205 protein-coding genes, 6 tRNA genes, 1 other RNA gene and 5 pseudogenes (1 of these 217 running past the window's edge) are annotated in these 229,538 nt (G+C 61.3%); 90 read left to right on the top strand and 127 right to left on the bottom strand.

Features of this window, described 5'->3' with window-relative positions; translation table 11 throughout:
* On the top strand, nt 1–397 hold the final stretch of the coding sequence (gene speE, locus R0J92_RS05010) for a polyamine aminopropyltransferase (protein ID WP_411050924.1). Its footprint begins 458 nt before the window's first position; 397 of the gene's 855 nt are visible here — the last part of the coding sequence; its start codon lies off the left edge, out of view; it ends in the stop codon at nt 395–397.
* 51 nt (nt 398–448) lie between these two features.
* Here the strand turns inward: speE and R0J92_RS05005 are convergent, their stop codons facing one another.
* Nucleotides 449–871: a PaaI family thioesterase gene (locus R0J92_RS05005; RefSeq protein WP_106164039.1), complete on the bottom strand. Its 423-nt coding sequence runs from the start codon at nt 869–871 to the stop codon at nt 449–451.
* Between the two features lie 402 nt (nt 872–1,273).
* Between R0J92_RS05005 and trmFO the strand changes: the two genes are divergently transcribed.
* The gene (trmFO, locus tag R0J92_RS05000; protein ID WP_411050923.1) at nt 1,274–2,614 is read left to right on the top strand and encodes a methylenetetrahydrofolate--tRNA-(uracil(54)-C(5))-methyltransferase (FADH(2)-oxidizing) TrmFO; all 1,341 of its coding nucleotides are present in this window, start codon (nt 1,274–1,276) and stop codon (nt 2,612–2,614) included.
* Between the two features lie 185 nt (nt 2,615–2,799).
* The gene (gene gluQRS / locus R0J92_RS04995) at nt 2,800–3,657 is read left to right on the top strand and encodes a tRNA glutamyl-Q(34) synthetase GluQRS (RefSeq protein ID WP_411050922.1); all 858 of its coding nucleotides are present in this window, start codon (nt 2,800–2,802) and stop codon (nt 3,655–3,657) included.
* Nucleotides 3,658–3,662: 5 nt separating this feature from the next.
* On the opposite strand, the gene hisI is transcribed toward gluQRS, so the two are convergent.
* A complete protein-coding gene (gene hisI, locus R0J92_RS04990) occupies nt 3,663–4,052 on the bottom strand; it encodes a phosphoribosyl-AMP cyclohydrolase (protein ID WP_411050921.1) in 390 nt (129 codons plus the stop codon).
* Between the two features lie 59 nt (nt 4,053–4,111).
* Here hisI and R0J92_RS04985 point away from each other — a divergent pair, with 59 nt between their 5' ends.
* The gene (locus tag R0J92_RS04985; protein WP_411050920.1) at nt 4,112–4,564 is read left to right on the top strand and encodes an iron-sulfur cluster assembly scaffold protein; all 453 of its coding nucleotides are present in this window, start codon (nt 4,112–4,114) and stop codon (nt 4,562–4,564) included.
* Between the two features lie 277 nt (nt 4,565–4,841).
* Here R0J92_RS04985 and R0J92_RS04980 read toward each other — a convergent pair whose 3' ends face one another.
* From R0J92_RS04980 to R0J92_RS04960, 5 genes are all read right to left on the bottom strand, one after another.
* Complete coding sequence (locus tag R0J92_RS04980) at nt 4,842–4,964, bottom strand: hypothetical protein (protein WP_279327911.1); 123 nt, start codon at nt 4,962–4,964, stop codon at nt 4,842–4,844.
* A 146-nt stretch (nt 4,965–5,110) separates the two neighbouring features.
* Entirely contained in the window at nt 5,111–7,201 is a 2,091-nt protein-coding gene (recG, locus tag R0J92_RS04975) for an ATP-dependent DNA helicase RecG (protein WP_411050919.1), read from the bottom strand.
* Nucleotides 7,202–7,214: 13 nt separating this feature from the next.
* Nucleotides 7,215–9,428, bottom strand: coding sequence for an NAD-dependent DNA ligase LigA (gene ligA, locus R0J92_RS04970; RefSeq protein WP_411051154.1), 2,214 nt, complete (start codon nt 9,426–9,428; stop codon nt 7,215–7,217).
* A gap of 176 nt (nt 9,429–9,604) precedes the next feature.
* Nucleotides 9,605–10,324, bottom strand: coding sequence for a response regulator transcription factor CtrA (ctrA, locus tag R0J92_RS04965; RefSeq protein WP_106164032.1), 720 nt, complete (start codon nt 10,322–10,324; stop codon nt 9,605–9,607).
* Between the two features lie 125 nt (nt 10,325–10,449).
* Complete coding sequence (locus R0J92_RS04960) at nt 10,450–10,728, bottom strand: DUF1153 domain-containing protein (RefSeq protein ID WP_106164127.1); 279 nt, start codon at nt 10,726–10,728, stop codon at nt 10,450–10,452.
* 157 nt (nt 10,729–10,885) lie between these two features.
* Between R0J92_RS04960 and mnmA the strand changes: the two genes are divergently transcribed.
* On the top strand, nt 10,886–12,031 hold the full coding sequence (mnmA, locus tag R0J92_RS04955) for a tRNA 2-thiouridine(34) synthase MnmA (protein ID WP_411050918.1): 1,146 nt from the start codon (nt 10,886–10,888) through the stop codon (nt 12,029–12,031).
* Between the two features lie 81 nt (nt 12,032–12,112).
* Here the strand turns inward: mnmA and lpxB are convergent, their stop codons facing one another.
* From lpxB to pyrH, 13 genes are all read right to left on the bottom strand, one after another.
* Entirely contained in the window at nt 12,113–13,276 is a 1,164-nt protein-coding gene (lpxB, locus tag R0J92_RS04950; RefSeq protein ID WP_411050917.1) for a lipid-A-disaccharide synthase, read from the bottom strand.
* A gap of 4 nt (nt 13,277–13,280) precedes the next feature.
* A complete protein-coding gene (locus R0J92_RS04945) occupies nt 13,281–14,069 on the bottom strand; it encodes an LpxI family protein (protein ID WP_411050916.1) in 789 nt (262 codons plus the stop codon).
* 14 nt (nt 14,070–14,083) lie between these two features.
* A complete protein-coding gene (lpxA, locus tag R0J92_RS04940; RefSeq protein WP_106164028.1) occupies nt 14,084–14,869 on the bottom strand; it encodes an acyl-ACP--UDP-N-acetylglucosamine O-acyltransferase in 786 nt (261 codons plus the stop codon).
* Entirely contained in the window at nt 14,869–15,351 is a 483-nt protein-coding gene (gene fabZ, locus R0J92_RS04935) for a 3-hydroxyacyl-ACP dehydratase FabZ (protein ID WP_317386086.1), read from the bottom strand. Before fabZ ends, lpxA begins: the two co-directional genes overlap by 1 nt.
* A 63-nt stretch (nt 15,352–15,414) precedes the next feature.
* On the bottom strand, nt 15,415–15,996 hold the full coding sequence (locus R0J92_RS04930; RefSeq protein ID WP_207796929.1) for an OmpH family outer membrane protein: 582 nt from the start codon (nt 15,994–15,996) through the stop codon (nt 15,415–15,417).
* A 49-nt stretch (nt 15,997–16,045) separates the two neighbouring features.
* Nucleotides 16,046–18,382, bottom strand: a complete 2,337-nt coding sequence (gene bamA, locus R0J92_RS04925) for an outer membrane protein assembly factor BamA (protein ID WP_411050915.1) — start codon at nt 18,380–18,382, stop codon at nt 16,046–16,048.
* A gap of 209 nt (nt 18,383–18,591) precedes the next feature.
* Entirely contained in the window at nt 18,592–18,720 is a 129-nt protein-coding gene (locus R0J92_RS04920) for a hypothetical protein (RefSeq protein WP_317386084.1), read from the bottom strand.
* Between the two features lie 145 nt (nt 18,721–18,865).
* Nucleotides 18,866–20,218: an RIP metalloprotease RseP gene (rseP, locus tag R0J92_RS04915; protein ID WP_411050914.1), complete on the bottom strand. Its 1,353-nt coding sequence runs from the start codon at nt 20,216–20,218 to the stop codon at nt 18,866–18,868.
* Nucleotides 20,219–20,222: 4 nt separating this feature from the next.
* Nucleotides 20,223–21,395, bottom strand: coding sequence for a 1-deoxy-D-xylulose-5-phosphate reductoisomerase (dxr, locus tag R0J92_RS04910; protein WP_411050913.1), 1,173 nt, complete (start codon nt 21,393–21,395; stop codon nt 20,223–20,225).
* A gap of 48 nt (nt 21,396–21,443) precedes the next feature.
* On the bottom strand, nt 21,444–22,241 hold the full coding sequence (locus R0J92_RS04905; protein WP_411050912.1) for a phosphatidate cytidylyltransferase: 798 nt from the start codon (nt 22,239–22,241) through the stop codon (nt 21,444–21,446).
* The gene (locus R0J92_RS04900; RefSeq protein WP_207796924.1) at nt 22,238–23,008 is read right to left on the bottom strand and encodes an isoprenyl transferase; all 771 of its coding nucleotides are present in this window, start codon (nt 23,006–23,008) and stop codon (nt 22,238–22,240) included. The genes R0J92_RS04905 and R0J92_RS04900 overlap by 4 nt, the downstream gene beginning before the upstream one ends.
* Nucleotides 23,009–23,017: 9 nt before the next feature.
* The gene (gene frr / locus R0J92_RS04895; RefSeq protein ID WP_106164021.1) at nt 23,018–23,581 is read right to left on the bottom strand and encodes a ribosome recycling factor; all 564 of its coding nucleotides are present in this window, start codon (nt 23,579–23,581) and stop codon (nt 23,018–23,020) included.
* A gap of 176 nt (nt 23,582–23,757) precedes the next feature.
* Nucleotides 23,758–24,507, bottom strand: coding sequence for a UMP kinase (gene pyrH, locus R0J92_RS04890; RefSeq protein ID WP_411050911.1), 750 nt, complete (start codon nt 24,505–24,507; stop codon nt 23,758–23,760).
* 142 nt (nt 24,508–24,649) lie between these two features.
* Here pyrH and miaA point away from each other — a divergent pair, with 142 nt between their 5' ends.
* The 6 genes from miaA to R0J92_RS04860 all read left to right on the top strand — a co-directional run bounded on the left by miaA (nt 24,650) and on the right by R0J92_RS04860 (nt 33,240).
* A complete protein-coding gene (gene miaA / locus R0J92_RS04885; RefSeq protein WP_411050910.1) occupies nt 24,650–25,513 on the top strand; it encodes a tRNA (adenosine(37)-N6)-dimethylallyltransferase MiaA in 864 nt (287 codons plus the stop codon).
* Nucleotides 25,514–25,647: 134 nt separating this feature from the next.
* Complete coding sequence (locus R0J92_RS04880; protein WP_317386079.1) at nt 25,648–26,478, top strand: AraC family transcriptional regulator; 831 nt, start codon at nt 25,648–25,650, stop codon at nt 26,476–26,478.
* 250 nt (nt 26,479–26,728) lie between these two features.
* The gene (locus R0J92_RS04875; RefSeq protein ID WP_106164017.1) at nt 26,729–28,393 is read left to right on the top strand and encodes an ABC transporter substrate-binding protein; all 1,665 of its coding nucleotides are present in this window, start codon (nt 26,729–26,731) and stop codon (nt 28,391–28,393) included.
* A 159-nt stretch (nt 28,394–28,552) separates the two neighbouring features.
* Nucleotides 28,553–29,605, top strand: coding sequence for an ABC transporter permease (locus R0J92_RS04870; protein WP_411050909.1), 1,053 nt, complete (start codon nt 28,553–28,555; stop codon nt 29,603–29,605).
* 15 nt (nt 29,606–29,620) lie between these two features.
* Complete coding sequence (locus R0J92_RS04865; protein WP_411050908.1) at nt 29,621–31,057, top strand: ABC transporter permease; 1,437 nt, start codon at nt 29,621–29,623, stop codon at nt 31,055–31,057.
* Nucleotides 31,058–31,152: 95 nt separating this feature from the next.
* Nucleotides 31,153–33,240 (top strand): dipeptide ABC transporter ATP-binding protein, encoded by a 2,088-nt coding sequence (locus tag R0J92_RS04860; protein ID WP_411050907.1) that lies wholly within the window; start codon nt 31,153–31,155, stop codon nt 33,238–33,240.
* 145 nt (nt 33,241–33,385) lie between these two features.
* On the opposite strand, the gene R0J92_RS04855 is transcribed toward R0J92_RS04860, so the two are convergent.
* The 4 genes from R0J92_RS04855 to R0J92_RS04840 form a co-directional block, all read right to left on the bottom strand.
* The gene (locus R0J92_RS04855) at nt 33,386–34,801 is read right to left on the bottom strand and encodes a tetratricopeptide repeat-containing sulfotransferase family protein (RefSeq protein WP_411050906.1); all 1,416 of its coding nucleotides are present in this window, start codon (nt 34,799–34,801) and stop codon (nt 33,386–33,388) included.
* A gap of 128 nt (nt 34,802–34,929) precedes the next feature.
* Nucleotides 34,930–36,075 carry a cytochrome-c peroxidase gene (locus tag R0J92_RS04850; RefSeq protein ID WP_411050905.1) on the bottom strand — a complete coding sequence of 382 codons (1,146 nt, stop codon included), beginning with the start codon at nt 36,073–36,075 and terminating at the stop codon, nt 34,930–34,932.
* Between the two features lie 151 nt (nt 36,076–36,226).
* On the bottom strand, nt 36,227–36,601 hold the full coding sequence (locus tag R0J92_RS04845) for a hypothetical protein (RefSeq protein WP_317386074.1): 375 nt from the start codon (nt 36,599–36,601) through the stop codon (nt 36,227–36,229).
* Between the two features lie 139 nt (nt 36,602–36,740).
* Nucleotides 36,741–37,316, bottom strand: a complete 576-nt coding sequence (locus R0J92_RS04840) for a lytic transglycosylase domain-containing protein (RefSeq protein ID WP_106164011.1) — start codon at nt 37,314–37,316, stop codon at nt 36,741–36,743.
* A 258-nt stretch (nt 37,317–37,574) separates the two neighbouring features.
* Here R0J92_RS04840 and ssb point away from each other — a divergent pair, with 258 nt between their 5' ends.
* Nucleotides 37,575–38,105 (top strand): single-stranded DNA-binding protein, encoded by a 531-nt coding sequence (gene ssb / locus R0J92_RS04835; RefSeq protein WP_106164009.1) that lies wholly within the window; start codon nt 37,575–37,577, stop codon nt 38,103–38,105.
* 137 nt (nt 38,106–38,242) lie between these two features.
* Here the strand turns inward: ssb and aroB are convergent, their stop codons facing one another.
* Together aroB and R0J92_RS04825 are read right to left on the bottom strand one after the other, a co-directional pair.
* The gene (aroB, locus tag R0J92_RS04830) at nt 38,243–39,358 is read right to left on the bottom strand and encodes a 3-dehydroquinate synthase (RefSeq protein WP_411050904.1); all 1,116 of its coding nucleotides are present in this window, start codon (nt 39,356–39,358) and stop codon (nt 38,243–38,245) included.
* The gene (locus R0J92_RS04825; protein WP_106164007.1) at nt 39,358–39,948 is read right to left on the bottom strand and encodes a shikimate kinase; all 591 of its coding nucleotides are present in this window, start codon (nt 39,946–39,948) and stop codon (nt 39,358–39,360) included. The genes aroB and R0J92_RS04825 overlap by 1 nt, the downstream gene beginning before the upstream one ends.
* An 83-nt stretch (nt 39,949–40,031) precedes the next feature.
* On the opposite strand from R0J92_RS04825, the gene R0J92_RS04820 reads away from it, so the two are divergent.
* The 6 genes from R0J92_RS04820 to R0J92_RS04795 all read left to right on the top strand — a co-directional run bounded on the left by R0J92_RS04820 (nt 40,032) and on the right by R0J92_RS04795 (nt 47,590).
* Nucleotides 40,032–40,181 carry a hypothetical protein gene (locus R0J92_RS04820; protein ID WP_165798130.1) on the top strand — a complete coding sequence of 50 codons (150 nt, stop codon included), beginning with the start codon at nt 40,032–40,034 and terminating at the stop codon, nt 40,179–40,181.
* Nucleotides 40,171–41,700 (top strand): hypothetical protein, encoded by a 1,530-nt coding sequence (locus tag R0J92_RS04815; protein WP_411050903.1) that lies wholly within the window; start codon nt 40,171–40,173, stop codon nt 41,698–41,700. Before R0J92_RS04820 ends, R0J92_RS04815 begins: the two co-directional genes overlap by 11 nt.
* Before the next feature lie 6 nt (nt 41,701–41,706).
* Nucleotides 41,707–42,660, top strand: coding sequence for a tyrosine recombinase (locus R0J92_RS04810; RefSeq protein WP_411050902.1), 954 nt, complete (start codon nt 41,707–41,709; stop codon nt 42,658–42,660).
* Between the two features lie 124 nt (nt 42,661–42,784).
* Nucleotides 42,785–44,098, top strand: coding sequence for an HlyC/CorC family transporter (locus R0J92_RS04805; RefSeq protein WP_106164004.1), 1,314 nt, complete (start codon nt 42,785–42,787; stop codon nt 44,096–44,098).
* A gap of 237 nt (nt 44,099–44,335) precedes the next feature.
* The gene (locus tag R0J92_RS04800; RefSeq protein WP_411050901.1) at nt 44,336–46,750 is read left to right on the top strand and encodes a GcvT family protein; all 2,415 of its coding nucleotides are present in this window, start codon (nt 44,336–44,338) and stop codon (nt 46,748–46,750) included.
* 234 nt (nt 46,751–46,984) lie between these two features.
* The gene (locus R0J92_RS04795) at nt 46,985–47,590 is read left to right on the top strand and encodes an NTP transferase domain-containing protein (protein WP_411050900.1); all 606 of its coding nucleotides are present in this window, start codon (nt 46,985–46,987) and stop codon (nt 47,588–47,590) included.
* 19 nt (nt 47,591–47,609) lie between these two features.
* Here the strand turns inward: R0J92_RS04795 and R0J92_RS04790 are convergent.
* The 14 genes and pseudogenes from R0J92_RS04790 to R0J92_RS04725 all read right to left on the bottom strand — a co-directional run.
* A pseudogene (locus R0J92_RS04790) lies at nt 47,610–48,200 on the bottom strand (Hint domain-containing protein); the annotation flags it as partial.
* Between the two features lie 639 nt (nt 48,201–48,839).
* On the bottom strand, nt 48,840–49,049 hold the full coding sequence (locus tag R0J92_RS04785) for a hypothetical protein (protein ID WP_411050899.1): 210 nt from the start codon (nt 49,047–49,049) through the stop codon (nt 48,840–48,842).
* On the bottom strand, nt 49,036–49,863 hold the full coding sequence (locus R0J92_RS04780) for an inositol monophosphatase family protein (RefSeq protein ID WP_411050898.1): 828 nt from the start codon (nt 49,861–49,863) through the stop codon (nt 49,036–49,038). The genes R0J92_RS04785 and R0J92_RS04780 overlap by 14 nt, the downstream gene beginning before the upstream one ends.
* Before the next feature lie 185 nt (nt 49,864–50,048).
* Nucleotides 50,049–50,138: transfer RNA gene (locus R0J92_RS04775), tRNA-Ser, on the bottom strand.
* 251 nt (nt 50,139–50,389) lie between these two features.
* Complete coding sequence (locus R0J92_RS04770; RefSeq protein WP_411050897.1) at nt 50,390–52,933, bottom strand: DUF3772 domain-containing protein; 2,544 nt, start codon at nt 52,931–52,933, stop codon at nt 50,390–50,392.
* A 5-nt stretch (nt 52,934–52,938) separates the two neighbouring features.
* Nucleotides 52,939–53,973, bottom strand: coding sequence for a cysteine synthase A (locus R0J92_RS04765; protein WP_411050896.1), 1,035 nt, complete (start codon nt 53,971–53,973; stop codon nt 52,939–52,941).
* Nucleotides 53,974–54,066: 93 nt separating this feature from the next.
* Complete coding sequence (locus R0J92_RS04760) at nt 54,067–55,182, bottom strand: NUDIX domain-containing protein (protein WP_411050895.1); 1,116 nt, start codon at nt 55,180–55,182, stop codon at nt 54,067–54,069.
* Nucleotides 55,183–55,206: 24 nt separating this feature from the next.
* Nucleotides 55,207–55,647 (bottom strand): TrgA family protein, encoded by a 441-nt coding sequence (locus R0J92_RS04755; protein ID WP_411050894.1) that lies wholly within the window; start codon nt 55,645–55,647, stop codon nt 55,207–55,209.
* A gap of 137 nt (nt 55,648–55,784) precedes the next feature.
* The gene (locus tag R0J92_RS04750) at nt 55,785–57,209 is read right to left on the bottom strand and encodes a cryptochrome/photolyase family protein (RefSeq protein ID WP_411050893.1); all 1,425 of its coding nucleotides are present in this window, start codon (nt 57,207–57,209) and stop codon (nt 55,785–55,787) included.
* A gap of 30 nt (nt 57,210–57,239) precedes the next feature.
* Nucleotides 57,240–58,475: an aminotransferase class V-fold PLP-dependent enzyme gene (locus R0J92_RS04745; RefSeq protein WP_411050892.1), complete on the bottom strand. Its 1,236-nt coding sequence runs from the start codon at nt 58,473–58,475 to the stop codon at nt 57,240–57,242.
* Nucleotides 58,476–58,613: 138 nt separating this feature from the next.
* The gene (acuI, locus tag R0J92_RS04740) at nt 58,614–59,609 is read right to left on the bottom strand and encodes an acryloyl-CoA reductase (protein ID WP_411050891.1); all 996 of its coding nucleotides are present in this window, start codon (nt 59,607–59,609) and stop codon (nt 58,614–58,616) included.
* A gap of 14 nt (nt 59,610–59,623) precedes the next feature.
* Complete coding sequence (locus R0J92_RS04735) at nt 59,624–60,739, bottom strand: dimethylsulfoniopropionate demethylase (protein WP_106163980.1); 1,116 nt, start codon at nt 60,737–60,739, stop codon at nt 59,624–59,626.
* A gap of 69 nt (nt 60,740–60,808) precedes the next feature.
* Nucleotides 60,809–61,468, bottom strand: coding sequence for a DUF1326 domain-containing protein (locus tag R0J92_RS04730; RefSeq protein ID WP_106164120.1), 660 nt, complete (start codon nt 61,466–61,468; stop codon nt 60,809–60,811).
* A 34-nt stretch (nt 61,469–61,502) separates the two neighbouring features.
* Nucleotides 61,503–62,276, bottom strand: coding sequence for a DUF2182 domain-containing protein (locus R0J92_RS04725; RefSeq protein WP_317386054.1), 774 nt, complete (start codon nt 62,274–62,276; stop codon nt 61,503–61,505).
* Between the two features lie 124 nt (nt 62,277–62,400).
* Between R0J92_RS04725 and R0J92_RS04720 the strand changes: the two genes are divergently transcribed.
* The 5 genes from R0J92_RS04720 (at nt 62,401) to R0J92_RS04700 (ending at nt 66,255) form a co-directional block, all read left to right on the top strand.
* Entirely contained in the window at nt 62,401–63,132 is a 732-nt protein-coding gene (locus R0J92_RS04720) for a FadR/GntR family transcriptional regulator (RefSeq protein WP_106163978.1), read from the top strand.
* Between the two features lie 58 nt (nt 63,133–63,190).
* Nucleotides 63,191–63,567, top strand: a transfer-messenger RNA (tmRNA) gene (gene ssrA, locus R0J92_RS04715).
* A gap of 204 nt (nt 63,568–63,771) precedes the next feature.
* Nucleotides 63,772–64,206 (top strand): ester cyclase, encoded by a 435-nt coding sequence (locus R0J92_RS04710; protein WP_411050890.1) that lies wholly within the window; start codon nt 63,772–63,774, stop codon nt 64,204–64,206.
* Between the two features lie 160 nt (nt 64,207–64,366).
* Nucleotides 64,367–65,653, top strand: a complete 1,287-nt coding sequence (gene chrA, locus R0J92_RS04705) for a chromate efflux transporter (protein ID WP_411050889.1) — start codon at nt 64,367–64,369, stop codon at nt 65,651–65,653.
* A gap of 116 nt (nt 65,654–65,769) precedes the next feature.
* Nucleotides 65,770–66,255 carry an SspB family protein gene (locus tag R0J92_RS04700; protein ID WP_106163975.1) on the top strand — a complete coding sequence of 162 codons (486 nt, stop codon included), beginning with the start codon at nt 65,770–65,772 and terminating at the stop codon, nt 66,253–66,255.
* A 98-nt stretch (nt 66,256–66,353) separates the two neighbouring features.
* Here the strand turns inward: R0J92_RS04700 and R0J92_RS04695 are convergent, their stop codons facing one another.
* Nucleotides 66,354–66,905 (bottom strand): hypothetical protein, encoded by a 552-nt coding sequence (locus R0J92_RS04695; RefSeq protein WP_411050888.1) that lies wholly within the window; start codon nt 66,903–66,905, stop codon nt 66,354–66,356.
* A gap of 278 nt (nt 66,906–67,183) precedes the next feature.
* Between R0J92_RS04695 and fumC the strand changes: the two genes are divergently transcribed.
* Genes fumC through R0J92_RS04680 form a run of 3 tightly spaced genes read left to right on the top strand, consistent with a single transcriptional unit; the run spans nt 67,184 to nt 69,038 of the window.
* Nucleotides 67,184–68,581: a class II fumarate hydratase gene (gene fumC / locus R0J92_RS04690; RefSeq protein WP_411050887.1), complete on the top strand. Its 1,398-nt coding sequence runs from the start codon at nt 67,184–67,186 to the stop codon at nt 68,579–68,581.
* A complete protein-coding gene (locus tag R0J92_RS04685; RefSeq protein WP_411050886.1) occupies nt 68,581–68,766 on the top strand; it encodes a DUF4169 family protein in 186 nt (61 codons plus the stop codon). Before fumC ends, R0J92_RS04685 begins: the two co-directional genes overlap by 1 nt.
* 41 nt (nt 68,767–68,807) lie before the next feature.
* On the top strand, nt 68,808–69,038 hold the full coding sequence (locus tag R0J92_RS04680) for a ribbon-helix-helix domain-containing protein (protein WP_317386944.1): 231 nt from the start codon (nt 68,808–68,810) through the stop codon (nt 69,036–69,038).
* A gap of 6 nt (nt 69,039–69,044) precedes the next feature.
* On the opposite strand, the gene R0J92_RS04675 is transcribed toward R0J92_RS04680, so the two are convergent.
* From R0J92_RS04675 to R0J92_RS04665, 3 genes are all read right to left on the bottom strand, one after another.
* Nucleotides 69,045–70,403, bottom strand: coding sequence for a cytochrome P450 (locus R0J92_RS04675; protein WP_411050885.1), 1,359 nt, complete (start codon nt 70,401–70,403; stop codon nt 69,045–69,047).
* Nucleotides 70,400–71,647: a hypothetical protein gene (locus R0J92_RS04670; RefSeq protein ID WP_411050884.1), complete on the bottom strand. Its 1,248-nt coding sequence runs from the start codon at nt 71,645–71,647 to the stop codon at nt 70,400–70,402. The genes R0J92_RS04675 and R0J92_RS04670 overlap by 4 nt, the downstream gene beginning before the upstream one ends.
* 80 nt (nt 71,648–71,727) lie before the next feature.
* The gene (locus R0J92_RS04665; RefSeq protein ID WP_106163968.1) at nt 71,728–72,480 is read right to left on the bottom strand and encodes a cytochrome c biogenesis CcdA family protein; all 753 of its coding nucleotides are present in this window, start codon (nt 72,478–72,480) and stop codon (nt 71,728–71,730) included.
* A 94-nt stretch (nt 72,481–72,574) separates the two neighbouring features.
* Here R0J92_RS04665 and R0J92_RS04660 point away from each other — a divergent pair, with 94 nt between their 5' ends.
* The gene (locus R0J92_RS04660) at nt 72,575–72,811 is read left to right on the top strand and encodes a sulfurtransferase TusA family protein (RefSeq protein ID WP_317386047.1); all 237 of its coding nucleotides are present in this window, start codon (nt 72,575–72,577) and stop codon (nt 72,809–72,811) included.
* 75 nt (nt 72,812–72,886) lie between these two features.
* Here the strand turns inward: R0J92_RS04660 and R0J92_RS04655 are convergent, their stop codons facing one another.
* From R0J92_RS04655 to purC, 7 genes are all read right to left on the bottom strand, one after another.
* Nucleotides 72,887–75,724 (bottom strand): Rne/Rng family ribonuclease, encoded by a 2,838-nt coding sequence (locus tag R0J92_RS04655; RefSeq protein ID WP_411050883.1) that lies wholly within the window; start codon nt 75,722–75,724, stop codon nt 72,887–72,889.
* Nucleotides 75,725–76,316: 592 nt separating this feature from the next.
* Nucleotides 76,317–77,006 carry an HAD family hydrolase gene (locus R0J92_RS04650; protein WP_411050882.1) on the bottom strand — a complete coding sequence of 230 codons (690 nt, stop codon included), beginning with the start codon at nt 77,004–77,006 and terminating at the stop codon, nt 76,317–76,319.
* A gap of 16 nt (nt 77,007–77,022) precedes the next feature.
* On the bottom strand, nt 77,023–78,360 hold the full coding sequence (locus tag R0J92_RS04645; protein ID WP_106163964.1) for a sigma-54-dependent transcriptional regulator: 1,338 nt from the start codon (nt 78,358–78,360) through the stop codon (nt 77,023–77,025).
* A gap of 24 nt (nt 78,361–78,384) precedes the next feature.
* Nucleotides 78,385–80,187, bottom strand: coding sequence for an ATP-binding protein (locus R0J92_RS04640; protein WP_317386044.1), 1,803 nt, complete (start codon nt 80,185–80,187; stop codon nt 78,385–78,387).
* 36 nt (nt 80,188–80,223) lie between these two features.
* A complete protein-coding gene (gene purQ, locus R0J92_RS04635) occupies nt 80,224–80,892 on the bottom strand; it encodes a phosphoribosylformylglycinamidine synthase subunit PurQ (protein WP_106163962.1) in 669 nt (222 codons plus the stop codon).
* On the bottom strand, nt 80,892–81,122 hold the full coding sequence (purS, locus tag R0J92_RS04630) for a phosphoribosylformylglycinamidine synthase subunit PurS (RefSeq protein ID WP_005607046.1): 231 nt from the start codon (nt 81,120–81,122) through the stop codon (nt 80,892–80,894). The genes purQ and purS overlap by 1 nt, the downstream gene beginning before the upstream one ends.
* 106 nt (nt 81,123–81,228) lie before the next feature.
* Nucleotides 81,229–81,990, bottom strand: coding sequence for a phosphoribosylaminoimidazolesuccinocarboxamide synthase (gene purC / locus R0J92_RS04625; protein ID WP_106163960.1), 762 nt, complete (start codon nt 81,988–81,990; stop codon nt 81,229–81,231).
* A gap of 438 nt (nt 81,991–82,428) precedes the next feature.
* On the opposite strand from purC, the gene R0J92_RS04620 reads away from it, so the two are divergent.
* The 3 genes from R0J92_RS04620 (at nt 82,429) to bmt (ending at nt 85,856) form a co-directional block, all read left to right on the top strand.
* Complete coding sequence (locus R0J92_RS04620) at nt 82,429–82,746, top strand: DUF1476 domain-containing protein (RefSeq protein ID WP_317386043.1); 318 nt, start codon at nt 82,429–82,431, stop codon at nt 82,744–82,746.
* Nucleotides 82,747–82,860: 114 nt separating this feature from the next.
* Nucleotides 82,861–84,768 (top strand): phosphatidylglycerol lysyltransferase domain-containing protein, encoded by a 1,908-nt coding sequence (locus tag R0J92_RS04615; protein ID WP_411050881.1) that lies wholly within the window; start codon nt 82,861–82,863, stop codon nt 84,766–84,768.
* A 65-nt stretch (nt 84,769–84,833) separates the two neighbouring features.
* On the top strand, nt 84,834–85,856 hold the full coding sequence (gene bmt / locus R0J92_RS04610) for a betaine--homocysteine S-methyltransferase (RefSeq protein WP_317386041.1): 1,023 nt from the start codon (nt 84,834–84,836) through the stop codon (nt 85,854–85,856).
* 82 nt (nt 85,857–85,938) lie between these two features.
* On the opposite strand, the gene R0J92_RS04605 is transcribed toward bmt, so the two are convergent.
* On the bottom strand, nt 85,939–87,021 hold the full coding sequence (locus R0J92_RS04605) for a PA0069 family radical SAM protein (RefSeq protein WP_411050880.1): 1,083 nt from the start codon (nt 87,019–87,021) through the stop codon (nt 85,939–85,941).
* Between the two features lie 218 nt (nt 87,022–87,239).
* Here R0J92_RS04605 and R0J92_RS04600 point away from each other — a divergent pair, with 218 nt between their 5' ends.
* Nucleotides 87,240–87,938 (top strand): corrinoid protein, encoded by a 699-nt coding sequence (locus tag R0J92_RS04600; RefSeq protein WP_106163956.1) that lies wholly within the window; start codon nt 87,240–87,242, stop codon nt 87,936–87,938.
* A 1-nt stretch (nt 87,939) separates the two neighbouring features.
* A complete protein-coding gene (locus tag R0J92_RS04595; protein WP_411050879.1) occupies nt 87,940–88,680 on the top strand; it encodes a DUF1638 domain-containing protein in 741 nt (246 codons plus the stop codon).
* Nucleotides 88,681–88,740: 60 nt separating this feature from the next.
* On the opposite strand, the gene R0J92_RS04590 is transcribed toward R0J92_RS04595, so the two are convergent.
* Nucleotides 88,741–89,151, bottom strand: coding sequence for a SufE family protein (locus R0J92_RS04590; protein WP_411051153.1), 411 nt, complete (start codon nt 89,149–89,151; stop codon nt 88,741–88,743).
* Nucleotides 89,152–89,284: 133 nt separating this feature from the next.
* Between R0J92_RS04590 and R0J92_RS04585 the strand changes: the two genes are divergently transcribed.
* Nucleotides 89,285–89,800: a hypothetical protein gene (locus R0J92_RS04585; RefSeq protein ID WP_411050878.1), complete on the top strand. Its 516-nt coding sequence runs from the start codon at nt 89,285–89,287 to the stop codon at nt 89,798–89,800.
* A gap of 81 nt (nt 89,801–89,881) precedes the next feature.
* On the opposite strand, the gene rnd is transcribed toward R0J92_RS04585, so the two are convergent.
* The 4 genes from rnd to R0J92_RS04565 all read right to left on the bottom strand — a co-directional run bounded on the left by rnd (nt 89,882) and on the right by R0J92_RS04565 (nt 93,908).
* Nucleotides 89,882–91,039, bottom strand: a complete 1,158-nt coding sequence (gene rnd, locus R0J92_RS04580; RefSeq protein WP_411050877.1) for a ribonuclease D — start codon at nt 91,037–91,039, stop codon at nt 89,882–89,884.
* 102 nt (nt 91,040–91,141) lie between these two features.
* Nucleotides 91,142–91,747, bottom strand: coding sequence for a phosphoribosylglycinamide formyltransferase (gene purN / locus R0J92_RS04575; RefSeq protein WP_411050876.1), 606 nt, complete (start codon nt 91,745–91,747; stop codon nt 91,142–91,144).
* A complete protein-coding gene (gene purM, locus R0J92_RS04570) occupies nt 91,744–92,790 on the bottom strand; it encodes a phosphoribosylformylglycinamidine cyclo-ligase (protein ID WP_106163950.1) in 1,047 nt (348 codons plus the stop codon). Before purM ends, purN begins: the two co-directional genes overlap by 4 nt.
* Before the next feature lie 149 nt (nt 92,791–92,939).
* Complete coding sequence (locus tag R0J92_RS04565; protein ID WP_411050875.1) at nt 92,940–93,908, bottom strand: MBL fold metallo-hydrolase; 969 nt, start codon at nt 93,906–93,908, stop codon at nt 92,940–92,942.
* Between the two features lie 121 nt (nt 93,909–94,029).
* Between R0J92_RS04565 and R0J92_RS04560 the strand changes: the two genes are divergently transcribed.
* Complete coding sequence (locus R0J92_RS04560) at nt 94,030–94,959, top strand: LysR family transcriptional regulator (RefSeq protein WP_411050874.1); 930 nt, start codon at nt 94,030–94,032, stop codon at nt 94,957–94,959.
* Between the two features lie 155 nt (nt 94,960–95,114).
* Nucleotides 95,115–95,190 (top strand) — tRNA-Ile (locus R0J92_RS04555).
* 76 nt (nt 95,191–95,266) lie between these two features.
* Here R0J92_RS04555 and R0J92_RS04550 read toward each other — a convergent pair.
* The gene (locus R0J92_RS04550) at nt 95,267–96,595 is read right to left on the bottom strand and encodes an ATP-binding protein (RefSeq protein WP_411050873.1); all 1,329 of its coding nucleotides are present in this window, start codon (nt 96,593–96,595) and stop codon (nt 95,267–95,269) included.
* Between the two features lie 57 nt (nt 96,596–96,652).
* Here R0J92_RS04550 and R0J92_RS04545 point away from each other — a divergent pair, with 57 nt between their 5' ends.
* Nucleotides 96,653–97,576 (top strand): MBL fold metallo-hydrolase, encoded by a 924-nt coding sequence (locus R0J92_RS04545; RefSeq protein ID WP_411050872.1) that lies wholly within the window; start codon nt 96,653–96,655, stop codon nt 97,574–97,576.
* A 67-nt stretch (nt 97,577–97,643) separates the two neighbouring features.
* Nucleotides 97,644–97,718 (top strand) — tRNA-Asn (locus R0J92_RS04540).
* Nucleotides 97,719–98,069: 351 nt separating this feature from the next.
* Here the strand turns inward: R0J92_RS04540 and R0J92_RS04535 are convergent.
* The 3 genes from R0J92_RS04535 to R0J92_RS04525 form a co-directional block, all read right to left on the bottom strand.
* On the bottom strand, nt 98,070–99,029 hold the full coding sequence (locus R0J92_RS04535; protein ID WP_411050871.1) for an NAD(P)-dependent oxidoreductase: 960 nt from the start codon (nt 99,027–99,029) through the stop codon (nt 98,070–98,072).
* A 198-nt stretch (nt 99,030–99,227) separates the two neighbouring features.
* Nucleotides 99,228–100,373, bottom strand: a complete 1,146-nt coding sequence (locus R0J92_RS04530; protein WP_411050870.1) for a TauD/TfdA family dioxygenase — start codon at nt 100,371–100,373, stop codon at nt 99,228–99,230.
* Between the two features lie 22 nt (nt 100,374–100,395).
* Nucleotides 100,396–101,148: a class II aldolase and adducin N-terminal domain-containing protein gene (locus R0J92_RS04525; protein WP_411051152.1), complete on the bottom strand. Its 753-nt coding sequence runs from the start codon at nt 101,146–101,148 to the stop codon at nt 100,396–100,398.
* 177 nt (nt 101,149–101,325) lie between these two features.
* On the opposite strand from R0J92_RS04525, the gene R0J92_RS04520 reads away from it, so the two are divergent.
* On the top strand, nt 101,326–102,201 hold the full coding sequence (locus R0J92_RS04520; protein ID WP_411050869.1) for a LysR family transcriptional regulator: 876 nt from the start codon (nt 101,326–101,328) through the stop codon (nt 102,199–102,201).
* Between the two features lie 251 nt (nt 102,202–102,452).
* Here R0J92_RS04520 and R0J92_RS04515 read toward each other — a convergent pair.
* From R0J92_RS04515 to R0J92_RS04495, 5 genes and pseudogenes are all read right to left on the bottom strand, one after another.
* A pseudogene (locus tag R0J92_RS04515) lies at nt 102,453–102,757 on the bottom strand (IS3 family transposase); the annotation flags it as partial.
* 350 nt (nt 102,758–103,107) lie between these two features.
* Nucleotides 103,108–103,839: pseudogene (gene istB, locus R0J92_RS04510) on the bottom strand (IS21-like element helper ATPase IstB); the annotation flags it as partial.
* A pseudogene (gene istA / locus R0J92_RS04505) lies at nt 103,769–105,336 on the bottom strand (IS21 family transposase). The pseudogenes istA and istB, both read right to left, overlap by 71 nt.
* A 364-nt stretch (nt 105,337–105,700) precedes the next feature.
* Nucleotides 105,701–107,527 carry a methyl-accepting chemotaxis protein gene (locus tag R0J92_RS04500; RefSeq protein WP_317386026.1) on the bottom strand — a complete coding sequence of 609 codons (1,827 nt, stop codon included), beginning with the start codon at nt 107,525–107,527 and terminating at the stop codon, nt 105,701–105,703.
* A gap of 343 nt (nt 107,528–107,870) precedes the next feature.
* Nucleotides 107,871–108,180 (bottom strand): annotated as a pseudogene (locus R0J92_RS04495) (integrase core domain-containing protein); the annotation flags it as partial.
* 465 nt (nt 108,181–108,645) lie between these two features.
* On the opposite strand from R0J92_RS04495, the gene R0J92_RS04490 reads away from it, so the two are divergent.
* Nucleotides 108,646–108,720: transfer RNA gene (locus R0J92_RS04490), tRNA-Asn, on the top strand.
* Between the two features lie 116 nt (nt 108,721–108,836).
* Here R0J92_RS04490 and R0J92_RS04485 read toward each other — a convergent pair.
* Both R0J92_RS04485 and R0J92_RS04480 read right to left on the bottom strand, forming a co-directional pair.
* On the bottom strand, nt 108,837–111,317 hold the full coding sequence (locus R0J92_RS04485) for an ATP-binding protein (RefSeq protein WP_411050868.1): 2,481 nt from the start codon (nt 111,315–111,317) through the stop codon (nt 108,837–108,839).
* 65 nt (nt 111,318–111,382) lie between these two features.
* Nucleotides 111,383–111,856, bottom strand: coding sequence for an oxidoreductase (locus tag R0J92_RS04480; protein WP_411051151.1), 474 nt, complete (start codon nt 111,854–111,856; stop codon nt 111,383–111,385).
* 345 nt (nt 111,857–112,201) lie between these two features.
* On the opposite strand from R0J92_RS04480, the gene R0J92_RS04475 reads away from it, so the two are divergent.
* Nucleotides 112,202–112,816 carry a response regulator gene (locus R0J92_RS04475; RefSeq protein ID WP_106164591.1) on the top strand — a complete coding sequence of 205 codons (615 nt, stop codon included), beginning with the start codon at nt 112,202–112,204 and terminating at the stop codon, nt 112,814–112,816.
* A gap of 326 nt (nt 112,817–113,142) precedes the next feature.
* On the opposite strand, the gene R0J92_RS04470 is transcribed toward R0J92_RS04475, so the two are convergent.
* Nucleotides 113,143–114,435 carry a mannose-6-phosphate isomerase gene (locus R0J92_RS04470; RefSeq protein WP_411050867.1) on the bottom strand — a complete coding sequence of 431 codons (1,293 nt, stop codon included), beginning with the start codon at nt 114,433–114,435 and terminating at the stop codon, nt 113,143–113,145.
* Between the two features lie 346 nt (nt 114,436–114,781).
* Here R0J92_RS04470 and R0J92_RS04465 point away from each other — a divergent pair, with 346 nt between their 5' ends.
* Complete coding sequence (locus tag R0J92_RS04465; protein ID WP_411050866.1) at nt 114,782–115,117, top strand: TfoX/Sxy family protein; 336 nt, start codon at nt 114,782–114,784, stop codon at nt 115,115–115,117.
* A 114-nt stretch (nt 115,118–115,231) separates the two neighbouring features.
* On the opposite strand, the gene ndk is transcribed toward R0J92_RS04465, so the two are convergent.
* The 3 genes from ndk to R0J92_RS04450 all read right to left on the bottom strand — a co-directional run bounded on the left by ndk (nt 115,232) and on the right by R0J92_RS04450 (nt 118,775).
* A complete protein-coding gene (gene ndk, locus R0J92_RS04460; RefSeq protein WP_106164589.1) occupies nt 115,232–115,654 on the bottom strand; it encodes a nucleoside-diphosphate kinase in 423 nt (140 codons plus the stop codon).
* 156 nt (nt 115,655–115,810) lie between these two features.
* Nucleotides 115,811–117,031 carry a multidrug effflux MFS transporter gene (locus tag R0J92_RS04455; protein ID WP_411050865.1) on the bottom strand — a complete coding sequence of 407 codons (1,221 nt, stop codon included), beginning with the start codon at nt 117,029–117,031 and terminating at the stop codon, nt 115,811–115,813.
* Nucleotides 117,032–117,185: 154 nt separating this feature from the next.
* Nucleotides 117,186–118,775, bottom strand: coding sequence for a DUF2235 domain-containing protein (locus R0J92_RS04450; protein WP_411050864.1), 1,590 nt, complete (start codon nt 118,773–118,775; stop codon nt 117,186–117,188).
* 183 nt (nt 118,776–118,958) lie between these two features.
* On the opposite strand from R0J92_RS04450, the gene R0J92_RS04445 reads away from it, so the two are divergent.
* The 3 genes from R0J92_RS04445 to R0J92_RS04435 are packed head-to-tail and all read left to right on the top strand — an operon-like array spanning nt 118,959 to nt 122,073.
* On the top strand, nt 118,959–120,818 hold the full coding sequence (locus R0J92_RS04445) for an ABC-F family ATP-binding cassette domain-containing protein (RefSeq protein ID WP_411050863.1): 1,860 nt from the start codon (nt 118,959–118,961) through the stop codon (nt 120,816–120,818).
* Nucleotides 120,818–121,441 carry a MarC family protein gene (locus R0J92_RS04440; RefSeq protein ID WP_106164586.1) on the top strand — a complete coding sequence of 208 codons (624 nt, stop codon included), beginning with the start codon at nt 120,818–120,820 and terminating at the stop codon, nt 121,439–121,441. Before R0J92_RS04445 ends, R0J92_RS04440 begins: the two co-directional genes overlap by 1 nt.
* 50 nt (nt 121,442–121,491) lie before the next feature.
* Nucleotides 121,492–122,073, top strand: coding sequence for a TIGR02281 family clan AA aspartic protease (locus tag R0J92_RS04435; protein ID WP_411050862.1), 582 nt, complete (start codon nt 121,492–121,494; stop codon nt 122,071–122,073).
* Nucleotides 122,074–122,152: 79 nt separating this feature from the next.
* Here the strand turns inward: R0J92_RS04435 and R0J92_RS04430 are convergent, their stop codons facing one another.
* Nucleotides 122,153–122,617: a DNA polymerase III subunit chi gene (locus R0J92_RS04430; protein WP_411050861.1), complete on the bottom strand. Its 465-nt coding sequence runs from the start codon at nt 122,615–122,617 to the stop codon at nt 122,153–122,155.
* Nucleotides 122,618–122,625: 8 nt separating this feature from the next.
* Nucleotides 122,626–124,098 carry a leucyl aminopeptidase gene (locus R0J92_RS04425; RefSeq protein WP_411050860.1) on the bottom strand — a complete coding sequence of 491 codons (1,473 nt, stop codon included), beginning with the start codon at nt 124,096–124,098 and terminating at the stop codon, nt 122,626–122,628.
* 224 nt (nt 124,099–124,322) lie between these two features.
* On the opposite strand from R0J92_RS04425, the gene lptF reads away from it, so the two are divergent.
* The 6 genes from lptF to rsmA all read left to right on the top strand — a co-directional run bounded on the left by lptF (nt 124,323) and on the right by rsmA (nt 131,970).
* The gene (gene lptF, locus R0J92_RS04420) at nt 124,323–125,456 is read left to right on the top strand and encodes an LPS export ABC transporter permease LptF (protein WP_411050859.1); all 1,134 of its coding nucleotides are present in this window, start codon (nt 124,323–124,325) and stop codon (nt 125,454–125,456) included.
* On the top strand, nt 125,453–126,559 hold the full coding sequence (lptG, locus tag R0J92_RS04415; protein ID WP_106164581.1) for an LPS export ABC transporter permease LptG: 1,107 nt from the start codon (nt 125,453–125,455) through the stop codon (nt 126,557–126,559). The genes lptF and lptG overlap by 4 nt, the downstream gene beginning before the upstream one ends.
* Nucleotides 126,543–128,741, top strand: coding sequence for an LPS-assembly protein LptD (locus tag R0J92_RS04410; RefSeq protein ID WP_411050858.1), 2,199 nt, complete (start codon nt 126,543–126,545; stop codon nt 128,739–128,741). Before lptG ends, R0J92_RS04410 begins: the two co-directional genes overlap by 17 nt.
* On the top strand, nt 128,726–130,003 hold the full coding sequence (locus R0J92_RS04405) for a peptidylprolyl isomerase (RefSeq protein WP_411050857.1): 1,278 nt from the start codon (nt 128,726–128,728) through the stop codon (nt 130,001–130,003). Before R0J92_RS04410 ends, R0J92_RS04405 begins: the two co-directional genes overlap by 16 nt.
* Nucleotides 130,000–130,980, top strand: coding sequence for a 4-hydroxythreonine-4-phosphate dehydrogenase PdxA (pdxA, locus tag R0J92_RS04400; protein WP_411050856.1), 981 nt, complete (start codon nt 130,000–130,002; stop codon nt 130,978–130,980). The genes R0J92_RS04405 and pdxA overlap by 4 nt, the downstream gene beginning before the upstream one ends.
* Nucleotides 130,981–131,124: 144 nt before the next feature.
* Nucleotides 131,125–131,970, top strand: coding sequence for a 16S rRNA (adenine(1518)-N(6)/adenine(1519)-N(6))-dimethyltransferase RsmA (rsmA, locus tag R0J92_RS04395; RefSeq protein WP_411050855.1), 846 nt, complete (start codon nt 131,125–131,127; stop codon nt 131,968–131,970).
* Nucleotides 131,971–132,071: 101 nt separating this feature from the next.
* On the opposite strand, the gene R0J92_RS04390 is transcribed toward rsmA, so the two are convergent.
* The 3 genes from R0J92_RS04390 to prfA all read right to left on the bottom strand — a co-directional run bounded on the left by R0J92_RS04390 (nt 132,072) and on the right by prfA (nt 134,857).
* Nucleotides 132,072–132,740 (bottom strand): DUF4167 domain-containing protein, encoded by a 669-nt coding sequence (locus R0J92_RS04390; protein ID WP_411050854.1) that lies wholly within the window; start codon nt 132,738–132,740, stop codon nt 132,072–132,074.
* A gap of 231 nt (nt 132,741–132,971) precedes the next feature.
* Nucleotides 132,972–133,808, bottom strand: coding sequence for a peptide chain release factor N(5)-glutamine methyltransferase (gene prmC / locus R0J92_RS04385; protein ID WP_411050853.1), 837 nt, complete (start codon nt 133,806–133,808; stop codon nt 132,972–132,974).
* Nucleotides 133,805–134,857, bottom strand: a complete 1,053-nt coding sequence (gene prfA, locus R0J92_RS04380; RefSeq protein ID WP_411050852.1) for a peptide chain release factor 1 — start codon at nt 134,855–134,857, stop codon at nt 133,805–133,807. Before prfA ends, prmC begins: the two co-directional genes overlap by 4 nt.
* Before the next feature lie 72 nt (nt 134,858–134,929).
* Between prfA and R0J92_RS04375 the strand changes: the two genes are divergently transcribed.
* Entirely contained in the window at nt 134,930–135,238 is a 309-nt protein-coding gene (locus R0J92_RS04375; RefSeq protein WP_317385991.1) for a hypothetical protein, read from the top strand.
* A gap of 99 nt (nt 135,239–135,337) precedes the next feature.
* On the opposite strand, the gene speB (R0J92_RS04370) is transcribed toward R0J92_RS04375, so the two are convergent.
* The 3 genes from speB (R0J92_RS04370) to R0J92_RS04360 all read right to left on the bottom strand — a co-directional run bounded on the left by speB (R0J92_RS04370) (nt 135,338) and on the right by R0J92_RS04360 (nt 138,501).
* Nucleotides 135,338–136,285, bottom strand: coding sequence for an agmatinase (gene speB, locus R0J92_RS04370; protein ID WP_411050851.1), 948 nt, complete (start codon nt 136,283–136,285; stop codon nt 135,338–135,340).
* Nucleotides 136,282–137,247, bottom strand: a complete 966-nt coding sequence (gene speB / locus R0J92_RS04365) for an agmatinase (protein ID WP_317385989.1) — start codon at nt 137,245–137,247, stop codon at nt 136,282–136,284. Before speB (R0J92_RS04365) ends, speB (R0J92_RS04370) begins: the two co-directional genes overlap by 4 nt.
* Before the next feature lie 90 nt (nt 137,248–137,337).
* The gene (locus tag R0J92_RS04360) at nt 137,338–138,501 is read right to left on the bottom strand and encodes a M20 aminoacylase family protein (RefSeq protein WP_411050850.1); all 1,164 of its coding nucleotides are present in this window, start codon (nt 138,499–138,501) and stop codon (nt 137,338–137,340) included.
* A gap of 63 nt (nt 138,502–138,564) precedes the next feature.
* On the opposite strand from R0J92_RS04360, the gene mazG reads away from it, so the two are divergent.
* Entirely contained in the window at nt 138,565–139,392 is an 828-nt protein-coding gene (gene mazG, locus R0J92_RS04355; RefSeq protein ID WP_411050849.1) for a nucleoside triphosphate pyrophosphohydrolase, read from the top strand.
* Between the two features lie 27 nt (nt 139,393–139,419).
* Here the strand turns inward: mazG and R0J92_RS04350 are convergent, their stop codons facing one another.
* Nucleotides 139,420–140,301, bottom strand: a complete 882-nt coding sequence (locus R0J92_RS04350) for a hypothetical protein (RefSeq protein WP_411050848.1) — start codon at nt 140,299–140,301, stop codon at nt 139,420–139,422.
* Between the two features lie 130 nt (nt 140,302–140,431).
* On the opposite strand from R0J92_RS04350, the gene R0J92_RS04345 reads away from it, so the two are divergent.
* Complete coding sequence (locus R0J92_RS04345; RefSeq protein ID WP_411050847.1) at nt 140,432–141,373, top strand: nucleoside hydrolase; 942 nt, start codon at nt 140,432–140,434, stop codon at nt 141,371–141,373.
* Nucleotides 141,370–141,819 carry a GNAT family N-acetyltransferase gene (locus R0J92_RS04340; protein WP_106164566.1) on the top strand — a complete coding sequence of 150 codons (450 nt, stop codon included), beginning with the start codon at nt 141,370–141,372 and terminating at the stop codon, nt 141,817–141,819. The genes R0J92_RS04345 and R0J92_RS04340 overlap by 4 nt, the downstream gene beginning before the upstream one ends.
* A 50-nt stretch (nt 141,820–141,869) precedes the next feature.
* On the opposite strand, the gene R0J92_RS04335 is transcribed toward R0J92_RS04340, so the two are convergent.
* The 3 genes from R0J92_RS04335 to eno form a co-directional block, all read right to left on the bottom strand.
* Nucleotides 141,870–142,280, bottom strand: coding sequence for a hypothetical protein (locus R0J92_RS04335; RefSeq protein ID WP_411050846.1), 411 nt, complete (start codon nt 142,278–142,280; stop codon nt 141,870–141,872).
* A gap of 311 nt (nt 142,281–142,591) precedes the next feature.
* Entirely contained in the window at nt 142,592–143,191 is a 600-nt protein-coding gene (locus R0J92_RS04330) for a GNAT family N-acetyltransferase (protein ID WP_411050845.1), read from the bottom strand.
* Nucleotides 143,192–143,326: 135 nt separating this feature from the next.
* Nucleotides 143,327–144,604, bottom strand: a complete 1,278-nt coding sequence (gene eno / locus R0J92_RS04325) for a phosphopyruvate hydratase (RefSeq protein ID WP_317385981.1) — start codon at nt 144,602–144,604, stop codon at nt 143,327–143,329.
* A gap of 246 nt (nt 144,605–144,850) precedes the next feature.
* Here eno and R0J92_RS04320 point away from each other — a divergent pair, with 246 nt between their 5' ends.
* Entirely contained in the window at nt 144,851–146,089 is a 1,239-nt protein-coding gene (locus R0J92_RS04320; protein WP_411050844.1) for an MFS transporter, read from the top strand.
* A gap of 2 nt (nt 146,090–146,091) precedes the next feature.
* Here R0J92_RS04320 and R0J92_RS04315 read toward each other — a convergent pair whose 3' ends face one another.
* Together R0J92_RS04315 and R0J92_RS04310 are read right to left on the bottom strand one after the other, a co-directional pair.
* Entirely contained in the window at nt 146,092–146,985 is an 894-nt protein-coding gene (locus tag R0J92_RS04315) for a DMT family transporter (RefSeq protein ID WP_411050843.1), read from the bottom strand.
* 143 nt (nt 146,986–147,128) lie between these two features.
* On the bottom strand, nt 147,129–147,545 hold the full coding sequence (locus R0J92_RS04310; RefSeq protein WP_106164609.1) for a Fur family transcriptional regulator: 417 nt from the start codon (nt 147,543–147,545) through the stop codon (nt 147,129–147,131).
* 429 nt (nt 147,546–147,974) lie between these two features.
* On the opposite strand from R0J92_RS04310, the gene R0J92_RS04305 reads away from it, so the two are divergent.
* Complete coding sequence (locus R0J92_RS04305) at nt 147,975–149,309, top strand: DEAD/DEAH box helicase (protein ID WP_317385977.1); 1,335 nt, start codon at nt 147,975–147,977, stop codon at nt 149,307–149,309.
* 198 nt (nt 149,310–149,507) lie between these two features.
* Here the strand turns inward: R0J92_RS04305 and R0J92_RS04300 are convergent, their stop codons facing one another.
* On the bottom strand, nt 149,508–150,926 hold the full coding sequence (locus tag R0J92_RS04300) for a protein adenylyltransferase SelO (RefSeq protein WP_411050842.1): 1,419 nt from the start codon (nt 150,924–150,926) through the stop codon (nt 149,508–149,510).
* 67 nt (nt 150,927–150,993) lie between these two features.
* Here R0J92_RS04300 and R0J92_RS04295 point away from each other — a divergent pair, with 67 nt between their 5' ends.
* Nucleotides 150,994–151,431 carry a cupin domain-containing protein gene (locus tag R0J92_RS04295; protein WP_411050841.1) on the top strand — a complete coding sequence of 146 codons (438 nt, stop codon included), beginning with the start codon at nt 150,994–150,996 and terminating at the stop codon, nt 151,429–151,431.
* A gap of 155 nt (nt 151,432–151,586) precedes the next feature.
* Here R0J92_RS04295 and R0J92_RS04290 read toward each other — a convergent pair whose 3' ends face one another.
* Nucleotides 151,587–152,714 (bottom strand): anhydro-N-acetylmuramic acid kinase, encoded by a 1,128-nt coding sequence (locus tag R0J92_RS04290; protein WP_411050840.1) that lies wholly within the window; start codon nt 152,712–152,714, stop codon nt 151,587–151,589.
* A 142-nt stretch (nt 152,715–152,856) separates the two neighbouring features.
* Here R0J92_RS04290 and tyrS point away from each other — a divergent pair, with 142 nt between their 5' ends.
* From tyrS to R0J92_RS04270, 4 genes are all read left to right on the top strand, one after another.
* Entirely contained in the window at nt 152,857–154,110 is a 1,254-nt protein-coding gene (tyrS, locus tag R0J92_RS04285; protein ID WP_411050839.1) for a tyrosine--tRNA ligase, read from the top strand.
* A gap of 200 nt (nt 154,111–154,310) precedes the next feature.
* On the top strand, nt 154,311–154,436 hold the full coding sequence (locus R0J92_RS04280) for a hypothetical protein (RefSeq protein ID WP_411050838.1): 126 nt from the start codon (nt 154,311–154,313) through the stop codon (nt 154,434–154,436).
* A gap of 23 nt (nt 154,437–154,459) precedes the next feature.
* The gene (locus R0J92_RS04275; protein ID WP_411050837.1) at nt 154,460–155,383 is read left to right on the top strand and encodes a GNAT family N-acetyltransferase; all 924 of its coding nucleotides are present in this window, start codon (nt 154,460–154,462) and stop codon (nt 155,381–155,383) included.
* 80 nt (nt 155,384–155,463) lie between these two features.
* Nucleotides 155,464–156,219, top strand: coding sequence for an SDR family NAD(P)-dependent oxidoreductase (locus tag R0J92_RS04270; protein ID WP_106164556.1), 756 nt, complete (start codon nt 155,464–155,466; stop codon nt 156,217–156,219).
* A 176-nt stretch (nt 156,220–156,395) separates the two neighbouring features.
* Here the strand turns inward: R0J92_RS04270 and R0J92_RS04265 are convergent, their stop codons facing one another.
* The 3 genes from R0J92_RS04265 to R0J92_RS04255 all read right to left on the bottom strand — a co-directional run bounded on the left by R0J92_RS04265 (nt 156,396) and on the right by R0J92_RS04255 (nt 159,742).
* Nucleotides 156,396–158,207, bottom strand: a complete 1,812-nt coding sequence (locus tag R0J92_RS04265; protein ID WP_411050836.1) for an ABC-F family ATP-binding cassette domain-containing protein — start codon at nt 158,205–158,207, stop codon at nt 156,396–156,398.
* Between the two features lie 146 nt (nt 158,208–158,353).
* Nucleotides 158,354–159,130: a GNAT family N-acetyltransferase gene (locus tag R0J92_RS04260; RefSeq protein WP_106164606.1), complete on the bottom strand. Its 777-nt coding sequence runs from the start codon at nt 159,128–159,130 to the stop codon at nt 158,354–158,356.
* Between the two features lie 141 nt (nt 159,131–159,271).
* The gene (locus R0J92_RS04255; RefSeq protein ID WP_106164554.1) at nt 159,272–159,742 is read right to left on the bottom strand and encodes an outer membrane protein assembly factor BamE; all 471 of its coding nucleotides are present in this window, start codon (nt 159,740–159,742) and stop codon (nt 159,272–159,274) included.
* Between the two features lie 86 nt (nt 159,743–159,828).
* On the opposite strand from R0J92_RS04255, the gene R0J92_RS04250 reads away from it, so the two are divergent.
* The 8 genes from R0J92_RS04250 to R0J92_RS04215 all read left to right on the top strand — a co-directional run bounded on the left by R0J92_RS04250 (nt 159,829) and on the right by R0J92_RS04215 (nt 167,097).
* A complete protein-coding gene (locus R0J92_RS04250) occupies nt 159,829–160,377 on the top strand; it encodes a DUF177 domain-containing protein (protein ID WP_317385968.1) in 549 nt (182 codons plus the stop codon).
* A 279-nt stretch (nt 160,378–160,656) separates the two neighbouring features.
* A complete protein-coding gene (gene rpmF, locus R0J92_RS04245) occupies nt 160,657–160,863 on the top strand; it encodes a 50S ribosomal protein L32 (RefSeq protein WP_005623419.1) in 207 nt (68 codons plus the stop codon).
* Nucleotides 160,864–160,904: 41 nt separating this feature from the next.
* Nucleotides 160,905–162,032, top strand: coding sequence for a phosphate acyltransferase PlsX (gene plsX / locus R0J92_RS04240; RefSeq protein ID WP_106164552.1), 1,128 nt, complete (start codon nt 160,905–160,907; stop codon nt 162,030–162,032).
* A gap of 15 nt (nt 162,033–162,047) precedes the next feature.
* Entirely contained in the window at nt 162,048–163,019 is a 972-nt protein-coding gene (locus R0J92_RS04235; protein ID WP_411050835.1) for a beta-ketoacyl-ACP synthase III, read from the top strand.
* An 87-nt stretch (nt 163,020–163,106) separates the two neighbouring features.
* Entirely contained in the window at nt 163,107–163,409 is a 303-nt protein-coding gene (ihfA, locus tag R0J92_RS04230; RefSeq protein ID WP_106164605.1) for an integration host factor subunit alpha, read from the top strand.
* 99 nt (nt 163,410–163,508) lie between these two features.
* Entirely contained in the window at nt 163,509–165,668 is a 2,160-nt protein-coding gene (locus R0J92_RS04225; protein ID WP_411050834.1) for a MerR family transcriptional regulator, read from the top strand.
* Between the two features lie 102 nt (nt 165,669–165,770).
* Nucleotides 165,771–165,847 (top strand) — tRNA-Pro (locus tag R0J92_RS04220).
* Nucleotides 165,848–166,017: 170 nt separating this feature from the next.
* Complete coding sequence (locus R0J92_RS04215; RefSeq protein WP_411050833.1) at nt 166,018–167,097, top strand: 2'-deoxycytidine 5'-triphosphate deaminase; 1,080 nt, start codon at nt 166,018–166,020, stop codon at nt 167,095–167,097.
* 6 nt (nt 167,098–167,103) lie between these two features.
* Here the strand turns inward: R0J92_RS04215 and R0J92_RS04210 are convergent, their stop codons facing one another.
* Entirely contained in the window at nt 167,104–167,631 is a 528-nt protein-coding gene (locus tag R0J92_RS04210; RefSeq protein WP_411050832.1) for an Lrp/AsnC family transcriptional regulator, read from the bottom strand.
* A gap of 83 nt (nt 167,632–167,714) precedes the next feature.
* Between R0J92_RS04210 and R0J92_RS04205 the strand changes: the two genes are divergently transcribed.
* On the top strand, nt 167,715–168,911 hold the full coding sequence (locus R0J92_RS04205; RefSeq protein ID WP_411050831.1) for an MFS transporter: 1,197 nt from the start codon (nt 167,715–167,717) through the stop codon (nt 168,909–168,911).
* Here R0J92_RS04205 and R0J92_RS04200 read toward each other — a convergent pair.
* The 7 genes from R0J92_RS04200 to R0J92_RS04170 form a co-directional block, all read right to left on the bottom strand.
* Nucleotides 168,865–169,119: a hypothetical protein gene (locus R0J92_RS04200; RefSeq protein WP_411050830.1), complete on the bottom strand. Its 255-nt coding sequence runs from the start codon at nt 169,117–169,119 to the stop codon at nt 168,865–168,867. The genes R0J92_RS04205 and R0J92_RS04200 overlap by 47 nt on opposite strands.
* 112 nt (nt 169,120–169,231) lie before the next feature.
* A complete protein-coding gene (gene scpB / locus R0J92_RS04195) occupies nt 169,232–169,912 on the bottom strand; it encodes an SMC-Scp complex subunit ScpB (RefSeq protein ID WP_106164547.1) in 681 nt (226 codons plus the stop codon).
* Entirely contained in the window at nt 169,912–170,712 is an 801-nt protein-coding gene (locus R0J92_RS04190) for a segregation and condensation protein A (RefSeq protein WP_411050829.1), read from the bottom strand. The genes scpB and R0J92_RS04190 overlap by 1 nt, the downstream gene beginning before the upstream one ends.
* The gene (gene nagZ / locus R0J92_RS04185; protein WP_411050828.1) at nt 170,705–171,745 is read right to left on the bottom strand and encodes a beta-N-acetylhexosaminidase; all 1,041 of its coding nucleotides are present in this window, start codon (nt 171,743–171,745) and stop codon (nt 170,705–170,707) included. Before nagZ ends, R0J92_RS04190 begins: the two co-directional genes overlap by 8 nt.
* A gap of 4 nt (nt 171,746–171,749) precedes the next feature.
* Nucleotides 171,750–173,066 (bottom strand): SPOR domain-containing protein, encoded by a 1,317-nt coding sequence (locus tag R0J92_RS04180; protein WP_411050827.1) that lies wholly within the window; start codon nt 173,064–173,066, stop codon nt 171,750–171,752.
* 109 nt (nt 173,067–173,175) lie between these two features.
* Nucleotides 173,176–174,918 carry an arginine--tRNA ligase gene (gene argS, locus R0J92_RS04175; protein ID WP_411050826.1) on the bottom strand — a complete coding sequence of 581 codons (1,743 nt, stop codon included), beginning with the start codon at nt 174,916–174,918 and terminating at the stop codon, nt 173,176–173,178.
* A 284-nt stretch (nt 174,919–175,202) separates the two neighbouring features.
* A complete protein-coding gene (locus R0J92_RS04170) occupies nt 175,203–176,354 on the bottom strand; it encodes a deoxyguanosinetriphosphate triphosphohydrolase (protein ID WP_411050825.1) in 1,152 nt (383 codons plus the stop codon).
* 87 nt (nt 176,355–176,441) lie between these two features.
* On the opposite strand from R0J92_RS04170, the gene R0J92_RS04165 reads away from it, so the two are divergent.
* Entirely contained in the window at nt 176,442–176,765 is a 324-nt protein-coding gene (locus tag R0J92_RS04165; protein WP_106164541.1) for a HesB/IscA family protein, read from the top strand.
* 135 nt (nt 176,766–176,900) lie between these two features.
* Here the strand turns inward: R0J92_RS04165 and R0J92_RS04160 are convergent, their stop codons facing one another.
* The 3 genes from R0J92_RS04160 to R0J92_RS04150 form a co-directional block, all read right to left on the bottom strand.
* Nucleotides 176,901–177,803 (bottom strand): DMT family transporter, encoded by a 903-nt coding sequence (locus tag R0J92_RS04160; protein ID WP_411050824.1) that lies wholly within the window; start codon nt 177,801–177,803, stop codon nt 176,901–176,903.
* Nucleotides 177,800–178,864 (bottom strand): DUF6902 family protein, encoded by a 1,065-nt coding sequence (locus R0J92_RS04155; protein WP_411050823.1) that lies wholly within the window; start codon nt 178,862–178,864, stop codon nt 177,800–177,802. Before R0J92_RS04155 ends, R0J92_RS04160 begins: the two co-directional genes overlap by 4 nt.
* A 78-nt stretch (nt 178,865–178,942) precedes the next feature.
* Entirely contained in the window at nt 178,943–179,164 is a 222-nt protein-coding gene (locus tag R0J92_RS04150) for a hypothetical protein (RefSeq protein WP_411050822.1), read from the bottom strand.
* Between the two features lie 358 nt (nt 179,165–179,522).
* On the opposite strand from R0J92_RS04150, the gene xth reads away from it, so the two are divergent.
* Nucleotides 179,523–180,329: an exodeoxyribonuclease III gene (gene xth, locus R0J92_RS04145; protein ID WP_411050821.1), complete on the top strand. Its 807-nt coding sequence runs from the start codon at nt 179,523–179,525 to the stop codon at nt 180,327–180,329.
* 212 nt (nt 180,330–180,541) lie between these two features.
* Here the strand turns inward: xth and R0J92_RS04140 are convergent, their stop codons facing one another.
* Both R0J92_RS04140 and dksA read right to left on the bottom strand, forming a co-directional pair.
* Nucleotides 180,542–181,711, bottom strand: a complete 1,170-nt coding sequence (locus R0J92_RS04140) for an FAD-dependent monooxygenase (protein WP_411050820.1) — start codon at nt 181,709–181,711, stop codon at nt 180,542–180,544.
* Between the two features lie 97 nt (nt 181,712–181,808).
* On the bottom strand, nt 181,809–182,231 hold the full coding sequence (gene dksA, locus R0J92_RS04135; protein WP_005634254.1) for an RNA polymerase-binding protein DksA: 423 nt from the start codon (nt 182,229–182,231) through the stop codon (nt 181,809–181,811).
* A gap of 187 nt (nt 182,232–182,418) precedes the next feature.
* On the opposite strand from dksA, the gene R0J92_RS04130 reads away from it, so the two are divergent.
* The 4 genes from R0J92_RS04130 (at nt 182,419) to R0J92_RS04115 (ending at nt 186,399) form a co-directional block, all read left to right on the top strand.
* On the top strand, nt 182,419–183,258 hold the full coding sequence (locus R0J92_RS04130) for an AAA family ATPase (RefSeq protein WP_106164535.1): 840 nt from the start codon (nt 182,419–182,421) through the stop codon (nt 183,256–183,258).
* Nucleotides 183,259–183,549: 291 nt separating this feature from the next.
* Nucleotides 183,550–184,896 (top strand): DUF2927 domain-containing protein, encoded by a 1,347-nt coding sequence (locus R0J92_RS04125; RefSeq protein ID WP_411050819.1) that lies wholly within the window; start codon nt 183,550–183,552, stop codon nt 184,894–184,896.
* A gap of 87 nt (nt 184,897–184,983) precedes the next feature.
* The gene (locus tag R0J92_RS04120; protein WP_411050818.1) at nt 184,984–185,181 is read left to right on the top strand and encodes a hypothetical protein; all 198 of its coding nucleotides are present in this window, start codon (nt 184,984–184,986) and stop codon (nt 185,179–185,181) included.
* 33 nt (nt 185,182–185,214) lie between these two features.
* On the top strand, nt 185,215–186,399 hold the full coding sequence (locus tag R0J92_RS04115) for a vWA domain-containing protein (protein ID WP_106164534.1): 1,185 nt from the start codon (nt 185,215–185,217) through the stop codon (nt 186,397–186,399).
* 174 nt (nt 186,400–186,573) lie between these two features.
* Here the strand turns inward: R0J92_RS04115 and R0J92_RS04110 are convergent, their stop codons facing one another.
* Nucleotides 186,574–186,942, bottom strand: a complete 369-nt coding sequence (locus tag R0J92_RS04110) for a hypothetical protein (RefSeq protein ID WP_411050817.1) — start codon at nt 186,940–186,942, stop codon at nt 186,574–186,576.
* A gap of 232 nt (nt 186,943–187,174) precedes the next feature.
* Entirely contained in the window at nt 187,175–188,332 is a 1,158-nt protein-coding gene (locus tag R0J92_RS04105; RefSeq protein ID WP_411050816.1) for an exo-alpha-sialidase, read from the bottom strand.
* A 119-nt stretch (nt 188,333–188,451) separates the two neighbouring features.
* Here R0J92_RS04105 and R0J92_RS04100 point away from each other — a divergent pair, with 119 nt between their 5' ends.
* Both R0J92_RS04100 and R0J92_RS04095 read left to right on the top strand, forming a co-directional pair.
* Entirely contained in the window at nt 188,452–189,138 is a 687-nt protein-coding gene (locus tag R0J92_RS04100) for a M48 family metallopeptidase (RefSeq protein ID WP_411050815.1), read from the top strand.
* A gap of 87 nt (nt 189,139–189,225) precedes the next feature.
* Nucleotides 189,226–190,218 (top strand): LLM class flavin-dependent oxidoreductase, encoded by a 993-nt coding sequence (locus tag R0J92_RS04095; RefSeq protein ID WP_411050814.1) that lies wholly within the window; start codon nt 189,226–189,228, stop codon nt 190,216–190,218.
* Nucleotides 190,219–190,327: 109 nt separating this feature from the next.
* Here R0J92_RS04095 and R0J92_RS04090 read toward each other — a convergent pair whose 3' ends face one another.
* The 5 genes from R0J92_RS04090 to R0J92_RS04070 form a co-directional block, all read right to left on the bottom strand.
* Nucleotides 190,328–190,870 carry an RSP_2648 family PIN domain-containing protein gene (locus tag R0J92_RS04090; protein WP_411050813.1) on the bottom strand — a complete coding sequence of 181 codons (543 nt, stop codon included), beginning with the start codon at nt 190,868–190,870 and terminating at the stop codon, nt 190,328–190,330.
* Nucleotides 190,871–190,886: 16 nt separating this feature from the next.
* Nucleotides 190,887–192,104, bottom strand: a complete 1,218-nt coding sequence (locus tag R0J92_RS04085; RefSeq protein WP_411050812.1) for an RSP_2647 family RNA methyltransferase — start codon at nt 192,102–192,104, stop codon at nt 190,887–190,889.
* Nucleotides 192,105–192,209: 105 nt separating this feature from the next.
* Entirely contained in the window at nt 192,210–192,860 is a 651-nt protein-coding gene (locus R0J92_RS04080; protein WP_411050811.1) for a DUF6778 family protein, read from the bottom strand.
* 212 nt (nt 192,861–193,072) lie between these two features.
* Nucleotides 193,073–193,360 (bottom strand): hypothetical protein, encoded by a 288-nt coding sequence (locus tag R0J92_RS04075; RefSeq protein ID WP_106164527.1) that lies wholly within the window; start codon nt 193,358–193,360, stop codon nt 193,073–193,075.
* Nucleotides 193,341–196,163, bottom strand: coding sequence for a glutamine-synthetase adenylyltransferase (locus tag R0J92_RS04070; RefSeq protein WP_411050810.1), 2,823 nt, complete (start codon nt 196,161–196,163; stop codon nt 193,341–193,343). Before R0J92_RS04070 ends, R0J92_RS04075 begins: the two co-directional genes overlap by 20 nt.
* A gap of 588 nt (nt 196,164–196,751) precedes the next feature.
* On the opposite strand from R0J92_RS04070, the gene R0J92_RS04065 reads away from it, so the two are divergent.
* The 4 genes from R0J92_RS04065 (at nt 196,752) to R0J92_RS04050 (ending at nt 199,075) form a co-directional block, all read left to right on the top strand.
* A complete protein-coding gene (locus R0J92_RS04065) occupies nt 196,752–197,201 on the top strand; it encodes a DUF2852 domain-containing protein (RefSeq protein WP_106164525.1) in 450 nt (149 codons plus the stop codon).
* Nucleotides 197,202–197,268: 67 nt separating this feature from the next.
* Nucleotides 197,269–197,700: an RDD family protein gene (locus R0J92_RS04060; protein WP_411050809.1), complete on the top strand. Its 432-nt coding sequence runs from the start codon at nt 197,269–197,271 to the stop codon at nt 197,698–197,700.
* A 161-nt stretch (nt 197,701–197,861) separates the two neighbouring features.
* Nucleotides 197,862–198,686, top strand: coding sequence for an arginyltransferase (locus tag R0J92_RS04055; RefSeq protein WP_106164523.1), 825 nt, complete (start codon nt 197,862–197,864; stop codon nt 198,684–198,686).
* A 5-nt stretch (nt 198,687–198,691) separates the two neighbouring features.
* On the top strand, nt 198,692–199,075 hold the full coding sequence (locus R0J92_RS04050; RefSeq protein ID WP_411050808.1) for a VOC family protein: 384 nt from the start codon (nt 198,692–198,694) through the stop codon (nt 199,073–199,075).
* 162 nt (nt 199,076–199,237) lie between these two features.
* On the opposite strand, the gene R0J92_RS04045 is transcribed toward R0J92_RS04050, so the two are convergent.
* The 3 genes from R0J92_RS04045 to R0J92_RS04035 form a co-directional block, all read right to left on the bottom strand.
* On the bottom strand, nt 199,238–201,592 hold the full coding sequence (locus R0J92_RS04045) for a TRAP transporter large permease subunit (RefSeq protein ID WP_317385943.1): 2,355 nt from the start codon (nt 201,590–201,592) through the stop codon (nt 199,238–199,240).
* A gap of 16 nt (nt 201,593–201,608) precedes the next feature.
* Nucleotides 201,609–202,556 carry a TRAP transporter small permease subunit gene (locus R0J92_RS04040; protein WP_411050807.1) on the bottom strand — a complete coding sequence of 316 codons (948 nt, stop codon included), beginning with the start codon at nt 202,554–202,556 and terminating at the stop codon, nt 201,609–201,611.
* A gap of 137 nt (nt 202,557–202,693) precedes the next feature.
* Nucleotides 202,694–203,779: a TRAP transporter substrate-binding protein gene (locus tag R0J92_RS04035; protein ID WP_106164519.1), complete on the bottom strand. Its 1,086-nt coding sequence runs from the start codon at nt 203,777–203,779 to the stop codon at nt 202,694–202,696.
* Between the two features lie 313 nt (nt 203,780–204,092).
* Here R0J92_RS04035 and R0J92_RS04030 point away from each other — a divergent pair, with 313 nt between their 5' ends.
* The 4 genes from R0J92_RS04030 (at nt 204,093) to ilvN (ending at nt 209,114) form a co-directional block, all read left to right on the top strand.
* Complete coding sequence (locus tag R0J92_RS04030; protein ID WP_411051150.1) at nt 204,093–205,526, top strand: cache domain-containing protein; 1,434 nt, start codon at nt 204,093–204,095, stop codon at nt 205,524–205,526.
* Between the two features lie 46 nt (nt 205,527–205,572).
* Nucleotides 205,573–206,217, top strand: coding sequence for a response regulator transcription factor (locus R0J92_RS04025; protein WP_411050806.1), 645 nt, complete (start codon nt 205,573–205,575; stop codon nt 206,215–206,217).
* Between the two features lie 515 nt (nt 206,218–206,732).
* The gene (locus R0J92_RS04020; protein WP_106164516.1) at nt 206,733–208,484 is read left to right on the top strand and encodes an acetolactate synthase 3 large subunit; all 1,752 of its coding nucleotides are present in this window, start codon (nt 206,733–206,735) and stop codon (nt 208,482–208,484) included.
* Nucleotides 208,485–208,553: 69 nt separating this feature from the next.
* Nucleotides 208,554–209,114, top strand: coding sequence for an acetolactate synthase small subunit (gene ilvN / locus R0J92_RS04015; protein WP_106164515.1), 561 nt, complete (start codon nt 208,554–208,556; stop codon nt 209,112–209,114).
* 142 nt (nt 209,115–209,256) lie between these two features.
* Here ilvN and R0J92_RS04010 read toward each other — a convergent pair whose 3' ends face one another.
* Nucleotides 209,257–209,739 (bottom strand): hypothetical protein, encoded by a 483-nt coding sequence (locus R0J92_RS04010; RefSeq protein ID WP_106164514.1) that lies wholly within the window; start codon nt 209,737–209,739, stop codon nt 209,257–209,259.
* A gap of 193 nt (nt 209,740–209,932) precedes the next feature.
* On the opposite strand from R0J92_RS04010, the gene R0J92_RS04005 reads away from it, so the two are divergent.
* Nucleotides 209,933–210,733: a helix-turn-helix domain-containing protein gene (locus R0J92_RS04005; protein ID WP_411050805.1), complete on the top strand. Its 801-nt coding sequence runs from the start codon at nt 209,933–209,935 to the stop codon at nt 210,731–210,733.
* Here the strand turns inward: R0J92_RS04005 and R0J92_RS04000 are convergent.
* From R0J92_RS04000 to R0J92_RS03970, 7 genes are all read right to left on the bottom strand, one after another.
* The gene (locus R0J92_RS04000) at nt 210,726–211,535 is read right to left on the bottom strand and encodes a DUF2189 domain-containing protein (protein ID WP_411050804.1); all 810 of its coding nucleotides are present in this window, start codon (nt 211,533–211,535) and stop codon (nt 210,726–210,728) included. The two genes, R0J92_RS04005 and R0J92_RS04000, sit on opposite strands and share 8 nt — an antisense overlap.
* A gap of 75 nt (nt 211,536–211,610) precedes the next feature.
* On the bottom strand, nt 211,611–212,990 hold the full coding sequence (locus tag R0J92_RS03995) for an amidase (protein ID WP_411050803.1): 1,380 nt from the start codon (nt 212,988–212,990) through the stop codon (nt 211,611–211,613).
* A gap of 252 nt (nt 212,991–213,242) precedes the next feature.
* Nucleotides 213,243–214,247 carry a hypothetical protein gene (locus tag R0J92_RS03990; RefSeq protein ID WP_411050802.1) on the bottom strand — a complete coding sequence of 335 codons (1,005 nt, stop codon included), beginning with the start codon at nt 214,245–214,247 and terminating at the stop codon, nt 213,243–213,245.
* 4 nt (nt 214,248–214,251) lie between these two features.
* Nucleotides 214,252–215,376 (bottom strand): peptide chain release factor 2, encoded by a 1,125-nt coding sequence (gene prfB, locus R0J92_RS03985; protein ID WP_106164511.1) that lies wholly within the window; start codon nt 215,374–215,376, stop codon nt 214,252–214,254.
* 114 nt (nt 215,377–215,490) lie between these two features.
* Nucleotides 215,491–217,998 (bottom strand): PBP1A family penicillin-binding protein, encoded by a 2,508-nt coding sequence (locus R0J92_RS03980; protein WP_317385937.1) that lies wholly within the window; start codon nt 217,996–217,998, stop codon nt 215,491–215,493.
* 264 nt (nt 217,999–218,262) lie between these two features.
* Nucleotides 218,263–219,486, bottom strand: a complete 1,224-nt coding sequence (locus R0J92_RS03975; RefSeq protein WP_411050801.1) for an N-acetylmuramoyl-L-alanine amidase — start codon at nt 219,484–219,486, stop codon at nt 218,263–218,265.
* Entirely contained in the window at nt 219,486–220,631 is a 1,146-nt protein-coding gene (locus R0J92_RS03970; RefSeq protein ID WP_411050800.1) for a pyridoxal phosphate-dependent aminotransferase, read from the bottom strand. The genes R0J92_RS03975 and R0J92_RS03970 overlap by 1 nt, the downstream gene beginning before the upstream one ends.
* Here R0J92_RS03970 and R0J92_RS03965 point away from each other — a divergent pair.
* Together R0J92_RS03965 and R0J92_RS03960 are read left to right on the top strand one after the other, a co-directional pair.
* Complete coding sequence (locus R0J92_RS03965) at nt 220,630–222,075, top strand: M48 family metalloprotease (protein WP_411050799.1); 1,446 nt, start codon at nt 220,630–220,632, stop codon at nt 222,073–222,075. The genes R0J92_RS03970 and R0J92_RS03965 overlap by 2 nt on opposite strands.
* The gene (locus R0J92_RS03960; protein WP_106164506.1) at nt 222,072–222,836 is read left to right on the top strand and encodes a DsbA family protein; all 765 of its coding nucleotides are present in this window, start codon (nt 222,072–222,074) and stop codon (nt 222,834–222,836) included. Before R0J92_RS03965 ends, R0J92_RS03960 begins: the two co-directional genes overlap by 4 nt.
* Before the next feature lie 129 nt (nt 222,837–222,965).
* On the opposite strand, the gene ispG is transcribed toward R0J92_RS03960, so the two are convergent.
* The 3 genes from ispG to hemA all read right to left on the bottom strand — a co-directional run bounded on the left by ispG (nt 222,966) and on the right by hemA (nt 226,790).
* Nucleotides 222,966–224,099 carry a flavodoxin-dependent (E)-4-hydroxy-3-methylbut-2-enyl-diphosphate synthase gene (gene ispG / locus R0J92_RS03955; RefSeq protein ID WP_411050798.1) on the bottom strand — a complete coding sequence of 378 codons (1,134 nt, stop codon included), beginning with the start codon at nt 224,097–224,099 and terminating at the stop codon, nt 222,966–222,968.
* A gap of 121 nt (nt 224,100–224,220) precedes the next feature.
* Nucleotides 224,221–225,438: a helix-turn-helix domain-containing protein gene (locus R0J92_RS03950; RefSeq protein WP_106164504.1), complete on the bottom strand. Its 1,218-nt coding sequence runs from the start codon at nt 225,436–225,438 to the stop codon at nt 224,221–224,223.
* Nucleotides 225,439–225,566: 128 nt separating this feature from the next.
* Nucleotides 225,567–226,790, bottom strand: coding sequence for a 5-aminolevulinate synthase (gene hemA / locus R0J92_RS03945; protein ID WP_106164598.1), 1,224 nt, complete (start codon nt 226,788–226,790; stop codon nt 225,567–225,569).
* Between the two features lie 464 nt (nt 226,791–227,254).
* Between hemA and R0J92_RS03940 the strand changes: the two genes are divergently transcribed.
* Complete coding sequence (locus R0J92_RS03940; RefSeq protein WP_411050797.1) at nt 227,255–228,646, top strand: dipeptidase; 1,392 nt, start codon at nt 227,255–227,257, stop codon at nt 228,644–228,646.
* A gap of 109 nt (nt 228,647–228,755) precedes the next feature.
* On the opposite strand, the gene R0J92_RS03935 is transcribed toward R0J92_RS03940, so the two are convergent.
* Both R0J92_RS03935 and R0J92_RS03930 read right to left on the bottom strand, forming a co-directional pair.
* Nucleotides 228,756–229,160: an acyl-CoA thioesterase gene (locus R0J92_RS03935; protein ID WP_317385930.1), complete on the bottom strand. Its 405-nt coding sequence runs from the start codon at nt 229,158–229,160 to the stop codon at nt 228,756–228,758.
* Nucleotides 229,161–229,309: 149 nt separating this feature from the next.
* Nucleotides 229,310–229,386, bottom strand: a tRNA-Asp gene (locus R0J92_RS03930).
* Nucleotides 229,387–229,538 lie beyond the last annotated feature (152 nt).

The following is a 229,538-nucleotide window of genomic DNA, read 5'->3' as shown; positions in this document are numbered from 1 at the left end:
CGTCATCATCGTCGATTCCACGGATCCGATCGGCCCCGGCGAAGTGTTGTTCACCGACACCTTTTATGGCCACGCCGCCCGCGCCCTGACCGAGGACGGCATCATCGTGACCCAGAACGGCGTGCCCTTCATGCAGGGCGACGAGCTGACCAATACCATGCGGGCCTTTCAGGCGCTGTTTGCCGATGCGACCTGCTATCTTGCCACCATCCCGACCTATGTGGGCGGGCCGATGGCGCTGGGTTGGGGCAGTCACTCAACCAAGGCCCGCGCGGTTGATCTGGCCACGCTGGAGAGCCGGTTTACTGCGGCTGGCCTCACGCCGGACTATTATACGCCAGAGGTGCACAAGGCCGCCTTTGCCCTGCCCGGCTATGTGAGAAAACTCATTCCTTAGAACGACCTGAGCCATGACATTAAAGCGTCCTCGGAGAGATCCGCGGGCGCTTTATCGTTTTGGCGGTATCGAATAGGTCATGGTGGAACGCGCCACAGGTTCGGCCTTGCCTTCGGAAAACAGCAGCACATCCCCCACCGCCAGAGTACGCCCCAGCTTCAAAAGCCGCGCCTGGCCTAGCAGATCGCGACCGCCCTCCGGCTTGCGCATGAAATCGAACGAGGCATTGGTCGTCACCGCCAGCGCCTCGCCGCCCAAATGCGCCAGCACCAGCGCATAAACCGCGACATCCGCCAGCGCGAACATCGACGGACCCGACACCGTGCCCCCGGGACGCAGATGCCGCTCCTGCACATTCAGCCGCATGGTGATCTCACCCGGGCGCAGTGCATCAACGCTGAACTCGCCGTTGATCTGCGGAAACACCTCCTCCAGATAAGTCATCAGTTGCGGTGTCTCAAAAACCAGCTGCATCCGCGCGTCTCCCCTCTGTCTTCTCGTCACTGTGCACGCAGCGGGCCTCCTCACAAGCGGATTTGCTTAGAACGCCACGGCACTCAGAGCGTCGGGCTGGCCGTCAGGGCGCCGCAAAGAACGCTTTTTCCTAAAATTTTCGGAAAATTCAGCCTTTGTTTACGAACTGCGATTTATTGTTTCCGTGTTGAGGCTTCTAATGAAGGCAAGAAAGTGGCAAGAGTTGGGCAAGCCAACGCGCTTGCCGCAATTTGGGCCGCTGCTTCGGACCGTCCCTCCTACCGGATCTCTCACCCGGGTATGACGTCCACGAAGCTGCGGCCCTAATTATTTCTGCCTCCGCGCCTCGAACACCAACAGCTGATATTGCGCCCGCAGGTAAGCTGCCCTATTTGCCGTCCCATGACACAAGAGCTTCACATCGTCGGCGGCGGAATGGCCGGATCCGAGGCTGCCTGGCAGGCGGCGCACATGGGCATAAACGTGGTGATCCACGAGATGCGTCCCAAGGTCGAAACCTTTGCCCATCAGACAGGCAATCTGGGCGAGATGGTCTGTTCCAACTCCTTCCGCTCGGACGATGACGAACAGAACGCCGTCGGGCTGTTGCATTGGGAAATGCGCGCGGCCAATGGTCTGATCATGGCCACGGCAGAGGAACACCGCCTGCCCGCTGGTGGCGCGCTGGCCGTGGACCGCGATCCCTTTGCCGAAACCGTGACCGCAAAGCTCAAAGCCCTACCCAATGTGCGCGTCTCTTACGACGAAATCACCGAGCTGCCCGCCGAAGGCCACTGGATCTTTGCCACCGGCCCGCTGACCTCACCCACCCTCGGAGAGGCCATCCAGCAAGAGACCGGTGCCGAGCGTCTGGCCTTTTTTGATGCCATTGCGCCGATCATCTACGCCGAGAGCATCGACATGTCGAAGGCCTGGATGCAATCGCGCTATGACAAGGGCGAGACCGAGGAAGAGCGCACCGCCTACCTCAACTGCCCGATGGACAAGGACCAATACGAGGCCTTCATCGACGCGCTGCTGGCCGCCGACAAGACCGAGTTCCACGAAGGCGAGACCGCCGGGTATTTTGACGGCTGCCTGCCGATCGAGGTGATGGCTGAACGCGGTCGCGAGACCCTGCGCCATGGCCCGATGAAGCCCGTGGGCCTGACCAATCCGCATCAGCCGGAGATCAAGGCACATGCGGTTGTACAGCTGCGTCGCGACAATGCACTGGGGACTCTGTTCAATATCGTCGGCTTCCAGACCAAGATGAAATACGGCGCGCAAGCGGATGTTTTCCGGATGATTCCCGGCTTGGAGAATGCCAGTTTTGCGCGTCTTGGTGGCATCCACCGTAATACATTCCTGAACTCCCCGACGTTGCTCGATCACGAGATGCGCCTGAAGTCCAAACCGAATATCCGCTTTGCCGGTCAGGTGACCGGGGTCGAGGGCTATGTGGAAAGCGCCGCCATGGGGCTGCTCGCCGGGCGTCTCGCTGCGGCGGAAATCCTCGGCCAGGACGTGCCGCAGGTGCCGCAGGACAGCGCCATGGGCGCGCTGATCCACCACATCACCGGTGGCGCCGAGGCCAAGACCTTTCAGCCGATGAATGTGAACTTCGGCCTGTTTCGCCCCGTGGACGGATTGAAAGGCGGGCGTCGCGGCCGCAAGGATCGCTACAAGGCCTATACCGACCGCGCCAAAGCCGCGTGGCAGGATTGGCTCAACTCCTTTTGATAGACGACCTCATGGTCCCGGCATTGCACCGGGTTCGCTGCGCGACCACGCGCTTGCGGACCCGAGCGGCATCGGCGCAATGAACGAATGGCTTGATTGACGCACGGCGCAGTTGCTATTCAAGGAATACGGCCCGCGCCGCCGGGGCTAAACTTGAACGCCTACGTCTATGTGATTGAGAAATCGTGACATTCACAACCCGCTTCGCCCCATCCCCAACCGGGCCACTCCATCTGGGACATGCTTATTCCGCCCTCTTGGCGGCTGACTTGGCGGCGCGGCACGACGGGCGTTTCCTGCTTCGGATCGAGGATATCGACCAGTCCCGCGCGCGCATTGCTTGGGAACAGCAGATCTATGAAGATCTGTCCTGGCTCGGTCTCAGCTGGTCGCACCCCGTTATGCGGCAGTCTGACAGATTGCCACGGTATCGCGCGGCGCTGGCGCAGCTCTCCGCGCTTGGTGTCACCTATCCTTGCCGCTGCAACCGCGCCGATATCGAGGCCGCCGCCGGTGCGCCACAGGAAGGCGTGCCGCAATTCGGTCCCGACGGGCGGATCTATCCGGGCAGCTGCCGTGATCGCAGCATGTCCGACGCCAGTCCGGACGACGTGATCCGCCTCAATATGAAGGCCGCGTTGAAGCACCTGCCAAAACTTGATTTTACAGAGATATCAGAAGAGCTTGGAGGGCAAATCTCACTTAACCCAGAGCATCTGGTCACTGCCGTCGGCGACATCATTCTGGTGCGCCGCAACATGGGCAGTTCCTATCACTTGTCAGTGGTGGTGGATGATGCCGACCAAGCAATCACAGATGTTGTGCGCGGCGCCGATCTTTTTGAAAGCACCCAGATCCATGTGGTTCTGCAGGCGCTGCTGAACCTGCCTGTGCCGCGCTATCACCATCATCGCCTGATCCGCGACGACGCGGGCAAACGCCTGGCAAAACGCGACGATGCCCGCGCTATTGCCAAGTATCGCGAGGATGGCGCCAGCCCGCAGGACATTCACGCCCGTCTTGGGCTGACACCAAAACCCTAGCCTTCTCAGGTCATTGGCGTCATGATCTCAACCTCATCCCCATCCCGTACGGCGGTGTAGAAACAGCTGCGGCGGTTGGTGTGGCACGCCGGTCCGGTCTGGCGGACAAGCGCCAACAATGCATCACGATCACAGTCCACCCGCAGCTCCACCAGTTCCTGCACATTTCCGGAGCTCTCGCCCTTGATCCAGAACGACTGGCGCGACCGCGACCAATAGGTGACACGGCCGGTCTCAAGCGTTTTTGCCACGCTCTCCGCATTCATCCAGGCCATCATCAGAATCTCGCCGCTCTCGACATCCTGTGCGATGCACGGCAGCAGGCCGGCCTCATTAAATGTCAGTGTTTCGGGCGAAAATTTCACCGGATCTTGCATGTCAAAAACCTTTTGCATCTCAGGGGCGCGACCCTATGTATGGGGAACACGGCCTTAGGGAAACCCAGGAACTGCACATGTCCGGCGAAACCGACCTGATCAAGCTTTATTCGACCAAGATCCTCGCCCTGGCGGCAGAGATCCCGCATCAGGGGCGGCTGGATGATCCCGATGCCACGGTCAAACGCCGCTCTCCGCTGTGTGGCTCAACCGTGACGGTGGATGTGGCGCTCGACGATGGCAAGATTGCGCGCTTTGCCCAGGACGTCAAAGCCTGCGCACTGGGACAGGCCGCCGCATCCGTGGTTGGTCAGGCCATCATCGGCCGCAGCCGGGATGAGGTCGAAACCGCCCGCGATCAACTGAAAGCCATGCTCACCGAGACCGGCCCTACTCCTGAGGCACCCTTTGAGGGGTTGGAGGTGCTGATCCCGGCGCGGGAGTTCAAGAACCGCCATGCCTCGATCATGCTGGCGCTCGAGGCCACGCTTGAGGCGATGCAAACGGCGCAGAAGGCCAACTGCGCCTGATTTCAGCCCGCGTTTTTTGCTCCCTCAGGAGCAGAAACTGCAATTGCGCCATCCTGATCATCTGTCCGAGACAAAAAAACCGCCGCACATCCGGGCAGATGGCGGCGGCAAGTCATAGCGCCTTCATGCGGGACCCGGGACACACCAAACACCGGAGTTCACACTCTGGTGCGGACCGAACAGGCAGTCGGTCCTTGCAAGACTTGAGGCTGGTGCGCCCGGCATGAAAGCACAGGCAAAAACAGTGAAATAGCTACAAAAACAAGAAAGGCGTGGTTCAGATCAGACCAGGCAGGTGAAGCCCGACAACCAACATCACAACCAGCGACGCGGCCCCCAGAGCATCCTGCAACAGGGTAGACTGGGAATTGCGCAATGCGGATTTGAACTGTGTGACCATCTGGAAACCTCCTCGACCTCTGTCTGCGTTCACGACGCCTTTGTTGCCCCTTTGTTCCCATTTCACGCGAGTCGTGTAAAGAACTTTTTGAGAACATTTGCGAACAAAGTAGAACACACAAGAGAACAAGCCGCTGATGGCAGGAATTAACCCACGGAAATCAGGCGGATAGCTTCATCCTGCCGCAATAGCCACAGCAGGGTCCGCGCCGCACGTCCCCGGTCGCTGGTCAGATCCGGGTCCGAGGTCATCAGGGCACGGGCATCGCTCTGGGCGACCGCCATCAGATCCGCTTGCCGCTCCAGATCCGCAATGCGGAACCTCGGCAGACCAGATTGAGCAGTGCCGATGACATCCCCCGCCCCGCGCATCTGCAGATCGGTTTCGGCAATGACAAATCCGTCCTCGCTCTGGCGCAGGACCTCCAACCGTTTGCGCCCGCCCTCGGTGAGCGGCGGCTGATACATCAAAAGACATGTGGACTCGGCTGTGCCACGGCCCACACGGCCGCGCAGCTGGTGCAATTGCGCCAAGCCAAAGATCTCGGCCCGCTCGATCACCATGATGGAGGCATTGGGCACGTTGACCCCGACCTCAATCACAGTGGTTGCGACCAGAACCCGCGTGTGCCCCTCCTGAAAGGCCGCCATGGCAGCATCCTTTTCTGCCGGTGGCATCTGCCCATGCACCAGCCCCACCACATCCTCGCCCAGCACCGCGCGCAGGTGTTTGAACCGCTCATCCGCTGCGGTCAGATCCATCACCTCGGATTCCTCGACCAAGGGGCAGACCCAGTAACACTGTCGCCCCTCGGCAATGGCGCGGCGCAGGTGATCGACCACCTCGGACATGCGTTCGGTGCTCAGGATCGCGGTCTTGATCGGTTTGCGCCCCGGCGGTTTCTCGTCCAGGATGGAAACTTCCATATCGCCGTATTGGGTCAACGCCAGCGAGCGCGGGATCGGCGTTGCGGTCATCACCAGCACATCGGCGCGCTTGCCCTTCTCCGCCAGCTCCATCCGTTGCCGCACGCCAAAGCGATGTTGTTCGTCGACGACCACCAGCCTCAGATCGGCAAAACCGACATCCTGCTGGAACACCGCATGGGTTCCCACCAGGATCTGAATGTCGCCCCGTTGCAAGGCCTCGACCTTGGCGCGGCGGTCCTTGCCCTTGTCCCGTCCCGTGAGGATTTCCAGCACTACGCCTGCGTCATTGGCAAGCGGTTGCAACCCCTCAAGATGTTGACGCGCAAGGATTTCCGTCGGCGCCATCATCACGCCTTGCCCGCCGGCCTCGACCGCAACCAGAAGCGCCATGAAGGCCACCAGTGTCTTGCCCGCGCCCACATCGCCCTGCAGCAACCGGTTCATGCGCCGGGCGGAGGCCATATCCGCCGTGATTTCCTCGATGGCGCGCCCCTGTGCGCCCGTGGGCCTGTAGGGCAGCGCCGAGAGCACCTTGCTTTGCAGTTTCCCGGTGGGGACAGAGCTCCGCCCCGGCTGCTCCCGCTCCACGGAGCGGGCGATCGCCAGCGTCAATTGATGCGCAAACAGCTCATCATAGGCCAGGCGCGCCCGGGCGGGGGCAACCGGTTCAAGGTCCTCCACGCCACCCGGCGTATGCGCCGCGGCGACCGCAGCATGCCAGTTCTCCCAGCCCTGTTTCGCCTTGTAGCCACCATCCATCCATTCCGGCAGCTTCGGCATGCGCGACATGGCGCTCTGAACCGCCTTGAACATGGTCTTCTGGGTGATGCCATGGGTCAGCGGATAGACCGGTTCGAAATCCGGAATCTCCCCCGCCTCCTCCACGGGCAGCATGTGGTCCGGGTGGACCATCTGCGCCATGCCGTCGAACAGTTCCAGCTTGCCAGAGACCACGCGGCGCGACCCTTCCGGCAGTTGCGCCGTCAGATACCGGCTTCGGCCATGGAAAAACACCAGCTGAAACTCGGTATCCTGATCCGTCACGTCGATCCGATAGGCGCCCCCCTTGTTGCGCGCGGGGCGGTGACGACCAACTGTCACCTCGACCGTGGCCGTTGTTGGCAGCTCCAGCCCCCGGATGCTGTCACGCCGCCGTCGATCCACCACGCTATAGGGCAAAGTGTACAGCAGATCCAGCGGTGCGGAGATCCGCAGTTGTGCAAAGTGCTCAGCTGTTTTGGGACCGACACCTTGCAATGTCTCCAATTCCGCAAAAAGGGGGAACAGCTGTTCCGGACGACCGCTCATGTTCTGCTCACGCCTACCCGATCAGTTCCAGCCATTCGTCCTCGTCCAGCGTCTGGATGCCGAGGTCCTTGGCTTTGGCCGCCTTGGAACCCGCACCCGGTCCCGCCACGAGGATATCGGTTTTTTTGGATACCGAACCGGAGACCTTCGCCCCCAGCGCTTCGGCCCGCGCCTTGGCCTCGGCCCGGGTCATCTTTTCCAGAGAACCGGTGAATACAACGGTCTTGCCCGCCACCGGGCTGTCTTCCGCCGGGGCATCGGGTTCGATGATATCGAGATGCGCCACCAGACGATCAAAGGCCGCGCGCTCCTCCGGGTTGGCAAAGGCATCAGACAGCGACAGCCCGACCGTGGGGCCAAGCCCGTCTACGCTGATCAGATCATCCCAGGCGGCTTGCGCCTCCGGTGTGACCGCGCAGGCCGCGATGGCCGCATTGCGGGCATCTGTGATCTTGGCCCGTCGCTCTGCCGCCTGAGCCTCCTGCCGCTCCACCAGCTCCGCCTCATCCGCAGCACGATGGGCCAGAGCCGCTGGGCGCGCCAAATCAGCGGCCTCCGCCAGCGCCTGCCAGGTGCGGAAATGCAGCGCGACATCCTTGGCGGCAACCTCACCGACGTGGCGGATACCAAGGCCAAAGATCAGCCGCGCAAATTCAATCCGGCTTTTGTCATTGATCGCTGCGAACAGGGCGGTGGCTGATTTATCGCCCCAGCCTTCCCGGTTCTTCAGTTGCTGCAGGCCATTGCCATAATTCTCTTGCAACTCAAAGATGTCTGCGGGTTCTTTCACCCACTCATCTGTATGAAATTGCTCCACCTGCTTGGCGCCCAGCCCCTCGATGTCGAAGGCTGCACGAGAGACGAAGTGCTTGAGTTTTTCCACGGCTTGTGCCGGGCAGATCACACCGCCACTGCATCTACGGACCGCATCACCTTCCTCGCGCACCGCAGGACTGCCGCAGCGCGGGCATGTGGTCGAGAACACATACGGCTCCGTTCCCTCTGGCCTGCGAGTCAAATCCACATCGGCCACTTTCGGAATCACATCACCGGCACGATAGATCTGCACCCAATCGCCGATACGGATGTCCTTGCCCTCGCGGATCTGCGCGCCCTTGGAGTCCAGACCAATGATGTAGTCTTCATTGTGTAGCGTCGCATTGGAGACCACGACCCCGCCCACAGTGACCGGCTGCAACCGCGCCACGGGGCTAAGGGCACCAGTACGCCCAACCTGAATGTCGATCCCCTCCAGCCGGGTCCAGGCGAGCTCTGCCGGGAACTTGTGCGCGATGGCCCAGCGGGGCGTGGTAGAACGAAATCCGAGCCGCTCCTGCAGGGTCAGATCATCGACCTTGTAGACAACACCATCGATGCCATAGCCAAGATCGGCGCGCTGTTCCTCGATGGCGTGATAGTGTAACAGAAGCTCTGCGATGCTGTCGCAGCGGCGGGTCAGCGGGTTGGTCTGGAAGCCAAGCGCCTCGAACCGTGCGATGGCCTCACTTTGCGTTGTCGCCAGAGGCTCGGACAGTTCACCCCAGCTATAGGCAAAGAACCGCAAGGGCCGCGCGCGGGTGATCTCTGCATCCAGCTGGCGCAATGACCCGGCAGCGGCGTTGCGCGGATTGGCAAAGATCTTGCCGCCGGTTTCCGTGTGCCGGGCGTTCAAAGCCTTGAAATCCGCGTGGCTCATATAGACCTCGCCGCGCACCTCCAGCACCTCTGGCGCGCCGGAGATCTGATGCGGAATATCGGCGATGGTGCGCGCATTCTCGGTCACGTTTTCGCCCACCGCACCGTCGCCGCGCGTGGCTGCCTGCACCAGCTGCCCCTGCTCATAGCGTAGGGAGAGGGACAGGCCATCAATCTTGGGCTCCGCCGTAAACGCCAGAGGGGCCTCCGCGCTCAGCCCGAGATAGCGGCGCAGACCAGCGGCAAAATCCTCAACATCCTGATCTTCAAAGGCATTCCCCAAAGACATCATCCGCACCGAATGGGTGACCTTGCCAAAACCCGAGGCCGCCGGCGCGCCAACCGCATCAACGCGCGTGCCCTCGGCCGCTAACTCCGGAAACGCGTCGGCCAATGCCAGATAGCGGCGTTTCAGTTGATCGTACTCGGCATCCGACAACGTCGGTGCGTCCTTTTGGTGATACGCGACATCCGCAGCCTCGATCTGCGTTTGCAGCGCCTCGAATTCCACACGCGCGTCGGCCGCATCCATCGACCGGGGATCCTGATCTGTCATACTGGCAACGCCCCTCGGATATTTGTCTTGCCTTGGTGATAGTCGCCGTTCCCCGAGAGGTCCAGTGCCCGAAGTCACACGAAAAAACTCCGCCGGGATGCTCAGCCCGGCGGAGTTTTAGAAACTGTTGTGCGTTAAGTGCCTCGTCGCGCTCAGGCGCCGATCGCGATCCTCGGACCACCGGTGGACAGATCCTCTTGCGGATCGCGCAGCACATAGCCGCGCCCCCAGACGGTTTCGATATAATTTTCGCCGTCTGTCGCCGTGCTGAGCTTCTTGCGCAGTTTGCAGATGAACACGTCAATGATCTTCAGTTCTGGCTCATCCATACCGCCATAGAGATGGTTCAGGAACATCTCCTTGGTGAGGGTCGTGCCCTTGCGCAGCGACAAAAGCTCCAGCATCTGGTATTCCTTACCAGTGAGATGGACAGATTTGCCTTCCACGTCCACGGTCTTGGCATCAAGGTTAACGGAGATCTTCCCGGTCTTGATAATGGACTGGGAATGCCCTTTCGAGCGGCGGATAATCGCGTGGATCCGCGCAACCAGTTCCTCGCGATGGAACGGTTTGGTCAGATAATCATCCGCACCAAAGCCAAAACCCTTGATCTTGTTTTCCGTGTCATCCGCGCCGGAGAGGATCAGGATCGGGGTCTCAATGCGCGACAAGCGCAGCTGACGCAGAACCTCGTGACCGTTCATGTCCGGCAGGCCCAGATCCAGCAGGATCAGGTCATAGTCGTATAGCTTTGCCAGATCGATGCCCTCTTCGCCGAGGTCAGTCGTGTAAACATTTAGGTTTGCATGAGTCAGCATCAGCTCGATGCTTTTCGCTGTCGTGGGATCATCCTCGACCAGAAGAATGCGCATATTGGGTCTCCGCCTGTACTCTGTTGTCCTCAGGTTGCGTTAACCTTGCTGGGAAAAGGTTAATGTCCCGTTACCATGATGGTTAATTTCCGCAAAACCTTAAAGTTAACACGGCGGTTTGCGACTCAGGGGTCACGATACTCCTTCAGTCGGGTGGTTTTCAGGGCCTCTTCCCCGTGGTCTGCAACCGCAGCAACCCAGCTTCGGAATTCATCCTCGCTTAGATTGTAAAGACGTAGTGCTTCGGTCTGGGGAATCAATCCGTACAAAACCCCGCGTACGACCGCAGCCTTGCGCGATGCCACCCAGCGTTTCGTGGTTTGAGGCGGCAAGTCCGCCCGTGTCATGACCGTGCCGTCCGGTAACGTGACCGCACGGGGGCCATCAACTTTCTTTAAAAACATCGCTATGCCCTTACTAGGATGCGTATTCTGCTTATATGTGCAAAATGGCGGGCAGCTCTTAACGATGAGTGAAATGCGCCCCTTGAGAATACGTAGCATTTTCATATATTCTTCGATGCTTTCCCGATCCGCACCCGAACCCCTTAAGGAGCACATCATGGCACTGGACAACGAGACCCCAGTGAACTCGCTAGGTTTTGCAAAATCGCCCGCGGACACCCGCGTCGTTGTCGCCATGTCAGGCGGTGTCGACAGCTCCGTGGTGGCGGCCTACCTGTCCGAACAGGGCTATGATGTGGTCGGTGTGACGCTGCAGCTCTACGATCACGGGGCAGCGCTGGCCAAGAAAGGCGCCTGCTGCGCGGGAATCGATATTCACGACGCCCGCCGCGTGGCGGAGGAACGTGGCTTTCCGCATTACGTGCTCGATTATGAGAACATTTTTAAGGATGCAGTGATCGACGAGTTCGCCGACAGCTATCTGGCCGGCGCCACGCCGGTGCCCTGCATCCGCTGCAACGAGCGCGTGAAGTTCAAGGATCTGCTGGAAACCGCCAAGGATCTGGAGGCCGACTGCATGGCCACCGGTCACTATATCCAGCGCAAGACGGGCGCTAACGGGCCGGAGCTGCACTCCGCCGCGGATGCCAACCGGGATCAGAGCTATTTCCTGTTCTCCACCACGCCGGAGCAGCTGGATTTCCTGCGCTTTCCGCTGGGACACCTGCCCTCCAAGGACGCCACCCGCGAGATGGCGGCGCAATACGGTCTGGCGGTGGCCGACAAGCCGGACAGCCAGGACATCTGCTTTGTGCCCAATGGCGACTATGCTTCGGTGATCGAGAAACTGCGCCCCGGCGCGGCGGAGCCGGGACAGATCGTGCATGCGGATGGTCGTGTATTGGGCGAGCACAATGGCGTCATCCACTACACCATCGGCCAACGTCGCGGTCTGGGCATCGGCGGGCTGAGCGAGCCGCTTTATGTGGTAAAGCTGGATGTGGACCAGAAGCAGGTCATCGTTGGCCCCAAGGAGATGCTGGCCACGCGCCGCGTGCCCGTACGTGAGATCAACTGGCTGGGCGATGAGCCCTTCACAAGTCGCGACGAATGGCATCTGAGCGTCAAGGTCAGGTCGACCCGCCCGCCGCGCGATGCGATCCTGCGTCCGATCTCGGAGACCGAGGCGGAGGTGGAACTCTTCGCCGCCGAGGAAGGCATTTCGCCCGGTCAGGCCTGCGTTTTCTATGATCCCAACGGCAGCCGCATCTTTGGCGGTGGCTGGATCTGGCGCGGCGCCTGAAGTCCCTGTTCATGCCCGCGACCCATGTCGCGGGCGGATCAACCTCGCGGGAATTCACCTGATAGGGGCGCGTGACGCGGCTTAGCCCGGCAGCCGGTCCAGCACAGCACGGGCGGCCCGCACACCGGGCGCATCGCCGCCTTCACCGACCCTCTCCATCGTGAGGCGCATCGCGTCGAACTGCGCCTCAGGCGCCGCAAGCACGGCGTCCAGCTGGGTGGCGATATTATCGGCTGTACAATCAGGCCCGAGGCATTCCGGCACCACGCGCGTGTCACTGACCAGATTGACGAGCGTCACAGTGTCGATCAACGCCATGCGCTTCATGATCTGCCAGGTCAGCCAGTTGAACCGATAGGCGATAACCATCGGCGTGCGGGCTGCCGCCAGTTCCAGCGAAACCGTGCCCGAGGCCGCTAGCGCCAACCCTGCCGTGGCAAAGGCCGCGCGTTTGTGGGCGGCAAACTCCGCTGTGGTATATGCTGCAGGGTCCAGCACGCGGCAGCCCGCAGGCCAATCGGCAAGTTTTTCACGCACCAAGGGCGCCACATGGGCCGCCGCAGGCACCACGATCCTATGGTCCGGGTGGGAGGCGTGAAACTGCTGCAAGGCAGTGCCAAATACATCCGCCAACCGCCCCACCTCGGAGCGGCGCGACCCCGGCAGGGCCAGCAGCACCGGCGCATCGCCAAGATCATGCGCGGCGCGAAAATCCGCGATCTCCGCCTCAGTCGCCTTTGGCTCCGCCACCACCGGATGGCCGACAAAATCGCACTCCATCCCGGCGGCTTCCATATAGGGCGGCTCGAACGGCAGCAGCGCCAGCACATGGTCGATGACCTTGGCCATCTTCGCCGCGCGCCCCGGACGCCAGGCCCAGACGGAAGGCGCAACATAATGCACGATACGGATGTCGCTTGCGTCTTTCACCAGCTTTGCAACGCGCAGGGAAAAATCCGGGCTGTCGATGGTGATCATCACATCCGGCCGCAGTGCGACGACCGCATCGGCGGTCTCTTGGATGCGCCGTTTGAGGTCGAAATACTTCGGCAGCACCTCGGCAATGCCCATGACGGAGAGTTCTTCCATCGGGAACTGCGAGCGGAGCCCCTCGGCCTGCATCTGGCTGCCGCCGACGCCTTCAAATGTCACCCCCGGCGCCAGCTCCTTAAGCCTGCGCATGAGCGCCGCGCCCAACCTGTCGCCAGAGGGTTCCCCGGCGAGGATGAACACCCGCAGGCTCATGTGATCAGACCTGCCGCAGCCAGAGGAACATGCCTCGGCGGTCACAGGCGGCAATCACCTCCTCGCGGTTGAGGACGATGACGCCTTCCGCCTCCAGAACGATACCGTTGAGGCCCGCCATGGCGGCGCCCTCCACCGTCGCCGGGCCGATGGTCGGCAAATCGGCGCGGCGGTCCTGCCCGGCCTTCGGGGCCTTGTAGAACAAACCACCCTGCCCGTCCGGTCGCGTCGCGAGGCTGGCCAGCATCCAGTCGGTGCCAAACAGCGTCTCGATGGCGATGGCCTGACCGGCGCGCACCGCGCAGGCCTGCCCGATATCAGCAGCGCTAAGACCAAAGGCAATCACCGAGGCACGCTCGGCGTCGGCCTTGTCGATCTCGCCGGGCTTGACCTGAGTGGGAACGCCTTCGTCCATCAGCAGGTCCGGCGCGATCTCATGCGCACCCTTCACGGCAAAACCGCTCTCTTCGAGGATGGCGATCACCGCCCGCAGCGCGCCATCATCACCGGCAGCAATCGCCGCCTGCAGCACTGGTACCAGCGGCAGCGTTGCCGCATCTATCGCCGATGGGTCGATCTGGGGCCGCGTCACCGCGCCCGCAAGGCAGATCTCCGTGACGTTTTCCGCCTTCAACTGTTGCAGAAAACTGCCCAGCTGTTCGAGGCGAAAGGTGATCTCCGCCTCCACCGTGTCAGGTTCCGATCCCGCCATGGCGCAGACCAGAGGGCGCTCCGGCAGACGTGCAATCAGTTCCGCGGGCAATGCCCCGCGACCGGCAATCAGTGCAATCATGGTTGGTGCCTCTCTCAGCCGCCGGGGGTCAGGAAATGGCGGTCGCTCTCACCGGTGATGAAAGCGACGATTTCCTGCACATATTCGCTATCGTTCTCTTCGCCCAGACGGCGGGCGCGCTCGGAGAAGGTGCCCTCGCCCTGCGCCAGCATCTGAAACGCGGCGCGCAGCGCGGTGATATCCGCCCGGTTGACGCCCCGGCGTTTCAGTCCGACGAGGTTCAGCCCGTCCAGCTCGCCGCGCGAGGCCTGCACCAACCCGTAGGGAATGACATCATTGGTCACCATGGTCACCGCGCCGATGATGGCGCCGCGTCCGATCCGCACAAATTGGTGGATGCCGGACAGGCCCCCGATGATCACGTCGTCTTCCAGCACGCAATGACCCGCCACAGCGGCAGAATTCACCACGATCACCCGGTCGCCGACCTGCGCGTCATGGGCGATGTGACAGCCTGCCATGAACAGCCCGTCATCCCCGATCCGGGTCACACCGCCACCGCCATCGGTGCCGGCGTTCACGGTCACATGCTCGCGGAAGCGGTTCCGCTTGCCGATCACGGTGCGGCATTTCTCGCCCTTGAACTTCAGATCCTGCGGGATTTCACCCAACACCGAGAAGGAGAACACCACGGTGTCCTCGCCGATTTCGGTGTCGCCGGTGATCACCACATGGGACTTCAGAACCACGCGGTCGCCCAGTACCACCTCAGCGCCGACGATGCAGAAGGGGCCGATTTCACAGCCTTCGCCGACAGTGGCACCATCCTCGATAATGGCGCTGGGGTGGATAGTGGTCATCAGCCGTCCTTTCCGTCGCGGTCAACCATGGCTGTGAACTCGGCTTCGGCAGCCAGCTCACCCTCAACGGTCGCGCGACCCGAGAATTTGAAGATCTTGCCGCCGGGCTTGCCGCGCAGGGTTTCCACGTGCATTTCCAGCACATCACCGGGTACAACCTTGCGGCGGAATTTGCATTTGTCGATGTTCATGAAATAGATCAGCATATCGCTGCCGATCAGATCCATCCCCACGCCCAGCATCACACCGGAGGTCTGTGCCATCGCCTCTACAATGGTTACACCTGGCATAATCGGCGTTCCTGGGAAGTGGCCCTGGAAATGCGGTTCGTTCATCGTGACGTTCTTGATGCCGCGCGCTGACTGATACCCGTCGATATCGACAACCTTGTCCACCAGCAGGAACGGATAGCGATGCGGCAGGATCTGTTGGATCAGGCCGATGTCGGCGCTCTTGAGGTCGGGATTTGCGTCAGCACTCATGGGTCAACTTCCATTGGTTTTTTCAGATATTTGTCCTAGCAAGCCTGCCCGAACGGGGCAAGCTTAGGGCGGGTTGGTCCCGGTGGCCTCCGCGTCGTCCCCTTCGCCAAGGATAGCGTCGACACGCGCGATCGCCAGGTCTGTCACGTCGATGGCCTCCGCGCTGAGCAGCACACTGGATTGCTCCAGAATGGCCGCTGCGCCGGTTTCCGTCATGATTTGTTCCAGAATGGGGATAGAGGTTTCGCGGAACTCTCGTCGTGCCTCTTCGCGCGACGTCGTGATCTCCAGAAACTTGGCCTCCTGGGTCCGACGGGTCTCCTGCACCTTCTCATCAAAGGCTTTGGCCAACGCACGAAAGGCATCAGGGTCGGTGGTGGACCGGCGTTCTGTCAGGTCCAGTTCTTCGGCGCGCAGTTCGGCTTCGATCCGGCGGTTTTCGGCCATCAGCACCGCGCTTTGACCTTCCATCTCACGCGCGATGCGCTGGCCATACGCACTTTCGGAGAACAACCGATCAGAGTGGATGGTCAACAACAAACTGCTTGGAATGCCGAGGTTCTGTTCCGGAGAAAAGCCACCAAGTCCAATGCCGGGCGTCAAACTCTGCGCCGATGCCCCGACGGAAAAGGACAGCCCGGCCATAAGCCCGGCTGCCCAGAACATTCGAACTACGAGGGTCCGTCGCAAGGTGTCAGAACCGTGCCTGAATAGTCAGGTCGAAATTCCGCTCTTTGTCGAACTCTTCCTTGGACAGCGCCTTGGAGAAGTTGAACCGGAGCGGACCCAGACCAGTTGTCCACAACAGCGAGAACCCGACCACGTGACGGAACGATCCACCGCGCCCAACGACATTGCTACCGGCTGCGGCGTTCGAGTCATCCAGCCCCCAGAGGTTGCCAACGTCATAGAACAGACCACCACGGATCCCGAGCTCTTCAGGCAGACCCAAGGGGAACTCTGCATCGAAGCGTGCAACGGCGTAGAGGTTGCCCCCAAGCGCATCGTCATAGCTTCCAGACATATCCCGAGGGCCAATCCCGCCCGGCTCAAAGCCACGCAGCGTGTCCGATGACAGCAGGAAACGGTCGATGGTCCGGCTCTTGTTGTCGCCAAGCCAACCGAGATATCCGGTCTCAACGGTGGCACGCAGGGTGATTTCTTCGTTGAACACCAATTTCTGCGCGACAATCTTGCTGGTTGCACGGATATACTCGTTATCCCCGCCGAGGCCGGCATAGTCGAGGCCACTTTCGATCAAGAAGCCCGCTGTCGGGTTCAACCCGGTACGGCGGCTATCATAGGTAAACGTCGCACCGATAGAGCTGGTGGTGCGTTTGCCTTCAGCGATGTCAGCTTGCAGCACCGGACCCGCCCGATCATTGCCGTTGCTATCGAGGCCACGCGATTTCATCTCGTCGAGGTCAAGCGCATAACGTAACTGCAGCGACGTCGTATCACTGGCCTCAAAGGTAATCGAGGGACGGAAGATCACAGAGGATGTGTCGTATTCCGAGTAGCTGGATTCCGTCTCGCTCAGACCCAGATCAATGGCGAATTGCAGATCCCGGCCCAAAAGCTTCGGCTCTACGAACCGCAACTTATACTCTTCGGTATCCTGAGCTGTGGAAATATTGAATGACAGCTGCTGACCGCGACCAAGGAAGTTGTTTTCGGAAATCCCGATCGCGACCCCGATACCATCATCCACCGAGTAGGATCCGCCCAGCGTGAACGACCCGGTAGGCTGCTCTTCAACGTCGACATCCACGATGACATCATTCGGTGTGCTGCCCTGCCGCACGTCCACTTCGGACTGAGCAAAGAACCCAAGCGCACGGATACGCTCCGCACTGTTGCGGATCTCACGTTGATTGAGCGGATCGCCCTCGACGATCTTGAACTGACGACGGATCACCCGGTCAAGCGTGGTTGTATTGCCCTCAATGTCGATGCGTTCGACAAAGATCCGTGGGCCTCGCACCATCGCAAACTCCACATCCAGCGTCAGGTCGCGGTCATTGCGGGTGACGCGCGGCTCGACCCGCAGGAAGTCGATCCCTTGGCGCACGGCCAATTGCTCCAGCGTTTCGATGGCATTCTCGATCACCAGAGGCGAGTATGTTACCCCACGCTTCAGGCGCAGCTGGCTGCGATAGACATCCGGATCGGCATTGGCAAACTCGCTTGTCACGGTGATGTCGCCGAACTCGAACTTTTGCCCTTCGGTCACGTCCACAACGAGGAAGGCCGCATCGCGTTCCTTCGTCACCTCAGCGTTGACGCTGTTGACCTGGAAATCGACATAACCACGCGACCGGTAGAAATCAGTCAGCACCTGACGGTCAAACTGGATCCGGTCTTCGATCAGCGTGTCACGGTTGATCAGAGCGCGCAGGAAGGTCGCCTGCTTGGTCTCCAGAACTCGACGCAAACGCCGGTCGGAGAAGGCGCGGTTGCCCACGAAGGAGACGCGCTCCACCTCGACGGTATCGCCTTCGGAAATCTCGAACACCAGGTCGACGCGGTTGTCGTTCCGGCGGATGATGCGCGGCGTCACTCTGGAGGCCAAACGCCCCTGAGCGCGGTACAGGTCAGCGATCGCTCCGGCGTCCCGCTCTGCCTGATCGGCGCTGAACACACGACGCGGCGAGGATTCAATCACCTCGGACAGCGCATCGTCTTTCAGGCGCTTGTTGCCTTCGAAATTGATCCGGCTGATGGTCGGATATTCCACCACCTTGATGACCAGGGTGTTGCCGCGGGGGACAAGCTCCACCGCCTCGAACAGACCACTGTCAAACACGCCTCGATAGGCATCATTCAAGGCACCGGCGCTGACCGTTTCGCCGCGACCAAGGCCCGTATAGGCAACGATGGTCGAGCTTTGTATTCGCTGGTTGCCTTCGACACGAACATTCGTGAACCGATAGTCCTGAGCCTGCAGGGACATTGGCGCCAAGCCAATCCCGAAGGCAAGTACCGCGGAAAGTGCGGTGGACCCGAGAAAACCTTTATTAGAAACGGACATTTCACTCTCCCGGCGCGCATCACGGGCAGATGCCGCGTTTTTCCCCCAGATCATCAGTTTAAACCCAATTATTATAGCAGCTTGAAAAGTGCGTACCGGGTTTACACGCGGTTGTCAAAAACAAGAAAAGCAGCGGGGCGACGACCGCTGCTTTTCTCGCTCACGAAGCCCATGTAAGCCCCGGAAAATATGTCGCGTTTCCTACCGCCTCAAAAAACAGAGGCGATCCACGTTCCAACCGCCATCGCAGCGGTGATGGCCCCGATAAACAAGACCCGGTCTGCATTGAGGCGGGCCAACAGGCCAAGCCCGGCACAGGACTGCTGTAGCGTTTGCATGATTGTTCCCCATCGCTCAATCCTCCGACCCGCGGGCCGGAATCACTCACTCACGATCAAATGCTAGTTCGGGTTTGTGGCAAGATCGGGGCAGCAAAGGGGCAGATGCGCCATGCAAAGCCCCTATGCCTGATCATTTGCGCGCTCAGCAGAACAGCAGATCGTTGCTGACGGAGAACAACATCAACCCAAGGATCATCGTCAGACCGATCATCATCAGAACCTGCATGGCCCGGTCATTGGGCGGGCGGCCCGTGATGGCCTCATAGGCGAAGAACACCAGATGTCCGCCGTCCAGCACCGGCACCGGAAACAGGTTCAAGAGGCCAATCCCCGTAGACAGTGCCGCGATGAGCCAGATGAAGTTCACCGCCCCTTGGCTCGCCAAGGTGCCCGACATCTCGGCGATAGCAACCGGGCCGGAGAGGTTGCAGGTGCTGATCTGACCAGTGATCATATGCTTCAACCCGGACAGAGATTGCTCGATCATGCGCCAGACCTGAGCCGCCCCCTGCCCGACCGCCAACCAAGGCGACACGGATTCGCGGGCCGGTTCAAACGCCAGCCCACCGGCAATGCCGATGCGCCAATTGGTCTGAAAACCACCGTCTGCCGTTGGCTCGTCCGTGCGGCGCGGGCTGAGGATCAGCTCCCGCGTCTCACCTGCGTTCCAGACCGTGAGCGACAGCGGCGCGCCTTCACCCTCCTCGACCCGTTCCTTCAGTTGAGAGAACGCGAAGATTTCCCCGTCATCCACGGCGACAATAACGTCGCCTTCCCGCAGACCTGCATCAGATGCGGCACTGCGTGGGGCCACACCGGTCACGATGCTCGGCATCAGATAAGGGCCGCGCGCCACCATCTCGTTGCCATCGCGCGCCACGCGATAATCCAGTATCTTTTCAACAGGCACGCTACCCTCAAACGCGCGCCATGCCACACCGTCCGAAAAATCCGGCGTCTCGATGCCAGCCACCGCCAGGATTTCGTCTCCGGGCTCAAGCGTATAGCCCTCTGCCGGAAGATCCTTGATCGACCCCACGGCAAGCGGTTCCTGCATCTGACCTCGGCTGAGGTTCACGCCGGTAAAGATGACAATCGCCAGAATGAAGTTAAAGATCGGCCCTGCCGCCACTGTCGCAGCCCGCGCCCAGAGCGGGGCACCATGCATGGTCTTGCGCAGCAATTCCGGATCGGTCTCGGCTGCGGAAATCGCTCCCGCATCCTTACCCGAGGCGGCATCCGCATCCCCGAGGAACTTCACAAACCCGCCAAGTGGGAACGCGGCCAACTGCCAGCGGGTGCCACGTTTATCGACACGGCTGGCCAGCACCGGACCAAAGCCAAGTGAGAACACCTCCGGATAGATGCCGCACCAACGCCCGACGATGTAATGGCCATATTCGTGCACGGCCACAATGATCGAAAGCACCACGACGAAACTGCCGACCGTGTAGAGGAACCCGCCCAGTTGCGAGACCAGAGATACTGCGTCCAAAACTCTATCCTGTTCGTTGCGTCACAACCTGATCCACCGCATCACGCGACAAACCATCAACTCGGGTGACGTTTTCAAGTGTCATTGAGGCGTCAATAAGACCCGCCTCGGCCTCCAGCGACGCCAATACCTGGTCAGTTATGTCGGCCATGTCGAGAAAGCCAATGTGACCCGCGATAAAGTGATCAAGCGCGCGTTCTTTGGCGCCATTGAAGGCCGCACCGCACAGACCACCGCGCCGCATCACCTCCTGCGCCAGCCGCAGCGCCGGATACCGCGCCAGATCCGGCGCGCGAAACTCCAGCTGGCCGATGGAGGCCAGATCCAGCCTGGCCACGGGCAGTGACCGGCGCTCAGGCCAATGCAGCGCATACCCGATGGCATGCCGCATGTCTGGGGCACCAAGATGGCTCATCAAGGCGCCATCTCGGAAACCGACCAGCGCATGCACCAGTGATTGCGGATGCACCAGCACCTCGATCTGCTCAGGCGCTACGCCAAAGAACTCTCGCGTTTCAATGACTTCCAGCGCCTTGTTAAACATGGATGCACTGTCCACGGTGATCCGTTGTCCCATGTCCCAGTTGGGGTGGGACGACGCCTGCGCTAAAGTCGCGGTCCTCAAATCTGCAAGCGGCCAGTCTCGGAATGCGCCACCGGAAGCGGTGATGATGATCCGCTCGACCTCGTCGATCCGCTCGCCGACAAGCGCCTGAAACACTGCGGAATGCTCGCTGTCGACGGGAAGGATACGGGCACCATGCGCTTCTGCAGTTTTCATCAACAGCCGTCCCGCGCACACCAGTGATTCCTTGTTGGCGAGCGCCAGCGTGCTGCCTTGTTCCAGCGCCCGTAGCCCCGGTGCAAGCCCCGCCGCCCCGACGATCGCCGACATGATCCAGTCGGCAGGACGGCTGGCGGCCTCCACCAGCGCATCTGCGCCGGCCGCCGCTTCGACATCACTACCCGCAAGCGCCGCGCGCAGCTCTGGCAACCGGTGGTCGTGCGCGGTAATGGCAACCTCGGCGCGTAGCTCAATAGCATCGCGCGCAAGCTGCGCAACATTGTGCCCGCCGCTCAGTGCCACGATGTCATAGGCCTCGGGATCACGTCGGATCAGATCAATGGTGTTCTGCCCGATGGAGCCGGTTGCCCCGAAAATAGATATTTTTCGCATCAGAAACTCGTTTTTCATCCGTCCAACGCGCTGGACGCGATCAGGGGGTCACCCCCAGGTGATGGCGATCAGGAAACACAGGGCGCCCGCGCCCAGCATACCGTCAAAGCGGTCAAAGACGCCGCCATGTCCCGGAATGAGCTGACTGGAGTCCTTGACGTTCAAACGTCGCTTCAGCGCGCTTTCGGCGATATCGCCGGCCTGGCTCGCCATGGCAACAAGGGCGGAGATCCAGATGAGGTTTGCAGGCAGTCCCGCCAGAAGCGCAAACAGCAGCCCGACCACCGCAGCAGCGGCCCAGCCCCCCGCTGTACCGGACCATGTTTTCTTAGGGCTGACGGCAGGCCAGAACTTGCGCCCGCCAAAATGCTTGCCAACGAAGTATCCCGCCACATCCGTCGCAACCACAACGCAGATGAGCCAGAAGGTCCAGCTGACACCGTAAGCCTCTCGCAGCCAGATCAGGCCAAACCCGCCAAACAGCACCCACCCCGCCATTGTCAGAAAGGACCGACGCTGGCGTTCGAGTATCCAGGCGCCAAACACCAGCGGAAAGGCCAGGACAAGAGGCGTCACCACAAGCGGCAGAAAGGAGGATACGAACACCGTCAGCGCGGCAACCGCCCCGCAACCGATGGCGGAGAGCGACAGGTCAGCGTCGTACATCCGCAGCATTTCCCAGAACACTGCTCCAACAGCAACAGAGACGAAGACCGCAAAGGCCACGCCACCAAAATAGATGGATGCGCCCCCCAAGCCAAGCAACACTATGGCAGAGAGCGTACGTGCGCCGAGATCGGACCAGCGCCCCGCTTTGGGACCTGGCGAAGAGCCCTGAGCGCTCATGTCTTGACCGCGCCGAACCGACGGTCCCGGCGGCCATAGCTGCTGCACAGCCGCCCCAGTTCCTCGGCAGTGAAATCAGGCCAGAGCGTATCGATGAACTCATACTCGGCATAGGCAGACTGCCACAGCAGGAAATTCGAGATCCGCGCCTCGCCCGAGGTCCGGATCACCAAATCGGGGTCCGGCAGCACATGGGTGTCAAGGTACCGCGGCAGGGTTTCCTGATCCACGCTTTCGGGATCCAGCTTGCCGCTCGCCACATCCTGTGCCAGCCGTTTGGTGGCGCGGGCGACCTCGTCGCGTCCACCGTAGTTCAGGGCAATGGTCAGATGCGTGCCATCGTTGCCCGCGGTCTCTCGTTCCAGCGCATCCATCAGCTGGATCAGCTTGGCATCGAGTTTGACCCGGTCACCAATAAACCGCACCCTGACATTTTTGGCGGCCAGCGCTTTCATCTCCTTGGAGATATAGCGGCGAAACAGGCTCATGAGGCCCGCGACCTCCACCTGTGTGCGTTTCCAGTTCTCGGTCGAGAAGGCAAATATCGTCAGGTACTTGACGCCAAGGCCCGGGCAGCACTCGACCACCTCGCGCACCCGTCGGGCGCCTGCGTGGTGGCCGAACAACCGTGGCCGCCCGCGCATCTGCGCCCAACGGCCATTGCCGTCCATGATGATCGCCACATGCCTCGGGCCGCCACCGGAGCCCGGTGACGCTGTGTCTGTTCCGGCCTTGGCCGGGGCTCCGCGGTTCGTCCCGAGTGACATAATGGCTGATCAGACCTGCATTATTTCGGCTTGTTTGGTTTCCAACGCGTCGTCGATGACCTTGATCATCTTGTCGGTCAGTTCCTGCACCTCGGCCTCCCAGAACTTCTGGTCATCCTCGGACATGCCATCGGCTTTGGCTTTCTTGATCTGGTCCATGCCGTCGCGGCGCACGTTGCGGATCGACACACGAGCGTGTTCGGTATACTGGCCCGCCACCTTGGTCAGCTCGCGGCGACGTTCCTCGTTCAGCTCCGGAATCGGCAGCATGATGATGGTGCCATTGAGCTGCGGATTAATGCCAAGCCCGCTTTCGCGGATCGCTTTTTCCACCTTGTTGACCAGGCCCTTGTCCCAGACGTTGATGGTGACCATGCGAGGCTCCGGCACGTTCACGGTGCCAACCTGGTTGATCGGTGTCATCGAGCCATAGGCATCCACCATCACCGGTTCCAGCATGGAACCAGAGGCGCGCCCGGTCCGCAAAGATGCAAATTCGGTTTTCAGGTTGGCCAGGGCACCGTCCATGCGGCGCTTCAGATCGTCGGTGTCTAGTTCGAAGTTTTCAGACATGCTGCTCTCCCCTTGCTTGAGGCGGTCTTGAGGACGGCTATTACGCCATCATATGTGTATTGTATAGCGATCTCAGTGGGTAAATACCCGCGAAACCGGCAGTTGAACGCAATTTTGCAGGCAGAACGCGCATCGCAACACCGACCCGCGCCCTGTCCCAAAGCCCCTCACGCGGTTCAGCCGTGAACCTTGGTATAGGTGCCTTCTCCGGCCAGAACGCCGCGAAACCCGCCCGGTTCATCAAGGCTAAAGACGATCAGCGGCAGGCTGTTGTCCCGCGCCAGCGCAATGGCCGAGGCATCCATGACCTTGAGCCGTTTGGCGAGCACCTCATCATAGCTGATGCTGTCGTAGCGTTTGGCTTCCGGGTTGGTCTTGGGGTCCATGTCATAGACACCATCAACACCGTTCTTGCCCATGAAGATGGCTTCGCAGTTCATCTCGTTGGCGCGCAGCGTCGCGGCGGTGTCGGTGGTGAAGTAGGGATTGCCCGTGCCTGCGGCAAAGATGCAGACCCGCTTTTTCTCCAGGTGGCGCACGGCACGGCGGCGAATGTAGGGTTCTGCAACCTCATCCATCCGAATGGCCGAGATGACACGGGTGAAGACACCTTCATCCTCCAGCGCCGACTGCATCCCCAGCGCGTTCATCACGGTGGCCAGCATTCCCATGTAGTCTGCAGTGGTACGCTCCATCCCCTGCGCCGACCCGGACAGGCCGCGGAAGATGTTGCCGCCGCCGATGACCATGCAGATCTCGACGCCGAGATCATGCACGGATTTCACTTCCTGGGCGATTCTGCGCACGGTTGGCGGATGCAGGCCGAAACCCTGCGTCCCCATGAGGGCCTCGCCGGAAATCTTCAACATCACACGGTTATAGCCTGCGGCCGTCGAGACGTCCGGTTGATCTGAGCTCTGGGGCATGTTGCGCTCCGCAATATGTCGGGGTTAAATCTCGCGGCAAAATGAAGCAAAAGCGGCCAAGGATCAATCCGAACGGCCGGATTATTGCCGATCCGGCCTCAGGCGGCCCTGCCCCGAACCAATTCTGCAGCGGAAGACATTGATGGACTTAGATAAAATCTCCAGCGAATTGCCTGTGCTGATTGCCGGTCCCACCGCATCGGGCAAATCCGCACTGGCGCTTGAGATCGCCGAACGGGATGGCGGGGTGATCATCAATGCAGATGCCAGTCAGATCTACGACTGTTGGCGCGTGGTGACCGCACGCCCGTCGCCGGCGGACGAATCCCGGGCACCGCACATGCTATATGGCCATCTGGCCTATGATGCTCCCTACTCTGCCGGACATTGGCTCCGTGAGGTGACCCCGCTTCTAAAGGGTCCGAAGCGCCCCATTATCGTCGGGGGGACCGGTCTTTACTTTCTCGCGCTGACCGAAGGACTGGCGGAGATCCCCGCCACCCCGCCGCAGATCCGCACCGAAGGGGATCGCCTCAGCCTTGAGGACCTGAGCAAGGACCTGGACCCGAGGACCGCTGACCGCATCGACATGCAAAACCGCGCCCGTGTTCAGCGGGCTTGGGAAGTGTTGCGGGCCACGGGCCGTCCTCTCGCCGACTGGCAGGATGATACGCCGCCGCCCCTGCTGCCGCGTACCGCCTGCACCGGACTGGTGATGGAGACCGACAAGGAGTGGCTCGAAGCACGCATCCGTCGCCGTTTTGCCCAGATGCTCGATCAGGGGGCGCTGGATGAAGCGCGCGCGATGCTGGACCGCTACGATCCGGCGCTTCCCTCCTGCAAGGCGATCGGCGTGCCGGAGCTGATGGCCTATCTGTCTGGCACGCTCAGCCTGTCGGAGGCCGAGGAGCAGGCCTCGATCGCCACCCGGCAATACGCCAAACGGCAGCGCAGTTGGTTTCGGTCACGCATGTCGAAATGGGCAAAAATCAGCCCTGAATCGTAAAAACGGGTCTAAAATCCCACAAAACGGACGGCCACCGCCGGAATGCCGGTAAACCTTGCAATAAAATTGATCGAATCATCGGCGCGAGTCACTGTCGTCTGATCAACTACGCAAAAAGTACAGTCAGCTCCGCCATGCCTTTTGACCCAAACGCTTCTGGTCCACTGGACGTCAGCCCTCTGCTACGGCTTCTGTCCGGCGGCGCATGGCAGATCGAACTGGCGCATGAGCGCGACTGCCACCTGCTGGTGTGGGTCACACGCGGTCAGGGGCGTGCATTGCTGGATGGACACTGTCGCGGTTTCGGATCGCACACGGTGCTTTGTATACCCGCTCGCACCTTGTTCTCTCTTGAAATTGGTCGTCAGAGCTTTGGTCAGGTGTTGCGCATCGACGAGACCATGCCCTGCGGGTTGCCCGAAACACCAATGCAGATCCGCATAAATGACATGCAAGAGCAAGCGCGCCTTACTGCGTTTTTCGACGCAATGCTGCGCGAACAGCAGCTTGATGACGATCATGCCGCACGCGCGATTTGCAGCTACGCAGATCTTGTCGGCATCCAGTTGCAGCGGCTCTGGGCGAAAGCGCCCGAAAACAACAGGGCGCATGCTGCACGTCGTCTGTGCCGAGCATTCTGCGCCCGGCTGGCTCAGGATGCCGAAGGGGCCTTCAACATGGCCGGACATGCGGCCGAGCTTGACGTGACGCCAACGCATCTGACCCGCGTCTGCCGGCAGGAAACCGGCAAGACCGCTGCGGCGCTGTTGACGGAACGCCAATTGCACGCCGCACGTAGTTTGCTGATCCGGACCACATTGCCAATGCGCGACATTGCACAGAGTTTGGGCTTTGGGAGCGCTGCATATTTCACGCGCTTCATCACACAGCACACCGGCGAAACGCCAAGCGCCCTGCGCAAGCTTGCGCGGAAGGACCCCGGCCCTCAGGCCATGCGTCACTGAAATCTCGCCGCTTAACCCGCGCGCTGTACAGTCCTGTCGATTTCACAAAAACGACGTAGAAAATGTCGCATTTTTGCTCTTGAGTGCCGATACTGTGCATTGACCTCATGGCTCAACTGATGCCGTATAGAGGGGTTGGAGAAACATTGTGACAATTCAAACACCTCAGCACGACACAGCATTGCCGGCGCATGGGGGCCACACTCGCGCGGACGCCCGCCCAACACATGTCTAGAACAGGGAGACATCGATGACCACCACCACACTCAAGAGCTCGACCACCCATTGGGCGGCAGAGATGCACGCGCAGGAACTGAAGTCTGGCAAGCTGTCCCGGCGTGAATTCCTGACCCGTGCCACCGCTCTGGGCGTCTCGGCTGTAGCCGCTTATGGGATGATCGGCCTGACCGCCCCCGCGCGCGCTGCGGGCGACATGCAGGAAGGCGGCACCATCCGGGTGCAGATGAACGTCCGCGGCCTGAAGGATCCGCGCACCTATGACTGGTCCGAAATCGGCAACGAGAGCCGCGGCACGCTGGAATATTTGGTTGAGTACAACAACGACGGCTCTTTCACCCCGATGCTGCTGGAAAGCTGGGAAGTCAACGACAGCGCCGATGAATACACCCTGAATGTCCGCAAGGGCGTGAAGTGGAACAACGGCGATGACTTCACCGCCGAGGACGTCGCGCGCAACATCGCCGGATGGTGCGATAAGGGCATGGAAGGCAACTCCATGGCCGGTCGTTTCGGCACCCTGATCGACCCCGACACCAACCAAGCGATCGAGGGCGCGATCGAGGTGGTCGACAGCCACACCGTGAAGCTGAAGCTGCCGAACTCCGACATCTCGATCATTCCGGGCATGGCGGACTACCCGGCAGCGATCACCCATGCCAGCTTTAGCGCGGATGATGCACAGAACGCGGTCGGCACCGGCCCCTATCTGATCTCCGAACTCGAGGTCGGCGTGAAATGCACGCTCACCCGCAACGAGGACCATACCTGGTGGGGCGAAGAGGTCTTTGGTCGTCCCGCATTGGACAGCATCGAATACATCGACTTCGGCACCGACCCGTCCTCTTGGCTCTCCGCGCTGGAAGCGGAAGAAGTGGACATGCTCTACGAATCCGTTGGTGAATTCATCGACGTGATGGACTCGCTGGGTTTTGTGAAGTCCGAAGTTGTGACCATGTCCACCATCGTGATCCGTCCCAACCAGCTCGCCGAGATCGATGGCAAGAAGCCCTATGCCGATCAGCGCGTGCGCAAGGCCTTGCAGATGGCGATCGACAATGATGTCTGCCTGGAACTGGGCTATGGCAATCGCGGTGTTGTCGCCGAACATCACCATGTCGGCCCGGCGCACCCGGAATATGCCGAACTGCCCAAGCAGGAAGTCGATGTCGAAGGCGCCCGCGCCCTGATGGAAGAAGCCGGCATGATGGATTTCGAGCACGAGATCATCTCCATCGACGACGACTGGCGCAAGAACACCACCGACGCCGTGGCCGCGCAGCTGCGCGACGCGGGCTTCAAGGTGAAGCGCACCGTTCTGCCCGGCTCCACCTTCTGGAACGACTGGACCAAGTATCCGTTCAGCTCCACCAACTGGAACCACCGTCCGCTTGGCGTGCAGATCTGGGCTCTGGCCTACCGCTCCGGCGAGGCCTGGAACGAGTTCGGCTGGGCCAACGAAGAGTTCGACGCGCTTCTGGCCGATGCGTTGGCGATTGCCGATGTCGACAAGCGTCGCGAAGTCGTCGCCAAGGCTGAAAAGTTGATTCAGGACGAAGGCGTGACCATTCAGCCTTACTGGAAATCGCTGTTCCGCCACATGCGCGAAGGCGTCACCGGTGCGGACATGCACATCTCCTACGAGCATCACCACTACAAATGGGGCTGGGCGGCCTGATCTCTGATCGGCCACATCCTCTTGGCTTGCCCCCGACCTCTGTGCCGGGGGCGGCCAGCTATCAACGATAAGACCAAACAATAAGACGGCCCCCCGATCCGGAAGACCCAGTTCCGGCACGCATCAGGGCCAGCTGACCGCCAGTCTGCAGGGGATCAAATGGGACTATTCATATTACGTCGTTCAGGCGTGATGATCATTACGGCGTTGTGCCTGACGTTCATCGTGTTCTTTCTGACAAATCTCTATCCAAACCTTGAAAAGCTCGCCAAGACCGAAGGCAACTTCCGCATGTCGGACGAGGCCGTCGCAAGCTGGCTGGAGAAAAATGGCTATGCGCAACCTGTTGTCGTGAAGTACGGCCAATGGCTCGGCGTCATGCCCGGATGGACCCGCACTGCTGATGGCGAGGTCACCGGACGATGTATTGATGGCACCGCAACACCAGACGAGGCCGCCTCCGCACCACGTTATTGTGGGATCATCCAGGGTGACTGGGGGTATTCCACCCGCTTCAAGACAGGTGTCGGTGACATCATCGAAACCAGGCTCGGCAACACCGGGTACCTGATGATGTGGGTGCTGATCCTGATGGTCCCCTCGGCGCTGATCATTGGCGTTCTTGCGGGCATGCGCGAAGGCTCTGCCACTGACCGGTCGCTGTCGACGCTCTCGATCATGACCACCGCAACGCCGGAATATGTCTCCGGGGTGATTTTCATCGCGGTGTTTGCCTCCTCCACCGTGGGGCTGAAATGGTTCAAGGGCACAGCAACGGCGGCGATGGAGAATCCCACGTTCGAGAACTTCTTCCTGCCGGTGCTGACAATCGCGCTCTACGGCATGGGCTACATCGCGCGGATGACCCGGGCCTCGATGACCGAGGTGATGACAGCCCAATACATCCGCACCGCACGGCTGAAGGGCGTGAGCTTTCCCAACATCGTTCTGAAACACGCCCTGCGCAATGCGCTGATCGCCCCCTTCACCGTCATCATGCTGCAATTTCCCTGGCTGCTGAACGGCGTGGTGATTGTGGAAAGCCTGTTTAACTACAAGGGCTTTGGCTGGGCATTGGTCGAGGCCGCAAGCAACAATGACATCGAGCTGCTGCTCGCCGTCTCTGTTGTTTCCGTCGTGGTGGTTCTGCTGACGCAGCTGATTTCCGATATCGGCTATGTGTTCCTGAACCCACGTATTCGTATCTCATAAGGCAGGAGGCATTTCATGGATCCCTTGACCTGGACTGGCGCTCTTGCCTTCCTGAACCCGATCTACCAGATCACGCTCGTGCTGCTGGTCGCAGCGCTGGCAATCTGGATCATCACATCCGTCATCAGTGCCGGCACCCGGCAGGTGGCCAACGCTGATGGCTCCTTCACCCTCGCGGGCAATCCGCAAGCGATGGCGAACCTCAGCGTCAAACTTACCTTTCTGGTGGTCGCCATCCTGTCCCTTGCCTATTTGCTGCTTGGACTGATCCTGGGCACAAGCGCGGGTATCGTCGGTGCCATGTCGCGGCAGATGCTGCCCACATGGACTGCGCTGGTGGTGCTTTTCGCCCTTTCGATCACCTTCAAGCGGCGGCTTGGCCTTTATGGCAAACTCTTCGACAGCCCCATCGGGATGATTGGCTTTGGACTGGTGATGTTCTGGGTGTTCACCGGCATCTTTGGCGCCATGGACCTGATCGCCACCCATGATCCGCTGGGACAGGCCTCGGGTATGAAGAACAAGGTGCCCGGCACGCCCCTGCGCGGAGCCGAGGAAGGCGAATATGCTTGGTACCTGCTCGGCGGCGACAACTTGGCACGCGACGTGTTCTCTCGCATGGTCAAGGGCGCCTGGGAGGTGCTGAAATACGCCCCGCTCGCCACGCTTTTTGCCTTCATGGTAGGGATCACACTCGGTCTGCCGGCGGGCTATTACGGCGGTCGCCTCGACACGCTGCTGTCCTTTCTCGCCAACCTCATCCTCGCATTCCCGGTGATCCTGCTGTTCTATCTACTGGTGACACCCGAGATCGTGGCAACGGGGTTGCCGCAGTTCATGGCCGTGGTGCTCTTTGCTTTCCCGATGGTGTTCTGCGGCGTGCTGATCCACTCGCGGTTCCGCACACAGCCCGGCAAGGATTACATGTGGTTAGCCATCGTTCTGGTGCCGATCTTCCTGCTGTACATGTCGCTGATCAATGAAAATGGCAGCAAGATCGACTTCTGGCCGATCGACTTTTTTGATATTCCCGGCGGTGTGCTGGTGGTGTTTGTCTCGGTGGTCTTCGTGAACTCGCCCACCGTGTTCCGGATTGTCCGGGGGCTCGCCATGGACATCAAGACCCGCGACTATGTGGCGGCCGCGCAGACCCGCGGCGAGCGCGCCTGGTACATCATGCTGTGGGAGATCCTGCCCAACGTGCGCGGCCCGCTGATCGTCGATTTCTGCCTGCGCATCGGCTACACCACGATCCTGTTGGGCACGCTCGGCTTTTTCGGCCTCGGCCTGCCACCAGAAAGCCCCGACTGGGGGTCGACCATCAATGATGGGCGCAAGCTGTTGTCGATCTACCTGCATCCGGCCCTGCCGCCCGCCGTGGCGCTGATGAGCCTGGTGCTGGGGCTGAACCTGCTGGCCGATGGCCTGCGCGAAGAAAGCCTCAAGGACTGAGACAATCATAGCCGGGGGCGCTGCCCCCGGACCCCGAGATATATTGGGCCAAAAGAAGCACGTGAGACTTCGACCGGCCCACCAGGGAGACCAAGATGAGCAAACTTGCAGAGTATGACGGTCCGATCCTCGAGATTGACAAGCTGTCGATCTCCTTCTTCACCCGCCTGCGTGAAATTCCCGCCGTGATGGATTTCTCTGTCGCCGTGCAACCCGGAGAGGCGGTGGGTCTGGTCGGCGAATCCGGCTGCGGCAAATCCACCGTGGCGCTGGGCGTGATGCAGGATCTGGGCAAGAACGGACGCGTGGTTGGTGGGTCGATCAAGTTCAAGGGCCGTGATCTGTCGGAGATGAGTACGGAAGAGCTGCGCGACGTGCGGGGCAATGAGATCGCGATGATCTACCAGGAGCCCATGGCCTCCCTGAACCCGGCGATGAAGATCGGCAAACAGCTGATGGAAGTGCCGATGATCCACGAAGGCCTGAGCGAGAAAGACGCCCATGCCCGGGCGCTCGAGGTTGTCACAGATGTGAAATTGCCTGACCCCAAGCGGATGCTGAACTCCTATCCGCATCAACTCTCGGGTGGTCAGCAGCAACGCATCGTCATCGCCATGGCCTTGATGTCAAAACCCTCGTTGCTGATCCTCGACGAGCCCACCACAGCGCTTGACGTGACCGTGGAGGCCGCCGTGGTCGAACTGGTCAAGGATCTGGGCAAGAAATACGGCACATCGATGCTGTTCATCTCGCATAACCTCGGCCTGGTACTGGAGACTTGCGACCGGATTTGCGTGATGTATTCCGGCGAGGCGGTGGAGCGTGGCTCTATCGAGGATGTGTTCGATGACATGCGTCACCCCTACACGCAGGCGCTGTTCCGCTCGATCCCACTGCCCGGTGCCGACAAGAACGCGCGCCCCTTGGTGGCGATTCCCGGCAATTTCCCCCTGCCCCATGAACGCCCCACAGGCTGCAACTTCGGTCCACGCTGCGATTACTTCGAGGCCGGGCGCTGTGATGCAGGTGACATTCTGATGGAGCCGGTACCGGACAACGAACGCCACCACACCCGCTGTCTGAAGTTTCAGGAAATCGACTGGAACGCCCCCATCAACGTGGGTGAACAAAAGGCCAAGACCGAGCCGGGCCGGGTCGTTCTGAAGATGGACAACCTCAAGAAATACTACGAGGTGGCCGCCAACGCGCTGTTTGGCGGTGGTGCCAAGAAAGTGGTCAAGGCCAATGAGACGCTCAGCTTTGAGGCCCGCGAATCCGAGACCCTTGCCATCGTCGGCGAGTCAGGCTGTGGCAAATCCACGTTCGCCAAGGTGCTGATGGGGCTGGAGACGGCCACCGAAGGCGAGATCCTGTTGGACAATCACAACATCGAACAGATCCCGATCCAGAACCGTGATGCCAGCACCATTGCCGACGTGCAGATGGTGTTCCAGAACCCGTTTGACACGCTGAACCCGTCGATGAGCGTGGGCCGTCAGATCATTCGGGCGCTGGAGATCTTTGGCATCGGCGACAGCGATGGCGCGCGCAAACAGCGCATGCTTGAACTGCTGGATTTGGTGAAACTGCCCCGTGCCTTTGCAGATCGCATGCCGCGTCAGCTGTCTGGCGGTCAGAAACAGCGGGTGGGCATCGCCCGCGCCTTTGCCGGTGGCGCGCGCATCGTGGTGGCGGATGAGCCCGTCTCGGCGCTTGATGTGTCCGTGCAGGCGGCGGTGACCGATCTGCTGATGGAAATCCAGCGCAATGAGAAGACCACTCTCTTGTTCATTTCCCATGATCTGTCGATCGTGCGCTACCTGTCGGACCGGGTGATGGTTATGTACCTCGGCCATGTGGTCGAGCTGGGCGATACCGATCAGGTGTTCTCGCCCCCCTATCATCCCTATACCGAAGCCTTGCTGTCGGCGGTTCCGATTGCCGACACCTCGATCGAGAAAACGCATATCGTGCTGGAGGGGGACATTCCTTCGGCGATGGACCCGCCGTCAGGCTGCCCCTTCCAGACCCGTTGTCGCTGGAAGTCTCAGGTTCCGAACGGGCTGTGTGACAAGGAGGTGCCGCCGATCCGCACGCTGGCGGGCGGGCATCAGATCAAATGTCACCTCAGCGACGATATCCTCGAGAGCATGGAGCCCGTCATCAAGATCGCAGCCGAATAATGTCTCGAACGACGCGGCGACGCGGCGCAGGCAACTGACCTTCGAACCAAAAGGCCTCACCCATCTCGGGTGAGGCCTTTCGATATGGCCGATCCGCATCGGATCATGCGCGGGGATTCTTCCGCCACGCATGGTCCTGAGCCGTTCAGCGCAGGGTTGCGTCAAAGCTTTCCCAAGCTTCAACCCAACGTTCACCGCCGAGCGCATCAAGCACAGGCTGAAGGTGCTCCTCATAGGCGTGCCATTGACCTTGCGTATCCGGCGACAGTTCTTCCTGACCAAGCTTTTTGCCAATGGTATCAAGGTCACAGAGCGCGACAGGCGACAGGCACGCTTCCTGGAAATCAAGACCTGCATGTTCCAGCAGCGTGCTGATCTGCACTTTGGGGTCCTTGACCAGCGCGGCGTAGGACTGCATGCGCATCGCATCACCAAGCGTTGCCGCATAGTTGGTGGCAGACGCATAAACCGTGCGCATCACATTGGCGATCCACTCCGGACGCGAGGCCAGCGCGTTGCCGTTCAGCACGTTCGAGGCGATATTGGCCAGTGCCGTATCCATCGGATGACGCGACATGAAGATGAACTTTGCCTCCGGGAACAGGAACTGTGCCAGCGCAAACTCAAGACAGCCCAGCGGATGTGCATCCACGATCGTCTTGCCACCGGCAACCTGACCACCCAGAGCACGCTCCAGGTAATACTGGCGGAAGATGTCGATTTCTTCGGCGCTCAGCTGGTCCATCCAGTCCCAGTAGTTGCACGGGCGGTTCGTCTTCGCCAGATGCATGCGAATGGCACCATGGGTGCGCGACATCGCAGAGTTCTCGCCAACGCTGAACACGCCCGGATGCTTTGCCAGGATACGCTCGACCAGACCGGTGCCGGCCATCGGCATACCGCCAACAAAGACGAATTTCGGCAGCATCGAGCCATCCTCAGAGGGCGGGCGCGGCTCGAACATTTGCTCCTGTTCGGCGACCATTTCGTCAAAGATCGCCGGTGCAAACGGGCCTGCCACTTCCTGACGGGCCGACTGGAACAGCGTGAACGCAACGTCCGCCTCGCCAGAGGCATGCGCGATCTGGGCCAGCGCGTTATGGATCAGGGCACGGTGATTGCTGTCCAGATCGTCACGTTCGGACAGCGCCAGCATTCTCTGAGCATAAAGGCTGTCGACAGAGAAAGTCTCAATCCCATTGAGGGCCGTCAGAGCGGGCACCGAATTCGGGGTGCGTTTGAGGACCTCCTCAAAGGCCTGCGTCGCGCCCGACAGGTCTCCCTTGCTTTGGAGCATGAGGCCCAGCTTACCCCAGGCCGCCGCATCCTCGGGGTAGCTTTCGACCACATGGCGCATGACCTTGATCGCATTGTCATAGTCGCGCATCTCGAAAAAGCAGTCTGCGGTACGTTCCAGCAGGCCAAGATCCAGATCACCAGATTGTACAAAGGGCAGCATCACGCTGAGAGAGCGCGCAAATTTGCCCGTGGCCATAAGGCCGTCGACGGTTGCGAATGCCTCGGTCAAGGCATCGGGAGTGTGGCTGTTTTCTACCAGCATGTGTTGTTCGCCCTTCTGTAACGATGGGCTGAATGTGCGTCAGAGAAGTGAATCAGCGGTAAAGCACTTGGTTCGAATTTGTGGCTTTTTCTTGGAATTTAACGCGGCACTGCCACATAGGCTGCCGATCAGTCTTCGAGCAGTGGCTCATAGCGTGCATCGGTCAGCGTCTCGAGGAAGGCAACAAGCGCATCTATCCGACGGTCATCCAATGCGGGCCCATGGGTCAGCTCTTCAGTCGACAGGGTTTCGGGCACCGGCGCTGCCCCCCAGCGGGCTCCGGTTTCCGGATTGGTTTGCGCGGCCTCCGCCTTGCTGTTGTACTTGTTATAGAACGCAACAACGGTCCGCAGATCCTGAAACACCCCATTGTGCATATATGGACCGGTCACTGCGACATTGCGCAGGGTCGGTGTCTTGAACTTACCGCGCTGCGCCGGATCGTCGACCAGCGGATTGTCCAGCAATCCATTGTCCACCCACTCCGCGTCTACGCCGTTTTCCTCACGGCCCTGCAGGTTCGCCGGCACGCCGATATTGTGATACTTGAAGTCCGTAAACGGCTCGGCCGGGTCGATGGCACTGCGGCGCAGCTGGTGGCATTGATTGCAATTTGTGAATTGCTGCGAAAAGAACAACAGCCGCCCCAGCTCTTCGGTCTGGGTCAGCTCGTCCTCGCCGCGCAGATAGCGGTCATACTTGCTGTCAAAGGGCTGGAACGCTTCGCTGCTCTCAAACGCGGCGAGCGCTTTCGTCAGGGCCTCAAACCCCGCATCGGCATCGGTGGCGATATCCACGTCATAAAGGGCGCGGAAAGCGGTCACATAGTCCTCATGCTCGGCCAGCCGGGCAATGGCATCCGCTTCACGCGCCAGCCCCAGCTCGATCGGGTTCAGAATTGGCCCCCCAGCCTGCGCCGCGAGGTCCGACGCGCGCCCGTCCCAGAACTGGCCACCGACCCATTCGCCGTCAGCGTTCTGATGAAAGGCAGGCGACAGGATCGCATAGGCCGCCGTGGGGGCGTGGCGCGCACCGAGCGACAGGCCATCATCGCCCCGCGAAAACGCCCCCTCCGCGTCACGACGCGGGTCAGCAAAACCCGCATTGGGCTCGTGGCAGCTGGCACAGGACTGGGTGCGGTTCAGCGACAAGTCGGTTTCGAAGAACAAGGCCTCGCCAAGCGCTTCTGGCGTAGCATAGGGCTGCGCCGCCACCGGGGCGGTGGCAAGAAGCAGACAGGCCGCAGGACGGACGACAAAGCGCGAAACCATCATTGATATTCTCCGGGTTCTTCACCCACCGCCTAGCGCAGTCACCACGCAATTTCCAGATGCAGAAAGGACGCAGCCCTGATCTGGACCACGCCCTTTCCTCTCTCCCACAGTCCCACCCGCGGGTATTCCTCTTGCAGCAGATCGCTGATCGTCAGACCAGGAAAACCACCAGCAAGGTCAACAGGTTGATTGAGCCAAATTGCAAGATCTCTGGCCGTGTTCTGGCCCGCCATGCGCCCCAGAACGCCACCGTCAGTGTTCCGGCAAACCCAGCCAGTGCCAATGCGGCGATCACGGCGCCAATCGTCCCGGTGCCCGGCCCCCATGGCGCAGTCTCCAGGGCGATCCCCTTCAGCAACACGCCGATCAATGCGCCACAGGCCACACCCCAAAGCGTCGGCCCGATCTCGCGCCTCATCCCGCGGCCGTGGTAGTCTAGGATCTGATCCACCAGCTCAGGACGGGGCTGTGCGCCGGGTTCCCAGCCCATGCGCGCCACCTGTCCTTCAAACGTCTTCCCACTCACTTTTACGCCCCTCCGTGTTGAGAGAGAAATTCACGTCTGATTAAGGCAGATTAATGACCCGTTAACGAAGGTGGCGGGGCAAATGGTTAACGGCGGCTGGAAGTCGCCGCTGGCAGTGGCCGAACCGGCGGAAACCGGCTCAACTGCCAAGAATCTTGCGCACGTAGTTCTGAGTTTCCTTGTAGGGCGGCACCCCGCCATGCCGTTTCACCGCGTCGGGACCGGCATTATAGGCCGCAAGTGCCAGTCGCCAGGACCCGAACTTGCGATATTGCTGCGCAAGATAGCGCGCACCGCCGCGCAAATTCTCCGCCGGAATCAGCGGATCGACCCCAAGCAGCCGCGCGGTCTGCGGCATCAGCTGCGCAAGCCCCAGAGCGCCCTTGTGAGATTCGGCCCCCGGATTCCAGTTGCTCTCCTGCTGTACCAGACGCAGGAACAAATCTTCCGGAACGCCATGATCACGTGCGGCGCTGCGGGCCACTTCAAGGTATTCGCCACGGTAACTGCCGCTGTAGATTGGCAGCACATCATCCTTCAGGCTGTCGGGCTTCAACCGCTCCGAACCACGGTACTGGCTGGCGCCACGGGTATCGAGAAAGTTGGTCTGCGCCGCAAACATCTTGCGCTTGGTCTTGCTCTTGAACAGGTCAGCGGCCACCGCTTGCGTGGCGAAGACGGACAGGATCAGGGCAGCAGTCGAAATGCGTCGCATGGGATGTTTCGAGAACTCGTCAATTTTTGCTGTGAACAATATAGCCAACTTTTGGCCAAATGGAAGATATCCACATCTTACTGCCCTGTCAGGCGCAATTTGCACGCGCTCCGGGCGCTCCAGACGCGCTCCTGCCCTTTCATCGCGCGAATAGGGTCGTTACTCTTGCCGGCAGGCAACGGACGGGATTCGACTTCCCGTTCAGGCGACCCGTCGCAATCGCTCTTGAACAGATAAGAAACAAAGGACAGGACCCTCATGGCTGGATCCCTGAACAAAGTAATGCTCATCGGCAATCTTGGCCGCGATCCGGAAGTGCGCAGCTTCCAGAATGGCGGCAAGGTGTGCAACCTCCGCATCGCGACCTCGGAGACCTGGAAAGACCGCAACACCGGCGAGCGCCGCGAAAAGACCGAATGGCACTCTGTCGCCATCTTCAGCGAAGGCCTCGTGCGCGTGTGTGAGCAATATCTGCGCAAGGGCTCCAAAGTCTTCGTGGAAGGCCAGCTGCAAACCCGCAAGTGGCAGGACCAGAACGGCCAAGACCGCTATTCGACCGAGATTGTTCTACAGGGCATCGGCGGCACGCTGACCATGCTCGACGGTCGCGGTGAAGGCGGCGGCGGTGGAGGTGGCGGCAGCTTTGGCGGCGGTGGCGGCGGCCAGGGCGGCGGCGACTACGGTGGCGGCGGTGGCGGCTACGGTGGTGGCGGCAACCAGGGCGGCGGCTTTGGCGGCGGTCAGGGTGGCCCCTCGCAAAACATCGACGACGACGAAATCCCGTTCTGAGGTCTGCCCTCAGCGCGCAAAGCAAAAACACCCGGAGCGAACCGCTCCGGGTGTTTTTTTGTCATCATTCGGTTGCATGACCGGCGCGCCTCAGCCGCCTTCGCCACAAAAGAAGCTTTGGCCGTCCCCGCTGCGTTTTATGCGCGCTGACGCAATGCATCTTGCAGCACCGCGAGAACTTTGTCCTCGGGCACATCGGACGTCACAAAGGCATCGCCAATGCCGCGGGCAAGGATGAACCGCAGCTGACCATCCACGACCTTCTTGTCCTGCCCCATCAGCTCAACCAGCTCTTCGGCAGTGGGCAGATCGCCGGGGATATCCGCCAGATCGGTCTTCATACCCATCGCCTTAAGATGCGCGCGCACCCGGCTGGGGTCTTCCTGGCTGCACAGTCCCAGACGGGCGGACAGCTCAAACGCCAGCGCGCATCCGATCGCCACACCCTCGCCATGCATCAGCCGATCACTGTAGCCGGTCGCCGCCTCCAGCGCGTGGCAGAACGTGTGACCGAGGTTCAACAGCGCGCGGTCCCCCTGCTCGGTCTCGTCGCGCACCACGATATCGGCCTTCATCTGAACGGATCGCGCCACAGCCTCGACCCGCAGCGCCATATCACCTTCGGCCATGGCGGGCGCATTGGCCTCCAGCCAGTCGAAAAACTCCGCATCGCCCAGCAGGCCGTATTTCACCACCTCGCCATAACCGGCGAGGAAATCGCGCTTGGTCAGCGTGCCGAGGATCGCGGTATCGGCCAGCACCATCGCCGGCTGATGGAACGCGCCGATCAGGTTCTTGCCCTGCGGCGCGTTGATGCCGGTCTTGCCCCCCACCGAACTGTCCACCTGCGCCAGCAGGGAGGTCGGGATCTGCACAAAACGCACGCCCCGCCGCAACACCGCGGCCGCAAAGCCCGCCAGATCACCGATCACGCCACCGCCAAAGGCGATCACGATATCACCGCGCTCAACCTTCTTCTCAAGCAGCCATTCCACCGCACGGGAGAATTGCGGCCAGCCTTTGGTGGCCTCGCCCGGCGGCAAGGCCAGCGCCTCCATCTCGATGCCTTCGGCAGCCAACCCGGCGCGCAGAGCTTCAAGATGCAGTGCCGCGACGGTGTCATCGGTCAGCACGGCAACCTTTGGACGTGTCAGCAGGGGCGCCAAACGCTTGCCGACCTCGGCCACCAGATCGGGGCCGATCACCACGTCATAGGCGCGGGTGTCCAAAGGTACGTGAACGATTTTTTCCATCAGTCAAACTCCAGCACATCGGGGCGCGCCTTCAAGGCCTCCAGCACCCGGCTCACCATATTGTCGATCGAGACCTGCCCATCCGAACTCACCGTCAGATCCGCCTGTGCATAGACCGGCACGCGCGCATGATAGAGGTCGGAAAGCGTCTGATACGGGTCCGCCGAGCGCAGCAAGGGCCGCGTGTCGCGCCCCTTCACCCGCTTCCACAGCACATCCAGATCCGCCTGCAAACAGATCGAGACACCGGATTCGGACATGACCCGCCGATTTCGCTCCGCCAGAAAGGCGCCGCCGCCGGTGGACAACACGCCGCATTCTTCCTGCAAAAGCCGGGAGATGACCTGATATTCCTTCTCGCGAAAGAATGGTTCACCATCGCGGGCAAAGATTTCCGGGATCGACATATTGGCGGCAAATTCGATTTCGTGATCACTGTCGAGGAAGGGCACGTCAAGCCGTGCAGCCAGCGCCCGCCCGACCGCGGTCTTTCCGGCTCCCATCATCCCGACCAGCACGATGGTCTTCTTCAACTTTCCCGGCGCGCAACTTTCTGCCGTCGCATCGGTGATTTGGTCTTTTTCGCTCATTCTTCAGTGAATGACGTGATATTGGCAAAAAGGCCATATATAAAACTCTCAAAACAGACAAAGAAGCAGGCACCGGGACACCCATGGCACGTTTGGTAAAATACTTGGCTTTCCTCCTCATTTTGGCGGCAATCGGGCTGGTGGCATACGCCTATGTAGGCCCTTGGTTTGGTGCAGATTTTTCGGCTCCGTCAGAAGAAGTGCGCAAACCCGTGGTGCTCAATGCCGACTAAAACTGCCGCATTGGTCCTTGGCGGTCTTCTGCTGACGACATCTCCGGTTTTGGCACGCGATCCGCTGACCGCAATTGACTGGCTGAAAGCTGCTCCTCCGGTGGCCAATATTCCGCCGACGCTCTTGCAGGAACCCCCGGTCGCGCAAAGCGCGCATGGCCCCGACATCACCGTCACCCCGCTGGAGCGGTTGCTGCCGCCCATTGGGCTGGTGCCGGAATCGCGCACCGGACTTCCGGCAACCCTGTGGCAAGGCAGCCCACCGGAACAGCTGGCCACGCTGATCAGGGAGGTTCCGGTCTCCGACCTGCCCGCGATGCAATCGCTGCTGATGACACTGCTTCTGACCGAAGCGCGCCCGCCCTTTCGTGACGACGACCAGATCCTGCTTGCACGCCTCGACCGGCTGCGTGAGATCGGCGCCACGGACCCGGCTCAGGCGCTGGTGCAAGAGGCCGGGCCGACCGAGAATGCGCAAAGGTTCGACCGCTGGTTCGATGTAACGCTGTTGAACGGCGATGAGGAGCGCAGCTGCGCCGCGCTAACGGCGGATCCCTATCTGATGCAGGACTATGCAGCGCGCATCTTCTGCGCCGCCCGTCGCGGGGACTGGCCCACTGCTGCGCTGATGCTGGAAACGGCCCATGCGCTGGCCTTGCTGGGCAAGACACAGATTGCCTTGCTGGACCGCTTCCTCAATCCGGACCTCTATGAGGGCATGCCGCCGCTGCCGTCGCCTTCCGCCCCGACGCCGCTCGAATTTCGCATGTTCGAGGCGATCGGAGAGCCGATGCCAACACGGTCCCTGCCCCGCGCCTTTGCCAGCGCGGATCTGCGCGACATCGCCGGATGGAAGGCCCAACTTGAGGCCGCAGAACGCCTGACCCGCAGCCGGGCGATGAACCCGAACCAGTTGCTGGGACTGTTCACCGCGCGTCGTCCGGCCGCCTCTGGCGGCATCTGGGACCGGGTCGCCGCCGTGCAGCGGTTTGACACCGCCCTGTCCACCGGCAGCGCCGACGCGGTGCGAAAGACGCTGCCGGCCTTCTGGGCCGCCGCTCAGGCTGCAGGGCTGGAAATGGCGATGGCCGATCTCTTTGCGCCGCGATTGGCGGACATCAAACTGGACGGCAAGGCCGCCATGATCGCCTGGCGCCTGCGCCTGCTTTCTGCGGATTATGAAACAGCCGCAGCCACGCCCCCCAATGACAGCCGGCACAGCCGCTTCCTTGCCTCTCTGGCCGAAGGGCAGCCGGCGGCGGAGCTCGCCAACACGTCGCAGGAACAGGCCATCGCCACCGGCTTTGCCCCTGACAGCACGCTGCCCGCCGCACAGAAACTGCTGCTCGACCAGGGCCGTCTTGGCGAGGCCATCCTTGTGACGATGAAAAGCTTCTCGCATGGGGCCGACGGCAATCTGGAGGCTGCGACCCAGTCTCTGGCCGCGTTCCGCCATATGGGGCTTGAGGACACGGCACGTCGTGCCGCGCTCCAACTCCTGCTTCTACCGCGCGGGTAGCAACAGATGCGGGCACCGGATGATGACCTCCAATGGATTTCCACCTTCCTCGATGCTCAGGCCGCCGAGTTGGGCGCGGCGCGCAATACGCTGCTCGCCTACGGGCGCGATCTGCGCAATCTCGCGCACTGGATGGCCGGACAAGGTCTGAATTTCAGCCTAATGCAGCAAGGCGACGTGGAGTCCTACCTGATCTCCTGCGACGCCGAAGGGTTGAGCCGCGCCACCCGCGCCCGGCGCCTCTCTGCGGTCAAGCAGATCTATCGCTTTGCCTTTGAAGAAGGCTGGCGCGAGGACAATCCCGCGTTGCAGATCAAAGGCCCGGGCCGCGCCAAATCCCTGCCCAAGACCCTTGAGATCGCGGAGGTCGACCTGCTTTTGCAAGCGGCCCGTGTGACCGGGCGCACAGAGGCCGACCGGTTGCGCAACACCTGCCTGATGGAGCTGCTCTACGCCACAGGTATGCGGGTGAGTGAGCTGGTCTCGCTGCCGGTGTCAGCCGCGCGAGGTGATCCCAACATGCTGCTGATTCTGGGCAAGGGCGGCAAGGAGCGTATGGTGCCGCTGTCACCACCGGCGCGCGCGGCCCTGGCTGTCTGGCTCAGCACCCGCGATGGGATCGAGGACAAACGCGAAACCGAAGGCCACAAATCCTCTCGTTTCCTGTTCCCCTCCCGGAGTAAGGACGGGCATCTGACGCGGCATCGCTTCTACCTTCTGATCAAGGAATTGGCAGTGGCCGGTGGCGTCTCGCCCGAAAAAGTGACCCCGCACACCCTGCGCCATGCCTTTGCGACACACCTGCTGGCCAACGGTGCGGATTTGCGTGCGATTCAGGCACTTCTGGGCCATGCGGATATTGCAACAACCGAGATCTACACCCATGTTCTCGATGCCCGACTGGCAGAACTGGTGCACCAACACCATCCGCTCGCAAAGAAAGCGTCGGACACGGACTGACAGGTGCCGAGGCCCCAAACCGGCGCTTCCGGCGCAGGCAAAAGCCGGTTTCGACCCCAGACTGCTTGATCCAACGTCGCTTGCACAGCATAACCATCAAAAATGAAGGACCCTCAGGACCCCAATGGACAGCGCAACTTCCGTACTCGACAGCTCATTCTGGATCACCTCCGGCGGCATTGTGCTGCTGCTGATCTTGTCCGGTTTTTTCTCCGGTTCCGAAACTGCACTCACCGCCGCCTCACGCGGCAAGCTGCGCAGTCAGGCTGACAAGGGCGCGCGCGGGGCACAACGCGCGCTGCAGATAACCGAGGACAGCGAGCGACTGATCGGGTCTGTCCTGCTGGGCAACAACCTTGTCAACATCCTGGCGGCCTCTCTGGCGACCGCCCTGTTCACCAAGATCTTCGGTGAGAGTGGCGTCGCGTTGGCAACCATCGTGATGACAATGCTCGTTCTGGTCTTTGCCGAGGTTCTGCCAAAGACCTACGCCATCACAAACTCCGAAAAAGCCGCCGCAGCCGTGGCGCCGGTCATTGGTACCTTGGTGACGATCCTGGCACCGATCGTCGGTGCGGTGCGGCTGCTTGTGCGCGGTGTGCTGCGCGTCTTCGGGGTGCAGATCGACCCGGACAGCCACATCATGGCGGTGCGCGAAGAAATCGTCGGTGCGCTGCAGATCGGCCACTCCGAAGGTGTGGTGGAAAAGGAAGACCGCGATCGTATCCTTGGCGCGCTGGATCTCTCCGACCGCTTGGTTGAGGAAATCATGCTGCATCGCTCCAAAATCGAAATGATCGATGCAGAGGCCGACCCCGAGGCCATTCTGGAACAATGCCTGACCTCCTCACACACCCGCCTGCCGCTGTTTCGCACCAATCAGGAGAACATCATCGGCGTGGTCCATGCGAAGGATCTGCTGCGCAAGATGTATGCCAAGATCGGCGGTCCGGATGGCGACGCCTCCGCACTGCGTGACTTCAACATCACCGAAGTCAGCAAGCCGCCATATTTCGTGCCAGAGACCACCACGTTAGACGATCAGATGCGTCAGTTTCTGCGCATGCGCACTCATTTCGCGCTGGTGGTGGATGAATATGGCTCCCTGCAAGGGCTGATCACCCTTGAAGACATTCTCGAGGAGATCGTCGGTGAGATCACCGATGAATTCGACCCTGCCGAACAGAGCTTCGCCCGCAAAACGGGGGATGGCAATTTCATCGTCGAAGGCGCCACCACTATCCGGGACCTCAATCGGGCCATGGAATGGAACCTGCCCGACGAAGAGGCCAACACCGTTGCAGGCCTTGTGATCCACGAGGCGCAGATGATCCCGACAGTGGGTCAGGTGTTTTCCTTTCATGGCTTCCGTTTCGAAGTCACCGCGCGTGAAGGCAACCGCGTCACGGGTCTGAAAATTCGTCCCCTGAACAGCTGATATCTGTCTGTCATCCAAAACCCCGCGAAAGAGGGGTTTCGCTTCGGGCTTTGCCCGAAGCGACCAGCGCGGCGCGCGCCCAACCGGAGGGCCAGTCCCGTTGGGGCTGGACAAGCGGGCGGGAGATCACCCGCTTTGCATCCCACCTCCGACATCCCCTGTCGCATTTTGACTGGACTACTGGGCACAAGTGTCCAGAATGATGCCAATCGCGAACCTGACAGGGAGACAGACTTCATGAAAACCACCACCCGTGTGGCCGTCATCGGCGGCGGCGTCGTCGGCTGCTCCGTCCTCTACCACCTGACCAAGCTCGGCTGGTCCGACGTGATGCTGATTGAGCGCTCGGAGTTGACCTCCGGTTCCACCTGGCATGCAGCCGGGGGCTTTCACACCCTGAACGGCGACACCAACATGGCCGCCCTTCAGGGCTATACCATCAAGCTCTACAAGGAGCTGGAAGAGATCACCGGCATGTCCTGCGGGCTGCACCATGTCGGCGGCGTCACCCTTGCGGACAACAAGGAACGCTTCGACATGCTGAAGGCGGAGCGCGCCAAACATCGCTTCATGGGACTTGAGACAGAGATCGTAAGTCCCGAAGAAATCAAGAAAATCGCCCCTGTCACCAATATCGACAGCATCATCGGCGGGCTCTACGATCCGCTGGATGGCCACCTCGATCCCTCCGGCACCACCCACGCCTACGCCAAGGCCGCACGCATGGGCGGCGCCACCATCGAGACCCATTGCAAGGTGATCGAGACCAACCAGCGCCCCGATGGAAGCTGGGATGTGGTCACCAACAAGGGCACCATTCACGCCGAGCATATCGTCAACGCAGGCGGTCTCTGGGCCCGCGAAGTGGGCGCGATGGCGGGGATCTACTTTCCGCTGCACCCGATGGAGCACCAATACATCGTCACCGACGAGGTGCCGATGATTGCCGAGATTATCGACGGCGGCGGCGAGCATCCGCATGTGATGGACCCGGCGGGCGAAAGCTACTTGCGACAGGAAGGCCGCGGCCTCTGCATTGGTTTCTACGAACAGCCCTGCCGGCCATGGGCGGTCGATGGCACGCCCTGGGATTTTGGCCACGAACTGCTGCCAGACGACTTTGACAAGATAGAAGAAAGCATTGAATTTGCTTACAAACGTTTCCCGGCCCTGGCCGAGGCCGGTGTCAAATCAGTAATCCACGGCCCCTTCACCTTTGCCCCCGATGGCAACCCGCTGGTGGGCCCGGTGCCCGGCGTGCGCAACTACTGGTCGGCCTGTGCCGTGATGGCGGGCTTCTCTCAAGGCGGTGGCGTCGGGCTGATGCTGGCGCAATGGATGGTCGAGGGCGAATGCGAACGCGACACAGCCGCCATGGATGTCGCCCGCTATGGCAACTGGATCACCCCCGGCTACACCCGCCCCAAGGTGGTCGAGAACTATCAGAAACGCTTCTCCATCGCCTACCCGAACGAGGAGCTTCCCGCCGCGCGCCCCTTCCGCACGACGCCGATGTACGACATCTTTGATGGCTTGGGCGCGGTCTGGGGCCACTACTACGGCATGGAGATCCCGAACTACTTTGCTGCCGAAGGAGATGAGCGATACGAGATCCCCTCCTTCCGGCGCTCCAACGCCTTCGAGGCCACCGCGCGTGAGGTGAAGACCGTCCGCGAAGCCGTTGGCATCAATGAGATTCACAACTTTGGCAAATACCGTGTCAAAGGCGCCGGTGCCCGCGCCTGGCTGGATCGCATCATGGCGGGCCGGGTGCCAAAACAGGGTCGGCTCAGCCTGACGCCGATGCTCTCGCCCAAGGGGCGCCTGATTGGGGATTTCACCATTTCCTGCCTCGGCGAGGAGGACTTCCAGCTCACCGCCTCCTATGGCGCGCAGGCCTATCACATGCGCTGGTTCCTGCAGAACCTGGACGAGGGCGTGACCATCGAAAACGTCTCGGATCAGGTCAACGGCTTCCAGATCGCCGGCCCCCGCGCCAGGGACGTGCTCGCCGCCGTCACCCGCGATGCCGTAGACCTGAAGTTCCTCGATGTGCGCCGTATGACCATCGGCAAGGTGGATTGCGTCGTGCAACGGGTCAGCTACACGGGCGATCTTGGCTATGAAATCTATTGCGACCTGCCGAGCCAGCGATCCCTGTGGGACACGCTCTGGGGCGAGGGCCAAACCCACGGCATGAAACCATTCGGTATGCGCGCCATGATGTCGCTGCGGCTGGACAAGTTCTTCGGCTCCTGGTTATCGGAATTCTCTCCCGACTACACGGCGGCGGAAACCGGGCTGGACCGCTTTATATCCTTCAAGAAACCCGTTGATTTCATTGGACGATATGCTGCGGAGGCTGAGCGGGACGCAGGTGCCGCACGCAAGCTCTGCGCCTTTGAGGTTGAGGCAGAGGACGCTGATGTGGTGGCCTATGAGCCGATCTGGCTCGACGGCGCAGTGGTGGGGTTTTGCACCTCGGGTGGCTACAGCCACCATGCGCAGAAATCCATCGCGCTGGGGTTTGTCCCCGTTGAGCGCGCCACCGACGGGCTGCAGGTCGAGATCGAGATCCTCGGCAAGAAACACGTCGCCCGGCTGATTACCGAGCCGCTGTTTGACGCCGATGGCGCCCGTATGCGCGGCTGAAACCACAAAACAGGTCAACAGGACTGACCTGTCTCGCCCCCTGTTGCCGGACCACCGCACGCGCTCCCCCGGGGCGCGTGCAACTTTATGGTCACTCTCCCTGCCCCAATGTTTCGCGTGCGAAACAATAGGTCATTGAGGCTGACCAACCCCCTTGGCATCCCGCTTCATCTTTTCCAAAATACCTCCGCCGGAGGCTCCGACCGGCGCCGCTCAACACAAGGTGCGCGATACATGCCTCACGCTCTCACGATTCTCCTCCTCGCTGCCGGGGCCTCCTCCCGGATGCGGGGTGGTGACAAGCTGCTGGAAATGGTCGCCGGCCAGCCGCTCCTGTCTCATCTGCTGCAGCAGGCGCAGGCGACCTGTTTTGACGTCCGGGTGACGGTCCCCGCCCTAACCCATCCGCGCGCCGCGCTGATTGACCCGGCTCAGTGCATTCCGGTGCCTGACGCGGCCGAGGGCATGGGCGCCTCCATTCGCGCCGGAATCAGGGCGCTGCCCGCAATGATCGACGGTGTGATGATCCTGCCTGCTGACATGCCAGAGCTGACGACGGCGGACCTCCGGCAGCTTGCACGCCACTTCACCGGGCCAGACGGACCAATCCTGCGTGCGACAGGTCAGGATAACTCAGGCGCCACCCGCCCAGGTCACCCGGTGCTGTTCCCGCGTCGTTGCTTCTCCGCATTACAGGCCCTGAAGGGCGACGAAGGCGCGCGCCACGTGCTGCTAGGTGAAACCGTGACGAAGATCGCGCTGCCCGGGCAACATGCGCTCATAGATCTGGATACGCCGGACGCCTGGTCTGCCTGGCGCGCTGGCAGGGCACAGACATAACCAGAGGGCATGCCGTAACTCAGTGCAACAGCATCTTGGCTTCGCGCTTCCTCAGGGTCTTGCGGGCGGAGGGATAGGCCTCTTGACCTTCTGCATGTCGCAGGTCGGGAAAGAGCTCGAATATCTCGTTGCGCTGCGCATTGTCCAATCCGCGCAGCGACTGGTCACCGGGCTGAAAACTCTCGGTCCATGCGCCATCCGACAAGACAACTTCATGCTGCGTGAACATGAAATGAATATAGGTCACCGCGGTGGTCTCAACCGCATCAATACCGATCAGGCCCGTCAGGTGCTTTGCGGCGACCAGAACCTCGCGGTCCTCGAAATAAAGCGCGGTCTTGTCGTTGGCCACCAATACCCGGTGGTTTGGACTGACCATCATGTCGCGCTCGGGCAGACCGTTGCCAAGCGCGCCTTGTCGGATCAGGATCGGCTGCAGATAGGAGGCCCGCGCCAGCCCCTCTCGCCCCATCGCGTTGTGGCCAATCCAACGGATCTGTTGGATGCCGTTGTCGCGGGTGATAACTCGGTCGCCGACTTGCAAATTCTCAACCAATCGCTCTCCACGCGGTGTTGCAATCAACGTGCCAGGGGTAAAGCAGGGCGAGACCCGCGCCTGTCCGCGGTCCCTATCGCGCCAGTTCATCCCGGTGCATGGCGCGATCTCTGGATCTCGGGTATCTGAATCTCTGGCCATGCCGCGCTCTCCTTCGATCTCGCCGAACACTCGACGATCTATCCCTCGCGACACTGAGATCACCTCCGAGCCGCATCATGGTGGAGGTCAGGGATAACGAGGCCGCCCCCGCACACATAGTCTAAAAGACAGTTAAAATTGCGCATAGACCTCAGTCCCAAAGGCCAACCGCCCGATGGCGTCCTGCGGAGCAATCTATTGTTTCGACATTTGCGCACGCGCACCCGTGATGCTTGCCCGACAGATCACGTAAATTTGGCTCAAATTCACATCAAACTATCCAAATGCCCGTTTTGACATTGTCGATTGTTTCCACAGGCGAAACCCCGCGACGTCATGGCGGTTTTACGCTGAGATCGCAGTGCCCATTTGTCTCATCAGCGCATTGTTGGCTCGGAGCGGACAAACAAGCGGTGCATCTTGCGTTTGTTTCGCTCTGTCAGCGAACCAGAGGTCGAATCATCACGGTATTTTGCATGGCATTGCGAATCACAGGTGCTGATGGCGGGGATACAAAGCCGAAACGCGCAACAATAGTCGCCTCTTAGCGCGTCACTTGCCCGTCCACTCCTGCATCTCGGATTTGGCGATAAACGCCCCGATGCCCGCCTCGGCATCCCACGCCATCACTTCCCCGACATAGGCTTCGTCCAGCGACATCTGCGCCTGCGCATAGAATACCGCCTTGCCGATCTTGACCGCTGCGGGGGGATGTATCGGCAGTCCTGCGCGCCAAGAGGCGCTGCCATCAGCCGAGACCAAAGGCCTGTATCACCTCATTCCGCATGCGCGCGCCCGTGGAGACCGTCAGCCGTCCCTCAGAGATCGCCGGAGCGTAGTCACGCCCGTCGACCAGCTGCGCATGGCCGCCGGCCTCCAGCACCGCCAGAACACCGGCGGCGTGATCCCAGCAATTCAGACTCTCATTCTGCACAAAATCCGCGTTGCCCTGCGCCATCATTCGGTATTCATGGCAGGAGCAAAACAACGAGTTGACCCGCCGCGCGCGGATCATGCCTTGGGCCAGACGGGGTTGCTCGGCCTGCGGGAACACGTAATGCGGCAAGAACCCGGTCGCCTCGGCAAAGGGGCGCTCTGGTGCGACCTGCAATCGCTCTGGCGTGCGGCCTGGCGCTGCGAACCACGCGCCGCCGCCAAGGCTTGCCTGCACCCAGTCATCCATCACCGGATCATAAAGCAGCCCGAACACGGTCTGCCCCCGAACGACCACCGACAGGATGACACCAAAGACCGCCAGCCCATTGGCAAAATTCCAGGTGCCATCAATGGGATCGAGAATCACCGCAACTTCGGCGTCTGGCAGCCGTGCAAGCACCGACGCATCCTTGCTGACCGCCTCCTCGCCGATCACCACGGCGCCGGGCAGGATCTGAGCCACGGCGCGGGTCATATGCGCTTCGGCAGCCACATCGGCGACGGTAACCAGATCGATGGCGGAGGATTTCGCGGTGATCGCCCCGGCTGAAAGGTTACGAAAGCGAGGCATGATCTCTGCCCGCGCCGCCGCCCGCACCATGGTGATGAGGGCCTCTTCGATATCCTGATCCAGCCGCATGTGCATCCGCTCCCTGTCCGCGTTTCACCACGGTCTTAGCCGGTTGCGGACGGAACTTCACGCGAAAGTCGCCACTGGTTTCATGACGTTTTGACGACAGCGCAACAACATGGCCGCGCAGCAATTCAAAGAACGTCATCAGTCACTATGACGCCAGCGATACGAATTTCTGTCGTGGGGTAATATGGCGGAGAGACAGGGATTCGAACCCTGGAGACGGTCTCCCGCCTACACACTTTCCAGGCGTGCGCCTTCGACCACTCGGCCACCTCTCCGTGGAGGCGACTTTTGATGCATTACGGAGGGGATTGCAATAGGCTTTCTGACAAAAAGTTCAGTTTTTTTGCCCTCACCCAGTTTTCTTCTAACCATCTGTGAACATGCAGTGAATCAAGCGCTTGCCGACGCCCTTGGAGAGGACAAGAGCCGCCAATGGCGCCGCCCCTGCGCCAAATACGAAACGCCGCCACAGGAGGCTCCTGCAGCGGCGTTCTGGGTGGTTTAGACCAAAAGAGGCAGGTCTGGCTCAGCGGTCGGCATCGCCTTCTGCACCATCCTCGACCGAAACATCCGCGAGATCCGGCTTTATCGGGGTGTTCTCGCGTGGGGGCAGACTTGGCGACGCCCCGGTTGGCTCTGCGGGCGTGGCGTCTGATGGGCCTGCCTCGCCCTTCAGGGCCTCGGGGTTGCGAATCCAGATATCACGCTGTGCGAACGGAATTTCGATGCCTTCTTCTACGAAACGCTTGGCGATCTCGTAGTTCATGTCCGATTTCACCGACAACACCCAATTCACATCCCGCAGGATGGCGCGGATCTCGAAATCGAGGCTATCGGCACCAAAGCCCTGGAACACCACAGCAGGCGCCGGGTTCATCAGCACCATCGGATGCGACTTGGCGACCTCCATCAGAATTTGCTCGATTCTGCGCGGATCGGTGCCATAGGCCACGCCAACCGGCACGATCACCCGGCCCACGGTATTGCCGCGGGTGTAATTGGTGACGGTGCCAGAAATCAGGTCGGAGTTCGGCACAATCACATCGGTGCGGTCGAAGGTCTCAATCCGGGTCGAGCGCACAGAGATGTCGCGCACGTAGCCCATCAGCCCGCCAACCTCGATCCAATCCCCTTTGGAGACCGGACGCTCGATCAACAGAATAATCCCGGAGACGAAGTTCGACACGATGGTCTGCAGGCCAAAGCCGATCCCGACCGACAGCGCACCAGCGACGATCGCCAGAGACGACAGATCAAGACCAGCCGTGGACACCGCAATCAATGCCGCGAGGAAAATGCCGATATAGCCAACGCCAGAGACGATCGCATTCTGCCCGCCGGGGTCGATCTTGGTCTTGGGCAGCAACGAAGACCGCAAGCTGCCTTGCAACAGACGCGTCAGGACATAGCCACAGGCAAAGATCACCACGAAGGTCAGGAAGATCGTCGGTGAGATCTTGGTATCACCGATGTCGAAGCCTTCGAGGAAGCGCGACCAGAGCTCTGTCAGATCCGATGTGCGCGCGCCCCAGATCAGGGCAAAGAACGGCAGCGACAGGAGCGCCAGAACAAAGCCGGTCATCACCGAAAAAAGCGAGTCCTCTGCCCCCTGACTGTTGCGCGTCAGCCAGTCATAGATGTCAGATAGAAACCGCTGCAACACCATGAGCGTCGTGACCAGCGCGAGTGTCAGGATAACAGGATAGATGATGGCAATCGCTGCATTGATATAGCCAATCGCCCCCAGCACAGGCGCGATGAGTGCGAGACAAAACACCAGACGGCGCAGCAGCGACATCGCACGGCTTGCGCCCACGGCGATGGCGCCCTCGTCATCCTCCTCGCCGATTTCAGTGTCCTCATCGCGACGCTGACGAACCCGGATACGATTCATCCGCACCAGCAACAGCGAGGCCAGCAGGATCAAAGGCCAGCTCAGGACAGCATAGGTGCCGTCATCGAAATTCTCGATTGTGTCCAGGCGGCCCAGTATCAGCTGCATAACCAGCACAAGCGCAAGCGAGACCAGCAGCACCCTGACCTGTCGTTGAGCGCGAGGTTCGAATGGGATCAGCTCGTTGGTGAGCTGATAGACATAGAGCCGCTCGCCGAGCCAATGAGAGGCAAACAGAATGAGCGACCATAACGGCGCATCGTCCAACAACAACGTCCCACGCACGCCCAGAACGCCTGAAATATCTATCGCCCGCACCAAGAGCACCGTGCCCAAATAAGGCAGCAGGACCTGCAACAGCGATACAATGAAGCGCCAAACACCGGTGCCCCTCCAGCCCAACTCTCGCAGATATGCACCCGCTTTCTTGGCCCAGTGACGCCCCCGGCCCAGCAGCAACACGGAACCTGCGAGCAGCAGCAGCAAGACCGGCAGGCGCGACCGGATGGTTTCACGGGTGGTGGCCTGAGCCATCAGATCCGCCGTTTCATGCCAGAATGCGCCCAGAACCTTGGTCGCGTCCAACACCGCGGCGGGCCAGTTTTCTGGATTGAGTGGCATCGGCACCCGCTCCAGAAGCGTGCGTGTCGCGCGCTCCCGGATCAGCTTGTCAATCTCGGTAATAAGTCCCTGAGCACGGCTGTAGCCGAGATCAGCAAGCACCTGCGGCGCTGTCACTGTCGCGAGCTGACTTTGCAGTTCCTCACGCAGCTTCGCAATGTTCTCCGGCTCGCTCTTGCCCTCCTCCGGGACTGGACCCAGCGCTTCGATCTGGGCACGCAGGGTCTTGAGGCGGTCCCCATTCTGGTTGCCCGCATCCAAGAACTGCTGACGATACCCCGTCAGTTCGACCCGCAGCGCCTCCAGCGCGCCATTGGAGGCGCGCTTGGCGTCAAGAACGCGTTCTGCCCGGTCAGCAGTGCGCTGCCAGGATTCGTAATACTCACCCAGGGCGCCGGAGGCCGCATCCTGAGCAAGATCGCGGGCCTCCGTAAGGCCCGCGCTACTCTCTGCAGTTTGGGTCGCAGAAACGGTCTGCGACAGTGCCGCCAGCGGCAGCAGCAGGCAGGTCAGCGACAGCAGACCGACCTGGATGAGTTTCTTCAAGTCGGTCATTGAGATCAGCTGTCCTCGAACACGCCGGGTATGGAGGCCGGGCTATGTGTCATCCAGTCCGGAACCGGCAGGCCCTTTTCCTTCAGGAAATCAGGGTTGAACAGTTTCGACTGGTAGCGCGTGCCGTAATCGCAAAGCACGGTGACGATGGTGTGGCCCGGCCCCATGTCCTTGGCCAGGCGCACGGCCCCGGCGATGTTGATGCCCGAAGATCCGCCCAGTACCAGTCCTTCTTCGTGCAGCAGGTCGAAAACGTAAGGCAGCGCCTCTGAATCGGGGATCTGATAGTTGAAGTCAGGCTTGAGACCTTCCAGATTCTTGGTGATCCGCCCCTGCCCGATCCCTTCGGTGATGGAGGATCCTTCGGACGCCAGCTCTCCGGTGGTGTAGAAGGAATAGAGCGCGGCACCGTTTGGATCCGCAAGACCGATCTTCACCCCCTTGGGTTGCAGCGCCTCGGCGATACCGGCCAAGGTGCCACCAGAGCCAACGGCGCAGATGAAGCCATCGACCTTACCGCCCGTCTGTTCCCAGATCTCCGGCCCGGTGGTTTCCACATGGGCCTGACGGTTGGCCACATTGTCGAACTGATTGGCCCAGATCGCGCCATTCGGTTCGGTTTTGGCAAGCTCGGCCGCAAGACGCTCCGAATAGCGAACATAGTTGTTCGGATTCTTATAGGGCGCGGCAGGCACCTGGACCAGTTGCGCCCCGGCAAGACGCAGCATGTCCTTCTTTTCTTCGGACTGGGTTTCCGGGATCACGATCACCGTCTTGAAGCCCATGGAGGCCCCAACCAGCGCCAGACCGATGCCGGTGTTGCCTGCGGTGCCTTCGACGATTGTGCCTCCGGGCTTCAAATCGCCCCGGGCAATCGCATCCTTGATGATATAGAGCGCCGCGCGATCCTTGACGGATTGGCCGGGGTTCAAGAACTCCGCCTTGCCAAGAATTTCGCAGCCGGTCTCTTCGCTGACTTTGTTCAGACGGATCAGAGGGGTATGGCCGACCGCATCGGCCAGATCGCGTGCAATGCGCATGGAGGTCCCTTTCGCTCGTTCTCTTTTGATGTAGCCGGGGCCAAGCACGATCACAAGGGCGCGCAAGGCTCACCGCAGGTCTGGCACGTGGTGTCAGCCGAATTCAGCGCGAAGACGGTCCCTGTGACGCGCCAGCCAGAGCGCTGCTGTCACCAAAGGCATGTCCTGAAAGGTACGGTCGTCCACCTGCGCCATCAAATCTTGGAACGAGATGACTTTACTGCGGATGTCTTCGCCCTCGCCTGCCAAACCGCCACCGCCTTCGTTCTCGTCGAACGAGGCAAGCCCACAGAAGATATGGGTGAACTCGCCAGACGAGCCGCTGGATGGGTAGAGACTGCCCACAGGTTCCAGATGACCAACTCTCACCCCGGCTTCTTCTCTGGCCTCGCGCCGTGCCGCGTCTTGCGGTGTCTCCCCTGGATCAACCAGACCTGCGGGCGGCTCCCACCTCCAAGGCGCAGGTTCGCCAGCGATGAAGATCGCGGCGCGAAACTGCTGTACCAACAGCACAGCGTCCCGCTTGATATCATAGGGCAGCAGAACAGCAGCCTCACCGACAAGCATTGCCCCACGGTTGATAACCGGCCCCATGGACCCGTCGAACTGACGGTATTGCAGGTCCATTTCCTCCATTGCGAAGAAATTGACGTATTCCCGCTTGTGGGCATGCACAATCACATCGCGGGACAGATCATATTGCAGATCGGCGGGGCGCTGCTGTGCGGCGCACCAGGCCGAGGCACGCATGCGCATGGAATGCAACGACTGAACCATGTCCGGCGCGGGTTTGCGACCGCGATGCGCCATTATCTCCTCTGCCATCCGCGCAGCAACAGCCGTCCAGACGGACGCCCAATCGCACAGAGAGGTTGCAGCCGCCTCGACAGCGGTTTCGCTGACATAAGCTATGGCCTCACGGCGTTCGCCCGCGACCGATACGGTACACGGATATGGGGATCTGGCAAAACAGCGTTGATAATAGGTGATCGCAGCACAGTCGTCGGTGGACAGATCACAGAGCAACAATCCCTCAACCGTTGCACCCGCACGGGACACCACTGCAGGTGAATGGGCAGGATCAATGACCACGAGCGTGTGTCCATCCAACCCGGCTGAACAGGTTCGTATGGTCTTGGGGGCCGGAGAAACAACTGCCCGCAGCACTTCCGGCAACCGCAACGCACCGGCAACAAACACATCTGTCACGAAGATGACCCTTTCCGAAGCCTGCTATTTCCAGCGTTTATTGGCCGTTTCAGTCGCGAAGCCAACAACCACGCCACCAAGCACAAATGTCACCAGAACGCTTGGGACCGCCATGATGAAAAAATACTCCAGAGCGATCGTAAAAATCGCAGCCAACGCCTCGAACGGACCGTCGTAGATATGCCGATTGGCAAGACGGAACATCTCTACGGCGCCTTGCAGGACCAGCGCCAGAAGCACCAGAACCGCAGTGCCCGTCAGACCGTTGTTGATGCCGGGCACCAGACCGCGCCCGGCACGCGGGCCGATAACGCGCCAGCCGACAACAAGCGCCAAGCCCATGTTCACATGCGTGAAATAACCAAAGTCAGTATCATCGGGCATCAGCGGCATGATTTGCCCCGACAGGACAAAAGCCAGGGCGGCAAGGGCAAATGCCGCCACCAGGCGGGCTGCAGTGGGCATCGTGTATTTGTTCCTGCGAAGCTGCTTGATCGAGGCCCACGGTAGGCCCAGGGTCTTCACAAATCCAGTGGCAACACGGGTTTTCTCTGGACGGGTGGCCTCAATCCCTCATCTAGGAGACATCGTCCGGACGACCGTCATCCTGTGTCTCGGCTGTCCTTATAGGCCTCCAACGCGCGCTCACGCCCACGTTTGAGATCGATCACCGGCTCGGGGCGCTTCATGTCGGGGTCCAGCTCCCAACTGCGCGGGATCGCGTCGTAAAAATCAAGCGCCGTGCGCGGGCAATCAGACTGCCCCTCCGCAATCCAGTTGCGCACATAGCGCCTCTTGGGGTCGAACTTCTCCAACTGACCATCGGGATTAAAGATCCGAAAAAAGGGTGCCGCATCGGGGCCAGAGCCTGCAACCCATTGCCACCCCATCGCATTGGAGGCTGGATCCCAGTCAACCAGACAGTCCTCGAACCATTGCATGCCATGCTTCCAGTGGATCATCAGATGCTTGGTCAGGAAACTCGCCACGATCATCCGGGCGCGATTGTGCATCTTGCCGGTGACATAGAGCTCCCGCATCGCCGCATCGACGAAATCATATCCGGTCCGCCCCTGCTGCCAGCGCACCAAGGCCTCGCCCGGATCTTCCTGCCAGGGAAACCCGTCCCATTCCTCGCGCCAGTTGCGGGTCAGGATCTGCGGAGAGTGATACATCAGATGATAGGCAAACTCGCGCCAGACCACCTCCTTGAGGAAATGCTCCGCGCCCTGTTTGCCATTCGCCATGGCGCGCGCGCCCAAGTGCCACATGCGGTGCGGGCTGATCTCGCCCCAGGCCAGATTCTCCGAGAGTTCCGAGGTGGCCGCCCGCGCCGGGAAATCCCGGTCCGTCTTGTAGCTCGCCACGCGGTCGTCGAGGAAATCGTCCAGCTGTTCGAGCGCCGCGTCTTCGCCCACCCGGCAATAGGGCGCGACGACATCCGCTCCGCGGCGCATGGCGGCGCCCATGGAGTAGTCGGCCAGCCGGTCGGTTTTGGGCCACTCCTCGGGTTTGGCCAGGCGTGCGGGCGCGTCGATCAGATCATCAACGCTGCGGTCGCGGACCGATTTCCAGAACGGCGTGTAGACCTTGTACATGCCGCCCTCTTTGGTCGCCACGGTCCAGGGCTCGAACATCAGACGGCCGCCTGTGGATTTCACCGTGATATCAGCGGCTTTGAGCTGCTCTTTGATCTCGGAGTCGCGTTTGATCGCCTCCGGATCATAAAGCCGGGACCAGACGACCTGACCGGCGCCGCTTTCTGCGATCACATCGCGCAACACATCAAGCGCCTTGCCCCGGCGCAGGGTCAGGCGACTGCCGCGCCCTTCCAGCGCCTTGGCGAACCGCTGCAGCCCAAGGCCAAGGCGGAACTTGGGCGCTGCTCCCAACCCTTCGTCCTGCGGGTCGTGGATGTAGAGCGGGATGATCGGCGCACCCGTCTCCAATGCGGCGCTCAGGGCCGGGTTGTCGCGCAGGCGCAGGTCGCGCCGGATCCACCAGATCACCGGTCGGGTGTCAGCCATGGTCAGTCATATCCCTTGATCGTCCGAACGTTACAGGATGCGATCTAGAGCCTCGATCAGCCCTGTCACCTCCGACTCGCTGGTATAATGGGTGAAACTCAGCCGCAGCACGCCCTGCGCGGGGTCGACCCCCATCGCAGACAGGGCACGCACGGCGTAGAAATCGCTCGCACCGGCCATGATGCCATGTTCGGACAACTGCCGTGCCACCGGTTCAGCGCTGCGCCCCAGGGCCAATGTGACGGTCGGAGCGCGCTCCTGCGCAACCGAGGGGCCAAGCAGGCGCAGGTCATTGCGATCCTTCACCGCGTCGAGCAACGGCTGAAGCAACGTAATTTCACGCTCGCGCATCAGGTCATGCACGAAGGTTCCCACTGCCGCGCCCCGAAGATCGGATGCACCATGATGATCTGCCAATGCCTCGAAGTAGTCCGCCATGCCGGCGCAGGCGGCGACCTGCGCATGATCCGGACCTGCGGGCGTGAAACGTTTGTAAGGAACATCGCCGTTAAAATAGTGTCCCTGGTTGGGCAGGATCTCGGCCAGTGCCGGATTGATGACCATAATACCCTGATGCGGCCCATAGGTCTTATAGGCGGAAAACAGGTAGATATCCGGGCCAAGCTCACCCAAATTCGGCAAACCATGCGGCGCGTAGGACACGCCATCGACGCAGACAAAGGCGCCGGCGGCATGGGCCAATGCGGTGATTTCGGTCACCGGGTTGATCTCGCCCACCACGTTGGAGCAATGCGGGAAACAGACCAGCCGCACGCTTTCATCCAACAGCGGCTCTAGCGCGTTCGGGTCAAGGTGGCCGGTGGCCGGGTCGATCTGCCACTCCACGACCTCGATCCCCGCCTCCGCCAATCGACGCCAGGGGCCGGAGTTTGCTTCGTGATCCTGATTCGTAACGATGATCTTCTCGCCCGGTTGCAGGAACTGCCGAAAGGCTTGCGCCAGAACATAGGTGTTCTGGGTCGTCGAGGGGCCAAAGCTCACATCCTGTGCACGCACGCCAAGCAGCGCGCCAAGCCGATTGCGCGCCTCATCCATCTCTGCCCCTGCCGCCTCGGATGCGGCGTAGGGGGCGTAGGGCTGAACCTTGTGCTGCGTATAAAAGCGCATCAATCGGTCGATGACCTGACGACAGGTGTAGGACCCGCCTGCGTTCTCGAAAAACGCCTGCCCCTGCAGCGAGGGTTCCGCGAAGGCCGGAAACTGATTTCGGACAAAGTCGATATCCATGGCGTCTCTCGTCTCCATTCCAGAATGTTCGCGACAGAGAGTGCAAGTTCACGCCATAAGATCAAGCCTAGAAACGAAGAATTGCGACGCTTTAACCCGACGCAACGCGCGCCCCGGCCCGTGGGCCGAGGTGAGATACGTGTCCCTGTGGGCGGGTCAGCCGTTCACATCGACAACCACGCGGCCCTTGACCTGACCGGCGAGGATATCCGCGCCCAGTTTTGGCAGATCGGACAGTGTTGCGGGCTGCACCATGGCCTCCAGCTTGTCCATAGGCAGGTCGGTTGCAATGCGTTGCCAGGCGCGCTGACGGTTCTCGAACGGCTGCATCACGGAATCGATGCCCAGAAGGTTCACACCACGCAGCAGGAAGGGGATCACAGTGGCGGGCAGTGCCGCCCCCCCGGCAAGGCCCACGGCCGCGACCGAGGCGCCGTATTTCATCTGCCCGAGCACCCGCGCCAGCATGTCACCGCCGACCGCATCGACGCAGCCTGCCCAGTTCTCGCTCTCAAGCGGGCGTTTGACGGTCTCGTTGAGCTCATTGCGCGGTACGATCTGGGTGGCGCCGAGGCTCTTGAGATAGTCGCCCGTCTCCGGACGGCCCGTCACGGCGGCAACCTCATAGCCCAGATGGCCAAGGATCGCCGTGGCGACAGAGCCGACGCCACCGGCAGCCCCCGTCACCAACACCGGGCCCTGCCCCGGCTTCAGCCCGTGATCTTCCAGCGCCATCACGGCAAGCATGGCGGTGAAACCAGCAGTGCCCACGGCCATGGCCTGACGGGCATCCAGCCCATCGGGCAACGGCACCAGCCAGTCGGCCTTCACGCGCGCCTTTTGCGCATAGCCGCCCCAATGGGCCTCACCGACGCGCCAGCCGGTCAGCACCACCTTGTCGCCCGCCTTGTAGCGACCGTCCGAAGATTCCTCGACGGTTCCGGCAAAATCGATCCCCGGCACATGCGGATAGGTACGCACCAACCCGCCGCCCTTGGCGCTGAGGCAAAGGCCGTCCTTGTAGTTCACGGTGGAATAGTCGACCGCCACGGTGACCTCACCGTCGGGCAACTGATCCTCGTTCAGCTCTTCAATGGCCGCAGAGGCCTTACCGCTGTCTGCGTCTTTCGTCATCACCAGTGCTTTGAACATGTTGATCTCTCCCGTTAATTCCAGAATGTCTCGTGGACGGTCGCATCGCGCATGCCGTCCGGTGTCTCGACCTCGACGCGAGAGCCCGCGTCCCAATGGGTCATCTTCACCATGCCGATGGCGACATTGGTGGCGTGATCCGGCGACCAAGTGGCCGAGGACACTCGCCCCACCCGGCGGCCATTGGCATAGAGCGGCCAGAACCGGTCACAGGGCGGCACCGCCTCGCCGCTGATGGCGATGGGACGGATCTGCTGCACCGGGCCTTCCTTGGCGACCCGCAGAAGGGCGTCGCGGCCGATACAGCCGATCGCCGTATGGGTGTTGCAGAAGCGGCCCAGCCCGCATTCATGCGGCGTGTTGTCATCGGTCATGTCGTTGCCATAGCTCAACAGACCACTCTCGATCCGCTCGATCAGGTTGGGGCAGCCCGCCCGCACTTCCAGATCGGCGCCCGCCTCGAACAGGCGGGACCAGAGCGGCATCCCGATATCGCCGCCCTCCACGTAGATCTCGAACCCACCCTGTTTGGAATATCCCGAGCGCGCCACCACCATGTCGCGACCCTCGAACTGGTAGACACCAAAGCGAAAGAAACGGATTGCGCGCACGGTCTCGCCAAAGACCCGGGCCATCAGATCCTCGGCCTTTGGTCCCTGAATGGCGAGTGGCGAAACATCCGGTTCATCCACCAGCACATCCAGCCGCCAGCCATTGGCGATGCCCTTGACCCAATAGAGAAGATCACTGTCGGCAATGGAAATCCACCAGCGGTCCTCGGCCAGCTTGACCGCAACAGGGTCATTCAACATGCCGCCGGTCTCATCCACGATGGGTACATAGTAACACTGACCGGGCATCATGCCGCGCAGATCTCGCGGGGTGAGCATCTGCATCAGACGCCCTGCATCGGGGCCACGCAGCTCCACCTGACGTTCGCAGGATACGTCCCAGACCTGCACATGCCGTTTGAGGTGGTGATAATCCGCCTCGACACTGTCGAACACCGTCGGCAGCAGCATGTGATTATAGACCGTGTAGCCTTTCACACCTGCCGCCTCGACCCCGTCGGAAAACGGGGTGCGGCGCAGGCGGCGGGACAGGGAGATATTGGGTTGAATAACGGCCATGGCGATCCCTTTCATGGCACGAGTGTTGGGATGAGCGGCGCGCCAGTCTGGCCGCCGCCCGGTGTCACCTCAGCGTGGACCTTTCCAGTCGATCTGGCAGATCTCGGCAGAGCGGCCGTCAAAGTCCCAGACCCGGCCAAAGGCACGCACCCTGCCTTTGGTGGCGGTGGCGACGGTGATGTCGGGACCCATCCAGTATTCGGTATTGGTGACCACGATGTCCTGCTCACTGTCGGCGCCGCCCACCGGCACCACTTCGCCGTGGATCTGCTTGCCGACGATCAACCGGCGGGTCTTGCCCTCGGTCTCAAACGTCACGGGGGCGCGTTCGGCGCCCAGGAATTCGCTCACCAGCACCTTGAACAAGCCGGTGGTGCCCCGCGCCTTGCCGGAGAAAATATCGATCAACCCGTCATAGGCGTCCTCGCTGGCGCGGTCGTCGATATAGGCCGCCGCCTTCCAGTTGCCGCGCGCCATCAGGCCGGGGATCTCCAGGATCAGCCCGACGTTGAGACCCGACAGATCCGTGTCACCAAAATGCCCCTCGTCGATGCGCACCCCGGCCCAGGCCTGGCAATAGCCCTCGGTGGGGGCATGTTTGCCCAGCGACACCACGCAGGGGCAAAAGACGGTGCAATTGCAGTTCAGAATCAACTCGCCCTTGATCGCCCAGGGTGGGATCTCCTGCCCTGTCTTCTTCGGCGCGGCTGCGCCCTGTTCTGCGGTCATCACCTGATCGCTCGCCATGATGTGTCTCCTCCCTCTAAAATGTTGTCACGATGACCCAAGTGCCGGACAGCAGCAGCAACGCCCCCATTGGGCGGGTCAGCCAGCGTCCGATCTCGGGCAGTTTTTCCAGAACCATGAACAGGGTTGCCAGCCCCATGAAGGCGAGGTTCATCACCCCGCCGACAAACGCCAGCAGCATCAGCGCCCAGCAGCAGCCCAGACACACCGCGCCAAGCCGCAGCCCGTTGCGCAGGGGGCCCTCTTCCCAATGCTGCATGAAAAACACCAGCGGGCGGCGGCATTTGGACAGGCAGGCCTCCTTCAGCTGCGTGAACTGATAGGCGCCTGCGACCAGCAACAGGCCACCGGACAGGATCCCAGAGCGGCTGTCGCCAAACACACTGACCAGATCCGCCCGCAGCAGCAGCATTTGCATTCCCGCCGCCAGCAGCGAAAAGCCGACCCACACAGCAAGATAGCCAAAGACCAGATCGCCAAAACGCGTGCCCTCCGCCGTCTGGCCGAGGTCGTCATAGGTGGCAAAGGCCGGCAGCGCCGTGGGGGCCATCATCGCGGCCGACATCAGCACCCACATCAGCACCATCTTTGCCGCGCCTGCCGCATCCGGCGTCATGGTGCAGAGCTGCAGCCAGAACTCCGCGCCGTAGATCGCGCCCGCCGCACGCAGATCGCTGGGCACCGACATGGCGAAAAGCGCAGCCCAAGCCAGCAGTATGCCGCCGAACAACATCAGCCAATGCAGGCCGGTCATCTGGCGAATGCTTTGTGTCAGGCGCGCTTTCAGCATGGCGTTTTCACGGGCCTCCCCCTATCGATTCGAGTCGAATTACCTTGTGAATCAAATGTCAGACTTTTAAATGTCTGACAAATGATTTTTCCACCGACCCCATCTGACGTGAGGGCACAACGCGATGAAGATCGACCCCAACAGCACCGCGGATCTTTCTGCGCAGATCGCCGGCGCCATCCGGGATGCGATCATCTCCGGCGATCTAATCGTGGATGAACGGCTACCTTCGGAGGCGGAGCTGGCCGAACAGTTCCAGGTCTCCCGCGCCACGGTGCGCGAAGGGTTGAAACGGCTGGCGGCGCAGTCCCTGATCCGCACCCAGCGCGGCGCCACCGGTGGGGCCTTTGTCAATCGCCTCAGTTTCGAGGACGCCTACAGCCAGCAGATCACCACCTCGACGCTGCTGCTGAGTATGAACGCGGTCAGTTTTGATACCGCCTGCGAGGCCCGTTACGCGCTGGAACGCGCCTGCGCGCCCCTGTCCGCTGCGCGCCGCAGTGCCGACCAGCTGGCCACCATGCGCGCCGAGATTTTTCGCCAAGGCCAGCCGGGCCTGACCGATGAGGCCTTCTGCGCCTCCGACGTTGCCTTTCACCGGGCCCTGGTGGACGGCGCCCATAATCCGGTGCTGTCCTATCAGCTGGCCGGGTCGGTGGAGGCAATGCAGCCCTTGATGAACATGATCACCTTCACCGCACGTGACCGCGCCACCATTCTGGCACTGCACGCGCGCATCGCCGATGCCATCGAGGCTGGTGCGGGCGAAGACGCCGTCACAGGGCTTACAGCACTTGAGGAAGAAACCCGAAAACTGGCCGCCGATGTGTTTGCACGACGCGCCACAAAGCGCTGAACCTCTTTATCTTTCGCACAACACGCCCGACAAAGACCGCACAATAGCGCGTCATTTCCCCCTTTAACTCCGTCCCCACCTCGCCTATATTCATTCTGTTCCTTCGGGAACTATGGACATAAACGCGCTCGTAATAAACGGATCGGACCCGGGGGCGGTACCCGGCGGCTCCACCAACCTACCACTGGCTGCATCCTTCGTTTGGGGATAGCGATCAGGACTGTGGGGCCGAAATAGGATCGACGGACGTCTAAAGGGGTTAGCTTTGTCTCGGCTGTCTGCCACCGTTACCGGCGAAAACAGTACAATTGCAAACGACAATCGTGCTCCGGTTGCTCTGGCTGCGTAAGCAGTTCGAGTCGAACCGAACTTAAGTCCTTGTGCCTAGCAGCGTAAGGCGGGGTTCGCAGGTACCTGGCAACAGAAACCTGCACTTCATACCCTCTGACATTGAAAATACAAAATCTGACTTTAGGGCTGATATGTTCAAATCCCGACAATTTGGTCGGGAATTTTATGTCCTATGGTCGAGATTTCACGCTATACTTACGTAATATCGACAGTTCGCTCTCGACTTTTCCGGGCGCAGACCTGTAGGAGGCGCCTTCCGCAATTGTCAGTTTATGAAATGCTCCGAAAATGAAAAACAGCGCACTGCTGCACCACTGGTTCGAAGAGGTCTGGAACAAGGATAACCTCGCCGTCATCGACGAGCTTCTTGACCCAGATGTCGTGTTCAACGGATCTTTGGATTCCGTTGTTTCGCCTGGCGTGGACTACAAGGAAGTGGTGACGGCGATGAAGGCGCTGCTGGATCAGGCACATGTCACCATCACCCACAGTATGGACGAAGGTGATCTCGCGATGGTGCGGGTCAGGGTCAATGGCGTAGGCCACAGTCATGCTCAGAAACTTGACTTTACGGGGCATGTGACCGTCCGGGTGCGCGACGGCCGTTTTGTCGAATTCTACACTGATTTCGACTACTTGCGGATGTTCGAACAGCTGGGCCAGCTGCCCACGGACTCCCTGCCCGTCTGCATGACCGGCGAGCGCCTGACCTGGGTCGAATGAGGCCGCTCCGGTAATCCGGACCTCGCCCCCGTTTTGATACCTGTGTGCGAGAACATCCTTGTCGCATTGATACTTTTTGTTGTGCGTCCGCTGCCATATCGCTGGTGAGCGTGCTCCGCTCTGCTACAAGGGCGAGACTCGAAATGACCTGAGCGGTGTCATGACGCAAACTTCTCCCCCCTCGCATCTCGCGCCTTCATGGGGCGTTCTGTTTCAGTGTTTTGGTCTGATCGGCCTCCTGAGCTTCGGGGGACCAGCGGCGCAGATCGCGCTGATGCACCGGGAACTGGTCGACAGACACCGTTGGCTGAGTGAAGAGCAATTCCTCCGCGGCCTGTCCTTTTGCATGTTGCTACCAGGCCCCGAAGCCATGCAGCTTGCCACATATGCGGGCTGGCGATTGCGCGGTATCCGCGGCGGCCTGCTGGCGGGCAGCCTGTTTGTGCTGCCCGGGGCGTTCGTCATTGCAGCACTGGCCTGGCTCTACGTAACCTTCGGCACGCTGCCGACGGTTCAGGCGGCGTTTCTCGGGATCAAGGCGGCGGTGGTCGTCATCGTAATGCAGGCGCTCTGGCGGATTTCCCGCAAGGCGCTCCACTCCACAGGCGCATGGCTGCTGGCGCTGGGCGGGTTCCTTGCAATCTTTGCATTCAACTTGCCGTTTCCACTGGTTGTGCTTGGTGCCGCGCTGATCGGCTTGACGCGGGTTCCAGAAGCCGAGGACAGCGTGCCGCCCGCACGCGCCGTTCCGGCACATCACTGGCGCACCATCGTCATTTGGACCGCGCTGTGGCTGCTGCCGCTACTGGGGCTGAGCCTGATCGGCGCCGAGTTCCTGGCCACGATCGGCTGGTTCTTTGCGAAACTGGCCGTGGTGACCTTTGGCGGGGCCTATGCGGTTCTGGCCTATATGACACAGACCGTGGTCAGCACCCATGGCTGGATCAGCACCGGCCAGATGATCGACGCGCTGGGGCTGGCAGAGACCACACCCGGACCGCTGGTGCTGGTGACACAATTTGTCGCCATGCTCGCGGGCGTCCAGACAGGCGGCGCGCTTCTGGGCCTGGCCGCCGGTATTGTGGCGCTCTGGGCGACATTTGCGCCGTGTTTCCTGTGGATTTTTGCCACTGCTCCTTACGTGGAGCGTTTGACCCACCAGCCGCGCCTGCGCGGAGCGTTGCAGGCGATCACCGCAGCTGTTGCGGGGATGATGCTCAACCTCTCGGTCTGGTTCCTGCTGCATCTGCTGTTCAGTCGTCAGACAGAGCTCCAGTTTGGTCCGCTTTCGCTGGCCGTTCCAGCTGTCGACAGCATAGAGGTGCGGGCCCTGGCCCTGACGGTATTGGCGCCCTTGGTTGCCTTCGCCCTGCGGGGACGCATCTTGTGGTTGCTCGCGGTAATGGCATGTCTCGGGCTGATTGCCGATGGCTTCACGCTTGGCTAAAGACTGCCAGCTTGGCTTGCAATGCCCTCAAAATAGGTCCAAAACTGGAGAGGAACGGGTGTGATGCCGGGGCGGCGCTGCCGTGGCCATACCTGCCAATAACAAAAGGTGAGACGATGTCCCGTCAGATCGACTATGGAAACCTGATGCATCGTGCCATGCGTGGCCTGATCCGCAATGTCCTGGACGATGTTGCTGCGAATGGCTTGCCGGGGGCTCATCACTTCTTCATCACGTTCGACACATCACATCCGGACGCGGAACTGGCCGACTGGCTGTCTGACCGCTACCCGGGTGAAATGACCGTGGTTGTGCAACACTGGTTCGACAATCTCGACGTGACCGACGAAGGGTTTGCGATCACGCTGAACTTTGGTGACGCGCCGGAGCCACTGTATATTCCCTATGACGCGATCAAGACATTTGTCGATCCGTCTGTCGAATTTGGTTTGCGGTTCGAAAGCACCAGCGAGGACGACGACGAGGATTTGCCCCCGTTGGAGATCGCAGGCGAACTGCCTGATGAGCAGGAGGAAAGTGACGACACATCCGACGCCAAGAAGGATGCGGATGTGGTGTCCCTCGACAGCTTTCGCAAGTAAGCACGATAAACAGTTAAAAAAAGCGGCGCTGCGGATCTTTCTACGGCGCCGTTTTTTTATATGTGCAGCACTGCGCGTTTCACCCGCGCGGCGTTCGCTCAGTCGCGGGTGAGAAAGCTCGACACTTTGCGCGACGGCATCCCGTTCCGGTGGAGTGAGAAGTCCAGCTCCAATCCGCCGTCGGCCAGGGTCCGGTCATACTGCTGCATGAGATAATCCCCGTTTTCAGCAACATAGAGCGAGAACACCGTCAGGGTCTTGTCGATCACTCGCGCCCAGACGAAGGGCTCCCCCTTCATCGCATTCATCTGGACGGTATGACCAAAGACGTTGGTCTTCATGGCTGCGGCAAAGACTCCATTCCGCTCGGTGGGCTGGAATTCGATCTTGTAGGTCTTGGTCTTCTCTTCGCCACTCGCCCGCTGGATCGCGGTGCTCCACTGCACTTCGAAGCCCTTTCTGGTTTCACGAATGGCCACACTCATGTCCCGTTGTTCAACCGAGCCATCGAGCTGCTCGACCTGTGCGTTGCCGGAGTATTCTCCGACGAAGCGGCGCAAGGTATCGCTGGCAAACGCGGGCTGAATCGCAAGCAGAAGGGCGCTCAGCCCGACGAGGCACCATAGGGTCACACGTCTGATGTCAGGCATGGTCCGGGTTTGGCTGATCACAGTCCTGCGCATATCTGGGGTTCGAGCTCCTGTTGAGGGGGCGGTCTGGCGACTCTCTTTCAGTGTAATCTATGCATCTAACCCAAACTGGCAATGGCACTTGCGGATTTGGGGCAGTATACCATCGCCCGAGGCCCGTAGCGATCCACGCTGATCGCGCAAGACATTTGCGTCCGACGGCAAGCACGGGTAAACGGCATACATCAGTATACCACCTATTGATCCAGGTGGCCGAACCAGCGACGGAGACAGACACAATGTCGAACACCCGCACCGAAACCGACAGCTTTGGCCCGCTTGAGGTCCCTTCCGATAAATACTGGGGGGCACAAACTCAGCGTTCGATCATGAATTTCCCGATCGGGTGGGAAAAACAGCCCGTCGCCATCGTGCGCGCACTCGGCGTGATCAAGCAGGCCTGCGCCATGGCCAACAAGGCCTCCGGCAAGCTCGACGCCAAGATCGGCGATGCCGTTATTCAGGCTGCAGGTGAGGTGATCGAGGGCAAGTTCGACGACAACTTCCCGCTGGTGGTCTGGCAGACCGGTTCCGGCACCCAGTCCAACATGAACTCCAACGAGGTGATCGCCAACCGCGCGATCGAGATCCTCGGCGGCGTGATCGGCTCCAAGGATCCGGTACACCCGAACGACCACTGCAACATGGGGCAGTCCTCCAACGACACCTTCCCCACCGCGATGCATATCGCCACCGCAATGTCTCTGCGTGACGTGCTGGTACCCGGCCTGACCAAACTGGCCGAAGGGCTGGAGGCCAAGGCGGAAGAGTTCAAGGACATCATCAAGATCGGCCGCACCCATACGCAGGACGCCACGCCGCTGACACTGGGTCAGGAATTTGGCGGCTACGCGCATCAGATCCGTCAGGGTCTGGCGCGAGTCGAGGCGGCAATGCCCGGCATCTATGAGCTGGCGCAGGGCGGCACCGCCGTCGGCACCGGCCTCAACACCGTTGAGGGCTGGGGCGAGGAAGTCGCTGCAAACATGGCCGAAATAACCGGCCTGCCCTTCGTGACCGCGCCGAACAAGTTCGAGGCACTGGCCGCCCATGACGCCATGGTGTTCCTCTCCGGCGCGCTCGCGACCATCGCTGGCAGCTGCTACAAGATCGCCAACGACATCCGGTTCCTGGGCTCCGGCCCGCGCTCTGGTCTGGGCGAGTTGGTGCTGCCCGAAAACGAGCCCGGCTCCTCGATCATGCCGGGCAAGGTGAATCCGACCCAAGCCGAGGCGCTGACGCAGGTGGCCGCACACGTCATGGGCAATGACGCCGCGATCAAATTTGCAGGCTCTCAGGGTCACTTTGAACTCAACGTCTACAACCCGATGATGTCTTATAACCTGCTGCAATCCATCCAGCTTTTGGGTGACGCCGCGGACAGCTTCACCGAGCGGATGCTGAACGGCATCAAGGCCAACGAGCCGCGCATCGAAAAACTGATGACGGAGAGCCTGATGCTGGTCACCGCACTGGCGCCGACCATCGGTTACGACAACGCCACCAAGGTGGCGAAGACCGCGCATAAGAACGGCACCACGCTGAAGGAAGAGGCAATCGCGCTTGGCTTTGTGGACGAAGAGACCTTTGAGAAGGTCGTTCGCCCCGAGCAGATGATCGGCCCGAAGGCGAAGTGATGGGAAAACCGGTCAATCTGAACCGGTTTCGGAAACAAAAAGCGCGGGCCGAGAAAAAGGCCCGCGCGGATCAGAACGTTGTCAAACATGGTCGGACCAAGACCGAAAAGGCCCGCGACAAGGCCGATGAGGCGCGCGACAAAACGCTCATTGACCAGCACAAACTGGACCATGGAGACGAGTGACACGCCATGAAGCGTTGCCAACGCAGAGAAAACCCGCCCCGATGATTGGCGAGCGCCCGCAAAAACGCTCTCTGACCCTGCGCGGGCATCGGACCTCGGTGTCGCTGGAAGATGCGTTCTGGGCGGAGTTTAGACGTCTCGCCGCAGATCAGGACCGTGCGATCAATGAGCTGGCAGCCGAGATCGACGAAGAGCGTGGCACCGATTGCGGACTGGCCTCGGCGATCCGGCTTTATGTGCTGCAGGCGCTGAAGGCTGAAGCCGCGCGCTGAGCCACATCAGCGCTCCGTCAATCGCAGCCAGATCCCGTTTTTCGACCTTACTGTCAGATGCGCCACCGGCTGCGGATCGTGGCCTTCGAGCCGCTCGACCCGATAGCGACGCAGCAGGTGGGCGAGGATCAACACGCCCTCAACCATGGCAAACCCGGCCCCGGTACAAACCCGCGAACCGGCAGAGAACGGCATATAGGCGCTGCGGGCACAGGTCTTGCCAGTCTCTGTCTGCCAGCGCGCGGGGTCAAAGTCGTCCGGACGTTCCCACAACCGCTCATGGCGATGCAGATGCCAGGGGCTGAGCACCATCTGTGCGCCGCTGGGGATGTCACGATCACGAAAGCGCTCGGGGCATGTGGCTTCGCGCACCATCATCGGAACCGGCGGATAAAGCCGTAGTGTTTCGCGGAACACGTCGCGGGTGATCCGCAGGCGAGCGATGGCGGCGAACTCCTCGGTGCCATGTTCTAGGGCCTCCGCCGCGACCTTCTCCTGCCAGTCGGGATAAAGCGCCATCAGATAGAGCGCCCAGCCAAGCGCCGAGGCGCTGGTCTCATGCCCCGCAAGAAAGAAGATCGCCACCTGATCGACCATCTCCTCGGTATCGAACCCTGCGCCTGTCTTCGGATCAACTGTGGTCATGATCTTGGTGGCCAGATCCTGCGGTGCGATACCGGCGGCGATCTCCGCCATGCGGGCCTCGGTCAGGTTGGCGATAAGGCGGCGGATATGGGCCGCATTGGCGCGGGTGCCCTTGGGATAGGGGCGCGGCATCCAGCGCGGCAGCGGCACAAAGGCCGCAAGGTTCAGGATCGGCTGCGCCTGCTGATAGGCGCGAAAGCGGGCAAAGACCTCCGTCGCGACCTGATGTTCGATGGGTATCGAGAACAGGGTGCGGAAAATCACATCCGCCGCGATATGAGAGGTCTCGGCCTCGATCTCCAGCGGGGTGCCATCTGCTTTAGGCGCCAGCCGCGCCACCCCGGCTTCGGCTGCGGCCAGCATGGCGGGAAATGTCTCCTTCAGCCGCCCCCCTTCAAAGGCCGGGTCAATGATGCGGCGCTGGCGTTTCCAGGTCTCGCCATTGGTCAGAAAGACGGAATTGCCCAGAAGCGGCCGCAGCCCCTCGCCCACCCGGTTTGATTTGGGAAAATCATCCGGGCGCTCTTTGAGGATGACATCCAGAAGATCCGGCTGGTTCACCAGATAGGAGCGGAAAAACGGCGTGCGGAACTCTGCCATCCAGGCCCGATAGAGCCGCTGCGGCTGAGCCGAGAGGATATCGGCGCGAAACAGCTTCAGATAGCGCCAAAGCGAGACCTTGTCAGACCGGGCCGGGGGTTTGGGCGGGCGCAGATTCATCGCGGATCCATCGAGCGGAAGCGGTTCACCGGACGCGCCAGCCGGGAGCGGGAATGCGCCCTGTTCTGCAGCCTGTCGCCGAGGGTCTGCGGCCCGGCGGTGATGCGGAAATAGTCATAGTCCTTCGGGTGGTCAAAGGCGCAGAGATACTGGAAATGCAGCCGGAAATAACGCCGCTTCAACGCCTGCCAGCGCGCGGCGCTGAGGGTCTGGGTGAAGGCAGCGGAAAACACGATGGGCCAGCGCTGATCCTCTGGCGCAACGCCGGTGACTCCAACGGGATCACAGAGCGCAAAGGCACAGCCGTCACCCGGCGCGGTGACGTCATACCACGGGATCTGCCCCTGCACCGACATCTCTCTCAGGTCGCGACGCAGGCGGGTGGCGCGCGGCAGGAAGGACACCATCGGCACCACCTGCCCGAGGCTGAGAAAGCTGAGGTGGGGGCGCTCTGCGGGCAGCCCCTCGTGCAGCAGATCCGCCAGCACCGACACCCCGATATGGGCGCCGGAGGAATGACCGACCACCAGAACCTCATCGACATTGTTGTCCTCCAGAGTGGCGCGAATGGCGGCCCGGAACACCTGCATACGCGCCTCCAACTCCGGTGGGTTCTGCCCGCGCAGGGCGGCCGAATAGGCGTAGTCATGCATCAGGTAGTAGACGAACAGCTTGTTGTCGCGGGCTTTGAACCCGCGCAGAAGCGCCACCGCAGCCCCCGCCCCGGCCAGCATCTGCGCGATCCAGATCAGCGGCGCAGGCAGCGGCAGATGCCCCGACAACGCGCCGACAGCCCAGGCCACAATCCATCCCAAAAGCGCTGCCAGCAAAGCCTGCACCAAGAGGATCACCACCGGATAGAGCGCCGCGATCACCGGGCCCTTACGCAGCCGCATCAGCCGCCACAGCGCGCCGGAGGCGATGTAGGTCCAAACGGTGCGCATAAGCTGCAGATAGGTCGCGGCAATGGAGCTGTTCATGCTGTGCTTGACAATATCGGACCAGACCAGCACCTCCACATCGGTCTCCACCTGCGCGCCTTCGATCTCGGCCGAGACATGCCAGCCGTAAGCGCCCTTGGTGGTCTTCGGAGTGAGGGTCAGCGCGTAGCCCGACAGCTGCGCCTGCTCCGCCCCCTCACTGCGATAGAGTTCGCGGTAGCGGCGAGGGTGGAACGGGTCGTAGCCCGGAATATAGAACACCCGGCGGCTGCGCACCGTTGATGTCGTGGCGTTGCTGCTCATGCCCGATATGTGGCCCCGATCAATGTTGATCAGAGCCTAGCGCAGCTTTGCGGCAAGCGTAAGAGTGTGATTTCCGGCGATTAGCCGAGGGTCGCCAGCGCCGGGAAGGTTTCCAGCAGCCAGAAGGAGAAGCTGGTGAACAGGCCAGTGACCAGCATGATGCCGACGATCAGCAACAGTCCCCCCATGACCTTCTCGATCAGCCCCATGTGCCGCTTGATCCGGTTCATCAACGCCATGGAGCGGGTCAGGAAGATCGCCGCCAGCAGGAAAGGCACACCAAGCCCCAGCGCATAGACGCCGAGCAGGATGGTGCCCCGGCTGACAGAGGCCTCAGAGGCGGCCAGCGACAGGATCGCCCCCAACTGCGGGCCAATGCAAGGCGTCCAGCCGAAGGCAAAGGCAAGCCCAAGCACATAGGCACCAAGGACGGAACCACCCGCATCGCCGGTCTCCATCCGCGCCTCGCGGTCCAGCAGCGGAATGCGGAACACCGACAGGAAATGCAGACCAAAGACAATCACCACGAGGCCGGAAGCCTTGGCGAACAGCTCCTGATTCTGCAGCACAAAGGCGCCAAAGGCCGAGGCGGTGAAGCCCAGCAGCAGGAACACCGTCGACAGCCCCATCACAAAGAACATCGCCGCCAGGATCGCCTTGCGCCGGGCGGCGGCAGTGCCCTGGATCTCGCCAATGGTCACTCCGCTCATATAGGCCAGATAGGGCGGCACGATCGGCAGCACACACGGGCTCAGAAAGCTGATGATGCCCCCGACAAGGGCAACGAACATGGCGGGCAGAAGGCTCGCGTCGATGATCTCGATTCCAAACATATCGCCTACTTAGTCGAAGCCTCTGACGCCGTCACCTGCACGGGATGTCACATCCTTGTGGACAGGCTGTAACACGCGGCTTATTTCGGACCACATGACAGATTTTGACGCCACGCTGGACGCCATCGGCCTCCTCTGCCCCCTCCCCGTCCTCAAGGCCCGCAAGCGGCTGGAACCTCTGCCCGACGGCGGTGTGCTGCGCATTCTAGCCGATGATCCGGCAGCCATTATCGATGTGCCGCATTTCTGTGCCGAGGCCGGACACGGCTTTATCGGGATGGAAGAAGATGGCGCGCATCAGGTCTATCTGATCCGCAAGGGCGCGCGCTAATCTCAGAAATGTGAACTGAAAGCAAAAAAGGCGGCCCTGCTTGGAGCCGCCTTTTTCAATTTCGTTGTGTCAGCCTCAGCTGCCGACAGACCACCAGCCACGACGCTTGGGCTTTTGCGACTGTGCCGGTTCTGGCTGCGCCGCGACCGGCTCCGGCTTTGTCTCAGCTACGGTCGGTGCAGCAGCAACCGGTGCGTCCTCGGCTTGCGGTGCCGCCGGGGCGGGCTGCGCCTCTGACGTGACCTCGGGTGCCGTTGCCTGCTCCGCAGGTGCCTCTTGCGTCGGTACTTCCGAAGCGGTTGGCTCAGGCGCTTTTTGCGGCTCAGGCGCGGGTGTTGGCTCAGGTGCTGTCGCGGGCGCTGCCGCAACGGGTGCATCCTGTGCTTCGACCTCGGCTGCAACTTCAGGCGCGGCAGCAACGCTCGGCGTCACCTCGGTTGCGACGGCGGGTGCCTCTGCGCGATCAGCTTCAGCGGTCGCAGGGGCATCAGCAGCTACGGGTTGATCCGCCTCGGCCTCCACTTTCTTGCGCGTGCGGCTGCGTGTCCGGGTGCGGGTCCGCTTTTTCTTCGGTTCCGCATCGGCCTCGGGCTCACCATCGACAGCAGGATCAGCAGTCGTGTTGGCCTCGTCCTGCGTGTTGGCCTCTTTGGCCGGCTCAGACGTGTCACCGTTCGCAGAGCCGTTCTCACCGCTCTCATGACCGTTCTCACCATTGCCGGATTTTTTCCGACGACGACGCCGACGCTTCCGCTTGGGTTTGGCTTCACCTTCGCTCTCTTCGGACCGAGCCTCGGATTCGACCTCAGCCTCTACCGGCGCAGGCGCAACCTCGACCTCTTCCTCCGGCTCTTCAATCGCGTCGATCTGATCCATGATGGACGCATCGACTGACACGACGGGGCTGGACACCACCGGAATGGCGCGCGAGGCGGTCTTGAACTTCTCAAGCGTGAAATCAGGGCTGACCAGCGTCACGTCCCCTTCGATCCGAACCGACAGACCGTAGCGGGCCTCGATCTGGGCGATATGCTCGCGCTTCTGGTTCATCAAGTAGTTGGCGATGTCCACAGGGCATTTCACCAGCACTTCACGGGACCGACGGCGGGTGCCTTCTTCCTCGATCTGACGCAGGATCGACAGCGCCATGGAGTCGTCGGAGCGGATAAGACCGGTGCCATGGCAATGCGGGCAAGGCGCCGTCGTTGCCTCGATCATGCCGGGACGCAGACGCTGGCGCGACATTTCCATCAGACCAAAGCCCGAGATGCGACCCACTTGAATGCGGGCGCGGTCGGTCTTCAGCTTGTCTTTCATACGCTTTTCGACGGCGGCGTTGTTCTTGCGCTCGTCCATGTCGATGAAGTCGATGACGATCAGACCGGCAAGGTCGCGCAGACGCAGCTGACGTGCGACCTCTTCGGCGGCCTCAAGGTTGGTCTTGAGCGCGGTATCCTCGATCGAAGCCTCTTTTGTGGCCCGGCCGGAGTTCACGTCGATCGCCACCAGCGCCTCGGTCACACCGATCACGATGTAGCCGCCGGATTTCAGCTGCACGGTCGGGTTGAACATGCCGCCAAGGTAGGTTTCGACCTGATAGCGCGCAAACAGCGGCATCTGATCTTGGTAGTTTTTCACATTCTTGGCATGGGACGGCATGATCATTTTCATGAAGTCCTTGGCGATACGGTAGCCGCGTTCGCCTTCCACCAGAACCTCGTCGATCTCGCGGTTATAGAGATCGCGGATCGAGCGTTTGATCAGGTCGCCCTCTTCATAGATCTTGGCCGGCGCGATGGATTTCAACGTCAGCTCGCGGATCTGCTCCCACATGCGCTGCAGGTATTCATAGTCCCGCTTGATCTCCGCCTTGGTGCGCTTGGCACCGGCGGTGCGCACGATCAGGCCCGCGCCCTTGGGCACGTCCAGCTCGGCAGCGATCTCTTTCAGCTTCTTGCGGTCGACGGCGTTGGTGATCTTGCGAGAGATGCCACCGCCACGCGCGGTATTGGGCATCAGGACGCAGTAGCGACCGGCCAGCGACAAATATGTGGTGAGCGCCGCGCCTTTGTTGCCGCGCTCTTCCTTGACGACCTGCACCAGCAGAACCTGACGGACCTTGATGACTTCCTGGATCTTGTAGCGCTTGGGACGCGGCTTGCGCGGCGGGCGGATGTCTTCGTGATCATCATCATCGGCAACCGACTCGATGCTGTCATCCTTGTCAGCGGCATTCGCAGACTTGGATGTGTCTTCGGATTTGTCGTCCGCAGCGTCATCGCCTTCGACATCATCTGCATCCTCAGCGGATGCAACATCCGACGCCAGATCACCGTCGTCGGAGGCATCCGTCGCGGCTGTGTCTTGCTGAGGCTCTTCGACCGGGGTCTCTGCCACGGTTTCCATCGGCGATGTCGCCTCTGGTACATCCGTCAGATCAACCTGCTCATCAGTGAGGTCGATGGTCTCCATTCCGGAGATTTCACCGTTGGACGCCGCGGGTTCGCGGGTTTCCACCACATCTGTCGTCTTCGACCGTTCGGCGCGGGTCTTGCTGCGCGACCGGGAGCGTTTCTTCGGCTTCGGTTCGTCGTCCTCTTCGTCGCGGGCGCGCAGAGCCTCGGCGTAAGCGCGTTCCTCTTCCATCAGAGCTTCACGATCCGCAACGGGGATCTGATAATAGTCCGGGTGGATTTCCGAAAAGGCAAGGAAACCATGGCGATTGCCGCCATAGTCCACAAAAGCCGCCTGCAGCGATGGTTCGACGCGGGTTACTTTTGCGAGGTAGATATTGCCAGCAAGCTGGCGTTTGTTTTCAGATTCAAAGTCGAACTCCTCAACTTTGTTTCCATCCACCACCACGACGCGGGTTTCTTCCGCGTGGGTGGCGTCGATCAGCATTTTCTTCGCCATTAGTCCTTAGATTGCACCATGCCAGCACAGGCCGCCACCGGTCGGGATGCACGGGTCCAGAGACGATTGCCCCTGCCCTTGCATCAGGTCCGGGTGGACGCACATGTTGTGGGTGGTGTCTTGTCAGGGCGATTTTCGACTGCGTCGCGGACCATGTGGTGCACAAAGGGGATTTCCGGCATAAGAGCGGAAAACCTGCTTTTGTACTCAATAGTCTCGCGCGCGTCATCGCGGTTCTTCTCCGACAGGTGGGGCTATCCCGATCCCTGCCCGTTATTTCCTCTTCGACCTGGCCGGTTTCGGCCTCATCAAAGCAGGCACTCTTCTGCCTCGCAAAGTGCGAGACGAACTGGTCTGTCATTCTGCCCCGGCGTTGGCCGGTCGGACAGGAGGACAAAAAATTTCATGTATGAACGCCAACAGATGCAGCGTTCGTTCATTTAGCATAAGGCCTGTGGATAGGTAATGACAATGGTCATTCTGCGCCGGACCGCTGCAAACACGATTTTACGATCTAGCTGCAAATTTCCAAGGCAAGGTTAACGGATGTCGCTGAATGACGTGCAACACTCATGACATCTATTATTTTACGTCAAACTGATGGCGCAGACGCCTGGCACCGCTGCCGGAAATGCCCCTGCGCATGCGTCACCGCGTCTTGCAACGTGCTGGCAAATGCCTGACCCAATTGCGGAAAGGGACGACCGGGTGGTCGCAGATCAGGGATCTGCACCGCAAAGCACCCTGCAGTGGCAGCGGCGGTCAGCCCGTGGTCGCTGTCTTCGAAGGCGGCGCAAAGCTTAGGGTCGAAGCCGAACCGGGCCGCAGCCTCCAGATAGGGTGCGGGATCGGGCTTGGTCGCACTCACCTCATCACCGCCGAGTACAAAACTGAAATGCGCCAGCAACCCCGCGCGCTCCAAGTGATGCCGTGCCCGAGCGCCGTCGGTGGAGGTCACGACTGCCATCTGCACTCCCTGCCCGCTCAACCCAGCCAGAGTATCCGCAACGGTTGGTTTGATCGGCACACCATCCGCCAGCCTCCGCTCGCAACTGCGCTCCCAGTGAGCGGAAATCGCGTCGAGGTCGGCTTCCGGCCCGCAGAACTCCGCCATGAGATGCTGGCTACGCCGGGCCGTCAGCCCGACGAGCGTGGTGAAAAAGGCCCGCATCTCTGCCGCGTCCCGCTGCACCAGCGGTGCACAGTCAAGAAACCCCTCCATGGTCAGCCGCTCCGTATCCAGAAGCAGACCATCCATGTCAAAAAGATATGCGGCAGGCATGCGAGCCGTCCTCTTGTCAGCCCAGATAGTCGGAGCGCTGCAGGCCGTATTTGGCCATTTTCTCGTTCAGTGTCCGACGGGGCAGGCACAGCTCATCCATCACCGACGCGATGGAGCCCTTGTGACGGCGCATGGTATTGTCGATGAGCATGCGTTCGAACGCTTCGACATATTCCTTGAGCGGCTTGCCCTCTGTGGTCATCACCGGCTGCATATCCTCGTGGTCACTCATCAACAGCGACGCGATGGTGCCGGAGCCGCGACGCGATTGCAGCACCGCACGTTCCGCCACATTGATCAGCTGACGCACGTTGCCCGGCCAGGGCGCCTGCAGAAGCTGTGCAGCTTCCTGAGCGGTCACCTGTGGCGCGTCACACCCATATTCTTCGGAGAACTGTTCACTGAGACGAGTGAAAAGCGTCAGGATATCCTCGCCACGCTGGCGCAGCGGCGGCACTGTGATCCGCAGCGCGGCCAGCCGGTAAAACAGATCGGCGCGCAGCACATCTTCTGACGTCTTGCCAGCTTCTTGCAGATTGGAAATCGCAATGATGCGAGTCTCGCCTGGAATGCCCTGTTCGTTGATGAAGCTCAGTAGCTTTGCCTGCAGCGGCTCGCTCAGCGCCTCCACATCCTCAAGTACCAGCGTACCGCCACGCGCTTCTTCCACCGCGGGCAGCATGCTGTCGTCAGGTTGCATCGGGCCGAACAGCCGCTTGGCCAACGCCTCTTCCTCAAGCGCCGCACAGGACACGAGAACAAATTTCTTGCCCGCCCGACTGCCGACAGCGTGCAGCGCGTGAGCGACCAGCGTCTTGCCTGTGCCGGTCTCGCCGTCGATCAGAACGTGGCCGTCCGCCTGCCCGAGATCGAGGATATCCTCGCGCAGTCTGTCCATCACCGGGCTGGTGCCGATCAGCTTTTTCATGATCTGGCCGCCATCGGACAGCTCACGGCGCAGCGCGCGGGTGTCCAGCGTCAGGCGACGCGCACCTGTAGCGCGCTTGGCCAGTTCCGACATGCGGTCCGGGTTGAACGGTTTTTCCAGAAAGTCGAAAGCGCCGACACGCATCGCCTCAACCGCCATCGGCACATCCCCGTGGCCAGTAATCATGATCACCGGCAAGGAGCTGTCGGATCCCATCAGCTTTTTCAGGAATTGCATCCCGTCCATGCCCGGCATCTTGATGTCGGAAATCACGATCCCCGGATAATCCGGCCCGAGGGTCTTCAGTGCATCCTCCGCGCTGGCAAAAGTCTCGGTGTCATAACCGGACAATGCCAGCCATTGGCTGATCGACTGACGCATGTCCTGCTCGTCATCCACAATCGCAATTTTCATGGCCTGTGCCATAAGTTGCCCTCCACGTCGTGCCGCCTACTCAGCGGCCTCGATGCCGTCCACAAGGATCGGCAGTTGCATTTCAAACACCGCACCGCCCGCCTCTGCGTTGCGGGCCGTGAGGCGACCGCCTAGGTCGTTCACGATCCCCGAGGAGATAGCAAGCCCCAGACCAACCCCGTCACCGGGCTGCTTGGTGGTATAGAACGGCTCAAACAGACTGTCGAAATTCTGAATGCCATCGCCATTGTCCCGAACCGTGAGCGTCGCGGTCTCTCCGGCGGCGAGCAGAATCTCCACCTCCGGTTCCTCAACGGATTTGGTGGCATCCAGCGCATTGCGCAAGAGGTTCACCATAACCTGTTCCAATCTCATACGGTCTGCCATGACATAGACCGGTTCGTCCGGAAGTATACGGGTGATCTTTACATGGCGCTGACGCAGTTGCGGCTCCATCATCGACAGGCTGGAGGCCAGCGCATCGCCCATGTTTACTGGGCTGAAGGCGTCACCACCCTTGCGGGCGTAGGATTTCAACTGCCGTGTGATCGCGCCCATGCGCTCGATCAGGTCATCAATGCGGCCGAAGGAGGACAGCGCCTCTTCCGGGCGGTTGCGTTGCAGCAGCAACCGTGCCCCCGCGAGATAGGTCTTCATCGCGGCCAGAGGCTGGTTCAACTCATGGCTGACGGCGGCGGACATCTCGCCCAAGGCGGCCAGTTTCGAGCTCTGCGCGAGGCTCTGTTCGGCCACTGCGAGGGTCTCTTGCACGCGCTCCCGTTCGGCGATTTCCCGCTGTAGGCGGGTATTCAACACGCGAAGCTCCGCCGACTCGCGCTGGAACAATGCCATCCTCAGCGCCGTCTTCCGGCTCAGCGCATAGAAGGCCAGCGCCAGCAGGATCGCGAAGCCCATGATTTCGAGCGCAATCACCGCATTCACCTGCTCGCGGATCGAATCATAGGTGGTGTAGGACATCATCCGCCAGCCCTGAAACGGCACGCGGGTCTCCAGTCGCATCACCGCCTCGCCCTGCAGGTAGACATCGGTCGGCAGTGCGGTCCAATCCGCAGTGGCGCGAATGGCGCGCTGAATGGCGCCCTCAGGGGTCTGTTCCTTCAGTGCCTCGGCCTCGGAAAGCCCGCGCCAGCGCGCCTCTGTCGCGAGCACCACGGTGCCAGTGCTGTCAGCCACCATGACAGCGTCGGAAATCCCGGCCCAGGCACGTTCAAACTTCTGCAGATCCACCTCGACCATGATGACGCCGAGTGTTCCGCTGCTGTCCACCAGCCGCCGGGAGTAGGTGAACTGATACCCTCGCACCTCGCGCGGGATGACCGAAAACACAGTGGAATTGGACCGGATCGCCTCCACGAAATAGGGTGCGTTGCGGTAGGTTTCTCCCAGTCGAATACGGTCCGTCGCCGCCACCGTGCGCCCGTCGCGGTCCATCAACGTGATCGAGGCGGCGCCGATTTCGTCAACGAAGGATATCAGACGTTGGGTGGAGAGAGAGAAATCCTGGCTCTGTAGCGCAGAGATCAGCGCCTGATCCCGTGACAGCAGCTGCGGGACGATGGCGTGCCGGCGCAACTCACTCACAAGATTGCCTGAATAAAGCGCGAGACGCAGCTCAGCTCGGTTTCGGGTGGTTTCGGTAAAACTGTGGGTCAGCGTCGTGTTGGTGAACCAGACAGTTGCCCCGGCAACAGCCATAAACACCACCAGCGCGATGCGCACTCGCCACGAAATCGTCCGGGAGCGCAAAGTGCGGGACTTGCTCTGGCGCGCGCGGGGCGCGGACGGCTTGGCGCCGGAGGTCTCCTCAGGGGCTGTCATGCTGCAACAGTAGGTTTACCGCCCCTGAGGCTCAAGTCAGGCGTCCGTCAGCAGGCCGGACAATGCGCGGAACATTGCCGTGCCATCAGTGCCGCCATGACCTTCATCCGCCGCCCGCTCCGGGTGCGGCATCATGCCAAGAACGCGACGGTTTTCCGACAGGATGCCCGCGATATCGTCAATCGAACCATTGGGGTTGTCGACATAGGTAAAGGCAATGCGATCCTGATCCTTCAGCGCCTGCACAGTGGCGTCATCGGCGTAGTAATTGCCGTCGTGATGGGCAATCGGCACACCGATCACGTCCCCGGCGTTGTAACCCTGAGTGAAGGCACTGTCAGAGGTTGCGACGGCCAGATCGACGGTTTTGCAAATGTACTTCAGACCTGCGTTGCGCAGCAGCGCCCCCGGCAGCACGCCGGTTTCGGTCAGAATCTGAAAGCCGTTGCAGACACCCAGCGCATAGCCGCCCCGCTCGGCGTGGTCGACCACGGCCTTGCAGATCGGCGATTGTGCCGCAATGGCGCCGCAGCGCAGGTAGTCACCATAGGAGAAACCACCTGGCACGCCGACGATGTCGACGCCCTCGGGCAGCTGGCTGTCCTTGTGCCAGACCATGGAGACGTCAAAACCGGCCTGTTCAAAGGCCACGGCCAGATCACGATCACAGTTGGATCCGGGGAAGACGACGACTGCGGCCTTCATCACTGGATCTCGACGCTGTAGGATTCGATCACGGTGTTGGCGAGCAGCTTTTCGCACATCTCGGTCACATCCGCCTCAGTGGCGCCCTCGGCCAGCTCCAGGTCGATCACCTTGCCCTGACGCACGCCTTCGACCTTATCAAAGCCAAGCGCGCCAAGCGCGTGACGCACGGCCTCTCCTTGCGGATCGAGAACTCCGTTCTTCAGCATCACATGCACCCGTGCCTTCATCGCGTCTTTCCTCAAGTTCCTGCGGGCGGGAGCGAAAGCGCCCTGCCCTGTTGCGCTATTGAAAAACCCGCAAGACCGACTGAGCAGACCTTGCGGGCGAAATCTCTTAGTTCACCAGCTGAGGCTTGCCCGGCGCTGGTGGGTTGTTCGGCATCACGCCCAGACGGCGGGCCACCTCGGTATAGGCGTCGGTCAGGCTGCCCAGATCGCGGCGGAACACGTCCTTGTCGAGCTTCTGACCCGTCTTGATGTCCCACAGGCGGCAGCTGTCAGGGCTGATCTCGTCGGCGATCACAAGACGCTGGAAATCTCCGTCGTAAACGCGGCCGATCTCGATCTTGAAGTCTACCAGACGGATGCCCACGGCCAGCATCACGCCGGACATGAAATCATTGACCCGCAGCGCAAGGCTCAGGATGTCGTCCATGTCCTGCTGGCTGGCCCAGCCAAAGGCGGCGATATGCTCCTCGGTGACCAGCGGGTCGCCAAGGTCGTCGTCCTTGTAGCAATATTCCACGATCGGACGGGGCAATTGCGTGCCCTCGTCGATGCCCAGGCGCTTGCTCAGGCTGCCGGCGGCATAGTTGCGCACGATGATTTCCAGCGGGATGATCTCGCAGGAGCGCACCAGCTGCTCGCGCATGTTCAGCCGTTTCAGGAAATGCGTCGGCACACCGATCTGACCAAGACCCAGCATGAAGAATTCGCTGAGGATGTTGTTCAGGACACCCTTGCCCTCGATCACGTCGTGCTTTTCGGCATTGAAGGCCGTGGCGTCGTCCTTGAAGTATTGGACGATCGTACCCGGTTCGGGACCTTCATAAAGAGTCTTTGCCTTGCCTTCGTAAATCTTTTTGCGCCGCGCCATGGAGAGCCTTTCGGTATGGACCACCGGGAATCTGCCCCGATCCGTAGCGTTCTCTTAGTGCAAGGGGGCACATCCCGCAAGCGCGCCGCCAGTCGTGATCGGATTACCTGCCTAGACGTCTCCTCCCCGAGCAGGACGCGAGCGTCAAATATACGCAATTCAGCAGGGCTGGCCAAATTTGCAGCCATTCTCTCCCTTTGCGTTGACGCTTTCTTCAAGAACGCAGGCTACGCTGACTTCAACCAGATACGGATGTCTGCGGATATCCGGCCTCCCGTGGTGGGACTCGGGGCTGCGGTTCCAGTGCACAGAATGGCACGCCGCACTCCTTGCCTAGTTGTGAAAGCGGTCCTGACCGCTGATGTGGTAGACTGGCATACGGGGCCAGACACCGTTCAGCATCGGCCCCGGCATCGCTCACTGTGGGAAGGACCGAAAATGACAACCTTTGACGACCGAGAGAAGGCGTTCGAGAACAAATTTGCGCATGATGCCGAACTGAAGTTCAAGGCTGAGGCGCGCCGCAACAAGTTGCTGGGCCTCTGGGCCGCGGGTTTGTTGGGGCACCGGGATGAAGCGGCAGAAGCCTATGCCCAAACCGTCATCATCGCCGATCTGGAAGAACCTGGAGAGGAAGATGTTCTGGAAAAGCTGACCCGCGACCTTGAGGGCAAGGTTGATCGTGGCGCGATCCGGGAGAAGATGACGGCGCTCATGCTGCAGGTGGCGGAAGAAGTCTCCCCTACGGTTCCCTGACCCCGACGGACCCGCCCCAGAACACGGCACCGGGCATGTCCGTCTGACCCTGACTCGACAGATATCACGGTGGTACGCGACCGGCGATGTCTGTTCATCTGGCGGACGCTTGACATGACTTCACGCACCACGCGCAAACAGACCGTTGCAAACCTCCTGCGCGTGATTGCGCCGCTTGGCATCATGGTGGCCTGTCTGGTAACGCTGGCGGGCCACGCGGATCTACCGGGCCTGCCGGAACTGATAACGCTGGTGCGGCAGGTTCCGCTGCCCAATTGGATTGGCGCGTTCGGAGCGACTGTGCTCAGCTTCTGGGCACTTGGACGGTATGATGCTGTCGCCCACCGGCATCTGCGCACCAACTTTGACGCTCCGGTGGCACGGCGCGCCGGCATGGCCTCGATCGCGTTTTCTCAGGCTGTCGGGTTTGGCTTGCTGTCGGGGTCCTTTGCCCGCTGGCGCTTGCTTTCGCCCTTGTCCCCGTTGCAGTCAGCTCAGCTGACCGCCTTTGTCGGGATCACCTTCATGACCGCATTGTCGGTGATCTGCGGACTGTCGCTGCTGTTGATCGCGCCATCCCTGGCGCTGCGCGGGCTGGGTCTTGGCATACTGATACTTGCGACCCTTGCCTGCGCATTGTGCTTCCTGCATCCGGAGTGGCGGCTACGTGGACTAAGACTGCGCCCGCCGTCCTTGCAAGCAATCCTCGCCCTTATGCTCTGGACGCTAATGGATGTCGGCTTTGCCGGGATCGCGCTTTGGTTCTTGCTGCCCTCGGGGCATGGGATCGAACTGGCCGCGCTGCTGCCTGCCTATTTTCTGGCGCTGGGGCTGGCAATAATCTCGTCCTCCCCCGGTGGCGCCGGCCCGCTGGAGCTGGCCATGCTGGCGCTGCTGCCGGGCGCGGAGCCTGCGGCGCTGGTTGCTGGATTGCTGGCCTTCCGCTTGGTCTATTATGCCATACCTGCGGCGCTCGCGGGGGCGCTGTTGCTCTGGCCTTCGCTGATGCGGCAAGGCCTGGCGGCTGAGCCAGAAGACGAGGAAGACTTGCTTGGCTCAGACGTCCGTCCTGCCGCCAGCCAGCCCTTTGACCGCCCACAGGCGGAAACCGGGGTGATCTTGCAGAACGGCGGTCACGTCATGGCCTTTGGCCTCAATCAGGTGGCCATGCTCGACACGCCGCAGATCTCGGCCGTATTGTTTGACCCAATAAGCGGGCGCAGGCCTGAAATCCCCGATGCGCTCAACCGCCATGCCCGCGCGCGCAATGCAGCCGCCTGCCTCTATAAATGCAGCGCGCGACTGGCAATCGCCGCCCGCCAACAAGGGTGGAAGGTGCTGCGCATTGCACAGGATGCCATTCTTGACCCATCAGAGTTCTCTGACAAAGGATCTTCCTTTCGCCAACTGAGACGCAAGCTCCGCAACGCAGAAAAGGCGGGCCTGCGGGTCGAACCTGCGTGGAGCACCCTGCCCCTGCACGATATGGCCGAGGTTGATCACGCCTGGACCCGGCAACATGGCTGTGCGCGTGGAACCACCATGGGACAGTTCGAACCCGGGTATGTGGCGATCCAGATGACGTTTCTGGCGTGGCAGGAGGAACGTCTGATCGGGTTCATCACCTTTCACCGCGCGGCGGACGAGTGGTGTCTCGACCTGATGCGCCAACTGCCGGGGGCGCCGGATGGCACCTGTCATGCCCTGCTGCGCGCCGCCATTGAGACGGCGAGAGATGCCGGTGTCACGCGTTTGTCGCTTGCCGCCGTGCCCGATCACAGGTTTGCACACCGTTTCGACCGGGGCCTGCGGCAGTTCAAATCCTGCTTTGCCCCCAGCTGGCAACCCCGCTACATTGCGGCACCAACCTGGCCGCAATTGGCTCTCGCGCTGGCGGAGATGATCCGACTAGTCCATCGCCCGGCGCGACCGGAGATCGAGATGCCGCAGCCGGACATGACCATGCGCGCACCTCATGTAGAACTTGACGAAAATGCAGTTGCGGGAAAACGCTCTGCGTGACAGATGAACCCATCCTGCAGAGGGCATGTGGCCCCTCGGCACTGACCTGGTAAGTGGATACCAAGATGAGCAATAGTTTCCTCGACCTCATGGAGAGCCGCGATGTGCTGCTGGCCGACGGGGCAACCGGCACCAACCTGTTCAACATGGGCCTGCAGTCCGGCGACGCGCCAGAGCTGTGGAACACCGATGAGCCGGAAAAGATCAAAGCGCTCTACAAGGGCTCTGTTGATGCGGGCAGCGATTTGTTCCTCACCAACAGTTTTGGCGGCACAGCCGCGCGTCTGAAACTGCATGATGCCCAAGGCCGGGTGCGTGAACTGAACCGCGTGGCCGCCGAGCTGGGCCGTGAGGTCGCCGACACCGCCGAGCGCAAAATCGCCGTTGCCGGGTCTGTGGGCCCCACTGGCGAGATCATGCAGCCCGTGGGCGAGATGAGCCATGCGCTGGCGGTAGAGATGTTCCACGAACAGGCCGACGCGCTGAAAGAAGGCGGCGTCGATGTGCTCTGGCTGGAGACGATCTCCGCGCCGGAGGAATTTGCCGCCGCCGCAGAGGCCTTCAAACTGGCCGACATGCCCTGGTGTGGCACCATGAGCTTTGACACCGCCGGGCGCACCATGATGGGGGTGACCTCCGCCGATCTGGCCAAGCTGGTCGAAGGCTACGAACAGCCGCCGCTGGCCTTTGGCGCCAACTGCGGCACCGGCGCGTCGGACATCCTGCGCACCGTTCTGGGCTTTGCCGCGCAAGGCACGGAGCGTCCGATCATCTCGAAGGGGAACGCGGGCATTCCGAAATACGTCGATGGCCACATCCACTATGACGGCACGCCAGAACTGATGGGCGAATACGCCGTGCTGGCGCGGGATTCTGGCGCGAAGATCATCGGCGGCTGCTGCGGCACCATGCCGGACCATCTGCGCAAGATGCGCGAGGCGCTCGACACGCGGCCCCGCGGCGAACGTCCGACGTTGGAGCGGATCGTCGAGGTGCTGGGCCCCTTCACCTCTGCCAATGATGGCACCGAAGAGGGCGCAAACGATGGCAGCGAGCGGCGAAACCGCCGTGGTCGCCGGCGCAGCTGATCCAACCGAATTTCGAACTCCCGAAAGGGTCGGACGCAAGTCCGGCCCTTATTTCTTGCCTGCCTGACCCACCGAAGCGGATCTAGCCAAACAGGCTGAGCTGGTCGCCCGCCTGTGCCGGTTTGGCAAAGAGATCACTCCGCAGCGGCTCCGCCCTTTCAGCCAACCCCAGCCGGGCACAGGCCAGTTTGAACCGGCGCGCAATCACCTCGGCATATTCGCCCTCGCCGCGCATGCGCTGCCCCCAACGCGGATCATAGTCACGGCCGCCATGCATCTCGCGCAGGCGGGCCATTACCTTCTCCGCCCGACCGGGCTCATGTTCCTGAAGCCAGTCCTGCCACAGCCCCGACACCTCGCGCGGCAGGCGCAGCATGATCCAGCTGGCCGCATCCGCCCCGGCCTCTACCCCGGCAGCGAGCAACGCCTCCAGCTCGTGATCCGTCAGCCCCGGCACCAGGGGTGACGTCATGAGCCGCACCGGAATGCCGGCATCACTCAACCGTTTGATCGTCGCCAAACGGCGCGCGGGCACCGGCACCCGCGGCTCCATCCGGCGCGACAGATCTGCATCCAGCGTGGTGACAGAGACGCCAACCCGGACCAGCCCACGGGCGGCCATGTCGGACAGGATGTCGATATCACGCTCGATCAACGTGCCCTTGGTGACAATGGCCACCGGGTGGTTGAACTCCCGCAGCACCTCCAGACAGGCGCGCATGATGCCGTGATGCCGCTCACAAGGTTGATAGGGATCGGTGTTGGTGCCGATCGCCAGGGTCGCGACCTTGTAGCTGCGGGCAGACAGTTCCTTGCGCAGCACCTCCGGCGCGTTCGGCCGCGCCACAAGCCGAGTTTCGAAATCAAGCCCGGGTGAGAGCCCGAGATAGGCATGGCTGGGTCGCGCGAAACAATAGATGCAGCCATGTTCGCACCCCCGATAGGGATTGATCGAGCGGTCGAATGGCAGATCCGGCGAGCGGTTGTAGGAGATCAGGCTGCGGGCCATCTCGCAGCGAATCTCTGTCGCAACGGAGGTCACAGCCTCCTCCTGATGCCAGCCGTCGTCGACCTCTTCGCGCCCCAAATCGAAGCGTCCTGCCGCATTGCTGAGCGCAGCGCGCGATTTGCGACGTTTGAGATTTTGGGAACCATTGTCGTGCATAATGCTGATATGGCACACGAACCAGAACAAATAAAGAACAAACAAGGATAAGCGAACAAAATCATGCAAAACCGCCCCTAGAATCGCATCGCTTTCATCGGTTTGGTCGGTTCGAAACGCACCAGTGTCGCAATCGAAACAGTGCAGATCGTCGCATCTGTCACAAAACAATAAAGAACGGCCAAACCGGGCGCGCCCGTCAGCTAAGGAATGCAGATATGTCGGAAGAAGAAGACATCATCCTCTCGGAACTCGATGACGAGGAACTGGTCCAACAGATGTATGACGACCTCTATGACGGTCTCAAGGAAGAGATCGAAGAGTCGGTAAATATCCTTCTGTCGCGCGGCTGGGCGCCCTACAAGATCCTCACCGAAGCACTCGTGGGCGGCATGACCATCGTGGGCGCCGACTTCCGCGATGGTATCTTGTTTGTGCCTGAAGTGCTGCTGGCCGCCAACGCCATGAAGGGCGGCATGTTCATCCTGAAGCCGCTGCTGGCAGAGACCGGCGCGCCGCGCATGGGTTCCATGGTGATCGGCACGGTGAAAGGCGACATTCACGACATCGGCAAGAACCTCGTTTCCATGATGATGGAAGGCGCCGGGTTCGAGGTGGTCGACATCGGCATCAACAACCCGGTGGAAAACTACCTTGAGGCGCTTGAAGAACACCAGCCAGACATCCTCGGCATGTCCGCCCTGCTGACCACCACCATGCCCTATATGAAAGTGGTCATCGACACGATGATCGAACAGGGCAAGCGTGATGATTACATTGTGCTGGTCGGTGGCGCGCCGCTGAACGAGGAGTTCGGCAAGGCCATTGGTGCCGACGCCTATTGCCGCGATGCGGCCGTGGCCGTGGAAACCGCCAAGGAATACGTGGCGCGCAAGCACAACGCCATGACCGCCTGATATGGCTGCCGCGTCCCAGAGACGCGGCCGGGCGGCCCGGCTCACGCAGCGGGCCGCCCTTCCCTTGCCCCGTGGCAAGACCCTGGATGCGCATAGCCTGTCGGAAGACGGCCTGGCCGCACCAGAACGCAAGACTGGGCGCATCCTGCTGATCGCCTGTGGCGCGCTCGCGCGTGAGATCCTGGATATCAAGGCGCTCAACGGTCTCGATCACATGGATCTGACCTGCCTGCCGGCCAAGCTGCACCTCTACCCCGATCAGATCGTCACCCATGTGGAGGCCGCGGTGGAAACCCATCGTGCGGTCTATGACCAGATCTACGTGGTCTATGCCGATTGCGGCACCGGCGGCCTGCTGGAACAGAAATGCGCGGAGATGGGCGTGGAGATGGTCCCCGGCCCGCATTGTTACGCGTTCTTCGAAGGCAATGCGCAGTTTGCAGAGCGCTCAGAGGCAGGCGAGATCACCGCCTTCTACCTGACCGATTTCCTGGTGAAACAGTTCGACGCCTTTATCTGGCGCCCGATGGGCCTCGACAAGAACCCCGAGCTGCGCGACATGATCTTTGGCAACTACACGACGCTGGTCTATCAGTCACAGGTCACCGACCCGCAGTTTGTGGAGAAAGCCCGCGTCTGCGCCGACCGCATGGGGCTGGCGTTTCAGCATCGCCACACCGGATACGGCGATCTGCAGAGCACGCTCACCAGCTGGGCGGCACAGAGATCTACTTCTGACTAGACTACTGTGGCAGGCATCAGAGACGCCTTGCCCAAGACGCAGCAATAGCAACCAGGGTAATCAGACCTGCGCGGCGGCGGTTTCGCGAATACGCTCTATCATCGCGCGCAGCCCATTGGACCGCTGCGCGGAAAGATGATCGTTCAGGCCAAGGCGCTCCATCTCGGCGCGCGCATCAACCGCAAGAACCTCAGCCATGGTGAGACCGTTGTAGAGCTTGCGCAGCAGCGCGATCAGCCCCTTCACGATCATCGCATCGCTATCACCATCGAAGTGGAACTTTCCATCGCTGATCTGCGGGTGCAGCCAGACCTGACTGGCACAGCCGTCCACCTTGGTTGCGGGCACCTTCAGTGCATCCTCCAGCGGTGGCATCGCCTTGCCCTGCTCGATCACATGACGATAGCGGTCTTCCCAATCCTCAAAAAACTCGAAGTCATCGACGATTTCCTCAAAGGCGGCGCTGGCCATGGCAATCCTCATCTCGCTGTGCAGGGGCAACAGATCGGACCTAGGCCAGCATCGAAGGGTTTTCAACCGCTTTTCAACGCCGCTTCAATCGGGTAGTCAGATTTGCAAGTAACTCTCACTGCGGCAGGTATTCATGCGTATTACTCTCGGCGCCCTCTTGATTGGCACATTGGCCCTGTCGTCCTGCGGCGGCTGGCGTGACTCCCGCGTCAACCCGACAAACTGGTTCGGCAACTCTCGCGAGGCCCCGGTTGAGACCGACGAAAACCTCAACCCCCTGATCCCACAGGAAGAGGAAAGAGTGAGCCTGCTCGGGCGCGGCGATGATGAAGAGGTCGACAACAGCCTGCCGATCGCGGTGATCAAGGATATGCGGATCGAGCGCACCTCGGTTGGTGCAATCCTCACGGTAGAAGGTGAAGCCGCCCGCAATGGCGCCTATGACGCGCAGCTGGTCCCTAGCATCACTCAGGAACCGGGGCGGCTGGAATATACCTTCCGGGTGAACTACCCCAAGAACGCCACCTATCGTGGCACGCCAGCGACCCGCACCATTCGCGCCGCTGTCAGCCTGTCGAACCAGGATCTTGCAGGCGTGCGTGTGCTGCGGGTGATCGGTAAGGAAAACGCCCGCGAAACCCGGCGCTGACAGAGCTCAGCCCTGAACAATTCGATACAAAAAACGCGCCTCACTGGGCGCGTTTTTTTGTGATTTAAAGTGAGATGAGCGTCAGATATTGACGACTTTGACCATCTGCCCCTTGGCAGCCAAGGCAATTTCACCGTTGCAAAGGCGAAGCGCATCTGCGCCAAACACTTCATGCCGCCATCCCTGAAGCGCCGGAACGTCCCGCTCTCCCGCGGCGATCGCATCAAGGTCCGAGGAGGGGGCAATCAGCTTAGCTGCGACACCGGACGCCTCGGTCTTGGCCTTCAGCAGAACGCGCAGCAAGTCTGCCAATGCTCCGTTGATCTGCATCTTCTCGCGCGACCGATCCGGTTGCGGCATCTCGTCCTGCGGGCAGTTCACGCCCCGCGCCACGGCCTTCAGAATGCCATCGGCGATCGCTCCCTTGCGCGCCTCACGCAACAACAGACGAGAGCCGCTCAGGTCAGACCCTGAACTGGGCTTCGTCGAGGCCAGCTCGACCAGCGCATCATCCTTGTAGACCCGATTGCGCGGCACGTTGTTGCTCTGCGCATATTCTTCGCGGAAGGCTGCCAGTTCGCGCACCACAGCCAGGAACCGACCGGAGTTGGTGCGGGTCTTGACCCGGCGCCAAGCCTCTCTGGGCTGTACGTTATAGGTGGCCGGATCGGTCAGCACCTGCAGCTCTTCTGCAACCCAGTGGCTGCGCCCCGTCTTGTCCAGCTCCTTGCGCAGGTGCTCGTAGATCTGGCGCAAATGGGTAACATCCGCGAGCGCATAGGTCTTTTGCGCATCGCTGAGCGGACGGCGCGACCAATCGGTAAAGCGCGAGGTCTTGTCCAGACCCTGCTTGCAGATCTTGCGCACCAGAGTTTCATAGCCCACCTGCTCGCCAAAGCCGCAGACCATGGCCGCGACCTGAGTGTCGAACAGAGGCTTTGGGAACACCTGCGCATCGACCCAGAAAATCTCCAGATCCTGACGCGCCGCGTGAAACACCTTGACCACATTCTCATTGCGGAACAGATCGTAGAGCGGCTCCAGCGACAATTCTGCAGATAGCGGATCCACCAGAACGGCATCTGTTTCACCATCACCCGCAAAGGCGATCTGCAGCAGACAGAGTTTAGAATAATAGGTCCGTTCGCGCAGGAACTCGGTATCCACCGTCACGTAAGGATGCTTCGCGGCCTCTTCACAAAAGGCTCGCAGTTCGTCGGTGGTTGTAAGAGTTTTCATCAATAGCGTCTTTTTTAGGGTTTCTACCGCTCGGGCACCCCGTTGATACGACGACGACGCACCGGTTGCAAACACCTGTCTGCGACAAGACACCGTGCCGTGTCAGCTCAGCCGCAACATTGCGTGTTCCCCGCGCAGATAGCGCGCCAGGACTGCGGGATAGAGACGGTGTTCCTGGACCAGAACACGGGCCGCAAGATCCTCCGGCGTATCGCCTGAAAGCACCGGAACTTCCGCCTGCCCCAACAGGGGACCATCATCTAGACGCGGCGTGACCTCATGCACGGTGCAGCCGTGACGGTCATCGCCAGCCTCCAACGCACGGGCATGGGTATGAAGCCCTTTGTATTTTGGCAGCAGGGAGGGATGGATATTGAGCATCCGCCCCTCGAACTGGCTGACAAAGCCGGCGGTCAGAACACGCATGAAGCCAGCCAGGCAAACCACATCGGCGCCCGCGTTCAGGATCGGCTTGACCAGCTCCGCCTCGAATGCGGCCCGATCCTTGCCAAAGGGGCGGTGGTCAACCACAGCTGTGGCCACGCCCCGCTCTGCCGCCTTGGTCAGACCACCGGCATCCGCATTGTTCGATAGCACTAGACAAGGCCGGCCGGGGTGGTCGGGATCATTCAGCATGCTGTCGACGAGGGTCACCATGTTGGAGCCCCCGCCGGAAATCAGAATGGCGACGGTCTTTTTGTCGCTCACAGCAGCCCGCCTGTATAGCGCACGCCCTCTTCCGCGGTCACGGTGCCCAGACGGGAAACGCGCTCGCCCTCACCTGCCAGCAGCTCAGTCAGCGCTTCTGCACGGTCCGCCTTGACCACAAGGATCATGCCGATGCCGCAGTTGAAGGTCTTCAGCATCTCGGATTCTTCGATGCCGCCCGTTTCCGCAAGCCACTTGAAGACATCGGGAAGCTCCCACGCACCGAGATCGATATCGGCACCAAGCCCCTCAGGCAGGACGCGCGGCAAGTTCTCGGTCAGGCCACCGCCGGTGATATGCGCCAAGGCATTCACGCCACCAGCACGCACCGCGGCGAGCGATTGTTTGACATAAAGCCGCGTCGGGGCCAGCAGCGCCTCGCCCAGCTTGCCCTCGCCAAACGGGCTGTCCGCGTCCCAGCCAAGGCCGGAGTATTTCACGATCTGGCGCACCAGCGAGTAACCGTTGGAATGCACCCCGTCGGAGCCAAGACCAAGCAGCACATCGCCTGCCTCGACACCAACGGGCAGCGCGCTGCCGCGCTCCATCGCGCCAACGGCAAAGCCTGCCAGATCGAAATCACCCTTGGGGTACATGCCCGGCATCTCGGCGGTCTCGCCGCCGATCAACGCACAGCCTGACCGCACGCAGCCTTCTGCGATGCCTTCGATGATTCGCGCCGCAACATCTGTTTCCAGCTTGCCGGTGGCAAAATAGTCGAGGAAGAACAGCGGCTCCGCGCCCTGACACACCAGATCATTGACGCACATGGCAACAAGGTCGATGCCGACGCCGTCCACATGGCCGGTGTCGATGGCGATGCGCAGCTTGGTGCCCACCCCGTCGGTGGCGCCCACAAGGATCGGATCCTCGTATCCGGCGGCCTTGAGATCGAACAGCGCGCCAAATCCGCCCAGACCGCTCATCACTCCGGGACGGTTGGTCCGTTTTGCAGCCGGTTTGATCCGGTCCACAAGTTCGTTGCCCGCATCAATGTCCACCCCTGCATCCGCATAGGTCAACCCGTTCTTGCCGCTGGTCATCGCTTGGCTCCTTCGCAATGGTTGACGAGCATTTAGCCTATAGGACGGGTGAAGGAAACTAGGGAATGCACCCCTCCCCCTGCACAAATCTGCACAATGGGAGGGGTATTTGATCGATCACTGCAAACTACAGCGATCAGGACGTCGGATCAGAGCCCGAACTGCCACGGTGCCTGATGGAAGGCATAGGCCGCACCATCCCGCACCACCCGCCCCAAACCGGGGAAATCCAGATGCATGCCAGTCACCAGAAGCTGGTCGGCCGCAGCCCGATCAAACATCGCCTTGCGGGTCTGGGCCGCCAGCGGCTGATCGGTGTCAAAGGGAATGGTCCAGTCCGGATTGGCGAACTGCAATGCGGTGCTGTGAACCACATCGCCCCAGATCAGCAATTGTTCATCACCCGCGTCCAGCATGAAGCCGCTGTGCCCCGGCGTGTGCCCCGGCAACGGCATGGCGGTAAAGCCGGGCGCAACCTCGACCTCGCCCGTGAACGGCTTTTTCCGGTCCGCATAGGGTGCCACCGCATCGCGTGCCATCTGGAAGAACCCACGGCTGCCCTCGTCGACCGATGCCATGATCGCATCATCGTACCAAAAGTCCCATTCGGTCTCGGCGACCACCAGCTCCGCATTGGGGAAGGCAGCACTGCCGTCCGCTGCGAGCAGACCTCCGGCATGGTCAGGATGCATATGGGTCAGCAGGATCGTCGAGATATCGCCGACGCCAACTCTGGTCGCTGCCAACGCCGCCATCAGACCACCGAGATCCGGCCCCATCAGCTGTGCTGTACCTGTATCGACCAGCGTATATTTTCCGCCGCGCTCGACCAGATAGCCGTTCACCGGGATCTCCAGCCCTTGAGCGCCTTCGCGATAAAAGCTGCCTTCCAGAGTCTCTTGCGCACGCGCCGCATCATATCCGGTGAACATCGTGGCCGGCACCGGAAGATGACCGTCAAGCAACGCCGTGATCGTGGCATCCCCCAAGCGGAACTGATGCAAGACAGGCGCCGGTCCGGCTGGGGCGGCCTGCGCCATTGTGGAAAGCGTCGGCAGCGCCAGCGATGCGGTGCCAACACCAAGGGTTTTCAACAACGTTCGGCGAGAAAAAGTCATAAGTGGCTCCGATATCCTGATTTGCGCTGATTGCGCATGATTGGGAAATAGGCGTTTTTACTGGTGCCCCACAGCCAGCATCATCTAATAGGGGATATTAGCATCTCTGATAGGGAAATTCATGGATCGTTTGTCGCTTCTGGAAACGCTGATTGTGGCCCTCGACGAAGGCAGCCTGAACCGGGCCGCGCAACGCCGTGACATGACGCAATCGGCCATCAGCCAGCAGGTCAAGCAGCTGGAAAGCCTGATCGGTCATCAGCTGCTGCACCGCACCGCACAAGGGGTGCGGGCGACGCGATCCGGCGAGCTGATCTATGCTCACGCCCAAGGGTTGCTGAGCGGGTTTGACCGGATGACTGCCGAGCTTGATCAGCTGAACGACAGTTTTTCCGGTGACTTCCGGGTGAGTGTGAACAGTTTCCTCGGGCGCCATTTGATCGGTCCGATGTTGCTCGACCTGGATCGGGATCATGACGACCTGAACATCATTGTCCGCGTTGAGGACCGGCTGGTGGACGTGGTGCGAGAGAATTACGACCTTGCCATCCGCACCGGACGGCTTGGAGAGACAGATGGCGTTGGCCGTCGCATTGCCACAATGGAAACCGTCCTGCTGGCGACACCCGCCTATCTGGACAGCATGGGCAGGCCCGAGCACCCGGAAGATCTGAAGCGTCTCAAATTCATCCAGCACCATGAAGAACAGACCAAAGGGTTCTTTCCGCTGACCCGCGACGGCACCGAAGTCCTTGCGCCGGTTCGCGTCGGCTTTACCGCCGATGACCCGGATCTGATCCAGCATGCGGTTACGAACGGGGCGGGCTATTCTAGGGTGCCGCTGTTCTTTGTTCAGGACATGCTGGCCGAGGGAGTGTTTGAGCAAGTTCTGCCCGGTTGGTCGGCGCCGCAAAAGGATATTTTTGCCGTCTACCCCTCGCGCCATGGTGTCGACAGGCGTCGGGATCTGGTGATCGACGGGATCGTTGCGCGCCTAGACGACATCCACCGCAAGCGCCCTGCCCCGCACCTCCATGCCGTCACCGGATAGCCCCGCATACGACACAAGCGCGCGACCTGCCCCCTGGCCCCAAGGACGGCGCGGTCAGAGTGCCAGCGGACCTGAGTGCAGAAGCGCAAGTGCGGCAAATTTCTTGCACGGGACGGATTGCGAGGCCTGTGGAACGACTCTATAAACCAGCCTGTGGGAGATTAGCTCAGCGGTTAGAGCAGAGCGCTCATAACGCTTTGGTCCAGAGTTCGAATCTCTGATCTCCCACCACCGCGCCTTCCAGTGTCATCCGGCATTCAGGCGTTGCGCCCTGCGACACAACTGGCCCCTGTCTGACGTGGCGCGATCAAAGCGCGATCACGATGTCCGCCTGCAGTCCGCCCAGCTCTTCGCTAGTGCCCAGACGCAGCGTTCCACCATGGGCGCGCGCGATATCCGCCACGATTGCCAGACCGAGCCCCACACCTGTGCCACGATCCTGATTGCGAGAAGGATCGAGCCGGGTAAAGGGGCGAATTGCGTCACCGCGCAGCTCGGCAGGGATACCGGGACCATCGTCCTCCACCCGGATGCGCAGGGATTTCTGCAGAACAGCCACCGAGACCCGCGCCCGCGTGCCGTAGCGCACAGCGTTAGAGATCAAGTTGTCCACCGCCCGCCGCACAGCAGCCGCGCGCAGGGGGATCATACGATTTCCCACAGCCTCGACCAGATGCACGGTCTTTCCCTGCCGGGTCCAGCTTTGCACCGCTTCCTCAACCAGCGCGCAGGGATCGGTTTCTTCCATTGCACTGGTCGTCACCCCGCGTGAGAAGTCGAGGAAGGCGTCCACCATATCCTCCATCTCCTTCACGTCCTGCAGCATTGGCTCTGCCCCATCCTCATCCAGCATGGCAAGACTGAGCTTCAGCCGGGTCAGAGGGGTCCGCAGATCATGGCTGACCCCGGAGAGCATGAGCGTCCGCTGCTCGATTTGCCGATCAATCCGCGCCCGCATGTCGATGAAAGCCGCCCCTGCGGCCCGCACCTCGGTGGCGCCGCGCGGTTGATAGGGGATCATACGACCCACACCAAAGGCCTGCGCCGCATCGGCCAGCCGCTTGATCGGGCGCAGCTGGTTACGCATATATGCCATTGCGATAATCACCAGCATGAACCCAAAGACCGCCATGGTGACGATCAACTGGTGCGGCGCGGCGGCCGTCACGCGGCGCCGGCTGAATTCAAGCTCCACCATTCCAAGGTCGCTCTCCATGACCATGCGGACCGGCCGCGACCGCGGCAGTTGGATCGACTGGAACCGAGGCAAGCCGATAGTGAAGGCCTCCCGCACAACCCGGCCCGAGAAATCCTCAAATGGGATTTCATCACCCGGCACTGCCTCCGTCGGGTCCAGAAACCGCAGCCCGACATTCAGCGGCGGCAGCACTGGCGTCAGGCGCGTCAACGCCTCTTCCTGCGTCGCTGAGAGCTGGATCTGATCCTCTATCAGCAGGAACTCCCGCACCATGGTCTGCGACATCTGCTTTGTAATGTCCTCAAGATCGCGCCGGATAAAGGCGAAGGACACCACAAGCTGCAACACCACCACTGGCATCAGCAGGATCAGTGCAGCACGGCCATAAATCCCCGTAGGGAGCTTGGGCAGATAGTGTTTGAGACGAAAGAGCTTCATGACTAAGCCTAGAGCGGAGCAGATAAGACAGAACAGCGCCCCTCGAGGAGGAACGTCATGAGCAGATCGCAAGCCAAAGATGGGTTCAACCCAAAACCCGGTTTACCCGAAACAATCGCTCCGGGTGTTACCCGCATTCTTGCCCCCAATCCCTCGCCGATGACGTTCCGGGGCACCAATACCTACCTGATTGGCGAAGACGATCTGGCCGTGATCGACCCGGGCCCCGCCTCAGAGGCGCATCTCTCGGCGATCCTCTCCGCCTGCGGGCCGCGACGGCGCATTTCGCATATCCTGGTGACGCACAGCCATCTGGATCACTCCCCCCTCGCGGCACAGCTGCGTGCCAAGACCGGAGCGCCTGTTTTCGCCTTCGGCACCGCGGATGCGGGACGCAGTGCGATCATGCAGGATCTGGCCGCGCGCGGGCTGGCAGGCGGCGGTGAAGGGATAGATCAGACCTTTGACTGCGACCATCGCCTTGCTGACGGAGCGATGCTGACAGGGCCGGACTGGCAATTGGAGGCGATCCACACCCCGGGTCACATCGGCAATCACCTGTGTTTTGCGCTTGGTGACATCCTGTTCTCGGGCGACCATGTCATGGGCTGGGCCAGCTCTCTGGTGTCGCCACCGGACGGAGATCTGACGGATTTCATGTTGTCCTGCCACAAGCTACAACAGCGAGAGTGGTCGCAATTCCTGCCGGGGCACGGAGCGCCAATTCTCGATCCACATGACCGCCTCGACTGGCTCATCACCCATCGCCGACAACGCGAGACCGCCATCCTTGACCGGTTGCGCGAGGCCCCCTTCACGGCTGCCGACCTCACCCTTGCGATCTACACTGACACGCCGGCTGCTTTGCTTCCTGCAGCCGAACGCAATGTGCTTTCTCATCTGGTGGATCTTACACAGCGCGGCGCGGTCCACCCGATCAACGACCTGTCCGAAACAGCAACCTTCGCCATCAAAAGTTGATTTTTTTATCTTGGGGACGTTTTCGCTCTGGACGCCCGAAAACGTCCCCGTTATACGAGCGCCACACTCCGGCGTAGCTCAGCGGTAGAGCAGTTGACTGTTAATCAATTGGTCGTAGGTTCGATCCCTACCGCCGGAGCCAATTCCCACACAAGGCATTGGAAATAGTTTAATCATTGGATCCAGGATCCAATGATCGCGGTCTCGATGCGAGTAGATTCACCACAGAAATTGATGACAGCATCCACAGCAGTGGAATAGCTCAAATCAAAGACCAGCGGCGTTGCCGCCGAGGTGGATCACCATCATGAAACCGTCTCGGAAACAGGCGAAACCCTATTCCAATTGCCAGTGAACTTGAACCAGCGTCCCCAGCGCTATCACGTCCGCCGTCGGATGATTGAGGGACGCCGGTCACGGTCGCTTCGCTGTCAATCTCTGCAGGACGATCAATATCCGACGCTTCAGAGTACCGGACTGGCCGAGATTGTATCTAATCTGCTCGACGGGGTACCACTTCGTAGCCGCTCTCTTCCGGCTCATCGTCGATCAGCTCTGTCGGAAAGCCATCTGCCAGCACCGACAGGCCTGTGGCTTCCTCAAGGCGACGGATGATATCGTCTGTATTTGCGCGCTCTCCATAGCGCTCTTGGCCATCCTTCATGATGTCGATGATCATTGGCGACAATTCCAACGGCACGTTGTTGCGCGCGGCAATGGTCTGGAACAGGCCGATATCCTTGAGGATTAGGTCGAGTGTGAAATTCACATCACGCGCGCCATTGAGAATCAGCTGACTTTCCGTTTCGTGTACAAAGCTGGTGCCCGAAGAAATTTTAATGGCTTCATAGGTAGTTGCAAGATCCATGCCCGCGGCCTTCATCGTAACCAACGCCTCGCAGCACGTCAAAAGATTGGCCGTTGCCAGATAGTTAGTCATCACTTTCAGCGTAGACGCTGTGCCCAGCGGCCCCGTGTGCAATACCCGGCGGCCCAGCGTGGTGGTCAGTGGCAGAACCCTTTCAAAGGTCTCGCGATCACCGCCGACGAAGATCGAAATATTGCCGGTTGCCGCACGATGGCAACCGCCGGAAACTGGACACTCCGCCGGCAAGGCCCCTTTGGCACGCACAAGTTCACCGATCCGCTTTACCTCGGCCTCATCGGTCGTGGACATTTCCATCCAAACTTTCCCTGCGGAAAGGCCAAACAGAATGCCATCGCGCCCTTCCATAACATCCGAACAGGCCTTGGGCGATGGCAGACAGGTTATCACCACGTCGCACAGCTCTGCCATCTGTTTAGGCGTGTCGGCCCAGTCGGCACCCTTGGCGATGAAATCCTGCGCAGCTTGCCGGTCGAGGTCATGCACGACCGTATCAAATCCGTTTCTTATCAGGCTGCCAGCCAACTTGCCGCCAACATTTCCGAGGCCGATAAACCCTACTTTCATGATTATCTCCAGTTGCTTACCCCGGGGCGCGCCCTAGGACATCCGGCGTGGTGAAATGCGCTGCTGTCGTTCACGCACAACAGGAGCTTTCGATATGCGAGGATGTGGTCAAGACCCGGGAACGCAGATCCAGGTCGCAGAATATCACGTTTCGCGGCCCTGCCGGCGGGTTACCGACAGAGCCCGAAGGTGACGCTGTCAGGCGCTTTGTCGCCTCGCCTCGCTGGAGGTCCGGCCCGAATACCCTTGCTTCGCCAATACGCGATAGGTTGATCGCAGCGCGCCGCGATCCGTATAGCAGCCGCGCAGATGACGTTTGCCGCTGTCGGCAACATAGCCCTCACGGCCATGTACAATGCGGTGATTGTCGAAAATCACGCAATTTCCCGCCTCAGAGCGGAAGCGTACCAGAAAACGGTCTTCCTGCATCATCTTCAGAAACTTGATAAATGCTGGATAGTAGCTGTCTAGAAGGTCCTGCGGCAGATCCATGGCGTCCTGCAAGTGCTGAGAAATGGTGACACCGGTCACACGCCCATCGGCATCGGTCTCGATCACGCGCTGATGGGCGCGGTAGTCCCAGTTGTCATGACGATAGAAAAACGGGATCTTGTTGTCAGCCAGCAGGCGGAAGGACTCGGGATCTTCCTCACGCAGCGCTTCTGCCACAGCGGCGCCGTCGAGAAAAAGCGAAAGTCCCCCCTCCACAGTATTTTCAATGCAATGCAGGAATTGTACGCCCGGTGCGGCCTCTTCTCCGGGAAGATCAGTGTGCATCTCCAACGGTCCGGCGGTAAACGCCAGATTGGTGGGTTCGATTTCGACACGCACGTCAAAGAACAGCCCTTCGGCCGATGGTGTGATTGAACCGATCATCTCTACAAGGCGCGGCAGACTGTCATCATCGCCGGCCATGTCGCTCACGATGGCAATCCCATCCTCAATAAGCGCATGCGTCAGCTGCGCTCGGGCATCCGGGTCACTCAGCACTGCATGTTGTGGCACACGGGAAAAATGTGGTTCTTGATCCGAGTACCACAGCTTGGGCGAGATATCTGCAGGGTCTTCCGTACGCCCTCTTGTCGCGAAACTTTCCAACAATGCCAACGGGATATGGCTAACTTGATTTTCGGTCTTCCAGTTGATCACAAGTGCGTCGTTCTCCAGACGCGCACTGAGCGGGCGTGGAAGATCAGGCAGAGAGGCCACGTCGAAGATCCGTTCGCGTGTCTGGCTGTCGATGCAACTGGGGCATGCGTCGCGCAGCCAGCAGTAGTTGAAATATACCTCTCCTGAAGAAAGGGGCACGGTCAAACCGGAAGTGCTTAGGGCGATTTGGGTCATGTTTTTGCTCTGATAGTCAGGGTCAGGTGGCGTAGTCGGAGTTTTCGTGATCGAGAATCGAGCGGATCGCGTCGAGATGCGCCTCCGCTTGCCCGGGATAGTCTTCCAACTCCTTAGCGGTCTTTTCGGCGATCTCCGGCGGGATCAGGCGCAGCGGCTGCCCTGTCTGCAAGGCCCGGATATATGTCTCGGCTGCACGTTCAAAATAGTAGAGCCGGTTAAATGCATCGCCGACGCTGTCACCCAGGACCAAAACACCGTGATTGCCCATCACCACTACCTTCTTGGAAGGATCCGTCAGCATCGCAGCACAGCGCTCGCCCTCATCCTCAAAGGCCAGACCACCAAACTGATCATCGATCACGACACGGTTGTAGAACGTCGCCGTATTCTGATCGATCGGTGGCAATCTGCTGTCCGCCAGCGAGGCCAGAACGGTCGAAAAGATTGAATGCGCATGCATCACACAGCGCGCATGTGGACAGCGCCGATGGATCGACCCGTGCAGTCCCCAAGCGGTTGCATCTGGTGCATCAGGTCGATTCAAAACATCAGGATCGTTTGCATCCAACTCCAACAGCTCGGACGCGCGGATGCGAGAGAAATGCGCCTGGTTGGGATTGATCAGGAACTGCGAGCCATCTGCGTTGACGGCAAGGCTGAAATGGTTGGCGACCGCCTCGTGCATATTCAACCGCGCGGTCCACCGAAAGGCAGCAGCAAGTTCGATGCGCTCCTGCCAGTGGCTCAAATTTTGCATGGTATCCAAACTCATATCGTCTCCTCCGCGGCCCTGGGCATGGCGCCCGGGGCATTTCTGGTTGTCTTTGACGTGCTGGCAGGCATGCAAAGATCACGAATTATAGAAGATATGCAGCAAGTCGAGACTTGCGTAAAATGATTAAAGATAGCATCTATACCAAAAATATTTTGGTGATAGATGTCCTCACGCTTGCCCAATCTGGTCTGGCTCAGAACCTTTGAAACAGCTGCTCGCCTGCAAAATTTTACACTGGCAGGCAAAGAGTTGGGGCTGACACAGACGGCGGTCAGCCTGCATATCAGATCGCTCGAAGCCGCGCTGAAGCGCCAATTGTTCGTCCGCCAGGCCCGGCACCTCCAACTCACCTCTGAGGGAGAGGCGTATTTGCTCTCAGTGAGCCAGGCGCTGGGGGACATTCGTGCCGCGACAACGAATTTATTTGGCGTCGAGGAGCAACAGCTGATCACCGTGCGGGCGCCAATCTCAACTGCGGCGCTATGGCTCGCCAAGCACCTACCTGATTTCAAAACCGAGTATCCCAATATCACCGTCCGGCTGGTATCCACCATCTGGGCCAGTTCTGCGGTCGACGAAGACATCGATGTCGATTTGCGATTGGGACGAAGCGATGAGTATGATGGCCCAAGCGAAGTTATCTCTTCCGAGACGGTGACCGCGGTTGCGAGCCTTCAACGCCTTGGCAAGATACGCGATGCAAGTGATCTCGAGGACCAGCCCCTCATTTCCATCCTTGGATATGACGATTGCTGGACGCGTTGTTTCGCTGCCGCCGGCCTCAAGCAACCGACATCGGTACCTGCCTATTCGGTTGATACCAGCATGGCCGCGCTTGCGCTCGTTTCGGCAAACGCCGGATGCGCGGCGATCCTGACACGTTTTGCCAGACAGGCGACCCTAGCGCACCATCAAATCGGCATGATCGGTGACCCGGTTCCATTCTCGCACGTCCACTACATCGCCAGACCCAAAACTCGGAGGAAACAAAAACCGGAAAGCCGCCTCTTCGAGGACTGGCTAAAACGTCGGTTTTCCGCTGAACCGTAGTCAAATCCGGCCTTTTCAGATGTTTAATGTGGGTATTTCGCCGATCAACGCTACGCTCTTCTCGCGCAAAGCACATGCTTTCAATCCGCTTGGAGTTCTCCCCCTACGACATAGGCTGGCATCCGGAAGCGCCCGGCGATTGAGAACATGGCGACAGCTCCACGGGCCGTGGGCGAACCACAGAACAAATCTGCGCGGCGGAACTGAACAAGCCGGACCTGTCGCGTATTTCTGCCGTTCCACGTGCTCGTTCAAGCCACTTTCCATTCGAAGACGACAGGGCATTTCCAGCCCGATGCCGAGTGCCATCGGCGTGGATCGCAAAAGCCGTTGATGGATCCAAAGATCGCCATCTCGGCCTGCCGTCGGGTGTCGATGATGGTCGTCAGATCAGCTCAGCCTTAGTTGTTTTGAATGACGTCTCAACGGCCGCATTGTCATAACGATAACCTTTGCCGCTCATCGAAACCCGGAAGCCATGTTGGGGCAGGATCATCGGGTCGCCGTGCGAAGAGTACTGGCTACCGCGATCACGGTGGAAGATGCATGCCTTGGGAAGCGCCGGTAAGGGATAGCCATATCCCTTACCTCCTTGAAGGCACAGGTCTCGCGCCGGAGCCGTTCGTTCTCCCGTGCATGCTCGCGATCCTCGGACGATACCACATCTGTGCCGCAGAGCGCGTTCCCCCACTTGTTGAGCATCGAAAGCCAAACGCAACGCCCAAATCGTCTGCAACCTGACGCCGTATAAGACCGCAGATCAGCGCAGTTCGCTGTCAATCGGCACGCAATCTTGCCCCCCCTATCGGCGTCCAAAATGACCCCCTGTTGGCCCACGTGTAGCTGGCCCGATGCGGTGTAGCCAACGCACAGCGCAGCCGTATCGGGCCGGCGGGGCTTGGAGTATTCCCTGGTCTTGAAGCACCAGCTCTCGTTGCCGGTTTCGACGATGTCGCAGTGGTAGATAAGGCGATCGAGTAGTGCCGTCGTCATCTTGGCGTCTCCGAAGACCGATGGCCATTCACCGAAGTCGGGGTTGGTGGTCACGATGACCAAGGTGCGCTCGTAGAGGCGACTGATGAGGTGGAATAGCAACTGGCCGCCAGTCTGGGCGAACGGAAGGTAGCCAAGCTCGTCGAGGATTAGGAAGTCGAGGCGGCACAGCAGGTCAGCCGTGCGTCCCTGCGGGTCGGCACGAGCTTCAGCATCGAGCTTGTGCACCAAGTCCACGGCGTTGAAGAACCGTCCTCGCTTGCCTCGCCTAATGCACGCCCGAGCGATGCTCACAGCAAGGTGGGGTTTGCCGGTCCCGGTGCCGGTGCCGCCGATGAGCACAACATTGCGCTGCTGTTCAAGGAAATCCCCGGCGGCCAGGTCACGCACCAGCGTCTCGTTGACCGGCGTCTCCTCGAAGCTGACCTCGTCGACCTCTTTCGCCAGGGGCAGCTTGGCGATCGTCATCTGGTATTTGATCGAACGCGCCTGCTTCTCGCTGATCTCGGCGTTCAACAAGTCGCCTACGATCTGCTGCGGTTCATGCTGCCGCTTCACCGCCGTGGTGATGATCTCATCGTAGGCGGCCTTCATGCCGTAGAGCTTCAACTGGCTCATCGCGTCCAGTACCTGTGATCTTTCCATGGTTGGGTATCCTGAGGCTGGCATAGCGTTTGCAATCGGCCACAGGCTCGCAGGTCAGTCGCAACGCGTCCGGCGTATCGATGGTCAGCGGCGGCTGCGGTTCACGATGTCGGGCCAAGATGTTGATGACGACTGAGGCGGCGAGGCCCCCTTCGTTCAGGGCTTCGGCACAGGCAGCATCCACGGCATCCAACCCGTCGGTTGGGATCATGCTCAGAATCTGAACCATCTGGCGGTCACCATTCGGCACCTTACCAAGCTTGCGCTACACTCGCCTGATCGCGGGCGGCAACTCCCAGTCCTTGAACGGCGCTCCGTTCCGGAGGGCACCGGGTTTGCGGGCCAGCACCGGAGTGTAGTGCAGCGCGTCGTAGATAGCCATGTCGCGGCCGAAGGACTGGGAATGTTGCCCCACGATCTTGCCGTCCTGCCAGACCTCGACCTGCTCGGCATAGGCGCGGATCTCGACAGGGCGACCAACAGCGCGGCCATCCACGGAGTAGCGGTTCTTGTCGAAGCGAACGAGACAGGACTTCGACACGGACGCCGGCACGGCATGGAAGCCATCGAAAGGTCCGACATAGGGCACCAGGCTCGCGCGCTCTTTCTCGAGTAATTCCCAGATTGTCCGGTCACGCAGTTCTGGATGCGGATGCGACTTGACCCAAGCCACACAGCGGTCCTCGAGCCAGGCGTTGAGCTCGGCATAACTCCTGAACTTCGGTCTGGGCACGAAGAACCGTCGCCTGACAACCCCAACCTAGTTCTCGACCTGTCCCTTCTCCCAGCCAGAGGCAGGTGTGCAGGCGACCGGGTCGACCAAGTAGTGCCCGTACATCCGCTGGAACCGGCGGTTGTACGCGCGCTCGCGACCGGCAAAGATCGTGTCCACCGCGGTCTTCATGTTATCGCAGATGCCCCGCGCACAGGCTCCGCCGAAGAAGGCGAAGGCCTTGTCTTGGGCGTCGAAGACCATCTCTTGCGTCTCGCGCAGGTAGGCCTGGACGAACAACATCCGGCTGTGGCAAAGCCGGACATGCGCCACCTTCACGGTTGTCGTCGCCCCATCGATCACCACAATCTCGTGGCTCCAGTCGAACTGGTAGGCCTCGCCTGGGTCGAAGATCAGCGGCACATATGCAAAGGCCGAGGCCTCCTGTTCCTCCTTGGACCACGTGGCCGGATATCGCCGGACTGCATTATAGCCGCCATCATATCCTCGGGCCCGGAGTTCCTAGAAGATGCGGATGCGGGTCAGTCGCTCGCGTTTGGGCTGTCGGGCGTTGGCCGCCAGAATCTCGTCGAGCATGCCTTTCCAAGGCCCGATCTTCGGCTGAGGCTGGTTCATGCGTTCATAGGTCATCTCCGTCACGCTGGATCGGATCACCTTCCGCACCGCACTCCGCGAAACCCGCAGCTCCCGGCAGATCTGCTTAACTGACTTTTGTCCTGAAAATACGCCCGACGGATCTTTGCAATCGTCTCCACAACCAACATCCCACACTGTGCTCCCCGATGATCTCGGGGGGCAGCATCCACATCAGTTTAAAGGGGGGGGGCATTTTTGGACGCCGATTACCCCGCTACGGGGGACAAAATTGCACGCCTGTTCAAACAGTTCGCACCGTATCCTTGCGGAATTCACTTTTTCCTCCCATGCCGTTATCTCGTCTCTTTTGCTGCACGTTGTGCCATCAAAGGAGCGACACCAAACCGCCACAGCTGCGCTAAAGGTTTGGTGCCGCCAAACAAGCTAGTACGGTTCAAACGCAAAACCCCGGCCCAATTGAGGGCCAGGATACAAATATGAAAGTGATAGGATTTTAGCTCAGTTTCAGTGCAGACCTTGATAGGAAGAACTTTAGAAGTCGTCCCAGATCTTGGCCGCTGCGTTGCCATTGTCGGCAACGACCACTGCCTTGGTCGGCTCTGGAGTGTAGTCCCAATCGTCGCCATGCGCAGAGGGGGCAGAGACGCTCTGCTCTTCGGCTGCTGGCGCAATGGACTGCACATTTCGGGTACCTGAGCCGAGTTTGAAGTGAGCCACCATTTCAGCAAGGTTTGTTGCGTTGGCCTTCAGCATGTGGCTTGCAGCCGTCGCTTCCTCAACCATTGCGGCGTTCTGCTGAGTGACTTGATCCAGCTCAACCATGCCTCCATTGATATCGCCGAGACCTGCAGACTGTTCACTGGCGCCTTGGGCGATATCGGAAATCAGGCCAGAAATCTGTGTCACGCGTTCCACAATATTATGAAGCGCTTCGCCGGCCTTGCCAACCAGATCGACACCACGCTCCACTTGCTTGGAGCTGTCACCGATCAATGTCTTGATCTCCATTGCAGCGCCAGAGGACCGCTGCGCCAGTGCGCGCACTTCGGATGCAACAACGGCAAAGCCTCGACCAGCTTCTCCCGCTCGAGCGGCCTCAACACCAGCATTCAAAGCAAGCAGGTTGGTCTGGAATGCAATGTCGTCAATCACTCCGATGATCTGCGAAATGTGGCTCGAGGATTGTTCAATCTCGGTCATCGCGGACACCGCGCTGTTAACAACCGTTCCGCTATTAACCGCTTCGGCCTTGGCCTCTTCCATGGTGTTAGAAACACTTCCAGCACCTTCTGCAGCCTGACGTACAGAGGCGGTCAGTTCATCAAGCGCAGCAGCTGTCTCTTCCAGTGTTGCAGCTTGGCTTTCGGTCCGACGCGCCAAGTCATCAGAAGCAGAACTGATCTCAGTCGATCCGTTTTGAATACTATCTGCCGCATCGACAACCGCTGACACCGTGTCGAATAGACGACTTACAAGCGCGTTGAAGTCTTGGCGGAGCTTCTCGTAGTCATCTGGGAAGTCCTCGTCGATCTTGACCGTCAGATCACCAGTCGACAGATTGTCAAGCGCGCCACCCAGTACCGTGACAACATGTTTTTGAGCCGCGTCCTGCTTGCGCTTTTCCTCTTCCATGCGTTGCTGCTCGGCCGTTGTATCGCGAAAATCGACAAGCGCTTTGCCAAGAGCGCCGATTTCATCACGGCGATTTGCTTCCGGAATCTCGCGAGAGGTGTCTCCATGCTGCAATGCATCGATATGCGTGATCACATCACTGATGGGGCGCGACACTGCGACAGCAATCATGTAGAAAATCACCGAAAACGCAGCAAATATGCCGAACCCCAAACCAGCGGCCACGGTATTCGCATGCAAGATCTGCTCGTTGATGATCGAAGTATCGAGCGCCCAAACCATGTTTCCTGCTTCCTCACCCTCAAACAGGAGTGGGGTCCGGAAATATGTAAAGTCACCATCTTCCATGCGGAATTCTTCGGCCTCGAGAAGTGCGTCCGCTTTGGCGGCCCACTCCTCCAGCATCTCGTCACCCTTGAAGGCCTCCGCGAGCACATCACCGCTGCTAACGACACGAGCAAAGACGAAGGTCTCACGATCAGAGAGCGATGCGAGCGTGGTATTCGCCAGCTCTCCATTATAGTTCCAGGCAGCAGTTGCCAGGGGGGCGGCGATGTAGGTTTCCGTGAGCTCAACCTGCTCCTCAAACGCGGTATGCAGCGCAGTGGACAAACGTTGAGCCCAGAACGTGGTGATCACGCCAATCATCATCAGCAGGCCAGCCATCCCAGGAAGCAGGATCTTTCGTTTTACTGGCATGTTCCGGAACCAAGACTTTAAGAACATGGTGACTCTCCAATTCGTTTGGAACAAACATCACCCAATTCGATTTCTTTTCCGTTAAACTGAGGTGACTCTGGCGGACAAAAGCCGATCAAACCGCAAACCTACCGAAGTTTCTGCAAACGTACTTTCCAATATACTAACGTCACCCAGCGCCGCATATAGCTGTTCTAGCCCGCGGTTTTATTCGGGGGGCCTTTCTCAGGCTTGGCAGGATGCACCAACGGACAAGCGCGTCACGTGATCGCCGCGACAGCGCACGCCGTGTAGCTACAACGATGAGCATGGATGGAGTAGATGGCGCCCGCTTTCGGCATCGTGATCTGCCATCCTGCCGGTCCCTTATTCATAACGAGAGGCTGCAGGTTCGATTGGGGTATTCGGGTTCGCCGTCTGGTGCAATCGCGCCAAGCGCGGAGCCCTCAAATTGCACAAGCATCCGGCGCGCTTGCTGCAGTGTCTGGTTGACCAGGGACGAATGCGGCCGGACCGTATTGTAGCCGTAGCGCCAGATTGTAGTCGTAGCGTCAGAGGGTCAGCTTTCGCCGTGCCTGGTCCAAGCTGTCGAAGATCTCCTCGTTGATGAGAAGCTCATCGCGAGGGCTGCCGTTAATCGGCTCGATGAACGCGTTCTGCTGCGGTTTGTCGGGCTCGATGTCCAGATGAGGGCATTGAGTTCCCGAGCAACCCGTGCGCCGGCCCTTTGTTCGCACCTGAGCACCTGCGAGCGCGTGGCATGGATTGCGACCAAAGTGACTGCGAAAATCATCAAGGCGCGCAGCAAAGCTGCGATTCAGACGCCGTATACATGGCCGCAATCGACCAAAAGCCAAAACCGATCACTCAACACTTGCCCAGCGTGCGCCATCCGTAAGAGATCCGAGGGCTGTCCCGAATGGTCACAAGCTTCGTTCGTAGGCTGAGCAAGAATTTAAGCCCCCCAATCCGCTGACCTCCTTGATGCTTTCAAAAATGTAGAGGTCCAACCATTCTTGCCGGACCGCATCCGTTGTCAAAGCACTGAGCCTAAGGCGCACCGAGTTTTGCCGACATCGGAGAACAAAACCATCAAAATTTCCGCTGGACGCGCTCACATGACATCGTTATACGAGCGCTCACACTCCGGCGTAGCTCAGCGGTAGAGCAGTTGACTGTTAATCAATTGGTCGTAGGTTCGATCCCTACCGCCGGAGCCAAATTGCAGTCTAGACCTGTTTCAGAGGGGCCTGGAAATGCAAATGGCAAACTTCAGTTCCAACCTTGCCGTGTTGATTTAACCTAGAATCAGGATATTGTGCCGCACCGATAGGGATTAGGCGTCCGCCTGATGCCCTGTCCCAATGTAATGCCTAAGCATACCATCAGCGGATCGCCAGGCTGTGCGCAATCCGTAGAGCTCCGGCACAACGTTGGTGTTAGCCTCTTCGAGCTGCAGCATAGAGGCACGCAATTCCAATAGACCCAGTACAGCAGCGGAACCTGCGAGCCGGTGGGCTTCTTGGCGGTGGCGCTCGGTCAACTCTTCGCTTTGCTCCAACTGATCGCTCAGCTTTCGAACATCACTGCAAAACTCAACTAGGAAATGCTTCGCTTTATCGGGTCCAATTGCATTTACAAACTGTTCGATGTCAGAATCACCGGGATGCGCCGGCACAGGCGGGGCGGCTTTCGTCGCATCGAGGCCTCCTCTCGCATGCCGTGCGATAGTGCCCGCAAGTGCGTCCCGGTCGATCGGTTTGGTCAGAACCTCGGCAAAACCCGCGTTGAGAATGCGTGAATGGTCATCCTCGGCCGCATGCGCTGTCAAAGCCACGATATTGGTGTCATCGGCAAGATGCTCCTCTCTTGCACGGCGCAACACCTCCATGCCGTCGATGTCGGGCATGCTAATATCAGTAATGACAAGATCGAAGGTCTCGGTTCGAAGTGCCTTGATCCCGTCTTCGCCACCGCTCATCGAGGCGACATCATGACCAAAATCGCCCAGCATTTTCTCCAGAAGAAGACGATTGATATCATTATCTTCTATGATCAATAGCTTCTGCCCCGAGCTAGACTGCTCATGCCCGATCCGCTGTGGACACTGTTGCAGATCCGATGGGGGCAGCGGAACAGCGAAGGTGAACAAACTGCCCTCGCCCGGTTCGCTCTCGCAGGCGATCTCTCCACCCATTGTTCGCACCAGACGCTGCGAAATCGCGAGACCAAGACCGGTTCCTTCGCTTCCCCGCTTGTAGCTCGGGTCAAGCATGATGAACTCGTCGAATATCCGTTCCAGATCGTCTGCAGCAATCCCTTGGCCGGTATCGGCAACACTGAACTCGATCGTGTCCCCGGAGGTGCGCATCACATCCACCGACACCGCACCATCGCGCGTGAACTTCAACGCGTTGCCGATCAAATTCAGCAAGACCTGCTGCACATAACGACTGCGCCCCAAAACACAATCTGTCGCCCCAAGGCTACAGAACACGCTGAGTTCATTGCCATTCTTGCCCGCCGCAGCTTGCAAACTATCGCAGGTACTGGCAATCAGATCGGCCAAATCAAACGGCGCGACCGCCTCAGGTTCGGCCCCGGCTTCCAACCGCGACAATTCCAAAACGTCATTGACGTGATGCAGCAAAAGCTCTCCGGAAACCCGCATCGCCTGCAGGAACTTTCGCTGCTCCGACGACGGGGTCAGGTCATCCAGAATATCCAGCGAGCCCAGAATGCCCGTAAGAGGAGTGCGCATTTCGTGGCTCATGACCGTTAGCAGCTTGTCTTTTGCCTTCTCCCCCGCCAGCGCATCATCTCGGGCGCGACGCAAATCCTCTTCCGCACGCAAGCGGCGCGAAATATCGCGGACGTAACTCACCAGCACCTCGTTTCCGTTGGAGCGGCTCATTGTCAGGGACACTTCAACAGGAAGGGTTTCACCGGATTTACGCCGGGCCGTCATCCGGATACGGCCATCGGTCTCTCGCAGCTCACTAGGCAGTTGCTTGTCAGTGAACATCTCAGACTTCACAGGCACCAGATCTTCGAACGGCAACCCGATGGCCTCTTGGGCCGAATAGTCGAAAATTTCCTCTGCCGCGCCGTTGAAGGCCGTGATCCGCCCCGCCTCATCCGCCATCAGAATGGCATCGAGTGAGGAGGTCACCATGGCCTCCGTCCGGGCTGCTTCACGCGCCTGCAGTGCGGCCAATTTCTGCCCCCGCCGGAACAACAGCAGGATCATCAGAGCGGTCAGAGTGAGCGCGGCCGTCAGCGTAATGACGACGATCGCGAGGTTCAGGAACAAATCATGCAGCTGCACGCGTTCATCCCCGGCGGTCTCTGCCTGCAGCGCGACGCCGATCAGCGCGAGGTCACGCACGTCATTGCCATCGGCGACCACCATCTCGCGCAGCTCATCCAAACTGCTCAGCAGCGTCTCATCGGAGGCGTCGATCAACCCGGCTTGCGCCTTCATACCGCGATGCAGCCGCTCCAGAGATAGCTCGCCCTCCTTGTTGTCACGTATGCCAGAGTAAAAGGCGCTCTCACGGAAGGTGGCAATTCGGCTGTAATAGATGTCGAACTGTCGTCGCAGCCGCACCAGGTCATCGGCATCCTCGGTCTGCATCGCTGCCAACCGGTATTTCAGGTAGTCCACCTCCGCCTGCGACAGGGTCCATTGCAGGTTGTCCGTCGCCGCCGAGGACAATGCTTCTATCCGGGTTTGCACATCTTTGCCCAGCCGAACGGCTTGTACCGCCAGCAGTATAAGAACCACGGCGGCACCAGTGAAAAGCCAACGATGCATCTGCGGTATCTTGAGGCGCTGCAACAGCCGGATACCTCCTGAATGTTAGCCCCCGAAAAGGCCGGTTAGTTCACTGTTATCCTGTTCAGCTGCCAGATGCTGCGCGAATAGACCTCTTCGGTGCGAAACTCTGCACCGCTGTCATAGGGATAGATGATCCAAAGTGGCCCCTTGTCTCGCAGAGACATTCTTTCGCCATTTCGCAAGTAAGCAACGATGGGCCCGCCTGCGCGCACATCCGACATCGGGATCTCAACGGCGTAGTCGTTGACGGCTGCCGCTTCCAGCGTGCCTTCAGCGACGTCAACATGGGACAGCAACCGATCCAACGACACCCCGACAAACCTCTGCTCACCGTCGCTCCAGATCGTGGAGGTCACAACCTCACGCTCCCCCAGATCGCGCAGGTCGCGGATCGTGAATTCATGAACGTCTTCTCCTGCACGAACCGTTAGCAGAATGTCCTGCTCGCTGGCGATCACGGGCAGGGAAAATGCAAGGGTGAACAAGGCCACCACTGCGGCAAGCAGGCGTTTCATCATGTGTCTCCAATATTCGCTTTGCCCGTGTTCGGGCTTGTCAGGATACTGGCATATCCAAACCAATACGGCATGAACGCCTGTGTATAGTCTGCTAGACTTTCGTATAAGATCGGTAAACTCAGCTCCCGAAAATGTGGCTTTCGTCGCCGCATTGGCACGCCTCTTCAGCACACGCCAATGCGATTCCTGCCAAAATGAGGGCTCCGCAAAGATTTGCGGCGAACAATCCTACCGTGCGACACAAGCAATCCACTGCAAAATAATCCGGCAAAAGTTGATGGATTGGAAAGGTTTGCCCCTGTAGGGTTGTCTAGGAACAGTGAAAACAGGTTAAACGGCGACATGCGCATTCTACTTGCAGATGATCATGACATGGTGCGTGATACCATTTCCGCATATCTCACCTCGGAAGGCGGAGCAGAGATTACGGCCACAACGGATTTGCACCGAGCCATGCAAGAGCTTGAAGATCAGGGTCCATTCGATCTCGTCCTGCTCGACTATAATATGCCGGGAATGAACGGTCTCGACGGTCTGCAACGTGCCCTGAAAGCAAACGGCGGCCGTGGCGTCGCCATCCTGTCGGGCAGCGCCCCGACCCGTACGGCGCAGGATGCATTGGACGCAGGTGCCATCGGCTTCATCCCCAAGACAATGGGCGCTCAATCCCTGCTGAACGCTGTTCGCTTCATGAGCGCCGGCGAGATTTACGTGCCCGTCGAACTGATGCGAGAAGAAGCCTCTGCCCCTGCACACCCGCTGCTTGCCCAACTCAGCCCGCGCGAAATCGAGGTTCTAAGTGGCCTGTGCCAAGGCCAGTCCAACAAGGAAATCGCCCGCGATCTGAATTTGCAGGAAGTCACCATCAAGCTGCATGTGCGCACCCTGTGCCGCAAACTGGATGCCAAGAACCGCACCCAGGCCGCGATGACGGCAAAGGAAGCTGGCCTGTTCTAAAGACCGCGCCTGTCGTGGTCCAATCGCCCGCCGGACGCGGATCATCCTGCCAAGGTGGCTGGATTTGTCAGGGTGGCTGCATAGCGAGCAAAGAAATAGTCGGAGTGTGTAAAGCCTCTCCACCTCGGGCTTCAGGCCCGCAGTTTCCATTCGGATTGAGAGGCAGTTGACCTCCTGCGCCGCCACAAGACCCGCCTTCCCAGATCCCGTCACGCCGATGCTTCAGCGTCCCACTGGCTACGGCCGGACCAAATCATCGCACAAAAAGACGCCCCGCGTGGGCGCGCGGGACGTCAAAGTGCCGGTGTTGCTTGAATGGAGGGGGGTTATGCAACTCCGGCGGGGGACACAGAAAGCTTCATGGAATGGTCGCTCGGCGCGCTCAGCGACGAAATCTGCAGTTGCACAAGGTGCAATGTAGCTGAGCCGGGATTTTCGATCATGCGTGTGCGCCCGGCGGGAATACGCGCGCTCTGGCTCTCCCAGACAAGCTTGACATGCCCACCCAGCGTGATCAGCGCCGCCCCCTGCACAACGATCCAATGCTCTGCGGCTCCTGCCCCTGCGCTCAGCTCCACCTGAGCACCCGGCTGCACCGTCAAACGTTGCAGGGTGAAACCCGGCCCCATGGCAAGTGTTTCGTGACGCCCCCATTCATGCTCGGATGAGCGGGACATCAGCGCATCGTCCTCGGAGGCGTTGGCGAGGCTTTTGTAGACGGACATCATTTCTGCAGTGTGAGAATGCTCCCCTGCCTGCTCCTGCGCCAAATCCGTCTCCCAGGCTGACATCTCGCGGTCTGCCACCGCATCCCGGTCCCAATCGCTCAACTCAGTCCAGGAAGTATCCATCTGGATCGCCGAGACATGCTCCAATTTCTGCCCCACGGCGCGCTCGAAGCTCACGCATTTGACGCGCTGATAGCTACTGTTGTCGAGGTAGATGGCCCGACCCGCTGTTGCGGCCCGCAACAGGGCATTCTTGACCGGGAGAAACAGACGGCTCGCGTGGCGCTTGAAGGCTGCAATCAGCACATCCACCCGCGCAATGTAGATACCAAGTCCCCAAAGCTGGTGATTGCCCTGCAACAGATGAGACAAGGTCGTCTGCCGCCCGGAAGCCAAAAGTCGGCTAACGGAAACCGGGGCGGTGTCACGCGGCTGGTCTGCGATCTCCATCACGCCGAAACCGGGATAGGCCCGTCCGGTGCGATGCCCCAGCAACACCACTTCTCCGCGCTGTGCTGCCGGGATTGCCTGACACAGGGCCGTATCAAGTGCCTTTTGATCCTCAAGGTTTGCTGAGGCCGGGGCCACGACCACAATCGCATCAGGCTCATGCCGCAGGGAGAGAACCGCACTCAGCAACGCAGCTGCCGGTTTGTGGGTGTCCGGCTCCAGGATGATCCGGGCGTGATTGGTTTGTGCCTCGACCAGAGGTCCGCAATCCTGCGTCGCGACGACCAGCGGAGATGCAAAGACTTCCCCCGTCAAATGCGCGACAACCTGTTCAAAGCGGCTGGGAATTCCGGGAGAGCGTTCAAAGTGCATCGGACCTTCCCCCGCCTGACGGTCACTGGACGGATGCACGCTACCGGCAAGAATGATGGGATGCAGCATTGGAACCTCTTTCGCTTGGTATTCCGATGTGTACAAACGTATGCCATCTGTCATTGCGCCGTCCCCTATCCATCGGTCTCCGTGCCTCTTGCAAAAGGATAGGACGCAGCCTTTGGGATAGGTGCAGCCCCACCGAGGGTCACAAATTGATTGAATTTCTTTCTATCATTTCTCCTCCGGCAGGGGTCTAACATGCGTTAACCATAAAGCGCGCCAAATGACTGGAATCATTAACCAAGATTCACCAGCACTGATGGAACACATTACGACTCACCACAGGCCTTCAGTGTCAGCAGCCATGTCGTTTGGGGCTGACGCAGAGCGGCAATCAGATTAGAACTGGGCCATGACCACACCCGTCTCTTCCATCCGAAACCTCGGCCCGGCCTATGAGGTCGCCTGCGCCCGCGCTGGCATCCACTCCGCCGAGGCGCTGCACGCCCTCGGCGCGGACGCGGCCTATGGCAAGCTGCTGAAATCAGGTAGCAAGCCGCATTTCATCGGGTATTACGTCCTGGTTATGGCTTTGCAGGGGCGCCCCTGGAACGATTGCAAGGGCGAGGAGAAGAAAGCGCTGCGCAAGCGGTTTGATGCGATCAAGGTGTCTTGCTTTGACAGCGGTCGCTCGGCGCTGGATGCCATTCTGGATGAAATCGGTGTGATCGAGCGGCGCCCGGACTGAGTGCTGCAATGCGCAACGAAAAAGCCGCCGCGTGTGAAACGCGACGGCTCTTCAATCTCAAAATGGTTAAGCGAAGAACGCGCCCCATCCATCAATTTTTCACAAGCGGAGGGCTTAGCCCACCAGCTCGAGACCGGCGAAGAAATAGGCGATTTCCACGGCTGCGGTTTCCGGCGCGTCGGACCCGTGCACGGAGTTCTCACCAACAGATTCCGCGAACTCGGCACGGATGGTGCCGGGCGCTGCGTCTGCCGGGTTGGTTGCGCCCATGATTTCGCGGTTTTTCGCGATGGCACCTTCACCTTCGAGAACCTGCACAACCACCGGAGCGGAGCACATGAAGTCGCACAGTTCGTCGTAGAAGGGACGCTCTGCGTGCACTTCGTAGAACTTGCCAGCTTGTGCTTTGGTCATTTGGATGCGTTTTTGCGCAACAATGCGCAGGCCGGCTTCTTCGAACTTGGCGTTGATCGCGCCAGTCAGGTTGCGGCGGGTTGCATCGGGCTTGATGATCGAAAAGGTGCGTTCCAGTGCCATCAGGCGATCTCCTTCGTGGAATTCACATGTCAATTAGGTGTCGCGGCGCCGGGTCTTGGCCTGCCGCAACGATCTGGCGCCGGGTAGCACGGCTGGTGGCGCATGGGAAGGGGCTTGTGGCCAGCACCAGAGCAAAACACGCCCGCCTTGCGGGGCTCAGGGTTTTGCCGGTTCCAGCGGATCCGCGATGTCGACGATGTGGACGTAGACGGCGGAGATCAGCGCAAGGACGCTTGCCGTCAGCATGATACCCAGCACCACAAACGGCGCGGTGTCCGGCTGGACCAATAGCCCCGTCGCGGTGGTCAGCGCTGCGCCCAGCGCAACGGTCATCGCGCCCGACAGGCCCGCCGCACTGCCTGCCAGATCCGGGCGCACCGACATCAGGCCCGCGCTGGCATTGGCGATGGTCAGCCCGTTGCCAAGTCCGACACAGATCGCAGAGCCGAAAAAGACCCATTCGCTGCCCTGCCCGCCCCAGAACAGGCCAAGGCCCAGCGCCGGACCCACACAGGAGATCACCCGCCCGATCAGGATAAGCGTCAACAGTCGCACCCGTTGCGCCAATCGTCCGGTAATGAAATTCCCCACCATGAAGCCGCAGGTGATGATACCGATGCCCAGTCCCACCATGGCCGGGCTCAGATCAAACCAGGCGGCCGCGACCATCGGCGCCCCGGTCACAAAGGAATAAAATCCCCCGATGGAAAATGCGACGCAGGCAGAGTAGCCCCAGAACCGACGCGAGGAGAACAATCCCGGATAAAGCCGTAGTTGCGCCCGGAACGTGGCAGAGCGGGAGGTGTTGGTCTCTCCCATGTCCCCCCAGGTCAGCAGCAGCACGATCACGCCCAGCGCGGTATAAAGCCAGAACCCGGAGCGCCAGCCGAACGCCATGTCGAGCGCGCCGCCAATCATCGGACCGGTCATCGGAGCCAGGGCCATAATCATGGCCATGTACCCGAGTTTGCTTGCGGCCTCACTTGGCGGATACATATCCCGGATCACCGCACGCGAAATCACCTGTCCGCTGATGATCGCCCCCTGTAGCAGACGGAATCCGAGAAACACCCAAATGTTGCTCGCCAGTGCGCAGCCAATGGAGGCCACAACAAACAGCGCACAGCAAATCAGCATGATCCGGCGGCGACCATAGAGGTCGGATAGAGGCCCCATCAGGATCTGGAGAACGGCGGAGATCGCGAGATAGCCTGCCACCGAGAGGTTGGCGAGGCCATAGTCCGCATCAAAGGCAGCCGCGATCCCCGGCAGTGAGGGCAGAAACATATTCAGCGACAACACCGAAAGTGCCGTGCCAAAGATCAGCGTCATCAAGGAGGGTGGCGTCTGTGCGGGGCGCAATATCGTGACAGTCATTCCAATTCCCGGCCAGACAGAGCCGTGACACAAGTCACGACGGCGTTCACAGCAAATCTACATCTCTCAATCTGGGTGCAGTGAACCCCGTCCTCTGGCGGGATACAAGCAAATAGCCTGCTTACGAACAACCTGCAGGGCCTCCCCAGAGCCATCACGGCCTGCGTGCGATCTCCACCCGCAGCGTGCCTGCGTTATTGCGATACATCACCCAGGCGTCATTGGCATAAAGATGGAGATAGCCACTCTCCTGCGCGGTAAAGGACACCTCTTGTCCCAGCAGGTGGACCTCGTGATCCTCTACGCCGCTGCCATATTCACTGGCGCCCTGCCCGTTTGCGATCACGCCGATCAGCGCAAACCAGGGCGCGCCCTCCACACGCCGGGTAAAGGGCACATCCGCCTTCTGCAGCCGCTTGATCCGCCGCAGCGCTGCGCGCAGCGCCTCCGGCAGTGTCGCAAGCCAATAGGCCAGCTTCCCCAGACACACACCCGCCCGGGCCCCATCAGCAGTGGCAGGGATCGAAGCGTCCAGCCACTCTCCCTCGGCCCTGACGTCGTATGTTACACCGCGTTCCAGATAGAGCCCGGTCGCAGTCCAGCGTGGCCGGGCACTCACCCACGTCGTATGGAGGGCACCGGGCGCCAGCACATCCGTAGGCCAGTAGCTGCGCTCCCCCGGTGGTGGTGTGCGATGACGCGCGATCACCGACGGGTCAAAGCAGGTACGGCTGATCCGGTCTGCAATACTGGACGCATCATCCAACAGCTCCGGCACGGCGCGCGGTCGGGTCGGGCGAAAGCGAAACCACCCCAGATAGGATGTATGTCGCAGGGCGAAGGCATCCGGGGTCAACTGTCCCGGTGCGATCTCGCGTATCCCCAGACCATTGGCCTGTGCTTCCCGTATCATCCACTCCAGCGTCAGGTCCCCAAGGCGACAATCGGCATATCCGCCCCCCACGTCACCATGCACGCCGGGAAACCAGCGTTGCTGCACATCCTGCCCCGCGCCCCATTTGGTCCAGAGCGTCGGAGTGAAGTCCTTGCGCCGTTCGTCCATGGCCAGCGCCTGTCGGGCGCAACTGACATTGCCACCCAATTCAGTATCGCGGAACCCATGCTTGCGCGGATCCCCGAGGATCAGCCGCAACAGCCCCTTGTCGTCCGGGATACCAAGCGCGCCAACAGTGTCCCACACCCCGACAAAGCGGAACCCGACCTGCGCCGGGTCATGGAACTTCACCACTCCTATGGGGCGATCCTGCAGCAAGGCCTCCTGCAGCGCCGTCTTGCCCGCACCAGCCTTGCGCGACTGGTATCGCTCCATCAGACGTTTCACCACCTGCCAGGGGTCTTCATAGGGCGACAGGTGATCCGGTCGCAGATCCGCCAGCCCGACGTTGGACACCATCCCCGCGAGACTGCGCACCGCATAGGCCCCTCGGCTGAACCCAAACAGAAAAACTTCGTCCCCCGGTGCGTAGGTCTCGGCCAGGAACTTGTAGGCGCTCATGATGTCATCTTCGAGCCGCAGACCGATGGCTCCGCCCAATGCGCGACGAAAGACACCGCCCGACGTGCCAACACCCGTGCGGTAGTATGCGATCTGCTCAACACCCTGGCCATCCTGCGCCGCCACCAGCGAATGCAGCTTTGCCACATTGGTCGGCGTTGGCATTCCGTCGTTGTGCTGATCCGCGGTGTTCCACGTCCCGTCACAACAGATAATCAATCTGCGCATGTCAAAATCCCCCGGCCCCGATGAACCTCTGTCCCGCGACGCGTGATCCGCTCCGGAGACACCTGCAAATAAAACCAAGCCTATCATGCGCGCAGCACAGACCAAGGGCTCTGGTAGAGTGTTCGCACCCTACCCTGCGGATAGTCATTGACCCCCTTCGCGGGTTTCGACATGAGAGAGCCCATGCTCAGGATTGACAACATAACCTATTCCGTCGAAGGCCGCCCTCTGATCGAGGAGGCCTCCGCCACCATTCCCACCGGCCACAAGGTCGGCGTCGTCGGCCGCAACGGCACCGGCAAATCCACCCTCTTCCGCCTGATCCGCGGCGAATTGGTGCTGGAGTCCGGTTCCGTCTCCATGCCGACACAGGCCCGCATCGGCGGTGTCGCGCAGGAGGTGCCCTCCTCTTCGACCTCGCTGATCGACACGGTGCTGGCGGCAGACACCGAACGCGCCGCGCTGATGACGGCGTCGGAGACCGAAACCGACGGCACCCGGATTGCCGAGATCCAGACCCGTCTGGCCGATATCGACGCATGGTCCGCCGGGGCGCGCGCCGCCTCGATCCTCAAGGGCCTTGGGTTTGACAACGAAGACCAGCAACGCCCCTGTTCGGATTTCTCCGGCGGTTGGCGCATGCGCGTGGCCCTGGCGGCCGTGCTGTTCGCGCAGCCCGACTTCCTGCTGTTGGACGAACCGACCAACTACCTCGACCTCGAAGGCGCGCTGTGGCTCGAAAGCTATATCGCCCGCTACCCGCATACGGTGTTGATCGTGTCGCACGACCGCGGGCTGCTCAACCGGGCGGTGGGGGCGATCCTGCATCTGGAGGATCGCAAGCTGACGCTCTATCAGGGCCCTTACGATACCTTTGCGGAAACCCGCGCCGCGCGGATCCTTGCCGCGCAATCCGAGGCCCGCAAACAGGACACCCGCCGCGCCCACCTGCAAAGCTTTGTTGACCGTTTCCGCGCCAAGGCCTCCAAGGCGAAACAAGCCCAGTCGCGTCTGAAGATGATCGAGAAGATGAAACCGATCTCGACACCGCAGGAGGCCGCCCTGCGCGCTTTCACCTTCCCGGAGCCGGAAGAGATGTCGCCCCCCATCATCCAGATCGAGGGTGGTGTCACCGGCTATGGCGAGACCGAGGTTCTGAACCGGCTCGATCTACGCATCGACCAGGACGACCGCATCGCGCTGCTGGGCAAGAACGGTCAGGGCAAATCCACCCTATCGAAACTGCTATCGGACCGGCTGCCCCTGATGGCGGGCAAGATGGTGCGCTCGTCCAAGCTGCGCATCGGCTATTTCGCCCAGCATCAGGTGGACGAGCTGTATGTGGACGAGACGCCGATCGATCACCTGCGTCGCCTGCGCCCGCATGAGGCCCCCGGCAAATGGCGCACCCGTCTGGCTGGCTTCGGTCTGCTTGCGGCACAGGTCGAAACCCCGGTTGGCAAATTGTCCGGTGGCCAGAAGGCCCGCCTCAGCCTGCTCTTGGCGACACTCGACGCCCCCCATATGCTGATCCTCGACGAGCCGACGAACCACCTCGACATCGAAAGTCGCGAGGCGCTGGTCGAGGCGCTCACCGCCTATAGCGGCGCGGTCATTCTGGTCAGCCACGACATGCATTTGCTGAGCATGGTGGCGGATCGGCTCTGGCTGGTGTCCGGCGGCACCGTGGCGCCCTATGACGGCGATCTCGACAGCTATCGCGAGATGCTGCTGATGCGCGACAAGCCCGCGCGCAAAGCCGATACCAAAGCCGCGTCGAAGCCGAAACCCAAACGCGCCAGCCGCGATCAGATCCTTGCCCTGCGCAACGAGGTCCGTAAGGCCGAGGCCCGGATCGAGAAACTGACCGAGATGCAGGACAAGCTGGACGAGAAGCTCGCCGATCCGGAGCTCTACGAGTCGAGCCGCGCCGGGGACCGGGCGGTCTGGCAGAAAAAACACGCTGAATGCATGGACGCGCTGGATCGGGCCGAAGCCCTGTGGATGAAGGCGCTGGAAAAACTGGAGGTGGCAGAGGCCTGATGCTCGATACCGCTTTTCTCATCACATCGTTTGTGACGCTCTTCGTCATCATCGACCCGATCGGTCTGATGCCGGTGTTCCTGGCCCTGACCCAGGGTATGAGTTCAAAGCAGCGCCGGGCGATCGCCATCCGCGCCTCGGTGACGGGCATCGGCATTCTTGCGGTTTTTGCGCTCTTTGGCGAAAGCGTGCTCGGGTTTATCGGCATCTCCATGGCTGCATTCCGGGTCGCCGGGGGTATCCTGTTGTTCCTGACCGCTCTCGACATGCTGTTCGAGCGCCGAACCGCACGTCGTCAGCATCAAGGCGACGAAATCGCACCGGAAGATGACCCTTCGGTCTTTCCCATGGCGATCCCGCTGATCGCCGGTCCCGGTTCCATCGCAACCGTGATCCTGCTGACCGGTCAACACCCGGGCATCGAAGGCTTTGCCTCCGTCATGGCCATCGTAGTCGCTGTGATCGCCTTGATGCTGCTGATGTTTGCCATTTCCGGGATGGTCGAGCGCGTCCTCGGGCCCGTTGGGATCAACGTGGCGACCCGGCTGCTGGGCATGCTGCTGGCCGCATTGTCCGTACAGTTTGTTCTTGAAGGTCTGAGCGCCTTTGGCTTTGCCAACTAGACAAGCCCCTATAGGATACCTACCTCCCTACTCATGGAGGAGTGAACACGATGACGTCTGACGATATGGGCCAAATGATCTATCTGGTGGTGCTCCTGGCCGCCGTTGGATCATGGGTGTTTGTTCAGAACCGGCAATCTCTGGGCAAGACCGCGCAGCAGCTGGCGATCTGGGCATTGATTTTTCTCGGCGTCATTGCCGCCTATGGGCTATGGGGTGACATCCGGTCGACCGTCGCGCCGCAACAGGCCGTCATGTCGGATGGTGGCCAGATCAGCGTGCCCCGGTCGCGCGACGGGCACTATTACCTGACGCTGCAGATCAACGAACAGCCGGTGAACTTTCTCGTCGACACCGGTGCAAGCGAAATGGTCCTCAATGCCGAGTCGGCAGCTCGCGTGGGTATTGAGACCGAAGACCTTGCCTATCTGGGCCGTGCCATGACCGCCAATGGCGAAGTCCGCACCGCACGCATTAAACTGGACAGCGTCGGTCTGGGCGGCATCGTGGATCGCAATGTCTCCGCCTGGGTCAACGAGGGGGCGCTTGAACAATCGCTGCTGGGGATGGGGTATCTACAGCGGTTTTCCGGCTTGGAAATTCGCAACAACGAGCTTCTGCTCACCCGTTGACAGCATCCCCCCTGCCGGGGCTGCGCACTTGTTCGGCCTGCTGGCATCGGGCACGGGTCGCCAACATGGGCCATGCTTCTCAGCCGCCGCTTTCGGCCTTCTTCTCCCAGCGCCCGCTTTCCTCGGACCAATACTGCGCCGCGCATCCCGCCGCGGTCAGCGCTTTCCACTGGCCGCGTGCATGCTGCACCGCCTCCGGATCGGTGCCGTCAAACAGGATGCAGACCCGCTCCAGCGCGGTCACCTCGTCTGGCGCAACATCCGCGCCATCAACGCACATGACGCAGGTCGCGCCATTCGACGCCTCGGCAGAGGTCGTCAACAGGATCGGTTGCAGCGCATCATGGGGGCCACCCGCCAGCCCGTGCGGCAGGAAACTTGCGTCCCCTGCCTGCCAGAGCGTGTCATCGAGCCAGGCAAGCCGGTCCGGGTCACGCCCACGCACCGCAATGCGCCAGCCTGCGCCACGCGCCTTGTCCAGCAGAACCGGCAAGGTGTCCTGCAATGGCCTGCGCGTCAGGTGGTAGAAATAAGCGGCCCCCATTTTCGCTCTCACTCCGCCTCGAAATGATCCTGCACGAGGCGGCTCAACGCCAGGACGCCCCAGCCCGTTGCCCCCTTGGGCGCATAGGCGGTGTTGGACTTGACCGAAGCCACGCCCGCAATGTCCAGATGGATCCAGGGCGTGCCGTCCTGAATGAAGCGCTGCAGGAATTGCGCAGCCGTGATCGAGCCTGCCGGGCGACCTCCGACGTTTTTCAGATCCGCAACGCGGGACTTCAGCTGATCGTCATAGGCCTGCCCAAGAGGCATGCGCCACGCCCCTTCGTCCTCGGCATCCGCCGCCTTCAGGAAGGCCTTGCACAGGGTATCATCGTTGGAAAACACGCCTGCGTTTTCATGGCCCAGGCCAATGATGATCGCACCGGTGAGGGTTGCGAGATCAATGATACCGGCTGGTTTGAACCGTTCCTGCGCGTACCAGAGCACATCGCAGAGCACCATGCGCCCTTCGGCATCGGTATTGATGATCTCTACAGTGTCGCCCTTCATCGACTTGATGACGTCGCCGGGACGAATGGCGGTGCTCGACGGCATATTCTCCACCAGCCCGACCAGGCCCACCACATTCGCCTTCGCCTTGCGCAGAGCAAGGGCGCGCATGGTGCCGGCAACAACGCCTGCGCCGCCCATGTCCATGGTCATGTCTTCCATACCAGCGGCGGGCTTCAGCGAAATGCCGCCCGTATCAAAGACCACACCCTTGCCGACGAGCGCCAGCGGAGCGGCGTCCTTGTCGCCACCGTTCCACTTCATCACCACGACCTTTGACGGGCTCGCGGAGCCCTGTCCAACAGCCAGCAACATCCGCATGCCGAGTGCGTCCAGTGCGGCCTCGTCCAGCACCTCGACCTCAAGCCCGAGGGAGGTCATCTCCTCAAGCCGGTTGGCAAATTCAGTGGTTGTCAGCACATTGGCGGGCTCATTCACCAGATCCCGGGTCATATGCACGCCCTCGGCCACCGCCAGCAGCGGTGCAAAGGCAGCCTCGATCTCCTCGGGCTTGTTGTGGCCGATGGTGATCGTGCCAGCAGCATTCGCCTCGGCGGATTTATGAGCGTCAAAGCTATAGCTGCGCAGGGCCAGCCCCAGCGCCAGATCCGCCGCACGGGACATGTTGCCTGTTTTCACCGTCAGCGGTTTGCGGCCGCGTGCCTCGGCCAGCTTGGCCCCGGCCTTGCGCGCCTCGGTCACCGTAAGGCGGCGGGGCAGGACCAATACGTGCAGTGCCTCGACCGCCAGCCCTGCGGGCCACGCAAGCGTGATGACCTGGCCGGTCTTGGCCTTTGAGAATTCGTCCGAGGCGATCAGACGCGCCACAGCGCCCTTGGACAGCCGATTGGCGCTGCGGGCCGCCTGATCCATGGTTCCCTCGGGCGTCACCACGATCGCAAGATGGCCTTCGACATCGGCGAGGGCTTTGGGATCATAGGTGGAAAAACGGATCGGGGTAAGCGCGCTCATTCAGGTCTCCTGTAGATCATCAGTTCCTGCCGCCACGCCAAACCCGCGCCGCAGCTTTCGCAATACAGGTAGCGGCTGCCCGGCGCGAATACCAGAGCAGCCGTCGGTTGAAGACGCCGCTTCGCCGATCTGACATCCTGCGGGGAAGATTGCAGTTTTCCCGACCGTTTAATTCCTCTAAGGTCCAAAAAATAATCCGAGCGCAAGATCTATGGGGGGATCGGGTGTCACGCTACGACAGATATGTGCTGTCGCAATACCTATTGTTCTTTGGCTTCTTTGCCTTAATTCTGGTGGCCGTATTCTGGATCAACCGGGCGGTAAGCCTGTTTGACTGGCTGATCGGTGACGGTCAAAGCGTTCTGGCGTTCCTTGAGATCTCCGCGCTGAGCCTGCCGAATCTGGTGCGAATGGTCCTGCCGCTGGCCGCATTTGCTGCCACGGTTTGGGTGACCAACAGGCTCAACTCAGAGAGCGAACTGACGGTATTGCGTGCAACAGGCTCCAGCCCTTGGCAATTGGCACGTCCCGCCATGGCCTTTGGCGTGATCGGTGCGTTGATGATGTCCGCGCTCAGTCTTTTCCTGCTGCCGGCCTCCCTTGCCCAAATGGATTTGCGCGAGGCCGAGCTTGCACGAAGTGTCAGCGCCAAACTCCTGAAACCCGGCAGCTTTCTTCATCCGACAGATGGTGTCACCTTTTTTATTGGCAGCATTGACGACCAGGGGACGCTCAACAATGTCTTCCTCAACGACCAACGCAGTTCGGATGTTGAAGTCACCTATACCAGTGACAAGGCCTACCTGGTACGCGACGGTGACGAAGCGCATCTGATCCTTGTCGATGGGCTTGCCCAACGTCAGGAAATTGGCAGCGACCGCCTCTCGACCACTGCGTTTGCGGATTTTTCACAACCGCTTGGGGCCGTTTCGCCGGTTCCGGCCGACGCGCCGCGCCCGTTGCGCAATATTCCAACGCTGGACCTGTTGCAGGACCGCGACGGGATCACTCAGGCGGATGGTCATGCCGCCGGAGCGCAGGCAGAGGAACTGCACCTGCGGTTCGCCCGCGCGACTGTGACCCTTGCTGTGGTGATGATTGCTGTGTCCACCCTGATGCTCGGAGGGTTCAGCCGATTTGGCATCTGGAAGCAGTTGTTGGGCGCCTTCTGTCTGCTGATTCTGATCGAGGGGCTGCGTGGCGTGGTCTCTGATCCGGTGCTCGACAATGCCGCCATGTGGCCGCTTGTCTATCTGCCATCGGCGCTTGGGCTGCTGATCGCCGTGCTGTTTCTGCATCTGGCCAGTCGACCTCAGGCGTTTTCGCGCCAGCGCTTTCGCCGGGAGACGGCCACATGATCCTCGACCTCTACTATGCCAAGCGCTTCCTACAGTGGTTCCTGGTCATCACCGCCGTGCTGATGAGCCTGGTGATGCTGATCGACCTCAGCGAACAATTTCGGCGCTTTGACGCTCAGGACCTCGGGTTTGGCCAACTGCTGGTGCTGACGTGGCTGAACGCCCCGGCCGCACTGAGCGAATTTCTCCCGCTGATCATGATCCTGACCACCATCGTGCTGTTTGTCGGCATGGCACGCAGCAGCGAGCTGGTCGTAACACGCGCTATTGGCCGGTCCGGCATCCGGGCCCTGCTGCCGCCGGTTGTGGTGGCCCTGATCATTGGCGCTTTGGCGGTCAGCACCCTCAATCCCATCGTGGCCGCGACCGCCAACAGGTACAAGGCGCTGGCCGAGAGCTATCGCCAGCCGGGCGCAGCCGCTGCGGTGTCTCTCACCGGTGAAGGCCTCTGGCTGCGCCAAGGCGGGCAGAACGGCCAGTCGGTGATCCATGCGGGCAATTATCGCGGCGATGCGGACAAGCTGTTCCTCTATGACGTGTCAATTCTGACCTATGCCCCGGAGGGGGGACCCACACGGCGCACGATCGCCAAGGAAGCCTGGCTTGACGGCGAAGATTGGGTTCTGCGCGACGCCAAGGTCTGGCAGCTGGTTGTTGGCGTAAACCCGGAGCGTGGCGCAAGGCAGTATGACGAGCTGCGCCTGCCGACAAATCTGACAAATGAACGGATCCGCGACACGCTCGGCTTTGCAGAGGGTATTTCGATCTATGATCTGCCCCATACCGTGACCGCACTGCAAGAGGCCGGGTTTTCGACAACCCGGTTGCGTGTCTGGCTGCAAGTCGAACTGGCCCGGCCGCTGTTTCTGGTGGCGATGGTGATGGTTGGCGCGGCGTTTACCATGCGCCATACACGCCTTGGCGGGACCGGCGTCGCCGTTTTGACGTCAGTTCTGCTGGGGTTTGCCCTTTACTTCGTCCATAACTTCGCACGAATCCTCGGCGAAAATGGACAAATTCCTGTTCTGCTGGCCGCCTGGGCGCCGCCGGTGGCTTCAATACTCCTGACGATGGGATTGCTCCTGCATGCCGAAGACGGTTAATTTCAAGAACTGGCGGCGAGGAGCGCTGCTGAGCACTGTGGTTCCCCTGTGGCTGAGCCTCTCGGCCATCAGCGCAGCCTCCCAGACGGCTGTGCCGCAAGGCGAAAGCGTTGACACACCGGCCATGCTGGTTGCGGACAGGGTTTTTGTATCGCCTGACCGCAAACTGGTGGCGGAAGGCAACGTCGAGGCCTTTCAGGGTGATGTGCGCCTGCAGGCGAGGCGCATCACCTATGACCGCCAAACAGGTCTGTTGAAGATGGAAGGCCCGATCCGCATCGACCAGAGCGGATCAATTACTGTCCTCGCGACAGCAGCGGAATTGGACAGTGGATTGCGCAACGGCATTCTGCGCGGTGCCCGCATGGTCTTTGACCAACAGGTGCAACTCGCTGCCCTGCAGATGACGCGCGTCGAAGGACGCTACTCACAGCTGTACAAAACCGCTGTCACGTCCTGCGATGTGTGCAGCGATGGCAGTGCGCCGCTCTGGCAGATCCGGGCAGAGCGGATCACCCATGACCAGACGGAACGCCAGCTTTACTTCGAAGGGGCGCAGTTGCTGATCAAGGACGTTCCGGTGTTCTATTTTCCGGCACTGCGTCTGCCCGACCCGACACTGGAACGTGCGGACGGATTTCTAACGCCTTCGCTGTTCAGCTCTTCCAACCTCGGCGTAGGTCTCAAACTGCCGTATTTCGTCACCATCGGTCCCGACAAGGATCTGACCATCACGCCTTATCTGGCTGGCAAGACGACAACACTGGAACTGCGGTATCGGCAGGCCTTCCGCACAGGCAACATCGAGATTTCCGGCGCCTTCAGCCGCGATGACATTCAACCCGATGACGGGCGCGGTTTCCTGTCTGCAGCGGGCCGGTTCGATATCTGGCGTGACTTCAAGCTTGAATTCGACCTCAACACCGTCTCCGACGACGCCTATCTCGCCGACTATGATATTTCCGACACTGACCGCCTGCGCTCGGAACTTAGCATCAGCAGGGTGCGGCGCGATCAGCTCATTCAGGGGAATATCTACAACTACAAGACACTTCGGGACACAGAGAACCAGGATTTCATTCCCTCGACCATCCTGACCGGCAACTTCGAACACCGACTGTTTCCCAAGCATATCGGCGGTGAGCTTCGACTAAAGTTGAACGCCACTCAGTTCACCCGCAAATCCTCGCTTGATGCCACCGCGACGGATCCCAACGGTCGCGATGTGACGCGGGTGTCGGCGGACGTGATCTGGTTGCGCAGCTGGATTTTGCCTTATGGCGTCGAAACCAACTGGACCGTTGGTCTGGGCCTGGACAGCTTTGCGCTTTCAGACGATGGCGCATTTGACAATGACGCCACGCGCGTGACCCCCAAAACTGCGCTGACGTTCCGCCGGCCCATGACCCGGCAAACGGCCTCCGGCGCGGTTCAGGTTCTGGAGCCGATCCTTCAGGTCGGCTGGACCGACGTGAACGGCGACGACACCCCGAATGAAGCCAGCAATATTTCCGAATACGATCAGGGCAACCTGCTGGCGCTGTCCCGCTTTCCTGAGACAGACGCGCGCGAAGACGGCAAGACGCTGATCTACGGGGTAAACTTCTCCCATTTCGACACGTCTGGTTGGTATGCCACCGGCACGATCGCGCAAATTCGCCGGGACGAGGCGCAACCTGGCTTTACGCTCTCGTCTGGTCTCGATGGTCAGAACTCCAACCTTCTGGTCGCCGGGCAGATTGGCTTGCGCAACAACCTGACCCTGACCGCCCGAAGCATTTTTGATGAGGAATGGTCGGTGTCCAAGGCCGAATTCCGCGGCGACCTCAATCGCGATCGCGTGTCTCTGGCGGGCAGCTATCTCTGGCTGCAGGCTGATCCTGCCGAGAACAGAGCACAGGAGACCTCAGAGCTGTGGTTTGATGGATCTTACGCGCTGAACCAGACCTGGCGTGCCGGAGCGAACATGCGCTACGACATAACCGATGGCCGCGCCACACGCGCAGGCCTCGGCCTGAGCTACCGAAACGAATGTGTCACCCTCGACCTCTCGGTCAGCCGGCGCTATACCAGCACGACAAGTGTTGAGCCTTCGACCGATTTCGGATTTACACTATCGCTCAACGGGTTCTCCGTGAAGAGCGGCAACACAACGAGCAGGCGATCATGCAGCAAGACCTAAATTTCCGCCAGGCCTCCCTGGCCCTGATCAACTGGACCCGCAAGGCCGCCTGTGTCGGTGGACTGGCTCTGACTGTTCTGATCACCTCACCAGCATCTGATGCAAAAGCGCAGGGGTTGTTTTCTCCCGTCATCACCGTGAACGAGGATGTGATCACCGGCTACGAGCTGCAGCAACGCGCCCTTTTCCTGAATGTGCTGGGGTCCGTGCAGGGCGACCCGATGACCGTTGCGCGCAATGACCTGATCGAGGACCGGCTGAAGCGGCAGGTGATGTCCGAAGTTGGCCTCACCCTGAGCGAAGAGGAAATCACCGAAGGCATGCGCGAACTGGCGCAGCGCACCAATCTGACGCTGGAACAGTTCCTCCAGAGCCTGAAACAGGCCGGCGTCGATCCGGAAACCGTGCGCGACTTCACATCCGCCGGGATCGGCTGGCGCGAGTATGTGCGGGGCCGGTTCTCTGCACAGGCGCGCCCGACCGACACCGAAATCGACCGCGCCATGGGCAACTCGGGCTCAGGAAGCGTGCAGGTGCTTCTGTCGGAAGTCATCATGCCGATCAACGAGAATAACGCCGCACAGGTTCAGGAACTCGCCATCCAGATTTCCGAACTGAAGAACCCCGAGGCCTTTGCGGCCTCTGCAGCGCAATTCTCCGCCTCCGACAGTCGTGTAGACGGTGGGCGTTTGCCTTGGATGCCGCTCAGCCGTCTGCCCAGCCAACTGCAAGAAGTTGTGCTCAGCCTGGAGCCGGGCCAAATCACCCAGCCGCTGCCGATGCAGGGGGCCATCGCGATCTTTCGGATGCGCGGACTGCGCGAAGTTGACGGCCGCAGCGCGAGCTTTGCGGCCATTGACTATGCGACCTACCGCATTCCCGGCGGTCGCAGCGCTGAGGCGCTCGCCCGAGCCGCCGAGTTGCGTGACACGGTCGACACCTGCGATGATCTTTATGGTGTGAACAAGGACAAGGACCCTGCCCTGCTCTTCCGCGGCAGCCTGGCCCCGTCAGAAATCCCGCAGGATATCGCGCTGGAACTGTCCAAGATGGATCCAAACGAATCTTCGGCGGCGGTGACGCGCGACAACGGTCAGACCTTGTTGTTCACCATGCTGTGCGGCCGCACCAGCGACGTCGTTGCAGCGCAAGAAAACGCGCGTGCCTCTGTGGCGAACGCTCTGGTTCAGCAACGCCTGAACAGCCTCGCCGAAAGCTTGATCGAGCAACTGAAAGCCAACGCCCGGATCGAAGGGCTATGACCCAGGCGCCGCAGGTGATTGCACTTTCCTGCGGCGAACCGGGTGGCATCGGCCCCGAGATTGCCGTTGCCGCTTGGCAGCGCCTGCGTCAGGACTGTCCGTTCGTCTGGATTGGCGATCCACGCCATTTGCCGAAAGGCACCCCGACGCAAGTCGTTCAGCACCCCGCCGAAGCCACAGAGGCCTGTGCGAATGCCTTTCCGGTCATGCCCTTGCAGTTCGCCGGGGACAACACCCCCGGCACCGCAGATTCGCGCAATGCCGCAGGTGTAATCCAGTCCATCGAGACCGCGGTCGCCCTGGTCACCAGCGGACAAGCATCCGCCGTTTGCACCGCTCCGATCCACAAAAAAGCGCTGATCGACGGCGCCGGGTTCGCCTACCCCGGTCATACCGAATTCCTCGCGGCCCTGGCGGGAGTTGACCGCGTGGTGATGATGCTCGCCAGTCAGCAGCTGCGCGTTGTTCCCGCAACCATCCATATTGCCCTGTCAGAGGTGCCCACGGCGCTGACACCAACCCTGCTGCGCGAGGTGATTACCCTGACCGAACAGGGGCTGCGTCAACAGTTTGGCATCCCCGCTCCACGTATCGCAGTCACCGGCCTCAACCCGCATGCGGGCGAAGGCGGGGCCATGGGCCATGAAGAGCTGGACTGGATCGCCGATCTGATCGGCGAGATGCGCACCGAGGGCCTCTCCCTGACCGGACCGCATCCGGCTGATACGCTGTTCCATGCCGCGGCCCGCAAGACATATGACGCCGCCATCGCCATGTACCACGATCAGGCCCTGATCCCGATCAAGACACTGGACTTCGACAAAGGCGTCAATGTCACCCTCGGGCTGCCGTTCATTCGCACGTCGCCGGACCATGGCACCGCATTTGATATCGCCGGTCAGGGACGCGCCAATCCCTCCAGTCTGATTGAGGCGCTGCGCCTTGCGCAGACCATGGCCGCCGCCCGCAACGCCTGACCGTTGGGCGCTGTCCTGACGACTGATATTCCGGCGACGCGCACGGTCATTTCAGCCTGAGCCCGGCCTTCGAGAGGACAGCATGATGTTTTGTCGCAAGAAGCCGCTTTCCAGTTGCCTGCGACCGCCTTATGAACATGCATCATGAGCGCCATCGACAATCTCCCCCCGCTGCGCGAGGTCATCGCGACCCACCAGCTCTCGGCCCGCAAATCGCTGGGTCAGAACTTTCTCCTCGACCTGAACCTGACCGCCAAGATCGCGCGGCAGGCAGGCGACCTGACCGGTTGTGACGTCCTCGAGGTCGGTCCCGGTCCGGGCGGCCTGACACGTGGACTTCTGAGCGAGGGCGCGCGTCGGGTGCTCGCCATTGAAAAGGACCAGCGCTGCCTGCCCGCGCTGGAGGAGATTGCCGCAGCCTACCCCGGTCAGTTGCAGGTCATCAACGGCGATGCGCTGGAAGTGGATCCGCTGGCGCATCTCACACCGCCCATCCGGGTCGCGGCCAACCTGCCCTATAACGTCGGGACGGAGCTTCTGGTGCGCTGGCTGACACCAAAGGAATGGCCGCCGTTCTGGCAAAGCCTGACGTTGATGTTCCAGCGTGAGGTGGCCGAACGCATCGTGGCAAAACCGGGTTCAAAAGCATATGGGCGGCTTGCGCTGCTTGCGCAGTGGCGTGCAGAGGCGCGTATCGCTGTGTCTCTGCCGCCAGAGGCCTTCACCCCGCCGCCCAAAGTCTCCAGCGCCGTGGTGCATCTGACTGCCCTGCCGGAGCCGCGCTTTCCCGCCGATGCCGCCATCCTCAGCCGCATTGTGGCTGCCGCATTCAACCAGCGCCGCAAGATGTTGCGCGCCTCACTCAAGGGCATATCGCCCCAGATCGAGGATCACCTGAATGCAGCTGGCATTCCCCCCACCGAACGGGCGGAACAAGTCAGCCTGGAAGGGTTCTGCGCCCTCGCCCGCAGCCTCGCACAAAGCAGCTGAGCAAGACGCGCCCAACCGCGCGCCCCTCAGGTATACAGACAAAAGAGCCCCCGGTTGCAATTGCGACCGGGGGCTCTTTCAATTCACAATCACAGGCGCGCTTATTCAGCGGCTTCCTGCGATTCATCTGACTTGGGTTTGGGCTTTGCACGGCTGCGCTTTGGCTTTGGCTTGGCCTCTGCGTCCGCCTGCGGCTGGGCATCCCCACCTGCATCAGCTGCTTTGGGCGCAGCTGGTTTGCGGCTTCGGGGCTTGCGCGCCGGTGGTTTTTTCGCGGCAGGGGTGCCATCCGCGTCGGATGTCGCGCCTTCCGGCGTCTCCACCAAACCGCTGTCGCCCTGTGCAGGCTGAACTGCAGCGTCGCGCGGATCCTGGATCTCGGGCTGCGGCCCTTCACCAGACGTCTCAGCGGCGTCGGCAGCTTCGCGTTCCTGGCGCTCCAGACGCTCTGCCCGCTCACGATCCCGCTCAGCTTGACGCTCGCGGTTCTGGCGCTCCTGCTCCTCGCGCTTGGCATCGATCTCGCGCTGCGCCTCATTCAGCATACGCAGATAGTGCTCTGCGTGCTGCTGAAAATTCTCGGTCGCAACACGATCGTTGCCCAGCTGCGCATCACGGGCAAGCTGGTTGTATTTGTCGATTATTTGTTGCGGCGTTCCGCGAACCTTACCTTCGGGCCCATTGCTGTCGAACACGCGGTTCACAACACTTGCACCATTCGGGCGGTTCCGGTTCGACTTTGAACGCGAACGTGATTTGGACGATCTCATATGCCTAACGTCAGCCTTGATTCTAATTGTCGAAGACCTCGTATCGCGCGTTCTGCGCAAGGGCCTGCGAACTTTTTTGGGCTTGGCGTCGCCGAGAGGCCTACTTGGGTCCTCTTGCAACAGCGACACTTTGAGTAACCACTTTCCGACATGACAAACAAGGGGTCTGAGGCGGAAATTTTACTCTTTTTGCTCTCAACACTCAAAATATGGAGTATTTCGCCGCAAATGTCACGACTTTCTGCCCAGTACGACACGATCTCGTCCGTCGAGATCCTGCAGGACAACAACATCGATCAGGCCTGCAACACGCATCATTTCGGCCACATCGGCCGCTTGGGTTGGGCCGATTTCCACCATCACCCGCCCTGTTCGAGCAAGATGCGGCATCACACCAGCACAAATGCTGCGATAGGCGCTCAGCCCGTCTGCGCCATCGGTCAACGCCATCTGTGGTTCATGGTCCCGCACCTCTGTCGCCAAGCCGTCCATTTCGTCCAGTGCGATGTAAGGCGGGTTGGAGACGATCAGATCGAATTGCCCATCCACCTTGGAAAACCAATCAGAACAGCGAATATCCGCCCGCCCCTCCACCCGGTGCAGCACCGCATTGGCGCTGGCCTGCAGACAGGCTGCCTCGCTCAGGTCCACGCCAAGGCCGATGGCGCCCTGCTGTTCGGCCAACAGCGTCACCAGGATGCAGCCCGAGCCAATCCCAAGGTCAAGTACCCGCTCGAACGGTTCAGCCAGCGCCGCCTCGATCAGCGTTTCGGTCTCCGGACGCGGGTCCAGCACATCCGCCGAAACCTTGAAGCGGCGCCCGTAGAAATCCCGCTCACCGATCAGATGCGAAACAGGCACCCGGATCGCGCGCAGGGAAATCAGCTGGTCGTAGCGCTCGGCAATCTCATGCGACAGCTCCTCCGGGGCGATCAGCGTCACCCGCGCCGCCTCGATCCGCGCTGCATGGGCCAATAGCACCCGCGCATCCCGCGCCGGGTCATCCACCCCGGCGGCTCGCAGACGTGCGGTGGCGGCGACCATGGCCTGTGCGGCGGTGGTGCTCATTGGCCCATCTCCGCCAGGAGCTTGGCCTGATGTTCCGAAATCAGCGCGTCGATGGTCTCATCCAGATCGCCGCCCATGATCTGCTCCAGCTTGTAGAGCGTCAGGTTGATACGGTGATCCGACATGCGACCTTGCGGAAAATTATAAGTGCGGATGCGCTCGGAGCGATCCCCCGACCCCACCTGACTGGCCCGATCTGCCGAGCGTTCGCTGTCGATGCGCTGGCGCTCCAGATCAAACAGCCGCGTCTTCAGCACCTGCATGGCGATTTCGCGGTTGCGGTGCTGGGATTTCTCCGAGCTGGTTACGACCAGCCCCGTCGGCACATGGGTGATCCGCACCGCAGAGTCGGTGGTGTTCACATGCTGCCCACCGGCGCCCGAGGCGCGCATGGTGTCGATGCGCAGGTCATTGGTGTCGATCTTGATGTCCACATCCTCGGCTTCCGGCAGCACCGCGACCGTGGCGGCAGAGGTATGAATGCGCCCGCCGCTCTCGGTCACCGGCACCCGCTGCACGCGGTGCACGCCACTCTCATACTTCAGCCGCGCAAAAACGCCGGTGCCGTTGATCCGCGCCACCAGTTCCTTGAGACCACCCAGCTCCGAGACCTGCTCCTCGATCACCTCGACCTTCCAGCCCTGCGTCTCGGCATAGCGGCTGTACATCCGGTAGAGGTCGCCGGCAAACAGCGCCGCCTCGTCGCCACCGGTGCCCGGGCGGATCTCGATGATCGCGGCCCTTGTATCGGCCTCGTCCTTGGGTAGCAGAGCCAGTTGCAGGTCGTGTTCCGCCTCCGGCAGGGCCGCCTTCAACGCGGGGATCTCCTCCTCGGCCAGCGCCTTCATATCCGGGTCGGCCAGCATCTCCTGGGCGTCGGCGAGGTCGCCCAGAAGCTGGCGATAGGCGCTGATCTGCTCCGCCACTGGACGCAAATCGGAGTACTCCTTGGCCAGCTTGGCGATATCGCCCCCGGCCCCATCGGCCATTGCGGCCTCAAGGTACTGATAGCGTTGCAGGATCTGTTCCAGCCGGTCTTCGGGGATCATCTTTGCTCGGGTCTCGCTGTTGGATGCGCCTCTTGTTTTGGCGCGGGGCTTCACATGTGATAGGCTAGAGCCATGAAACATGCCAGTGGTCTTGTCCGGTTCGCACGTCTCGCAGCACTTGCGGGGCCGGTGCTTTGGGGCAGTGCTGCAGGTGCCGATGTCACCGGGCCGGGCGGCAAGACCATCGATTGCTATTGCACCGACAAGCAGGGCGGCCGCATCGAGCTGGGTGAAACCATCTGCCTGCAGGTCGACGGGCGAATGTTCATGGCGCAGTGCCAGATGTCGCTCAACGTGCCGATGTGGCGCGAGGTCGAAGACGGCTGCCTCTCTGCCGCCAACAGCCACACGCCCCTCCCCGCAGAGCTGCCGCGTCTCTAGCGCGGGGATCGCCGGGCGCAGCCCGGCGCCCGGCCCAACGGGAGCGGATCTGCCGCGCTGATCCGGCGACGGGCGGGAGCGCCCCCGCCCACCCCGCGATTACTCCGACGCGCGCCCCGGCAGGATGCACAGCAGCTCATACAGCAGATTTGCCGCCACCAGCGCGGTATTGCCCGACGGATCATAGGGCGGCGAGACCTCCACCAGGTCACAGCCCACCACATTCAGTCCCTTGAAGGCCCGGATCAGTTCAAGCGCCTGCATGCTGGTCAGCCCGCCGATCTCAGGCGTGCCTGTACCGGGAGCAAAGGCCGGATCAAGGCTGTCGATGTCATAGGTGATATAGACCGGACGTGCCCCGATATCACGGCGGATCTCCGCCCCCATATTGTGCAACGAGCGGTTCCACAGCTCCGAGGCCGGGAAATGCTGAAAGCCCCAGCCCTGCGGCTCCTTGAAATCATCCGGCCCGTAGCCGGTGCCGCGCAGGCCGATCTGATAGACCTTGTCGGCCTCCAGCAGCCCTTCCTCATAGGCCCGGCGAAAGACGGTGCCATGGGTTTCCTTCTCGCCGAACATCTCGTCATTGACGTCCGCATGCGCATCCACATGGATCACCGAAACCGGCCCGTGCTTGCGGGCGATCGCGCGCAGAATCGGCAGGGTGATCGAGTGATCGCCGCCCATCGCCGCCGGCATCACCCCGGCACTCAAGATGGCATCATAGCTGTCCTCGATGATGCGCAGGCTTTCCGGCAGGTTAAAGGTGTTGATCGCCAGATCGCCGATATCGGCGATGTTGAGGTGATCGAACGGCGCAGCACCTGTGGTCATGTTGTAGGGGCGGATCATCGCGCTCTCGGCGCGGATCTGCTTGGGACCAAACCGGGTGCCCGACCGCCAGGAGGTGCCGATGTCCATCGGAACCCCCAGCACCGCCACGTCCAGCCCCTCAAGCGAGGTCGCCTGCGGCAGCCGCATATAGGTGCCCGGACCGGAAAACCGCGCCAGATCGTTGCCGCTGATGGGTTGATTGAACTCGCTCATCGCTCTGTCATCCTCCAGCCCAGAAGGCAGATAATACTCATGGCCACATGGGCGCCCGCGATCGCGGTGGCGCCGGTGGTGTCGAACGGCGGCGAAACCTCGACGATATCGCCGCCCACAATGTTGATGCCGCGCAGGCCCTTGAGGATCGCCTCCGCCTGCGCCGTGGTCAGACCGCCCCAGACCGGCGTGCCGGTGCCCGGCGCATAGGCCGGATCAAGACAGTCGATGTCAAAGGTCAGATAGACCGGCCGATCCCCCAACACCTCGCGGATACGACGCACGGTCTCGACCGGGCCGATCTCATGCACGGTGGGCGCGTCGATGGTCGGCACGCCGAGATTGTCCTCATTGGTGGTGCGAATGCCCACCTGCACCGAGGTCGCGGGATCAATGATGCCGGATTTCACCGCCTTGTAGAACATGGTGCCATGATCGACGCGGCTGAAATCATCATCGGCCCAGGTGTCGCTGTGGGCATCGAAATGCAACAGCGAGATCGGCCCGTATTTCTCGGCATAGGCCTTGAGGATCGGAAAGCTGACGTAGTGGTCGCCACCAATCGCCACCGAAGCCGTGTCGGTCGCCAGAATGCCCCGGATATGATCGGTCAGCCTGTCGGGAAACGCCGGCACATCGGCATAGTCAAAGGCCAAGTCGCCATAATCCACGATCGCCAGCTCGCTGGCCGGGCAGATGTCCCAGCCATAAGGCGCATCCGGGCTTTGTAGCGCCGAGGCCTCGCGCACCGCGCGCGGGCCCAGCCGGGTGCCGGGCCGGTTGGTCACCGCCTGATCGAAGGGGATGCCGGTAACGGCGATATCCGCGTGGCTTAGATCCTTGGTGTAGCGGCGTCGCAAAAAGGACGTCGCCCCGCCAAAAGTGTTCTCAAAGCTCAGGCCCTTCAGGTCCTCGCGGGTGAAGGCCTGATCGACCTGTGTCTTCGCGTCTTCCAACGCCATGTCGGACTGCTCCCTCTTCTCGGGTTATGGCCATCGTCCTAGCGAATGCGGGCGGGCTTGTCATCCGAAAGCCCGCGCCGCGCCGCCACTTCACGCCAGCGGCTGTGCTTTCTCCACCAGACGGGCAAAGAACGACGCCCCGATCGGGGCCACCTCGTCGTTGAAGTCATACTCTGGATGATGCAGCCCGGCAGTGTCGCCCTGCCCAATGAACAAATAGGCGCCGGGGCGCGCCTGCAGCATATAGGAGAAATCCTCCGCCCCCATTTCCCGGTCCGCCTCGCCCTCGACATTGGCCGCACCGGCAATCTCGCGCGCCACTTCGGTGGCAAACCCGGCCTTCCCGGCGTCATTGATGGTCGCGGGATAGCCGACCTCATAGTCCAGCTCCGCCTCTACGCCATAAGCCACGGCGCAGCCCTTCACGATTTCCTCGAACCGTGCCATCACCATCTTCTGAACCTCTGGATTGAAGGTGCGGATGGTACCGTTCACATAGGCGGTTTCCGGGATTACATTGTCGACGGTGCCGGTGTGGATCTGGGTCACCGAGATCACCAGATCCTCGGTCGCGTGGTGGTTGCGGCTGACGATGGTCTGGATCGCCTGCGCCATGCCGCAGGCCGCCATCACCGGATCGCGGGTCTCATGTGGCATCGCACCATGGCCGCCGCGCCCCTTGATGTTGATGGTGAAGGTATCCACCGCCGCCATCAGCGCCCCCGGCGTGGTCAGGAAATGCCCCACCGGCAGGCCGGGCGAATTGTGCAACGCATAGACCTCAGCGATGTCAAAGCGCTCCATCACGCCTTCCTCAACCATGATCTGCGCGCCACCAATGATCTCTTCGGCGGGCTGGAACAGGAGCGCCACCCGCCCGTTGAAATTGCGCGTCTCCGCAAGGTATTTCGCGGCCCCCAGCAGCATGGTCGTATGGCCATCGTGGCCGCAGGCATGCATCTTGCCGGGCACGGTGGACTTATACTCCAGATCGCGCACTTCGGTGATCGGTAGTGCGTCCATATCGGCGCGCAAGCCGATGGTCGGCCCCTCGCCCTGCCCGTTGATGATCGCGACAATGCCGTTCTGCGCGATGCCGGAATGGATCTCATCGACACCAAATGTCTCAAGTATCTCAGCCACATATGCGGCGGTCTTCACGGTATCCAAACCCAGCTCGGGGATCTGGTGAAGATGACGGCGCCACGTCTTCATCTCTTCGCTGTAATCGGCAATGCGGTTCACGACCGGCATGGGGTGGACTCCTGTAAGATAGTCGGGATGATGCAGCTGAACACCAAATAGCGAGCAGGTGCAATGAGCGACGACAAGCTGATCCACGATGAGAGCGCCGGTATCGAACGACTTCTGGAAATCATGCGCCGCCTGCGTGACCCGGAAAGCGGCTGCCCCTGGGATATCGAGCAGAGCTTTGCCAGTATCGCGCCCTACACCATCGAAGAAGCCTATGAGGTCGCCGATGCCATCGAGCGCAGAAAATGGGACGAGCTGAAAGGCGAGCTGGGCGATCTGCTGTTCCAGTCCGTGTTTCACGCACAGATGGCGGATGAGGCGGGATATTTCAATTTTCAGGATGTGGTCACCACCATGTCCAACAAGATGGTGTCGCGCCACCCGCATGTGTTTGGCGATGAGAGCCGCGAAAAATCCGCCGACCAGCAAACCCAGGACTGGGAGACGATCAAGGCCGCCGAACGCGCCGCCAAGGCGGAGACCGGCGCGCTGGATGGCGTGGCGGTGGGCCTGCCCGCCCTGCTGCGCGCCTACAAGCTGCAGAAACGCGCCGCGCGGGTGGGGTTTGACTGGCCGTCGGCACAGAATGTGCTGGCCAAGATCGCCGAGGAATCCGCCGAGCTGGTAGAGGCCCGCGAGGAGCTGACCCAAGACGAGGTAGAAGAGGAGTTTGGCGATCTGTTGTTTGTGATGGCCAATCTTGGCCGCCACCTCGGGGTTGAACCCGAAGCCGCCTTGCGTCGCACCAATGCAAAATTCACCCGTCGTTTCAAGGGCGTGGAGGCAGGACTTGCCGCTCGCGGAAAGCGCGCCGAGGACAGTGACCTCGATGAGATGGATGCGCTCTGGAACGAGGTGAAGGCTGAGGAAAAGGCCGGAAGGAAGACTTGACCGCCGCCTACTCCCAGATCCGACCGCCTAAATCAGAACCATGCCCGGGTCTTGTGAAATCCGCTCCAAATCCCTTTCATAACGGATTGAAAACGCTTGCTTTTCACGTGAGGTAAACTCCGTCAGACCGAGCGTCTCCTGATCGTGCGCCCAGTCCTTGATCAGCTTGCGGCGCGCCATCCGCGTGAGCTTTTCACCCTTGCGGTGGATCGTCTGCAGTTCAAGCAAGGCCCGGTCCGTCGCAGATGTGTTGAGCGACCGCCTCGGCTCTGACAGTGGGCCGATATCGAGTTGGGGCACCAGATGTTGCAGCAATTCGAGACGCTTGAACCGGTCTTCGTGACGGACCACGACCAAGCGAGAGGGCTGCAGGATATCTCGAATTTCCTGCAATACCTCAACCCAGCCGCGGTTCATGGCAAGATAAGCTGCCGCTGCCGCATCAAAATCACTCTCATAGGTTTCTTCCATCCGCTTGCGAATGCAGGACCGGAAGAACGCACCATAGTCCCGCACGACAAACAGAACCGAAACTGCGGGACCTTCCATGGCATGACGCAACGCAGACAGGCGCTGTTTGGAGGCCGGGTGAAATCTGGCCTTCTGAAAATGCACCATGCTGCCCAGAGTGTTTTCCTCCGAAATGATAACCTGCTGATGCGGATCTTTCGCGATCTCTTCGTTCAGGTGGCGCCGCGCCGCGTCTGCCCGCTCTTGAACCGCATTTCGGTCATGACGCGGGGCTGGCAGCCGCAGCGCCAACTGCCCGGCCCTGACCCCATCCCGCGCGGGAAAGGCGATCTGATATCCCTGCTGCCAGAGCGATTCCTGGTTTTCATGCAGGCAGAGCTGAAAAGAACTGCTCCCCGTGCGATGTGCGCCCAGATGTAGATGATATTGCCGTGCCATACTCTCTCACGCCACAGGGAAGGAATTTTCGCGGATATCAGGCGTTTCACTCTTTGTGTCCATGGTCATCAGGTGGACAATCTTTATCCGGGCTGCAAGGGTTTGCCGAACTGACCGAGGAATACCCCGAATGAGCGCGCGCAAAATCATCATCGACACCGACCCCGGGCAGGACGACGCCGTCGCCATACTGCTGGCGCTGGGTTCGCCGGAGGAGATCGACCTTCTCGGAATCACCACCGTGGCTGGCAATGTGCCGCTGGCACGCACCCAGACCAATGCCCGCATCACCTGCGAGGTGGCGGGCCGCACGGAAGTAAAAATCCACGCCGGCAGCGATGCTCCTCTGGAGCGCCCACTGGTGACCGCAGAACATGTACACGGGCGCAGCGGGCTTGACGGGCCGGAATTGTTCGACCCAACAATGCCGCTGCAGGACCAGCATGGCGTCGATTTCATCATCGACACATTGCGTGCAGAGGCGCCCGGCGCCGTGACGCTTTGCCCTCTGGGCCCGCTGACAAATATCGCTGCCGCCTTCCGCCGCGCCCCCGACATTATCGACCGCGTGATGGAGATCGTCATGATGGGCGGCGCCTATTTCGAGGTCGGCAACATTACCCCGGCGGCGGAGTTCAACATCTACGTGGACCCGGAGGCCGCGCGCGAAGTATTCGCCTCCGGCGTGACGCTCACCATGATGCCGCTGGATGTGACCCATAAGGCGCTGACCACCCGTGCACGGGTCGAGGCGTTCCGCAAACTCGGCACGCGGGTTGGCAACTTCACGGCAGAGATGCTTGATTTCTTTGAACGATTTGATGTGGAAAAATACGGCTCCGAAGGGGGGCCGCTGCATGACCCCTGCGTCATCGCCTATCTGATCCGTCCAGAGCTGTTCTCTGGTCGCCACGTGAATGTCGAAATCGAAGTGACCTCGCCCCTGACCCTCGGCATGACCGTGGCCGACTGGTGGGGCGTGACCGACCGCGCGCCTAATGCAATGTTCATGAACGAGGTGGACGCCGAAGGTTTCTTTACCCTGCTCACCGAACGGCTGGGTCGGCTATGAGCGCCGCGCTGCATCTTGCCCGCCCGGACGATCTGGAAAAACTGCTGACCATGGTGCAGGGGTTTCACGCCGAGGAAGGTATCGACAGCAATGACGCGCAACGCCGTGGCGCGCTGTTGCCGCTGCTCGAAGGCATCCCCTACGGCGCGATCTACCTGATTGGACCTGCTCGGGCCCCCATTGGCTATATCATCGTGACCTTTACCTGGTCAGTGGAGTTCGGCGGGCTCGACGGGATGATCGACGAATTGTTCATCCGCCCCGCCGTGCGCCAGCGCGGCATCGCCAGCGAGGTACTCCATGCCCTGCCCCGCACGCTCGCAGAGGCCGGCGTGCGGGCACTGCATCTGGAAGTTGATCGCGAAAACGAGGCCGCGGTCAAACTCTACAACCGCGCACGCTTTTTGGCGCGCGACCGCTACATGCTGATGACCCGCGCACTCTGATCCCGGCGCGGCCTCAGATGCCTGTCTGGCGCATCAGCGCCCAGCCGCCATCAATGCCCGCTGATCAGGCGGGTGCCGCTGGCCGAAGCGATCTGTTCGTCTCCCAACGCAAACAGGATGGAACAGGCACCGTCACAGGCGTGCCCCTGTGCCATCACCATCGCCAACCGGACGCCCTGATCCTGCGCAACGGCCATGATCTCGCCGATCCGTTTGGCCGCCGCTTCATCCCCGCCGGACCCGGCGAGCCAGATGGCGATAGGCGCATAGCGCGGCTCTTCCAACATGGCGGTCTCGAAATGATGCAGGAATGCGCCGAAGTCGATGGCCTTGACCTCCCCATCCAGTCGAAGCCCACCCGGCACCCGGCTCCAGCCTGCTTTTGCCTGTGGTGCCTGCAATGCCGCCACGCCGATCAGGCTCATCATCAACGCAGCTGGCAGAGAATTTACTCGAAACATAACACACCTCCAAAGGTCACGAGGTGTCGCATTTATGTACTTCGCGACCATCCAAGCATGTCATAAAATCGTTACGAAATGTAAATCACACCAAAGTCACTCTTTGATGCCAACCTGCTTCGGCACCGGGCCTTGCGGTTAATCTCCGCAACATGTCGTAGAACACGCCGACACCAATGAGGATGCGCCTGCAGCCTCACGACATGAACATCGTCAGGACGCCCCGATCAGCAGCGCGCTGACCTGACCCTTCATCTTTTCATAAATATCTCGGGGAGCGCGAGGGGCTGGCCCCTCGTTCCCGCGCCCGATTACCTGCGCAACAGGGGGATATGCGGCGCGCTCTCCGCGGGCACCAACCCAGTCAGGCGCGGATCATCAGCAACCTCCACCGCGCGACCATAAGGCGCAAAGCCAGACCGGATATAAAACGGCAGCGCCTGCGCACTGTCGAGCGTGCAGGTGTGCACGAAGAATCGCGTAATCTCCCGCGCGAACGCCCGGTCGATGGCGTGTTCCATCAGCCAGCGCCCTACTCCGCCGCCGATCAGCGAGGCTGACAGGCCAAAGAATGACAGTTCACAGTCGCCGTTCTGCATCCATTCAAGCTCCAGCAACCCCAGGTCCGCGCCCCCCTTCTGCACCGACCAGACCTCGACCCTGTCCGAACACAGATGTGCCGACAGCGCCGCATCGTCCATCACCAGGCGGGAAAACCACAGATAATCATCCCCGACCAAGCGATAGAGCTTGCGATACCACTCCACGCTCGGGGCATCATGCAGGGCCAACGTCAACTCAGGCTGCGCCGTCGTTGCGCGGGGGGCTGGGCGCTCGGTCATCTCCAGATAGGTTACAACAGAGGCGAGCTTTCCGGGTGTCAGGTCCGTAATGCCTTCGGGCAGCGTCATATGCGGGCTCCATAGTGTTCTGTATCTATTTTTCCGCAAGCTAGGCGCTGGCACAAAGCAGAGCAACCCTTTGCCCAAAAACGAAAAACGCCCCGGCGCGAACCGGGGCGTTCAATTTACATCAGATCAGACGGCTCAGCCCTTGAGGATCGAGCGCCCGGCATATTCCGCGATCTCGCCCAGGGTTTCCTCGATGCGGATCAGCTGGTTGTATTTCGCCAGCCGGTCGGAGCGCGCCAGCGAACCGGTCTTGATCTGACCGCAGTTGGTGGCCACCGCGAGGTCGGCAATGGTGGCATCCTCGGTCTCGCCCGAGCGGTGCGACATCACATTGGTATAGCGCGCACGATGGGCCATATCGACCGCCTGCAGGGTCTCGGTCAATGTGCCAATCTGGTTCACTTTCACCAGCATGGAGTTGGCACAGCCGCGTTCGATCCCCTCGGCCAGACGCACCGGGTTGGTGACAAACAGATCGTCGCCGACCAGCTGGACCTTGTCGCCGATCTGGTCGGTCAGCGCCTTCCAGCCGTCCCAGTCATCCTCGGACATGCCGTCCTCGATCGAGATGATCGGGTAATCTGCAACCAATGCTGCCAGATAGGCGGCGTTTTCTTCCGAGGTCAGGGTCTTGCCCTCGCCGGACAGGACGTATTTGCCGTCCTTGTAGTATTCAGTCGCGGCGCAGTCGAGCGCCAGATAGATGTCCTCGCCGGGCTTGTAGCCAGCTTTCTCGATGGACTTCAGAATGAAATCAAGCGCTTCTCGGGTGGAGGCAATGTTGGGAGCAAAGCCGCCCTCGTCGCCGATCCCGGTGGACAGACCCGCTGCTGACAGCTCTTTCTTCAGGGTGTGGAACACCTCGGAGCCCATGCGCACCGCGTCGCGGATGTTCTCCGCAGAGACCGGCATGATCATGAATTCCTGAATGTCGATCGGATTGTCCGCGTGCTCGCCACCGTTGATGATGTTCATCATCGGCACCGGCAGAACCCGTGCGGAGGTACCACCGACATAACGATAGAGTGGCTGGGTGGTGAAATCGGCTGCCGCCTTGGCCACCGCAAGCGACACGCCGAGGATGGCATTGGCGCCCAGACGGCTCTTGTTCTCGGTGCCGTCCAGCTCGATCATCGCGCGGTCGATGGAGACCTGTTCGGTGGCGTCAAAGCCAACCAGCTCATCCGCAATCTCGCCGTTCACGGCCGCCACGGCTTCCAGCACGCCCTTGCCCAGATAACGGTCCTTGTCACCGTCGCGTTTTTCCACCGCCTCATAGGCACCGGTCGATGCGCCAGATGGCACTGCCGCGCGGCCCATGGTGCCGTCTTCAAGAACGACATCGACTTCGACGGTGGGGTTGCCCCGGCTGTCGAGGATCTCGCGGGCGTGAATGTCGATAATGGTGCTCATCGCAAATGGTCCCTCACTGTGACACGATTTGCCCCCGGTCATAGCAAGCCCGTGTAAAAAGTAAACCGGATGCGTTATCGCTAACGGTCGTTATTCGAGAGGTTTAACCCTAACATCAGGAATTTTTTGCCACTTCGCCAACCGCCTGCCGTAGGGCGCGGCAAAAATGACGCGAGAGAACCGGTAAGCCCTGCGATGATAGCGCTCACCCTTGCGTCACATCCTTAACAGGTAAAGCTTACGCGCATGTCTCAACCCATCCGATTCCACGAATTCCTGCTCAGCAATGCCCCCTATCTCTCAGCGGGCGTGCTACTGACGTTTCTGTCAAGCTTTGGCCAGACCTTCTTCATCTCGGTCTTTGCCGGGCAGATCCAGACCGAGTTCGACCTCAGCCATGCCGGCTGGGGCGGTCTCTATATGGTGGGGACCACCGCCTCGGCCTTGCTGATGGTGGCAGCCGGAGGGCTGTCGGATATCATGCGGGTGCGCCACCTCGGGGCCTTTGTGCTGTGTGGGCTTTCGGCGGCCTGTCTCCTGATGGCGCTGAACCACAGCTACTGGGTCTTGCCGCTGTCGATTTTCGCGCTGCGGTTCTTCGGCCAGGGTATGAGCACCCATCTCGCAGTGGTGGCCATGGCACGCTGGTTTGTGGCTGCACGCGGACGCGCACTGTCGATTGCGGCGCTCGGGGTTGCACTGGGACAGGCCATCCTACCGCTGATCTTTGTGGCGCTGATGACGGCGCTCGACTGGCGCACGCTCTGGCTGATCAGCGCTGCGATCTGTCTCTGCGGGGCACCGGTGCTGGTGCGGCTGCTGTCGAAGGAACGCACGCCACAATCCACCTCTGATGATGTCAGCAGCACCGGTATGGACCTTCGGCACTGGACCCGCTGGGACGCGCTGCGCTCGCCCCTGTTCTGGCTGATGGCCCCGTCGATCCTTGGCCCGGCGGCTTTCACCACTGCATTTTTCTTTCACCAACTGCATTTCGCCACCACCAAAGGCTGGACCCTTTTGGAACTGGTGGCCTATTTCCCGTTCTTCACGGTGATGTCGGTTGTGTCCATGATGTTTTCCGGCTGGGCGCTGGACCGCTGGGGCGCCACGCGGCTGATGCCGCTTTATCAGCTGCCACTGGCTGCAGCCTTTGTGATCTTTGCCACCGTCTCCAGCGGCGTGGGCATGGCTGCGGGTTTCCTCTGCATGGCGGCCTCGGTCGGGGCGCATTCGGTGCTGCCCAGCTCCTTCTGGGCCGAAGTCTACGGCACCCGCAACATTGGCGCGATCAAGGCCTTGGTGATGGCGGTGATGGTCTTTGGCACAGCTGTCGGACCGGGGTTGACCGGGCTTCTGATTGATCTTGGCATCGACTTCGGCGACCAAGGGTATGGTATTGCGGTATATTTCCTACTCACCACCCTCTGCATGGTGATCGGCGTCAGCGGCGCACGAAAACGGCTGACACCGGTCACGGCCTGAGGTCAGGCCGGTTGCGCCGCCATGCGGGCAGAGCGGCGCGCCAAACGCCGCTCGCGCACGAAGGTATAAAGCCCCGTTGCGATGATCAGAGCGGATCCCAGCAGCGTCATCGCATCGGGCCGTTCGGAAAACACGATCGCGCCGCCGATCATAGAAAAGACCAGACGCGAGTAGCGAAACGGCGTGATCACTGCAGCATCGGCGATCCGTGTCGCGGTCACGATGCCATAGTATCCGATGACACCAAAAATGGTTCCGCACAGCAGCATGCCCCATTCAAACGATGTGGGCGACACCACGGGCTGCGACGTGGCCAGCAGCAGAATGCCCCCCGCCACCACCACGGTGCCATAGGCCTGAACACTGACGACCGACGAGGGAATGCTCACATCCATCCGCCGTGTCATCAGATCTCGTGCCGCCACACAGAGAACAGCAATCAGCACCAACAGCGCGTTGGGTTCAAACCCCTCAAGGCCGGGCCGAATGATAATCAGCACACCGATGAAACCCACGGCGATCGCGCTCCACCGGCGCCAGCCCACCTGCTCGCCCAGAAACAGGGCGGCCCCCATGGTGATCGCCAGCGGCGTCGCCTGAAACACGGCGGCCACCACCGAGATATCGACCAGTGCAAGCGCCGTTGCAAAGCTGACCGCCGCGCCGCCTTCGGCCAGGGCGCGCAAGACAGGTATCAACCGCCAGGCCGTGCGGTTCCACGGGCTCTGCCCCTGCACCGCCATTGCGACCAAGAACACGACGCTGGCCCCCAATCCGATCAAGATCAGGATCTGCCCGACAGGCAAGTTACCGGAGAGCTGTTTGATGAACAGATCCTCGATGGTGAACCCCACCATGGCCACGAGCAGCAGCACAATACCTTTGACGTTGTCCATGGGGCGTATCCTTTGTGCCAGCGAAGAAGATCGGTTGGTTCCGGCATCGCGCGATGCAATCACTCGGCGCAAGCCAGAAAGCGACGACAACACCGCATAACTTGTGACACACTCCATCACGGGTTGTGATGGATCATCCCCGTTCAGTCGGTTTTCTTGATTGGTACGCCGTAAAGCTCCAGCTTGTGACCCTTGAGACGATAACCGAGCTTCTGTGCGATCTTTTCCTGCAAGGCCTCGATCTCCGGGTCGCAGAACTCGATCACCTGGCCGGTGTTGAGGTCGATCAGATGGTCGTGGTGCTCCCGGTCCGCATCCTCGTATCGGGCACGGCCATCACCAAATTCCAGCCGGTCCAGAATCCCCGATTCTTCAAACAGCTTCACCGTGCGGTAGACCGTCGCCAGCGAAATACCGTTATCGACGGCATTGGCGCGGGCGTGCAGCTCCTCCACATCCGGGTGATCCAGGCTCTCCTGCAGCACCTTGGCGATGGTCCGGCGCGGGCCGGTCATGCGCAGACCATGGGCCTCGCAGCGGGAAATGATCGTATCGGTCATGCCTGTCTCGTCCCTGTCGGTCACAGCGGGGGTCCCTTGCTTGGCGCTTCTTTTTAGCGAATGCAACCCCCGACGAAAACAGGCAAGTTCCGCGCATGCATCATTGACATTTGCGCCCATCACCGCCATTTGCCCTTCAGGCATACCCTCTGCCGCGTGAGCAGAGACCCGCAGCGCTGTCGGAATTTGATCGTTCCGACCTTTCGAATGTCTTCTGGTTTCAGAAGAGATACGGCGCTTCGCAGCGGATCTTCTCGGGGATGCCATGGTTCCAAGATCACGCGTGGGGCTAGTTGCGAGAGATCGGCACAGTGACATGAGGTTGTCTGGGTCTGAGGTCTCCGCCCCACTGATGAACGGGTGCGCAGGTCGAGTGACCGTGCCCCGTGTGGTCCTGTGCGTTTGCACGGGCCACCGAAAGGACTTTGAATGACTGAATTTTCCACCATGGACCTGCCCAAGCACCTGCACACCCGGATCGAAGCCATGGGCTTTCACACTCCGACGCCGATCCAGGCCCGGGCGATCCCGCATGCGCTGAACGGACAGGACGTGCTGGGTCTGGCGCAGACCGGTACCGGCAAGACCGCCGCCTTTGGCGTACCGCTGATCGCCCAGATGCTGGAATATGGCCGCAAGCCTGCTGCCGGCACCGTGCGCGGGCTGATCCTGGCCCCGACCCGCGAGCTGGCCAACCAGATTGCCGAGACCCTGAAAGGTCTGACCGAAGGCAGCCCGCTGAAAACCGGCCTTGTGGTCGGCGGTGTTTCCATCAACCCGCAGATCACCCGCCTGTCGCGCGGCACCGATATCCTCGTCGCCACGCCGGGCCGTCTGCTCGACATCCTCGACCGCAAGGCGCTGGATCTCGGCTCTTGCGACTTCCTGGTGCTGGACGAGGCCGACCAGATGCTGGACCTCGGCTTCATCCACGCCCTGCGCAAGATCGCCTCCCTGCTGCCCGAAAAGCGCCAGACCATGCTGTTCTCGGCCACCATGCCCAAGCAGATGAACGAGATCGCCAACGCCTACCTCAAGAGCCCGGTGCGCATCGAGGTGACCCCTCCCGGCAAGCCTGCCGCCAAAGTCACCCAATCGGTGCATTTCATCGCCAAAGCGGAGAAGCTGGGCCTGCTGAAAGAGCTGCTGACCGCCCATGACGGCGAACGCACGCTGGTCTTTGGCCGCACCAAACACGGCATGGAAAAGCTGATGAAGGTGCTGGACAAGGCCGGCTTCAAGGCCGCGGCGATCCACGGCAACAAAAGCCAGGGCCAGCGCGAACGGGCGTTGAAGGCCTTCAAATCCGGCGAGATCACCGTGCTGGTGGCCACCGATGTGGCGGCGCGCGGGCTGGACATTCCGGATGTGAAATACGTCTACAACTACGAGCTGCCGAATGTGCCAGATGCCTATGTGCACCGCATTGGCCGCACCGCGCGTGCGGGCAAGGAAGGTCAGGCCGTGGCCTTCTGCGCCCCGGATGAGATCGGCGATCTGAAGGCAATCCAGAAAACCATGAGCATCACCATCCCCGTAGCCTCTGGCCGCGCCTGGGAAGAGATGCCCGATCCCGCCGCCAAATCCTCGCGCGGTGGCGGTCGTGGTCGCCCCGGTGGCGGTGGCGGTCGTGGCAAACCCGGTGGCAAGCCGGGCGCCGGGCGTCGTCGCTTTGGCGGTGGTGGTAAATCCGAAGGTCAGGGTGGCGGCGGCGAAGCCCGCGCAGCCGGCGGCGGCGCAGGCCGTCAACGCCGGAAGTCCTGATCCCTCTCCGATCTGACTACAACTGAACGATAGACCAAGGGGCGGGGGGACACTCCCGCCCCTTTCCTCTGAGCCAAAGGCTCCGACAAAAGCGTTGGGCCGCGCAGGCCGCGCCGAAGGCGCGGCCTGCGCCCCCGGGCGCCGCTGACCGCGGCGCAAATCCTCAAGAGACGGAGCAAGGCAAGATGGCCGGTCGCGTCAGGTGCCGCAGAACGTAGCCTTGATCACCTCATCCTCGGCCGGCGGGCGACGCAGATCGGCAAACTCGGCCTCATCCGCGAAGGGCGTGGCCAGTGCACGCATCATCCGTTCAAACGGCGTAAAGTCCCCCGCCACCGCCGCGGCGATCATCTGCTCGATGCGATGGTTGCGCGGGATCAGCACCGGATTGGCCCGCGCCATGGTGTCTTGTGGCGCATCCTCATCCGCCAGACGCTGTGTCCAGCGCTGCTGCCAAGCCTCAAATTGCTCGGGCGCCAAGAACTGATCTCGCGCGCTGCCCGTCGACAAAGCCCTGAAGGTGTTGGTGAAATCCGCCTGCCCGTCGGCCATCAGGCCCAGCAGGTCAGTAATCAATTCCATGTCCCCCTCCTGCGCACCCGTGATGCCGATCTTGGCGCGGAACCGGCGCAGCCAGGCCGCCTCGATCATCTCGGGCATCGCATGCACGATCTCTGTCGCCTCTTCGACCACGGCCTCGGGATCGTCGAACTGCTGGATCAGCGCGGTGGCGAGCTGGGCCAGGTTCCACACCGCGATCTGCGGCTGGTTGGAATAGGCATAGCGCCCCATGCGATCAATGGAGGAAAACACCCGGTTGGGGTGGAACACATCCATGAAGGCACAAGGACCATAGTCGATGGTCTCGCCCGCGATGGAGGAATTGTCAGTGTTCATCACCCCGTGGATGAAGCCGACGCTCATCCAGGCGGCAATCAGCTCCACCTGCGCATCACGCACCGCCCGCAACAGCCCCATCGGTCCTTCAGCCTGCGGATAGTGGCGTGCAATGGCGTATTCAGTCAGTGTTTTCAGCGCTTTGGCATCACCTCGCGCGGCAAAGATCTGAAAGGTGCCGACGCGCAGATGGCTTTTGGCCACCCGGGTCAAAACCGCGCCGGGCAGGCCGCCCTCGCGCCAGACGGTCTCGCCGGTTGCCACTGCAGCCAGCGCCCGTGTCGTCGGAATGCCAAGCGCATGCATCGCTTCGGAGACCACATATTCGCGCAGCACCGGCCCCAGCCAGGCCCGCCCATCGCCGTTGCGCGAATAGGGCGTGGGACCAGAGCCCTTGAGCTGGATATCGCGGCGGATACCATCGCTGCCGACAACTTCGCCCAGCAGCACTGCGCGGCCATCGCCCAACTGCGGGTTATAGTTGCCAAACTGGTGGCCCGCGTAGAGCTGCGCCAGCGGCGCGGCCCCGTCGGGTATCGCATTGCCGCCAAAGATCTCGGCCAGCGCCGCATCTTCCGCGCGCTTCACACCAAGCAGCTCGCCCAGCCCGTCATTGAAGGCCAGCAGACGCGGCGCTTTCACCGGGGTCGGATCTTGCCGGGTGTAGAAGTCGGGCGCCAGTTGCGCATATGTATTGTCAAACGGGATATTCAGGGTCATGCGCCAAGCATATGGCGCCGCGCCTGGAATACCACCCGCAATCACGCCAAGACCGGAGCAGAATCGCATGACACAGGACATGAGCGCAGACGAGATCATCCACACCCTCGGGCTCGCACGCCATCCCGAGGGCGGTTGGTATCGCCAGACCTGGATTGAAGACACCCGCGAGGAAACGCGCCGCCCCTGTGGCACCTGTATCTATTTCTTGCTGGGCGCGGGCGAGCGCAGTCATTGGCACCGGGTGGACGCCACCGAGATCTGGCTCTATCACGCGGGCGCTCCGCTCATCCTGTCCCTGTCGGCACACGATGAGGGGCCGGCCACCGACCACATCCTGACCCCGGATCTGCATACCGGCCGTCCGCAGCTGATCGTGCCCAAGGACCATTGGCAGGCCGCGCGCAGCACCGGCGATTGGACGCTGGTCAGCTGCACCGTGTCGCCGGGGTTCGACTTCGCCGGCTTCACCCTCGCCCCGGAAGACTTTGATATTCCGCGATAACCTTCTTGACTCCGTCAGAGAGGTTTCGCTTCGGGCACAGCCCGAAGCGCCGCGCAGCCGTTCCGGCTGCGCGGCGCTTGGCCCAACGGGAGCGGAGGCATTTTACATGCATCGCGCGACGGGCGGGAGCGCTCGCCGCCCAGTGACAATCCGCCTCAACCGGCGCGCATGCTCCAGCCGTCGGGCACCGTCAGGATTCCACCGCCAACACAGGCCCGAACGCCGGTGGTGCGCGGCGCGGAGGTCGCCAGACCACGCGCCACCCGCACAGCCAGATAGGCAAAGGCCTGCGCCTCCAGCATGTCGCCATCCAGCCCCACCGCCTCGACCGGCTCCACCGGGCAATCCAGCGATACCCGCAGCATCTCCATCAGCACCGGGTTGTGCCGCCCGCCACCGGTGACCAGCAGCCGTTTGGGCGACTCCGGACAATGCTCCATACCCTGCGCCACCGCAGCCGCACACATGGCGGTCAGCGTCGCTGTCGCATCGGCATCGCTAAGTTCGCTCACCAGCCCGATCATTTCTGGGAAATCATTGCGATCTAGGGACTTCGGCGGCATTCTTGAAAAATAAGGCTCCGCCAGAAACAGTTCCAGCGCACCATGTTCGACAGTGCCACCGCTGGCGACCTTGCCGCCCTCGTCCATCTGCATGCCCAGTCGCGCCTGCAGGAAATCATTGATCGGCGCATTGGCCGGACCGGTATCAAAGGCCAGCAACGCGCCCACATCCTCTGGGCGCGCCACGCGCGGATCAACATAGGTCAGGTTGCCCACGCCGCCGAGGTTCAGGAAACACAACGGCTCTGCCGCGCCGATATACTGCGCGCAGGCATGGTGGAAAAACGGCGCAAGCGGCGCGCCCTCGCCGCCCATGGAAACATCATCGGAGCGAAAATCCCAAACCACGGGCCGCCCTAGCGCCTCGGCCAGAACCGATCCATCGCCCACCTGAAGCGTGCCCTGTAGCCGTGGCGCATGGGCCACCGTCTGGCCGTGAAATCCGATCAGGTCCACGTCGAGGTGGTCGCGCATCAACTCCACATGCGCCGCCTCGACCACCCGCGCCGCTGCTGTCACCGCGTCCCCGCTCCACTGCCCCAGCGCCGCCCGCACCACCGCGCGTTCCTCACTGGAATAGGTGCGATAGCCCACCTCGCCAAAGCCGAAGATCGCCTGCCCGTCGGTCTCCAGCACCGCAACATCCACCCCATCAAGCGACGTCCCGCTCATGGCCCCAAGGGCGCGCACCGGCCCGGACTTGGATATGGCTTTGCCCATCTCTGCACTCTTCCTTGCAAATCCGGGCCGTATCACCCGTTGTCACAGGTATTACACTGTGCATTTTGTCCCGAAAACAGGTTCCAACCCTTCGCGATGCGATTTATACAGCCGCTTGCATATTCAAAAGCCGAGGCATGCTATGACCTACCATCCGAAATCGGACTTCATCGCCATCATGATGGAACGCGGGTTCCTGGCGGACTGCACCGATTATCAGGGTCTCGATGAGGCGCTGGTGAGCGGAACGCAGACGGCATACATCGGCTATGACGCCACCGCGCAATCGCTGCACGTGGGCCATCTTCTCAACATCATGATGCTGCGCTGGCTGCAAAAGACCGGCCACCGCCCGATCACACTGATGGGCGGCGGCACCACCAAGGTGGGCGATCCTTCTTTCCGCTCTGATGAACGGCCGCTGCTTGGCCCCGAACAGATCGACGCCAATATCGCCGGCATGCAGAAGGTGTTCGCCAAATACCTCAGCTACGGCGACGCGCCTTCCGATGCGCAGATGCTCAACAATGCCGAATGGCTCGACGATCTGAACTATCTCGAGTTTCTGCGCGACATCGGCCGGCATTTCTCGGTGAACCGGATGCTGGCCTTTGAAAGCGTGAAATCGCGCCTGGATCGCGAGCAGTCGCTGTCGTTTCTTGAGTTCAACTACATGATTCTGCAGGCCTATGACTTCCTGGAGCTGAACCGCCGCTATGGCTGCGTTCTGCAGATGGGCGGCTCGGACCAATGGGGCAATATTGTCAACGGCATCGACCTGACACGCCGGGTGCTGGAGAATGAGATCTACGGCCTGACCTCGCCGCTGCTGACCACCTCTGACGGGCGCAAGATGGGCAAGTCGCAGGGCGGCGCCATCTGGCTCAATGACGAGATGCTGAGCTCTTATGAGTTCTGGCAGTTCTGGCGCAACACCACCGATGCGGACGTGGGCCGGTTCCTGAAACTCTATACCGAGCTGCCGGTCGATGAATGTGACCGTCTTGGCGCATTGCAGGGGTCGGAGATCAACGAGGGCAAGATTATCCTCGCCAATGAGGTGACCACGCTTCTGCACGGGGCCGAGGCCGCCAAGGCTGCCGAAGCCACCGCGCGCGAAGTGTTCGAGAAGGGCGGTGTCGGGGACGACCTGCCGACCCTATCGCTCTCGGCGGCGGAGCTCGGAGACGGCATTTCAATCGTCCAGCTGATCGTGAAATCCGGCCTGGCCAAGACCGGTAAGGAAGCCAAGCGCCTGATTGCTGAAAACGGTGCCAAGATCGACGACGCACCGCTGACGGACGCCGGGCTGATGATCGACGCGGCCGCGCTTGCCTCGCCGATCAAACTCTCCGCCGGCAAGAAGCGCCACGCCTTGGTGCAGCTCGCGGGCTAAAATCTGACAGTCGGGTGAGAGGGGCGCCGTCGCTCTCACCCGACCCTCTCAAGCGAGCCAATTCACGCCGGGCTATCTCCGTATGGAATCTATTCCGATGAAAGAGGCGGGGGCTTTGGGCCAGATCGCTCCCCTGATCCGTGGGCGCCAAGTGTGAGGCCGCGCCTCACAAAACCAAAAATTCGATCACTGTCAGAACAATGAACGTCGGCACCGACAGGACCGTCGCGATCAACAGTGCTGCGCATTTTGTCATCCGCGCGGCCGGGGCTGTCTTGCCGAGGATTTTAACGGGCGTTTTCATGGTGTCATTAACCATCAATTAGGTTTCCATCCTGTTAATGGCTGCATGTTCGACCTTGGCTCCGCAGATGTCATGCCCCGCCCCATACAGCGTTCTCCCCTTGCCCGCACGCTCGCACAATCGTCAGAGTTCACGCGCGCGCTGCGCTGTGCTGGGCAGGACGTGATGGTGCTTGACCGGATGCAGGACATGGTTGTCCTGCGGCGCAGGATCTGGGGCATGCCGATCGCCATGATCAACCGCGCCGATCTGGTTGTGCCTGCCCGTCTGCTGGAGATCTTGCAGGAAGAAGGCCTGCGTCGCACCCCGGTGATCCTGTCGCCAGAACGCCCCGTTTCGGATCTCGCGCGGCTGGGCGTCCTGCCCCTGATGACCCCGGCCAGCATCGGGCAACTGGACATCCTCCCGTGTCGCGACGCGCAGCGCGCTGGTCTGGAGCAGAAATGGCGCAATCGTCTGGTCCACGCCGAGGGCAGTTCCCTGAAAATCACCCGCCAGAACATGCCTCTCAAATATGATCACTGGCTGCTGCAGGCGGATGCTGCGCAGCAAGTGAAACGCCGCTATCGCTCTTGGCCCACGGCCCTGACCCTCGCTTATGCCAAAGCCAACCGGGGCTGCGCCAAATTGTTTGAGGCGCATGAAGGGCATGAGACCGTCGCCGGCATCCTGGTGCTGACACATGGCGACGGGGCGACCTACCATATCGCCCACAGCTTGGATCGCGGCCGAGCTCTGTCGGCCCATAACCTCCTGATGTGGCGAGCAATGAACTGGCTGGCGGACAAGGGCATCCGGCAGTTGGATCTCGGGGTGCTCAACACCGAAGACGCCAGCGGCCTGGCCCGGTTCAAGCTGGGCACCGGTGCCCGCGTCGAACGGCTCGGCGGCACCTGGGTTTACTGGCCGCCCCTTGGGCGACGTCTGGCGCCGCTGGCCGCTCTGGATCGAAAGCTGATGGGGATCTGACAGGGCGGGTCGACACTGGACAGACACGCTGCGCCATGATTATTTGAACGTATGTTCATTTCATGGGAGGAGCGAGAAAGATGAGACTCGCAACCACACGCGCCGTTGTCACCGGCGGCGCATCCGGCCTTGGCGAGGCCACCGCCCGCCATTTCCGCAATGCAGGTGCTGCCGTCACCATCCTGGATCGCGACACGGATCGCGGCATGAGGATAGCCGACAGCATCGGTGCGCATTTCGCAGAGACGGACGTCACCAGCGAAGAAAGCGTAGAGGCCGCGATTGCGCTGGCACAGGAAAAGATGGGCGGGCTGACCGCAGCGGTGAACTGCGCCGGTATTGCGCATGCGATCAAGACTGTAGGGCGCGACGGCCCGCATCCCCTTGGCGCGTTTCAGAAAACCGTCGACATCAACCTGGTTGGCAGCTTCAACGTCTCGCGTCTGGCCGCAGCGGCGATTGCCAAGAACGATCCAGAGCAAGACGGCGCACGCGGCGTCATCATCAACACTGCGTCGATCGCTGCCTTTGACGGGCAAAAGGGTCAGGCAGCCTATGCAGCCTCCAAGGGCGGCATTGTTGGCATGACCCTGCCGATGGCCCGCGACCTGGCGTCCTCCGGCATTCGGGTCATGGCGATCGCACCGGGGATCTTCATGACACCGATGCTGGCGGGACTGCCGGAAGAGGCCCAAGCGCAGCTGGCAGCGGATGTTCCGAATCCCGCACGTCTCGGCGATCCGGAGGAATATGCCCGGCTGGCCGGTTTCATCGTCGAAATGGGATATCTGAACGGCGAGGTCATTCGCCTCGACGGCGCATTGCGAATGCGCTGAGGTCTTGCGCGGGCGGGCCTCTCCCGTCCGCTCTTCGCCATGCATGGTGCCTCAGGTCGTTCCAAATCTTCCTGATCGCAGTGGGCCTGATCCGGTTCGGCATGGCGCCGCGCGCGCCCCGCAGGGGCGCGCGCGGCGCCGGTCGCTTCGGGCAAAGCCCGAAGCGAAACACCTGTTCAGCCGCCCGCCTTCTCTTCCAGCACCAGCCATTCCTCTTCCGCAGCAGCCAATTTTTCCTGTCTCTGAACAAGAGCTTCGGTGGCCTTCTTGAACTTGACCGGTTCCCGCGTGAACAACTCGGGATCCGCCATCAGCTGCTCCAGCTTGGCGATTTCCTGTTCCAGCCGGTCAATCTCAGCCGGAAGCGCCTCGAGGCGGTGCTTTTCCTTGAAGCTCAGCACCTCCTTTGACGTTTGCGCCTCCGCCTTTGCCTTCGACTTGGTCGCCTTGGGTTTCTCTGCCTTCTCGACAACCTCAGCCGGCGCCCGCTGCGCGAGGTAATCGCTCCAGCCTCCGGCATAGGCGGTTGCATTGCCCTGCCCTTCCATCGCCACCGTCGTGGTCGCCACACGATCCAGGAAATCCCGGTCGTGGCTCACCAGCAGCACGGTGCCGTCATAGCCGTCCAGCAATTCCTGCAGCAGGTCGAGCGTCTCTACGTCCAGATCGTTGGTCGGCTCGTCGAGCACCAGCATATTGGAAGACCGCGCCATGAGTTTCGCCAACAGCAAACGCGCCTTTTCGCCCCCCGACAGGGAGCGGACAGGCGCGCGCACCTGACGCTCGTCGAACAGGAATTCCTTCAGGTAGCCAACCACATGTTTGGGCTGGCCCCGCACCATGACCTGATCCGCCTTTCCGGAAATCCCCATCAACGGATCGGCCGTCAGGTTTTCCCACAGGCTGGCATTGCCATCAAGCTGGTCGCGGGTCTGATCGAACACCGCAACCTCCAGATTGGTGCCGAGCTTCACGCTGCCCTCGTCCGGTGTCTCTTCGCCCAGCAGCATCTTCAGAAGCGTGGTCTTGCCAACGCCATTCGGGCCAACAAAGGCCACCCGGTCGCCGCGCTGCACGGTGAGGGAGAAGCCGGACAGGATCTGCTTGTCGCCGAAGCCTTTGCTCAGCCCCTCGGCCTCGATCACCTTGCGGCCGGATTTTGGTCCCGCGTCCAGATCCATCGCCGCCGCACCCTGCCGTTTGATCTGGCCGGCGCGTTCGGATTTCAGATCGTGCAGGGCGCGCACCCGGCCCATGTTGCGCTTGCGGCGGGCAGAGATGCCCTCCACCGCCCAGCGGCTCTCGGATTTGATCAGCCGGTTGAGCTTGTGACGCTGCATGTCCTCCTCTTCCCAGATCTTGTCGCGCCAGGCCTCGAAATGCTCGAACCCCTTGTCCTGACGGCGCACCTGTCCCCGGTCGACCCAAAGCGTGGCGCGGGTCAGCGCCCGCAGGAATGCCCGGTCGTGGGAGATCAGCACAAAGGCGGCGCGGGTCGAGGCCAACTCGCTCTCCAGCCAGGAAATCGCCTCGATATCAAGGTGGTTGGTCGGCTCGTCCAGCAGCATCAGCTCCGGTGCTTCGGCCATCAGCTTGGCCAGTGCGGCGCGACGCCGCTCGCCGCCGGATGCGGTCTCGACCGGCCTTGCCGGGTCAAACTTCAGTCCCTCGCCAGCGCGCTCAACACGGTACAGCTCCCCCGGTTCCAGCTCGGAGGCGGCAAAATCGCCCAACGTGGCAAAGCCCTCCATCTTGGGGTCCTGCTCCATGTAGCCGACGGAATTGCCCGGCGGGATCACGATGGAGCCGGCGTCCGCCTCCACCAGGTTCGCCATGACCTTCATCAGGGTCGATTTACCGGAGCCATTGCGCCCGACAAGCGCCACCCGGTCCCCGGGCTGCACCACGAGATCGAGATCGGAAAAGATCGGATCACCGCCGAAGGTCAGCGAGATACCGGACATCTGCAAAAGAGGAATACGTGCCATGACAGCGAGCTAAACCGCGCCGCAGGCTTCGTCAACGGGCCATGCGCGCTCGCGGGCAACGCGCGGTGCCAGAACCGACGAGCTCAGCAAGAAGCCCGCCTCCCGATGACAACAATCCGGGCAAGGGAGGGCGGCGCCCGTCCAGCCTATCCCGCCACCGCGCGCAGCAAGCGCTTGCGGGCGGGCGGAATGGCACCGATCTCAAGGCCGGTAAAGACATGCAGCGTGTTCATATGCTTGTCGACCACCGCGTGATCGCTCACCCAGCCGCCCATCATCAGATATGTACGCAGCAACGGCGGCATCCGCAGCATGGCTTTCTTGGCGTCCGGTTTGCGCCGCAACCGTGCGGCAAAGCGGAATACATTAGGCGCCTTCACCCGCGGCAACCAGCGTTTCGGCGCAAGGTGGCGATGCTTCAGCATTGCAAAGGCATCGAGATACTCGGCGGTCTCGGTACCGGCAAACGACGAACAGCCAAACAGCATCTGGATGTCCTCCCGGTCCACGAATGCGGTCATCGCCCCCCAAGCCACGCGCAGAATGTCGGGATCGCTCCAGCCCTGATGAATGCAGAATCGCCCCATCTCCACCATGCGGCCCTCGAAGTCCCGCAGGCCGGAGAGGTCATAGAACTGCGCCGAATAGGTGCGCGCGACCTCATGGCCGCCTTCCAGCACCAGCATGCGGAAACAGCAGACCAGCGCGTCGCTGCGGGTGTCCTCCACCAGCACATGGGCGCAGGTGGCGTCAAAGTCGTCCTGATCGATCTCCGCGGTGCGAAAGCACAGGGTGCGCAGGGCTTGAACCGCCGCGATGTCCACCGGGCCCGCCGCAAGCCGTGCTCGATACCGGCCTTTCGATAGCAAAGGACCGTTGGCCTCGTCTGTCGGTGAAATGTCGGACCGGGGTGTCGTGGCCATGAACTGCTCGCGTCTGATCTTGACTGCAATCGCGACCGCTCCGCGTCGGGGCGGCGGACTGCTTGCATTGCTATCATGACACATGTGAAGCCCGGGTGACGAATCCATCCCCCGAGCTCATAATTTACGCGTGGTGCAGCCTTATTGCTGCAGGAAGCTGCCGGGGTTGAAATTGCCCAGGTTGCCGACAAGCTGTCGCAGGAATGTCTTGTCCTCCAGGCTCGAGTCGGTCACGCGGCGTTCCAGCGGAATGACCCGGCCATCCTCCAGCGTGTAGCGCTGCACGCTGTCCACCACGCCTGACGATGCGAAGGTGATCGCCACCAGATCGCGCGAGACCACCTGAGGCTCCTTTGCGCCAAAGCGTTTGACCCGCGAGGTCACGTAATAATATCCGCTTTCGTCGGCCAGCGAGTCGATTGTCGGCTCCCCAACGGTTTCAGCGACCGAGTCGCGGGTATCCACGCCGACCACAACCTCGTTCAGAAGGTCTGGTCCGGGGATCCAGCCATGCTTGCGATACTGGGCGGTACAGGCCGTCACGGCCAACACCGCTCCGACAAGAAGCGCGCCCCGCAATGCGGTTTTTACGGTCTTCGGACTTGCAATCATGCGCTTCCCCTGCCCTTCGGGTTGATAAAGACTGAAGTCCCGATTACCTAACTCGGGCTTCTGGTTCAAGAAATGAAAGTACACACGTGAGTTCGCACCCTTCCGAGACGACAGCCCTGCGGGTTGCCGAGTTGCCCCAGAACCGCCCGACACAGTTTTCGGTGGTTCCGGACGCAGACACACTCCGCGCCATCGCTCATGATCTGGGCGTCGACACACTGCGCAAACTCCGCTTCGAAGGCGAGATCAAGGCGCGCGGCAAGCGGGACTGGACCCTGACAGGCAAACTTGGCTTTACAGTCGTGCAGCCCTGCGTCGTGACGCTGGAGCCGGTGACCAGCCGGATCGACACGCAAGTGGAGCGCCTGTTCCTTGCGCATATCGCCACCCCCGAAGAGGAAGAGGTGGAAATGGCGGAGGATGACAACGTCGATGAACTGGGTGAAACCATCTCTCCGTTTGACGTTATGGTTGAGAGTGTTGCCCTGCATCTGCCGCAGTATCCGCGCAAGGACGGCGCGGAACTGGGACAAAGCCTGCACGCTGAACCCGGCACCAAGCCGATGACAGACGAGGACACCCGCCCCTTTGCAGGGCTTGCAGATTTGATGAAACCAAGCGACAAGGACACCTGAACGACGCATTCGGATGTGCGGCTCAGGATGTCCTGGACTGCAATATCTGATGTCACCTGAATTCTTGCTGGCACTTACGTGCTGGCTCTCCTAAGAAAAGCCTTGCGCCGCCGAAGATTCGCAGTATTTTTGCGCGCTCATCGGAATTTTTGGTTGGACATCGGAGAGACTGCGGCCTACACGCACGTCACACCGGACGTCACACCGATTGACACGGAAACATGAAACGCGCCCGACGGCTCTCTTGCCTGGTGGCCCTAGTTAGACAAAGGTTGAGACATGGCTGTCCAACAGAACAAAGTATCCAAATCGCGCCGCAACAACCGCCGCGCGCACGATGCTCTGGTTGCTGCAAACCCGAACGAATGCTCGAACTGCGGTGAACTGCGTCGTCCTCACCACGTGTGCCCGTCCTGCGGTCACTATGACGACAAAGAAATCGTAGCACAGGCCGACGAGATCGACCTGGACGAAGACGCGGCCTGAGTCGAAACGGGATCACGAATGCCAGGCAGGCACGCAGTCGTATGACGGGTAACACCGCTCCATCGCAGGCAGATGCCCGCCGCACCGTGATCTCGGTGGACGCCATGGGTGGCGATGCCGGACCGGCTGTTGTGGTCGCAGGCATCGCCAAATCCGCCAAGAAGAATCCCGATATCCGGTTTCTTCTTCATGGTCCTATCGAACAGCTCGAACCACTCGTGGCCCGCAGGAAGCACTTGGCGGGCCGTGTAGAGATTCGTGACGCGCGCGACGTCGTCACGATGGAAGACAAACCCAGCCAGGTGATGCGCAACGGCAAGGGCACCAGCATGTGGTCCGCCCTCGAAGCTGCGCGCAATGGCGACGCTGCTGGCGTGGTCTCTTGCGGCAACACCGGTGCGCTGATGGCGCTGTCGATGCTGCGCCTGCGCAAATTGCCGGGCGTCAACCGACCCGCGATTGCGATTCTCTGGCCCTCCCGCAACCCTCAGGGCTTCAATGTGATGCTCGACGTAGGGGCGGACGTGCGCGCCGACGCGGAGGATCTTCTGCAATACGCCCTGATGGGCACCTCCTACATTCGCAACTCGATGGATTTGCCCTGCCCGCGTGTCGGCCTGCTGAATGTGGGCACCGAGGAGCACAAGGGCCGCGCCGAACTGAAAGAGGCCTATGCGCTGATCTCTCAGAATGCGGAAAAGGCCAACTACGAGTTTGTCGGCTTTGTTGAAGGCAGCGACATTCCCGGCGACATCGCAGATGTGATCGTCACAGATGGCTTTACCGGCAATGTGGCGATCAAGACCGGCGAAGGCACCGCAAGTCTATTGCGCTCCGCCCTGCGCGAGGCGTTTGAATATTCGATTCTGTCGCGGCTTGCCGCGCTTCTGGCCTATACGTCCCTGGCACGGCTGTCGAAACGCATTGACCCGCGACGGGTCAATGGCGGCATTTTTCTCGGCCTCAACGGAACCGTTGTCAAATCCCACGGCGGCGCCGATGCAACAGGCGTATCTGCCGCCATCAAACTCGCGTTTCTCCTTGCAGAGCAAGGCTTTGCGGAAAAGCTTGCAGCCCGGGTTGCATCCGCCGTAGAGCTTGCCCAAGATGACGCAACGTCCGCAGACGCGGACGAACCCGGCGATTCTGAGTCCGGGAGCACGAACTAGAAGGCAGGCAAAAGAATGACGCGACGCGCAGTGGTGATTGGCGCAGGGCACTACCTCCCCGAACGCATTGTAGAAAACGCGGAATTCGAAGCCACGCTGGAGACCTCCGACGAATGGATTCGCTCCCGGTCCGGCATCGAACGCCGCCATTTCGCGGCCGAGGATGAAACCACCTCGCAGATGGCGACCCGTGCGGCTGAAGCTGCGCTGAAATCCGCCGGCCGCACTGCTGCGGATGTGGACGCCATCGTTCTGGCAACCTCCACGGCCGATCTGACCTTCCCCTCCGCCGCCACCATGGTGCAGTCGCAGTTGGGCATGACCAAAGGCTTTGCCTTTGACGTCCAGGCGGTCTGCGCGGGTTTCGTCTATGCCCTGTCGAATGCCAATGCGCTGATCGCGTCCGGTCAGGCGGAGCGTGTGCTGGTCATTGGCGCCGAGACCTTCTCGCGCATCATGGATTGGACGGATCGCTCCACCTGCGTGCTGTTCGGTGATGGTGCCGGCGCGATTCTTCTGGAGGCCCAGGAAGGCGACGGCACCAGTGCTGATCGCGGTATTCTGGCCACCGATCTGAACTCCGATGGCCGCTACAAGGACCTGCTCTACGTGGATGGTGGTGTTTCGACCCAATCCACCGGCCATCTGCGCATGCAGGGCAACCAGGTCTTCCGCCACGCGGTCGAAAAACTCGCATCAACCGCGACCACCGCACTGGAGCGCGCAGGCGCCAGCACGGATGACGTGGACTGGATCGTGCCGCATCAGGCCAATATCCGCATCATTCAAGGCACCGCAAAGAAAATGGGCCTGCCCATGGACAAGGTGGTCGTGACGGTACAGGATCACGGGAATACATCCGCAGCCTCCATTCCGCTGGCATTGTCCGTCGGCGTCGAGCGTGGCCAGATCAAACAGGGTGATCTTATCGTGACCGAAGCCATTGGCGGCGGTCTGGCTTGGGGTGCCGTGGTTTTTCGGTGGTAAAGCCGACGAAACAGCGCCTTCCAATTCATTGATATTGACAGGGAAATTCTCAACACCCTATTGTTTTTGAAAACAATGGGGATGGCGATGACCGAAAAAACAATTACGAGAATGGATTTGAGCGAGGCCGTGTTCCGCGAGGTTGGCCTGTCACGCAATGAAAGCGCACAGCTGGTGGAGAGCATGTTGCAACACATGTCGGACGCCCTGGTGCGCGGTGAACAGGTGAAAATCTCCTCCTTTGGCACCTTCAGCGTACGCGATAAATCTGCCCGCGTGGGCCGCAACCCAAAAACTGGCGAAGAAGTTCCAATCCAGCCGCGCCGGGTCCTGACCTTTCGGCCGTCTCACCTGATGAAAGACCGCGTCGCAGACGGCAACCGAAAGTAACCCCGAGACGGCTGACCCGTCCGTTACCAAACCGGCTCTGCGCGCAGGGCCTCATCCAGTTGCGCCGCAGCGCGCCACCGAAACAAGAGAGATGCCCCAATGTCCAAGTCACCTGACGCCTTTCGCACCATCAGCGAAGTCGCGGAATGGCTGGATATTCAGGCCCACGTCTTGCGGTTCTGGGAAAGCAAGTTCACTCAGGTCAAACCGGTCAAGCGGGCTGGTGGACGGCGCTACTATCGACCGACCGACATGCTCCTGCTGGGCGGCATCCAGTATTTGCTGCATGAAAAAGGGTTGTCGATCAAGGAAGCGCAGGCGCTTGTCCGCGAGGAAGGCGTTCAGCATGTGCAGAGCCTCTCAAAGCCGCTGGAAGCTGACGAAGCCGAGGACGAGACACCGCCCGTGGAGGCCAAACCTGTCAGCAAATGGGTCGAGCCTGACGCGGTTCAGCCGCCTGAACCCGAGGCGCCCCGTCCCCCGGTCGTGGATCGAGATCCGCCGGAAGAGCCGGAGCCCCCTCTGCGCACGTCAGCCCCCCCGACACCTCCGCCGTTCAGCGCCCCGCCGCCTACAGCGCCGGTGGATCACGCAGATCAGCTCGAAGGCCAACCTCTCAATGACCAGCAAGAGGGCGAGGACGCAGGGTCTCCTGCTTCAGCCGCTCCTGCCGCCGCACCTCCAGCAGCGCCTGCCCCTCCTACGGCGCCCACCGTCCAGCCCGATGTGGCCCAGACACCCTCGGGCGCGGAACCGCAGGAACGCGCTGTGGGGGCAGCACCGATAGATACGGCCCTGCCGTCCGCGTCGGAGCGCCCAGAAGGCTCCGCCGATGCTCAGCCCGTGCAGGACACTGACATGTCTCAGCAAAATGCGCACCCTGCAGAGACGCCCCCGATTTCCGCTTCCACGTCGAACGCGGGGGACGAGCCTGTGGCATTGACCGACGCGCCGCCAGCTGCGGTTGAGGCCAACGCAAGTGAAACGCCTGCCGAAAGCAGCGCCGACCATGCTGCGGGCCACTTCGAGGGTGACACTGAGGGCAGCGCCGAGGGCAACACTGATGTCCAAATCGACATGCCCTTTGATCTGCCAGATGCTCCCCAGCGCCCACGAGATCTGTCGGAGCAAGGGCCCGCGCCCTCACACAACCCCGCTCAGATCTCCGATGCCGCGTCTGATGCTGCACCAACTGCGCAACAGGATTTCTTTGCCAGCTCAACCGCCAAGGACACTGCGCCCACGGCGAATGAGGACGTAGAAGACGCATCGCGCCCGCAGTCGGCTCAGCCTTCAAGGTCTGAGCCCTCAGAGACGCCTGCGCCGCAGACAGCTCCCATCTCCAGCCCATCGGCCCCGCACGCAGCCCCTCAGGAGGCAAGCCCGCAGGCCGCATCTCCATCTGCATCCGAAGACGAGGCGCCAGAGGCCGATGCCTTTGCCGCGCCGACCCCGATGGAGGACGCAAGCGGATTTTCAACGCACCGGGAGTCTGCTGCCGCTGACGATGCCGCCACAGCGGAGCCTGCAGACACGTCCGCCACCGCCCTTGAAAGCGATCCCGAACCCGAGGGTCCGGACAGCAGCCCGCCTGCGACAGAGCCGGCCCCGGAGGTCCCCTCGCCAGCCGAAGGTGAGACCGCAGCCCCGACCAGAACAGCGGAAGAGATCGCACGTGCCATGGCCGCCATGGCAGAGATCATACCGAGGCAGGATCAGGCCTCTGCACCGGACCAATCTCCTGCCCCTGCTGCCGAAACTGATGACGATCAGATCACCCCTGCAGCGACCCCGGATATGCCGGAAGATGCGCCAGATACCCCGGAGGCGGCGCCGGACACATCTGACGCCCCTGTCGAAGAGGTGCCGATCTCTGCCGTGGCCGACACATCGGAATTCACCGATCCGTCCAGCGCAGAGGACGTAGACGCCGACGATGACATCAGTGAAAGCGTCGCTGAGATCGAAACCGCCTCCAGCGATATGGCGTCTCCCGATGAGGGCCTGCCCACAAAGTCCAATGACGACAGTGATGCGCAAGACAGCGATCCAGTGCAGACCACGCCGGAGCTGGCAGCGGATGAGCCGCAACAGACGTCCCTGAGGGCGAGAGTCGTCGATGTCCCTGATGAGCCGCAAGGGACCATTCCTGCCGGGGTTCTTCAGCGTTTGTCCTCAGTGGCGGCACAGTCACCCGCGCAATCCGCGGTGCTGAGCGAAATCATCGAGGATCTGCGCCACTTTGGACAGCAGCGCTGATCCGCCTTTCTGGCGAGGGCAAAATGAGGCGCGTTGAAAAAGCGCGGAAAAGCAAATTCGCCTCTTGCCCCTGCCGCAAAAAGCAGTAGAAAGCTCCAACAACGGGCTATGGCGCAGCCTGGTAGCGCGTCCGTCTGGGGGACGGAAGGTCGCAGGTTCGAGTCCTGCTAGCCCGACCATAATAAAACGCCCGAGCGGTCACCGCTCGGGCGTTTGTGTATCCGCCGCCTGCTTTGTCGTTGGTTTTCCAAGGTAAATTCTCGGCCTCAAGTGACAAGGCGATTGTGGCACGACAGAATTTGCGTCAGCATCCTGCGGGACAGCGACGCCATCAGGGGGAACGGCAGATATGACCGGTGTTTTGCCCAGCCAGACGATCGAGACCATGCTTGCCCGCGCGGAGATCACCCTCGATGCGCCGCTGATCGAGGGTCAGATCCAGCCCGCCAGCCTTGATTTGCGCCTTGGCACAGTTGCCTATCGTGTTCGCGCCTCCTTCCTCGCCGGTCAGGGCCGCACCGTGTCCGAACGGCTGGACGAGTTTGAGATGCATCGCATCGACCTCAGCGACGGCGCCGTGCTGGAAAAGGGCTGCGTCTACGTGGTGCCGCTGATGGAATCGCTCGATCTGCCCGCCAACATCACCGCCGTCGCGAATGCCAAAAGCTCCACCGGGCGGCTTGATCTGCTGACCCGGACCATTACCGATGGCGGCGAGGAATTCGACCGCATCCGCGCGGGCTATACCGGTCCGCTTTATGCCGAGATCTGTCCGCGGTCCTTCTCGGTGCTGGCACGCCCCGGCATGCGCCTCAACCAGATTCGCTTCCGCGACGGGCAATCGGTGCTGGATGACGACACCCTCGCCGCTCTGCATGCCGACACACCACTGGTCGATGGCGAGGCCGTCATCGAGGATGGCTTGGGCTTTTCCGTCGATCTGCGCCTGCCGGGCACCGATCTGGTGGGCTACCGCGCCAAACCGCACACCGGCGTGATCGATCTGGACCGGATTGGCGCCTATGACCCCAGCGACTACTGGGAGGAGGTGCGCAGCGACAAGGGTCGCATCATCCTCGATCCCGGTGCGTTTTATATCCTCGTCAGCCGGGAGGCGGTGCATATCCCGCCCGAATATGCCGCCGAAATGGCGCCCTACCTTGCCATGGTGGGCGAATTCCGGGTGCATTACGCTGGGTTCTTCGATCCCGGTTTTGGCCATGCCGAGGCAGGTGGAGCAGGGTCACGCGGAGTGCTGGAAGTGCGCTGTCACGAGGCGCCCTTTGTGCTCGAACACGGTCAGGTGGTGGGCCGTCTGGTCTATGAACGGATGGCCTCCCTGCCCGAGCAGCTTTATGGTGCGGGCATTGCCTCCAACTATCAGGGCCAGGGGCTGAAGCTGTCGAAACATTTCCGCAGCCCCGCCTGAGGCACCTCAGCGCGGATAACTGACGCTTTCTAGGTCCGCCGTGACATCCGCCTGCGCGGTGCGTTCCAGCACTGTCGACAGGGTCAGATAGGTGCTTGTGCCGCGCACCCCCTCGATATCGTAGACCTTTGATAACAGCCCCTCCAGCGCCTGCGGGCTGGCAACGCGCACCTTCATGATCAGGCAGGTATCACCAGTGGTGGAATGGATTTCCTCCACCTCGGGGAATTGCTCCAGCGCCATGATCTCGCGCGTTTTGCCCCAGCCGATGGTATCCACATGGATGAAGGCGAGAATCGGCTTTCCGACCTGCGCCCCGTCGATTTGTGCTACGGTGGCCTTGATTGCGCCCGAGGCCCGCAGCCGCTTGACCCGTTCATGCACTGCCGGTGCCGACAGGCCCACCTGTTCGCTGATCGCCGCATAGGACTGCGTGGCATCCTGGCTCAGCGCGCCTAATATTCTTCGGTCCAGCGCGTCCATACCCCGTGCGGATCGTGTTGAGGTCCGAATGCTCTCTGTTTTTTCCACCATCAGATCTTTAACACCTTCACAGAATGATTTTCGCCAATTAAGCCAAACTGCCGAATGAAATTCAATCTGGATTAAGCCTGACCATGCCATCTTCTGCCCCGCCGCTCTGGATCTCCATCGCCACGCTTATGTGTGCCATTGCCATTGTGGGCACCAATGCGCTGTTGCTCTCCCCCTTGGTGCAGACCGTGGGCGCGGATCTCTCCGCCAGCCCAACGCAGGTGCTTTGGGCCTCCAGCGGTTACGGGTTGGGGGTGGCGGCAGCGGCGCTGCTGATTGCCCCGATCGGAGACCGCATCGGCAGCGGTCGGCTGTTGCGGATGGCGCTGGCAGTTCTGACCGTTGGCTTTGTTGCCAGTGCCCTTGCCCCCGGCCTGATCGCGCTGATTGCCGCGCAGGTGCTCTGCGGCATCGCCGGTGGGGCGGCCCTGCCCTCGATCTACACAATGGCGGCGGTGATCGCCCCAAAGGGGCGCGAGGCGCGGGTGGTCGGCGCGGTCATCACCGGCTGGACTCTCTCGCTGGTGCTGGGGGTCAGCCTCGCTGCATGGAGCGCCGAGTTCCTTGGCTGGCGCATGGTCTACGGGGCCCTTGCGGCGCTGTGCGCTCTGGTCTGGGGGCTGAGCGCACCGCTGGCGCGGCTTGATGCGCCGGGGGGTGCGACCAGCTCGCCGCTCAGCGCGCTCCGGGTGCCCGGCATGGGGCGCGGTATCCTCGCCTCGGTCGGCCTCATGCTCAGCTTCTATGTGACCTATTCCTATACCGGCGCCCATGCCACCATCGATCTTGGCCTCAGCACGGGTCAGGCCGGGCTCTTGCCGCTAATCTACGGCCTGGGGTTTGGCGGCGCGGTGCTGCTGGACCCGCTCCTTGACCGCATCGGCATGGCGCGTGCCACCACACCGGTGTTTCTCGCACTCACCCTGACTTATGTGGCAATGGGCGTACTGGGCGCCAGCTATCCGCTGTTTCTGGCGCTGGCGGTGCTCTGGGGGATCTTCCAGCATTTCGGCCTGAACCTGCTGGTGGCGCGGCTCACCGCGCTGGACCCGCGCCAGCGAGGTGCGATCATGGGGATCTACTCGACCACCACCTACCTCAGCGTCTTTGCCGCGCCCTTTGTGGGTGGCATCGGCTTTGCGACACTGGGAATTCTGGGCTGCGTTCTGATTTCAGCGACCCTGACTATGATCGCCGCAGTCGAGGCACTGAGCCTGCGGCGCACCACCGCGCTCAGCTCTTCTCCCGCGCCGCACGACGTGCCCGACGCGCCTGTCTGACCTCGCGGATACGGGCGCGCTCGGCCTCTTCCTCGGGCGTGCGCTGCGGCTTTTGCGGCGCGCCTTGCGTTTCGTCCTGGCCCCGGCGTGCCGCCTTCTTGCCGTCGGCCCGTTTGCCAACTGCATTGATGCCGGCGTTGACGCCCGCGTTCACCGCGCGCCCGATCAGGCGGCGCAAGACCATATTGGCGATCCGATCAAATCCCATGAGGACCTCCCTTGGGGTCTGAGTGTAGGTTTGCTGCGTTCGCCATACATATAGGTGCGGAGTACGGCGATTTCTTGGCATGAGCAAAGAGGAGCGAGCGCCAAGCCCCGGGTCAGTCCTCGAACAGCTCCGGCTGCTCTTCGTCCTGTCGCTCGTCCTCGCTGTCGCCCTGACCGATCGGGAAGGCGCTCGGCGGTGGACGGTTCTCCAAGAGCCCGGCGGCGCGCAGCTCCTTCAGCCCCGGCAGATCGCGCGCGCTCTCCAAACCAAAGTGATCGAGGAAGGTCGGTGTCACCACAAAGGTCACCGGCCGCCCTGGCGTCATCTTGCGCCGCCCCAGACGGATCCACTCCATCTCCAGAAGCTGGTCGATGGTGCCCCGCGACACCGATACACCGCGGATCTCCTCGATCTCGGCCCGTGTCACCGGCTGGTGATAGGCGATGATCGCCAGGGTCTCGATCGCCGCGCGCGACAGCTTGCGGCTCTCCACGGTTTCCTTCTGCATCAGATAGCCAAGATCCGGCGCCGTGCGCATCGCCCAGGCGTCCCCCACCTGCACCACCCGCACACCGCGCCCCTCGTAGCGTTTGCGCAGATACTCCAGCGCCTCGCCCGGGTTGCAGCCATGCGGCATGCGCGACACCAGATCGCGCACCGTCACCGGCTCGGCACTGGCAAAGAGCACCGCCTCTACCATACGCTCCTGCTCTGCCATCGGTGGCGCATCGAACAGGCTGTCACTGTCCTGCTTCGCGGACGGCTCATTGGGGCTGTGGGTCTGGTCGTCCATCATATATCCTCTAGCCGGTTGCGCAGCTGAATGGGGGCGAAGCTCTCGCTCTGGCGGATCTCCATCTTGCCCTCCTTCACCAGCTGCAGCGAGGCGGCGAATGTGGCGGCGGTGGCAGAGCGGCGCTTGACCGGATCACTGTGCCAGCCGTCCGGCAGATAGCTCAGCATATCGGTCCAACTGCCGGTAAACCCCAGCAGGCTGCGCATACGTTCCAGCGCCTCTTCCATGGTGAAAACACTTTCGCGGTCCATCACGAAGGGGCGGAATTCGTCCTTGGTGCGGATGCGCGCGTAGCCCTGCATGAGGTCCAGAAGGTTCGCGGTATAGGTCACCGTCTTGATGCGCTGCACGTCCTCGGCCTGCCCGCGGGCAAAGAAGTCCCGTCCCAGCTGGTCGCGCCCCATCAGCCGCGCAGCGGCGTCGCGCATCGCCTGCAGGCGCTCCAGCTGGAACGCCAGATGCGCCGCCAGTTCCTCGCCCGAGGGGCCTTCTTCTTCCGGGTCGGGGGGCAGCAGCAGGCGCGATTTCAGGAACGCCAGCCAAGCCGCCATCACCAGATAATCGGCGGCCAGCTCGATGCGCAGCTCCTTGGCCTTTTCCACGAAGGTCAGGTACTGGCGCGCGAGTTCGTAGACAGAGATCTGGCGCAGATCGACTTTCTGGGTGCGCGACAGCGTCAGCAGCAGATCAAGCGGCCCTTCAAAGCCATGCACATCAACGATCAGCGCCTCGGCTTCGAGGCGTTCCTCGACCGAAATCTGCGTCTCATCCGGAAATAACGAGTCTTCGTCAGCCATATACCTGTCCGCCCATGAGGGCAGATAGTTCCGCTTCAGCCGCATCCGTGTCAAGCGCAGCAGGGGTTTGGCGGCAGGCAAGTGCCGCCTCGGCGCGCCGTTGGGCGGCATCCGTCATGCAGCCGGCAGCCTCAACAACGGCAGCACGGGCCGCCAGCGAAGAGTTGCAAAACAGCGCCACATCGCAGCCCGCATCGAGGGATGCCCTCGCAATTGCCCCAGCCGCCATATCTGGATCGTCTGGCTGCAGGCCGGACAGCTCAGGTGCCCACAAGGCCTTCATCGAGATATCATCGGTCATCACCAGACCGTCATAGCCCAGCTCCTGCCGGACCACCTGCATCATCACCGGCGACAGGGTCGCAGGACGCGAATCAAAAGCGTCGTAGACCAGATGCGCGGTCATCGCCATCGGCAGATCCTTCAGCGGCGTGAAGGCGGCGAAATCCTCGGCCCGCAGCACCTCCGCCGGGGCAGTCACATGTGGCAGGTCGTGGTGACTGTCCATGCTGGAGCGGCCATGGCCGGGGATGTGCTTCATCACCGGCACCACGCCACCGTCCAGATGCCCCGCCGCACAGGCGCGGGCAATCGCGGCCACGCTGGCGGCATCCGTTCCGTAACAGCGGTTGCGCAGAAAGGGATGCGTGTCAGCGCTGGCGATATCCGCCAGCGGCGCGCAATTGCTGTCGATGCCAAGCGCATGCAGCTCCGCCGCGATCAGCCGTGCCCGCAGATACATCGCCCGCACCGGGTCGGTGGCCGCCTGCACATGGTCCAGCGCCGGACGCCACTCGCGTGCAAGCGGCGCGCGCAGCCGCTGCACCCGACCGCCTTCCTGATCGATGGTGATCAGGCACTCATGCCCCGCCGCCTCGCGGAAATCATCACAAAGCGCACGGATCTGATCGGCGCTGTCGATATTGCGGGCAAAGAGGATAAAGCCAAAAGGCGCCGCCTCGCGGAACAGCGCCTTTTCATCCGCCGTCAGCCGATGGCCTTCGGCGTCCAGAATGGTGGCCCCGAACCGCATCGGCTCAGCGCATTGTCACAGGAATGCAATCGGCATTGCCCGCCACCAGGGCCGAGCAGAAGCGCCGCGCGTCCGACAAGTCCTCAAACCCGTGCGCGCGCAGGCGATAGAAGATCCGCCCACCGCTTTCGGCGCGCTGTACCACGCGGGCCTTGTCGTCAAAGAATTCACCAAAGTTGGCGCTGATCCGGGTCCACTCGCTGCGGGCCACCTCGGCACTTTCAAACGCGCCGAGCTGAGCCAGCCGGGTACCAACAGCCAGGCTCTTGGGGTCAATATCAACGGTCCGCTGCTCTGGCTGTGCGGCGCTCTCGCTTGCGGCGGGCGCCGGGGCAAATCGCGCCGGACGAACCTGCGGCCGCGGTGTTTCTCGTACGCCTGGGGCATTGCGGATCGCTGCAGGCACACGGGCGATCGCAACATCTGCGGTATCCAGCGGATCCGGTTGCACGATGGAAGCGGAGGTTTCGCGCAGGTCTTCCAACGGCACCGCCCCGTCCGTCAGGGACGCCACCAATGCGTCGATATCATTGTTGCGCTGCTCCAGCGGCGAAACATCTTCGATCTCTGCGGTTTGCAGTTCATCCTCGGCGACAGGCGCTTGTGCGTCTTCTGCGGCATATTCCGCCTCGAGCGCGGCCTCGTCCTCTGCCGCCTGGGTCAGTGCCGGGATCGGCTGGTCATCCTCAGTGAGGGCAATGGTCTCAGGCGCCAGCCGCAGGGTATCTGCCGGATCTTCGGCGATCCCGTTTGCGGCAACGGAATTGACTGCCAACCCCTGATTGTCCGCCGTCTCGCCGCCCGGCTCCGCTGGCGCCACGCGCATCGGACCCGCAACGGCGCTGACCACCGGCACGCCGGAGACATCGCGCATAATCAGTTTGTATCCCCAGACGGAGATGCTCACCACAAGCGCGATGGAGGCCGCAGCGCCGAGAAACGCCGCCATGCGCCCCAGCTCGCCGCGTGCAGGTTGCGGAGCAAAAAGCTCCTCTTCGTCACCGCCAAACCCGTCACCATAATCGCTGACGTAGTCATATCCCGCTTCGGGGTAGTCGCCTGCGTTGTCATAGTTCCCCGCACCGGAAAACGTGCCGACATTGACGCTCGGCGACTGTCTCAGGCCGAAATTCGGATAGGCTGTCTCTGCCACGGGCTCAGCGGCTTCGATGGCGGCCGCTGCCATGTTGTCTTGCGCGTGATCCTGTGCCGGAGCACGCGAGTATTGATGAGAGGAAAACGGATCGAAGGCGGAGCCTCCGGTGTCACCATCGCCATTTGAAGAGGGAGCGCCCGCGCCCACCTGTGCAAAATATGCCATATCCGCCTCACTGCCCTAAGTCGCAATCATCCCGCCAAAAAAAAGGGCGGGACGCATGCGCGTGGGTCTCTTGATCTGCCTCGGGCCAGCGGTTCGGGTGACTTTGGCGTCACATCTCCTGCGCTGGTTTAACGCCAAGAATACCAAGACCAGCAGAAATGACAATGGAAACAGAGCGGGCAAGTGCCAAATTAGCATGTGTTGCCGTTTGGCTGCTCTCATTAACAAATCGTAAACTCATTTCAGATTTGCCAAGGTGGTATAGCCCATGCAGGTCCGACGCCAGATCATAGAGGAAAAAGGCGATCCGGTGCGGCTCATTGGTGCGTGCAGCAATCTCTACCTGACGGGGCCATTCGGCGATCTTCCGCGCAACCGACAGCTGTGCATCGTGAGCAAGCGTGCTCAACTCGGCTGATGCGAGGGTCGCGTCGTCGGTGGCGATGCCCGCCTCCGACGCCTTGCGCAGGGTCGAATGGATGCGCGCATTGGCATATTGCACGTAGAACACCGGATTGTCCTTGGACTGCTCCAGCGCCTTGTCGAGATCAAAGTCGAAGCCCTGATCGTTCTTACGCGTCAACAGCATGAAGCGCGTCACATCCGCGCCCACTGCCTCGACCACGTCGCGCAGGGTGACAAAGGTCCCTGCCCGCTTGGACATCTTGAATTCCTGGCCGTCCTTGAACAGCTTCACCAGCTGGCAGAGCTTGATGTCCAGCGGAACCTGACCATCGGACAGGGCCGATACCGCTGCCTTCATCCGCTTGACATAACCACCGTGGTCCGCACCGAAGATATCGATCAGCATATCAAAGCCACGGCTGACCTTGTCGTAGTGATAGGCGATATCCGGCGCGAAATAGGTCCAGGCCCCATCGGATTTCTTCACGGGCCGATCAACGTCATCGCCATGTTCGGTGGATTTGAACAAGGTCTGCTCGCGGGGCTCCCAGTCATCGGGTTTCTTGCCCTTCGGCGGCTCCAGCACGCCTTCGTAGATCAGCCCCTTTGCATCAAGGCTCTCCAGAGCGGTTTCGATCCGCCCTGTGCCATAGAGCGATTTTTCCGAATAGAAGACATCCATCTTAATACCGAGAAGCGCCAGATCGCCCCGGATCAGATCCATCATCATCTCGGTGGCGGCGTTGCGGATTTCCTCCAGCCAGATTTCCTCGGGCTGGTCGATGAATTGCGCGCCGTATTTGTCCTTCAGCGCGGCCCCGACATCCTTCAGGTATTCGCCAGGATAGGTGCCGTCTGGGAATTCCACCGTCTGACCATGCGCCTCGAGGTAACGCAGATAGGCCGAGCGCGCCAGAACATCGACCTGCGCGCCGCCGTCGTTGATGTAGTATTCGCGGGTGACCTCATAGCCGGCGTAGTCCAGCAGGCTCGCCAGCGCGTCGCCAAACACCGCTCCCCGTGTATGGCCCACATGCAGCGGCCCGGTTGGATTGGCAGAGACATACTCCACGTTGACCTTCTTGCCCTGCCCCAGATCGGAGCGGCCATAGGCCTCGCCAACCTTCAGCACCTTGCCCAGAACCTCCTGCCAGACCGATGCCTCAAGGCGCAGGTTCAAGAACCCCGGCCCGGCCACCTCGGCAGAGGCGACGCGCGTGTCCGCCCCCAGCTTTGCGGCCAGCGCCTCGGCAATGTCGCGGGGCTTCATCTTGGCAGGCTTTGCCAGAACCATTGCCGCATTGGTTGCCATATCGCCATGCGCCGCATCTCGGGGGGGTTCCACCGCGACATTGGCAAAATCGAGCCCCTCAGGCAGGGTCCCTTCGGCCGTCATGGCCGCGAGGCTATCAATCACAAGCGTACGGATATCGGTAAAGAGGTTCATGTCTGGCGTCCTTTGGTTCAGCCTCAGCGGATACCGAGGGGCGCGCTCAGGGTCAACAGTCGAAGCAGGCGCACCCAATGGCCGCGCGCATACTCTGCGGCGCGACATCGCCCGATCTGCCCCTTTCAAGGGGGCACGACCAGCCCAATCCCGTTCCACGAGGACCACCGCGCGCGACGCAGAAGGGGTTTAGACGCCGCGACACCAGCCCCCCCTTCAGCTTTTTGCTAAATACCTCGGAGCGCGAGGCAGCGCCTCGCTTCCCCACACTGCAGCACGTGCCGTCAGTCTCGGTGGTCCCCCAATGCCAACTGATCATAGAGCTGCAGCGCAAAGCGGTCGGTCATCCCGGCGATATAGTCCGACACGATCCGCGCCCGTTCCACCTCTGTGGCAGCAGCACGGATGTCATCATGCCAGCGCTCCGGCATCGCCATCGTATTCTCCAGATAGTAGGTGAACAACGCCTTCACCACATGTGCGACCCGCTCCCGCACCACCATCACTGACGGGGCACGATACATGCGGGTGAACAGAAACGCGCGCAGCTCTTTCAGCTGACGCCATATCTCATCCGAGAAGGTCACGACCGAGTGGTCAAGCGCCCGGATCTCCTGCACCGACTGGGCGCCTGAGGCGGCCAGTTTCCGGCGCGCGGTGTCGATCACATCACTGACCATCACGCCGAACACCCGGCGCAGCGCCTCGTGCCGACGGCGGTTTGCGTCGAGCCCGGGGTATGTCTCGTCGACCTGCGCATAGGCGGGGCCGATCAGAGACAGGCCGCAAATATCGTCATCACTGAACAATCCCGCCCGCAGCCCGTCATGCAGGTCGTGATTGTTATAGGCCACATCATCCGCCAGCGCCGCTACCTGCGCCTCGGCGCTGGCGTAGGTGTGAAGCTCCAGATCAATCGCCTGATTGCAGGCTGCAAGCGCCCAGGGCAGATCCCCCACAACAGGCCCATTGTGTTTGGCGATCGCTTCCAGCGTCTCCCAAGTCAGGTTCAACCCGTCGAACTCGGCATAGTGCCTTTCCAGCGCCATCACGATCCGCAACGCCTGCGCATTGTGGTCAAAGCCGCCATAGGGCGCCATCATCTCGTGCAGCGCGTCCTCGCCGGTATGGCCAAAGGGCGTGTGACCGAGATCATGGGCCAGCGCCACCGCCTCTGTCAGTTCCTGATTGAGCCCCAGTGCACCGGAAATCGTCCGCCCCACCTGCGCCACCTCGATGGTATGTGTCAGCCGGGTGCGATAGTTGTCGCCTTCGTGTTCAACAAAGACCTGTGTCTTGTGCTTCAGCCGCCGAAAGGCGCTGGCATGGATGATCCGGTCACGGTCGCGCTGGAACGGCGAGCGAAAACTGCTTTCTTCTTCGTCGACCTGACGCCCGCGTGAAAGCTCGGGCATGGTGGCATAGGGCGCGTACATGGTTTATTCCTCGGGAAATCTTGTCGCCTCGCGCGCACCTTTCTATATTTGACTCAACGCTGCAACACGCCATCGGAGAAAACCAGTATGCAACTGCCCCCAAAAGTGACGGATCGTGCCTTTGACCGGCTGGCCGAGATCGGGGCCGCCGACCAGGGCCAGGCCCTGCGCATCGCCGTAGAAGGCGGCGGCTGTTCCGGGTTCCAGTATGAAATCGCTCTGGACGCGCCCAAAGCAGAGGATCTGATCCTCGAAGGCAAAGGACAGAAAGTCGTTGTTGACGAGATTTCCCTGCCCTTTCTGGAGAATGCGGTGATCGACTTTACCGAAGAGCTGATCGGCGCGCGCTTCACCATCGAGAACCCCAATGCCACCTCCAGCTGTGGCTGTGGCACCTCCTTCTCGATGTAACGGCTTTGTGTAGCGGCTGTCAGCGCCCGGTTAGCGTCCGCCGCGCCAGGCGCCGCGACACTTTCCGACACGGGGCTTTTCACGCGGCGCTGGTGCCGTGCCTCGCGTCTGCGACCGCCCGCGACGCCCGGCCCTCTATGCCCCCTCGCCCCCCAGCGCCACGGCGCGGGCCGCTTTGATGGGCGGGGTGTGCGCCTGATCCCACACCAGGAACACGCCAGAGGCAGCAACCACGGCCATGCCCAGATAGGTTGAAACCGCCGGCAGCTCATCAAAGACCAGCACCCCGATCAATGTCATCCAGACGAATTGCAGATTGAGCAACGGCGTGACGGTATAGGCTGGCAACTGACGCAGCGCCAAGACCAGCAACCAGCGCGCACCGAACAGTACAACAGCATAGGTACAGATCCAGCCCCAGTCGGCCACCGCCATCGGCCGCCAGACGAACGGCAAGACACACAGCATCACCACCCCCAATGTCAGGTTCGGATAGAAGACCTGCGGCAGAACATTGCTGTCATACCGACTGATATAGCGCGCCATGATGATGGACAGGGTTCCGAAACCCACGCCCGCCAGCGCCAAGGCCGAACCGGTAGCACCGCCCATCTGCACGGCGGGTCGCATCACCAAAAGACCGACCACCCCGAGACATAGCGCCAGCCAGACCACGGGTCGGATCCGCTCCTTCAGGATCAACCCCGACAGCAGCGCTGCAAAAAGCGGCATCAACGCGATGAAGACAAACACCTCGGCGAGCGCCAGATACCGGAAGGCAAAAAAGAATGACGTGCAGGCCAGAACCGTCGCAACTGACCGCAGCATCATCGCCTTCACGCAACGCGTACTCAACCCATCCGGGTACCCCTGCACGTGATTTACGCCAAGACAAAAGGCCGCCACCAACAGGCCGGAGACCGCGAACAGCTGCGCCGGCGCGAACTCCGACGCCATCATTTTGGTGATCCCGTCCGCCGTGGCGATGAGGCCGGTGTACACCAGCACTGCAATCACCCCTGCGGCAACCCGGTTCATGCGCGACCAACTTGGCCCGAGCGCGAAAACACCTCGAAGAAGGGCTCAAAAACGGGGGTGCTGGCCTCGACCCGGCACAGCAGATCTCCATCCTCCGTGCTCAGGCTCTGCAACAATGGACGACGCATTCTGGCCCAGGTTCCGGGGGCCTGATCCAACAATGTGTAAAGAGCCATCGACACCCCCCGCAACGCACTGGGGCGCGCTTGCCCCTCGATAACGACTGACCCTTTGCAGTCTGCATCAGAAAATCCGCTGCGTCCAACCAGAAGTTGAAACCAATTGCACATCAAATAGGGATGGTAGTCGTCGTTTCCGACGCGCCCCTGTGCAGACCGCAAGGTGAAGCTGCCGACTTGCTGGTCCAACCAACGGCACCAATCCTGCGGCGGCACCTCGTCGCAGAAGGTCAGTGCGATGCAGATCTCGGCCAGCAGATCCGCGTCCTGATCCAGAAAAGCAACCAGCCCAGCGAACAGCAAGCTGCGGCGTTCTTCGCTCTCCAGACGGATCGGCGCGCGGCCATATTCAGTCAGATAGAAAACCACATGTGTCAGCTCGTAGGCGGCCTTGCGGTTTGGCACCGCGAAACAGGCGCTTTGGCGCATGAAGCCCCGCAACCTGTCATCAAGCCCCTCCACGCCGCGCAAATCGACGCCCCGGCGCGCCAGCAAGCGCCGCGCCTCGCCCCGCTGCAGATCCGACAACTCACTGCGTGCGATATCACGGTCGGCAATCCAGCCCGCCATCGCTTCGCCCCGCTCCCCCGGCAGGCCCAGATCCTCCAGGTCGAGACAGATCGACAGGATAAAGCGGTAATACTGACGGAAGAAATTGAGGTGCCGCAGGCTCCCTTCGTAAAATGGGAGTAAAGGCTCCAATGCGCCGCATGATATTTTGCAACCCGTGGTTTCTAAAACATTGAGCAGCTCTGCATTTTCCTTGAGCCACAATACATCAAGGCGATCTTTTCGAAATGCGCCAAAGGTTTCCAACAACCCTGGAACTCCAGAACTATCTCTCTGCGCACGGGCATTTGAAAATGATAAAACCTGCCCCATCGGCATCCCCTCCGCGGAATTAGAAACCTGTCGATTTTCGTGATCCAGCACAGGCCGGATCACGATATCTCACCGGGGTTACTTCATCTGTTCGAGGCAGGTCGACGACACCATATGCGTTGCGGCGCCGCCATGCATGTCTGTCACCTCAGAAGAAATACATGTGGAACTGTAAAGGGATACATGCCCACCCTCATGCGTGCCATCAAGGCAGGTCGAGCTGACGAGCCCAACATTCTCACCAGCAAATGCGCCGGTTTCACACAGTGCGACGTCTACCATTTTCTTCAGTGCAGTCATGACTTTTCTCCTATTTGGAAGCTCACACTTAAAAGGTGCCCGCAAATAGAAATACATCAAGAAAATAATTAGAAACCGCAGCCACCAAATGACAATATCACATTAATTCCGATCAGCAATAAACTGATTCCCGATCCAATTTCGAGTTACACACATTCAACTCACAGAATTACTCACACCGCCATTCCTGCAAAGCAAAAGTCAAAACCGCTTAGGTTGTACGTAGATATTTGCTTTAACCTATTCCCAACACCGATTCCCCTCCCCGGAGGATTCGGCTTCGCCCCCTCTCGCCCGCTTGCAGGACGGTTGGAATTCAGCGATAGAACGGGTCTCGGATCGCAACACGGAGACCGCCATGAAGATCGCCAGTTTCAACATCAACGGCATCAAGGCCCGTGTGAATGCGCTCTCCGATTGGCTGGACGAGGCGCAACCCGACGTTGCCGTCCTGCAGGAAATCAAATCTGTCGACGACGCCTTCCCGCGCGAGATGTTCGAAGAGCGAGGGTACAACCTGGAGACCCACGGCCAGAAGAGCTTCAATGGCGTGGCGATCCTGTCGAAACTCCCCCTCGAGGATGTACGTCGCGGCCTGCCCGGCGATGACAGCGACGAACAAGCCCGCTGGATCGAGGCCACGGTGGTCGGCAAACAGGCGATCCGGATCTGCGGTCTCTACCTGCCCAATGGCAACCCGGTCGAGCTGGAAGAGGACGGAACCCCGGTGGCCGGCGGCAAATACGCCTACAAGCTTGCCTGGATGGAGCGGCTGAAGGCGCGGGCCGAAGAGCTCATGGCAGAAGAGATGCCCGCCCTCATGGCCGGTGACTACAATATCATCCCTCAGGCCGAAGACGCCAAACGTCCAGAGGCCTGGCAGGAAGATGCGTTACATCGGCCCGAAAGCCGCGCCGCCTTTCAGCGCATCGTAAACCTTGGGTTCACCGAAGCCTTTCGCGCCCGGACGCGGGGCCCGGGTCACTATACGTTCTGGGATTATCAGGCAGGCGCCTGGAACCGTGACGACGGCATCCGCATCGACCACTTCCTGCTGACGCCACAGGCTGCGGACCTGCTGAAGGACTGTCAGATCGACAAGGACATTCGCGGCCGTGAAAAGCCGTCCGACCATGTTCCGATCTGGGTCGAGCTGGACATCTGAGCCCTTAGACCATCCGCTCGCCAATGGGCAGGCAACGAGGCCATGCTTTCAGAACGGGGCATGCGCCGCAAATACCTCCCGCCCGGCATCAGCGGCATTCATAATGCCACCACGCCCGTTGGGCCGAGCGCCGCGCGCCCCGCAAGGGGCGCGCGGCGCGGGTCGCTTCGGGCAAAGCCCGAAGCGAAACTCCTCATGCACCGACAAGCGTTTCAGAGCGCGGTTTCATCGTGGCGATAGATCCAGTCGAACTGACTGACCATCTTCTGGGGTGCCAATGAGCCTGCGGCGCGCAAGATCTGATGTGCCGGCCAGCTCAGCGGCGGGCGCAGGTGATACTTCCAAGCATTGCCATTGGCCGCTTCGACCACCTTGGAGGCACGTGTGCGACGACGGGTCTGATAAGCAGCGAGGCCTGCCGCAAGATCCCCTGCCTGCCCTAGGCAATCGGCCAAGGCATACGCGTCCTCCAGCGCCATATTGGCCCCCTGGGCCATGAATGGCAGTGTCGGATGGGCGGCGTCGCCCAACAACGCAACCCCGTCATGCCCCCATGTCTGCGCCACGGGATGACGGAACAAGCCCCAGAGCTTCACCTCGCGCACATCATCAAGCAAGGCACCAGCCGCCCCGCCAAAGTTGCCAAACGCCTGGCGCAGGTTCTCCGGATTGTCGCTGCGGTTCCAGCTCTCATCCGCCCATTCTCGACGCTCTTGGGCTGCAACCAGGTTGACCAAAGAGCCGTCTTTAAGGGGATAGGCCACCAGATGTCGCCCCGGCCCCATGAAGACCTGCGCCTCGGCTGGCAACTCCAGTCGGTTGGGCACGGTTGCCCGCCAGGCCACCTGACCGGTGAATTTTGGTGCCGAGACAGGATTGAGCGCCGGACGCACCCGCGAATGCAGCCCATCTGCACCAATCACCAGATCCGCGCCACATCGGGCACCATTGGCCAGCCGGACTTCGGGACGCGCACCGGGCACAACGCTGCTGACCTTTTGCAACAGCCGCACCTGAACGCCGGACCGGCGCACCGCATCCGCCAGCAGGTTGATAAGATCAGCGCGGTGGACGAAGTAATACCGCAGATCGTGAGCATATTGGTCGAGATCCAGGCGCAAAACCTCGCGGCCTTCTCGGTGATGGCGCAGCACCACGGCACGCGCGCGCTGTGCGCACCAGGCCAGATCATCCGCCAGCCCCATTGCCCGCAGCACCGCAACACCGTTGGGCGTGACCTGCAGCCCGGCGCCGACTTCGGAAATCTGCTCGGCCTGCTCCAGCACCGTGACCTGCGCGCCTTTTGCACGCAAAAGCTGCGCCACCGCCAGGCCGCCAATCCCGGCGCCGATCACCGTTACCCTGATATCCTTGAAATTCATGCACCCAATGCCTGCTTACCGCACGTATAAGCTCATAACAAAAAAGCGCCGGAGCAAAAGGCCCGGCGCTTCATAAACTTGTGGATGGACTATAAAATTAGTCGTCGCGATGGACTTTCTCGCGCCGTTCATGCCGTTCCTGAGCTTCAAGGCTCATGGTGGCAATCGGACGTGCGTCCAGACGCTTGAGTGAGATCGGTTCCCCCGTCACGTCACAATATCCGTATTCGCCCTCGTCGATACGGCGGATTGCGGCGTCGATTTTGGCAACCAGTTTGCGTTGACGATCACGCGTGCGCAACTCCAAGGCCCGGTCAGTCTCTTCGCTTGCGCGATCAGCCACATCGGGAATGTTACGCGTGTTTTCCTGCAGGCCTTCGATGGTATCCCGGCTTTCGTCCAAAAGCTCGGCTTTCCAATTCAGCAACTTGCGACGGAAATACTCCATTTGCCGTTCATTCATAAACGGCTCGTCTTCGGCCGGGCGATAGTCCTCCGGCAGAAACACGTCCTGCTTCATTTCGGCTCCTTCGGTCTGGCCCATAATCTTGGTCTCTTTTAAATTTCCAAGCATCGTGGCTCCCCCATGCCGCAGCGTTTAATCCCAAGCGCGCCGAATGTCACTACACAATAGTGGTGCGCTATGATTATACGGAACCCTAACATGCCAGTTCGGCAATTGTATGGCGCAACCCAAGGGAGAGTTCATGTTATTTCAGGGCACTAAGGACTACGTGGCAACCGAAGACCTGAAAATTGCGGTCAATGCAGCCGTCACGCTGGAGCGCCCTCTGCTGGTCAAGGGAGAGCCCGGCACCGGCAAAACCGAGCTGGCCAAGCAGATTTCCAGCGCCCTTGGCATGCGCATGATCGAATGGAACGTGAAGTCGACCACCCGCGCCCAACAAGGACTCTATGAGTATGACGCCGTCTCCCGTCTGCGTGACAGTCAGCTTGGTGACGAACGCGTGCATGACGTGGCGAACTACATCCGCAAAGGCAAGCTCTGGGAAGCCTTCGAGGCCGATGAAAAAGTGGTGCTGCTGATCGACGAGATCGACAAGGCGGACATTGAGTTTCCCAACGACCTCTTGCAGGAACTCGACAAGATGGAGTTCCACGTCTACGAGACCGGCGAAACCATCCGCGCCAAGAACCGCCCGGTGATCATCATCACCTCGAATAATGAAAAGGAACTTCCCGACGCCTTCCTGCGCCGCTGTTTCTTTCACTACATCCGCTTTCCCGATGCCGAGACGATGAAAAAGATCGTTGAGGTGCACCACCCAAATATTAAGCCGGATCTGTTGTCTGCCGCACTGACGCAGTTCTACGAGATCCGCGACACGCAAGGTCTGAAGAAGAAGCCCTCGACCTCCGAGGTGATCGACTGGCTGAAACTGCTGCTGGCCGAAGACCTGAGCCCCGAGGATCTGAAACGCGACGGCGCCAATGCGCTGCCGAAACTGCATGGCGCGCTGCTGAAGAACGAACAGGACGTGCATCTGTTCGAACGGCTCGCCTTCATGGCGCGGCGCGGGCGCTGACGCGCCCCGCCTGCCTCGGCAGGCACACGCAGGGCCTCAACACCCTCATGACTGCAAGGCGGCAGGCAAAAGCCGACATGCAGGGGCGCGCCCCAAGACCAGCGCCTTGATCGGGGCCATTGCGTGGCATTGACGCCACGCACCGCCCTCTCCGCTTCAAACTGATGTCCAATTCCTGGTCAAAGTAGTAGCCTCGATAGGGTCCGTTTCCGATGACGGACCAGACAGGGCAGTCAATTGACTTTGAAACACCATTTTTCGGGATACAGCTTGCGCGCACGGCGCCCCCTGATGACTGGGCTGGCGGTTCTGCTGGCATTGGTCGCCGGGGCCTGCAGCGATGGCGCCTCACCGCCATCGCGCGCGTCGGCGTCCCTGACCATGGACCTGCCCCCGATCCGCACCTTCCCGACACGCGCCGCGCTGCCGCCCCAGCGCTCCAATGCCGATATGGCGCGCGATTTTCTGGATCTGCACTTCCGCCTCGAAGGCGGTACGGAAATGCCGGTGCTGACCCGATTTGAAACGCCCGTAGGCGTGACCATCACCGGCAGCCCCACCGCAACGCTGCGCCCCGATCTTGAGGCCCTGCTGTCCCGGTTGCGCAACGAGGCCGGGCTCGACATCCGCCGGCTGCCGACAGGGACGCCCGCGGCCATTACCATAGAGGCGGTCAACCGCTCCCGCATTCAGCGCCTGCTGCCGCAAGCCGCCTGTTTCGTGGTTGCCAATGTCAGCTCTCTGGACGAATACCGCCGCACCCGCCGACAGCCCCAGACCAACTGGAAGAACCTGCGCAGCCGCACGCGGCTGGCCATTTTCGTTCCCAATGATGTCAGCCCGCAGGAACTGCGCGACTGTCTGCACGAGGAACTGGCCCAGGCGCTGGGGCCGCTGAACGACCTCTACCGGCTGCCGGACTCTGTCTTCAACGACGACAACGTACATACGGTTCTGACCGGGTTCGACATGCTGATGTTGCGGGCGACCTACGACCCGGCGCTGAAAACCGGCATGACCCGCGCCGAGGTCGCCGCGAGGCTGCCAGCCATCCTGGCCCGCTTGAACCCGGCCGGTCAGCGTCGCGCCTCTGCCCCTCTGCCGGAAACTCCACGCAGCTGGGGGCTGGCGGTGGAGACCGCATTGGGCGGTTATGGGTCCGGCGCCATGCGGATCCGTGCGGCGCATGAGGCCGCGCGCATTGCCCGTGACCTCGGCTGGCGGGACCATCGTCGTGCATTTGGGCATTTTCTGATCGGCCGTGCCATTCAGGACAGTAATCCCACAGAGGCTGAGGCCCATTTCCGCAGCGCGCTGACCTTCCTCGGCAGCGGACCCGACACGGCTGGGCATCGTGCGCTCGTGCAATCCCGACTGGCCAGTTTCGCCCTACGCCAAGGCAAGCTGAAAGAGGCGGACCGCCTGATCGCACAGGCCCTGCCCGCGGCAACCGCTGGGCAAAACGCGGCTCTGATGTCCACTCTGCTGGTCTTGAAGGCGCATCTGGCAGAGGCGCGCGGGCAGAAACGCGCAGCGAGCAGCCTGCGGTCCGAGAGCCTTGGCTGGGCGCTCTACGGCAATGGCGTCGAGGCCACGGTGAAAACACGGCTGCGCGAGGTTGCCGCAGCGCGCCCGTGACCTTTGCACATGAGGCGAAGCCGGGCTATATCCGACAAATCACCTGACACCGGTCACTCCACTGATCCGTAACGCACCCTGCGGACCATGCCGACCACAGACCTGGATAGCTTCCACATGATCGTCATTCTCTCGTTTCTCCTCGGCGCGGCAATCGGTGCCTTCAAGGCCCGCAAACGTGGCGGCAATGTCGCCGACATGCTGCAATACGGGGCTGTCTACGCCATCATCTTTGGTATTGTTGGCCTGTTCGTTACAATCATCATCGACCGCACCCTGTTCTGATCTCCCACAGATCCCGACCACGCCGGAGGCCCCATGTTCCAGCCCTTCTTCGAGAATCTGCGCAACGCCGCCGTGCCGGTGAGCCTGCGCGAATATCTCGCCTTTCTCGAAGGGCTGAAGGCGGGGCTGGCCACCTATGACGTTGAGGCGTTTTATTACCTCGCCCGTGTGGTGATGGTGAAGGACGAGCGCCACCTCGACCGCTTTGACCGCGCCTTTGCCGCCACCTTCGAAGGGCTCGACCAGATCCCCGCCTCTGCGGTGATGGAGGCGGTCGACATCCCCGAGGAATGGCTGCGCAAGATGGCCGAAAAGCATCTGAGCGCCGAGGAACGCGCCGAGATCGAGGCGCTGGGTGGCTTTGACAAGCTGATGGAGACGCTGAAGGAGCGCCTGAAGGACCAGGAGGGCCGCCATCAGGGCGGCAACAAGTGGATCGGCACCGCCGGCACCTCGCCCTTTGGCGCTTATGGCTACAACCCCGAAGGCGTGCGCATCGGCCAGAACGAAAGCCGCCATCAGCGCGCGGTCAAGGTCTGGGACAAGCGTGACTTCAAGAACCTGGACGGCGATGTCGAACTCGGCACCCGCAACATCAAGGTCGCCCTGAAACGCCTGCGCCGCTGGGTCCGCGAAGGCGCCGCCGAAGAGCTGGATCTCGACGGCACCATCCGTTCCACCGCCGAGAACGGCTATCTCGACGTCAAGACCCGGCCAGAGCGCCACAATGCCGCCAAGGTGCTGCTGTTCCTCGACGTTGGCGGCTCCATGGATCCGCATATCAAGGTGGTGGAGGAGCTGTTCTCCGCCGCGCGCAGCGAGTTCAAGCATCTGGAATATTACTACTTCCACAATTGCCTTTACGAGGGCGTGTGGCGTGACAACCGCCGCCGCTGGGACGCGCAGACGCCGACCCATGAGGTGCTGCGCACCTATGGTCCGGACTACAAATGCATCTTTGTCGGCGATGCCTCGATGAGCCCTTACGAGATCGCCTACCCCGGCGGCGCCAATGAGCATTGGAACCAGGAGGCCGGTCAGGTCTGGCTGCAGCGCGCCCGCGAACAATGGGGAGCGCATCTGTGGATCAACCCGGTGCCGGAGAAATACTGGGAGTACACCCATTCGATCCAGATGATCCGCGAGATCTTCGAGGACCGCATGGTGCCGATGACTCTCGACGGGCTGGAGCGCGGCATGCGCGACCTGACCCGCTGAGCCGCATCACTCTCGCGAGCTAACACATTGCAAACGCAACGTTCTGACAGGGCGCAGCCCGCATCTGGGTGCGATCTGCGGGCGTGGCCCAACAAAAAGTATCTGCCTTCCTGCCCAATTGTTTCGTGCGCGAAACACAAGGTCAGCCCTCCTGACCTGTTCAGTCTGTTTGGCCTAACCGCCCCATAGACCCCAGGCCCCCAGCAGCATCACCGGGACAAACAACCAGCCCTGCGGCAGCACCGCATAGGACAGCCGCCGCAGCGGTGGTACGGAAATACCGATCCCGGCGCTCATCGCCGCCAGCAGCACTCCGGCCAGCGCCATGTCGCGGCGCCCCAGTGCTCCGAGAGCGAGAAACAGCGCCATCAGGGCCAGCATGCCAGTCACCAGATGCCAGCACAGGATCATGGTTTCGCGCACCTCGTCCGGCAGCGTCGTGTTCGCCGCCAGCGGGCGTTCGCACTGCCGTCCGCCGATGATCGCATGCACCAGCATCCAGCATGTCGAAAGCCCGGCCGCACTCAACAAATAGAGGTTCATTCCAATATCCCTTGCCCGCATCTGTCGCCAGGGAACCACGCGTCACCGCCCCGCGCCACAGGCACATGGTCGCAGGTCGTCAAGGGAGAGCTCCCGCCCCTGTTTCCGCAGGCACAGCCTGCGTCAAAAGCGTTGGGCCGGGCGGCGGCCGCGCCGCAGGCGCGGCCGCCGCCCTCGCGCGATTTGCAAAGCAAAGCGCAACACCTCTGACCTAGTTACTCAAGAGCGCGCCTCACCCGCGGTCCATCACCTCGACCGATAGGATGGTGGGCAGATGCCGGGCGATCTCCTGCCACGCATCGCCTTCGTCAAAACTGGCGAAGACAGAGCCGGAGTTTGTGCCGAAATAGACCCCTGCCGGGTCGCGCCGGTCCCCGGCCATCGCCTGTCGCAACACGGTGAAGAAACACCCTTCCTGCGGCAGGCCGGCCCGACAGTCCTGCCAGCTCTCGCCTCCATCGCGCGACCGCCACACCGCCGCCGCCGCCTCCGGTGGGAACCGCCCGGCGCTGTCGCCGTTGAGCGGCAGGGTCCAGATCACCTCCGGGTCGCGCGGATGCACATGGATCGGAAAGCCGAAGGTCGAGGGCAGCCCGGCGTTGATATCCTCCCAGCTGCGGCCCCCATCGCGGGATTTCCAGACCCCGTGGTGGTTCTGCTGGTAGATCAGCTCGCCGCCCCCCGGTGCCCGCACCATGTTGTGCACGCAATGTCCGGTTTCCCCGTCCCGCGGTGCCGCCGGGTGGTCATGATGGGCGCAGCCCTCCGCATTGGACAGCCGGTTGCGCCGCTCCCAGGTTATGCCGCCATCCTCGCTGGCAAAGACGCCGGCGGCGGAGATCCCGCACCACAGATGCGAGGGACGCTCCGGGTCGGTCAGGATCGTATGCAACACCAGCCCCGCCGCGCCCGGGGTCCAGCTGTCAGACGATGGATGAGTGCTCAGCCCCTCCACAAGGGTCCAGCTTTGACCGCCATCCACGCTGCGCAACAGGTTGGCGGGTTTTGTGCCAGCATAGAGCACGCCTGCACCGACCCCCAACGACCAGATCTGCTGGAAGTCGCTGTCAAAGGGCAGCTCCACCGGCTCATAGCCGATCATCGCGGCAAACTCCGGGTCTTTTTCGGCCCAGTCATCCGTGGTGCCCCGTGTCAGCCGGGTCACCTGCCAGCTCTCGCCGTCATCGGGGGAGTGCCAGATCCCGGCGCCGGTCCACTCGCCGCCACCGCCAGCCCAGATCTCACCACTGGCAGGATCCCCCACCACATGGTTGATCCCCCAGCCGTCACAGAACGGCCCGCGCACCCGCCATTCGCTTCGCTCTGCGCCACCGTCGATCAGGAACGCGCCCTTGGTCGTGCCCACCAGTACCGTCAACGTGCCATCCATCACTGACCCTCCTCTGCCTGGCTATCGCTGGCGCAAGGGTAACATGAACCGCCCCACAGCTGGCGTGAAATCCCGCAAACCGCTTGTCGCGGGCCCGAAACACGCCCATATCACAAGTCATGCTGAGACTGACTCCCATCCTCCTCGCCGTGATCTACGGGCTGGTCATGTACCGCCTGTCCGTTTGGCGCACCCATCGCGAGCTGGACGCCCGCTCCACCGAGCTGGCAGACCCGCACCTGAAGCGCATGACAGACCGGCTCGCCGCGGCGCTGGAGCTGCCGCGCATCCCGGTCTACATCTACGAGATCGACCCGGTGAACGGACTGGCCGCACCGGATGGGCGGATCTTCATCACCCGCGGCTTTTATCGCAAGTTCCAGAGCGGTGAGGTCTCCGACGCCGAGATGGCCAGCGTCATCGCCCATGAACTGGGCCATGTGGCGCTGGGACATGCCAAGAAGCGGATGATCGACTTTTCCGGCCAGAACGCCTTGCGCACCATGTTGATGATGGTGATCGGCCGCTTCATCCCGGTGATCGGCCCGTGGATTGCCGGCGCGCTGACCAGCCTGATCGCCGCGCGCCTGTCGCGGGGGGATGAATATGAGGCGGATGAATATGCCGCCGCACTTCTGACCAAGGCCGGCATCGGCGTGGAGCCGCAAAAGAGCCTGTTCCGCAAACTCGAAGAGCTGACCAATGCACGGGCCGGCATGGCGCCTGCCTGGCTGATGAGCCACCCCAAGACCGAAGAGCGCATTGCCGCGCTGGACCGGCTTGAGGCCAAATGGGACAAGGGCTGAGCCGAACAGGCCCGGTTTCCGCCGCAGCCCTCTTGCGCACGTCACCACGAGACCCCATCTAGACCTTCCAGCAAGGAGAAGGTTTTCATGCGCTATTCCGTCCTCGATCTCGCCCCGGTTCCGGAAGGCTCCTCTACCGCGGACGCGCTGCGCAACAGCGCCGATCTGGCGCGTCATGCGGAGGGCTGGGGCTATCATCGCTATTGGCTGGCGGAGCATCACAACATGCCCGGCATCGCCAGTGCTGCCACGGCTGTGATGATCGGCCATATCGCGCAGGCGACCTCTACCATGCGCATCGGGGCCGGCGGCATCATGCTGCCCAATCACGCGCCCTATATGGTGGCCGAGGCCTTTGGCACATTGGCCGAGATCCACGGCCCGCGGATCGACCTCGGGCTGGGCCGCGCGCCGGGCACCGACATGGCCGCGATGCGCGCCATGCGCCGCGGCTTGCAGGAGGCTGGAGACCGTTTCCCGCAGGATGTGCAGGAGCTGATCGGCTATTTCGGCCCCCGCACCGAGGGCGGCAATTTGCGCGCCATTCCCGGCGAGGATACGCAGGTGCCGGTGTGGCTTCTCGGCTCCAGCCTCTATGGCGCACAGCTGGCGGCGATGCTGGGGCTGCCCTATGCCTTTGCCTCGCATTTTGCGCCGCAAGCGCTGGAGCAGGCGTTCGAGGTCTACCGCCGCCAGTTCCGCCCCTCGGCGACGCTCGACAAGCCCCATGCGATGCTGGCGATCAACGTTTTTGCCGCCGAGAGTGACGCCGAGGGCGAGCGGCTCCGCACCACCATGCAGCAGGCCTTTGCCCGCCTGCGTCTGGGCATGCCCGGCAAGCTGCCGGCACCGGTGGACAATATCGCCGCGGCCCTGGCGCCGGAGATCCTGGCCGGGGTCAATCAGGCGCTGACAATCTCGGCGACGGGGTCAAAGGAGACGGTGCGCGGAGATCTGTCGCGGTTGATCGAGAGATATCAGCCCGACGAGGTGATCCTGACCGGGCAGATCCACGACCACACCGCGCGCTTGCGATCCTTTGAGATTGCAGCAGAGATTTTGGGCGAATTGGGGAACTAAGGGCCGCGCCTGTCCGCGGGCGGAAGCAAAGCGCCCGCCCATGGGGCGGACCGACGCTGCCCGGTCTTGCGGACCGGGCGGTAGACTATCCTGCGGCCTTGCTAGGACCTCACGAACCCAGGGCCTTGGCGATCCTCGGCAAGCGCGCCTTTTTCAAGAGCGCCCGCATCTCCCAGGTCTGGCCGGACAGGCGATCAGCTTCCGCCAGCACCTTGGTCCCAACTGCGGCCAACCCGTCGCGATCCTTCAACCACAGCTCATAGAGCAGCTGATCCGGGCCCAGTCGCTCCAGCCCCTCCTCGGCGAGCAGATTGCGCGGGAAATCCTTGATATTCACCGTGACGATACCATCCGCATGACCGCTGATCGCCGACGACAGCACGTGGATGTCATTAGCATCCGGCAGCCACAACCGCGAGGTCACCCCCGGTTTCAACGCCACTTCAGCACGCGGCCAGACCGCGCGCAGGAGGGCGATTTCCGCCTTGGCCTGCACGGGGCCTTCGGGGCCGATCTTGGCCGCCGCGCGTTCCCATTCCCCGAGGATCCGCTCCGACCAGAGCGGGGTGAAATGCCCCAGTTTCGCCGCGCCCAGCAGCATCTCCCGCATCACCGTCGGGTAGAGCACACATGTGTCGAGCAGCAGCTTCATCGGGGCCTCTCCTGTCTCAGTCCAACCGGAAGAACACGGATTTCAGATAGCCGCTCTCGGCCAGCTGCGGCATCTGCGGGTGATCCGCCCCGGCATAGCCGGTGTGCAGCAGCTGCCCGCGCCGGCCACCCCGCCCGATGCCACGTGCCGAGGCATTGCGGAACAGCGTCAGATCGGCGGCATGGGAACAGGAGCACAGCCCCAGATAGCCGCCCGGCTTGACCAGCGGAGCGGCCAGTTTGGCGACGCGCTCATAGGCGCGCAGACCGGCCTCCAGCGCCGGTTTTGCAGGCGCAAAGGCGGGTGGATCGCAGACCACCACGTCAAATTGCGCGCCCTCTGCGGCAAGGGCAGCCAGCGCGTCAAAGGCATCGCCTTGACGGGCGGTAAACCTGTCGCCGTGGCCGGAGGCCGCGGCGCCCGCTTGGGCAAGATCAAGGGCGGCAGCAGAACCGTCGACGCAGGTCGCATGGCCTGCGCCCGCTGCCAGCATCGCCAGACCAAATCCGCCCACATGCGAAAACACATCCAGCACAGCCGCGCCAGGTGCCACCAATCGGGCGGCAAAAGCGTGGTTGTCGCGTTGGTCGTAAAACAGCCCTGTCTTCTGGCCGCCGGTGAGGTCGGCCATATAGGTCGCGCCGTTCATCTGCACTGGCAGAGGCGCATCGGGGGCGGCGCCCTTCAGCACCGCGTTCACATCGTCCAGCCCCTCAAGGCTCCGGGTGCGTCCAGCGGCATTCTTCAAGATCACCTCACAGCCGGTAACCTCGCCCAGTGCCGTGCTCAGAGCCTCCAGATGCGCGTCTGCCCAGGCGGCATTGGGCTGCACCACGCAGGCCGCGCCAAAGCGGTCGATCACCACGCCGGGCAGCCCGTCGGCCTCGGCATGCACCAGCCGGTAGAATGGCGCGTCATAGAGCTGCGCGCGCAAGTCCTGCGCGCGGGACAGCCGGGCGGCAAACCAGGCCACGTCGATCTGTGCCTCCGGATCACGGTCCAGCATCCGGGCGATAATCTTGCTCTCCGGGTTCACCGCCACCAGACCCAGGCGGGCGCCGGTCTCATCCTCCAGCACCGCAAGGCTGCCGGGGGCGATCTTCTTGGTGCGCCGGTCGGTCACCAGCTCATTGGCATAGACCCAGGGAAAGCCGTGGCGGATAGCACGGGCATTCGATTTGGGTTTCATCTTCACGCGCGGGCGTGGCGTCGGGGTCAGGTCAGGTTCTGTCATGGATCTCACATAGCCTGACTTCTGCAAGACCCCAAGACGTAAAAACAGAGGCGCGCGAAACAGAAGCCTCTGCCTTCGTTGCCGCTTGGGCGTAGCGCCTATGGCTTACATCTTATTCAGGGTCTGGAGCAGCCCAAGCCGCGCATTCCGGTAGGAGTTCGGGTCCACCAGAACCTGCTGGATGACCTGTGCGAGGTGATCGGTGATGCGTCGCTTCTGGGTCTCGCCCCGCGCCATCGCAGTGATCGCAGCCTTGCCGCCATAGGCCTCCAGATCGGCCTCCACCCGGCGAACATCGGACAGTGGCGTGCCGGTTGCCGGATCGACGAGGCGCATATCAAAGGCGATGGAGTGAACTCCGCCGGTGAACCTGCGCGCCTTTTCCGTCAATGCATGAAACCGCACCAGCTGAACCTGCAGGATTGCCTCGACAGGACCATTCATGCCCGCAACACCACGCTCCATGGCGCTCTGGACGATGGATTGGACCTGCTGGTAGCGATCTCCCGCGGGATCTTCGCGCCAGACAATGTCACCGGATGGCAGAAAGAGGTTCGCCTCCGTCACCCGCAGCGAGCGCGGCACCACCACCTGCACATCTGTTACCGAGACCGACGGCACCGGCAGCGGCGCAATCGCTGGGGAGATGGCGGCAAGTGGCTCGCCGTTGGCATTGCGGCTGGGTGGTTCGACCGCTCCGCAGGCAACAAGCGACAGGCACAGCCCCAAAGTCATAGTCAAACGCGTGATCAGCATAGAACCCCTCCTGGCCCGCTAGGGGGCCACAATCCACCGTGTTGCAGACGGTGTGGCAGCCAATCAGGGCAGGATTTCGACCGAACCCGCACATTTTAACGAGTTGTTAACCATTTTTCTGACCGCTGAGCGGTTCAGCAAGCAAGATTGCGGCGCGGCGCGCGATCCACAGAAGCCGAGCCACAGATCAAGGCCTCAGACCACGCAAACGGTCACTCACTGCGCGGGCGGGCGCGCCAGCCGCCGCGGCGCCTTGGACGGACGCCCCCTGCCAGACCATCGCGCAGCACGCCTGTCATCGGATGATCGGGATGCATAGGCCCATAGCGTTCCAACAGGGCCGAGAGAGCCGCATTCGTGTCTTGATCCATGGGCGCCGACAAAGCCCAGTCGAGAAAGATGCTGCGGCACTGCGCGGCATCAACCCCCTCGATCCGGTAGGCTTCGCGGATCAATCCCTTTGGGTCCAGCGCCCCGGCCTCAGCTGATGGCTTGCTCATCACTCTCGTCCTTCGTTCCCGCGGCGGCACCCACCGCGGCATCAATACAGGCGGCCGACGTCGCATAAGCTGCTTCCAGCGCCTGTTGCAGAGCGCCAATCCCGTCGCATCCGGTGCTCCGCTGAAGGAAGGCCGCGCCCCCCTCACCCCGTACCGCACCGTCAGAGCCCTTGCCCGCGATCAACCGCGCGGCGCTCTGTACCGACCAATATAGCCCATATGCCTCTGTCAGCCCTTGCGCCTGAGCGTCATCAAGCCAGCCACTGGCGACACCAGCCAGCAGCCCCTCTGCCACGGTCCGGCAGGATTGCCCCGCCAGCAGCGTGCCAGCCTGCGCTGCCAGTTCGATATCCAGCATCCGTCCCGGCCCGGTCTTGGCGTCCCAGGGACCATCCGGCGTCTTTGCCGCAGCCAGACGTCGGCGCATCTCCGACACCCCTGTCAGGACCGCTGTCCGGTCGCGTGGTGTCGCAAGGAAGTCGCTACGGAAGGCCTCGACCTCGGCGGAGAGATCCCGGTCTCCCGCGACGACCCGGGCGCGGGTCAGTGCAAGATGCTCCCAGATCCAGGCGTCGTTCTTCTGATACTGGGTGAAGCTGGGCCAGCTGGTGGCCACCGGCCCCTGACTGCCGGAAGGGCGCAGGCGCATGTCCACCTCATAGAGCCGTCCTTCCGCCATCGGTGCCGACAGCGCCGTCACCACCGCCTGTGTCAGCCGCGCATAATAGGGCCGCACCGCAAGCGGGCGTTTACCCTCGGACATCTCGGCATCGAGGGGGTCGTAGATCATAATCAGATCAAGGTCAGAAGAGGCTGTCAGGCGTCCGGCGCCCAGCGACCCCATGCCGACAATCACACAGCCCCGCCCCGGCATCGGTCCGTGCTTGGCGGCGAAATGTTCTGTCACCTTCGGCAGCAAGCCGACAATCACCGCATCCGCCAGCTCCGCATAATGCTGCCCGGCCTCCGCCGCATCAATCAGTCCACGCAGATGATGCACACCAGTGCGGAAATGCCATTCGCGATGCCAGCGCCGGGTCAGGTCCAGCTGACGCTCGTAGTCGCTTTCGGCGGCCAGCGCCTCCTGCAGTTCGGTGATCAGCGCGGCGCGCCCCGGCCAATCGGAAAAGAAACCGCCATCCAACACCGCGTCAAACACGGAGGAATTGCGCGACAGATAATTGGCCAGCGCTGGCGAGGTACCGACGATATCCACCAGCAGGTCGATCAGCTGCGGATTGGCCTCGAAGAGCGAAAACAGCTGCACGCCCGCCGGCATGCCGGCCAGGAAGCCATCCAGCGCCAGCAGCGCCTCGCCGGGGTTGGCGGTCCGGGACAGGCGGCCCAGAAGTTCGGGCTTGAGCCGCTCGAAGATCCGCGCGCCGCGATCTGACCGCAGCGCGGGATAGGTCGGCCAGCGGGCGATCACCGATTGGTCCAGCTCCTCGGGCACGGGCTCTGCCGGTTTGGCCGTACCACCGCCGGAGGGCACGAAGAAGTCCTCTGTCAGCCGATGCACCTCCTGCAGCCGCTCCCGCAGACCGGCGACAAAGCTCTCGGCATCCTCGTCCATCAGGCAGGCGATGCGGGCAAGCCCCTCCTCTGAGGTGGGCATCCGGTGGGTCTGGGCGTCATGCACCATCTGGATGCGGTGCTCGATCTCGCGGTGGTCGCGATAGTGACGGGCCAGCGTCTCGGTCACATCGGAAGAGATCCACCCGGCCTGCGACAACGCCTGCAGCCCCTCCACAGTGCCGCGCACCCGCAGCGAGGGATCGCGCCCGCCCGCGATCAGCTGACGGGTCTGGGTGAAGAACTCGATCTCGCGAATGCCGCCGCGTCCCAGCTTCATGTCGTGGCCCAGCACGGTGATCGGCCCACCGGTGCCCTTGTTCTCGCGGATGCGCAGCCGCATGTTGTGGGCGTCCTCGATGGCGGCAAAATCCAGATGCCGTCGCCAGACAAAGGGCGTCAGGGTCTTGAGGAACCGCTCACCCGCGGCGATGTCACCGGCGCAAGCGCGCGCCTTGATATAGGCGGCGCGTTCCCAGGTGCGGCCCAGGCTCTCGTAATAGCGTTCCGCCGCCTCCATCGCCAATGCCACCGGTGTGACCGACGGATCCGGGCGCAGCCGCAGATCGGTGCGAAACACATAGCCCTCGGCGGTGCGGTCGTTGAGGGCGGCGCTCATGTTGCGGGTGGCGCGCACCATGGCCTGACGCGCCTCCATGAAGTCATCGGGCGCAAAGCGGGTCTCGTCAAAGAGGCAGATCAGGTCGATGTCGGAACTGTAATTCAGCTCATAAGCGCCCATCTTGCCCATGGCAAAGACGCTCATGCCGCCAGCGGTGGCGATGTCGTCCTCGCTCATCCCCGGCAGCTTCTTGCGTCGGATCGCCAGGGCAATCTCCGCCTTCAGCGCCACATCCACTGCCAGTTCCCCAAAACGGGTGAGCGTGCCGGTCACCTCCTCCAGCGGCCAGTGACCGGAGAGATCGCAAAGCGCACAAAGCAGCGCGATCTTGCGTTTGGCCCCGCGCAGGACCGACTTCAGTTGATCCGGTGGGCAAGCGCGGCAGTCGTCGAACACCGTCGCGCGTGCGGCGAGGGGATCCGCGAGGGCGCCCTCGATCCAGTCACGCTCGGAGCGGATCAGGGTTTGAAGATACGGGCTACTGCCCGCTGCCCCTTCCAGAAGCGCGCGCCAATCGGCGGGCAAGTGGCCAAGCTCTGCCGTGACCTCGCGGCTGATCGCGGGGTCGAAGGAACGGGGACAGCGTATGATCTGAAGCGCATTTGACATGGCGGGAGACTGTGGCGCAGCGACCAGAGCGTCAATCCCCAAATGCCAGGTGCCGTCCGCGCAAGATCATCGTTAAATTTTCGAAAAGCGATATTGCTGACGCCAAAGCCTGCGCGTTTTTTGAAGCACCAGACTCGCCGCGCCCTCCGTAAACACTCAATCTTTTCGGTAAACTAACGGTTCAGGCGCCGTAAGGCGCATCTACAGCCTTCCACAAATGCAACTATTCGGATATTATTGAAACAGCGGTCGCGCTCCCATTTCGGGGACCGAGTGATGCAGTAACCAGTTGTTTGTCTGGCGGGCTTGTTTCCGGCAGGCCGTCCGAAACCAGTGTTTTCGGACATTATACCTAGTACACGTGGTTTTGGGCGCGTGGCCGCACCTTGGTTTCCCTCTCTCTGCGCTTTTGCGTCATCCCGCGTCGCAGTCTGACGGCCTCGGCGCTGTTCTCGGCAGGCATGTTCCTACGCAAAATCAAAGTAAATGTGAAAAACATTTACATGCCCCCTTGCAGGGAGGCCGGTGGCTCCACATATCGGTGATGTAAATGATGTTTACATAAACCCATCACCGTGGAGAGAACCGATGACGAGTTATACCACCAACCTGCCGCCGACCCCGCACCAAGGGTGGCTGGCCAAGAGCGAAGCCTGGCTGGATTCCAAGGGCAAAGGGGCCTGGATCGCGGCAATGGTTCTGGGTTTCGTTCTCTTCTGGCCTGTCGGCCTTGCCATCCTTGCCTATATGATCTGGAGCAAACGTATGTTCAAATCCTCCTGCCGCCGCCGTTCGTCCCACATGCATCACGGATTTCACGCGATGAAATCGAGTGGCAACAGCGCCTTTGACGCCTATAAGGCCGACACGCTGTCGCGCCTTGAACAGGAGCAGAGCGATTTCGAGGCTTTCCTCGCCCGGCTGCGCGCCGCAAAGGACAAGGCCGAGTTCGACGAGTTCATGGATGAGCGGTCCCGTCATGCCGGTGCCGAGACATCGGATGATGACACCGCCGACCGTCCCGCCGGTCAGGCCTGATAGACACCCTGCCCGCCCGGAGCTGTTCCGGGCGGGAGCGCCGTTTCCAAATTTGCAGGAGCCCCGAATGACCGCCCTTCCCGATCCAGACATTCAGGCCGAGTTCTACTCCGGCGTCGCAGCCAAGCGGCTGTTTGCCTTCCTGATCGATTCTGTCCTGATCTTTGCCATCGCGGCACTGATCGTGCCGTTCACCGCGTTTCTCGGTCTGCTGGTATGGCCCGCCCTCTACCTGACGGTCGGCTTTGTCTACCGGGTCGCGACGCTGGCCAACGGGTCTGCCACATTGGGTATGCGGTTCAGCGGCATCGAGCTGCGTGAACAATCCGGGCAACGCCTGGATGGCGGCAGCGCGCTGTTGCACACCGTGGGCTATACCGTTTCCATGGCGGTTCCGGTGCTGCAGGTGATTTCCATCCTGCTTATGCTCACCACCGCGCGTGGCCAGGGGTTGAGCGATCACATGCTGGGAACCGTGATGCTGAAACGGCGCGCCTGACGCGCCGTTTTTAACGATGGATTGCGAGGCGTTAATCCATTTTTCACATGGCCACTTGTCTCGCGCGACCCTGTTGCTATCATCCAGATACTGCAGAATTGTCATTGGACCGCCGTGCCTCGGCGGTCTGTCCCGTTAGAAGAGAGCCACAGACGCCCCTCATGCGCCATACGCTTCCGATTGCTCCTCAGTTTTATGTGACCGCACCGCAGCCCTGCCCCTATCTGGAGGGCCGGATGGAGCGCAAGCTGTTCACCTCACTGCAGGGCAACGGCGTGGAGCAGTTGAACAGCTCTCTGAGCCAACAGGGGTTCCGGCGATCACAAAACGTGCTCTACCGACCGTCCTGTTCGGATTGTTCCGCCTGCATGTCGGCGCGGATCAACGTCGACGCCTTCAAACCGACGCGCAGCCAGCGCAAGACCCACAATCGCAGTCGGTATCTGGAGCGTCGCGCCACATCGCCCTGGGCAACGGAAGATCAATACGCCCTGTTCCGCGAATATCTGGACCAGCGCCATGCGGACGGGGGCATGGCCGACATGGATGTCTTCGAATATGCAGCGATGGTGGAGGAAACCCCGATCCGCACCCGCGTGATCGAATACATGGACCCTGAACGGAACGCGCTGACAGCCGTCGCGCTGACCGATGTGCTCGAAGACGGGCTGAGCATGGTCTACTCCTTCTATACGCCGGACCTACCGCAAAACTCGCTTGGCACCTTCATGGTGCTCGACCATATCGAAATCGCGCGCGAGGCGGGGTTGCCGTATGTCTATCTCGGCTATTGGGTCGCGGGCAGTCAGAAGATGGGATACAAGGCGAACTTCTCCGGGCTTGAGGTCTATTTCGGCGGCCAGTGGACACCGCTCAAGGATCCCGCTGCCTTTGAAGCCGAAGACCACCCGCTGTCCTCCGCGCCCATCGCTGAACAGGTGGCCAACATTCATCTGCCGCAGGGCCAGCACCCGTCAAAGAGATAGAGACCATGCAGCATCTGCATGCCTTGTCCCTTGTCGTTCCCGATTATGACGCAGCCATTGCCTTTTACTGCGGCCAGCTTGGCTGGCAGCTGGCCGAAGACGTCGAACAGGGCCGCAAGCGCTGGGTGCGCATCCTGCCACCGGGTGCCAGCCAGGGCAGCCTGATCCTTGCGCGCGCCGATGGCCCAACTCAGCAGGCAGCGATCGGAAACCAGTTCGGCGGCCGTGTCGGTCTGTTCCTCGCCACGGATGACTTCGACCGGGATCACGCCGCGATGCTGGCGGCCGGTGTTGTCTTTGAGGAAGAGCCACGGCACGAACCCTATGGCACCGTCGCTGTCTGGCGCGACCCGTTTGGCAACCGCTGGGACCTGATCCAGCTCGTCTAGATTTTGAATTCACTTTGGTTGATGAGGCCAGCCGCTCGGGCGGGCTGTCCAGCTTTGCGGCTGTGCTTTCCGCCCCTGAACGATGCCACGATGCGCAAAAGCCAAAGGGCCCCGCAGTTGCTGCGGGGCCCTTTTCTGTCTTGGTGTCTTGCCGGTGTCAGATCAATTCGGGATCAGCGCTGGCACGATCGTCACGATCGACGGGAAGAACCAAAGGATCGCCAGCCCTGCCACCTGGATCAGCACGAAGGGCAGAACCCCGCGATAGATATGCCCGGTGGTCACCTCTCGCGGTGCCACCCCGCGCAGGTAGAACAGCGCAAACCCAAACGGAGGCGTCAGGAAGGAGGTCTGCAGGTTCACCGCGACCATGATGGTGACCCATTTCGGGTCGAACGAACCGCCATAGATCACCGGGCCGACGATGGGGATCACGATGTAGATGATCTCCAGGAAGTCGAGCACAAAGCCGAGGATGAACAGCACGAGCATCACGATCAGGAAGACTTTCATCTCGCTGTCGAAGCTCTTCAGGAAGTCCTGAATATAGTGTTCGCCGCCAAAAGAGATCACCACCAGATTCAAGAGCTGCGACCCGATCAGGATGGTGAAGACCATCGACGTCACCTTGGCGGTCTCCCGCACGATCGGCGTCATCACCCCGCCCCGGAACAGCACCCAGATGCCATACAGGAGACCAAAGAGGGCAAACAGATAGCACGCATAGGCAAAGAAGAAGGCCGCGTAGCTTTCTGCCGGGACCACATCCTGATTGATGCGCAGGTCGAAGTTCACACCGGTCAGGATCGCAAGGATCACCGCAAAGGTGGCCCAAATGATGATACTGCCGGTCTGCCCCTCATCCTTCAGCTTGCGGTAGGCCGCCAGCATGATTGCACCACCGGCCCCAAGCGCCGCAGCCGGCGTCGGGTTGGTAATACCACCGAGGATGGACCCCAGCACCGCCACGATCAGAACCAGAGGCGGGAACACCACGCGGATCAGGTCGTTGCGGGCACAGCGCGCCGCCGCTTCACGACAGCCATAGAGCGCAAGCAGGGTCGGCAGCAGCATCCAGGCCACCGTGGCCGAGGCCGAAGTGGTTGGCGTGATCGCCACGATATCCACCAACGCCAGAACCAACAGGCCGATGGCCCCGAGGATCAGCGGCTTGGCATCGCGTGACGGCGCCACGCCACGGCCTACGGCCAGGGTCAGACCCAGCAACACGATCAGCGTCGCGATCCCGGTACCGATGGGAGCTGCGTTGGCGATCTTCTGCTCCAGCGCAACCGCCTGCTCGTCTTCCGAGAGTTTGGTCGCGGCGGCAACACCACCTGCGGCGTCGATCTTGACCTGCTCGGCCACCGCATCGTCCCAGGCTGATTGACCATGCAGGTCGATCATCGCTGCCTGACAGTCCGGCCCCACATTGGTGCGCAGCGTCGCGGTCTGCCCCGCATCCGAGAATGTGGAAATGGTGATGTCCTGGCTGCCAACCACGTTGAGGCTGCTCATCAGGACCGTGCCAACGATCAGCGCCGCCGGAACACCAAGGAACCAGGTCAGTCCCTCACCGCGAGTGATCGGCTCTTCATTGGCCGCCCCCATCGACACCGCCGGCGCCTTGTGCGGGTTCATCAGCGCGTAGCCAAAGGCATAAAGCGCATAGAGCAGTGCCAGCATGATCCCCGGCAGCAGCGCCGCCTGGAACAGGGTGCCAACAGAGACCACTGCCGGCTCGCCGAGATAGGTCAACGCGTCAGAGCACCCTGCCTCCTGAGCGCGGTTTTCCTGCGCGGTGGAGTAGAGATCCCCTGCCAGCGTGCCCAGCAGAACGATCACGATCGAGGGCGGAATGATCTGCCCCAGCGTGCCGGAGGCCGCAATCACACCCGTCGCCAGCTCTGGCGAGTAGTTGTTGCGCAGCATGGTCGGCAGGGCCAGCAGGCCCATGGTGACCACGGTGGCCCCCACGATCCCGGTGGACGCGGCAAGAAACGCGCCCACAACCACGATGGACACCGCCAGACCGCCTGGCAGCGGGCCGAAGACGCGCGCCATGGTGGTCAGCAGATCGTTGGCGATCTTGGAACGTTCCAGCGTGATGCCCATCAGCACGAACATCAGCACCGCCAGCAGCGTCTCGATCGACGCACCTGCAAGGACGCGTTCGTTGATGCGATTGACGATGAAGGAGACGTTGCGATCCATCGCAACTTCCCAGCCCTGCGGGAACACCGGTTCGCCGATGCGTGGCAACTCCGGGTATCGGAAGACCGAGATCACATCGGGTTTCACACCCGAGTTGACCAGATTGCTGTAGGCTTGGCTCGACGTATCGATAGCCTGGTGGATAAGAAGGCCACCACTGTCCAGCGCGGCGATGATCCCGAAGGAAATGACCCCGGCCCCGCCGATGGCAAAGGCCACCGGAAAGCCGGAAAGAATGCCCCCGAAGAGGCAGAAAAAGACGATGATCAGGCCGATTTCGACGCCATCAAGTCCGAATAGCATGTGAGCTGTCCCTTAGTTAATGAGCGCCTTCATAGGCTTCTTCACCTGCGCCAAGCGTATCCTTGTCGAGGTACTTCCCCTCTGCTTCCTCACCCTCGATGAACTCGAGGAAGGAGCGGTAGAAGAAGGCCACCGCATGCAGGAACACCAGTCCCGCAAAGGAGATCAGCAGGATCTTGAACAGGAAGTAGGCGTTGAAGCCGTTGGGCGAGAACCCGATTGTTTCGACATTCCAGCGCAGCGCACGCGCCTTCATGACCAGGCGATCAAGCGTGTCGGACGCCGAAGGGTTCGGCACGATCAGATGACGCCATAGGAAGAACCAGCCGTACATCCAGGTGATAACCGCAACCGGCATCATGAAGATCAGCGAGCCGATCATGTCGATGACACGTTTGGCCCGGTGTGAAATGCCAGCGTAAATCAGATCAACCCGCACGTGGCCGCCCTGCACGAAAGTGTAGGTTACGCAGAAACACACCACGAGGGCGTTGTAGAGTTTCAGCTCTTCGGCGAACCAGGAAATGTCTTTTTCCAGCGCGATCCCAAGACCGAAGCTCATGTCCGGGCGGGCAAAGACGCGCTGCATGAACACGATGATGATCTGCTGGACCACCATCAGCAACCCGGCCCACGCAAAGATCCGGCCCAGCGTGTTGGCAAAGCCCTCAAGCGCGCGCACCATGCCCCACATGAAGCCGCGGAAGTAGAGCCCCACGCCGGTCAGCGCCAAGAATGTGGTGAAGACCACAAAGAAAAACTCGACCGAGCCACCGTAATAGACAAAGCGCATCACCGCTTCTTTGTCCTCGGTAGTGTTCGCCCAGGTCAGCCAGCCAAGCCAGAGCTCGGGATGGGTGATGGCATAGCCAAGATTATAAAAGGCGCCAAAAACATTAGAGACGAGCCACCACAGGAAGCCGCCAATTGCGCCAAAAAAGGAAATACTCATGTCGTCCTGCATGGCTCCCCCGGAAGTTCAGCAGGCGGTCAGGGGGCGTCTGGCAACGGAACATCCGGAGACGCGCACCTCAAGACCGCAAGTGCAAAAGAGATCCCCCGCGCGATGCGGGGGATCCGTTTCAAGTTCACAACCGGGGATTAGCCCAGAACGCGATCTCGCTGTGCCACATAGGTACCGGACGAGGTGTTGATCCAACCCGAAGACGACTTCATCGACGCCATGGCGCTGTCGTAGATCTTCTTGTAGAGCTCGTCGCCCATGTTTTCCTGATGCACTTCCATGGAGGCCTTGCCGAAGGCATCCCAAACGCTGTCGGGGAATTCCATGACCTTGACGCCACCGGCCTGCAGACGCTGCAGCGCCGCGCCGTTGTTGGCGAGGAACTGGCTGAGGTTCCACTGGTGCGCTTCGGCGGAGGCGATCTCGATCACCTTCTGATGCGCGGGCGACAGGCTCTCGAACACTTCGCGGTTGGTGGCAACGGACAGACCCGCACCCGGCTCGTGGAAGCCCGCGGTGTAGTAAGTCTTGGTGATTTCCTGGAAACCGGCTTTTTCGTCCGCCCAGGGACCGATCCACTCGGTGCCGTCGATCGCACCGGAGGACAGCGCCTGATACACTTCGGAGCCCGGGATGTTCTGAACGGAGGCGCCCAGTTTACCCAGTGCTTTACCGCCGAGACCCGGCATACGGAACTTCAGACCGTTGAAGTCGTCGGGGCTGTTGATCTCTTTGGAGTACCAGCCACCGGCCTGCGCGCCGGTGTTGCCGCCGAGGAAGGATTTCAGACCAAAGATCTGGCCCAGCTCGTCGTGCAGCTCCATGCCGCCGTCCTGGTAGTACCAGTTCGCCAGTTCCTGCGCGGTCATGCCGAAGGGCACAGCGGTGAAGAAGGCATAAGCCGGGTGCTGACCGACGAAGTAGTAGTCGGCACCATGATACATGTCGGCCTGACCGGCGGTCACGGCATCGAACACTTCGAACGCGCCGACGAGTTCGCCTGCGGCCTTGAGGTCAACGGTCAGCGCGCCATCGGTCATGGCGGTGATGCTGTCGGCCACGCGCTGCGCGGAGTCATGCACGCCTGCAAGGCCACGGCCCCAGGTGGTGACCATGGTCAGGGTGCGGTTGCCCTGGGCATAGGCCGGAGCAGCGAGGGTTGCGGATGCGGCAGCAGCGGAGCCGCCGATGGCGGATGTTTTCAGAAAGGATCGACGATCCATGGTGTTAGTTCCTCCCAAAACGTATCGGCCGCTCCGGTGCACGACACTTTGTCCTTGCGCGTGCGGCCTTCTTAACGTGACACACACCCTACCCACCCGGTGAGACATGTGAATACCAATTAATACGTAGACGCGGTGCTTTTTTGTCCGTAGCCGGACGAAACCAGACCAGAAATGCCTTGCGAAACTGCCTGCGCGCAGCTTTGTGAGGGGGCAAGCGGTTTGCGGGGTTTGAATCTGACCGTCGGTGCCGTAACGATTCGAGACGCCCCTCTGCCCGACCTCCCAATTGGCCAACTGCGGAACCGATATGATGATCCGGCGCCTGTTTCGCCCGAATTACGCACAAAAACTGTCTCTTTTGGCAACGCTCCCGCTGATTGTGGCCTGCCTGGCAATTGCCGCGCTGGTGGCGCATCAGTCGCGCTCCATGGCAGAGCGCGAAATTCAGGTCCTTGAACGGCAGTTGATCGAGGCGAAGAAAGCCGAGCTGCGCAACTATGTCACCCAGGCTAGAAACGGCTTCATGCACATCTATGGCCCGGCTGCTCCTGATGACGCGCAGGCCAAGCAGCAGGTCACCCAGATCCTCAGCGCGATGATTTATGGCAAGGACGGCTTCTTCTTTGTCTATGACTACGACGGCACCAATCTCGTCAGCCCGCGCCAGACGGACTTCATCAATCGCAACTGGTCCGGTCTGACCGATGGCGATGGCGTGCCTGTCGTCGATCGGTTTATCGAGATCGCGCGTCAGGGCGCGGGCTGGCACAGTTTCACCTGGGAGAAACCCTCCACCGGCGAAGACGCGCAGATGATTGCCTATGTGGTCGGATTGCAGGACTGGCAATGGGCGGTGGGCACAGGCGTTTTCATTGACGATGTGATTGCCTCGATCGCCACCTCCCGCCAGGAGGTGGAGCACCGGGTGCGGCGGACCTTTCTCTATATCGGGGCGATTACGCTGGTGGCGCTTTTGCTGGTGTTTGCCTCTGGCATGCTCTTGAACATCCGTGAACGGCGGTTGGCAGATGCCAAACTGAAGGAGCTGACCCAGAGGGTCTTTGACGCCCAGGAAGAAGAGCGTGGCCGGGTCGCGCGGGAGCTGCACGATTCCATCAGCCAGCTTCTTGTCGGGGTGCGCTACACGCTGGAAACCGTGAAACAGCGCATTGGACGCGGCGAATACAAAGCTGCCGCCGCCCCGCTGGAGAAAGGCGTGGAGGGGTTGGCAACCGCGATCACCGAAGTGCGCCGGATCAGCCGGGATCTGCGGCCGGGCGTGCTGGATGACCTCGGCCTTGGTCCGGCGCTCAAGGCGTTGACGGATGATTTTGCCAGCCGAACCGGGATAGAAACCGAATTCACCACGGTCGTGTTCCGCAACCGTCTGGATCAGGAAGCCAAAATCGCCCTCTATCGCATCGCGCAAGAAGCACTGACCAATATCGAACGCCACGCAAAGGCAACACGGGTCACCATGGATCTACGCGGCCACGAAAAAGGGGCGACCATGCGGATCACCGACAATGGCATTGGCCTGCCGCTGGACCAGGCGCGTGGGACCTCCGGCATCGGACTGCGGAACATGCAGGAGCGGATGGAACAGCTTGACGGTAGCATACACATTCTGTCATCTCGCGGCGCCACAGCTGGCAAGACCGGTGGAACCGTGATCGAAGCCAGCCTGCCGCTCAGTCACCTGCTGCCGCCGGGAGACGAGCTGGCAGCACACCGCCTGCCCTAGCGCATGCACCAAGGAACCGACGGTTGATCGAACCGGGAGACACAACATGACCGCTATCACCCGCGTCTTGGTCGTGGACGACCACCCGATGGTGGCCGAAGGCATTCAGTCCATCCTGGAGGGGTATGAGGACATCGAAGTGGTTGCAGCCGCCGCCGGAGGCCGCGACGCCATCACCCGCGCCGAAGACCTGCTTCCGGATGTGATCCTGATGGATCTCAACATGCCCGATGTCGGCGGCCTCAGCGCCACCGAAATCATCCTGGAACGCTGCCCGGACATCCGCGTGCTGATCCTGTCGATGCATGACAGCCCGGAATATATCTCCGCCGCCCTCAGCCATGGCGCCGTGGGCTACGTGCTGAAGGACGTCCAGCCAGAAGAGATCAAGACGGCGATCGATGCTGTCATGCGCGGAGAGCAATACCTCTGTACAGGCGCTGCGGGATCGCTGGCGCCCAGCTCCGGCACCAGCCGCGAAGCGCTGACCGGTCGCGAGCAGACCATCCTGCTGGAACTGGCGCAGGGCAAGTCCAACAAGGAAGTGGCAATCGCACTGGATATCTCGGTGCGCACGGTGGAGACCCATCGAAAGAACATCAAACGCAAACTCGGCATTTCCTCCACCGCAGGTCTCACCCGCTATGCGCTGGAACATGGCGTGCTGCAGGGCACCGGTCGCGGCATCTAACGTTACCCGATGCCCTCAGGCCAAGCGGTGCGTCCGTCCGGAGATGCAGACCGCCCCACTTCATCTTTTCCCAAATATCTCGGAGCGCGAGGCAGAGCCTCGCACTGGGCAGCGCGCGCAACCGCGCTGCCGATCCGGCGCGCCGCAGGCGCTCCGCGTGGCTCTCTCAGCTACAAAAGCCACGAGACGTCAAAAACCACCCCAAATCTTCCCAATAATGTCAAAAAGCCACGATCTGACGAAAGAAAACTTCACAACAGGGGTGTAAAACCTGTCTTTTCCCTGTTGACCCTCCCCGCCGACGCTCATAATGTCGCCGATGAACGCATGAAGGAGGCCACCGACAATGGCAGGGCTAGTCGTAATTGTAGGACACACGCGCATGGGCCGGTGACGGTAGACCATAATTGAACCCATGCGCCTCCGATCCAGAAAATCGGGGGCTTTTTTATGCCAAGACCACTGAGTGAAGACCGACGCGAAGAAAGACGATGTCGTGAACTGGAGCAAAGCAGATGACACGTGAAATGACCGGCGCAAAAATGATCGTACAGGCCCTGAAGGATCAGGGCGTGGACACGGTATTCGGGTACCCCGGAGGCGCCGTCCTACCCATTTACGACGAAATCTTCTTGCAGAATGACATTCGCCACATCCTGGTGCGTCACGAACAGGGCGCGGTGCATGCCGCCGAAGGCTATGCGCGATCCACAGGCAAGCCGGGCGTTGTGCTCGTGACCTCCGGGCCCGGTGCCACCAATGCGGTGACCGGCCTGACGGATGCGCTGTTGGATTCCATCCCGCTGGTGGTTCTTACGGGCCAGGTTCCAACCTTCATGATCGGTTCGGACGCCTTTCAGGAGGCAGACACCGTCGGCATCACCCGCCCCTGCACCAAGCATAACTGGTTGGTGAAGGACACCGAGAAGCTGGCCGCCACCATCCATGAGGGCTTTCACGTTGCCACCTCCGGCCGCCCCGGCCCGGTGCTGATCGACGTGCCCAAGGACGTGCAGTTCGCCACCGGCGAGTACCAGCCGCCAAAGCCCACCGCCTCGCATTACCAACCCTTGGTGAAGGGCGACATGGAGGAGATCACCGAGCTGGTTGCCGCCATCGAGAAGGCCGAACGCCCGGTGTTCTATACCGGCGGCGGCGTGATCAACTCCGGCCCCGCCGCCAGCCAGCTGCTGCGCGAACTGGTAGAGGCGACAGGCTTTCCGATCACTTCGACCTTGATGGGACTGGGCGCCTATCCGGCATCCGGCAAGAATTGGCTGGGGATGCTCGGCATGCATGGTCTCTACGAGGCCAACATGGCGATGCATGATTGCGACCTGATGATCAACATCGGCGCGCGCTTCGATGACCGGATCACCGGCCGCATCGATGCGTTCTCGCCGAACTCCACCAAGGCGCATATCGACATCGACCCCTCCTCGATCAACAAGGTGATCCGGGTCGATATCCCGATCGTCGGCGACGTGGCCCATGTCCTGGAAGACATCCTCAAGGTGTGGAAGTCCCGCGGTCGCAAGACAAATGCGGAGGCACTGGCCAACTGGCAGGGCCAGATCAGCGAATGGCGCGCCATCAGCTGCCTGAGCTACACCGGCTCCGAAACCACCATCAAGCCGCAGTATGCACTGCAGCGGCTCGAAGCGCTGACCAAGGATCGCAATCGCTACATCACCACCGAGGTGGGCCAGCACCAGATGTGGGCGGCGCAATATCTGAACTTCGAAGACCCCAACCGCTGGATGACCTCCGGTGGCCTCGGCACCATGGGCTATGGTGTGCCCGCCTCGATCGGGGCGCAGGTGGCACATCCCGATGCGCTGGTGATCAATGTCGCCGGTGAGGCCTCCTGGCTGATGAACATGCAGGAAATGGGCACCGCGACCCAGTACCGCCTGCCGGTGAAACAGTTCATCCTCAACAATGAACGCCTCGGCATGGTGCGCCAATGGCAGGAACTCTTGCACGGTGAGCGCTATTCCCACAGCTGGTCCGAAGCCCTGCCCGATTTTGTGAAACTGGCCGAGGCCTTTGGCGCCAAGGGTATCATCTGCAAGGATCCGGCGGATCTCGACGATGCGATCATGGAAATGCTGGACTATGACGGCCCGGTGATTTTCGACTGTCTGGTGGAAAAACATGAGAACTGCTTCCCGATGATCCCCTCGGGCAAGGCGCATAACGAGATGCTGCTGGGCGAGGCCGAAACGCAGGGCGTGATCCAGTCCGGCGGCGCGGTGCTGGTCTGATCTTCACAGGTTTTCTCGCGCGGCGTGCCTGCCACGCCGCGCCCCGATATTTCGAGGAAAGGGACTGACATGTCTGCCCTACACATCAAAAAAGGCTCCACCAAGCACTCCGCCTACAACCTGCGTCCGAACTTTTCCGACGTGCAGGAGCGGCACACGATCACCGTGCTGGTGGAAAACGAACCCGGCGTGCTGGCCCGCGTCATTGGCCTGTTTGCTGGACGTGGCTACAACATCGACAGCCTCACCGTGGCCGAGGTCGACCATACCGGCCACCTGTCGCGCATCACCGTGGTCACCACCGGCACGCCGCAGGTGATCGAACAGATCAAGGCGCAGCTGGGCCGCATCGTGCCTGTGCATGAGGTCACCGATTTGACCGTTGCCGGCCCCTTCGTCGAGCGTGAGCTGGCGATCGTCAAAGTGGTCGGAGAAGACGACAAACGCGTCGAAGCGATGCGTCTGGCGGATATTTTCCGCGCCAAAGTGGTGGATACCACGCTCAACAGCTTCATTTTCGAGATCACTGGCACACCGGACAAGATCGACGCTTTTGCGGATCTGATGCGCCCGCTTGGCCTGACCAAGATCGCCCGGACCGGAGTTGCCGCCCTGCTGCGCGGCGAGTGATCCGCCACAGGCCGGCCTGGCCGGCCGAAGGCTCAAACCTGCAAAAGCGCACCCGCAAGGGTGCGCTTTTTCCGTTGGATCACGTAAAACCAGCCAGAAACGCCGCAGACCTGGCGACCTGATCAGTGTCAGCGCATCAGCGCTATGCGCGCATCAGTTCAGGAAACAAGGGCAGGATCGTCGCCCCGGAATGTTCCGTATTGGCAGCGGCTCGCTGTTCAGGCTCACCGCCCCGCACCGGGATCGACAGCGTCGTGACCTGCGCACCGTGGTGGACAGTATCGCGTCTATCTTCGACGTCATGACCAGCCAAAACCTCACCATCGACGACGGTCTCACGCTGAGCAATGTCACCAGACACCGCATCACTGCCCGCGGTCGGCACGCCAGCTTTCAGCACATCCGCAAGCCCCGGTCGCGTATCCATATCAACGACACGAACACCCGCAGCCATGCGTAGACCGCTTTCATATTGGCTTTTAAATTCCACGAGATCGCCCTTCTTCAACAGGGTGGGTTTGGACACCACATCCTGATGAACGTAATAGGCTAAATCTCCTTGATCTTCACACCAGATGACCGCTTTTGACTTTGCGGTATCGGCCCAGACGACAACCCCGATCATTGCGGACCCCTTTTTGCCCGACTCTATTGTGCGTCAAATTCCTCTTTTCAAACATCCCCAACTTTCGCAATGAGAATTGCAATTTGTGTCGGCGTTGATACTCTACAGCGTCAGGCATTTCAGAAAATGTCTCTGAATGGCGTCATGCCATGATACCCAGAAGAACCAGTGTCGGAGTGAGTGCGGACCAAACATGTTGAAAAAAAGCCGATCCCCTGCAGAATTGAGGACAGTCTTCGGAGACAATCTACGCATTCTGGCCCGCGAATACCCCTCCATTTCCGAACTCTCACGACGCCTTGGTATCAACCGCACCCAGTTCAACCGATATCTTTCCGGAGAGAGCTTTCCACGTCCCGATGTGCTGGACCGGATCTGTAGCTTCTTCGACGTCGATGCACGAATCCTCCTCGCTCCGGTTCAAACGCTTGGCCAGAATGAAAGCCACGCGCTGCACGGCAACTATCTGAAAGATTTCATCGACGCCGGGCTCAGCCGTCTTACCGAAGATATCTTTCCTTCAGGGTTCTACCGCTTTACCCGGCGCAGCTTCATCAGCGAAGACAAGTTCGTCGTGGGCATCGTCCATGTCCACCGGATTGACGGGGTGACCTACGTCAAAGGCTACGAACCCCGTGCTGGTATGCGCTATCAGGGCCTCTCGACCGACGGGCCATCCCGGGAATACCGCGGCTACATGACCTGTCACGAGGATGGCGTCGCCTTTGTTCTCAGCCGCCGAAATACCCTGACATACTCCTTCAACTATCTCGCACGGGTCTCATCCGCCGAAAACAGCCTCTGGGCTGGCTATGTCGCCCGTACCGTCCGCGAGAGCGAAAGCGGAGAGCGGGTGCTGCGCATGATCTACGAATATCTCGGCACTGACGTGTCGCGTGCAATCGCCGCTGCCCGCAGCGCTGGCTTCACCAGCGCGCCGGACATCATCCCGTTCCACAAACGGCTGCTGCAACTGGGCACCCCGTTCAAGTAGCCGGAGCGTCTACCCGGAGCAGCCGATAGAGATGCCAGCTGGAATGCCCCAGCCACGGCAGCACGATCAGCAGACCGAGAAACCCCGGCAGCAGCGCGACAAAGGTCAGCCCCGCCAGTAGCATGGCCCAGCCAAGCATCGGCAGCGGATGCGCCTGAACATAGGTGAAACTGGTGATCATGCCGGTCACAAAGTCGATCTCACGGTCCAGAAGCAGCGGCAAGCCCAGCACGGTGATCATGTAAATCAGCAGCGCGAACAGCGCCCCCACCAGAGTGCCGACAGCCAGCATGGTGACGCCCTGAAGGGTCAGAAAAACTTCGGTCGAGGTCGACACATTGACCATCGGCATATGCCCGAGAAACAGGGCAAAGATCATATGCCCGAGGAAGAACCAGAACATGAAAACGACGACGATAATGGCGCATATGGATGGCAATTGCCGCCCGCCCTGCTCAAGTATGACGCCAAAGATGCGGCGCGCATCCAGCCCTTGCCCCAGCTCGAGCCGACGTGACACCTCATAGAGTCCAACGGCGGCAAACGGGCCGATAAGAGGAAAACCGATGGCGGCCAGTACCAGCCAGTAACTCGTTTCGGTGCGGAGGGTGATCCAGGCCATCATCCAGCCAGCCAGCACATAGAACCCCGCAAAGATCAGGCCAAACATCGGCTTGGCCCGAAAATCGCGCCAGCCGCTGTACAGGGCCTGGCGCAAAATCGCTGCATTCACTGATCGCAACTCCGGCACCCCCATCGGGCGTGTGGGACTTTGCTGGTCGGGCCCAGTGATGTCTGTCATCTGCATCTCACCTTCCGTTCTGTCTCCGGCTCTGTCGCGGAACGCCTGCCGCTGCGCGTCACTCCCTCCGCGCAGTCAGGTCGCCGCGATGGCATTGTGGTAACGCTGGCCGAGGCCGAGGATCCGGGCGTCACTGTTGTGAGGGCCGATGATCTGAAGACCGATCGGCAAGCCCTCGGCCCCGCGCCCTGCAGGCACCGCCAGAGATGGCAGTCCCAACAGGCTGGCAGGCACCACGACCTCCATCCAGCGATGATACGTATCCATCGCCTGCCCCGCAATCTCGGTGGGCGCGGTCCACTCCACCGGGAAAGGCCAGCATTGCGCTGTCGGCAACAATACCGCGTCATAACTCTCGAACATCCGTGCGGCCGCGCGCATCCATCCGGCCCGCAGGTCAGACGCGGCCTGCACCTCCGCCCCCGTGAACCCGAGACCGCGGTCCAGTTCCCACAGGGCGGCCTCCTTGAGCTGATCGCGCGGTTCGGCCAGTGGGCGCAAACCGGCCGCCACCGCATAGGAGCGCAGGGTGATCCAGCTCTGCCAGATGTGCTCGGCCGGATAAGGAGGGGTCAGACGATCGACCTGATGGCCTTGTGCCTCGAGGTCAGAAATGGCGCGCTCGCAGGTGTCCAAAATTCCCGCATCCATCGGATACGCGCCGCCCCAATCGGCAAGCCAGCCCAGTTTCAGCGGCCCCGGATCCTGCAACGGCAACACCGGCTCAGCGCCCCGATGCAGGGGCAGACGCGGATCTCCCCCCGCCATGACATCCAGCAACAGGGCAACATCCTGCGGCGTGCGCGCCATCGGCCCGTTGGTGGCCAGCGTATGCTGGAACATGTCCCCTGCCGACTCTGATGGCACCCAGCCCCAGGTGGGGCGAAACCCGTATATCTCGTTCCAGCCCGCCGGATTGCGCAGGGATCCCATCATGTCGGAGCCATCCGCCAGCGGCACCATCCCCGCAGCGAGCGCCACCGCAGCGCCGCCGGACGAGCCCCCGGCAGAGCGGCTGGGGTCGATGGCATTGCCGGTCGCGCCATACACGGGATTGAACGTATGCGAACCGAGGCCGAACTCCGGCGTGTTGGTCTTGCCGATCAGGATCGCACCGGCGGCGCGCAGCCGCGCCACAAAGATATCATCCGCCTGTGCCACCTGCCCTGCAAAGAGCGGCGAGCCCTGAGAGCTGACCAGTCCACGGGCATTCGACAGATCCTTGATCGCCATCGGCAGACCATGCAGCGCGCCCCGGTCGGCCATCGGCACGGCGTCGGCAGCGCGGGCCTCGGCCATCAGCTCCTCGGTGGGCCGCAGTGCGACGATGGCATTCAGCGTTGGATTACGCTCCGCGATACGCGACAGAGAGGCCTGCATCAGAGCCTCCACGGTCAGCGTTCCCTTGCGCAAATCGCCGAGCAATTGGGTGGCAGTCGTGTCGCAGAGCGTCATCCGAAGTCCCTTTCGATCTTTCGACCCAGAGCCTAGGATGCGGATAACGGTCTGAAAAGCCCCTAAAAACTAGAAAAGGAGATGCGCTAGGCGCACTGCAGCCGGACCGCCAGGTCAGGCTGCCACGCCCAACGCCGGAAGGGCATCTGTGATGCATGCACCGGGGGCGGGAGCCGTTCGCGCCAGCAAGGGGCGTTGGCCGTCAGGCTAACGTAGCGCCAATCGCCAGACGCACCCGGCGGACCGCGTTTCCTAGAGACGGCACAAAGGGGGACGCGGCGTGCCTCTGTCAGCGATTGACGCGCCTTCAAACCATCCGGCGCCAAGAGCGCCCGAAATCACTTCAATCCCGATCCAGGCATTTTCGGGGGCCTCACCTGCCAACTCTTTCCAAAGCAGATGCGCCTCCCTGCCCATCAGAGCGTCAGATACATCAAACGTATCGCAAGAGGTTTCCGCGCCGCGCGCCCTGACGAACATACCGAAATGCTGCTCCAGCATGGCATGGCTGCTGGTGATCGCAGCCTGCTCTTCAGGTGTCCAGCATGCGGGCGCTGTCAGCACGTAACCGGGCGGGGTGACCAGAATATCATCGGAGAAAAAGGTCAGCTCCCCTTGCTTCAGGCCAGAGGCGATCAGCGCTACCGCTGCACGGAAGCTGCGATCTTGCGACCAGCCGCGTGTCTGTTGCAATTCGCTCGCGATCTCTGATGCGCCGCCCAAAAGACAACGGGGGCGTTCCATATATTCTGCGAGGGCATCGGGATCGACACCGACAGCGCGCAACTCTTGCGCGGTAATGCCCTGCTCCTCGAAATGGCGAAGCGACACCCCCAACGCCCGGAGCGTGTCCGCCGTCTCATTCAGCCATTGAATGTCGTCCAGGGACGGTACGTAAAGATTCAACCGCAAGGTGTCTTGAACCTCGGGACTGTTCAGCGTCAGCTCTGATGTAACATCGGGAAACCGTATCGTGCAGACCTCCGGGCCGAGCACGGTCCAGTCGCCTTGTTTTTCTGCAGATCCATCCGCCAGAAGCCGCGCGCCGAAGGCCGTCAGTGCGTCCCCATCAAACCCAGCCGCCGTCGCAGCGCCCGCACTATGCGGACCGATCACGCAGCCATCACCACCGAGGAAGGTCAGCAGCGCGTTCGTATCCATTTCCGGAGTGGAGGCGCGATCTTCTGCCGCTGCGGGAAGCATACCTCCGAGAAGCAGCCACGTGACCATGACACACTTCAGCGCAGGTCTCTTCATGGCCTTAGTCCTCGCCCTGGGCGTCGGCGCGGCTCTTGCCTGCCACCTTCATCGCGAGCGTTGCCGCCATGAACCCGTCGAGGTCACCATCCAGCACCCCTTTGGTGTCAGCGGTCTCGAAGTTGGTGCGCAGGTCTTTGACCATCTGGTAAGGCTGCATCACGTAGGACCGGATCTGGTTGCCCCAGCCTGCATCACCCTTGGCCTCATGCAGCGCATTGACCTCAGCGTTGCGGCGGTCGAGCTCCATCTGGTAGAGCCGCGATTTCAGGGCCTTCATGGCGATGTCGCGGTTCTGGTGCTGCGATTTCTCGGAGGAGGTCACAACGATGCCCGTCGGCGTGTGAGTGATCCGCACCGCAGAGTCAGTGGTGTTCACGTGCTGACCGCCCGCGCCGGAGGACCGGTAGGTGTCGATGCGGATATCGGCTGGGTTCACCTCGATCTCGATATTATCATCAATCACCGGATAGGCGCCGACGGCGGCAAAGGACGTCTCGCGTGTGCCCTTGCCGAAGGGCGAAATCCGCACCAAGCGATGCGTGCCGCTCTCGGATTTCAGCCAGCCATAGGCGTTGTGGCCCTTGATCTGATAGGTGGCGGATTTGATGCCTGCTTCGCCGCCCCCCTGCTCTTCCTGCAGGTCTACGGTAAAGCCACGGCTTTCGGCCCAGCGAACATACATCCGCGCCAGCATCGACGCCCAGTCGCAGGCCTCGGTGCCGCCAGCGCCAGCCTTGATCTCCAGGAAGGCATCGTTGGCATCGGTCTCGCCATCCAGCAGCGCTTCCAGCTCCTTCTTGGCGGCCTTTTCCTTCAGCGCCTTCAGGGTGTTCTCGGCGTCGGTGACGACCTCTTCGTCCTCTTCCATCTCGCCCATCTCGATCAGCTCGACGCTGTCGTCGAGATCCTGACGGATGCCCTTGTAGGTGTCGATTGCATCAACCAGCGACTGGCGATCCCGCATCAGCTTCTGCGCCGCTGCCGGATCATCCCAGAGGTTGGGATCCTCGACCCGTGCGTTGAATTCCTCAAGCCGAAATTCCGCCGTCTCCCAGTTCATCCGCTGGGCAAGCAGGTCGAGCGATTTTTCGATATCGGCCACGATGGTCTGGATCTCGGCGCGCATGAGCATTCCTTGAAATCTTGTTTGAGATTGCGTGATACCGCAGCACCGGGACCACTACAAGAGTGCGGGCAGACAGGTGTACCCCGCCTGCCCGCAGCAGAACTGTCAGTGGTGTCAGTAGAGCCCGCCGGAGCTGACGTCGCCAAAGGTCGCCTTGGGTCCCAGCACAGCAGTGCCGCCGCTGGAGGTGGTGACCTGACGACCAGATTCGCTGACTTCCTCGAACAATGGCAGGTTCGATCCCATGCCAAAGCCCCCGTCGAAGGTCAGACCAAAGATCGGCTCTTCCCCGTCGCGGAAATATTCCGCCACCACATTGGCACCGCCCGCGCCGTTGGGCAAACGCCCGCCCGTATAGCGGTCGATCTTGATGAAATGTCCGCCCGGTGGCACGTCAAACGGACCGCCCCCGAACTTCTCGGTCGCCTTGGTCATGAACTGCTGGAACACCGGGCCACACAGGGTGCCGCCGTAACCGCGGCCCCCCTTCATCGGACGCGGATTGTCATACCCGAAGTAGCACCCTGCAACGATGTTGGAGGTAAAGCCGACAAACCACGCGTCGCGCGCGTCATTGGTTGTCCCGGTCTTGCCTGCAGCCGGCACCGGCAGATTGATAAGCCGCGAGGCGGTGCCACGATCAACCACACCTTTAAGCATGGATGTCAGCTGATAGGCAGTGATCGGATCCATCACCTGTTCGCGATTGGTCACGATCTTGGGCGCGCGGCCCGCGTCGAGTTCGGTAAAGCTACAGTCCACGCAATCGCGATCATCGTGACGATAGATGGTCTGACCAAAGCGGTTCTGGATACGGTCCACCAGCGTTGGCTCCACCCGTTCGCCGCCATTTGCAAACATCGCATAGGCCGCGACCATCTTGTAGAGGGTGGTCTCTTCCGACCCGAGAGAGTTGGCGAGGAACGTGCCCATGTTGTCATAGACGCCAAAGCGCTCCGCATAGCCGGCAACCACCGGCATGCCGACCTCCTGCGCCAGACGGATGGTCATCAGGTTCCGGCTCATCTCGATCCCCGTGCGCAAAGGCGTGGGGCCGTAGAACTTGTGGTTAGAGTTCTTCGGTCGCCAGACACCCTGCGGGGTGTTGATCTCGATCGGAGCGTCGATCACGATCGTCGCCGGGCTGTACCCGCTATCCAGCGCTGCGGCATAGACAAACGGTTTGAAGCTGGAGCCGGGCTGACGCTGGGCTTGCGTGGCGCGGTTGAACACAGAATCCTGGTAGGAGAACCCGCCCTGCATGGCCAGAACACGGCCCGTGTTCACATCCATCGCGACAAAGCCGCCCTGAACCTCTGGCACCTGCCGCACCGACCAATGCTTCACTGCGTCGCCGTCGCGCACTGCCAGGGCATGGATCACATCGCCCGGCTTGAAGTTGTCGAAGAAATCGCCCCGGAGCCACTTGATATCCGACCGTGGAACGGTGCCGGTTCCGGTGACGCTCTCAATCCCGATGGTCAAGGCGTTTGCCTCAACCTCCATCACCACGGCGGGCAGCCAAGCGCCATCCTCGGTAATGATGTCACGCGAAATATCCGCATCGCCCAATGCCGCACGCCAGTCGTCCTCTGCGTCCAGGAGTGCTGGGTCAATCTCTGCAACCGGCCCCTGCCAGACACCGGTGCTGCGGTCGAACTCTTCCAGCCCCTTGCGCATCGCCAGCGCGGCCTCAGTCTGCATTTCCTCGTCGATCGTCGCACGGATGGTAAAGCCGCCGGTAAAGAACTCGCCCTCGCCAAAGTCATCAGACAGCTGGCGGCGGATCTCGTCGGTGAAGTAATCGCGCGGCGGCAGTGCGGTCCGGAAGGCGTCGAAATCGCCGTTCTGGACCGACCGCAATTCCTGTTCCCGCTCCACCTCGTAGACCGCTTCGGAAATGTAGCCGTTCTCTTTCATCTCCCGCAGCACATAGTTGCGGCGTTGGAGAAGGCGCTCTTTTTCACGAACCGGGTGATAGTCAGACGGCGCTTTGGGCATCGCGGCCAGCGTGGCTGCCTCATGCGGTTCCAGCTCGCCCAGCGTCTTGTTGAAATAGGTCTGCGCCGCCGCAGTCACCCCATAGGAGTTCTGACCGAGGAAGATCTCGTTCAGATAAAGTTCAAGGATCTTGTCCTTTGACAGGGTCTCCTCAAGCCGTGTGGCGAGGATGATTTCCTTGATCTTGCGCTCCGCACGGCGGTCGCCGGACAACAGGAAGTTCTTCATGACCTGCTGGGTGATGGTGGAGGCACCGCGGACGTTCTCCCCGCGGGATTTCACCGCTTCGATGGCGGCGGCCAGGATACCACGCGCGTCATAGCCGGCGTGGGAGTAGAAGTTTTTGTCTTCCGCCGAGATGAAGGCCTGCTTTACCAGATCGGGAACCTCTTCCGACGGGGTAAACAGACGGCGTTCCTTGGCGAACTCGTCGATCAGCTGCCCCTCGCCGGAGAAAATCCGGCTGATGGTCGGCGGCTGGTACTGCGCCAGCGACTCATGGCTAGGCAGATCCCGGCCATAGACCCAGAAGATCGCCCCGATGGACAGGGCACCCACCCCGATTCCAAGGGTGATGGTACTGAAAATGGATCCAAAAATGGACAGAATGAACCTGATCACGGTGTGGGCCTCTCTCGCACGATGCGGCTCCTTATAGGGGGCAAGGTGACAAGGGTCAAAACGAGTTATGGCGGCGCATGAAACGCCACCGGATGGAGGGTAGAGCGCATCATAGCAGATGCGCTGGGGTCTGTATTCTCACAATCTTATGTGGGGCCCCGACCGGCAAAAACCAGCAGAGTCGCAACCGCACAAGGGGGAGATCCCTGCACGCGGCGTCACAGTTGCTGCGTCGCGCTGTGTTGCCGTTCCGCCAGAGGGTTGCTACTGCCGTACCAACGCGCGACGTGCGACATCGGCCTCACGCCAGGCCAGAAGACCGTTGAGGATGCCTTGTGCCGTTCTCGCCTGCCACGCCGGATCGGTCAGCAACTCCAGATCGCGCGGGCTGGACATGAAACCCAACTCGATCAGCACTGACGGGATATCCGCGGATTTCAGCACCGAAAACCCGGCAGAGCGCAGCGGGCGGCGATTGACCGGTCCGCCCTGCTCCATCAGCGCCTCGATCACCGATTGCGCCAATGCCTTTGATCGCGGATGCGTCTCCTGGCGCGCCAGATCAAGCAGAACATCTGTCACCACATCATCCGCTTCGCTCAGATCGCTGCCCGCCAGAAGATCGGCGCGATCATGGCGTTCCGCCAGTTTTGCAGAGGCCACATCAGAGGCGGATTTCGACAGGGTGTAGATAACGGTGCCATGGGCCATGCCCTCTGTTACCGAATCCGCGTGCAGAGAAATGAAGATATCCGCGCCCTGCTGATGCGCCATGGCGATGCGGCGCTCCAGAGAGACAAAGTAATCGCCCTCACGTGTCAGCAAGACCTCGAATGCGCCGGAGCGCACCAATCGTTCGCCGAGATCATAGGCAAAGGCGAGCATCAGATCCTTTTCGGCGATGCCGCCTTCTGCCTCTGCCCCGGGATCAAGTCCGCCGTGGCCCGGATCCAGCATCACCACGAGGGGGGCCTCTGTGTCGCGCGGCATCGGGCCTTCGATCTGTGCTGGCGCGGGCAAATCCAGCCGTGGGTCATAGGGCGCGCCGGCCGCAGCCGCAAAAGCCTCGGCGTTCGTCTGCGCCAGCGCCAGTTTCAGGGTGGCAGCGCTGGTTTCGCGATCAATCTCCATCGCGGCGGACCTCACCTGCATCGGCTCAGCCAATTCCAGCACCAGCCGGGACCAGCCGGGAACATAGCCACCAAAGCGCACATTGGTGACTGGCTTTGCCTGCAGAAAGGTCGCCGCATCCAGTCCCGTCCAGTCCACTTCCTGAAAATCCAGCACCACCCGGCGCGGATCACTGAGGGTAAAGACCCGAAACGGAACCCCCTGGCTCAGCCCCAGTTCAAGCTGCACACCGGAGCCATCATCGCTGAGACGGCTTTCCTTGGGCAGCACCCGCGCCAGAGCCGAGAACCCCTGCGCCATTGCCCCGACCGGCAGCAGCAAAAGCACGCACGTCAGAATAGTCGCAAGTCCCCGCATCAGCGACGGCCTTCCATAAACGCCTTGAGCCGGGACAGACCTTCCTCGATATCCGCCGTAGATCGCGCATAGGAAAGCCGCAGGGTAGTGGCGCCGCGCACAGGATCAAAATCCAACCCGGGCGTCACCGCAACTCCTGCCTTTTCAAGCACTTCTGCGGCAAAGCTGCGGCTGTCGTTGGTCAGGTCGGACACATCCGCATAGACGTAGAAGGCCCCATCCGGCGGCGCGATCTTGGTGAACCCGGCTTTGGGCAGCCCCTCTAGCATCAGAGCGCGGTTCTTTGCGTAGACCGCAAGGTTGGCCTCCAACTCTTCGTGGCAGTCCATCGCAGCAAGGGCGGCAACTTGGCTGGCGTGCGGGGCGCAGATGAACATGTTCTGCGCGATGCGTTCCACCGTTCGGATATGGTCCTCTGGCACCACCATCCATCCGACCCGCCAACCGGTCATGGAGAAATACTTGGAGAAGGAATTGATGACATAGGCCTCGTCCGAGATCTCCAGCGCCGTCACCGCCTTCGCTTCATACTCGATGCCGTGGTAGATTTCATCGGAGATGAAGCTGGCGCCTTCATCGGCTGCAGCGTCCATCAAGGAGGCCAGCGCCGGCCTGTCGAGCATGGTTCCCGTCGGGTTGGCAGGGCTTGCCACCATCAGACCCGCAAGATTCTGATCGCGGATATCGGCGGCGACGGGCTGCAAGCGATGTTCCGGCGCGGTCTGGATGTCCACGGGTTGCATGCCAAGCGCGCTCAGGATCTGGCGGTAGGACGGGTAACCGGGCGCGCCAATGCCGACGCGATCCCCACTGTCAAACAGCGCCGTGAAGCTGAGGATAAACGCACCCGACGAACCGGGCGTGATCACAACGCGTTCCGGGTTCAGATCGACGTTATACCACTCGCCGTAAAGCTGCGCGATACGGCGGCGCAACGCTGGCAGCCCCAGCGCGACGGTGTAGCCCATGGCGTCCGTCTCAAGCGCCTGCGACAATGCGCGCCGCGCCGCTTCTGGCGCGCCGGTGGCGGGCTGGCCCACCTCCATATGGATGATATGACGTCCCTGTTCCTCCGCCTTGCGGGCGGCTTCCATCACGTCCATCACAATGAAGGGATCGACTTTGGACCGGCTTGAGTTTCGCATGCTGATCTCCCATGGTGCGGCCATGAGTTTTGACCGTGTATTCTCCTCCGCGTCAATCCCGGGCAGGCGCCTGTGGCCGCTTCTTTTCCATGCCGTTTGCGGCCTGTTTCACTGTGGGCGCATGACGGGCGCTGCGGTGGTCGTTGCGCTGGTGCTGACGCCAATGACGGCGCAGGCGCAATCCATTCGTTTGCTACGCGATGCAGATATCGAGCATGGGCTGACGGAACTGGCCCGCCCGATCCTGCGGGCCGCAGGTCTGAACCCGCGACGGGTGCGGATACTGGTGGTCAATGACAGTGGCTTCAACGCCTTTGTGATCGACCAGCGGGCGATCTTCGTCAACTACGGGCTGATTCTGAAGTCGGATACGCCGGAAATGCTGCAGGCGGTGCTGGCGCATGAAGCCGCTCATATCGCCAATGGCCATATCGGACGTCGCATCCAGAACATGAGATCCGCAAGCACGGCCGCCGGGTTTGGCGCCGCTCTGGGCATGCTGGCTGCAGCTGCAGGTGGCGGGCGCGCCGCCGCGGGAGTGGCGTTCGGGGTGCAATCCTCGGCCTTGCGAAATTTCCTGTCACACACCCGTGCGGAGGAATCCTCTGCCGACCGATCCGCCATCGGCTACCTGACCGCCGCGGGCATCAACCCCAAGGGAATGGTGGAGCTGCATCGGATCTTTGCCGGCCAGGAGGTACTAAGCCCGGCCAGTCAGGATCCCTATATGCGCTCTCATCCGCTGAGCCGGGATCGTATCCGCGCTGCGCAGGCCTATGTGGCCAGCGCCGGAGACGGCACCCCGACAGATCCGCAAGCCGCCTATTGGCTGGCGCGGGTCCAGGGCAAACTGTCTGCCTTCACCCGCGCGCCCAGCTGGACCAAACGGCGGGTGTCCTCCGAGCGTTATGCGGATCTGAAACGCATGCGGGTCGCGGTCGCCCACCATCGCCAGAACAACCTCGGCCGGGCACAGGCCGAGATGCAGGCGCTACTCGCGGCACGCCCAAAGGACGCATACTATCATGAGCTGTGGGGGCAGATCCTCTATGAGAACCGACGCTGGTCCGCTGCGGTCTCTGCCTTTGCCACCGCAGCAAAACTCGCCCCGAGCGAGCCGTTGATCCTGGCCAGCCTGGGACGGGCACAGCTTGCTGCCGGAAATCCACGCGCGGCACTGGACACAATGGAAAAGGCGCGCAGCCTCGATTTTCGCAACGCAACCTTGCTTCGCGACATGTCGCTGGCCTATGCCAAGACCAAGCAGACCGGTATGGCCGCACTGGTCACGGCAGAACGATACGCATTGCGGGGACGACTGGAAGATGCTGGCCCTCACGCCAAGCGCGCCACGGGCATTCTGCCACGCGGCTCCCCGGCATGGCGCCGGGCACAGGATGTGCTGATTGCATTTGAACAAGACGAGAAAAGGAAGAACAAATGATTGCCCCGACACGCATGGCCCTGATGGCGGCCTGCGCGCTCTCTCTCACCGCTCCGGCGGCGCGGGCGCTTGATCTGAACGACATGACCGAGGCCGAGCAGACGGCCTTTGGCGCAGCTGTGCGCAGCTATCTGATGGAAAACCCCGAGGTGATCCTGGAGGCCGTGGACGTGCTGGAACAACAGCAAGCTCAGGCAGACGCCCGGCGGGACGAAGCACTGGTCGCGGCCAATCTGCAGGAGTTGCAGGACGACGGCTATTCCTGGGTTGGCGGCAATCCCGATGGCGATATCACGCTCGTGGAGTTCATGGACTACCGCTGCGGCTATTGCCGCCGCGCCGCTCCGGAGGTCGAGGCATTGCTGGCAGCAGATTCAAATATCCGTTTTGTGATCAAGGAGCTCCCGATCCTGGGCGACGCCTCTGTCCTGTCCTCGCGCTTTGCCATCGCCACCAAACTGGTGGCCGGTGACGCGGCCTACAAGGACATCCACGACACGCTGCTCGCCTTCAAAGGCGAACCCAACGAGGTCGCAATGCGTCGTATGGCCGAAGGGCTGTCGCTGGATGCCGATGCGATCCTGGCCAAGATGGATGCGCCCGAGGTGAACGAGCAATTGCGGCGCACCCGGACGTTGGCGCAAACCCTGTCGATTTCCGGCACGCCGACCTTCGTGCTGGAAGAGGAAATGCTGCGCGGCTACCTGCCTGCGGATCAGATCCAGATCATGATCGAGGAAATCCGCGCCGCGCGGAGCTGAGGTATGCCACCTACGACGGGCGCGAGTGGCCCGGCCGCTGTAACGTCTGGGGGGCGGCCAAGACTCCAAGAGCATGGGGGCTCTGCCCCCAAACCCCCGAGATATTTATGAAAAGATGAAGGGCAGAGATTACTCTGCCGCCTGCTCTACCGCCGCCGCCTCAGCATCGAGTGCGGCGGCTTTTTTCTCGACCTCTTCGACGATGTGCTCGATCATCTGGTCGTTGGACATCTTGTGGCTCGCCTTGCCTGCCAGATAGACCATGCCGGAGCCTGCGCCCCCGCCGGTGAACCCCACGTCGGTCATCAGCGCCTCGCCGGGGCCATTGACCACGCATCCGATGATCGACAGGCTCATCGGCGTCTTGATGTGCTCCAGCCGTTCTTCCAGCGTCTCCACCGTCCGGATCACGTCAAACCCCTGCCGCGCGCAGCTGGGGCAAGAGATGATGTTGACGCCGCGATGGCGCAGCCCAAGCGATTTCAGGATCTCGAAGCCGACCTTGACCTCCTCGACCGGGTCCGCCGAGAGGCTGACGCGCAGAGTGTCACCGATGCCCATCCACAAAAGCTGCCCAAGACCGATGGCAGATTTGATGGTGCCAGACATCAGCCCGCCCGCCTCGGTGATGCCGAGGTGGATGGGGGCGTCAGTGGCCTCCGCCAGCATCTGATAGGCGGCGGCAGACATGAAGACGTCGGAGGCCTTCACGGAGATTTTGAATTCGTGGAAATCATGGTCCTGCAAGATCTTGATGTGGTCCATGCCGCTTTCGACCATCGCGTCGGGACAGGGCTCACCGTATTTGTCCAACAGGTGCTTTTCCAGACTGCCGGCATTGACCCCGATGCGGATCGAGCAGTTATGATCGCGCGCCGCGCGGATCACCTCGGCCACGCGTTTCTCGTCCCCGATATTGCCCGGGTTGATGCGCAGACAGGCCGCCCCCGCCTCGGCGGCCTCGATGCCGCGTTTGTAGTGGAAATGGATATCGGCAACGATGGGGACCGGGCTTTCGCGCACGATCTCTTTCAAAGCGCGCGAGGAGGCCTCGTCCGGCACGGAGATCCGCACGATATCAGCGCCCGCATCCGCAGCCGCCTGCACTTGGGCAATCGTGCCCTTGATGTCGGTGGTCAGCGTGTTGGTCATGGTCTGCACCGCAATCGGGGCATCCCCGCCAACGGGAACATTCCCGACATGGATCTGGCGGCTCTTGCGGCGTTCGATGTTACGCCAGGGGCGAATGTGATTCATGGACATGGCTGCCTCGTCCTGCTTGTCGCGTCCCCCTTAAATAGGCCGACACCCCGGAGCCTGCAATGGCTGTCCGGGGTGTCAGGTAAATCCGTAACGGGAACGCAGGGTCTGCGTGATCGTGATGTCAGTCCGAGACGGACCCCGGGGTGGTCTGAACCGCCCGCAGCTGTGCAACCATCGTGGCCAATGCCTCGTTCTGATCGGCCTCGAGATCCGCGAGCTGGAAACGTCCGCTCAACGCATCCGGCGAAAGTTCGACATTCTTTGTCACCTGACCACGCCCGCCGACAGGACCGTAGTGCTGGCCATTGACAGCGAAGTAGATGGCGCTGCTTTCGCCGGTGCGCAGGCGCGGCGCATCCTCGGTCAACGGCACCTCGAAGGTCTGCCCCGGTTCCATGATGGTTTCAAAGATGACACTGCCATCGGCGGCCTTCACCTGAACCCAAGATGGTCGGACGGCAAGCATCTCGACCGACGGTGCAACGTCTTCGAGAACCTGCGGCACCGAGAGATCCGTTGCCTCATTCGCTGGAACCATTGCTTCGGCCAGCATCAGGCCGGGACGCTCCGTGCCCGCGAAATTACCCTGACCGCGCGGATCAAGGGTGGAAATCGGTGCATCGCGCGCCACGAGAACCGGAACATCCAGGGCCTGCGGGCGATAGAGACGGTCCAGCGCTTCTGTTGCGGGATCGTCGGTCACATCACCCGTCGCCAAGGCGGCAGTGGCCAGCGGGTCGAGTTCGGCGAGCACCTCGGGCGTTTGCTCTATCGGAGCAAATGTCACCTGCTGAACTTCGTGCAGCAGCTTCCAACCCCCGAAGGTCAGACCGCCAATGACACCGCACAAGACCAGCAAGGAGCCGATGGCGCGCGGGTCAACCTGGCTCAGCAGACTGTCGGTCACGGGAACGAAGGGCGTGGTGGAGTTGGTAAAGGCGTCTGCCCCAAGCCCTTTTCCAGCGCCGTAGGTCAGTTCCTTGGGCTTGCGAACAGAAGCCTCGGAGGACATCCCATGCGCCACGGAAAACCCGCTCTCGGCGCAAAAGCCATTGAAGGCCTTCTCCGGATCCATGTTCAGGTAACGGGCGTAGGAGCGCACGTATCCGGCAATAAAGCCCGGGGTATCAAAGACAGAGGGATCGCAATTCTCGATGGCGTCGATATAGGAGGCCTTGATCCTGAGTTCACGCTGCACATCAAGCAGCGATTTACCCATGGTTGCCCGTTCGCCGCGCATCATGTCACCAAGGCGCACCTCGAAATCATCAAAGCCGCGGGGCGGCTCTGTTGTATTTTGACGACCTCGGAAACTGCGCTGCGTAAGGCGCCCGATCATGCCTGCTGTCCCATCAATACCTGCCGTTTTGCGACATATGCGCTGTACCAACCGATTCTCGATTCGTCAGCGCAGTTTCATTGATGAAACGATAACACAATTCTGTTTAATGAACACTTAGCAGTAGCTCATCCGGCTAGTTCGGCACGATTTAGCGCACAATGCGACCATAGACTGTCCATGGCGCGCACCAGATGATCCATTTCCTTCGGTCCGTGCACCGGCGAGGGCGTGAAGCGCAGGCGTTCGGTGCCGCGCGGCACGGTCGGGTAATTGATGGGCTGCACGTAAATCCCGTAATCCGCCAGCAACATGTCCGACAATTTCTTGGTGTGGACAGGGTTTCCGACAATAACCGGCACGATGTGCGTGCCGTGGTCGATGATCGGCAGCCCCATCATCTTGAGACGGGTCTTGAGATACCGCGCCTGCTCCTGATGCTTGTCCCGCAATTCCTGAGCGGTCTTCAGGTGGCGCACGGAGGCTGCTGCGCCCGCCGCGATCGACGGTGCCAGCGATGTGGTGAAGATGAAGCCCGGCGCGTAGGAGCGGATGGCATCGCACATCTTGGCTGATGCCGCGATATAGCCGCCCATGACACCGTAGGCCTTTGAGAGCGTGCCGTTGATGATGTCGATGCGATGGGCGAGATTGTCACGTTCTGCAACGCCGCCTCCGCGGGGACCATACATGCCAACCGCGTGGACCTCATCAATATATGTAAGTGCGTTGAACTCTTCGGCGAGGTCGCAGATTTCCTCGATAGGGCCAAAGTCCCCATCCATGGAATAGACCGACTCAAACGCGATCAGCTTAGGAGCAGCCGGGTCGTCCGCTGCCAGCAACTCGCGCAGATGGGCGACATCATTGTGGCGGAAGACACGTTTCGCACCGCCATTCCGGCGCACACCTTCGATCATGGAGGCATGGTTCAGCGCATCGGAGTAGATGATCAGGCCGGGCAGCAGCTTTGGCAAGGTCGAGAGCGTGGCGTCATTGGCGACATAGGCAGAGGTGAACAGCAGCGATGCTTCCTTGCCATGCAGGTCAGCCAGCTCCGCCTCGAGCTCCTTGTGATAGACCGTTGTGCCAGAGATGTTGCGGGTGCCCCCCGATCCGGCGCCAGTGGCGTCCAGCGCATCGCGCATCGCCTTCAGCACCACCGGGTGCTGACCCATCCCGAGATAATCATTGCCGCACCAGACGGTGATGTCTTGCTCTGTCCCGTCGGGGCGAGTCCAGACGGCATGGGGAAACTGGCCACGACGGCGTTCAATATCAATAAACGTCCGATAGCGATCTTCCTCGTGAAGGCGTTCAATCGCTGCGTCGAGTTGTGAGGTATAATCCACCGTCATCTCCATAGCTGTCTGCCGTTGCCTGACCGGCCTGGCTGCGTCTTGATCCCGAACAGCCCTGCTGATGAAGCATGAGCGTCGTGATATATTTCACGGTCTCTAACTGGCACCCCTGTCCTGCACAACGTGATAGAGTGTCACGGCTCCAGCATCCTTGATACAGGTCAAATAAACCTTTTCTGGGCTTTTAGAACCATTCTGAGCTTCAGGCAAGCGTCAGAGGCCGCAATGGCGCCATGCGAAAGCAGCGCAAAACGCCGCAGACAAGCGCAATGGGTGCGGATCGGAAACAGCTGTTCCGAAGCGAGACGACGCCGAAAAACTGCCGCCGGTGTTCTGATACAATTGTGCGACTGGCCCTTGATTTATCCCACTGCTAGGCTCCGCCCCGAGACCCGCCAGCAGCGCCTCGACCACAAGGCTCGCATGCGGAAAAGCACTATTTTCAGGAGAGACCGATGTCCCTTACCCCCGTTCTCGACAAGATCGATTCCGATATCTCGGCTGCAACCGACCGGCTGTTGGAGCTGCTGCGCATCCCGTCCATTTCAACCGACCCCGCCTACAAGGCTGACTGCGAGACCGCCGCGGATTGGCTGGTGGCAGATTTGAACAGCATCGGCATCAAGGCCGAAAAGCGCACAACTCCCGGCCATCCGATGGTGGTGGGCCATGTGGGCGAGGAAAACACGAAAGGCCCGCATCTTCTGTTTTACGGTCACTATGATGTGCAACCGGTGGACCCGCTTGACCTGTGGAACACACCCCCGTTTGAGCCACAGATGGAAGAGACCCAAAACGGCACCGTGATCCGGGGGCGTGGCGCATCCGATGACAAGGGCCAGCTGATGACCTTCGTCGAGGCCTGCCGCGCATGGCAGGCGGTGCATGGCACCCTACCCTGCCGCATCACCTTTTTCTTTGAGGGTGAGGAAGAATCGGGCTCTCCCTCGCTGATCCCTTTCCTGAAGGCTGCAAAGGAAGAGCTGTCTGCGGATATCGCGCTGATCTGCGACACCTCGATGGTTGCCCGTGGCGTGCCGTCGGTGGCCTCGCAGCTGCGCGGCATGATGAAGGACGAATTCACCCTGATCGGGCCGAAGATCGACCTGCACTCCGGCCACTACGGCGGTCCCGGCCTCAACCCGCTGCGCGAGATTTCCCATATCATCGCCTCTTTTCACGATCCCGAAACCGGCGCCGTTGCCGTGGATGGTTTCTATGAAGGTGTGCATGAGGTGCCCGCCGATATCCTGCGCCAGTGGCAGGGCTGCGGCTTCGACGAGAAAGATTATCTGTCGAACGCCGGCTACACGGTGGCCCATGGCGAGAAAAAATACTCCACCCTGGAGCAGCAATGGGCCCGCCCGACGCTGGAAATCAACGGTCTGTGGGGCGGCTATCAGGGCGCGGGTACCAAGACGGTGATCCCGTCAGAGGCACATTGCAAGATCACCTGCCGTCTGGTCGGTGACATGGACCCCGCCGCGCTGCGCAAGAAGATCCGCGCCCATGTGGAGGACCGTCTGCCCAAGGATTGCACCGTAAAATGGGATCTCGATCTGGACGGCGCCCCTGCCTATGTGATCGACACCACCCGCCCCGAGTTCGAGGCCGCCCGTGGCGCACTGACCGAGGAATGGAACCGTGAGGCGGTGTTCTCCGGCATGGGAGGCTCCATCCCGGTGGCCGGCTATTTCAAGTCGATCCTGGGCATGGATGCGATGTTGATCGGCTTTGCCAATGAAGATGACGCGATCCACTCTCCGAACGAGAAATACGATCTGGAGAGCTTCCACAAAGGCATTCGCTCCTGGGCGCGCGTGCTGGATGCTTTGAGCAAAGCCTAAGTTAACAATGCGTGGGGGCGATGGGCGCCCCCGCGCTTGCGCAGGACAAAGCCCTGGATTGAGCCGACAGCCGATACCGTTGCTTTCGAGGGCGGTCCCTGCCCTCGTGTCACTCCTCGCGCAGCACCGGCCTTGGGCGCGCGTCATCATCCAGCGCCACAAAGGTAAAGATCGCCTCGGTCACCTGCTGGGTCTCTTCCTGATGGCGGGCACGACGCCACGCGCGAACACGAATTCGCATCGAGGTGCGCCCGACCTTCAACATCTCCGCATAAAGAGAGACCTCATCCCCGACCAGAACCGGGCGATGGAACTGGATCTCTTCCACCGAAACGGTGGAAGCGCGCCCCTTGGACACACGTGCGGCGATTGTGCCTGCTGCGAGGTCCATCTGGCTCATCAACCAGCCCCCGAAGATGTCGCCTGCCGGATTGGTGTCAGTCGGCATGGCAATCACGCGGATCGTGGGCTGAGATTCAGGTGGGCTTTCAGGCGGATTTTCTGACACGGGCATGAGTGGGCTCTCGTCTGTTCAACGGATGGCTGGGATCTGCCCTACTGTGTCGCCAGTATCTGCGCAGGAAAAGGCAAAACAGCAGCCTGAATGCGCGAAGGAACGACGAATGCCAGTGTTTTGGAAGTTTTTGTAAAAGGAAGTGAAAGTGGCGCGGTTGACGGGGCTCGAACCCGCGACCTCCGGCGTGACAGGCCGGCACTCTAACCAGCTGAGCTACAACCGCGCATTTTGTGCTGACCTTGGTCAGCAGCTCCCATCCGGGACGGTCCTGATCCCCTGTCGAGGGCCCTCAGGCGGGGTGAAAGTGGCGCGGTTGACGGGGCTCGAACCCGCGACCTCCGGCGTGACAGGCCGGCACTCTAACCAGCTGAGCTA

This window comes from Tritonibacter sp. SIMBA_163 (assembly GCF_046535935.1).
Lineage (GTDB): Bacteria > Pseudomonadota > Alphaproteobacteria > Rhodobacterales > Rhodobacteraceae > Epibacterium > Epibacterium scottomollicae.
This window is presented reverse-complemented; position numbering and strand designations above follow the sequence as displayed.

Coding starts and splice junctions, on each gene's coding strand:
- R0J92_RS05005 (WP_106164039.1), bottom strand. CDS start 871: ATGCAGCTGGTTTTTGAGACACCGCAACTGATGACTTATCTGGAGGAG.
- trmFO (WP_411050923.1), top strand. CDS start 1,274: ATGACACAAGAGCTTCACATCGTCGGCGGCGGAATGGCCGGATCCGAG.
- hisI (WP_411050921.1), bottom strand. CDS start 4,052: ATGCAAAAGGTTTTTGACATGCAAGATCCGGTGAAATTTTCGCCCGAA.
- R0J92_RS04985 (WP_411050920.1), top strand. CDS start 4,112: ATGTCCGGCGAAACCGACCTGATCAAGCTTTATTCGACCAAGATCCTC.
- R0J92_RS04980 (WP_279327911.1), bottom strand. CDS start 4,964: ATGGTCACACAGTTCAAATCCGCATTGCGCAATTCCCAGTCTACCCTG.
- recG (WP_411050919.1), bottom strand. CDS start 7,201: ATGAGCGGTCGTCCGGAACAGCTGTTCCCCCTTTTTGCGGAATTGGAG.
- ligA (WP_411051154.1), bottom strand. CDS start 9,428: ATGGATGCGGCCGACGCGCGTGTGGAATTCGAGGCGCTGCAAACGCAG.
- ctrA (WP_106164032.1), bottom strand. CDS start 10,324: ATGCGCATTCTTCTGGTCGAGGATGATCCCACGACAGCGAAAAGCATC.
- R0J92_RS04960 (WP_106164127.1), bottom strand. CDS start 10,728: ATGTTTTTAAAGAAAGTTGATGGCCCCCGTGCGGTCACGTTACCGGAC.
- mnmA (WP_411050918.1), top strand. CDS start 10,886: ATGGCACTGGACAACGAGACCCCAGTGAACTCGCTAGGTTTTGCAAAA.
- lpxB (WP_411050917.1), bottom strand. CDS start 13,276: ATGAGCCTGCGGGTGTTCATCCTCGCCGGGGAACCCTCTGGCGACAGG.
- R0J92_RS04945 (WP_411050916.1), bottom strand. CDS start 14,069: ATGATTGCACTGATTGCCGGTCGCGGGGCATTGCCCGCGGAACTGATT.
- lpxA (WP_106164028.1), bottom strand. CDS start 14,869: ATGACCACTATCCACCCCAGCGCCATTATCGAGGATGGTGCCACTGTC.
- fabZ (WP_317386086.1), bottom strand. CDS start 15,351: ATGAGTGCTGACGCAAATCCCGACCTCAAGAGCGCCGACATCGGCCTG.
- R0J92_RS04930 (WP_207796929.1), bottom strand. CDS start 15,996: ATGGCCGGGCTGTCCTTTTCCGTCGGGGCATCGGCGCAGAGTTTGACG.
- bamA (WP_411050915.1), bottom strand. CDS start 18,382: ATGTCCGTTTCTAATAAAGGTTTTCTCGGGTCCACCGCACTTTCCGCG.
- R0J92_RS04920 (WP_317386084.1), bottom strand. CDS start 18,720: ATGCAAACGCTACAGCAGTCCTGTGCCGGGCTTGGCCTGTTGGCCCGC.
- dxr (WP_411050913.1), bottom strand. CDS start 21,395: ATGCGAAAAATATCTATTTTCGGGGCAACCGGCTCCATCGGGCAGAAC.
- R0J92_RS04905 (WP_411050912.1), bottom strand. CDS start 22,241: ATGAGCGCTCAGGGCTCTTCGCCAGGTCCCAAAGCGGGGCGCTGGTCC.
- R0J92_RS04900 (WP_207796924.1), bottom strand. CDS start 23,008: ATGTCACTCGGGACGAACCGCGGAGCCCCGGCCAAGGCCGGAACAGAC.
- frr (WP_106164021.1), bottom strand. CDS start 23,581: ATGTCTGAAAACTTCGAACTAGACACCGACGATCTGAAGCGCCGCATG.
- pyrH (WP_411050911.1), bottom strand. CDS start 24,507: ATGCCCCAGAGCTCAGATCAACCGGACGTCTCGACGGCCGCAGGCTAT.
- miaA (WP_411050910.1), top strand. CDS start 24,650: ATGGACTTAGATAAAATCTCCAGCGAATTGCCTGTGCTGATTGCCGGT.
- R0J92_RS04880 (WP_317386079.1), top strand. CDS start 25,648: ATGCCTTTTGACCCAAACGCTTCTGGTCCACTGGACGTCAGCCCTCTG.
- R0J92_RS04875 (WP_106164017.1), top strand. CDS start 26,729: ATGACCACCACCACACTCAAGAGCTCGACCACCCATTGGGCGGCAGAG.
- R0J92_RS04870 (WP_411050909.1), top strand. CDS start 28,553: ATGGGACTATTCATATTACGTCGTTCAGGCGTGATGATCATTACGGCG.
- R0J92_RS04865 (WP_411050908.1), top strand. CDS start 29,621: ATGGATCCCTTGACCTGGACTGGCGCTCTTGCCTTCCTGAACCCGATC.
- R0J92_RS04860 (WP_411050907.1), top strand. CDS start 31,153: ATGAGCAAACTTGCAGAGTATGACGGTCCGATCCTCGAGATTGACAAG.
- R0J92_RS04855 (WP_411050906.1), bottom strand. CDS start 34,801: ATGCTGGTAGAAAACAGCCACACTCCCGATGCCTTGACCGAGGCATTC.
- R0J92_RS04850 (WP_411050905.1), bottom strand. CDS start 36,075: ATGATGGTTTCGCGCTTTGTCGTCCGTCCTGCGGCCTGTCTGCTTCTT.
- R0J92_RS04840 (WP_106164011.1), bottom strand. CDS start 37,316: ATGCGACGCATTTCGACTGCTGCCCTGATCCTGTCCGTCTTCGCCACG.
- ssb (WP_106164009.1), top strand. CDS start 37,575: ATGGCTGGATCCCTGAACAAAGTAATGCTCATCGGCAATCTTGGCCGC.
- aroB (WP_411050904.1), bottom strand. CDS start 39,358: ATGGAAAAAATCGTTCACGTACCTTTGGACACCCGCGCCTATGACGTG.
- R0J92_RS04825 (WP_106164007.1), bottom strand. CDS start 39,948: ATGAGCGAAAAAGACCAAATCACCGATGCGACGGCAGAAAGTTGCGCG.
- R0J92_RS04820 (WP_165798130.1), top strand. CDS start 40,032: ATGGCACGTTTGGTAAAATACTTGGCTTTCCTCCTCATTTTGGCGGCA.
- R0J92_RS04815 (WP_411050903.1), top strand. CDS start 40,171: ATGCCGACTAAAACTGCCGCATTGGTCCTTGGCGGTCTTCTGCTGACG.
- R0J92_RS04810 (WP_411050902.1), top strand. CDS start 41,707: ATGCGGGCACCGGATGATGACCTCCAATGGATTTCCACCTTCCTCGAT.
- R0J92_RS04805 (WP_106164004.1), top strand. CDS start 42,785: ATGGACAGCGCAACTTCCGTACTCGACAGCTCATTCTGGATCACCTCC.
- R0J92_RS04800 (WP_411050901.1), top strand. CDS start 44,336: ATGAAAACCACCACCCGTGTGGCCGTCATCGGCGGCGGCGTCGTCGGC.
- R0J92_RS04795 (WP_411050900.1), top strand. CDS start 46,985: ATGCCTCACGCTCTCACGATTCTCCTCCTCGCTGCCGGGGCCTCCTCC.
- R0J92_RS04780 (WP_411050898.1), bottom strand. CDS start 49,863: ATGCGGCTGGATCAGGATATCGAAGAGGCCCTCATCACCATGGTGCGG.
- R0J92_RS04770 (WP_411050897.1), bottom strand. CDS start 52,933: ATGACCGACTTGAAGAAACTCATCCAGGTCGGTCTGCTGTCGCTGACC.
- R0J92_RS04765 (WP_411050896.1), bottom strand. CDS start 53,973: ATGCGCATTGCACGCGATCTGGCCGATGCGGTCGGCCATACCCCTCTG.
- R0J92_RS04755 (WP_411050894.1), bottom strand. CDS start 55,647: ATGCCCACTGCAGCCCGCCTGGTGGCGGCATTTGCCCTTGCCGCCCTG.
- R0J92_RS04750 (WP_411050893.1), bottom strand. CDS start 57,209: ATGGCTGACACCCGACCGGTGATCTGGTGGATCCGGCGCGACCTGCGC.
- R0J92_RS04745 (WP_411050892.1), bottom strand. CDS start 58,475: ATGGAGACGAGAGACGCCATGGATATCGACTTTGTCCGAAATCAGTTT.
- acuI (WP_411050891.1), bottom strand. CDS start 59,609: ATGTTCAAAGCACTGGTGATGACGAAAGACGCAGACAGCGGTAAGGCC.
- R0J92_RS04735 (WP_106163980.1), bottom strand. CDS start 60,739: ATGGCCGTTATTCAACCCAATATCTCCCTGTCCCGCCGCCTGCGCCGC.
- R0J92_RS04730 (WP_106164120.1), bottom strand. CDS start 61,468: ATGACCGCAGAACAGGGCGCAGCCGCGCCGAAGAAGACAGGGCAGGAG.
- R0J92_RS04725 (WP_317386054.1), bottom strand. CDS start 62,276: ATGCTGAAAGCGCGCCTGACACAAAGCATTCGCCAGATGACCGGCCTG.
- R0J92_RS04720 (WP_106163978.1), top strand. CDS start 62,401: ATGAAGATCGACCCCAACAGCACCGCGGATCTTTCTGCGCAGATCGCC.
- R0J92_RS04710 (WP_411050890.1), top strand. CDS start 63,772: ATGAAAAACAGCGCACTGCTGCACCACTGGTTCGAAGAGGTCTGGAAC.
- chrA (WP_411050889.1), top strand. CDS start 64,367: ATGACGCAAACTTCTCCCCCCTCGCATCTCGCGCCTTCATGGGGCGTT.
- R0J92_RS04700 (WP_106163975.1), top strand. CDS start 65,770: ATGTCCCGTCAGATCGACTATGGAAACCTGATGCATCGTGCCATGCGT.
- R0J92_RS04695 (WP_411050888.1), bottom strand. CDS start 66,905: ATGCCTGACATCAGACGTGTGACCCTATGGTGCCTCGTCGGGCTGAGC.
- fumC (WP_411050887.1), top strand. CDS start 67,184: ATGTCGAACACCCGCACCGAAACCGACAGCTTTGGCCCGCTTGAGGTC.
- R0J92_RS04685 (WP_411050886.1), top strand. CDS start 68,581: ATGGGAAAACCGGTCAATCTGAACCGGTTTCGGAAACAAAAAGCGCGG.
- R0J92_RS04680 (WP_317386944.1), top strand. CDS start 68,808: ATGATTGGCGAGCGCCCGCAAAAACGCTCTCTGACCCTGCGCGGGCAT.
- R0J92_RS04675 (WP_411050885.1), bottom strand. CDS start 70,403: ATGAATCTGCGCCCGCCCAAACCCCCGGCCCGGTCTGACAAGGTCTCG.
- R0J92_RS04670 (WP_411050884.1), bottom strand. CDS start 71,647: ATGAGCAGCAACGCCACGACATCAACGGTGCGCAGCCGCCGGGTGTTC.
- R0J92_RS04665 (WP_106163968.1), bottom strand. CDS start 72,480: ATGTTTGGAATCGAGATCATCGACGCGAGCCTTCTGCCCGCCATGTTC.
- R0J92_RS04660 (WP_317386047.1), top strand. CDS start 72,575: ATGACAGATTTTGACGCCACGCTGGACGCCATCGGCCTCCTCTGCCCC.
- R0J92_RS04655 (WP_411050883.1), bottom strand. CDS start 75,724: ATGGCGAAGAAAATGCTGATCGACGCCACCCACGCGGAAGAAACCCGC.
- R0J92_RS04650 (WP_411050882.1), bottom strand. CDS start 77,006: ATGCCTGCCGCATATCTTTTTGACATGGATGGTCTGCTTCTGGATACG.
- R0J92_RS04645 (WP_106163964.1), bottom strand. CDS start 78,360: ATGGCACAGGCCATGAAAATTGCGATTGTGGATGACGAGCAGGACATG.
- R0J92_RS04640 (WP_317386044.1), bottom strand. CDS start 80,187: ATGACAGCCCCTGAGGAGACCTCCGGCGCCAAGCCGTCCGCGCCCCGC.
- purQ (WP_106163962.1), bottom strand. CDS start 80,892: ATGAAGGCCGCAGTCGTCGTCTTCCCCGGATCCAACTGTGATCGTGAT.
- purS (WP_005607046.1), bottom strand. CDS start 81,122: ATGAAGGCACGGGTGCATGTGATGCTGAAGAACGGAGTTCTCGATCCG.
- purC (WP_106163960.1), bottom strand. CDS start 81,990: ATGGCGCGGCGCAAAAAGATTTACGAAGGCAAGGCAAAGACTCTTTAT.
- R0J92_RS04620 (WP_317386043.1), top strand. CDS start 82,429: ATGACAACCTTTGACGACCGAGAGAAGGCGTTCGAGAACAAATTTGCG.
- R0J92_RS04615 (WP_411050881.1), top strand. CDS start 82,861: ATGACTTCACGCACCACGCGCAAACAGACCGTTGCAAACCTCCTGCGC.
- bmt (WP_317386041.1), top strand. CDS start 84,834: ATGAGCAATAGTTTCCTCGACCTCATGGAGAGCCGCGATGTGCTGCTG.
- R0J92_RS04605 (WP_411050880.1), bottom strand. CDS start 87,021: ATGCACGACAATGGTTCCCAAAATCTCAAACGTCGCAAATCGCGCGCT.
- R0J92_RS04600 (WP_106163956.1), top strand. CDS start 87,240: ATGTCGGAAGAAGAAGACATCATCCTCTCGGAACTCGATGACGAGGAA.
- R0J92_RS04595 (WP_411050879.1), top strand. CDS start 87,940: ATGGCTGCCGCGTCCCAGAGACGCGGCCGGGCGGCCCGGCTCACGCAG.
- R0J92_RS04590 (WP_411051153.1), bottom strand. CDS start 89,151: ATGGCCAGCGCCGCCTTTGAGGAAATCGTCGATGACTTCGAGTTTTTT.
- R0J92_RS04585 (WP_411050878.1), top strand. CDS start 89,285: ATGCGTATTACTCTCGGCGCCCTCTTGATTGGCACATTGGCCCTGTCG.
- rnd (WP_411050877.1), bottom strand. CDS start 91,039: ATGAAAACTCTTACAACCACCGACGAACTGCGAGCCTTTTGTGAAGAG.
- purM (WP_106163950.1), bottom strand. CDS start 92,790: ATGACCAGCGGCAAGAACGGGTTGACCTATGCGGATGCAGGGGTGGAC.
- R0J92_RS04565 (WP_411050875.1), bottom strand. CDS start 93,908: ATGACTTTTTCTCGCCGAACGTTGTTGAAAACCCTTGGTGTTGGCACC.
- R0J92_RS04560 (WP_411050874.1), top strand. CDS start 94,030: ATGGATCGTTTGTCGCTTCTGGAAACGCTGATTGTGGCCCTCGACGAA.
- R0J92_RS04550 (WP_411050873.1), bottom strand. CDS start 96,595: ATGAAGCTCTTTCGTCTCAAACACTATCTGCCCAAGCTCCCTACGGGG.
- R0J92_RS04545 (WP_411050872.1), top strand. CDS start 96,653: ATGAGCAGATCGCAAGCCAAAGATGGGTTCAACCCAAAACCCGGTTTA.
- R0J92_RS04535 (WP_411050871.1), bottom strand. CDS start 99,029: ATGAAAGTAGGGTTTATCGGCCTCGGAAATGTTGGCGGCAAGTTGGCT.
- R0J92_RS04530 (WP_411050870.1), bottom strand. CDS start 100,373: ATGACCCAAATCGCCCTAAGCACTTCCGGTTTGACCGTGCCCCTTTCT.
- R0J92_RS04525 (WP_411051152.1), bottom strand. CDS start 101,148: ATGAGTTTGGATACCATGCAAAATTTGAGCCACTGGCAGGAGCGCATC.
- R0J92_RS04500 (WP_317386026.1), bottom strand. CDS start 107,527: ATGTTCTTAAAGTCTTGGTTCCGGAACATGCCAGTAAAACGAAAGATC.
- R0J92_RS04485 (WP_411050868.1), bottom strand. CDS start 111,317: ATGCATCGTTGGCTTTTCACTGGTGCCGCCGTGGTTCTTATACTGCTG.
- R0J92_RS04480 (WP_411051151.1), bottom strand. CDS start 111,856: ATGAAACGCCTGCTTGCCGCAGTGGTGGCCTTGTTCACCCTTGCATTT.
- R0J92_RS04475 (WP_106164591.1), top strand. CDS start 112,202: ATGCGCATTCTACTTGCAGATGATCATGACATGGTGCGTGATACCATT.
- R0J92_RS04470 (WP_411050867.1), bottom strand. CDS start 114,435: ATGCTGCATCCCATCATTCTTGCCGGTAGCGTGCATCCGTCCAGTGAC.
- R0J92_RS04465 (WP_411050866.1), top strand. CDS start 114,782: ATGACCACACCCGTCTCTTCCATCCGAAACCTCGGCCCGGCCTATGAG.
- ndk (WP_106164589.1), bottom strand. CDS start 115,654: ATGGCACTGGAACGCACCTTTTCGATCATCAAGCCCGATGCAACCCGC.
- R0J92_RS04455 (WP_411050865.1), bottom strand. CDS start 117,031: ATGACTGTCACGATATTGCGCCCCGCACAGACGCCACCCTCCTTGATG.
- R0J92_RS04450 (WP_411050864.1), bottom strand. CDS start 118,775: ATGCGCAGATTGATTATCTGTTGTGACGGGACGTGGAACACCGCGGAT.
- R0J92_RS04445 (WP_411050863.1), top strand. CDS start 118,959: ATGCTCAGGATTGACAACATAACCTATTCCGTCGAAGGCCGCCCTCTG.
- R0J92_RS04440 (WP_106164586.1), top strand. CDS start 120,818: ATGCTCGATACCGCTTTTCTCATCACATCGTTTGTGACGCTCTTCGTC.
- R0J92_RS04435 (WP_411050862.1), top strand. CDS start 121,492: ATGACGTCTGACGATATGGGCCAAATGATCTATCTGGTGGTGCTCCTG.
- R0J92_RS04430 (WP_411050861.1), bottom strand. CDS start 122,617: ATGGGGGCCGCTTATTTCTACCACCTGACGCGCAGGCCATTGCAGGAC.
- R0J92_RS04425 (WP_411050860.1), bottom strand. CDS start 124,098: ATGAGCGCGCTTACCCCGATCCGTTTTTCCACCTATGATCCCAAAGCC.
- lptG (WP_106164581.1), top strand. CDS start 125,453: ATGATCCTCGACCTCTACTATGCCAAGCGCTTCCTACAGTGGTTCCTG.
- R0J92_RS04410 (WP_411050858.1), top strand. CDS start 126,543: ATGCCGAAGACGGTTAATTTCAAGAACTGGCGGCGAGGAGCGCTGCTG.
- R0J92_RS04405 (WP_411050857.1), top strand. CDS start 128,726: ATGCAGCAAGACCTAAATTTCCGCCAGGCCTCCCTGGCCCTGATCAAC.
- pdxA (WP_411050856.1), top strand. CDS start 130,000: ATGACCCAGGCGCCGCAGGTGATTGCACTTTCCTGCGGCGAACCGGGT.
- rsmA (WP_411050855.1), top strand. CDS start 131,125: ATGAGCGCCATCGACAATCTCCCCCCGCTGCGCGAGGTCATCGCGACC.
- R0J92_RS04390 (WP_411050854.1), bottom strand. CDS start 132,740: ATGAGATCGTCCAAATCACGTTCGCGTTCAAAGTCGAACCGGAACCGC.
- prmC (WP_411050853.1), bottom strand. CDS start 133,808: ATGAGCACCACCGCCGCACAGGCCATGGTCGCCGCCACCGCACGTCTG.
- prfA (WP_411050852.1), bottom strand. CDS start 134,857: ATGATCCCCGAAGACCGGCTGGAACAGATCCTGCAACGCTATCAGTAC.
- R0J92_RS04375 (WP_317385991.1), top strand. CDS start 134,930: ATGAAACATGCCAGTGGTCTTGTCCGGTTCGCACGTCTCGCAGCACTT.
- speB (WP_411050851.1), bottom strand. CDS start 136,285: ATGAGCGAGTTCAATCAACCCATCAGCGGCAACGATCTGGCGCGGTTT.
- speB (WP_317385989.1), bottom strand. CDS start 137,247: ATGGCGTTGGAAGACGCGAAGACACAGGTCGATCAGGCCTTCACCCGC.
- R0J92_RS04360 (WP_411050850.1), bottom strand. CDS start 138,501: ATGCCGGTCGTGAACCGCATTGCCGATTACAGCGAAGAGATGAAGACG.
- mazG (WP_411050849.1), top strand. CDS start 138,565: ATGAGCGACGACAAGCTGATCCACGATGAGAGCGCCGGTATCGAACGA.
- R0J92_RS04350 (WP_411050848.1), bottom strand. CDS start 140,301: ATGGCACGGCAATATCATCTACATCTGGGCGCACATCGCACGGGGAGC.
- R0J92_RS04345 (WP_411050847.1), top strand. CDS start 140,432: ATGAGCGCGCGCAAAATCATCATCGACACCGACCCCGGGCAGGACGAC.
- R0J92_RS04340 (WP_106164566.1), top strand. CDS start 141,370: ATGAGCGCCGCGCTGCATCTTGCCCGCCCGGACGATCTGGAAAAACTG.
- R0J92_RS04335 (WP_411050846.1), bottom strand. CDS start 142,280: ATGTTTCGAGTAAATTCTCTGCCAGCTGCGTTGATGATGAGCCTGATC.
- R0J92_RS04330 (WP_411050845.1), bottom strand. CDS start 143,191: ATGACGCTGCCCGAAGGCATTACGGACCTGACACCCGGAAAGCTCGCC.
- eno (WP_317385981.1), bottom strand. CDS start 144,604: ATGAGCACCATTATCGACATTCACGCCCGCGAGATCCTCGACAGCCGG.
- R0J92_RS04320 (WP_411050844.1), top strand. CDS start 144,851: ATGTCTCAACCCATCCGATTCCACGAATTCCTGCTCAGCAATGCCCCC.
- R0J92_RS04315 (WP_411050843.1), bottom strand. CDS start 146,985: ATGGACAACGTCAAAGGTATTGTGCTGCTGCTCGTGGCCATGGTGGGG.
- R0J92_RS04310 (WP_106164609.1), bottom strand. CDS start 147,545: ATGACCGATACGATCATTTCCCGCTGCGAGGCCCATGGTCTGCGCATG.
- R0J92_RS04305 (WP_317385977.1), top strand. CDS start 147,975: ATGACTGAATTTTCCACCATGGACCTGCCCAAGCACCTGCACACCCGG.
- R0J92_RS04300 (WP_411050842.1), bottom strand. CDS start 150,926: ATGACCCTGAATATCCCGTTTGACAATACATATGCGCAACTGGCGCCC.
- R0J92_RS04295 (WP_411050841.1), top strand. CDS start 150,994: ATGACACAGGACATGAGCGCAGACGAGATCATCCACACCCTCGGGCTC.
- R0J92_RS04290 (WP_411050840.1), bottom strand. CDS start 152,714: ATGGGCAAAGCCATATCCAAGTCCGGGCCGGTGCGCGCCCTTGGGGCC.
- tyrS (WP_411050839.1), top strand. CDS start 152,857: ATGACCTACCATCCGAAATCGGACTTCATCGCCATCATGATGGAACGC.
- R0J92_RS04280 (WP_411050838.1), top strand. CDS start 154,311: ATGAACGTCGGCACCGACAGGACCGTCGCGATCAACAGTGCTGCGCAT.
- R0J92_RS04275 (WP_411050837.1), top strand. CDS start 154,460: ATGTTCGACCTTGGCTCCGCAGATGTCATGCCCCGCCCCATACAGCGT.
- R0J92_RS04270 (WP_106164556.1), top strand. CDS start 155,464: ATGAGACTCGCAACCACACGCGCCGTTGTCACCGGCGGCGCATCCGGC.
- R0J92_RS04265 (WP_411050836.1), bottom strand. CDS start 158,207: ATGGCACGTATTCCTCTTTTGCAGATGTCCGGTATCTCGCTGACCTTC.
- R0J92_RS04260 (WP_106164606.1), bottom strand. CDS start 159,130: ATGGCCACGACACCCCGGTCCGACATTTCACCGACAGACGAGGCCAAC.
- R0J92_RS04255 (WP_106164554.1), bottom strand. CDS start 159,742: ATGATTGCAAGTCCGAAGACCGTAAAAACCGCATTGCGGGGCGCGCTT.
- rpmF (WP_005623419.1), top strand. CDS start 160,657: ATGGCTGTCCAACAGAACAAAGTATCCAAATCGCGCCGCAACAACCGC.
- plsX (WP_106164552.1), top strand. CDS start 160,905: ATGACGGGTAACACCGCTCCATCGCAGGCAGATGCCCGCCGCACCGTG.
- R0J92_RS04235 (WP_411050835.1), top strand. CDS start 162,048: ATGACGCGACGCGCAGTGGTGATTGGCGCAGGGCACTACCTCCCCGAA.
- ihfA (WP_106164605.1), top strand. CDS start 163,107: ATGACCGAAAAAACAATTACGAGAATGGATTTGAGCGAGGCCGTGTTC.
- R0J92_RS04225 (WP_411050834.1), top strand. CDS start 163,509: ATGTCCAAGTCACCTGACGCCTTTCGCACCATCAGCGAAGTCGCGGAA.
- R0J92_RS04215 (WP_411050833.1), top strand. CDS start 166,018: ATGACCGGTGTTTTGCCCAGCCAGACGATCGAGACCATGCTTGCCCGC.
- R0J92_RS04210 (WP_411050832.1), bottom strand. CDS start 167,631: ATGGTGGAAAAAACAGAGAGCATTCGGACCTCAACACGATCCGCACGG.
- R0J92_RS04205 (WP_411050831.1), top strand. CDS start 167,715: ATGCCATCTTCTGCCCCGCCGCTCTGGATCTCCATCGCCACGCTTATG.
- R0J92_RS04200 (WP_411050830.1), bottom strand. CDS start 169,119: ATGGGATTTGATCGGATCGCCAATATGGTCTTGCGCCGCCTGATCGGG.
- scpB (WP_106164547.1), bottom strand. CDS start 169,912: ATGGACGACCAGACCCACAGCCCCAATGAGCCGTCCGCGAAGCAGGAC.
- R0J92_RS04190 (WP_411050829.1), bottom strand. CDS start 170,712: ATGGCTGACGAAGACTCGTTATTTCCGGATGAGACGCAGATTTCGGTC.
- nagZ (WP_411050828.1), bottom strand. CDS start 171,745: ATGCGGTTCGGGGCCACCATTCTGGACGCCGAAGGCCATCGGCTGACG.
- R0J92_RS04180 (WP_411050827.1), bottom strand. CDS start 173,066: ATGGCATATTTTGCACAGGTGGGCGCGGGCGCTCCCTCTTCAAATGGC.
- argS (WP_411050826.1), bottom strand. CDS start 174,918: ATGAACCTCTTTACCGATATCCGTACGCTTGTGATTGATAGCCTCGCG.
- R0J92_RS04170 (WP_411050825.1), bottom strand. CDS start 176,354: ATGTACGCGCCCTATGCCACCATGCCCGAGCTTTCACGCGGGCGTCAG.
- R0J92_RS04165 (WP_106164541.1), top strand. CDS start 176,442: ATGCAACTGCCCCCAAAAGTGACGGATCGTGCCTTTGACCGGCTGGCC.
- R0J92_RS04160 (WP_411050824.1), bottom strand. CDS start 177,803: ATGAACCGGGTTGCCGCAGGGGTGATTGCAGTGCTGGTGTACACCGGC.
- R0J92_RS04155 (WP_411050823.1), bottom strand. CDS start 178,864: ATGGGGCAGGTTTTATCATTTTCAAATGCCCGTGCGCAGAGAGATAGT.
- R0J92_RS04150 (WP_411050822.1), bottom strand. CDS start 179,164: ATGACTGCACTGAAGAAAATGGTAGACGTCGCACTGTGTGAAACCGGC.
- xth (WP_411050821.1), top strand. CDS start 179,523: ATGAAGATCGCCAGTTTCAACATCAACGGCATCAAGGCCCGTGTGAAT.
- R0J92_RS04140 (WP_411050820.1), bottom strand. CDS start 181,711: ATGAATTTCAAGGATATCAGGGTAACGGTGATCGGCGCCGGGATTGGC.
- dksA (WP_005634254.1), bottom strand. CDS start 182,231: ATGAAGCAGGACGTGTTTCTGCCGGAGGACTATCGCCCGGCCGAAGAC.
- R0J92_RS04130 (WP_106164535.1), top strand. CDS start 182,419: ATGTTATTTCAGGGCACTAAGGACTACGTGGCAACCGAAGACCTGAAA.
- R0J92_RS04125 (WP_411050819.1), top strand. CDS start 183,550: ATGACTGGGCTGGCGGTTCTGCTGGCATTGGTCGCCGGGGCCTGCAGC.
- R0J92_RS04120 (WP_411050818.1), top strand. CDS start 184,984: ATGCCGACCACAGACCTGGATAGCTTCCACATGATCGTCATTCTCTCG.
- R0J92_RS04115 (WP_106164534.1), top strand. CDS start 185,215: ATGTTCCAGCCCTTCTTCGAGAATCTGCGCAACGCCGCCGTGCCGGTG.
- R0J92_RS04110 (WP_411050817.1), bottom strand. CDS start 186,942: ATGAACCTCTATTTGTTGAGTGCGGCCGGGCTTTCGACATGCTGGATG.
- R0J92_RS04105 (WP_411050816.1), bottom strand. CDS start 188,332: ATGGATGGCACGTTGACGGTACTGGTGGGCACGACCAAGGGCGCGTTC.
- R0J92_RS04100 (WP_411050815.1), top strand. CDS start 188,452: ATGCTGAGACTGACTCCCATCCTCCTCGCCGTGATCTACGGGCTGGTC.
- R0J92_RS04095 (WP_411050814.1), top strand. CDS start 189,226: ATGCGCTATTCCGTCCTCGATCTCGCCCCGGTTCCGGAAGGCTCCTCT.
- R0J92_RS04090 (WP_411050813.1), bottom strand. CDS start 190,870: ATGAAGCTGCTGCTCGACACATGTGTGCTCTACCCGACGGTGATGCGG.
- R0J92_RS04085 (WP_411050812.1), bottom strand. CDS start 192,104: ATGACAGAACCTGACCTGACCCCGACGCCACGCCCGCGCGTGAAGATG.
- R0J92_RS04080 (WP_411050811.1), bottom strand. CDS start 192,860: ATGCTGATCACGCGTTTGACTATGACTTTGGGGCTGTGCCTGTCGCTT.
- R0J92_RS04075 (WP_106164527.1), bottom strand. CDS start 193,360: ATGAGCAAGCCATCAGCTGAGGCCGGGGCGCTGGACCCAAAGGGATTG.
- R0J92_RS04070 (WP_411050810.1), bottom strand. CDS start 196,163: ATGTCAAATGCGCTTCAGATCATACGCTGTCCCCGTTCCTTCGACCCC.
- R0J92_RS04065 (WP_106164525.1), top strand. CDS start 196,752: ATGACGAGTTATACCACCAACCTGCCGCCGACCCCGCACCAAGGGTGG.
- R0J92_RS04060 (WP_411050809.1), top strand. CDS start 197,269: ATGACCGCCCTTCCCGATCCAGACATTCAGGCCGAGTTCTACTCCGGC.
- R0J92_RS04055 (WP_106164523.1), top strand. CDS start 197,862: ATGCGCCATACGCTTCCGATTGCTCCTCAGTTTTATGTGACCGCACCG.
- R0J92_RS04050 (WP_411050808.1), top strand. CDS start 198,692: ATGCAGCATCTGCATGCCTTGTCCCTTGTCGTTCCCGATTATGACGCA.
- R0J92_RS04045 (WP_317385943.1), bottom strand. CDS start 201,592: ATGCTATTCGGACTTGATGGCGTCGAAATCGGCCTGATCATCGTCTTT.
- R0J92_RS04040 (WP_411050807.1), bottom strand. CDS start 202,556: ATGCAGGACGACATGAGTATTTCCTTTTTTGGCGCAATTGGCGGCTTC.
- R0J92_RS04035 (WP_106164519.1), bottom strand. CDS start 203,779: ATGGATCGTCGATCCTTTCTGAAAACATCCGCCATCGGCGGCTCCGCT.
- R0J92_RS04030 (WP_411051150.1), top strand. CDS start 204,093: ATGATCCGGCGCCTGTTTCGCCCGAATTACGCACAAAAACTGTCTCTT.
- R0J92_RS04025 (WP_411050806.1), top strand. CDS start 205,573: ATGACCGCTATCACCCGCGTCTTGGTCGTGGACGACCACCCGATGGTG.
- R0J92_RS04020 (WP_106164516.1), top strand. CDS start 206,733: ATGACACGTGAAATGACCGGCGCAAAAATGATCGTACAGGCCCTGAAG.
- ilvN (WP_106164515.1), top strand. CDS start 208,554: ATGTCTGCCCTACACATCAAAAAAGGCTCCACCAAGCACTCCGCCTAC.
- R0J92_RS04010 (WP_106164514.1), bottom strand. CDS start 209,739: ATGATCGGGGTTGTCGTCTGGGCCGATACCGCAAAGTCAAAAGCGGTC.
- R0J92_RS04005 (WP_411050805.1), top strand. CDS start 209,933: ATGTTGAAAAAAAGCCGATCCCCTGCAGAATTGAGGACAGTCTTCGGA.
- R0J92_RS04000 (WP_411050804.1), bottom strand. CDS start 211,535: ATGACAGACATCACTGGGCCCGACCAGCAAAGTCCCACACGCCCGATG.
- R0J92_RS03995 (WP_411050803.1), bottom strand. CDS start 212,990: ATGACGCTCTGCGACACGACTGCCACCCAATTGCTCGGCGATTTGCGC.
- R0J92_RS03990 (WP_411050802.1), bottom strand. CDS start 214,247: ATGAAGAGACCTGCGCTGAAGTGTGTCATGGTCACGTGGCTGCTTCTC.
- prfB (WP_106164511.1), bottom strand. CDS start 215,376: ATGCGCGCCGAGATCCAGACCATCGTGGCCGATATCGAAAAATCGCTC.
- R0J92_RS03975 (WP_411050801.1), bottom strand. CDS start 219,486: ATGCGGGGACTTGCGACTATTCTGACGTGCGTGCTTTTGCTGCTGCCG.
- R0J92_RS03965 (WP_411050799.1), top strand. CDS start 220,630: ATGCTGATCTCCCATGGTGCGGCCATGAGTTTTGACCGTGTATTCTCC.
- R0J92_RS03970 (WP_411050800.1), bottom strand. CDS start 220,631: ATGCGAAACTCAAGCCGGTCCAAAGTCGATCCCTTCATTGTGATGGAC.
- R0J92_RS03960 (WP_106164506.1), top strand. CDS start 222,072: ATGATTGCCCCGACACGCATGGCCCTGATGGCGGCCTGCGCGCTCTCT.
- ispG (WP_411050798.1), bottom strand. CDS start 224,099: ATGTCCATGAATCACATTCGCCCCTGGCGTAACATCGAACGCCGCAAG.
- R0J92_RS03950 (WP_106164504.1), bottom strand. CDS start 225,438: ATGATCGGGCGCCTTACGCAGCGCAGTTTCCGAGGTCGTCAAAATACA.
- R0J92_RS03940 (WP_411050797.1), top strand. CDS start 227,255: ATGTCCCTTACCCCCGTTCTCGACAAGATCGATTCCGATATCTCGGCT.
- R0J92_RS03935 (WP_317385930.1), bottom strand. CDS start 229,160: ATGCCCGTGTCAGAAAATCCGCCTGAAAGCCCACCTGAATCTCAGCCC.